This window comes from Pseudomonas sp. MLB6B (genome assembly GCF_054508135.1).
Genome location: NZ_CP199313.1, coordinates 1 through 230,686 on the forward strand (window position 1 = coordinate 1; position 230,686 = coordinate 230,686).

General features: G+C 63.5%; 165 protein-coding genes, 6 tRNA genes, 3 rRNA genes, 1 other RNA gene and 4 pseudogenes (1 of these 179 cut by a window edge). 58 read left to right on the forward strand and 121 right to left on the reverse strand.

The genetic code is table 11. The annotated features are described in order from the left end of the window. Window positions 1–53 precede the first annotated feature (53 nt). The 14 genes from rrf to mrcB form a co-directional block, all read right to left on the reverse strand. Window positions 54–169: ribosomal RNA gene (gene rrf, locus ACSMEV_RS00005) — 5S ribosomal RNA — on the reverse strand. A gap of 125 nt (window positions 170–294) precedes the next feature. Next, window positions 295–3,187: ribosomal RNA gene (locus ACSMEV_RS00010) — 23S ribosomal RNA — on the reverse strand. Window positions 3,188–3,444: 257 nt separating this feature from the next. Beyond that, a tRNA-Ala gene (locus ACSMEV_RS00015) sits at window positions 3,445–3,520 on the reverse strand. A gap of 31 nt (window positions 3,521–3,551) precedes the next feature. After that, window positions 3,552–3,628 (reverse strand) — tRNA-Ile (locus tag ACSMEV_RS00020). A gap of 86 nt (window positions 3,629–3,714) precedes the next feature. Continuing rightward, window positions 3,715–5,251, reverse strand: a 16S ribosomal RNA gene (locus ACSMEV_RS00025). The 16S, 23S and 5S rRNA genes sit together here with 2 tRNA genes alongside, the layout of an rRNA operon. Window positions 5,252–5,748: 497 nt before the next feature. Next, on the reverse strand, window positions 5,749–6,351 hold the full coding sequence (gene msrQ, locus ACSMEV_RS00030; RefSeq protein WP_459206754.1) for a protein-methionine-sulfoxide reductase heme-binding subunit MsrQ: 603 nt from the start codon (window positions 6,349–6,351) through the stop codon (window positions 5,749–5,751). After that, window positions 6,351–7,364, reverse strand: a complete 1,014-nt coding sequence (gene msrP, locus ACSMEV_RS00035) for a protein-methionine-sulfoxide reductase catalytic subunit MsrP (RefSeq protein ID WP_459206755.1) — start codon at window positions 7,362–7,364, stop codon at window positions 6,351–6,353. The genes msrQ and msrP overlap by 1 nt, the downstream gene beginning before the upstream one ends. Before the next feature lie 78 nt (window positions 7,365–7,442). Further along, window positions 7,443–8,294: a CDP-diacylglycerol--serine O-phosphatidyltransferase gene (gene pssA, locus ACSMEV_RS00040; RefSeq protein ID WP_296265763.1), complete on the reverse strand. Its 852-nt coding sequence runs from the start codon at window positions 8,292–8,294 to the stop codon at window positions 7,443–7,445. A gap of 154 nt (window positions 8,295–8,448) precedes the next feature. Beyond that, a complete protein-coding gene (gene ilvC, locus ACSMEV_RS00045; protein ID WP_459206756.1) occupies window positions 8,449–9,465 on the reverse strand; it encodes a ketol-acid reductoisomerase in 1,017 nt (338 codons plus the stop codon). Window positions 9,466–9,521: 56 nt separating this feature from the next. Next, window positions 9,522–10,013: an acetolactate synthase small subunit gene (gene ilvN / locus ACSMEV_RS00050; RefSeq protein WP_296265768.1), complete on the reverse strand. Its 492-nt coding sequence runs from the start codon at window positions 10,011–10,013 to the stop codon at window positions 9,522–9,524. 1 nt (window position 10,014) lies between these two features. After that, window positions 10,015–11,739, reverse strand: coding sequence for an acetolactate synthase 3 large subunit (locus tag ACSMEV_RS00055; RefSeq protein WP_459206757.1), 1,725 nt, complete (start codon window positions 11,737–11,739; stop codon window positions 10,015–10,017). Between the two features lie 409 nt (window positions 11,740–12,148). Then, window positions 12,149–12,484, reverse strand: a complete 336-nt coding sequence (locus ACSMEV_RS00060; protein WP_459206758.1) for a YqcC family protein — start codon at window positions 12,482–12,484, stop codon at window positions 12,149–12,151. Continuing rightward, the gene (locus ACSMEV_RS00065; RefSeq protein ID WP_459206759.1) at window positions 12,481–13,278 is read right to left on the reverse strand and encodes a tetratricopeptide repeat protein; all 798 of its coding nucleotides are present in this window, start codon (window positions 13,276–13,278) and stop codon (window positions 12,481–12,483) included. Before ACSMEV_RS00065 ends, ACSMEV_RS00060 begins: the two co-directional genes overlap by 4 nt. Before the next feature lie 10 nt (window positions 13,279–13,288). Next, complete coding sequence (gene mrcB / locus ACSMEV_RS00070; protein ID WP_459206760.1) at window positions 13,289–15,610, reverse strand: penicillin-binding protein 1B; 2,322 nt, start codon at window positions 15,608–15,610, stop codon at window positions 13,289–13,291. Between the two features lie 116 nt (window positions 15,611–15,726). Here mrcB and ACSMEV_RS00075 point away from each other — a divergent pair, with 116 nt between their 5' ends. Further along, window positions 15,727–17,286 carry a bifunctional aminoglycoside phosphotransferase/ATP-binding protein gene (locus ACSMEV_RS00075; RefSeq protein ID WP_459206761.1) on the forward strand — a complete coding sequence of 520 codons (1,560 nt, stop codon included), beginning with the start codon at window positions 15,727–15,729 and terminating at the stop codon, window positions 17,284–17,286. 138 nt (window positions 17,287–17,424) lie between these two features. Next, window positions 17,425–17,700: a TfoX/Sxy family protein gene (locus tag ACSMEV_RS00080; protein ID WP_296265779.1), complete on the forward strand. Its 276-nt coding sequence runs from the start codon at window positions 17,425–17,427 to the stop codon at window positions 17,698–17,700. A gap of 309 nt (window positions 17,701–18,009) precedes the next feature. Here the strand turns inward: ACSMEV_RS00080 and ACSMEV_RS00085 are convergent, their stop codons facing one another. Genes ACSMEV_RS00085 through ACSMEV_RS00095 form a run of 3 tightly spaced genes read right to left on the reverse strand, consistent with a single transcriptional unit; the run spans window position 18,010 to window position 20,695 of the window. Beyond that, window positions 18,010–18,777, reverse strand: a complete 768-nt coding sequence (locus ACSMEV_RS00085; RefSeq protein ID WP_459206762.1) for a heme ABC transporter ATP-binding protein — start codon at window positions 18,775–18,777, stop codon at window positions 18,010–18,012. Further along, window positions 18,777–19,814 (reverse strand): FecCD family ABC transporter permease, encoded by a 1,038-nt coding sequence (locus ACSMEV_RS00090; RefSeq protein WP_459206763.1) that lies wholly within the window; start codon window positions 19,812–19,814, stop codon window positions 18,777–18,779. The genes ACSMEV_RS00085 and ACSMEV_RS00090 overlap by 1 nt, the downstream gene beginning before the upstream one ends. Next, a complete protein-coding gene (locus tag ACSMEV_RS00095; RefSeq protein WP_459206764.1) occupies window positions 19,811–20,695 on the reverse strand; it encodes a heme/hemin ABC transporter substrate-binding protein in 885 nt (294 codons plus the stop codon). The genes ACSMEV_RS00090 and ACSMEV_RS00095 overlap by 4 nt, the downstream gene beginning before the upstream one ends. A 147-nt stretch (window positions 20,696–20,842) precedes the next feature. Between ACSMEV_RS00095 and ACSMEV_RS00100 the strand changes: the two genes are divergently transcribed. Then, on the forward strand, window positions 20,843–21,190 hold the full coding sequence (locus tag ACSMEV_RS00100) for a Rieske (2Fe-2S) protein (protein ID WP_459206765.1): 348 nt from the start codon (window positions 20,843–20,845) through the stop codon (window positions 21,188–21,190). Here the strand turns inward: ACSMEV_RS00100 and sfsA are convergent. Further along, the gene (sfsA, locus tag ACSMEV_RS00105) at window positions 21,153–21,866 is read right to left on the reverse strand and encodes a DNA/RNA nuclease SfsA (protein ID WP_459206766.1); all 714 of its coding nucleotides are present in this window, start codon (window positions 21,864–21,866) and stop codon (window positions 21,153–21,155) included. The genes ACSMEV_RS00100 and sfsA overlap by 38 nt on opposite strands. After that, window positions 21,866–23,038, reverse strand: coding sequence for a pyridoxal phosphate-dependent aminotransferase (locus tag ACSMEV_RS00110; protein WP_459206767.1), 1,173 nt, complete (start codon window positions 23,036–23,038; stop codon window positions 21,866–21,868). Before ACSMEV_RS00110 ends, sfsA begins: the two co-directional genes overlap by 1 nt. A 208-nt stretch (window positions 23,039–23,246) precedes the next feature. Between ACSMEV_RS00110 and dksA the strand changes: the two genes are divergently transcribed. The 11 genes from dksA (at window position 23,247) to ACSMEV_RS00165 (ending at window position 38,757) form a co-directional block, all read left to right on the forward strand. Then, complete coding sequence (gene dksA / locus ACSMEV_RS00115) at window positions 23,247–23,693, forward strand: RNA polymerase-binding protein DksA (protein WP_296265790.1); 447 nt, start codon at window positions 23,247–23,249, stop codon at window positions 23,691–23,693. 63 nt (window positions 23,694–23,756) lie between these two features. Next, complete coding sequence (gene gluQRS / locus ACSMEV_RS00120; protein ID WP_459206768.1) at window positions 23,757–24,644, forward strand: tRNA glutamyl-Q(34) synthetase GluQRS; 888 nt, start codon at window positions 23,757–23,759, stop codon at window positions 24,642–24,644. Between the two features lie 57 nt (window positions 24,645–24,701). Beyond that, a complete protein-coding gene (locus ACSMEV_RS00125; RefSeq protein ID WP_459206769.1) occupies window positions 24,702–24,932 on the forward strand; it encodes a hypothetical protein in 231 nt (76 codons plus the stop codon). Then, on the forward strand, window positions 24,916–27,900 hold the full coding sequence (locus ACSMEV_RS00130; RefSeq protein WP_459206770.1) for a sensor histidine kinase: 2,985 nt from the start codon (window positions 24,916–24,918) through the stop codon (window positions 27,898–27,900). The genes ACSMEV_RS00125 and ACSMEV_RS00130 overlap by 17 nt, the downstream gene beginning before the upstream one ends. A gap of 4 nt (window positions 27,901–27,904) precedes the next feature. Continuing rightward, complete coding sequence (locus tag ACSMEV_RS00135) at window positions 27,905–29,344, forward strand: sigma-54-dependent transcriptional regulator (RefSeq protein ID WP_459206771.1); 1,440 nt, start codon at window positions 27,905–27,907, stop codon at window positions 29,342–29,344. A gap of 695 nt (window positions 29,345–30,039) precedes the next feature. Next, entirely contained in the window at window positions 30,040–31,425 is a 1,386-nt protein-coding gene (locus tag ACSMEV_RS00140; RefSeq protein WP_459206772.1) for a polynucleotide adenylyltransferase PcnB, read from the forward strand. After that, entirely contained in the window at window positions 31,422–31,901 is a 480-nt protein-coding gene (gene folK / locus ACSMEV_RS00145; RefSeq protein ID WP_459206773.1) for a 2-amino-4-hydroxy-6-hydroxymethyldihydropteridine diphosphokinase, read from the forward strand. The genes ACSMEV_RS00140 and folK overlap by 4 nt, the downstream gene beginning before the upstream one ends. A gap of 240 nt (window positions 31,902–32,141) precedes the next feature. After that, entirely contained in the window at window positions 32,142–32,942 is an 801-nt protein-coding gene (gene panB, locus ACSMEV_RS00150; protein ID WP_459206774.1) for a 3-methyl-2-oxobutanoate hydroxymethyltransferase, read from the forward strand. Further along, window positions 32,939–33,802 carry a pantoate--beta-alanine ligase gene (panC, locus tag ACSMEV_RS00155; protein WP_459206775.1) on the forward strand — a complete coding sequence of 288 codons (864 nt, stop codon included), beginning with the start codon at window positions 32,939–32,941 and terminating at the stop codon, window positions 33,800–33,802. The genes panB and panC overlap by 4 nt, the downstream gene beginning before the upstream one ends. Window positions 33,803–33,940: 138 nt before the next feature. Further along, on the forward strand, window positions 33,941–35,605 hold the full coding sequence (pgi, locus tag ACSMEV_RS00160) for a glucose-6-phosphate isomerase (RefSeq protein WP_459206776.1): 1,665 nt from the start codon (window positions 33,941–33,943) through the stop codon (window positions 35,603–35,605). Window positions 35,606–35,826: 221 nt separating this feature from the next. Then, the gene (locus ACSMEV_RS00165; RefSeq protein WP_459206777.1) at window positions 35,827–38,757 is read left to right on the forward strand and encodes a DUF748 domain-containing protein; all 2,931 of its coding nucleotides are present in this window, start codon (window positions 35,827–35,829) and stop codon (window positions 38,755–38,757) included. A gap of 88 nt (window positions 38,758–38,845) precedes the next feature. On the opposite strand, the gene ACSMEV_RS00170 is transcribed toward ACSMEV_RS00165, so the two are convergent. The 16 genes from ACSMEV_RS00170 to rlmE form a co-directional block, all read right to left on the reverse strand. After that, window positions 38,846–39,205 (reverse strand): BON domain-containing protein, encoded by a 360-nt coding sequence (locus tag ACSMEV_RS00170; RefSeq protein ID WP_296265816.1) that lies wholly within the window; start codon window positions 39,203–39,205, stop codon window positions 38,846–38,848. A 262-nt stretch (window positions 39,206–39,467) separates the two neighbouring features. Further along, entirely contained in the window at window positions 39,468–41,573 is a 2,106-nt protein-coding gene (gene pnp / locus ACSMEV_RS00175) for a polyribonucleotide nucleotidyltransferase (RefSeq protein ID WP_314492157.1), read from the reverse strand. Window positions 41,574–41,822: 249 nt separating this feature from the next. Beyond that, window positions 41,823–42,092 carry a 30S ribosomal protein S15 gene (gene rpsO / locus ACSMEV_RS00180; protein ID WP_296265820.1) on the reverse strand — a complete coding sequence of 90 codons (270 nt, stop codon included), beginning with the start codon at window positions 42,090–42,092 and terminating at the stop codon, window positions 41,823–41,825. A gap of 174 nt (window positions 42,093–42,266) precedes the next feature. Further along, a complete protein-coding gene (gene truB, locus ACSMEV_RS00185) occupies window positions 42,267–43,184 on the reverse strand; it encodes a tRNA pseudouridine(55) synthase TruB (RefSeq protein ID WP_296265821.1) in 918 nt (305 codons plus the stop codon). A 3-nt stretch (window positions 43,185–43,187) separates the two neighbouring features. Next, window positions 43,188–43,589 (reverse strand): 30S ribosome-binding factor RbfA, encoded by a 402-nt coding sequence (rbfA, locus tag ACSMEV_RS00190; RefSeq protein WP_296265823.1) that lies wholly within the window; start codon window positions 43,587–43,589, stop codon window positions 43,188–43,190. 115 nt (window positions 43,590–43,704) lie between these two features. Further along, window positions 43,705–46,230: a translation initiation factor IF-2 gene (gene infB / locus ACSMEV_RS00195; RefSeq protein ID WP_296265826.1), complete on the reverse strand. Its 2,526-nt coding sequence runs from the start codon at window positions 46,228–46,230 to the stop codon at window positions 43,705–43,707. Window positions 46,231–46,257: 27 nt separating this feature from the next. Continuing rightward, a complete protein-coding gene (gene nusA / locus ACSMEV_RS00200; RefSeq protein WP_313739952.1) occupies window positions 46,258–47,739 on the reverse strand; it encodes a transcription termination factor NusA in 1,482 nt (493 codons plus the stop codon). Between the two features lie 59 nt (window positions 47,740–47,798). After that, window positions 47,799–48,257 (reverse strand): ribosome maturation factor RimP, encoded by a 459-nt coding sequence (rimP, locus tag ACSMEV_RS00205; RefSeq protein WP_296267283.1) that lies wholly within the window; start codon window positions 48,255–48,257, stop codon window positions 47,799–47,801. A 129-nt stretch (window positions 48,258–48,386) separates the two neighbouring features. Beyond that, window positions 48,387–48,463 (reverse strand) — tRNA-Met (locus ACSMEV_RS00210). A 98-nt stretch (window positions 48,464–48,561) separates the two neighbouring features. After that, window positions 48,562–48,647 (reverse strand) — tRNA-Leu (locus ACSMEV_RS00215). Window positions 48,648–48,693: 46 nt separating this feature from the next. Further along, entirely contained in the window at window positions 48,694–49,086 is a 393-nt protein-coding gene (gene secG / locus ACSMEV_RS00220) for a preprotein translocase subunit SecG (RefSeq protein ID WP_296265831.1), read from the reverse strand. Window position 49,087: 1 nt separating this feature from the next. After that, on the reverse strand, window positions 49,088–49,843 hold the full coding sequence (gene tpiA / locus ACSMEV_RS00225; protein ID WP_459206778.1) for a triose-phosphate isomerase: 756 nt from the start codon (window positions 49,841–49,843) through the stop codon (window positions 49,088–49,090). 66 nt (window positions 49,844–49,909) lie between these two features. Next, on the reverse strand, window positions 49,910–51,250 hold the full coding sequence (glmM, locus tag ACSMEV_RS00230) for a phosphoglucosamine mutase (RefSeq protein WP_413046295.1): 1,341 nt from the start codon (window positions 51,248–51,250) through the stop codon (window positions 49,910–49,912). A gap of 17 nt (window positions 51,251–51,267) precedes the next feature. Further along, a complete protein-coding gene (gene folP / locus ACSMEV_RS00235; RefSeq protein WP_459206779.1) occupies window positions 51,268–52,119 on the reverse strand; it encodes a dihydropteroate synthase in 852 nt (283 codons plus the stop codon). Window positions 52,120–52,127: 8 nt separating this feature from the next. Then, entirely contained in the window at window positions 52,128–54,035 is a 1,908-nt protein-coding gene (ftsH, locus tag ACSMEV_RS00240; protein ID WP_459206780.1) for an ATP-dependent zinc metalloprotease FtsH, read from the reverse strand. A 207-nt stretch (window positions 54,036–54,242) separates the two neighbouring features. After that, window positions 54,243–54,866, reverse strand: a complete 624-nt coding sequence (rlmE, locus tag ACSMEV_RS00245; protein WP_313739956.1) for a 23S rRNA (uridine(2552)-2'-O)-methyltransferase RlmE — start codon at window positions 54,864–54,866, stop codon at window positions 54,243–54,245. 101 nt (window positions 54,867–54,967) lie between these two features. Here rlmE and yhbY point away from each other — a divergent pair, with 101 nt between their 5' ends. Continuing rightward, entirely contained in the window at window positions 54,968–55,276 is a 309-nt protein-coding gene (gene yhbY, locus ACSMEV_RS00250; RefSeq protein ID WP_296265841.1) for a ribosome assembly RNA-binding protein YhbY, read from the forward strand. A gap of 12 nt (window positions 55,277–55,288) precedes the next feature. Here the strand turns inward: yhbY and ACSMEV_RS00255 are convergent, their stop codons facing one another. The 8 genes from ACSMEV_RS00255 to grpE all read right to left on the reverse strand — a co-directional run bounded on the left by ACSMEV_RS00255 (window position 55,289) and on the right by grpE (window position 65,678). Beyond that, the gene (locus tag ACSMEV_RS00255) at window positions 55,289–55,738 is read right to left on the reverse strand and encodes an MFS transporter (protein WP_459206781.1); all 450 of its coding nucleotides are present in this window, start codon (window positions 55,736–55,738) and stop codon (window positions 55,289–55,291) included. Beyond that, complete coding sequence (gene greA, locus ACSMEV_RS00260; protein ID WP_313739958.1) at window positions 55,716–56,198, reverse strand: transcription elongation factor GreA; 483 nt, start codon at window positions 56,196–56,198, stop codon at window positions 55,716–55,718. Before greA ends, ACSMEV_RS00255 begins: the two co-directional genes overlap by 23 nt. Continuing rightward, window positions 56,195–59,416 (reverse strand): carbamoyl-phosphate synthase large subunit, encoded by a 3,222-nt coding sequence (gene carB / locus ACSMEV_RS00265; RefSeq protein WP_459206782.1) that lies wholly within the window; start codon window positions 59,414–59,416, stop codon window positions 56,195–56,197. Before carB ends, greA begins: the two co-directional genes overlap by 4 nt. Before the next feature lie 105 nt (window positions 59,417–59,521). After that, a complete protein-coding gene (gene carA / locus ACSMEV_RS00270; protein WP_296265849.1) occupies window positions 59,522–60,658 on the reverse strand; it encodes a glutamine-hydrolyzing carbamoyl-phosphate synthase small subunit in 1,137 nt (378 codons plus the stop codon). A gap of 286 nt (window positions 60,659–60,944) precedes the next feature. Further along, entirely contained in the window at window positions 60,945–61,751 is an 807-nt protein-coding gene (gene dapB / locus ACSMEV_RS00275; protein ID WP_459206783.1) for a 4-hydroxy-tetrahydrodipicolinate reductase, read from the reverse strand. A 12-nt stretch (window positions 61,752–61,763) separates the two neighbouring features. Next, entirely contained in the window at window positions 61,764–62,885 is a 1,122-nt protein-coding gene (gene dnaJ, locus ACSMEV_RS00280; RefSeq protein ID WP_459206784.1) for a molecular chaperone DnaJ, read from the reverse strand. A gap of 212 nt (window positions 62,886–63,097) precedes the next feature. Further along, entirely contained in the window at window positions 63,098–65,023 is a 1,926-nt protein-coding gene (dnaK, locus tag ACSMEV_RS00285) for a molecular chaperone DnaK (protein WP_459206785.1), read from the reverse strand. A 100-nt stretch (window positions 65,024–65,123) separates the two neighbouring features. After that, the gene (gene grpE, locus ACSMEV_RS00290; RefSeq protein WP_459206786.1) at window positions 65,124–65,678 is read right to left on the reverse strand and encodes a nucleotide exchange factor GrpE; all 555 of its coding nucleotides are present in this window, start codon (window positions 65,676–65,678) and stop codon (window positions 65,124–65,126) included. A 195-nt stretch (window positions 65,679–65,873) separates the two neighbouring features. Between grpE and recN the strand changes: the two genes are divergently transcribed. Then, window positions 65,874–67,547 carry a DNA repair protein RecN gene (gene recN, locus ACSMEV_RS00295; RefSeq protein ID WP_459206787.1) on the forward strand — a complete coding sequence of 558 codons (1,674 nt, stop codon included), beginning with the start codon at window positions 65,874–65,876 and terminating at the stop codon, window positions 67,545–67,547. A gap of 72 nt (window positions 67,548–67,619) precedes the next feature. Here recN and fur read toward each other — a convergent pair whose 3' ends face one another. After that, window positions 67,620–68,024, reverse strand: a complete 405-nt coding sequence (fur, locus tag ACSMEV_RS00300; protein ID WP_296265860.1) for a ferric iron uptake transcriptional regulator — start codon at window positions 68,022–68,024, stop codon at window positions 67,620–67,622. A 97-nt stretch (window positions 68,025–68,121) separates the two neighbouring features. On the opposite strand from fur, the gene ACSMEV_RS00305 reads away from it, so the two are divergent. Beyond that, a complete protein-coding gene (locus ACSMEV_RS00305) occupies window positions 68,122–68,655 on the forward strand; it encodes an outer membrane protein assembly factor BamE (protein WP_459206788.1) in 534 nt (177 codons plus the stop codon). Window positions 68,656–68,726: 71 nt separating this feature from the next. Here ACSMEV_RS00305 and ACSMEV_RS00310 read toward each other — a convergent pair whose 3' ends face one another. Further along, window positions 68,727–69,161, reverse strand: coding sequence for a type II toxin-antitoxin system RatA family toxin (locus ACSMEV_RS00310; protein ID WP_459206789.1), 435 nt, complete (start codon window positions 69,159–69,161; stop codon window positions 68,727–68,729). Between the two features lie 163 nt (window positions 69,162–69,324). Here ACSMEV_RS00310 and smpB point away from each other — a divergent pair, with 163 nt between their 5' ends. Then, a complete protein-coding gene (smpB, locus tag ACSMEV_RS00315) occupies window positions 69,325–69,807 on the forward strand; it encodes an SsrA-binding protein SmpB (RefSeq protein ID WP_313739964.1) in 483 nt (160 codons plus the stop codon). Between the two features lie 34 nt (window positions 69,808–69,841). Here smpB and ACSMEV_RS00320 read toward each other — a convergent pair whose 3' ends face one another. Then, the gene (locus tag ACSMEV_RS00320; protein WP_296265869.1) at window positions 69,842–70,609 is read right to left on the reverse strand and encodes an FCD domain-containing protein; all 768 of its coding nucleotides are present in this window, start codon (window positions 70,607–70,609) and stop codon (window positions 69,842–69,844) included. Between the two features lie 254 nt (window positions 70,610–70,863). Between ACSMEV_RS00320 and ACSMEV_RS00325 the strand changes: the two genes are divergently transcribed. The 7 genes from ACSMEV_RS00325 to ACSMEV_RS00355 all read left to right on the forward strand — a co-directional run bounded on the left by ACSMEV_RS00325 (window position 70,864) and on the right by ACSMEV_RS00355 (window position 78,737). Next, window positions 70,864–72,528, forward strand: coding sequence for a lactate permease LctP family transporter (locus tag ACSMEV_RS00325; protein WP_296265871.1), 1,665 nt, complete (start codon window positions 70,864–70,866; stop codon window positions 72,526–72,528). A 291-nt stretch (window positions 72,529–72,819) separates the two neighbouring features. After that, window positions 72,820–73,965 (forward strand): FMN-dependent L-lactate dehydrogenase LldD, encoded by a 1,146-nt coding sequence (gene lldD / locus ACSMEV_RS00330; protein WP_459206790.1) that lies wholly within the window; start codon window positions 72,820–72,822, stop codon window positions 73,963–73,965. Between the two features lie 128 nt (window positions 73,966–74,093). Continuing rightward, the gene (locus tag ACSMEV_RS00335; RefSeq protein ID WP_459206791.1) at window positions 74,094–76,916 is read left to right on the forward strand and encodes an FAD-binding and (Fe-S)-binding domain-containing protein; all 2,823 of its coding nucleotides are present in this window, start codon (window positions 74,094–74,096) and stop codon (window positions 76,914–76,916) included. A gap of 89 nt (window positions 76,917–77,005) precedes the next feature. Further along, complete coding sequence (locus ACSMEV_RS00340; protein ID WP_313740624.1) at window positions 77,006–77,305, forward strand: hypothetical protein; 300 nt, start codon at window positions 77,006–77,008, stop codon at window positions 77,303–77,305. Between the two features lie 103 nt (window positions 77,306–77,408). Beyond that, window positions 77,409–77,808: a transfer-messenger RNA gene (gene ssrA / locus ACSMEV_RS00345) on the forward strand. Window positions 77,809–78,170: 362 nt separating this feature from the next. Continuing rightward, complete coding sequence (locus tag ACSMEV_RS00350; protein WP_459206792.1) at window positions 78,171–78,386, forward strand: hypothetical protein; 216 nt, start codon at window positions 78,171–78,173, stop codon at window positions 78,384–78,386. An 87-nt stretch (window positions 78,387–78,473) separates the two neighbouring features. Further along, window positions 78,474–78,737 (forward strand): DUF3077 domain-containing protein, encoded by a 264-nt coding sequence (locus ACSMEV_RS00355; RefSeq protein ID WP_459206793.1) that lies wholly within the window; start codon window positions 78,474–78,476, stop codon window positions 78,735–78,737. A 30-nt stretch (window positions 78,738–78,767) separates the two neighbouring features. Here the strand turns inward: ACSMEV_RS00355 and ACSMEV_RS00360 are convergent, their stop codons facing one another. The 12 genes from ACSMEV_RS00360 to ACSMEV_RS00415 all read right to left on the reverse strand — a co-directional run bounded on the left by ACSMEV_RS00360 (window position 78,768) and on the right by ACSMEV_RS00415 (window position 93,636). Beyond that, on the reverse strand, window positions 78,768–79,874 hold the full coding sequence (locus ACSMEV_RS00360) for a nuclease (RefSeq protein WP_459206794.1): 1,107 nt from the start codon (window positions 79,872–79,874) through the stop codon (window positions 78,768–78,770). A 299-nt stretch (window positions 79,875–80,173) separates the two neighbouring features. Next, window positions 80,174–82,891: a DEAD/DEAH box helicase gene (locus ACSMEV_RS00365; protein ID WP_459206795.1), complete on the reverse strand. Its 2,718-nt coding sequence runs from the start codon at window positions 82,889–82,891 to the stop codon at window positions 80,174–80,176. A gap of 13 nt (window positions 82,892–82,904) precedes the next feature. After that, entirely contained in the window at window positions 82,905–84,779 is a 1,875-nt protein-coding gene (locus ACSMEV_RS00370) for a site-specific DNA-methyltransferase (protein WP_459206796.1), read from the reverse strand. 215 nt (window positions 84,780–84,994) lie between these two features. Continuing rightward, the gene (locus ACSMEV_RS00375) at window positions 84,995–86,071 is read right to left on the reverse strand and encodes a protein-glutamate methylesterase/protein-glutamine glutaminase (RefSeq protein ID WP_459206797.1); all 1,077 of its coding nucleotides are present in this window, start codon (window positions 86,069–86,071) and stop codon (window positions 84,995–84,997) included. Further along, on the reverse strand, window positions 86,064–86,567 hold the full coding sequence (cheD, locus tag ACSMEV_RS00380) for a chemoreceptor glutamine deamidase CheD (protein ID WP_459206798.1): 504 nt from the start codon (window positions 86,565–86,567) through the stop codon (window positions 86,064–86,066). The genes ACSMEV_RS00375 and cheD overlap by 8 nt, the downstream gene beginning before the upstream one ends. Further along, window positions 86,564–87,373 (reverse strand): CheR family methyltransferase, encoded by an 810-nt coding sequence (locus ACSMEV_RS00385; RefSeq protein WP_459206799.1) that lies wholly within the window; start codon window positions 87,371–87,373, stop codon window positions 86,564–86,566. The genes cheD and ACSMEV_RS00385 overlap by 4 nt, the downstream gene beginning before the upstream one ends. Before the next feature lie 9 nt (window positions 87,374–87,382). Next, window positions 87,383–87,922: a chemotaxis protein CheW gene (locus ACSMEV_RS00390; RefSeq protein ID WP_459206800.1), complete on the reverse strand. Its 540-nt coding sequence runs from the start codon at window positions 87,920–87,922 to the stop codon at window positions 87,383–87,385. A gap of 39 nt (window positions 87,923–87,961) precedes the next feature. Continuing rightward, complete coding sequence (locus tag ACSMEV_RS00395) at window positions 87,962–89,620, reverse strand: methyl-accepting chemotaxis protein (RefSeq protein ID WP_459206801.1); 1,659 nt, start codon at window positions 89,618–89,620, stop codon at window positions 87,962–87,964. A gap of 29 nt (window positions 89,621–89,649) precedes the next feature. Beyond that, the gene (locus ACSMEV_RS00400) at window positions 89,650–91,695 is read right to left on the reverse strand and encodes a chemotaxis protein CheA (protein ID WP_459206802.1); all 2,046 of its coding nucleotides are present in this window, start codon (window positions 91,693–91,695) and stop codon (window positions 89,650–89,652) included. A gap of 40 nt (window positions 91,696–91,735) precedes the next feature. Next, the gene (locus ACSMEV_RS00405) at window positions 91,736–92,023 is read right to left on the reverse strand and encodes an STAS domain-containing protein (protein ID WP_459206803.1); all 288 of its coding nucleotides are present in this window, start codon (window positions 92,021–92,023) and stop codon (window positions 91,736–91,738) included. 23 nt (window positions 92,024–92,046) lie between these two features. Then, a complete protein-coding gene (locus ACSMEV_RS00410; RefSeq protein ID WP_296265905.1) occupies window positions 92,047–92,415 on the reverse strand; it encodes a response regulator in 369 nt (122 codons plus the stop codon). A 9-nt stretch (window positions 92,416–92,424) separates the two neighbouring features. Further along, window positions 92,425–93,636: a methyl-accepting chemotaxis protein gene (locus ACSMEV_RS00415; protein WP_459206804.1), complete on the reverse strand. Its 1,212-nt coding sequence runs from the start codon at window positions 93,634–93,636 to the stop codon at window positions 92,425–92,427. Window positions 93,637–93,950: 314 nt separating this feature from the next. Here ACSMEV_RS00415 and ACSMEV_RS00420 point away from each other — a divergent pair, with 314 nt between their 5' ends. The 4 genes from ACSMEV_RS00420 (at window position 93,951) to ACSMEV_RS00435 (ending at window position 97,277) form a co-directional block, all read left to right on the forward strand. Next, complete coding sequence (locus ACSMEV_RS00420; protein WP_459206805.1) at window positions 93,951–95,327, forward strand: iron-containing redox enzyme family protein; 1,377 nt, start codon at window positions 93,951–93,953, stop codon at window positions 95,325–95,327. Window positions 95,328–95,350: 23 nt separating this feature from the next. Next, window positions 95,351–96,322: a methyltransferase gene (locus ACSMEV_RS00425; protein WP_459208269.1), complete on the forward strand. Its 972-nt coding sequence runs from the start codon at window positions 95,351–95,353 to the stop codon at window positions 96,320–96,322. A 167-nt stretch (window positions 96,323–96,489) separates the two neighbouring features. Further along, a complete protein-coding gene (locus ACSMEV_RS00430; protein WP_459206806.1) occupies window positions 96,490–96,807 on the forward strand; it encodes a type II toxin-antitoxin system PrlF family antitoxin in 318 nt (105 codons plus the stop codon). Next, window positions 96,807–97,277: a type II toxin-antitoxin system YhaV family toxin gene (locus ACSMEV_RS00435; RefSeq protein WP_459206807.1), complete on the forward strand. Its 471-nt coding sequence runs from the start codon at window positions 96,807–96,809 to the stop codon at window positions 97,275–97,277. The genes ACSMEV_RS00430 and ACSMEV_RS00435 overlap by 1 nt, the downstream gene beginning before the upstream one ends. A gap of 181 nt (window positions 97,278–97,458) precedes the next feature. Here ACSMEV_RS00435 and ACSMEV_RS00440 read toward each other — a convergent pair whose 3' ends face one another. The 3 genes from ACSMEV_RS00440 to ACSMEV_RS00450 all read right to left on the reverse strand — a co-directional run bounded on the left by ACSMEV_RS00440 (window position 97,459) and on the right by ACSMEV_RS00450 (window position 100,337). Then, window positions 97,459–98,337 (reverse strand): hypothetical protein, encoded by an 879-nt coding sequence (locus tag ACSMEV_RS00440; protein WP_459206808.1) that lies wholly within the window; start codon window positions 98,335–98,337, stop codon window positions 97,459–97,461. Window positions 98,338–98,607: 270 nt separating this feature from the next. Next, the gene (locus tag ACSMEV_RS00445) at window positions 98,608–99,900 is read right to left on the reverse strand and encodes a PQQ-dependent sugar dehydrogenase (protein ID WP_459206809.1); all 1,293 of its coding nucleotides are present in this window, start codon (window positions 99,898–99,900) and stop codon (window positions 98,608–98,610) included. Next, window positions 99,897–100,337, reverse strand: coding sequence for a DUF2231 domain-containing protein (locus tag ACSMEV_RS00450; RefSeq protein WP_459206810.1), 441 nt, complete (start codon window positions 100,335–100,337; stop codon window positions 99,897–99,899). Before ACSMEV_RS00450 ends, ACSMEV_RS00445 begins: the two co-directional genes overlap by 4 nt. Before the next feature lie 287 nt (window positions 100,338–100,624). Here ACSMEV_RS00450 and ACSMEV_RS00455 point away from each other — a divergent pair, with 287 nt between their 5' ends. The 5 genes from ACSMEV_RS00455 to ACSMEV_RS00475 all read left to right on the forward strand — a co-directional run bounded on the left by ACSMEV_RS00455 (window position 100,625) and on the right by ACSMEV_RS00475 (window position 106,424). Continuing rightward, the gene (locus tag ACSMEV_RS00455; RefSeq protein WP_459206811.1) at window positions 100,625–101,611 is read left to right on the forward strand and encodes a hypothetical protein; all 987 of its coding nucleotides are present in this window, start codon (window positions 100,625–100,627) and stop codon (window positions 101,609–101,611) included. Window positions 101,612–101,665: 54 nt separating this feature from the next. Then, window positions 101,666–102,103 carry a hypothetical protein gene (locus ACSMEV_RS00460; protein ID WP_459206812.1) on the forward strand — a complete coding sequence of 146 codons (438 nt, stop codon included), beginning with the start codon at window positions 101,666–101,668 and terminating at the stop codon, window positions 102,101–102,103. 127 nt (window positions 102,104–102,230) lie between these two features. Then, entirely contained in the window at window positions 102,231–102,704 is a 474-nt protein-coding gene (locus tag ACSMEV_RS00465) for a nuclear transport factor 2 family protein (RefSeq protein ID WP_459206813.1), read from the forward strand. Window positions 102,705–102,913: 209 nt separating this feature from the next. Next, window positions 102,914–103,777 (forward strand): dihydropyoverdine dehydrogenase, encoded by an 864-nt coding sequence (gene pvdO, locus ACSMEV_RS00470; RefSeq protein WP_459206814.1) that lies wholly within the window; start codon window positions 102,914–102,916, stop codon window positions 103,775–103,777. A 181-nt stretch (window positions 103,778–103,958) separates the two neighbouring features. After that, window positions 103,959–106,424 carry a TonB-dependent siderophore receptor gene (locus ACSMEV_RS00475; protein ID WP_459206815.1) on the forward strand — a complete coding sequence of 822 codons (2,466 nt, stop codon included), beginning with the start codon at window positions 103,959–103,961 and terminating at the stop codon, window positions 106,422–106,424. A 250-nt stretch (window positions 106,425–106,674) separates the two neighbouring features. Here the strand turns inward: ACSMEV_RS00475 and ACSMEV_RS00480 are convergent, their stop codons facing one another. The 7 genes and pseudogenes from ACSMEV_RS00480 to ACSMEV_RS00510 all read right to left on the reverse strand — a co-directional run bounded on the left by ACSMEV_RS00480 (window position 106,675) and on the right by ACSMEV_RS00510 (window position 146,088). Beyond that, complete coding sequence (locus ACSMEV_RS00480) at window positions 106,675–124,284, reverse strand: non-ribosomal peptide synthase/polyketide synthase (RefSeq protein ID WP_459206816.1); 17,610 nt, start codon at window positions 124,282–124,284, stop codon at window positions 106,675–106,677. A 7-nt stretch (window positions 124,285–124,291) separates the two neighbouring features. Then, window positions 124,292–127,591, reverse strand: a pseudogene (locus ACSMEV_RS00485) (amino acid adenylation domain-containing protein); the annotation flags it as partial. An 11-nt stretch (window positions 127,592–127,602) separates the two neighbouring features. Further along, entirely contained in the window at window positions 127,603–135,489 is a 7,887-nt protein-coding gene (locus tag ACSMEV_RS00490; RefSeq protein WP_459206817.1) for an amino acid adenylation domain-containing protein, read from the reverse strand. Between the two features lies 1 nt (window position 135,490). After that, window positions 135,491–142,012, reverse strand: coding sequence for an amino acid adenylation domain-containing protein (locus ACSMEV_RS00495; protein WP_459206818.1), 6,522 nt, complete (start codon window positions 142,010–142,012; stop codon window positions 135,491–135,493). Between the two features lie 158 nt (window positions 142,013–142,170). Then, window positions 142,171–143,148 (reverse strand): TauD/TfdA family dioxygenase, encoded by a 978-nt coding sequence (locus ACSMEV_RS00500; protein ID WP_459206819.1) that lies wholly within the window; start codon window positions 143,146–143,148, stop codon window positions 142,171–142,173. 142 nt (window positions 143,149–143,290) lie between these two features. After that, entirely contained in the window at window positions 143,291–144,685 is a 1,395-nt protein-coding gene (gene gabP / locus ACSMEV_RS00505) for a GABA permease (protein WP_459206820.1), read from the reverse strand. Between the two features lie 341 nt (window positions 144,686–145,026). Further along, entirely contained in the window at window positions 145,027–146,088 is a 1,062-nt protein-coding gene (locus tag ACSMEV_RS00510) for a Fic family protein (protein WP_459206821.1), read from the reverse strand. A gap of 416 nt (window positions 146,089–146,504) precedes the next feature. Here ACSMEV_RS00510 and ACSMEV_RS00515 point away from each other — a divergent pair, with 416 nt between their 5' ends. Together ACSMEV_RS00515 and ACSMEV_RS00520 are read left to right on the forward strand one after the other, a co-directional pair. Continuing rightward, window positions 146,505–146,750: a hypothetical protein gene (locus ACSMEV_RS00515; protein ID WP_459206822.1), complete on the forward strand. Its 246-nt coding sequence runs from the start codon at window positions 146,505–146,507 to the stop codon at window positions 146,748–146,750. A gap of 390 nt (window positions 146,751–147,140) precedes the next feature. After that, a complete protein-coding gene (locus tag ACSMEV_RS00520) occupies window positions 147,141–147,398 on the forward strand; it encodes a hypothetical protein (RefSeq protein ID WP_459206823.1) in 258 nt (85 codons plus the stop codon). Window positions 147,399–147,458: 60 nt separating this feature from the next. On the opposite strand, the gene ACSMEV_RS00525 is transcribed toward ACSMEV_RS00520, so the two are convergent. From ACSMEV_RS00525 to ACSMEV_RS00550, 6 genes are all read right to left on the reverse strand, one after another. Beyond that, on the reverse strand, window positions 147,459–148,295 hold the full coding sequence (locus ACSMEV_RS00525; protein ID WP_459206824.1) for an RHS repeat-associated core domain-containing protein: 837 nt from the start codon (window positions 148,293–148,295) through the stop codon (window positions 147,459–147,461). Window positions 148,296–148,445: 150 nt separating this feature from the next. Continuing rightward, window positions 148,446–150,845 carry a DUF3772 domain-containing protein gene (locus ACSMEV_RS00530; RefSeq protein WP_459206825.1) on the reverse strand — a complete coding sequence of 800 codons (2,400 nt, stop codon included), beginning with the start codon at window positions 150,843–150,845 and terminating at the stop codon, window positions 148,446–148,448. A gap of 480 nt (window positions 150,846–151,325) precedes the next feature. Further along, complete coding sequence (locus ACSMEV_RS00535) at window positions 151,326–152,648, reverse strand: DEAD/DEAH box helicase (RefSeq protein WP_459206826.1); 1,323 nt, start codon at window positions 152,646–152,648, stop codon at window positions 151,326–151,328. A gap of 54 nt (window positions 152,649–152,702) precedes the next feature. Further along, on the reverse strand, window positions 152,703–153,626 hold the full coding sequence (yedA, locus tag ACSMEV_RS00540; RefSeq protein ID WP_459206827.1) for a drug/metabolite exporter YedA: 924 nt from the start codon (window positions 153,624–153,626) through the stop codon (window positions 152,703–152,705). A gap of 110 nt (window positions 153,627–153,736) precedes the next feature. Beyond that, on the reverse strand, window positions 153,737–154,216 hold the full coding sequence (locus ACSMEV_RS00545) for a LabA-like NYN domain-containing protein (RefSeq protein ID WP_459206828.1): 480 nt from the start codon (window positions 154,214–154,216) through the stop codon (window positions 153,737–153,739). A 148-nt stretch (window positions 154,217–154,364) separates the two neighbouring features. Next, window positions 154,365–155,105 carry a DUF2076 domain-containing protein gene (locus ACSMEV_RS00550; RefSeq protein WP_459206829.1) on the reverse strand — a complete coding sequence of 247 codons (741 nt, stop codon included), beginning with the start codon at window positions 155,103–155,105 and terminating at the stop codon, window positions 154,365–154,367. Window positions 155,106–155,260: 155 nt separating this feature from the next. On the opposite strand from ACSMEV_RS00550, the gene ACSMEV_RS00555 reads away from it, so the two are divergent. After that, window positions 155,261–155,917: a YciC family protein gene (locus tag ACSMEV_RS00555; protein ID WP_459206830.1), complete on the forward strand. Its 657-nt coding sequence runs from the start codon at window positions 155,261–155,263 to the stop codon at window positions 155,915–155,917. Between the two features lie 103 nt (window positions 155,918–156,020). Here ACSMEV_RS00555 and ACSMEV_RS00560 read toward each other — a convergent pair. Next, window positions 156,021–156,215, reverse strand: a pseudogene (locus tag ACSMEV_RS00560) (IS256 family transposase); the annotation flags it as partial. A 161-nt stretch (window positions 156,216–156,376) separates the two neighbouring features. Between ACSMEV_RS00560 and ACSMEV_RS00565 the strand changes: the two are divergent. Then, the gene (locus tag ACSMEV_RS00565; protein WP_459206831.1) at window positions 156,377–156,715 is read left to right on the forward strand and encodes a hypothetical protein; all 339 of its coding nucleotides are present in this window, start codon (window positions 156,377–156,379) and stop codon (window positions 156,713–156,715) included. A gap of 155 nt (window positions 156,716–156,870) precedes the next feature. Here ACSMEV_RS00565 and ACSMEV_RS00570 read toward each other — a convergent pair. The 4 genes and pseudogenes from ACSMEV_RS00570 to hrpB all read right to left on the reverse strand — a co-directional run. After that, window positions 156,871–156,939 (reverse strand): annotated as a pseudogene (locus ACSMEV_RS00570) (hypothetical protein); the annotation flags it as partial. Between the two features lie 363 nt (window positions 156,940–157,302). Beyond that, window positions 157,303–158,156, reverse strand: a pseudogene (locus ACSMEV_RS00575) (IS5 family transposase). Between the two features lie 597 nt (window positions 158,157–158,753). Next, window positions 158,754–159,155 carry a type II toxin-antitoxin system death-on-curing family toxin gene (locus ACSMEV_RS00580; RefSeq protein WP_459206832.1) on the reverse strand — a complete coding sequence of 134 codons (402 nt, stop codon included), beginning with the start codon at window positions 159,153–159,155 and terminating at the stop codon, window positions 158,754–158,756. A 347-nt stretch (window positions 159,156–159,502) separates the two neighbouring features. After that, window positions 159,503–162,022: an ATP-dependent helicase HrpB gene (gene hrpB, locus ACSMEV_RS00585; protein ID WP_459206833.1), complete on the reverse strand. Its 2,520-nt coding sequence runs from the start codon at window positions 162,020–162,022 to the stop codon at window positions 159,503–159,505. An 82-nt stretch (window positions 162,023–162,104) separates the two neighbouring features. Between hrpB and ACSMEV_RS00590 the strand changes: the two genes are divergently transcribed. Then, the gene (locus tag ACSMEV_RS00590) at window positions 162,105–162,524 is read left to right on the forward strand and encodes a polyribonucleotide nucleotidyltransferase (protein WP_459206834.1); all 420 of its coding nucleotides are present in this window, start codon (window positions 162,105–162,107) and stop codon (window positions 162,522–162,524) included. A gap of 42 nt (window positions 162,525–162,566) precedes the next feature. On the opposite strand, the gene ACSMEV_RS00595 is transcribed toward ACSMEV_RS00590, so the two are convergent. Together ACSMEV_RS00595 and ACSMEV_RS00600 are read right to left on the reverse strand one after the other, a co-directional pair. Beyond that, window positions 162,567–163,574 (reverse strand): hypothetical protein, encoded by a 1,008-nt coding sequence (locus ACSMEV_RS00595; protein ID WP_314491978.1) that lies wholly within the window; start codon window positions 163,572–163,574, stop codon window positions 162,567–162,569. 146 nt (window positions 163,575–163,720) lie between these two features. Further along, a complete protein-coding gene (locus ACSMEV_RS00600) occupies window positions 163,721–163,972 on the reverse strand; it encodes a PsiF family protein (RefSeq protein WP_459208270.1) in 252 nt (83 codons plus the stop codon). Window positions 163,973–164,200: 228 nt separating this feature from the next. Between ACSMEV_RS00600 and osmE the strand changes: the two genes are divergently transcribed. Then, on the forward strand, window positions 164,201–164,542 hold the full coding sequence (gene osmE, locus ACSMEV_RS00605; RefSeq protein WP_459206835.1) for an osmotically-inducible lipoprotein OsmE: 342 nt from the start codon (window positions 164,201–164,203) through the stop codon (window positions 164,540–164,542). 50 nt (window positions 164,543–164,592) lie between these two features. Further along, window positions 164,593–165,123, forward strand: a complete 531-nt coding sequence (locus ACSMEV_RS00610; protein WP_296265974.1) for a ferritin-like domain-containing protein — start codon at window positions 164,593–164,595, stop codon at window positions 165,121–165,123. A gap of 419 nt (window positions 165,124–165,542) precedes the next feature. Here ACSMEV_RS00610 and ACSMEV_RS00615 read toward each other — a convergent pair whose 3' ends face one another. Then, entirely contained in the window at window positions 165,543–167,606 is a 2,064-nt protein-coding gene (locus ACSMEV_RS00615; RefSeq protein ID WP_459206836.1) for an AsmA family protein, read from the reverse strand. Window positions 167,607–167,945: 339 nt separating this feature from the next. Between ACSMEV_RS00615 and ACSMEV_RS00620 the strand changes: the two genes are divergently transcribed. From ACSMEV_RS00620 to ACSMEV_RS00630, 3 genes are all read left to right on the forward strand, one after another. Then, the gene (locus ACSMEV_RS00620) at window positions 167,946–168,401 is read left to right on the forward strand and encodes a phage infection protein (protein ID WP_459206837.1); all 456 of its coding nucleotides are present in this window, start codon (window positions 167,946–167,948) and stop codon (window positions 168,399–168,401) included. A gap of 192 nt (window positions 168,402–168,593) precedes the next feature. Beyond that, window positions 168,594–169,226, forward strand: coding sequence for a TetR family transcriptional regulator (locus tag ACSMEV_RS00625; RefSeq protein WP_459206838.1), 633 nt, complete (start codon window positions 168,594–168,596; stop codon window positions 169,224–169,226). Window positions 169,227–169,304: 78 nt separating this feature from the next. Beyond that, a complete protein-coding gene (locus ACSMEV_RS00630) occupies window positions 169,305–170,414 on the forward strand; it encodes an AGE family epimerase/isomerase (RefSeq protein ID WP_459206839.1) in 1,110 nt (369 codons plus the stop codon). Between the two features lie 58 nt (window positions 170,415–170,472). On the opposite strand, the gene ACSMEV_RS00635 is transcribed toward ACSMEV_RS00630, so the two are convergent. The 6 genes from ACSMEV_RS00635 to ACSMEV_RS00660 form a co-directional block, all read right to left on the reverse strand. Continuing rightward, entirely contained in the window at window positions 170,473–171,240 is a 768-nt protein-coding gene (locus ACSMEV_RS00635; protein ID WP_459206840.1) for an SDR family NAD(P)-dependent oxidoreductase, read from the reverse strand. A gap of 567 nt (window positions 171,241–171,807) precedes the next feature. Continuing rightward, the gene (locus ACSMEV_RS00640; protein ID WP_296265986.1) at window positions 171,808–172,524 is read right to left on the reverse strand and encodes an ABC transporter ATP-binding protein; all 717 of its coding nucleotides are present in this window, start codon (window positions 172,522–172,524) and stop codon (window positions 171,808–171,810) included. Next, window positions 172,521–173,396 (reverse strand): ATP-binding cassette domain-containing protein, encoded by an 876-nt coding sequence (locus tag ACSMEV_RS00645; protein ID WP_296265987.1) that lies wholly within the window; start codon window positions 173,394–173,396, stop codon window positions 172,521–172,523. Before ACSMEV_RS00645 ends, ACSMEV_RS00640 begins: the two co-directional genes overlap by 4 nt. Next, entirely contained in the window at window positions 173,393–174,682 is a 1,290-nt protein-coding gene (livM, locus tag ACSMEV_RS00650; protein ID WP_296265989.1) for a high-affinity branched-chain amino acid ABC transporter permease LivM, read from the reverse strand. The genes ACSMEV_RS00645 and livM overlap by 4 nt, the downstream gene beginning before the upstream one ends. A gap of 2 nt (window positions 174,683–174,684) precedes the next feature. Then, window positions 174,685–175,599 carry an ABC transporter permease subunit gene (locus ACSMEV_RS00655; protein WP_312935969.1) on the reverse strand — a complete coding sequence of 305 codons (915 nt, stop codon included), beginning with the start codon at window positions 175,597–175,599 and terminating at the stop codon, window positions 174,685–174,687. Between the two features lie 154 nt (window positions 175,600–175,753). Continuing rightward, window positions 175,754–176,890, reverse strand: a complete 1,137-nt coding sequence (locus ACSMEV_RS00660; protein ID WP_413046222.1) for a branched-chain amino acid ABC transporter substrate-binding protein — start codon at window positions 176,888–176,890, stop codon at window positions 175,754–175,756. A gap of 460 nt (window positions 176,891–177,350) precedes the next feature. Here ACSMEV_RS00660 and pncB point away from each other — a divergent pair, with 460 nt between their 5' ends. Next, window positions 177,351–178,556, forward strand: coding sequence for a nicotinate phosphoribosyltransferase (pncB, locus tag ACSMEV_RS00665; RefSeq protein ID WP_459206841.1), 1,206 nt, complete (start codon window positions 177,351–177,353; stop codon window positions 178,554–178,556). A gap of 3 nt (window positions 178,557–178,559) precedes the next feature. Continuing rightward, a complete protein-coding gene (gene nadE / locus ACSMEV_RS00670) occupies window positions 178,560–179,387 on the forward strand; it encodes an ammonia-dependent NAD(+) synthetase (RefSeq protein WP_459206842.1) in 828 nt (275 codons plus the stop codon). A 43-nt stretch (window positions 179,388–179,430) separates the two neighbouring features. On the opposite strand, the gene azu is transcribed toward nadE, so the two are convergent. Then, window positions 179,431–179,880 (reverse strand): azurin, encoded by a 450-nt coding sequence (gene azu / locus ACSMEV_RS00675; protein WP_296265999.1) that lies wholly within the window; start codon window positions 179,878–179,880, stop codon window positions 179,431–179,433. Between the two features lie 377 nt (window positions 179,881–180,257). Then, a complete protein-coding gene (locus ACSMEV_RS00680; protein WP_296266001.1) occupies window positions 180,258–182,564 on the reverse strand; it encodes a YgiQ family radical SAM protein in 2,307 nt (768 codons plus the stop codon). A 564-nt stretch (window positions 182,565–183,128) separates the two neighbouring features. Between ACSMEV_RS00680 and ACSMEV_RS00685 the strand changes: the two genes are divergently transcribed. Both ACSMEV_RS00685 and ACSMEV_RS00690 read left to right on the forward strand, forming a co-directional pair. Next, on the forward strand, window positions 183,129–184,283 hold the full coding sequence (locus ACSMEV_RS00685) for a YcaO-like family protein (RefSeq protein WP_459206843.1): 1,155 nt from the start codon (window positions 183,129–183,131) through the stop codon (window positions 184,281–184,283). A 1-nt stretch (window position 184,284) separates the two neighbouring features. Beyond that, window positions 184,285–185,916: an ATP-binding cassette domain-containing protein gene (locus ACSMEV_RS00690; RefSeq protein ID WP_459206844.1), complete on the forward strand. Its 1,632-nt coding sequence runs from the start codon at window positions 184,285–184,287 to the stop codon at window positions 185,914–185,916. Here ACSMEV_RS00690 and dnaB read toward each other — a convergent pair. The 7 genes from dnaB to rnr all read right to left on the reverse strand — a co-directional run bounded on the left by dnaB (window position 185,892) and on the right by rnr (window position 193,117). Continuing rightward, window positions 185,892–187,289, reverse strand: a complete 1,398-nt coding sequence (dnaB, locus tag ACSMEV_RS00695; protein ID WP_313740538.1) for a replicative DNA helicase — start codon at window positions 187,287–187,289, stop codon at window positions 185,892–185,894. The two genes, ACSMEV_RS00690 and dnaB, sit on opposite strands and share 25 nt — an antisense overlap. 113 nt (window positions 187,290–187,402) lie before the next feature. After that, a complete protein-coding gene (gene rplI / locus ACSMEV_RS00700; protein WP_413046216.1) occupies window positions 187,403–187,849 on the reverse strand; it encodes a 50S ribosomal protein L9 in 447 nt (148 codons plus the stop codon). Between the two features lie 20 nt (window positions 187,850–187,869). Continuing rightward, window positions 187,870–188,760: a hypothetical protein gene (locus ACSMEV_RS00705; protein WP_459206845.1), complete on the reverse strand. Its 891-nt coding sequence runs from the start codon at window positions 188,758–188,760 to the stop codon at window positions 187,870–187,872. A gap of 33 nt (window positions 188,761–188,793) precedes the next feature. Then, a complete protein-coding gene (gene rpsR, locus ACSMEV_RS00710) occupies window positions 188,794–189,024 on the reverse strand; it encodes a 30S ribosomal protein S18 (protein WP_101315965.1) in 231 nt (76 codons plus the stop codon). A 28-nt stretch (window positions 189,025–189,052) separates the two neighbouring features. After that, window positions 189,053–189,478 (reverse strand): 30S ribosomal protein S6, encoded by a 426-nt coding sequence (rpsF, locus tag ACSMEV_RS00715; protein ID WP_209864913.1) that lies wholly within the window; start codon window positions 189,476–189,478, stop codon window positions 189,053–189,055. Between the two features lie 259 nt (window positions 189,479–189,737). Continuing rightward, window positions 189,738–190,484 (reverse strand): 23S rRNA (guanosine(2251)-2'-O)-methyltransferase RlmB, encoded by a 747-nt coding sequence (rlmB, locus tag ACSMEV_RS00720; RefSeq protein ID WP_459206846.1) that lies wholly within the window; start codon window positions 190,482–190,484, stop codon window positions 189,738–189,740. Further along, on the reverse strand, window positions 190,481–193,117 hold the full coding sequence (rnr, locus tag ACSMEV_RS00725; RefSeq protein ID WP_459206847.1) for a ribonuclease R: 2,637 nt from the start codon (window positions 193,115–193,117) through the stop codon (window positions 190,481–190,483). Before rnr ends, rlmB begins: the two co-directional genes overlap by 4 nt. A 271-nt stretch (window positions 193,118–193,388) precedes the next feature. Between rnr and ACSMEV_RS00730 the strand changes: the two genes are divergently transcribed. From ACSMEV_RS00730 to ACSMEV_RS00745, 4 genes are all read left to right on the forward strand, one after another. Continuing rightward, a tRNA-Leu gene (locus ACSMEV_RS00730) sits at window positions 193,389–193,475 on the forward strand. 79 nt (window positions 193,476–193,554) lie between these two features. Next, window positions 193,555–193,641 (forward strand) — tRNA-Leu (locus ACSMEV_RS00735). A gap of 229 nt (window positions 193,642–193,870) precedes the next feature. Continuing rightward, entirely contained in the window at window positions 193,871–194,884 is a 1,014-nt protein-coding gene (locus ACSMEV_RS00740) for an extracellular solute-binding protein (protein ID WP_459206848.1), read from the forward strand. Next, window positions 194,884–196,449 carry an ABC transporter permease gene (locus ACSMEV_RS00745; protein WP_459206849.1) on the forward strand — a complete coding sequence of 522 codons (1,566 nt, stop codon included), beginning with the start codon at window positions 194,884–194,886 and terminating at the stop codon, window positions 196,447–196,449. The genes ACSMEV_RS00740 and ACSMEV_RS00745 overlap by 1 nt, the downstream gene beginning before the upstream one ends. A gap of 82 nt (window positions 196,450–196,531) precedes the next feature. Here ACSMEV_RS00745 and ACSMEV_RS00750 read toward each other — a convergent pair whose 3' ends face one another. The 12 genes from ACSMEV_RS00750 to ACSMEV_RS00805 all read right to left on the reverse strand — a co-directional run bounded on the left by ACSMEV_RS00750 (window position 196,532) and on the right by ACSMEV_RS00805 (window position 210,973). Continuing rightward, window positions 196,532–198,466 carry a methyl-accepting chemotaxis protein gene (locus ACSMEV_RS00750; RefSeq protein ID WP_459206850.1) on the reverse strand — a complete coding sequence of 645 codons (1,935 nt, stop codon included), beginning with the start codon at window positions 198,464–198,466 and terminating at the stop codon, window positions 196,532–196,534. A 215-nt stretch (window positions 198,467–198,681) separates the two neighbouring features. Further along, window positions 198,682–199,974, reverse strand: a complete 1,293-nt coding sequence (locus ACSMEV_RS00755) for an adenylosuccinate synthase (protein WP_413046196.1) — start codon at window positions 199,972–199,974, stop codon at window positions 198,682–198,684. Between the two features lie 51 nt (window positions 199,975–200,025). Continuing rightward, window positions 200,026–201,213 (reverse strand): ATP phosphoribosyltransferase regulatory subunit, encoded by a 1,188-nt coding sequence (locus tag ACSMEV_RS00760; RefSeq protein ID WP_459206851.1) that lies wholly within the window; start codon window positions 201,211–201,213, stop codon window positions 200,026–200,028. A 278-nt stretch (window positions 201,214–201,491) separates the two neighbouring features. Next, entirely contained in the window at window positions 201,492–202,361 is an 870-nt protein-coding gene (gene hflC / locus ACSMEV_RS00765) for a protease modulator HflC (RefSeq protein ID WP_459206852.1), read from the reverse strand. Next, window positions 202,361–203,548, reverse strand: a complete 1,188-nt coding sequence (gene hflK / locus ACSMEV_RS00770; RefSeq protein WP_296266036.1) for an FtsH protease activity modulator HflK — start codon at window positions 203,546–203,548, stop codon at window positions 202,361–202,363. The genes hflC and hflK overlap by 1 nt, the downstream gene beginning before the upstream one ends. Before the next feature lie 96 nt (window positions 203,549–203,644). Next, a complete protein-coding gene (gene hflX / locus ACSMEV_RS00775; protein ID WP_459206853.1) occupies window positions 203,645–204,946 on the reverse strand; it encodes a ribosome rescue GTPase HflX in 1,302 nt (433 codons plus the stop codon). A gap of 12 nt (window positions 204,947–204,958) precedes the next feature. Continuing rightward, window positions 204,959–205,219 (reverse strand): RNA chaperone Hfq, encoded by a 261-nt coding sequence (gene hfq, locus ACSMEV_RS00780; RefSeq protein ID WP_313731273.1) that lies wholly within the window; start codon window positions 205,217–205,219, stop codon window positions 204,959–204,961. A 92-nt stretch (window positions 205,220–205,311) separates the two neighbouring features. After that, entirely contained in the window at window positions 205,312–206,283 is a 972-nt protein-coding gene (miaA, locus tag ACSMEV_RS00785; RefSeq protein ID WP_459206854.1) for a tRNA (adenosine(37)-N6)-dimethylallyltransferase MiaA, read from the reverse strand. A 1-nt stretch (window position 206,284) separates the two neighbouring features. Beyond that, entirely contained in the window at window positions 206,285–208,207 is a 1,923-nt protein-coding gene (mutL, locus tag ACSMEV_RS00790; RefSeq protein WP_459208271.1) for a DNA mismatch repair endonuclease MutL, read from the reverse strand. After that, on the reverse strand, window positions 208,207–209,640 hold the full coding sequence (locus ACSMEV_RS00795; RefSeq protein WP_459206855.1) for an N-acetylmuramoyl-L-alanine amidase: 1,434 nt from the start codon (window positions 209,638–209,640) through the stop codon (window positions 208,207–208,209). Before ACSMEV_RS00795 ends, mutL begins: the two co-directional genes overlap by 1 nt. Before the next feature lie 11 nt (window positions 209,641–209,651). Further along, window positions 209,652–210,125 (reverse strand): tRNA (adenosine(37)-N6)-threonylcarbamoyltransferase complex ATPase subunit type 1 TsaE, encoded by a 474-nt coding sequence (tsaE, locus tag ACSMEV_RS00800; protein WP_296266047.1) that lies wholly within the window; start codon window positions 210,123–210,125, stop codon window positions 209,652–209,654. Beyond that, window positions 210,113–210,973, reverse strand: coding sequence for an NAD(P)H-hydrate dehydratase (locus ACSMEV_RS00805; RefSeq protein WP_459206856.1), 861 nt, complete (start codon window positions 210,971–210,973; stop codon window positions 210,113–210,115). The genes tsaE and ACSMEV_RS00805 overlap by 13 nt, the downstream gene beginning before the upstream one ends. 65 nt (window positions 210,974–211,038) lie before the next feature. Here ACSMEV_RS00805 and queG point away from each other — a divergent pair, with 65 nt between their 5' ends. Beyond that, complete coding sequence (gene queG / locus ACSMEV_RS00810; RefSeq protein ID WP_459206857.1) at window positions 211,039–212,112, forward strand: tRNA epoxyqueuosine(34) reductase QueG; 1,074 nt, start codon at window positions 211,039–211,041, stop codon at window positions 212,110–212,112. A 9-nt stretch (window positions 212,113–212,121) separates the two neighbouring features. Here the strand turns inward: queG and ACSMEV_RS00815 are convergent, their stop codons facing one another. Both ACSMEV_RS00815 and orn read right to left on the reverse strand, forming a co-directional pair. Further along, a complete protein-coding gene (locus tag ACSMEV_RS00815) occupies window positions 212,122–212,733 on the reverse strand; it encodes a trimeric intracellular cation channel family protein (protein WP_459206858.1) in 612 nt (203 codons plus the stop codon). Between the two features lie 89 nt (window positions 212,734–212,822). Further along, on the reverse strand, window positions 212,823–213,365 hold the full coding sequence (gene orn / locus ACSMEV_RS00820) for an oligoribonuclease (protein ID WP_459206859.1): 543 nt from the start codon (window positions 213,363–213,365) through the stop codon (window positions 212,823–212,825). Window positions 213,366–213,491: 126 nt separating this feature from the next. Between orn and rsgA the strand changes: the two genes are divergently transcribed. Beyond that, window positions 213,492–214,523: a small ribosomal subunit biogenesis GTPase RsgA gene (gene rsgA, locus ACSMEV_RS00825; RefSeq protein ID WP_459206860.1), complete on the forward strand. Its 1,032-nt coding sequence runs from the start codon at window positions 213,492–213,494 to the stop codon at window positions 214,521–214,523. Window positions 214,524–214,635: 112 nt separating this feature from the next. Here rsgA and motB read toward each other — a convergent pair whose 3' ends face one another. Both motB and motA read right to left on the reverse strand, forming a co-directional pair. Next, window positions 214,636–215,703, reverse strand: coding sequence for a flagellar motor protein MotB (gene motB, locus ACSMEV_RS00830; protein WP_459206861.1), 1,068 nt, complete (start codon window positions 215,701–215,703; stop codon window positions 214,636–214,638). A 3-nt stretch (window positions 215,704–215,706) separates the two neighbouring features. After that, the gene (gene motA, locus ACSMEV_RS00835) at window positions 215,707–216,558 is read right to left on the reverse strand and encodes a flagellar motor stator protein MotA (protein ID WP_459206862.1); all 852 of its coding nucleotides are present in this window, start codon (window positions 216,556–216,558) and stop codon (window positions 215,707–215,709) included. Window positions 216,559–216,689: 131 nt separating this feature from the next. Between motA and ACSMEV_RS00840 the strand changes: the two genes are divergently transcribed. The 3 genes from ACSMEV_RS00840 (at window position 216,690) to asd (ending at window position 220,017) form a co-directional block, all read left to right on the forward strand. Beyond that, window positions 216,690–218,225 (forward strand): HDOD domain-containing protein, encoded by a 1,536-nt coding sequence (locus ACSMEV_RS00840; RefSeq protein WP_459206863.1) that lies wholly within the window; start codon window positions 216,690–216,692, stop codon window positions 218,223–218,225. Window positions 218,226–218,336: 111 nt separating this feature from the next. Beyond that, window positions 218,337–219,146, forward strand: coding sequence for a rhodanese-like domain-containing protein (locus ACSMEV_RS00845; RefSeq protein ID WP_459206864.1), 810 nt, complete (start codon window positions 218,337–218,339; stop codon window positions 219,144–219,146). 10 nt (window positions 219,147–219,156) lie between these two features. Next, complete coding sequence (asd, locus tag ACSMEV_RS00850) at window positions 219,157–220,017, forward strand: archaetidylserine decarboxylase (RefSeq protein WP_296266066.1); 861 nt, start codon at window positions 219,157–219,159, stop codon at window positions 220,015–220,017. Between the two features lie 99 nt (window positions 220,018–220,116). Here the strand turns inward: asd and serB are convergent, their stop codons facing one another. Continuing rightward, window positions 220,117–221,331, reverse strand: a complete 1,215-nt coding sequence (gene serB / locus ACSMEV_RS00855) for a phosphoserine phosphatase SerB (protein ID WP_459206865.1) — start codon at window positions 221,329–221,331, stop codon at window positions 220,117–220,119. Between the two features lie 133 nt (window positions 221,332–221,464). Between serB and ACSMEV_RS00860 the strand changes: the two genes are divergently transcribed. Further along, window positions 221,465–222,961, forward strand: a complete 1,497-nt coding sequence (locus ACSMEV_RS00860; RefSeq protein ID WP_459206866.1) for a histidine kinase — start codon at window positions 221,465–221,467, stop codon at window positions 222,959–222,961. 77 nt (window positions 222,962–223,038) lie between these two features. Here ACSMEV_RS00860 and ACSMEV_RS00865 read toward each other — a convergent pair whose 3' ends face one another. From ACSMEV_RS00865 to cpdA, 7 genes are all read right to left on the reverse strand, one after another. Next, window positions 223,039–223,743, reverse strand: a complete 705-nt coding sequence (locus tag ACSMEV_RS00865) for a PqiC family protein (RefSeq protein WP_413046176.1) — start codon at window positions 223,741–223,743, stop codon at window positions 223,039–223,041. A gap of 149 nt (window positions 223,744–223,892) precedes the next feature. Continuing rightward, on the reverse strand, window positions 223,893–226,148 hold the full coding sequence (parC, locus tag ACSMEV_RS00870; RefSeq protein WP_459206867.1) for a DNA topoisomerase IV subunit A: 2,256 nt from the start codon (window positions 226,146–226,148) through the stop codon (window positions 223,893–223,895). A 10-nt stretch (window positions 226,149–226,158) separates the two neighbouring features. Beyond that, the gene (locus ACSMEV_RS00875) at window positions 226,159–226,677 is read right to left on the reverse strand and encodes a retropepsin-like aspartic protease family protein (protein WP_459206868.1); all 519 of its coding nucleotides are present in this window, start codon (window positions 226,675–226,677) and stop codon (window positions 226,159–226,161) included. Further along, on the reverse strand, window positions 226,674–227,660 hold the full coding sequence (locus ACSMEV_RS00880; RefSeq protein ID WP_459206869.1) for an esterase-like activity of phytase family protein: 987 nt from the start codon (window positions 227,658–227,660) through the stop codon (window positions 226,674–226,676). Before ACSMEV_RS00880 ends, ACSMEV_RS00875 begins: the two co-directional genes overlap by 4 nt. Further along, window positions 227,657–229,561: a DNA topoisomerase IV subunit B gene (parE, locus tag ACSMEV_RS00885; protein WP_296266078.1), complete on the reverse strand. Its 1,905-nt coding sequence runs from the start codon at window positions 229,559–229,561 to the stop codon at window positions 227,657–227,659. Before parE ends, ACSMEV_RS00880 begins: the two co-directional genes overlap by 4 nt. Before the next feature lie 36 nt (window positions 229,562–229,597). Then, entirely contained in the window at window positions 229,598–230,209 is a 612-nt protein-coding gene (locus tag ACSMEV_RS00890) for a YqiA/YcfP family alpha/beta fold hydrolase (protein WP_459206870.1), read from the reverse strand. Between the two features lie 128 nt (window positions 230,210–230,337). Continuing rightward, on the reverse strand, window positions 230,338–230,686 hold the 3' end of the coding sequence (gene cpdA / locus ACSMEV_RS00895) for a 3',5'-cyclic-AMP phosphodiesterase (RefSeq protein ID WP_459206871.1). 461 nt of this gene lie beyond the right edge of the window; the window shows 349 of its 810 coding nt (coding positions 462–810); its start codon lies off the right edge, out of view; its stop codon occupies window positions 230,338–230,340.

Genomic DNA, 230,686 nt, shown 5'->3' on the forward strand with positions numbered 1-230,686 from the left:
AGAAAAGACAAAACCCCTACCTGCATGCGCAGATAGGGGTTTTGCGAAATGAATCTTGACGATGACCTACTCTCACATGGGGAAACCCCACACTACCATCGGCGATGCATCGTTTCACTGCTGAGTTCGGGATGGGATCAGGTGGTTCCAATGCTCTATGGTCGTCAAGAAATTCGGTTGCCGGTTCGTCGTTGCCGACGGGCCAGCCAATTCGGATATGTGATGATCTGTGTGCGAATCTTCGTCGATGCGTCTTCCACCCAACCTGCGCTTGGCAGATTGCTTGGGTGTTATATGGTCAAGCCTCACGGGCAATTAGTATTGGTTAGCTCAACGCCTCACAGCGCTTACACACCCAACCTATCAACGTCGTAGTCTTCGACGGCCCTTTAGGGGATTCAAGATCCCAGTGAGATCTCATCTTGAGGCAAGTTTCCCGCTTAGATGCTTTCAGCGGTTATCTCTTCCGAACATAGCTACCCGGCAATGCCACTGGCGTGACAACCGGAACACCAGAGGTTCGTCCACTCCGGTCCTCTCGTACTAGGAGCAGCCCCTCTCAAATCTCAAACGTCCACGGCAGATAGGGACCGAACTGTCTCACGACGTTCTAAACCCAGCTCGCGTACCACTTTAAATGGCGAACAGCCATACCCTTGGGACCGGCTTCAGCCCCAGGATGTGATGAGCCGACATCGAGGTGCCAAACACCGCCGTCGATATGAACTCTTGGGCGGTATCAGCCTGTTATCCCCGGAGTACCTTTTATCCGTTGAGCGATGGCCCTTCCATACAGAACCACCGGATCACTAAGACCTACTTTCGTACCTGCTCGACGTGTGGGTCTCGCAGTCAAGCGCGCTTTTGCCTTTATACTCTACGACCGATTTCCGACCGGTCTGAGCGCACCTTCGTACTCCTCCGTTACTCTTTGGGAGGAGACCGCCCCAGTCAAACTACCCACCATACACTGTCCTCGATCCGGATGACGGACCTGAGTTAGAACCTCAAAGTTGCCAGGGTGGTATTTCAAGGATGGCTCCATGAGGACTGGCGTCCCCACTTCAAAGCCTCCCACCTATCCTACACAAGCAAATTCAAAGTCCAGTGCAAAGCTATAGTAAAGGTTCACGGGGTCTTTCCGTCTAGCCGCGGATACACTGCATCTTCACAGCGATTTCAATTTCACTGAGTCTCGGGTGGAGACAGCGCCGCCATCGTTACGCCATTCGTGCAGGTCGGAACTTACCCGACAAGGAATTTCGCTACCTTAGGACCGTTATAGTTACGGCCGCCGTTTACCGGGGCTTCGATCAAGAGCTTCGCTTGCGCTAACCCCATCAATTAACCTTCCGGCACCGGGCAGGCGTCACACCCTATACGTCCACTTTCGTGTTTGCAGAGTGCTGTGTTTTTAATAAACAGTCGCAGCGGCCTGGTATCTTCGACCGGCATGAGCTTACGGAGCAAGTCCTTCACCCTCACCGGCGCACCTTCTCCCGAAGTTACGGTGCCATTTTGCCTAGTTCCTTCACCCGAGTTCTCTCAAGCGCCTTGGTATTCTCTACCCAACCACCTGTGTCGGTTTGGGGTACGGTTCCCGATTGTCTGAAGCTTAGGAGCTTTTCTTGGAAGCATGGCATCAACCACTTCGTCGCCTAAAGGCAACTCGTCATCAGCTCTCGGCCTTAAGATCCCGGATTTGCCTAAGATCTCAGCCTACCACCTTAAACTTGGACAACCAACGCCAAGCTGGCCTAGCCTTCTCCGTCCCTCCATCGCAACAATCGCAAGTACAGGAATATTAACCTGTTTTCCATCGACTACGCTTTTCAGCCTCGCCTTAGGGACCGACTAACCCTGCGTCGATTAACGTTGCGCAGGAAACCTTGGTCTTTCGGCGTGCGAGTTTTTCACTCGCATTGTCGTTACTCATGTCAGCATTCGCACTTCTGATACCTCCAGCAAGCTTCTCAACTCACCTTCACAGGCTTACAGAACGCTCCTCTACCGCATCACCAAAAGGTGATACCCGTAGCTTCGGTACCTGGTTTGAGCCCCGTTACATCTTCCGCGCAGGCCGACTCGACTAGTGAGCTATTACGCTTTCTTTAAAGGGTGGCTGCTTCTAAGCCAACCTCCTAGCTGTCTAAGCCTTCCCACATCGTTTCCCACTTAACCAGGATTTTGGGACCTTAGCTGACGGTCTGGGTTGTTTCCCTTTTCACGACGGACGTTAGCACCCGCCGTGTGTCTCCCATGCTCGGCACTTGTAGGTATTCGGAGTTTGCATCGGTTTGGTAAGTCGGGATGACCCCCTAGCCGAAACAGTGCTCTACCCCCTACAGTGATACATGAGGCGCTACCTAAATAGCTTTCGAGGAGAACCAGCTATCTCCGAGCTTGATTAGCCTTTCACTCCGATCCACAGGTCATCCGCTAACTTTTCAACGGTAGTCGGTTCGGTCCTCCAGTCAGTGTTACCTAACCTTCAACCTGCCCATGGATAGATCGCCCGGTTTCGGGTCTATACCCAGCGACTAAACGCCCTATTAAGACTCGCTTTCGCTACGCCTCCCCTATTCGGTTAAGCTCGCCACTGAATATAAGTCGCTGACCCATTATACAAAAGGTACGCAGTCACCTAACAAAGTAGGCTCCCACTGCTTGTACGCATACGGTTTCAGGATCTATTTCACTCCCCTCTCCGGGGTTCTTTTCGCCTTTCCCTCACGGTACTGGTTCACTATCGGTCAGTCAGTAGTATTTAGCCTTGGAGGATGGTCCCCCCATATTCAGACAAAGTTTCTCGTGCTCCGTCCTACTCGATTTCATTGACAAGAGATTTTCGTGTACGGGGCTATCACCCACTATGGCCGCACTTTCCAGAGCGTTCCACTAATCTCAAACCAACTTAAGGGCTGGTCCCCGTTCGCTCGCCACTACTAAGGGAATCTCGGTTGATTTCTTTTCCTCAGGGTACTTAGATGTTTCAGTTCCCCTGGTTCGCCTCTTGCACCTATGTATTCAGTACAAGATAACCAGCTTGTGCTGGCTGGGTTCCCCCATTCAGAGATCTCTGGATCACAGTCTGTTTGCCGACTCCCCAAAGCTTTTCGCAGGCTACCACGTCTTTCATCGCCTCTGACTGCCAAGGCATCCACCGTATGCGCTTCTTCACTTGACCATATAACCCCAAGCAATCTGGTTATACTGTGAAGACGACATTCGCCGAAAATTCGCAATTTGCGCTTACGCGCAGAACTCACAAATTTTACCTTAGCCTGATCACCACCAGTGAAAGTGGCCATCAGTCTATTTCTATCACATATCCGAATTTTTAAAGAACGATCTGACAAAAGTCAGAAATCAACATTCAGTGCACTCAAGCGTTGAGTGGAATGTTCATTTCTAAGTTCTGAACAGCAAAACGATGCTAAAAAGTGGTGGAGCCAAGCGGGATCGAACCGCTGACCTCCTGCGTGCAAGGCAGGCGCTCTCCCAGCTGAGCTATGGCCCCGTGTGTCGTAGCGTCTAGCCGCACCATGAAATGGTAGGTCTGGGCAGATTTGAACTGCCGACCTCACCCTTATCAGGGGTGCGCTCTAACCAACTGAGCTACAGACCTATAACAGGGTCGCGTTACAGCATCGTCTTCGTACAATGAATCAAGCAATTCGTGTGGGAGCTCATCAGCAGGCTGATGTCGTCGATTAAGGAGGTGATCCAGCCGCAGGTTCCCCTACGGCTACCTTGTTACGACTTCACCCCAGTCATGAATCACACCGTGGTAACCGTCCTCCCGAGGGTTAGACTAGCTACTTCTGGTGCAACCCACTCCCATGGTGTGACGGGCGGTGTGTACAAGGCCCGGGAACGTATTCACCGTGACATTCTGATTCACGATTACTAGCGATTCCGACTTCACGCAGTCGAGTTGCAGACTGCGATCCGGACTACGATCGGTTTTGTGAGATTAGCTCCACCTCGCGGCTTGGCAACCCTCTGTACCGACCATTGTAGCACGTGTGTAGCCCAGGCCGTAAGGGCCATGATGACTTGACGTCATCCCCACCTTCCTCCGGTTTGTCACCGGCAGTCTCCTTAGAGTGCCCACCATAATGTGCTGGTAACTAAGGACAAGGGTTGCGCTCGTTACGGGACTTAACCCAACATCTCACGACACGAGCTGACGACAGCCATGCAGCACCTGTGTCAGAGTTCCCGAAGGCACCAATCCATCTCTGGAAAGTTCTCTGCATGTCAAGGCCTGGTAAGGTTCTTCGCGTTGCTTCGAATTAAACCACATGCTCCACCGCTTGTGCGGGCCCCCGTCAATTCATTTGAGTTTTAACCTTGCGGCCGTACTCCCCAGGCGGTCAACTTAATGCGTTAGCTGCGCCACTAAAATCTCAAGGATTCCAACGGCTAGTTGACATCGTTTACGGCGTGGACTACCAGGGTATCTAATCCTGTTTGCTCCCCACGCTTTCGCACCTCAGTGTCAGTATCAGTCCAGGTGGTCGCCTTCGCCACTGGTGTTCCTTCCTATATCTACGCATTTCACCGCTACACAGGAAATTCCACCACCCTCTACCATACTCTAGCTTGCCAGTTTTGGATGCAGTTCCCAGGTTGAGCCCGGGGATTTCACATCCAACTTAACAAACCACCTACGCGCGCTTTACGCCCAGTAATTCCGATTAACGCTTGCACCCTCTGTATTACCGCGGCTGCTGGCACAGAGTTAGCCGGTGCTTATTCTGTCGGTAACGTCAAAACAACCAGGTATTCGCTGACTGCCCTTCCTCCCAACTTAAAGTGCTTTACAATCCGAAGACCTTCTTCACACACGCGGCATGGCTGGATCAGGCTTTCGCCCATTGTCCAATATTCCCCACTGCTGCCTCCCGTAGGAGTCTGGACCGTGTCTCAGTTCCAGTGTGACTGATCATCCTCTCAGACCAGTTACGGATCGTCGCCTTGGTGAGCCATTACCTCACCAACAAGCTAATCCGACCTAGGCTCATCTGATAGCGCAAGGCCCGAAGGTCCCCTGCTTTCTCCCGTAGGACGTATGCGGTATTAGCGTTCCTTTCGAAACGTTGTCCCCCACTACCAGGCAGATTCCTAGGCATTACTCACCCGTCCGCCGCTGAATCGAAGAGCAAGCTCTTCTCATCCGCTCGACTTGCATGTGTTAGGCCTGCCGCCAGCGTTCAATCTGAGCCATGATCAAACTCTTCAGTTCAATACTGCTTGGGTTTTTAAGAAACCCTAAACTTGGCTCAGCAATCTCAAATGACTATGTGATTTCTCGCATGGTCACTTGTGATGCTGATAATCTTGGTGACTATCAGTCCGTACTCACAAGCACCCACACGAATTGCTTGATTCAAATTGTTAAAGAGCGGTTGGTTGAGCCTTTCGTCTCAACCGAGGCGCGCATTCTACGCTGTCCTCAGTGTCTGTCAAGTGTTTATTTTGAAGTGTTTTGCGAGAATCTCGTTCAACTTCAACCACTTGGCTCGCTGCGACCTCTCGTAGCGGGAGGCGAATCATACAGCGTTACAACCTGCTGTCAACTGCCTTTTTCACCGCTGCCGATCAGAAGATCGAAGCGCTTCCAGCCTTCAGAAAACGTTCAACTCATTGAATCTCAAGGAGTTTTCCGTTCCGTTTGCCCCGGAAGTGGTGCGCAGTATAAAGAGATCTGGCGAGGGGTCAAGGGCTTATTTCAAAATAGTTTCAAACCGCCCTGCTTCGGGTACTTTTCAGGCGTTTGGCGATTGCAGGCATCCTGACCATCAATAGCAGCGCACCGATGCTCGCATAGATAGCCCATTCGGCCAGGTCCGAACGCACGATCCAAAGGAAGTGCAGCAGTGCCAACCCTAGGATGGCGTACGTCAGTTTGTGCAGCCTCTTCCAACGCGCACCCAACCGGCGCTGACTGTAGCGATTGGAAGTGGCCGCCAACACCAGCAAACCCAGAAAAGCCAACGCACCGACGATAATGTATGGACGCTTGCTGAGCTCAACGGCCAACTGCCCCCAATCGAGCCCCAGTACGAACACCAGATAGGCTGAAAGATGAAGCCCTATATAAGCGCACGCCCACAGGCCTATCTGGCGCCGCGCGACTATCCAGCCTGCCCAGGTGGTCATACGCTGCAACGGCGTCATGGCCAACGACGCCAGCAAGAAGATCAACCCGCCCAATCCAAGACGGTCGACCAGAATCTTCCCTGGGTCCGGCCCCAGCAAGTTGGTGGCCGCTTCGTACAACCACCACGCAGGAAAAGCCAGCCCCAGGATGAAAATCGTCAAGCGGAACAGTGGGTAGCGCATCAGTAGTTCTTCCGCAGATCCATGCCCTGATAAAGCCCTGCCACTTCCTCGGCGTAACCGTTGAACATCTCGGTGTTACGCACATTCGGACTGAACAGTCCACTCGGCAGCCGCCGCTCGCGCGCCTGGCTCCAGCGCGGGTGGTCCACGGTCGGATTGACGTTGGCATAGAAGCCATACTCGGTAGGCGCCAAGCCCTGCCAGGTGGTCTGCGGCTGTTGCTCCACCAAACTGATACGCACGATGGACTTGATACTTTTGAAGCCGTACTTCCAAGGCAATACCAGACGCAATGGCGCACCGTTCTGGTTGGGCAGTTCACGGCCATACATGCCCACTGCCAACAGCGCCAATGGGTTCATGGCTTCATCTAAACGCAAACCCTCCACATAGGGCCAATCGATCAGCGCGAAACCGGACCGTTGCCCCGGCATGCTCTTGGGATCTTCAAGGGTTTCGAAACGTACGAAGCGGGCCTTGGACGTAGGCTCGACGCGCTTGAGCAGCTCAGCCAGCGAAAAGCCCAACCATGGAATGACCATGGACCACGCCTCCACACAGCGCAGCCGATAGACACGTTCCTCGAACTGGCTCGGCTTGACCAGGTCTTCCAGCGCATAGCGCCCAGGCTTGCCTACTTCGCCATCGATCACCACGCTCCAGGGCTCGGTCTTGAGGCTACCGGCGTTGGCGGCCGGATCGCCTTTGTCAGGCCCGAACTCGTAGAAGTTATTGTAATGGGTGGCATCCTTGTAAGGCGTGATCGCCTCATCCTTGACCGTGACAGCGCCCCAACGGGTACCGGGCAGTTTGTCAGTGAACCAGGTTGGCGCTCTACCAGGCTCGACGTCGGCATAACGCGAGGCTTCGCTCGCCGCGCCGATACGCGGAAGCCCGGCCACGGCCAGACCGGCGAGCGAGCCGCCAAGCACGCTACGGCGCGAAAGATAGAGGGATTCAGGGGTGATCTGTGAAGCGGCGCAGTCGGAAGACTTGCGAATCTTGATGAGCATGATGGCTCCATAGCACGGGTAGCGAATGTACCTGTAAGACTATGGAGCCTGACGCTTATTCCTGCATCTGCCGGATTATTAGCGTTTGCGACGGCGGCTGCGCAGCAGGAACTGGATAGGTCCGGATGCGGCATAGCCCAGGAAGATCAAGAGGAGGATTCGCGGCGGATCGCTGAATACGACTGCGAACACCAGGACAACAGCCAAAATGGCCACGAATGGCACACGCCCCTTGAGGTCCAGCTCTTTGAAACTGTTGTACTTGATGTTGCTGACCATCAGCATGCCGGCCGCAGCGACGATCAGTGCCACTAGGAACGACAGCTTCGACCCTTGAATCCCATAGTCGCTGAAGGCCCATACGATGCCCGCCACCACACCCGCCGCCGCCGGGCTGGCAAGCCCGATGAAGTAGCGCTTGTCGGCCTTGCCGACCTGGGTGTTGAAACGCGCCAGGCGCAGTGCCGCACCCGCCACATAGATGAAGGCGACCATCCAGCCGACCTTGCCCATGTCGCCAAGCGCCCAGACGAACGCCAGCAACGCCGGGGCGACACCAAAGGCGACCATGTCCGACAGCGAATCGTATTCTGCGCCAAAGGCGCTCTGGGTATTGGTCATGCGTGCGACGCGGCCGTCCAGGCCGTCGAGGACCATGGCCACGAAAATCGCGATGGCGGCGAAGGCAAAGTAGTTGCTGGCCTCGCGCGGGTTGCCGGCACTCATGTAGCCGTGGGCGTTGATCGAACTGATGATCGAGTAGAACCCAGCGAACAGGTTGGCCGTGGTAAACAGATTGGGTAGCAGGTAGATGCCGCGATGCCGCACTTTGTGCCCATCCGCATCGTGCCCCTCTTCGACATGCTCGTCGACAGGCAACAGGCTTTCGGCGTCGGAGGGCGTATGCGGCTCTTCGGGACGTTCGCTCATGTAAAAGTACCTTGCAACAGGGTGGAAAACGTTCGACACGGGCGCGTATGACCGGTTCGGCCACACGCGCCACCGGTCAGCTTTATACCAGATGCCGGCCCCAGAACGAAAAAACGCGGCCGAGGCCGCGTTTTTCGTGTGATCGAGACCGAACTCAGTTCTTGGCCTTGTCGACGATTTTGTTCGCCGAAATCCACGGCATCATCGAGCGCAGTTGCTCGCCGATGACTTCGATGCCGTGGGCAGCGTTGTTACGACGCTTGGCGGTCATCGATGGGTAGTTGGTGGCGCCTTCGCTGATGAACATCTTCGCGTACTCGCCGTCCTGGATGCGCTTCAGCGCATTGCGCATGGCCTTGCGGGATTCGTCGTTGATGACTTCAGGACCGGTCACGTACTCGCCGTACTCGGCGTTGTTGGAGATCGAGTAGTTCATGTTGGCGATGCCGCCTTCGTACATGAGGTCGACGATCAGCTTCAGTTCGTGCAGGCACTCGAAGTAGGCCATTTCCGGCGCGTAGCCCGCTTCGACCAGGGTTTCGAAACCGGCTTTGACCAGCTCGACGGTACCGCCACACAGCACGGCCTGCTCACCGAACAGGTCGGTTTCGGTCTCGTCCTTGAAGGTGGTTTCGATGATGCCGGTACGGCCGCCACCGACGCCAGCGGCGTAGGACAGCGCAACGTTCTTGGCATTACCCGAGGCGTCTTGGTAGATCGCGATCAGGTCAGGAATACCGCCGCCTTTGACGAACTCGGAGCGCACGGTGTGGCCTGGAGCCTTCGGCGCGATCATGATCACGTCGAGGTCGGCGCGCGGGACGACCTGGTTGTAATGGATCGAGAAGCCGTGGGAGAAGGCCAGGGTAGCGCCCTGCTTGATGTTCGGCTCGATTTCGTTCTTGTACAGGGTGCCCTGGAATTCGTCCGGGGTCAGGATCATGACCAGGTCGGCCGCAGCGACGGCGCTGGCGACGTCAGAGACTTTCAGGCCATGGGCTTCGGCCTTGGCGACAGTGGCCGAGCCTTTGCGCAGGCCGACGGTGACGTCAACGCCGGAGTCTTTCAGGTTGCAGGCCTGGGCGTGGCCCTGCGAACCGTAACCGATGATGGCGACTTTCTTACCTTGGATGATGGAAAGGTCGCAGTCTTTATCGTAGAAAACTTTCATGCACATACCCCTGGTTATATCTCGGCCCCTGTAGGGCCATCGCTAATTGTATTGAGTCAGATGCTCAGGACTTTGTCGCCACGCGCGATGCCGGTCACGCCACTACGGACGGTTTCCAGAATCGAGGCCGTACCGATCGCCTGGATGAAGCTGTCGAGTTTGTCGCTGGTACCGCTCAACTGCACGGTGTAGACGCTGGCGGTGACGTCGACGATCTGCCCGCGGAAGATGTCCGTGGTGCGTTTGATCTCGGCCCGTTGAGCGCCAGTTGCCTTGACCTTGACCAGCATCAGTTCGCGCTCGATGTGCGCGCTTTCCGACAGGTCGACCAGCTTGACCACCTCGACCAGCTTGTTGAGGTTCTTGGTGATCTGCTCGATCACTTCGTCGTGACCGACCGTGGTCAGCGTCAGACGCGAGAGGCTCGGGTCTTCGGTGGGCGCCACGGTCAGGCTTTCGATGTTGTAGTTGCGCTGGGAAAACAGGCCGACCACGCGAGACAAGGCACCGGGTTCGTTTTCCAGCAGCAGGGAAATGATGTGCCGCATATCAGGTACGCTCCGTCTTGCTCAGCCACATGTCGCGCATCGAACCGTCCTTGATCTGCATCGGATAGACGTGCTCGGTGCGGTCGATGGCGATGTCGATGAACACCAGCCGATCCTTCATCGCGAAGGCCTCTTCCAACTTGGGCTTGAGGTCTTCGAGCTTGGTGATGCGGATGCCGACGTGGCCATAGGCTTCGGCCAGCTTGATGAAGTCGGGCAGCGACTCGACGTAGGAATGCGAGTGGCGACCGTTGTAGGCCATGTCCTGCCACTGACGTACCATGCCCAACACGCCGTTGTTCATGTTGACGATCTTCACCGGCAGACCGTACTGCATGCAGGTGGACAGCTCCTGGATGTTCATCTGGATGCTGCCTTCGCCGGTCACGCAGGCCACGTCCTGTTCGGGGAAGTTGAGTTTGATGCCCATCGCCGCCGGGAAGCCGAAGCCCATGGTGCCCAGGCCGCCGGAGTTGATCCAGCGGTTGGGTTTGTTGAAGCGGTAGTACTGTGCGGCGAACATCTGGTGCTGGCCGACATCGGAGGTGATGTAGGCATCGCCCCGAGTGACTTCGCACAGGGTTTCGATGACTTTCTGCGGCTTGATGACGTTGCCGTCGCCCTTGTCATAAGGGAACAGGCCTTGGTCGCCACGCCACTCGTTGATTTGCTTCCACCAGGCGTCGGCCGCGGCTTTGTCGGGCAACTCGCCGATTTCCTTGAGGATCGCCTGCATTTCGGTCAGTACGCTGTCGACCGGGCCTACGATCGGCACGTCGGCCTTGATCAGCTTGGAGATCGAAGCCGGATCGATGTCGATATGGATGATCTTGGCATTCGGGCAGAACTTGGCCGGGCCATTGATCACGCGGTCATCGAAGCGCGCACCGACGGCGAAGATCACGTCGGCATGGTGCATGACCATGTTGGCGGTGTAGCTGCCGTGCATGCCGAGCATGCCGACGAACTGGTCGTCGCTGCCGGGGAAGCAGCCCAGGCCCATCAAGGTGTTGGTGACCGGCAGGTTCAGCGACTTGGCGATCGCGGTCAGGGCTTCGGAGCCGCCGCCGAGAATCACTCCGCCACCGGCGTACACCACCGGGCGCTTGGCGGCCAGGAGCATCTCGGCCGCTTTGCGGATCTGCCCGGAGTGGCCGCGTACGGCCGGGCTGTAGGAGCGCAGCTTGACCTTCTTCGGGTAGACGTATTCGAACTTCTCGGCCGGGTTGGTCATGTCTTTCGGAATGTCGACCACGACCGGGCCAGGACGGCCGGACTCTGCCAGGTAGAAGGCTTTCTTCAAGATCTCGGGGATCTCGCTGGCGTGCTTGATCATGAAGCTGTGCTTCACGATAGGCCGCGAGATACCGATCATGTCGGTTTCCTGGAAGGCGTCGGTGCCGACCATGGTGCTGGGTACCTGACCGGACAGGATCACCATCGGGATCGAGTCCATATAGGCCGTGGCGATACCGGTGATGGCGTTGGTTGCGCCAGGGCCGGAAGTCACCAGCACGACGCCGGCCTTACCCGTGGCACGGGCGTAGCCATCGGCCATGTGGGTCGCGGCCTGCTCGTGACGAACCAGGATGTGTTCGACTTCCGGTTCCTTGAACAGGGCATCGTAAACATGAAGGAGAGCACCACCAGGGTACCCGTAGATGTGCTTAACGCCTTCGTCGCGCAAAAAGCGGACGACCATTTCAGCGCCGGATAAGAGCTCCACGATGTTCACCTCTAAAACGCCAGAATACCGTCCTCGATGGACGGGTCTTAATAGGTTTACTGCCAAGCAGAGCATGAGCGAAAACGTCAGCACTGACTGAGCAAGTATTGGGATCGCCCCAGAGTGTTGCGGGGGGTTCCCACCCAGCGCGAGGTAACGCGTTGCGGGGTGTAGCAGGCGGCGCGGGTATGCGCCTCATGATCTGCTTGGCGGGTCTGCTTCTGGCAGTCCCCCTTAAGCGGAAACTGGATTCTTCTTATTCGGCGGCTTCAAGTCAAGAAAAATTATTGCGGATAATCTCTCAGGACGATTAGTTGCCACCACGTTTCACTACCGTTGCAGCAGAAAAATAAAGTTATCCATAAAAAAGGGCCACAAATTGCGGCCCTGAGGGTGAAAAGAGCAGAAATCAGGCGTCAGCGCTGATCGAGCGATCGAAGGCTGCCAATAGTCGGCGCAACTCGCGACTTTGCTCGGGACGGTCCGCGAAGACCGTTTCGGCCATGACCAGGATGCCGGAAGCATTGGGCAATGGATGGCCGCCTTCGATGATCTGCGCCATGCGCGGCAGGAAGATCCATTGCAGCCATTGCTCGAACGCCATGGTGTCGACGGCGAACGGCTCGACGCTGGCCAGCGCCTTGGGATCGGGCACAGTACTCACCCACCAGCCCTGCACCTGCAATTCGCGCTCGATCAGCAGCAGCTGATCGGCGATGTCCAGCACACGCTGCTCGACGGTCATAGGCTGACCTTGGCTTTCTGCCTTGCCGCCGCCGCGCCTGCGCTGTCGCCCTGTTTTTCACGGGCTTGGGCGATGGTGTTCCACAGCTCGGCTTGCAAGCTGGGGCGACCGTTGGCGTAAGTCAGGGCGCGGCGGGCCAACTGCTCGGCTTGCGCGGCATCGCCCTGGCTTAGACGCACCTGGGCCAGACGGAACAATACCTGGGGTTCGCGCGGCGCGATGCGCTGGGCGCGCTCCAGGCTCGAAGAGGCACCGTTGAAGTCACCACTGCCCTGCTGTTGCTGCGCGGTAGTCAGCAATGCCAGTACCGGGCCGTCGAGCTGCTCGTCGGCGGCCAGTTCCGCAGCGCGGTTGCTGCGCGGAATACCGGTCGGGGCGCTGGCGGCAGGCGCGGATTGCGGTGCGGACATCGACGCGATGTCGAACGGCTCGTCGGCGATGGGGTTCGGGTCGGTGGTGATGGGCGCGGTATTGACGGGCGCCGTCTCGATGGGCGTGGCCTCGATGGGCGTGGCGCCGCTACCGGCCGGGAACGACTGGATCGGCGAAGCGCCCGCACCTTGGGGAATCATCACGGTCACGCCGGAGTCTTCCGGCAGCGACTGTGCCTGGGCAGTGCCGGTGTTGGGCGCTGCCGCCGTGTGCGCACGCTGCTGGATGCGCTCGCTGTTGGACACCCGAGAGCTCGACTCCACGACCGGAATGTTGCCGCGCGGAACGCTGGAGCAACCCTGCAGCACGGCAATGGCCGTCAAGACTGGAAACCACCACTTGTTCAATTCACGCCCTCTCATGCTCTAGTGCTCAATTCATCCAGCCCTTGACCCAGTCCATGACCGAGTCGTCCGGCGCTTGCTCGCCACCACAGGCGGCACCGGCCGCAGGCTCGCTGCCGCGAATATACGGCATCTGCACGGCGCCCGGACAGCTCTGGTCGGACCCCTGCCCGGTGTTCGGATCGATCCAGGCCTGGACGATGTTGTCCGGTTGCGGCATGTCCAAGGGCAACGGGTCGGCCTTGTGCATGAAGCTGGTCCAGACCTGCAACGCGCCGGTGGCGCCGGTGAACGGCGTCTTGCCGTTGTCGTCGCGGCCCAGCCAGACCACAGCCAGCAGGTCTTGGCTGAAGCCGGAGAACCAGCTGTCGCGCGAATCGTTGCTGGTACCGGTCTTGCCCGCCAGGGTCAACGAGTTGGGCAGCACATTGTAGACCGAGCGTCCGGTGCCTTCGCGCATCACCCGCTGCATGGCGTTCTGCACCAGATAGATGGCGCCGCCGTCGAAGGTCTGCTGGACCTGGAAGGGATAACGCTTGAGCGGTTCGCCTTCGGCGGTCAGTACGCTGCGGATACCGCGCATCGGCGTATTGAAGCCGCCATTGGCGATGGTCTGGTACATCGTCGCCACCTGCATGGGCGACATGCCACCCGCGCCCAGCAACATCGACGGGAAGGCATCCCAGTTCACGTTCACGCCCAGACGGCCGATGGTCTTGATCACGTTCGGCACGCCCACTTGCAGACCGATCTTGGCTGTGGACAAGTTGTAGGAGTGCGCCAGCCCCTGATACAGGTAAATGGTGCCGTGGGAGCGACGATCGTAGTTCTGCGGACGCCAGACCTGGCCGTCGGCGCCTTTGACCGAGAAGGCCTCGTCCTGCACTAGGCTGGTCAGGGTGAAGGTGCCGGGTTTTTCCAGCGCCGTGAGGTAGACCGCCGGTTTGACCAGCGAGCCGATCGGCCGCACGGCGTCGATGGCGCGGTTGAAGCCGGCGAAGCCGGACTGCCGACTGCCGATCAGTGCCTGCACTTCGCCGGTTTCCGGGTTGCTCACCACCATCGCCGACTCGACCTCGTCAGAGCCCTTGCGCCCGGCCAGACGTTTGAAGGTCTCGGTCATGGCCGTTTCGGCTTTCATCTGCAGGATCGGGTCGAAGCTGGTGAAGATGCGCAAGCCTTCTTCGGTCAAGTCTTCGTCGCGGTAGTCTTCACGCAGCTGGCGCTTGACCAGGTCGAGGAAGGCCGGGAAGGAGCTGTCGGCCAGGCTGCCGCGCTTGGTCACGCCCAGCGGCATCTTCTTCGCGGCGTCGACCGCCTCCTGGCTGGCCACACCCTGCTGGGCCAGCAGGTCGAGCACCAGGTTGCGCCGCTGCAGGGCGCGCTCCGGATAGCGACGCGGGTTGTAGTACGAAGGCCCCTTGACCATACCGACCAGCAAGGCGATCTGGTGCAGCTTGAGTTCCGACAATGGCTGGCTGAAGAAGAACTGGCTGGCCAGGCCGAAACCGTGCACGGCGCGCTGGCCGTCCTGGCCGACGAACACTTCGTTCAGGTACGCCTCGAGAATTTCGCGCTTGTCGTAATGCAGCTCCAGCAGCACCGCCATCATGGCTTCGGTGAGCTTGCGGCTCAGGCTGCGCTCGCTGGTCAGGAAGAAGTTCTTCACCAACTGCTGGGTCAGGGTGCTGCCGCCTTGGCGCATCGCGCCCGACGAGGTGTTGACCCAAATCGCCCGGGCGATGGACTTGGGCGATACGCCATGGTGGCTATAGAAGTCGCGGTCTTCGGTGGCGATCAAGGTTTCGAGCAGGTACGGCGGCACCTGGTCGATATTGATCAGAATGCGGTCTTCGAGGTTCTTCGGGTAGATACCGCCGATCATCAGCGGTTCGAGGCGCACCACGTCCAGTTTGCTGCCGTTGGCCCCGGCAAGCCCCGCCACGTAGTCGCCCGAAAAGCGTACACGCACGAACTGCGCGGGCTCCATGCCTTCATAGAACTGGAAGCCACGGGTATTCAGGTCGACGTTGTTGCCGTTGACCGATGCTTCGCCCGGACCGCTGGCGGCGGCTTCACGCCGGTAGCCCAGGGCGTCGAGTTCGGTGAGGAAGTCATTCTTGCTCAGCTTCTGGCCGACGAACAGCTCCAGCGGGCGGGCATAGACCTTGGCCGGAATGGTCCAGCGCTTGCCGGAGAATTTTTCCTGCACGGTGGCGTCGAGGTACACGGCGAAGCCGGCGAGCGCGACCAGGCCTACCAGGCTGAGCTTCAGGGCCCAGCCGAGCAGGACGCGGCCGCGTCCAGGGCTGGATTTCTTGGGGGTACGGGGCTTTCGGGATCGAGTCATGGCGGCGGATTATACGCACTTTACTTTGGCTGGGCAGGCATCCCCGCGGTTTGCAGGGAAGGCACCATTGACCATAATGGCCCCCTCGAATTCCCTGACCCTCCGAAGGATCGCTCGTGAGCCAAGCCCTGATCGACGCGCTGCAGAACAGCGCCCTGTACCCCCATCCCGTGGACGGGTTCCAACTCATCGAGACGCACATCTCCTGGGTCCTGCTCACCGGCGAATACGCCTACAAGATCAAGAAGCCGATGAACTTCGGTTTTCTCGACTTCACCGACCTGGACAAGCGCCGGCATTTTTGCAACGAAGAATTGCACCTCAACCAGCGTCTGACCGATGGCCTTTATCTGGACGTGCTGCCGATCACCGGCAGTGTGGAGGCCCCGGTCATCGGCGGCGAAGGCGAAGCGCTCGAGTACGTGTTGAAGATGCGCCAGTTCCCGCAGTCGAACATGCTCAATGCCCTGCAGGCCAACGGCGAACTGACCGCTGAACATATCGACCAACTGGCCCGGCAAATCGCCGCATTCCACCTCGACGCGCCTCGCGTGCCAGACACCAATCCGTTGGGTTCGCCGCACCACGTCATGGAGCCGGTCGAGCAGAACTTCGAACAGATTCGTCCGTTCCTCAAGGACAGCGCCGATCTGGAGCAGTTGGACAACCTGCAAGCCTGGGCGCAGAGCACCTACCAACGCCTGGAATCGTTGATGCTCAAGCGCAAGGCCGATGGCTTCGTGCGCGAATGCCACGGCGACATCCACTTGGGCAACGCCACGGTCATCGATGGCAAGGTGGTGATCTTCGACTGCATCGAGTTCAACGAGCCGTTCCGCATGACCGATGTCTACGCCGACATCGCCTTCCTGGCCATGGACCTCGAAGACCGCGGCCTGAAGTGGCTGGCGCGGCGCTTCATCAGCCAGTACTTGGAACTGACCGGCGACTACCAAGGCCTGGAACTGCTCAACTTCTACAAGGCCTACCGCGCGCTGGTACGGGCCAAGGTCGCGTTGTTCGGCTTGTCTGCCGATGCCGATGGCGTACAGCGCGCCACCACCCTGCGCACTTACCGCAACTACGCCAACCTGGCCGAGAGCTATAGCGCCATCCCCTCGCCGCTGCTGGCGATCACTCACGGCGTCTCGGCAGTGGGCAAGAGCCATGTGGCCATGCGCCTGGTCGAAGCCCTGGGCGCCATTCGCGTGCGCTCGGACGTGGAGCGCAAGCGCCTGTTCGGCGAGCAGTCGGCTGAGGCCAAGGCATTGGCTAGCGGTATCTATGCCGAGGATGCCAGCACCGCCACCTACCAGCGCCTGCACCAATTGGCGGCGACCATTCTCAAGGCAGGTTTGCCCGTGGTGCTCGATGCCACCTACCTCAAGCAGGACCAGCGCCATGCAGCGGCCCATGTGGCCAGCGAAACCGGCGTGCCGTTCCTGATCCTCGACTGCCATGCGCCCGAAGCGGTGATCCTCAGTTGGCTGGAGCAGCGTCAATCCGAGCAGAGCGACCCGTCGGACGCCACGCTGGAAGTCGTCAAGGCGCAACAGGCCGGGCGCGAGCCGCTTGATCAAGACGAAACCTTGCTCAGCAAGCGTGTCGACACCCACCAAGCCAGTGCCATGGATGAGCTGATCGAGCAGATTCGCCAGCGCCTGCCAGGGTTGTAACTGCCCAAACCTTGCCATGCGAGGCTGGATCACGGTCTCGTATGGCAAAAAAGGCGTATTCGCAAAACCCCGCTACACTCATCCGCTCTGTAAGGATTTTTTTCAGACGACACCGTTCAGCCATCGCAAGGAGGCTTGATGAACGATGAGTTGCAGCACCTTAAAAACCTGGGCAAAACCTCCGCGCAGTGGCTCCATGCCGTCGGCATCCACAGCCTCTCCGACCTACGCCGTCTCGGCGCGGTCAGCGCCTACCGGGCGGTGAAGCTACGGGGATTTCGTGCATCGAAAGTGCTTTTGTACGCCATCGAAGGTGCCTTGCTCGACATGCACTGGAACGATTTGCCAAGTGAACGCAAACAGGCGCTGCTACAGCAACTGAATGCCAAACCGTTAAACCAAAAAATAATTTGATAAATGCGGTGCAGGGGATTGACTACGAAATGAGAATCGTTATGATTATCACAACTGGTCGCGAGACTGGTTGGATAACCTGAAAGCCCTTGGTCGGACTCTCAGATTATCTCCTCATCAGGCTAATCACGGTTTTTGACCCGGCAATTTGCCGGGTCTTTTTTTGGCCGGTGCTTTCGTCGATGTCGATGGGGATGGCAGGTGATCTGGTCCATCGCCTGCCACAGCCAGATCGGGGGCCGTTCCCGTCCGCCTTTCACGGCTTGCGGACGGGAACGGCCCCTACGCGGGTCAGCCCCTCTCGCCGCTTCAGCGCATGATGACCAACGGGTGCCCCCGCTCGGGATGCGCTTGCACCAGCACTTCGATACCGAACACCGCTTGCAAGGCTTGGGGTGTGAGCACCCGTGACGGCACGTCCAAGGCGTGGCAGCGTCCCTCCTGCAACAATAGAATGCGGTCGCAGTAGCGGGCGGCCAGGTTCAGGTCGTGCAGGATCACCAGCACGGCCGCGCCGCGGTCGGCGACCTCGCGTACCGCTTGCAAGGTGGTGTGTTGATGCAGCGGGTCGAGCATCGAGATGGGCTCATCCAGCAGCAGGGTAGTGCCGGTCGCCCCAGGCCATAGTTGAGCCAGCACCCGGGCCAGGTGCACGCGCTGGCGCTCGCCACCCGACAACTGCAGATAGCTACGCGCGCACAAGTGCCAGGCATCGGCCGCCCGCAGCGCGGCTTCGATGATTTCACCATCCTGCCGCTCGCCGCTGGAATGGGGCAGACGACCCAGTCCCACCACTTCCCGAACCGTGAAGGAAAAGCCCAGGCTCGAGACTTGCGGCAATACGGCCAGGCAACGTGCCCTGTCCTGCCCGCGCCAACTGTCCAGCGCACGCCCCGCCAAACGTACGTGTCCCTGACTCGGTGCCAGCTCCCCGCACAGCACGCTCAGCAAACTGCTCTTGCCTGCCCCGTTGGGGCCGAGCACGCCCACGATCTGACCAGGTTGCAGTTGCAGGTCGATATCGCTCAGCACCGCTTTGTGGCCGCGGCGCAGGTGCAAGGCCTCGACTTCGAGCATCAGCCGCGCCCCCGTATTAGCAGGAACAGGAAGAACGGCGCACCGATGAAGGCCGTGACGATGCCGATGGGCAGTTCGGCAGGGGCCAGCGCCAGCCGCGCGATCAGATCGGCGAACAGCAACAGCGTGCCGCCTGCCAACAGCGACGCTGGCAGCACCACGCGGTGGTCCGGCCCGGCCAACAGGCGCACCAGGTGCGGCACGACCAGGCCGATGAAACCGATCAGGCCCGCCGCGGCCACTGCCGCACCTACCCCCAGTGCAGTGCAGAACACCAACTCGCGCTTGAGCCCCTCCACATCGACGCCCAAGTGCCGCGCCTCGGACTCGCCCAGCAGCAAAGCATTGAGCGCCTGCGCCCGGCGCGGCAGCCACAGCGCCACGCCGCCGGTGACCAACAGCAGTGGCCACAGGCGCTGATAGCTGGCGCCGTTGAGGCTGCCCAGGTTCCAGAAGGTCAAGGTGCGTAACGTGGCGTCGTCGGCTAGATAGGTGAACAGCCCCACCGCCGAGCTGGCCAGTGCAGTCAGGGCGATGCCGGCGAGCAGCATGGTCGCCACGCTGGTCTGACCGTCGCGCCTGCCCAGGCGGTAGACCAGCGCGGTTACGCCCAGGCCGCCGAGAAACGCGCAGACCGACAGCAGATAGGGCGCGAACGCCTCATCGATGCTGCCCAGCCAGCTGCCGCCCACGATCGCTATCGCGGCGCCCAATGCCGCGCCGCTGGCGACGCCGACCAGGCCCGGATCGGCCAGTGGATTGCGAAACAGCCCCTGCATGGCGACCCCGGACAGTGCCAGCACCGCGCCGACGGCCAAGCCCAGCAACGTGCGCGGCAGACGGATCTGCCCCAGGATCAGTTCGGCCTGCCCCAGCCCTTCGCCCGAGAGCGGCACGCCCAGCAGCCGCAGCCCCGCGCGCCAGGTATCGGCCAAGGGCAGATTGACCGGACCCAACGCCAGCGACAGCCAGACGGCCAATACGCAAGCCAGGCCCAGCCCGATGAACAGCGTGCGCGGTGCCAGCAACCGCCTCATCGCGCCAGGCTGACCTGGCCTGCGGGATAGAACGCCTGGGCCAGACGCTCCAGGGTGGCGGGCAGTCGTGGCCCCAAGCCACCGACCAACAGGGTGGGGTCGAGGGTGATCACGCGCTGCTCACGTACCGCTCGGGAACCGGCCAGGCCTGGGTTCTCCTTGAGCAAGGCCTGCACGGCCGCTTCGCCGTCCAAGGCACGGTCGGACACCACCAGCACGTCCGGGTCCATGGCCGCCAGCGCCTCCAGCGACAGGGGTTTGTAGCCCTGATGATCGGCCAGATTGCGCGCGCCGGCCTGCTTGAGCAGCCAGTCCCCCGACGTGCCCTGCCCTGCCAGCAAGGGCTTGCCACCGGCATGGCCGACCAGCAACAGCACACCGGGCGCGGACTGCTTGGCCTGGGCACGCTGGATCGAGGTGTTCAACGCATCGATCCGCTGGCGGTAGTCGCCAGCCAGCGTAACGGCCTGCTGCTCGGCGCCGAGCAAGCTGCCAAGGCGCTTGAGGTTGTCGTCGACTGCGGCAAGTGCCGGCTCGCTGGAAAACAGCTCGACCCGCACCCCGGCGCTGCGCACCTGTGCAAGCGCGGGCGGCGGCCCCATCTCATCGGTGCCGGCCAGCACATCGGGGCGCAGGCTGAGAATGCCTTCAGCCGACAGTTGCCGCTGATAGCCGATGCTTGGCAGCGCCTTGAGCGTTTGCGGGTGCTGGCTGGTGGTGTCGACGCCGACCAGATGCGCCTCGCCGCCCAATGCGCTGATCCATTCGCTCAAGGCACCCCCGGCGCTGACCCAGCGCTGCGGCAGCTCTTGGGCCAAGGCCAGGGAAGAAAACGCCAGGCCGGCGCACAGGCTGACCAAGGTGAGGGGTTTGCGCATCATCGGGATTCCTCGCTAAAGCAGGCCACGCGGCTTGTGGCGCTTGATGGAACTGCTCACCATGGGGCAGCCGGTACGACACTGGCAGCCATTTGATAATTACTCGCATTGAGGCGTCAAGCGACGCGCGCATCACACAAGGCTGACACCATGGATTTTCTCTGCGCTTCCGATGCCCTGCCCGAAGGCACCAGCCGCGCGTTCAGCCTCGAGCAGGCGACGCTGTTCGGCGTGCGGCGACAGGGCCGCGTCTACCTCTACCGCAATCGCTGCCCCCATCGGGGTATCGGGTTGCAGTGGTCGCCGCAGGCGAGCCTGCTCGACCCCAGCGGCCAGCTCATCGAATGCGCGCACCATGGCGCGTTGTTTCTAGTGGAAAGCGGCGAGTGCGTCGCCGGCCCTTGCGAAGGGGAAATGCTCGAAGCCCTGGCCTGTCACGAAGACGTCCAAGGCCTGTGGCTCATGGATTCAACAGCACCGGCAGACGCCGATCGATGAAGATTTCCCCGGCGTCCAGCCGAGTGCCGTACGCCAACACCTTGACGCCGTCGGCCACCGCCGCGTGCAGGGCCTGGGCATAGGCCGCGTCGATCTCCTCGGCCGGGCGCACCGCCTCGATCCCGGTGAGGTTGACGCAATACAGCTGCACCGCCCGCACGCCTTGACGCGCCAAGGCGGCCAGTTCGCGCAGGTGCTTGGCCCCGCGCTGGGTCACTGCATCGGGAAACGCCGCGACCGGTGAGCCCGGATAGCCCAGGGTCACGCTCTTGACCTCGACGTAAGCGACGCCGTGCGGGTATTCCAGGCGAAAGTCGATACGGCTGCGCTCCTCGCCATAGGCCACTTCCCGGCGCAGCGCGGTGAAACCGGCCAGTTCGGCGATCAGCCCCGCGTGCAGGGCCTCCTCGACCAATGCGTTGGCCCGCCCGGTATTGATGCAGGCCAGACGACCCTGGGGCGTTTCGCTGATTTCCCAAGTACCGGGCAGCTTGCGCTTGGGGTCGTTGGAACGGCTGAACCACACCTGCCCGCCTTCGACCATGCAGTTGAGCATCGAGCCGGTGTTGGGGCAGTGGATGGTCAGTTGCTCGCCGTTGGCCAATTCGATGTCGGCCAGAAAGCGCTTGTAACGCCGCAGCAGGCGGCCCTCTTCCAGTTCGGGATGAAAGCGCATCAGCCTTGCCAACTCCGCAGGCCACGGGCGATACGTTCGACGGCCTGCTCCAGGCGCGGCAGGCTCTGGGTGTAGGCGAACCGCACATGGTGCCCGGCCAGATGGCGACCGAAATCCAGCCCTGGGGTGAAGGCCACGTGTTCGGTTTCAAGGAAGTGTCGGCAGAACGCGAAGGCATCGCCGCCGAACGCGCTGATATCGGCATAAAGGTAGAAGGCGCCCTGAGGTTCGACGGCAATGCCGAAGCCCAGCTCGCGCAGCGCCGGCAGCAGATAGTCGCGGCGGTGGGCAAAAGCATTGCGGCGTTCCTCCAGAATCGCCAGCGTCTGTGGCTCGAAGCAGGCCAGCGCAGCGTGCTGGGCCATGCTCGGGGCGCTGATGTAGAGGTTCTGCGCCAGCTTCTCCAGGTCGGCCACGGCGGCCGGCGGCGCCACCAGCCAGCCCAGACGCCAGCCAGTCATGCCGAAGTATTTGGAAAAACTGTTGAGCACGAAGGCGCCATCGTCGACCTGCAGCACGCTCGGTGCGTCCATGCCGTAGGTCAGGCCGTGGTAGATCTCGTCTACCACCAGATGGCCCTGGCGCACCTGCACCGCATGCGCCAGTTCAGCCAGCTCGGTGCGACCGAGCACAGTGCCGGTGGGGTTGGCCGGCGAGGCGACCAGCGCACCGACCGTGTCCTGGCTCCAGTGGCGATCGACCAGGTCGGCGGTCAGTTGGTAGTTCTGCTCGGGCCCGACCGGCACCAACTGCGCGCCGCCTTCGACCAGGCGCAGGAAGTGGCGATTGCACGGGTAGCCCGGATCGGCCAGCAACCAATGCTTGCCCGGGTCCACCAGCAGGCTGCTGGCCAATAGCAAAGCGCCCGACCCGCCTGGGGTGATGAGGATGCGCTGCGGGTCGATGTCCAGCCCGTAGCGCTGGGCGTAGAAACCGGCGATCGCCTCGCGCAATGCCGGCAGGCCACGGGCGGCCGTGTAACGGGTATGGCCCGCAGCAAGGGCAGCCTGGCCAGCGGCGACGATGGGTGCGGCGGTGGTGAAGTCGGGCTCGCCGATCTCCAGGTGGATGACGTCGTGGCCGGCCGCTTGCAGCTCGTTGGCGCGCGCCAGCAGGGCCATGACGTGGAAAGGTTCGATCGCGCGACTGCGTGCGCTGTAGGGTTGCGTCATGGCGTTTCTCGCTGATGACTGAACTGAATTTTTTTCTTGGGGCCTGCTACCGAACGTGCCGGACACGGCGCTGTCCATAGCCAGATCGGGAGGGTAGCGCGCCCCCGATCTATCTGATAAGTTCGGCGGCTCGCAGTCGCAGGGCCGGCGGGTGTCGGATAAGGAGCAGCCTGCGCATTGGATCAGATGAGTGAGAGGCGGTCTATTCATGTCCACCGTAGAAAAGCAAAAAACCGGTCAGACCATGTACGGTGTCGAGCCTTATAAGGAAACGAAGGGCGAGGAGTACATGGCCGAGCCCATGCGCACGCACTTCACCAAGCTGCTGACCGCTTGGAAAGGTGAGTTGATGCAGAGCGTCGACCGCACCGTGGACCACATGAAGGACGAAGCAGCCAACTTCCCGGACCCGGCCGACCGTGCCAGCCAGGAAGAGGAATTCGCCCTTGAACTGCGCAACCGTGATCGGGAGCGTAAGTTGATCAAGAAGATCGACAAGACCTTGCAGAAGATTACCGACGAAGAATACGGCTGGTGTGACAGCTGCGGCATCGAGATCGGCCTGCGCCGTCTGGAAGCCCGCCCAACTGCGGACCTGTGCTTCGACTGCAAGGAAATTGCCGAGAAGAAGGAAAAGACCCACGGCAAGGGTTGATCCTTCATCCACCTGAACGGGGCGCATCATGCGCCCCGTTTCGTATATATACCTAGCCAAACCATGACAGACACGCGCTACATCGGACGCTTCGCCCCCACCCCCAGTGGTTTCCTGCACTTCGGCTCACTGGTCGCGGCACTGGCCTCCTGGCTGGATGCGCGCGCGGTCGGCGGCCGCTGGTTGCTGCGCATGGAAGACACCGACCCGCCGCGCGAGATGCCCGGCGCCCGCGAGGCCATCCTGCACACGCTGGAGCGTTACGGCCTGGAATGGGACGGCGAAGTGGTAGTACAGAGCCAGCGCCACGCGGCCTACGCAGCCGTGGTCGATCGCCTGTTCAACCTGGGCCTGGCCTACGCCTGCACCTGTTCGCGCAAGCAGCTTGAAGGGTACGGCGGCCTCTACCCAGGTTTCTGCCGCAACGCCGGCCACGCGCGCGAAGGCGCGGCGATTCGCCTGCGGGTGCCAGAACTGGCGTATCGTTTCCAGGATCGCGTGCAAGGCGAATTCAGCCAGCACCTGGGGCGGGAGCTGGGCGATTTCATCATTCAGCGGCGCGACGGGCTGTACGCCTACCAACTGGCGGTGGTGCTCGACGATGCCTGGCAAGGCGTGACCGATGTGGTGCGCGGAGCCGACCTGCTGGACAACACGCCACGGCAACTGTATTTGCAGGAGCTGTTGGGGTTCTCGCAACCGCACTACTTGCACGTGCCGCTGATCGTCCAGCCCGATGGCCACAAGCTGGGCAAGACCTATCGCTCACCTGCGCTCGAAGCCGACCAGGCCACGGCATTGCTCTTGCGTGCCCTACGCGCGCTGGGCCAGGCCACCGACCCCGACATGGCGCACGCTGGCCCCGCTGAGGTTCTGGCGGTCGCGCGCCAACGCTGGCAGGTCGCGGCGATCCCGCAACAAAGCACCCTGGCCGAAGCCGATCTGCGCTAGAGCACTTGCCCCAACCGTAGAAGCCCAATAGATTCAGGCCCTTGCTCGACGACGGGGATGTCCGACCACGGCCGTCTCTTCGCTGCGCGCCACCCATTCTTCGAGGCCAGCATGTACATCTATCGTTTGGTCCTGCTCCTGGTGGTGGGGATCTACCTGTTCTCACCCGCCATCATGGACTGGTGGATCGACCCGACCGGCGCCTGGTATCGGCCTTACCTGCTCTGGCTGATCCTGATCGTCGTCACCTTCATTCTGCAGAGCCAACGAGATGCCGATGAGCTTTAGCCTGACCCAGATGGTCCTGATCAGCGCCGCTTACCTGCTGGTGCTGTTCGGCGTGGCCTGGATCAGCGAGCGCGGCCTGATTCCGCGCGCGGTCATCCGCCACCCGCTCACCTACACCCTGTCGCTGGGCGTCTATGCCAGCGCCTGGGCGTTCTACGGCTCGGTGGGGCTGGCCTACCAGTACGGCTATGGTTTCCTGGCGTGCTACCTGGGCGTCTCGGGCGCCTTCCTGCTGGCGCCGGTCTTGCTGTATCCGATCCTCAAGATCACCCGCACCTATCAGCTGTCGTCCCTGGCCGACCTGCTGGCGTTCCGCTTTCGCAGCACCTGGGCCGGTGCGCTGACCACCATCTTCATGCTGATCGGCGTGCTGCCCTTGCTGGCCTTGCAGATCCAGGCGGTGGCCGACTCGATCAACATTCTCACCGGCGAGCCGGTCAAGGCGCGGGTGGCCCTGGCGTTCTGCGTGCTGATCAGCCTATTCACCATTTTCTTCGGCTCGCGACACATCGCCACCCGCGAAAAGCACGAAGGCCTGGTGTTCGCCATCGCCTTCGAGTCGGTGATCAAGCTGCTGGCCTTGGGCGGCATTGGTCTGTATGCGCTTTACGGCGTATTCGGCGGGCCGCACGAACTGGAAATCTGGCTGTTGCAGAACCAGACCGCCCTGGCCGCCCTGCACACCCCACTCCAGGAGGGGCCGTGGCGCACCCTGCTGCTGGTGTTCTTCGCCTCGGCCATCGTAATGCCACACATGTACCACATGGCCTTCACGGAGAACCTCGACCCGCGCTCGCTGGTCAGCGCCAGCTGGGGCCTGCCGCTGTTCCTGCTGCTGATGAGCCTGGCCGTACCGCTGATCCTCTGGGCCGGCCTGCGCCTGGGCGCGACCACCAACCCGGAATACTTCACCCTGGGCCTGGGCATCGCCGCCAACAATTCGGCGCTGGCCTTGCTGGCCTACGTGGGCGGGCTGTCGGCTTCCAGTGGGTTGATCATCGTCACCACCCTGTCGCTCTCGGGCATGGCCCTCAACCATCTGGTGCTGCCGCTCTACCAGCCGCCAGCCGAGGGCAACATCTACCGCTGGCTGAAGTGGACGCGGCGGGCGTTGATCGTCGCCATCATCGCAGCGGGCTTCGTGTTCTACCTGACCCAGAACAGCCACCAGAGCCTGGCCAACATGGGCATCGTCGCCTTCGTCGCGACCTTGCAGTTCCTGCCCGGCGTACTCTCGGTGCTGTATTGGCCGACGGCCAACCGGCGCGGCTTCATTGCCGGCCTGCTGGCAGGCATCGCGGTGTGGATGGTGACCATGCTGCTGCCGCTGTTGGGCAATGTGCAGGGCTTCTACATCCCGCTGCTGGACATGATCTATGTGCTCGATGACACCAGCTGGCACATGGCGGCCATCGCTTCGCTGGCCGCCAACGTGCTGCTGTTCACGCTGATTTCGCTGTTCACCAACGCCAGCAGCGAAGAGGCCAGCGCAGCCGAGGCCTGTGCGGTGGACAACGTGCGCCGCCCACAGCGGCGCGAACTGCATGCGGCCTCGCCCCAGGAGTTCGCTACGCAACTGGCCAAGCCCTTGGGCGCGAAAGCCGCGCAGAAGGAAGTCGAGCAAGCCCTGCGCGACCTCTACCTGCCTTTCGACGAGCGCCGTCCCTATGCCCTGCGGCGCCTGCGCGACCGCATCGAGGCCAATCTGTCGGGCCTGATGGGGCCGAGCGTGGCCCAGGACATGGTCGAAACCTTCCTGCCGTACAAGTCGGGCAACGAAAGCTACGTCACCGAAGACATCCACTTCATCGAAAGCCGCCTGGAAGACTACCACTCGCGCCTCACGGGCCTTGCCGCCGAGCTCGACGCGCTGCGCCGCTATCACCGGCAGACCTTGCAGGAACTGCCGATGGGCGTGTGCTCGCTGGCCAAGGACCAGGAAATCCTCATGTGGAACCGGGCCATGGAAGAGCTGACCGGGATCGCCGCCAAGCACGTGGTCGGCTCGCGCCTGACCACCATCGGCGAACCCTGGCGCGGGCTGCTGCTGGACTTCGTCAGTCTGCCCGACGAACACCTGCACAAGCATCGCCTGGCGCTCGAAGGCCAGCCGCGCTGGCTGAGCCTGCACAAGGCGGCCATCGACGAGCCGCTGGCACCGGGCAACAGCGGCCTGGTGCTGCTGGTCGAGGACCTGACCGAGACCCAAGCCCTGGAAGACAAGCTGGTGCATTCCGAACGCCTGGCGAGCATCGGTCGTCTGGCGGCCGGGGTGGCCCACGAGATCGGCAACCCGATCACCGGCATCGCCTGCCTGGCGCAGAACCTGCGCGAGGAACGCGAGGGCGACGGGGAGATCATCGAGCTGTCTAGCCAGATTCTCGAGCAGACCAAGCGGGTGTCGCGCATCGTCCAGTCGCTGATGAGCTTCGCCCACGCCGGCGGCAGCCAGCAGAACAGCGAAGAGCCGGTGTGCCTGGCCGAGGTCGCGCAGGATGCCATCGGCCTGCTGGCCCTGAACCGGCGCAACTTCGAAGTGCAGTTCTTCAACCTATGTGACCCCGAGCACTGGGTCGAAGGCGATCCGCAGCGCCTGGCGCAGGTGCTGATCAACCTGCTGTCCAATGCCCGCGACGCCTCGCCGCCCGGTAGTGCGGTACGCGTGCGCAGCGCTTTGAGCGAAGGGAACGAACACATGGTCGATCTGATCGTCGAAGACGAGGGCAGCGGCATCCCCAAGAACATCATGGACCGCCTGTTCGAACCCTTCTTCACCACCAAGGACCCCGGTGAAGGTACGGGGCTGGGCCTCGCGCTGGTCTATTCGATTGTGGAAGAGCATTATGGACAAATCACCATCGACAGCCCCGCCGACCCCGAACGGCAACTTGGTACCCGGATCCGCGTTACCCTGCCACGGCATGTCGTAGCGACGTCCCCAGACATTCGAGACCGTCGAGAGAATTGAATCCATGCCGCATATTCTGATCGTCGAAGACGAAACCATCATCCGCTCGGCCTTGCGACGCCTGCTCGAAAGGAACCAGTATCAGGTGAGCGAGGCAGGTTCGGTACAGGATGCCCAGGCCCAGTTCAGCATCGCCACCTTCGACCTGATCGTCAGCGACCTGCGCCTGCCGGGCGCGCCTGGCACCGAACTGATCAAGCTCGGCGAGGGCACCCCAGTGCTGATCATGACCAGTTACGCCAGCCTGCGCTCGGCCGTGGACTCGATGAAGATGGGTGCGGTGGACTACATCGCCAAACCCTTCGACCACGATGAAATGCTGCAGGCCGTGGCGCGCATCCTGCGCGACCGCCCAAAAGCGGCCGCCGCATCGGCCGAACCGCGCAGCACCGGCAAACCGGCCGCAGCGGACAAGAGCATTGCCGGCAACGCCTCCGGCGAGATCGGCATCATCGGTTCCTGCGCACCGATGCTCGACCTGTTCGGCAAGATTCGCAAAGTGGCGCCCACCGACTCCAATGTGCTGATTCAAGGCGAATCCGGTACGGGCAAAGAGCTGGTCGCGCGGGCACTGCACAACCTCTCGCGGCGCGCCAAGGCGCCGATGATCTCGGTGAACTGTGCCGCTATTCCAGAAACGCTGATCGAATCCGAGCTGTTCGGCCATGAGAAAGGCGCCTTCACCGGCGCCAGCGCAGGGCGGGCCGGTCTGGTCGAAGCGGCCGACGGCGGCACGCTGTTCCTCGACGAAATCGGCGAGCTGCCGCTGGAGGCGCAAGCGCGTCTGCTGCGCGTCCTGCAGGAAGGCGAGATTCGCCGGGTGGGCTCGGTGCAGTCGCAGAAGGTCGACGTGCGTCTGATCGCCGCGACCCACCGCGATCTGAAAAGCCTGGCCAAGGCCGGCCAGTTCCGTGAAGACCTGTACTACCGGCTGCACGTCATCGCGCTGAAACTGCCTGCGCTGCGCGAGCGCGGCAGCGACGTCAACGACATCGCCCATGCCTTCCTCGCCCGCCAAAGCGCGCGCATCGGCCGCGACGACCTGACCTTCTCCGCCGAGGCCGAGCAAGCCATTCGTCACTACAGCTGGCCGGGCAACGTGCGCGAACTGGAAAACGCCGTGGAGCGCTCGGTGATTTTGAGCGAAAGCCCGGAAATCTCCGCCGAGCTGCTGGGGATCGATATCGAACTGGCCGACCTCGAAGACGGCGACCCGCTGGACCAGCTGCCGTCCTCAGGCGCCGTGAGCGGTAACGCCAGCCATGACCCTAGCGAAGACCTGTCGCTGGAGGACTACTTCCACCATTTCGTGCTCGAACACCAGGACCACATGACCGAGACCGAACTGGCCCGAAAACTGGGCGTGAGCCGCAAGTGCCTGTGGGAGCGGCGCCAGCGCCTGGGCATTCCGCGGCGCAAGAGCAACGCCACCAGCGAACAGTGACCGCCTTCCAGGTGCGGCGCTCGCCGCACCTGCCCCCACTCCCGCAAAAACCTGTTACCTGCCTTACACGACGTAACATCTTCCGAGGCGAACGGTAACGAATATGCTTATTCCATACCGTCACCATATCCTCTTGATCCACCCCAAACCCTGGATTTACGGGCTTTAGCCAAAGTTGGCACGGCGCCTGCTATATGTTTGGTACAAGAACAATAACAAGCACCGCAACCCATAATAAAAACAACACGAAACGGCTCACGCATAACAAGAACAACACGGCGGAGGCGCAGCTAACTGATTCTTTTGGAGACGCGTTGTATCCGGGGCTTGCCCCATGACCAGGCAGAGAACAACAAAAACTGCACTAAAAAGCAGCGCCTGAACTGGTTGGACCTCTAGGTCGGTACAGCTCAACGATCAAAGCAATCCGTTTGCTCTTAGTCCCTTCGATAGGGATCGTTCACCAGCCAAGCTCGGTGGACTGGGCACTCGACAAAAACAAGAAGCCCGTAAAAATAACAACAAGAGCGTACGCAACGACTTGATGGGGAGCTTAGGCTCCCCATGTCGTTTCTCCCCCTTCAGTGTCTTCAGCACACCGCCTACACCATTCTCAGAGTAAATGCTAGAATCCCCGCCCATCATGCGGCCATTCTCCTATTGCTGGCCGAACATTCCTTCAAACAGTGCATCCCATGCTGAAGAAGCTGTTCCAGTCTTTCCGCCCCCCGGTACCAGGTCAACATCACGTGCGCACCACTCCTGAGGTGATCCACAAGAGCCAGCACTCGCTGCAACGCAGCCAGTTCAGCCGCCATGCGGTCGGCATCGTCGAGCGCCTGCAAGGCGCGGGCTACCAGGCTTACCTGGTCGGCGGTTGCGTACGCGACCTGCTGCTGGGCATCACGCCCAAGGACTTCGACGTCGCCACCAGCGCCACGCCCGAGCAGGTACGTGCCGAGTTCCGTAACGCGCGCATCATCGGGCGCCGTTTCAAACTGGTGCATATCCAGTTCGGCCGCGAGATCATCGAAGTCGCCACCTTCCGCGCGCCGCACTCCGACGAAGACCAGGCCGACAGCCACCGCTCTTCGCACAACGCCAGCGGTCGCATCCTGCGCGACAACGTCTATGGCACTTTGGAAGAAGACGCGCAGCGCCGCGACTTCACCATCAACGCCCTGTACTACGACCCGGTCAACGAGCGCATTCTCGATTACGCCAACGGCGTGCACGACATCCGCAACCGCTTGCTGCGCTTGATCGGCGATCCGACCCACCGCTACCAGGAAGACCCGGTACGCATGCTGCGCGCCGTGCGTTTCGCCGCCAAGCTCAACTTCGGTATCGAAAAGCACACCGTGGCGCCGATTCGCGAACTGGCACCCCTGCTGCGTGAAATCCCGCCGGCGCGGTTGTTCGAGGAAAGCCTCAAGCTGTTCCTGTCCGGGCAAGGTGCGATGGTCTTCGAGATGCTAGTCGACCTCGAACTGTTCGAGCCGCTGTTCCCGGCCAGCGCACAGGCGCTGGAAGACCGGCCGAGCTACACCCACACGCTGATCAGCCAGGCTTTGGCCAACACCGACTTGCGCGTCGCCCAGGGCAAACCGGTGACCCCGGCCTTCCTCTATGCCGCCCTGCTCTGGCCTGCACTGCCCGCACGCGTGCTGTTCCTGCAGAACCAGGGCGTGCCGCCGATTCCGGCCATGAACGGCGCGGCCCACGAGTTGATCGTCGAGCAGTGCCAGCGCATCGCCGTGCCCAAGCGCTTCACCCTGCCGATCCGGGAAATCTGGGACATGCAGGAACGCCTGCCACGGCGCAGCGGCAAGCGTGCCGACCAGTTGCTGGACAACCCGCGCTTCCGCGCCGGCTACGATTTCCTGCTGCTGCGCGAAAGCGCCGGCGAGCAGACCGACGACCTCGGCCAATGGTGGACCGACTATCAGGAAGCCCACGATGGCACCCGCCGCGAGATGATCCGCGAGCTGGGCGGGCGCAGCGAAGACGGCGCCGCCCCTCGCAAGCGCAAGCGCAGCAACAGCAAGCGCAAGCAAGGCGACGACGAGGCCTTCGAGTGAGCACCCGGGCCTACATTGGTCTGGGCAGCAACCTGGCCGATCCGGCCGGCCAACTGCGTAGCGCGTTGCAAGCCTTGGAACAGTTGCCAGACACACGCCTAGCGGGCGTGTCGGCCTTCTATGCCAGCGATTCGCTGCTGCCTGGCCAGCCACGCTACACCAACGCCGTGGCCGCCCTGGACACGGCACTCGAGCCGTTGGCGCTGCTCGATGCGCTGCAAACGGTGGAAAACGAGCAAGGCCGTGTGCGCGCCGAGCGTTGGGGGCCACGCACCCTCGACTTGGACATCCTGCTGTTCGGTGAACGCCGCATCGACCTGCCGCGCCTGCAAGTGCCCCATGTGCAGATGCACCTGCGCCCCTTCGTGCTCTATCCCCTCGCCGAACTGCTGCCCGCGCAGACCCTGCTCGCCGACGGCAGCACCCTCGCCCAGCGCCTCGCCGCTTGCCCCTTCGTAGGCCTCGAACGCCTGTAGGAACGCCGCATGCGCAAGCGGTAACAGGCGTAACACCCTACCTGTAACGCACCGGTAACAGGTGATTGACTTCCCCCCCTCGCGTCACGACTATAGGCCTCCCGCGGCACCCCGGTGCCAACAGTCTTTGGCCGTAGACGGCCGGCAATGAACATCGCGAACGACGATGTAGTGCCCTGAGCGAACGGCGACCCCTGCAACCGCAGTCGTCACCCCAGGGCCTGAACGAGGATTTTCGACATGCCCGCTGTGACCCTGACGACCCTCAACGGCCTGAAAGCCAAAGGTGAAAAGATCACCATGCTGACCTGCTACGACGCCACCTTCGCCAAGGCGGCGAGCGAGGCAGGCGTCGAAGTGCTGCTGGTGGGGGATTCGCTGGGCATGGTCCTGCAGGGGCACGACAGCACCCTGCCGGTCTCCACCGCCGACATGGCCTACCACACCGCATGCGTCAAACGCGGCAACGCCGGGGCGCTGATTCTGGCCGACCTGCCGTTCATGGCCCATGCCACCTGCGAGCAGGCCCTGGCCAACAGCGCCACGCTGATGCAGGCCGGTGCGCACATGGTCAAGATCGAAGGCGCGGCGTGGCTGGCCGAAACCATCACCCTGCTGGCCCAACGCGGCGTGCCCGTGTGCGCGCACTTGGGGTTGACGCCGCAAGCGGTCAACGTGTTCGGCGGCTACAAGGTGCAAGGTCGTCAGGAGGCCCAAGCCGAACAGTTGCGCCGGGATGCCCAGGCGCTGGAACGGGCCGGTGCCGCCATGCTGCTGCTCGAATGCGTGCCCAGCGCGCTGGCCAGCGAGATCAGCCAGGCGGTGAGCATTCCGGTGATCGGTATCGGCGCCGGCAGCGGCACCGACGGCCAGGTCCTGGTGCTGCACGACATGCTCGGCCTGTCGCTGAGCGGGCGCGTGGCGCGCTTCGTGAAGAACTTCATGGCGGGCCAGCAAGACATTCAAGGCGCCCTTGCCGCGTACGTCGCGGCAGTCAAGGACGTCAGTTTCCCAGCCAGCGAACATGGGTTCAGCGCATGAATACAGTCAAGACCGTCCGTGAGCTGCGCGCCGCCGTGGCGCGCGCACGTGGGGAAGGCAAACGCATCGGTTTCGTGCCGACCATGGGCAATCTGCACAGCGGCCATGCCGCGCTGGTGACCAAGGCCGCCCAACGTGCCGATTTCGTGGTCGCCAGCATCTTCGTCAACCCGCTGCAGTTCGGCGCCAACGAAGACCTGGCCAGCTACCCGCGCACCTTGGTCGCAGACCAGGCGCGCCTGCTGGAAGCCGGTTGCAACCTGTTGTTCGCACCCACCGTGGAAGAAATGTACCCCGAAGGCACCGCCGCGCAGACCCGCGTCAGCGTGGCGCAGCTGTCCGAAGGCCTGTGCGGCGCGAGCCGGCCGGGACACTTCGAGGGCGTGGCCACCGTGGTCAACAAGCTGTTCAACATGGTGCAGCCCGATCTCGCCGTCTTCGGTGAAAAGGACTACCAGCAACTGGCCGTGATTCGCGCCATGGTTCGCGACCTCAACATGCCGATTCAGATCTTCGGCGAACCGACCGTGCGCGCCGAAGACGGCCTGGCGCTGTCTTCGCGCAACGGCTACCTGAGCCCGGAGCAGCGCGCGATCGCCCCGGTGGTGTACCGCACGCTCACACAGGTCGCCGAAGGCCTGCGCCGTGGTCGCCGCGATTATCGAGCCCTGCTGGACGAGGGCCGGGCACAGCTGGAGGCGGCGGGATTGCGCACCGATTACCTGGAAGTGCGCCACGCCTTGTCACTGCGCCCGGCTCAGCTCGACGACCGCGACCTGGTCGTGCTGGTCGCTGCTTTCCTGGGGAACACACGGCTGATCGACAACCTCTACGTACATCTGGAGCAGCCCAGCGCTTGAGCCGGTAAGCGGCCCAGGCGCCTTGCGCTGCGTTTCCCGCTTGACCGAACCAGGATTGCCTATACTGCACGACGGCTCGCAACTGCCGAGGACGGCCACTGTCCAACGCAGCAACTTGTACCCAGGAACCCATCCGCAATGGCGTATTACCGCACTCCTCATGATGTAACGACCCTGCCGGCCTGGCAGGCGCTCCAGCAGCATCGCGAAGCGCTGCAAGACTTCAGCATGCGCGACGCCTTCAATGCCGATCCACAGCGCTTCGACCAGTTCTCCCTGAGCAGCTGTGGCCTGTTCCTCGACTACTCGAAAAACCTGATCACCGAGCAGACCCGCGCCCATTTGGTGGAGCTGGCCGAGCAGGTCGGTCTGGCCGATGCCATCAAGGCGATGTTCAGCGGCGAGATCATCAACACCTCCGAAGGCCGCCCGGTGCTGCACACCGCCCTGCGCCGTCCGGTGGGCGACAAGCTGGACGTCAACGGTGTCAACGTGATGCCCGAGGTGCACAAGGTCCTCAACCAGATGACCGAGCTGGTGACGCGCATCCATGACGGTCTGTGGCGCGGCTACACCGAAAAGCCGATCACCGACGTGGTCAACATCGGCATCGGCGGCTCCTTCCTGGGCCCGGAGCTGGTCTCGGAAGCGTTGCTGCCCTATGCCCAGCGCGGCGTGCGCTGCCATTACCTGGCCAACATCGACGGCAGCGAGTTCCACGAACTGTCGGCCAAGCTGCGCGCCGAAACCACGCTGTTCATCGTTTCGTCCAAATCGTTCAATACGCTGGAAACCTTGAAGAACGCCATCGCGGCGCGCACCTGGTACCTGGCCCAAGGCGGTTCGGAAGCCGAGCTTTATCGCCACTTCATCGCCGTGTCCAGCAACAAGCAGGCGGCCATGGCCTTCGGCATCCGCGAAGAAAACATCTTCCCGATGTGGGACTGGGTCGGCGGGCGCTATTCGCTGTGGTCGGCCATCGGCCTGCCGATCGCCCTGGCCATCGGCACCGCCAACTTCAAAGAGCTGCTGTCCGGCGCCTATACCATGGACCAGCACTTCCAGAGCGCGCCGTTCGAGCAGAACATGCCCGTGCTGCTAGCCCTGCTGGGCGTGTGGTACGGCAACTTCTGGGGTGCGGACAGCCACGCCATCCTGCCGTACGACCACTACCTGCGTAACATCACCAAGCACCTGCAACAGCTGGATATGGAATCCAATGGCAAGAGCGTGCTGCAAGACGGCTCGCCCGTGCCGGTCAGCACCGGGCCGGTGATCTGGGGCGGCGTTGGCTGCAACGGTCAACATGCTTACCACCAGTTGCTGCACCAAGGCACTCACTTGATCCCTGCCGACTTCATCGTGCCGGTAGTGAGCTTCAACCCAGTGGCCGACCATCACCAGTGGCTGTACGCCAACTGCCTGTCGCAGAGCCAGGCGCTGATGCAGGGCAAGACCCGCGAAGAAGCCGAGGCCGAGTTGCGCGCCAAGGGCATGAACGAGGCGGACATCGCCAAGCTGGCGCCGCACAAGGTGATCCCGGGCAACCGTCCGAGCAACACCCTGGTGGTCGAACGCATCAGCCCGCGTCGCTTGGGCGCACTGGTGGCGATGTACGAGCACAAAGTGTTCGTACAGAGCGTGGTATGGGGCATCAACGCCTTCGACCAATGGGGCGTCGAGCTGGGCAAGGAACTGGGCAAGGGCGTCTACGAGCGCCTGGTCGGTGCCGAAGAGAAACACGCCGAAGATGGCTCGACCCAAGGCCTGATCAACTACTTCCGCAGCCGTCACCGCGGCTGAGGTCGACGGCTGGACCAGTACGGGCGCTTCGGCGCCCGTTTTCGTTTTCCACAGCCTGCCTGGCGGCTGGCCGACACCCCGCTCTGCGCCAATGGGAAGCGCACGGCAAGCACTCCACACGTCGAACGCGATGGAGTTACAAGTCTTTGTGCAGTTGCCGCGGAACCGCCACCCCATGCCATACTCCAACCACTCCCGCCCGCGACCTGATGACGCCCCGCATGCTCAGAGCATTGACCCGCGCCTTTGGCGCCGTGCTGGCCTTGGTAGCCCTCTACAGCCTGTTGGGCTTTCTGGTGCTGCCAGGCGTTGCCCTGCGCATCGCCAACCAGCAACTGGCCAAGTACGCCACCACGCCTGCCCACCTGCAACGCATCGAGTTCAATCCTTTCAGCCTTGAACTGACCCTCTGGGGATTGGAGATCGGCGAGCCCGGCAAGCCGCAGCTGGGCTTCGAGCGGCTGTACGCGAACCTGCAACTGGACAGCCTCTGGCGCGGCATGCTGCACCTGGACGCCATAGCGCTGGACAAGCCACGCGGCGAAATAGTGTTCGCCAAGGATGGACGCTTCAATCTGGCGCACTTGTTCAACGTGCCGTCCAGCCCTTCCAAGCCCGAAGAGCCGGCCAGCGAACCCTTCCCGCTGCGCGTTGGCAACCTGGCGATCAGCGAAGGCTACGTGCACTTCAAGGACCTGCGCCCCAGCGAGCCGATCGAGTTTCTTTACGACTCGATGAACCTCGAGCTGAATAACTTGAGCACCCTGGCCGATGACAGCGCCGACATGACGCTGGTGGCGAAAAGCCCGGCCGGCGGACGCATCGACTGGCAAGGCAGCCTTGGCCTGGCGCCCTTCGCCTCCGAAGGCACGCTGAAGATCACCGATGCCAAGATGAAGCTGTGGTGGCCCTACGTGCGCGACAGCCTGCCTCTGGTGCTGCAAGACGGCGTCCTGAGCCTCGACACGCACTACCGCCTCAATTTCACCAAAGGTACCGAGCTGCTGCTCGACAAGGCGTCCCTGCGCATGGCGCCGTTCGCCATCAAAGCGCCCGACGGTCGCCCCCTGGCGCGCCTGGCCAGCCTCGACGTCAGCGACGCCACCCTTGACCTGGCCAAGCAGCGCGTCATCGTGGGCAAGGTGCGTAGCGAAAAGCTGGAAACCTGGGCCGCCCTCCAACCCGATGGTCAGCTGGATTGGCAGGCGCTATTCGCCAGCCAGCCGAGTGCGCCCTCGCCCAAGGACAAGCACGCACCTGCAACGGCCGAGCCGGCCCGCACCCAGGCTTCGGCGCCGGCCAAGCCGTGGCAGGTGCTGCTCAAAGACGTACAGACACGCAACGCGCTGATCCATTTGCAGGACCGTCGGCAGAAAGAGCCGGTAGCCCTGGACGTCGGCCCGCTCAACCTGACGATGCGTGGCTACGATAGCCTCAACGGCTCGCCGTTCGAGCTCAAGCTCGACACCGGCGTCGGCAAGCAAGGCAAGCTGCAAGCGGCCGGCCAGGTCAATCTGGCACCGGTCAGCGCCAACCTCGATGTCAGCACCCAGGACATCGACCTGCGCATCGCCCAGGCCTACATCAACCCTTTCATCCTTCTGGAGCTGCGCAGCGGCATGCTCGACAGCCAGCTCAAGGTCGAGCTGGCCAACGTCGAGCCCTTGGCATTGACCGTCAGCGGCAAGGCGCAAGTCGACCAGTTGCACACTCTCGACACGATCAAGAACCGCGACCTGGTCAAATGGCAGCAGGTCGATGCCGACGGTATCCGTTACGTGCACGGCGATGCGTTGTCGATCGACAAGGTGACGCTGCAGCAGCCCTACGCGCGCTTCATCATCAACGAAGACCGCACCACCAACATCGATGACCTGTTGATCCCCCAACCTGCCGGCGCCCAGGCCGCCTCAACGCCCGCGCAGCCGGCAAAACCCGCCGACAAGCCGCTGGGCATTCGGATCGGTCGGATCGACATCAAGGACGGTTCGGCCAATTTCGCCGACCTCACCCTGACGCCGAACTTCGCCACCGCCGCGCAGCAACTCAACGGCGTGGTCGGCACTATCGACAATCGTCGCTCGCTCCCTGCCAGCGTGGATATCCAAGGCAAGGTGGACCGTTACGCGCCGGTGATCGTCCACGGTGCGCTGAACCCCTTCGACCCGATGGACAGCCTCGACATCGCCGCCAGCTTCCGCCGCGTCGAGCTGACCACATTGACCCCCTACTCCGGTAAATTCGCCGGTTACCGCATTCGCAAGGGGCGGCTCAACCTCGACTTGCACTACGTCATCACCCAGGGTCGGCTACAAGCGGAGAACACCGTCGAAGTCGAGCAATTGCAATTGGGCGACCGGGTCGACAGCCCCGATGCGGTCGACCTGCCGATTCGGCTGGCGGTGGCGCTGCTCAAGGACAGCCAGGGCAAGATCTCCCTGAAACTGCCGGTGTCGGGCGACCTCAACAATCCGCAGTTCAGCGTGATGCCGATCGTGTGGCAGACCCTGCGCAACTTGGCCCTGCGTGCTGTACAGTCGCCGTTCAAGCTCATCGGTAGCCTGGTGGCCGGCGGGCAGTCGCAAGACCTCAGCACCGTGGCCTTCGCGCCTGGCTCCAGCGAACTGGCCGGCGATGCGCGCGCTGCGCTGGACAAACTAGCTGCTGGCCTCAAGGCGCGGCCGCAACTGCGTCTGGAGATAGAAGGCACCAGTGCGCAATCCAGCGACGGGCCGCTCTTGGCACGTCAACGCCTGGAGCGCGAGTACCAGGCCACTTGGTACAAGATCCTGCAAAGGCGCGGCGACAAGGTGCCGGCCAATGCGTCCATGCTGGTGGTCAGCGAAGACGACAAACCTGCCATGCTCGAAGGCATCTATCGCCTGCGCCTAAAAAAGCAACCGCCGCCGCAATGGGAACGATTGAGCCGTGAGCAGCGTACGCTGCAGTTGCGCGAGGCCGTGCTGAAGTTCTGGTCGGAAAGCGCCACGCTACAGCGTCAACTCGGGCAGGACCGAGCCAGTAGCATCAAGGACTACTTAGTCGACAAAGGTGGGCTGAGCGACGACCGGGTGTACTTCATCGATACGACCCTGGGGCAAGCGCAGAGCGATGGCCGAGTCGTCACGCCGTTGCATTTGGACGTGGAATGAGGGATATGGCCATTCCCTGAGATGCAAAAAACCCGGCACGAGTGCCGGGTTTTTCATGTGGCCCGATCCATCGGGCCAAACCAGAAGCTTACTGAGTTTTCAGCGCTTCGGTGGTGACGCTCTTCACGCCTTTGATTTTCTTGGTGATGGCAACGGCGGTGGTCTTCTGGGCTTCGGTCAGGGTAACGCCATCGTTGGTGGACAGTGCGACTACACCGTGGGTGGTTTCAACGGTGATGTCCGAGCCTGGGATGCCTTTCTCGGTCAGCAGGTCAGCCTTGACCTTGGTGGTGATCCAGGTGTCGCTGGTTTCTTGCTTGGCCTTGGTGACTTCACCGGCCGCCATCATCAGCGGGGCCTGGGAAGTTTGCTGGGCAGCGAAAGCCGCGTTGGTCATGGTCAGGGTCAGAGCGGTAGCAGCGGCGGCAGCGATAGCGAACTTCTTCATACAAGACACTCCTGTTTTTCGAAAAGTCTGCGCCGTGGTTACCGGCTGCAGGTAACTAAATAGATTGCAGAGGCTGTGCCAGGTTCAAAATTTAATAAATCGCAATTAAAACAAGCAGTTAGCATTTTTATGGACTGGCACGTTCGTGCATTTTGCAAGCCGTCGTCAAATCCTGCATGCAAGATGCAAGTCCGCGAATAAAAACGACAGGCAAAAAGAAAGGGCCCCGCTGGGGCCCCTTCGAATTACTGCTCGATCACGCTTACACGCCGGAGGATTTCGCCGCCGCCACGTCTTTGATCGACAGTTTGATACGGCCGCGGTTGTCCACGTCCAGCACCAGCACTTCGACTTCCTGGCCTTCCTTGAGCACGTCGGTGACTTTCTCTACGCGCTCGTTGCTGAGCATGGAGATGTGCACCAGACCGTCTTTGCCCGGCAGGATGTTGACGAAGGCACCGAAGTCGACGATGCGCTCGACCTTGCCGACATAGATCTTGCCGATTTCGGCCTCGGCCGTGATGCCCAGTACGCGTTGACGTGCAGCTTCAGCCGCATCTTTGGTTTCGCCGAAGATCTTGATCGAGCCATCGTCTTCGATGTCGATCGACGCCTTGGTCTCTTCGCAGATGGCACGAATGGTCGCGCCGCCTTTGCCGATGACGTCACGGATCTTGTCGGTGTCGATCTTCATCGCGATCATGGTCGGTGCGTTGGCCGACAGCTCAGTACGCGACTGGCCGATGATCTGGTTCATCTGGCCGAGGATGTTCAGGCGCGCTTCCAGGGCTTGGCCCAGGGCGATCTCCATGATCTCTTCGGTGATGCCGTTGATCTTGATGTCCATCTGCAGCGCAGTGACGCCTTTGGCGGTACCGGCCACTTTGAAATCCATGTCGCCCAGGTGATCTTCGTCGCCGAGGATGTCGGTGAGGATGGCGAACTTCTCACCTTCCTTGACCAGACCCATGGCGATACCGGCGACCGGTGCCTTCATCGGCACACCGGCGTCCATCAGGGCCAGGGAAGCGCCGCAGACCGAAGCCATGGAGCTGGAGCCGTTGGACTCGGTGATTTCCGACACCACACGGATGGTGTACGGGAAGACGTCAGCGCCCGGCAGCATGGCCTGGACCGAACGGCGGGCCAGACGGCCGTGACCGATTTCGCGACGGCCTGCACCGCCCATGCGACCACACTCGCCGACCGAGAACGGTGGGAAGTTGTAGTGCAGCATGAAGGGGTCTTTCTTCTCGCCTTCGAGGGTATCGAGCAGCTGAGCGTCACGCGCGGTACCCAGGGTCGCGACGACCAGGGCCTGGGTCTCGCCACGGGTGAACAGGGCCGAGCCGTGGGTCTTGGGCAGAACACCGACTTCGATGTTCAGCGGACGCACGGTCTTGGTGTCACGACCGTCGATACGCGGCTTGCCGTTGACGATGTTTTCGCGAACGGTGCGGTATTCGATTTCACCGAAGATCTCTTTGACCTGGGCAGCCGAAGGCTGGCCTTCTTCACCGGAGAACTTGGCGATCGCCTGATCGCGCAGCTCGCCCAGACGGGCATAGCGGTCGGCCTTGACGGTGATGGTGTAGCCTTCGGAAACGGCTGCACCGAACTCGGCACGGATGGCGTCGAACAGTTCGGTGTTGGCGACGGCAGGTTTCCAGTCCCAAGTCGGCTTGGCGGCTTCGGCAGCCAGCTCTTTGACGGCCTTGATGACCGACTGGAATTCGTCGTGGGCGAACAGTACGGCGCCCAACATCTGGTCTTCGGTCAGCTCTTGGGCTTCGGATTCGACCATCAGTACGGCGTCAGCGGTACCGGCGACGACCATGTCCAGGCTCGAGGCGGCCAGCTGCTCGTAGGTAGGGTTGAGCAGGTAGCCGGTGCTCTCATGGAACGCGACGCGAGCGGCACCGATCGGGCCTTCGAACGGAATGCCGGAGATGGCCAGGGCGGCCGAGGTGCCGATCATCGCGGCGATGTCCGGATCGGTCTTCTTGCTGGTGGAGACCACGGTGCAGACGACCTGCACTTCGTTCATGAAGCCTTCCGGGAACAGCGGACGGATCGGACGGTCGATCAGGCGCGAGGTCAGGGTCTCTTTCTCGGAAGGACGGCCTTCGCGCTTGAAGAAGCCGCCAGGGATCTTGCCGGCAGCATAGGTTTTTTCCTGGTAGTGCACCGACAGGGGGAAGAAGCCCTTGCCTGGATCGGCTTGCTTGGCACCGACCACGGTCACCAGCACGGTGACATCGTTATCGACGGTGACCAGCACGGCGCCGCTTGCCTGACGGGCAATACGGCCGGTTTCTAGCGTGACGGTCGACTGACCGAACTGGAATTTCTTGATTACCGGGTTCACGGTTTCCTACCTTTTCAATGGCTCTGGGGGAACTGATTTCTTGCGAATTCTTGGGCAGAACAGGGAATCGGCCCCGTTGACCGTCCAGATACAACACGAGGCTGGGAGCCTGACTGCCGCGCGGGAAAACCGCACGACAGGCTCAGGCTGCCAACCTCGAAGAGATGCCGGGCGTGTCCGACGGCGATGCTGATGTCCAGCACCGCCGAAGATGGCGACACGCCCCGCACACCACTGGCCAGGCCGCTATTAGCGACGCAGGCCCAGACGACCGATCAGGGTGCTGTAACGCGTGGTGTCTTTGCCCTTCAGGTAGTCCAGCAGCTTACGACGCTGGTTGACCATACGAATCAGACCACGACGGGAGTGGTGGTCTTTGTCGTTGGCCTTGAAGTGGCCTTGCAGCTTGTTGATGTTGGCGGTCAGCAGAGCAACCTGCACTTCCGGGCTACCGGTGTCACCGGCGGCTTGCTGATAGTCGGCAACGATCTGAGCTTTTTCTTCGACGCTGAGTGCCATTTGGCTTCTCCTGATGAACGGAACCCGCAAGCGGATTCCAATAGGCCGGGGAAAACCCCGTATTAATAAAGAAGGCATGACCGCGCCTAATAACAGCCACCCTTTCATCCACAGGTTCGGGCCGAGGCCCTGGCCTGTGGTTTCGGCCAATCTGACCGAATCATTTCGACCGAATCACTCGGATCGAATCAATCGACGCGGCGCGATGCGCCCGTCTTCGCTCACTTCGCCGATGCCGAGGAAGCGACCGCTGTCGTCCTGCACCCGAACCATGCCGAACTGTGGCGATTCGGGGGCTCGCACGGGTTGACCGTGCAGCCAGTAAAACGCGCTATTGGCCGACAAGCATACCAGCGGCCAATGCAAAAGACCGCTGTCCGATGGCATCAGGAAGCGGTCCAGCGCTTCGTTGCCGCCTTCGGCGTGAGCTTGCTCCAACGCTTCGAGGGTAACGGTCTGCGCCAATTCGAACGGCCCGGCGTGGGTCCGACGCAGCTCGGCAACGTAGGCACCACAGCCCAAGGCTTCGCCCAGGTCTTCGACCAGGGTGCGAATATAGGTGCCTTTGGTGCAGCCCACCGACAACCGCGCGCGGCTGCCTTCGCTCTCGAGCAGTTCGAGGCGCGTAATAGTAACAGAACGCGGCTCGCGCTCCACTACCTCTCCTGCACGCGCCAACTTGTACAGCGGCTGCCCGTCACGCTTGAGCGCCGAGTACATGGGCGGGATCTGGCTGATCGGACCTCGAAACGCCGGCAAGGCCGCTTCGATGTCGGCACGACCAACGGTCACTTCGCGGGTCTGCAACACCTCGCCTTCGGCGTCACCGGTGTTGGTGGTCTGCCCCAGCTGCATGACCGTCTCGTAGCCCTTGTCGGAATCTAGCAAGTACTGCGAAAACTTGGTCGCTTCGCCGAAGCACAGGGGCAATACACCAGTCGCCAGCGGATCAAGGCTACCGGTATGGCCGGCCTTCTCCGCGTTCAGCAGCCAACGGACTTTCTGCAGGGCCGCGTTGGAGGTGAACCCCAGCGGCTTGTCGAGCAGGATGATGCCGCTGACGTTACGGCGAATACGTTTGACCTGGGCCACCGCTTACTCCTTGTCGACGTCCGGCTCGTCTGCCTGGTGCAGACGGTCTTCGGCCACGGCGCGCTCGATCAGGGCCGAGAGATGAACGCCACGGCTGACGCTTTCGTCGTAGTGGAAGTGCAACTGCGGCACGCTGCGCAGCTGCATTGCGCGGCCCAGGTGCAAGCGCAGGAAACTGGCGGCGCTGTTCAGGGCCTTGAGGCTCTGCGCCACGGCGGTGCCGTCGTCGTCATCGCCCATGACGGTGATGAACACCTTGGCGTGACCGACGTCGCGGCTGACGTCGACGGCGGTGATGGTGACCAGCCCGACACGCGGGTCCTTGACTTCACGGCGGATCAGCTCGGCCAGCTCGCGCTGCATCTGATCGCCAATGCGTTGGGTACGGCTATATTCTTTTGCCATTTTTGCTACCTGTATCTAAAGCGGCAAACGCCCGGCGAGGCGCAAGCCTGACCGGGCGTTACCTGGTGAGGCGCTGCCCGCCGCTGCGATGCGGAGGCTGCGCCCGGCACGACCCTTACAGGGTACGGGCCACCTGGACTTTCTCGAACACTTCGATCTTGTCGCCGACCTTGACGTCGTTGTAGCTCTTGACGCCAATACCGCACTCCATGCCGTTACGCACTTCGGCAGCATCGTCCTTGAAGCGACGCAGCGATTCCAGCTCGCCTTCGAAGATCACCACGTCGTCACGCAGTACGCGGATCGGACGGTTGCGATAGACGATGCCTTCGATGACCATGCAGCCAGCGATGGCGCCGAACTTCGGCGAACGGAACACGTCACGCACTTCAGCGACGCCCAGGATGTTCTCGCGAACATCGCTGCCGAGCATGCCGGTCAACGCTTTCTTGACGTCTTCGATGATGTCGTAGATCACGTTGTAGTAACGCATGTCCAGACCTTCCTGCTCGACGATCTTGCGCGCGCCGGCATCGGCACGCACGTTGAAGCCGAACAGTACAGCGTTGGAGGCCAGCGCCAGGTTGGCATCGCTTTCGGTGATACCACCGACGCCGCCACCGACCACACGCACCTGCACTTCGTCGTTGCCCAGGCCGCCGAGCGAACCTTGCAGCGCCTCGAGCGAGCCACGCACATCGGTCTTGAGCACGATGTTGAGGGTCTTCTTCTCTTCCTGACCCATGGTCTCGAAGATGTTTTCCAGCTTGCCGGCATGCGCACGAGCCAGCTTGACCTCGCGGTACTTGCCTTGGCGGAACATGGCGACTTCGCGGGCTTTCTTCTCGTCAGCCACTACCGACAGCTCGTCACCGGCTTCCGGAGTGCCGTCCAGGCCGAGAATTTCGACCGGGATCGACGGGCCGGCTTCCTTCACAGGCTTGCCGTTCTCGTCGAGCATGGCGCGCACACGGCCATAGTTGGAACCGCACAGGACCATGTCGCCCTGACGCAGCGTACCGTCCTGAACCAGGATGGTAGCGACCGGGCCGCGGCCCTTGTCCAGGCGCGATTCGACCACCACACCGCGACCAGGCGCGGTCGGCGTGGCGTTGAGCTCGAGAATCTCGGCTTGCAGCAGTACGGCTTCGAGCAGTTCGTCGACACCGGTACCCATCTTGGCCGAAACCTTGACGAACGGCGTGTCGCCACCCCAGTCCTCGGAGGTCACGCCTTCGACGGACAGCTCGTTGCGAATGCGGTCGAGGTCGGCACCCGGCTTGTCGATCTTGTTCACCGCGACCACCAGCGGCACGCCGGCCGCTTTGGCATGCTGCACCGCTTCGCGGGTCTGCGGCATGACACCGTCGTCGGCCGCCACCACCAGGATGACGATATCGGTCGCCTTGGCACCACGGGCACGCATCTGGGTAAACGCGGCGTGACCCGGGGTGTCGAGGAAGGTGACCATGCCACGGTCGGTTTCGACGTGGTAGGCACCGATGTGCTGGGTGATGCCACCGGCCTCGCCCGCAGCGACCTTGGCGCGACGGATGTAGTCGAGCAGCGAGGTCTTGCCGTGGTCGACGTGGCCCATGACGGTCACGACCGGCGCACGGGATTCGACCACACCTTCGAACTTCAGCGACTCGGCCAGGGAATCTTCCAGCGCGCTGTCGCTGATCAGCGTGACCTTGTGGCCCAGCTCTTCGGCGATCAGCTGGGCAGTTTCCTGATCCAGCACCTGGTTGATGGTCACCGGAGTGCCCATCTTGAACATGAACTTGACGACTTCCGCGCCCTTGACCGACATCTGCTGGGCAAGTTCGGAAACGGTGATGGTCTCACCGATGGTGACGTCACGCACGAGCGGGCCGGTCGGGCTCTGGAAGCCATGCTGATTGCGCTTCTTCAGCTTGCCTTTACCGCCACGGCCGCGACGCGCGCCATCGCTCTCTTCGTCGGTGGTGCGTGGAGCGGCGCGCGGGGTCGGCGCCTTCTCCTTTTCCTTCACCTTGACCTTGATCGATACGCGCGGCGCTTCACCACGACGCTCGCCACCACGGCGGTCGTCTTCACGGGTGCGGGTCTCGTTGCGACGGGTCTCGTCCTTCTTGCGCTCAGCGGCACGTGCAGCGGCATCGTCGGACACCGGCGCGTTGGCCACGGCAGGGGCTGCCGGTGCGGCAGCAGGCTTGGCGGCAGGTGCGGAGGCAGGTGCCTCGGCGGCCTGACGACGGTTCTGCTCTTCGGCGCGCTGCTGGTTCTGCGCTTCGCTCTTGGCGCGCTCGGCGTTTTCCGCCGCACGGCGCTCTTCGAGCTCACGCTTCTGCTCGGCCTGGATTTCTTCAGGGCTGCGCTGAACGAATACTTTCTTCTTGCGTACTTCTACGCTGATGCTCTTGCTACCGGCCACACGCAGGGTGCTGGTGGTCTTGCGCTGCAAGGTGATCTTGCGCGGTTCCTGCGCCTTGCTTTTGTGGCTGCTTTTCAAATGAGTCAGCAGGACCTGCTTCTCATTGTCGGTCACTACCTGACCGGCGTCGGTGTGCGGCAGACCCGCCTCACGCATCTGCTGCAGCAGGCGCTCTACCGGTGCCTCGACCTCTTGGGCCAGTTCTTTCACCGTGACTTGCGTCATGCATTTCTCTCCTCAGGCCACGCCTAATTACTCGAACCAGTGGGCTCGGGCGGCCATGATCAACTTGCCGGCACGCTCTTGGTCGATGCCGTCGATGTCGAGCAGGTCGTCAATCGACTGCTCGGCCAGGTCTTCGCGGTTAACCACACCGCGCACCGCCAGTTCCGCCGCCAGGTCCGGATCCATGCCCTCGAGGGAGAGCAGGTCTTCGGCCGGATGGGCGTCTGCCAGTTTTTCTTCGGTAGCGATGGCTTTGGTCAACAAACGGTCCTTGGCACGAGCGCGAAGCTCGTTGACGATTTCTTCGTCGAAGCCATCGATGTTGAGCATTTCTTCCAACGGTACGTAGGCAATTTCTTCGAGGCTGGTGAAGCCCTCGTCGACCAGCACTTGTGCCAGCTCCTCGTCGACTTCCAGTTCTTCAACGAAATTACGCAGGATGTCGCCAGTTTCTGCTTGCTGCTTGGCCTGGATATCCTTCTCGGTCATCACGTTCAGGGTCCAGCCGGTCAATTGACTGGCCAGGCGAACGTTCTGCCCGCCACGACCGATGGCCTGGGCGAGGTTGTCTTCGGCGACGGCGATGTCCATGGCATGGGCATCCTCATCAACGATGATCGCCGCGACTTCGGCCGGCGACATGGCGTTGATGACAAATTGTGCCGGGTTATCGTCCCACAGGACGATATCGACACGCTCGCCACCCAACTCGCCGGACACGGCTTGCACACGCGAACCGCGCATGCCGATACAGGCACCTTGCGGGTCGATGCGCTTGTCCTTGGAGCGGACGGCGATCTTGGCACGCGATCCCGGATCACGGGAGGCGGCCATGACTTCGATGAGGCCTTCGGCAATTTCCGGGACCTCGATGCGGAACAGCTCGATCAGCATCTGTGGCGCGGTGCGCGACAGGATCAGCTGAGGACCGCGGTTTTCACTGCGAATTTCCTTGAGCAGTGCGCGCAAACGCACGCCGACGCGGAAGGTTTCGCGGGGAATGATGTCTTCGCGGGCCAGCAATGCTTCGGCATTGTTGCCCAGGTCGACGATGATGTTGTCACGGGTGACTTTCTTGACGGTGCCGGAGATGATCTCGTTGACCCGCTCGCGGTAAGCGTCGACCACCTGGGCACGTTCGGCTTCGCGCACTTTCTGCACGATGACCTGCTTGGCGGTCTGGGCCGCGATGCGACCGAACTCGATCGACTCGATCTTCTCTTCGATCACGTCGCCGACTTGGGCTTCGGGATGGGTCAGGTGGACCTTGGTCGGCCAGGTTTCGATCGCCGGATCGTCCAGCGCGTCTTCATCGACCACGGTCCAGCGACGGAACGTCTCGTAGCTGCCGGTGTGGCGGTTGATTTCCACCCGCAGATCGACTTCGTCTTCAAAACGTTTCTTGGTTGCGGTCGCCAGCGCTACTTCCAGCGCTTCGAAAATCACACCAGGGGGTACACCCTTTTCGTTGGATACCGATTCAACAACCAGCAGTACTTCTTTGCTCATCGTACGCCTCGCCTTGCGCAAGCCATTGGACCCGTATGATCCAGCGGGCCCGGCACGTCTCAGTCAAAACTGGGAATAATATTGGCCTTGTCGATCGAGTCGATCGGCAACAGGAATTCGTTCTGGTCCACCTGGACCACCACATCCTGATCCTCTACGCCGCGGAGGAGGCCTTGGAAGTTGCGACGGCCTTCGAAGGGCGTACGCAGCTTGATCTTCACTTGTTCGCCGGCATGCGAGGCGAACTGTTCCAACGTGAACAGCGGGCGATCCATACCGGGCGAAGACACCTCGAGGGCGTACTCACTGCTGATCGGATCTTCAACATCAAGCACACCGCTGATCTGGCGGCTGACGGCTTCGCAGTCCTCCACCATGATCCCGCCTTCCTTGTCGATGTAGACACGCAACACCGTGTGCTTGCCCTGGGAGATGTATTCGATCCCCCAGCATTGAAAGCCCAGACCCTCGACAACCGGGGCCAACAAGGCCTGCAACTGTTCTAGCTTGCTCGACACCTGAACCCCCTCGTGCATGCTGTGCAAATAAAAAATGGGCGAAACGCCCATCCCTGGAGACGCCATTGGACAACGGCGTCGAAACTGTTCGGCTAGCAAAAAGCCCCTGAAAAGGGGCTTCGCTGAAGCTGGTTGCGGGGGCTGGATTTGAACCAACGACCTTCGGGTTATGAGCCCGACGAGCTACCAAGCTGCTCCACCCCGCGACAAAGCTGGGGCAAAAGTATAAGACTGAACCCTGTTCAGGGTCAATCCGACCTCCACCTGCAAGAAAGCCCGCTACAGCGGGCTCTCATGCTTCAATTGGTACCGAGAAGGGGACTCGAACCCCTACACCCTATGGGCACAACCACCTCAAGGTTGCGTGTCTACCAATTCCACCACCTCGGCAATACTACATTTGAAACCCGTGACGCTTACTGCATTGTGTAACTTGTTACTTTTGCTCTTCGGCCGGAGGAGGTACATCACCTTGTTGGGTGGTTTCGCTCTTCTGCTCTTTCAGAACAGGTACATCGTCATTGACCGCAGGCTTTGGTTCTTTAACTTCAAGAACCGCTGGATCTGGCAAACCGGCTTGGGAAAGCTGGTGAGCTTGCTGCTTTGCGAAGTATCCTAACCCAAGTGCGGTCAGAAAGAAAGTAGCAGCGAGAATACCGGTCAATTTACTTAGGAACGTTGCCGAACCTTGACTTCCGAATACAGTGTTAGAAGCACCTGCACCGAAAGAAGCGCCGGCTTCGGCACCTTTACCCTGTTGCATCAACACCAGCGCTACTACCGACAGCGCGGCCAACAGATGAAAAACAACTACGACTGTTTCCAGCATTTCAGTTTCCTGCGGCGCGACAAATTGCACCGAATTCGTCTGCGTTCAAGGACGCCCCACCAACGAGCCCCCCATCGATATCCGGCATGCCGAACAATTCGGCGGCATTGGACGCTTTCACGCTACCGCCGTAGAGCAGCTGGACATGAGCTGCGACTTCGGCATCTTCTTTCGCCAACTGCGCGCGAATGGCCGCGTGCACGTCCTGGGCTTGCTGGGGCGAGGCCGTAAGGCCCGTGCCGATGGCCCAAACAGGCTCATAAGCGATCACTGCATTGGCAAAGGCGGCAACACCGAACGTATCGATGATGCTGCTCAATTGACGCTCGACAACTTCGAGTGTCTTGCCCGCCTCACGCTCTTCAAGGGTTTCCCCGATGCAGAGCATTGGCTTCAAACCGCAGGCCTGTGCGGCTGCAAACTTCTGCTGAAGCACTTTCTCGCTTTCGCCAATGACCTGGCGACGCTCCGAATGACCTACCAGCACCAACTTGCAGCCCAGTTCAGCCAATTGACTCGGAGCAACTTCCCCAGTCAACGCGCCCTGTTCGGGCTGTATTGCAGAATTCTGTGCACCTACGGTGATTCCACTGCCTTGAAGCGCATCGATTACTTGGCCGATGTGCAACGAAGAAGGAAATACCGCAACTTCGACCTCACCCGACTGAGGCAACTTTCGCAGCCCTTCGAGCAGTTCAGCGACACCGGCGCGGGTACCGTGCATCTTCCAGTTACCAGCTACCATGGGGCGGCGCATGCTTTACCTCACAGGTCGAAGTGGGCGCAGATATTACCCAACCAGAAACGCCCTGGCAAGCATCTTTCAAGCACAGACTTGTTCGACGAGCCTGGCCAATGCTTCGGCGTGGCGGCGCACCTGAATTTCGTCATCGCCTTCGACCATCACGCGCACCAACGGCTCGGTGCCAGACTTGCGCAACAGCACGCGACCACGGCCGGCCATCGCCTCGGTAGCCTCGGCACTGGCCTGTTGCACGGCAGGGTTTTCCAGTGGATCGTCCTGTCCGGCGGCGAACCGTACGTTGATCAGCACCTGCGGGCACTTGCGCACGCCTTGACGCGCCTGGGCCAGGGTTTCACCGCGACGCTTGAGGGCCATTAGCACCTGCAGCGCAGCGATGATCGCATCCCCGGTCGTGGTGTGGTTGCAGCACACCACGTGTCCCGAGTTTTCCCCACCCAACTGCCAGTCGCGCTCCAGCAGCTCGGCCATGACATAGCGGTCGCCGACCTTGGCGCGGGCGAAGGGAATGTCCAGGTCCTTGAGCGCCAGCTCCAGACCCAGGTTGCTCATGAGCGTGCCCACCACACCGCCCTGCAATTTGCCACGGGCCTGAAGGTCGCGCGCAATGACGAACAACAACTCGTCGCCATCGACGATCGCACCGGTATGGTCGACCATCAGCACGCGGTCGCCGTCACCGTCGAAAGCGATGCCCAAATCGGCATGGCCGACCAGTACGGCGGCTTGCAGTGATTCGATGTGCGTCGAGCCACAGGCTTCGTTGATGTTCAGACCATCCGGCTGGGCATGCAGCACGGTGACGTCGGCGCCCAGCTCCTTGAACACGCTCGGTGCGACTTTGTAGGTCGCGCCATGGGCGCAGTCGACCACCAGCTTGAGCCCTTCGAAGCTGGTGCCGGTCGGCACGCTGCCCTTGCAGAACTCGATGTAGCGCCCGGCGGCGTCGTTGATGCGCGACACCTTGCCAAGCTTGGTCGACTCCACCACCGTCATGGGCTGGTCGAGCAGCTCCTCGATCATCAGCTCGATGTCGTCTGGCAGCTTGGTGCCTTTGCCCGAAAAGAACTTGATGCCGTTGTCGTCGTGCGGGTTGTGCGAAGCGCTGATGACGATGCCCGCTTCAGCGTGGAAGGTGCGCGTCAGATAAGCGATGGCAGGCGTGGGCATCGGCCCCAACAGCATGACATCGGCACCGGCCGCGGACAGCCCGGCCTCCAGGGCGGACTCGAACATGTAGCCGGAGATACGCGTGTCCTTGCCGACCAATACGCGGCAATGGCCGAGCTTGCGGAACGCCATGCCCGCCGCCCACCCTAGCTTGAGCATGAAATCCGGGGTAATGGGGAATTGCCCGACGCGACCACGAATGCCGTCGGTGCCGAAATATTTTCTGCTCATGTGAAACTCCAATTGTTCTATTCGGCGTTCTGCACTGCGGCGATCATTCGCACGACATCGACGGTTTCAGCCACGTCATGGACACGCAGGATGCTGGTGCCTTTGGTCATGGCGAGCGCCGCGAGCGCCAAGCCACCGTAAAGGCGCTCATCCACCGGGCGCTGCAGAGTCAGGCCGATCATGCTCTTGCGCGACACTCCGACCAGCAAGGGGCGGTGCAGTTCCTGAAGCGCCTCCAGATGCTTGAACAGGCTGAGGTTGTGCTCGAGCGTCTTGGCGAAACCGAACCCAGGGTCGAGGATGATTCGCTCCGCTGGGATGCCGGCCGAGCCACACACCGCCATGCGCTGCTGCAGGTAGTCGCGCACTTCTGCGGTGACATCGGTGTAGTGAGGGGCGTCCTGCATCGTACCCGGCTCGCCACGCATGTGCATCAGACAGACCGGCAGACCAGTCGCCGCCGCAGCGGCCAATGCGCCCTCGCGCTCGAGCGCACGCACATCGTTGATCAGGCCGGCACCCACACGTGCCGATTCGAGCATGACTTCGGGCGTCGAGGTATCGACCGAAATCACCACGTCCAGACGTTTGGCAATCGCCTCGACCATAGGTACGACACGTTCCAACTCTTGCGCCACCGTAACCGGGTCGGCGCCCGGCCGCGTCGATTCGCCGCCGATGTCGATCAGCGTGGCGCCCGCCTCGACCATCGTCTGAGCGTGGAACAACGCCTGGTCACGTTGCGCGAAACGCCCCCCGTCCGAAAACGAATCGGGCGTGACGTTGAGGATGCCCATGACATGGGTGCGGGAAAGGTCCAAAACCCGGTTGCCGCAAGGCAACCGGGTGGAGTACTGCGGGAAGGTCATAGAAGCCCTTAGTGATGAGCGGCTGGACCGCCAATCGGGGACTCTGGGCGATCGCCCTGGGAAGCCGGCGTACCGGAATCGCCTGCGTCGTTGTCCCAATCGCGTGGCTCACGCGGTGTGCGGCCAGCCATGATGTCGTCGATCTGCTCGGCATCGATGGTTTCGTACTTCATGAGCGCATCGGCCATGGCGTCGAGTTTGTCACGGTTTTCAGTCAGAATCTGCTGCGCCGTGGCGTAGCACTGGTCGATGATGCTGCGCACTTCCGAATCGATCAGCTTAGCCGTTTCGCCGGAGACGCTGGCCTGCTGCGAACCGCCGCCACGACCCAGGAAGACCTCGCCCTCCTCTTCTGCATACATCAACGGCCCAAGTTTTTCCGACAGGCCCCACTTGGTCACCATGTTCCGTGCAATCTGGCTGGCACGCATGATGTCGTTCGAAGCACCGGTGGTGACACCGTCGAAACCAAGGGTCATTTCCTCGGCGATACGACCGCCGTACAGCGAACAGATCTGGCTGATCAGCGCGCGCTTGGACAGGCTGTAACGATCTTCCTCGGGCAGGAACATGGTCACGCCAAGGGCCCGACCGCGCGGAATGATCGAGACCTTGTAGACCGGATCGTGCTCGGGAACGATGCGACCTACGATCGCGTGGCCCGCTTCGTGGTAAGCGGTATTCCGTTTTTCTTTCTCGGACATGACCATGGTCTTGCGCTCGGCGCCCATCATGATCTTGTCTTTGGCCAACTCGAACTCTTTCATCTCGACCAGGCGCTTACCGGAGCGGGCCGCGAACAGCGACGCTTCGTTGACCAGGTTGGCGAGGTCAGCACCGGAGAAGCCGGGCGTACCGCGGGCGATGACCGCAGGGTTGACGTTGTCGCCTGCCGGCACCTTGCGCATGTGGACCTTGAGGATCTGCTCACGACCGCGGATGTCCGGCAGCCCGACCACCACCTGGCGGTCGAAACGACCAGGACGCAGCAACGCCGGGTCGAGCACGTCGGGACGGTTGGTGGCGGCGATGACGATGATGCCATCGTTCATCTCGAAGCCGTCCATTTCCACCAGCAGCTGGTTCAGGGTCTGCTCGCGCTCGTCATGACCGCCGCCCATGCCAGCGCCACGATGACGGCCGACGGCGTCGATCTCGTCGATGAAGATGATGCACGGCGCATGCTTCTTGGCCTGCTCGAACATGTCGCGGACACGGCTGGCGCCCACGCCGACGAACATTTCCACGAAGTCGGAACCGGAAATGGTGAAGAACGGCACCTTGGCTTCGCCCGCGATGGCCTTGGCCAACAGCGTCTTACCGGTACCGGGCGGGCCGACCATCAGCACGCCGCGAGGGATACGACCACCCAGGCGCTGGAACTTGCCCGGATCGCGCAGGAATTCGACCAGCTCGCCCACTTCTTCCTTGGCCTCGTCGCAACCGGCGACGTCGGACAGGGTGGTTTTCACCTGGTCTTCGGACAGCAGACGCGCCTTGCTCTTGCCAAAGCTCATCGGGCCGCCCTTGCCGCCGGCGCCACCCTGCATCTGGCGCATGAAGAACATGAACACCGCGATGATCACCAGGATCGGGAAACTGGCCACCAGCAGTTGGGTCCAGATGCTTTGCTGCTCGGGCTGCTTGCCTTCGACGACGACGTTGTTGTCGACCAGGTCGCCGATCAGGCCGTTGTCGGCAATGGCCGGACGGATGGTCTTGAAGGTATCGCCATCGGAGCGCTTGCCGTTGATGACGGCGCCGTCGACCGTGACACGCTCGACCTTACCGTCCTTGACTTGCTGGATGAAGTCGGAATAGTTGAGGGTCTGCGGCTCGTTCGGGCTGGAGAAGTTGTTCATCACCGTCACCAAGACGGCGGCGATGATCAACCACAGGATCAGATTCTTTGCCATGTCGTTCAATTAGCTACCCTCTGAGGTCGGCGCACGACGCGGCCGTGCCTCGCATGATATACAGCGCCCTAACTTACTACATCGCCCACGCGTTGGCAGGCGCCGTCTGTAACCCTTTGTGAAATGAAGACTACACGAAGTTCAGACTTTGCTGATGCGAGGGCCGATTGGAAATAACTATCACCCACCGAGCCTACGCCCTCCCCCTCAACCCTTGAAGCCCTTGCCGAGCAGATACTGCTCGCGGGAGCGGTCTCGGGAGGACGACGGTTTACGCATCTGCACCTTGTCGAACCGACTGCGTACGTCTTTGAGGTACGCATCGAAGCCTTCACCCTGGAAAATCTTGATCAGGAAATCGCCGCCCGGGCGCAATACCCGGCTGGCCAGGTCCAGCGCCAGCTCGCACAGGAACATGGCTCGCGGCATATCGACCTCCGGCGTACCACTCATGTTTGGGGCCATATCCGAAATCACAAGGTCGACGTGCGAATCGCCGACGGCCTGCAGGATCTGCTCGAGCACCGCGTCATGGGTGAAGTCGCCATGGATGAAGGTGACGTCGGGGATCGAGTCCATCTCCAGAATGTCCGAAGCGATCAAACGGCCTTGCCCGCCAATCAGACGACTGGTCACCTGCGACCACCCGCCAGGAGCCGCGCCCAGGTCGATGACGCTCATGCCAGGGCGGATCAGCCGGTCCTTTTCCTGGATCTCCAGCAGTTTGTAGCTGGCCCGGGAACGGTAGCCGTCCTTCTGCGCCTGTTTGACGAAAGGGTCGTTGAAATGCTCACGCAGCCAGTTTTGACTGCTTTTGGAACGTTGCGCCACGGGGCACCTCGATGATATGCGTGGTGATTGACTGGGCGAGCCAGGGGCCCTCGGGTAAAATGCCGGTCAATTTTACAGAATCAGACGAAAAGGGTCAGATTATGCCGCTCAATAACGAGCAGAAGAAGCAGTTCAAATCCATTGGTCACGACCTCAAGCCGGTTCTGATCATCGCCGGCAACGGCCTGAATGAGGGTGTGGTGGCCGAGCTGGAAAGGGCTCTGGCCGATCACGAGTTGATCAAGGTGGAAATCCGTTCCGAAGATCGCGAAGAGCGTGCAGCCACCATTGCCGCACTGTGCAAGGCCGGCCGCGCCGAACTGGTGCAGACCATCGGCAAAAAGGCGCTGGTCTACCGCAAGAATCCGCAGCCGAACAAGCAACTGTCCAACGTCCACCGTTACAAGTAACGGCAGCCCCGATCAGCGGCGCGGATTACGCGCCCTGACCGGCACGGGCTGGGCCACCAGCACGATGCCGGAAAAGCCCAGTACCAGGAAACAGAACATCTGCCAGCGCTCGCCGACGGAGATGCCGTAGCGCAACGTGTAATACGCTACGCAGGCGCTGAACCCGAGCAGCAACATCTGCCCGCGAAACTGCCGCCACCAGGCCGCCAGGCCTTCCACCTTCGCCAACACCGCCAGTTGGGTCAGCAGCCCGAGCAACGCCACGCCCACTAACCAGCGGTCGATCTGCCCGGCGACGTCCTGCACCAGCAAGGGCGCCAGCCCCGACACCTTGAGCGCGGGCACCAACCCTACGTGGAACACCCACAGGCCACCGACCCAGAACACCTGAGCCAGTTGCCAGAGGATGCCTTCGAGCGACGGCGCCCGCAGGCGTCGATCAGATGTGCTGGACTTCGACAATCTCGTACTCGACCGTGCCGCTGGGCGTCTTGATGACGACGATGTCGCCTTCGTTCTTGCCGATGATGGCGCGCGCGATGGGCGCACTGGCCGAGATCTTGCCCTGCTTGATGTTGGCTTCGTCTTCACCGACGATCTGGTACTTCACCCGATCGTCGGTTTCGGTATTGGCCAGCTCTACGGTGGTACCGAAGATCACCTTGCCGGAATGCGGAATCGTGGTCACATCGATGATGACCGCGTTCTGCATGCGGCCTTCGATGTCACGAATACGCGCCTCGACCATGCCCTGCTCTTCGCGGGCTGCATGGTATTCGGCGTTTTCCTTGAGGTCGCCCAGTTCGCGCGCTTCACCGATCGCCTGGCTCAGGCGCGGGCGCTCGGTCTTGCTCAGGAACGTGTGCTCCTCTTCCAGGGCGCGAGCGCCCTGGACGGTCATCGGGTACTTGGTAATGCTCATGCGTTCAACCCTGCGTGCAGATCCTGCAAGCGGCGAACGGTCTTTTCCGGACCGAATTTCAGCGCTTCACAGATGGCTTCACCCGCAGCAATAGTGGTCGTGCAGTAAATCTTGTGCTGCAGCGCATTGCGACGGATCGAGTAGGAATCGGCGATCGACTGCCGGCCTTCGGTGGTGTTGATGATCAGCGACACTTCGTCGTTCTTGATCATGTCGACCACGTGCGGACGGCCCTCGGTCACCTTGTTGACACGGCGGACCTTCAAGCCGGCCTCTTCGATCACCTTGGCGGTGCCGACGGTGGCTACGACTTCGAAGCCCAAGGCGATCAGATCACGGGCGACGGCCGCCACTTGTGGCTTGTCGTCGTCGCGCACGCTGATGAACGCGGTGCCGCCGGTCGGCAGCACTTCGCTGGCACCCATCTGCGCCTTGGCGAAGGCTTCACCGAAGCTGTCGCCGACACCCATGACTTCGCCCGTGGATTTCATCTCAGGGCCGAGGATCGGGTCAACCCCTGGGAACTTGGCGAACGGAAAGACGGCTTCCTTGACGCTGTAGAAGTTGGGGATGATTTCCTGGGTGAAACCCAGTTCCTTGAGCGACTTGCCGGCCATGACACGGGCCGCGATCATCGCCAGCGACGTGCCGATGCACTTGGACACGAAGGGCACGGTACGCGAAGCGCGCGGGTTGACTTCGATCACGTAGATCTTGTCGCCCTGCAACGCCAGCTGCACGTTCATCAAGCCCACGACGCCCAGTTCCAGGGCCATCTTGGCGACCTGCTCGCGAACCTGGTCCTGCACCTCTTTGCTCAGCGAGTAAGGCGGCAACGAGCAGGCCGAGTCACCGGAGTGTACGCCAGCCTGTTCGATGTGCTGCATGATCGCGCCGATCACCACGTCGGTGCCGTCGCAGACCGCATCCACGTCCATCTCGATGGCGCAGTTGAGGAAGTGGTCGAGCAGTACCGGGCTGTCGTTGGACACCTGCACCGCTTCGCGCAGGTAGCGCTTGAGTTCGTCCAGCTCGTAGACGATCTCCATGGCGCGGCCGCCCAGCACGTAGGAAGGACGCACCACCAGCGGGTAGCCGATGTCGCCGGCCGCGCGGATGGCTTCTTCTTCGCTGCGCACGGTGGCGTTTGGCGGCTGCAGCAGGTTAAGGCGCTGCACCATCTGCTGGAAGCGCTCGCGGTCTTCGGCGCGGTCGATCGAGTCGGGGCTGGTGCCGATGATCGGCACGCCGGCCTCTTCCAGGGCGCGGGCCAGTTTCAGCGGGGTCTGGCCACCGTAGTGGACGATCACGCCCTTGGGTTTTTCGACGCGGCAGACTTCGAGCACGTCTTCCAGGGTCAGCGGCTCGAAGTACAGGCGGTCGGAGGTGTCGTAGTCGGTGGAGACGGTTTCCGGGTTGCAGTTGACCATGATGGTCTCATACCCGTCTTCACGCAGCGCCAGGGCCGCGTGCACACAGCAGTAGTCGAACTCAATGCCCTGGCCGATACGGTTGGGGCCGCCACCCAGGATCATGATCTTGTCGCGAGTCGATGGGTTGGCCTCGCACTCTTCCTCGTAGGTGGAGTACAGATAGGCGGTATCGGTGGCGAACTCGGCGGCGCAGGTGTCGACGCGCTTGTAGACCGGGAACACTTCCAGCTTGTGGCGGTGGCGGCGCAGGTTCTTGTCGGTGATGCCCAGCAGCTTGGCCAGACGCTGGTCCGAGAAGCCCTTGCGCTTGAGGCGCAGCATGTAGTCCTTGTCGATGGCCGACAGACCCAGGGTCTTGACCTTCTCTTCTTCCTTGATCAGGTCTTCCATCTGCACCAGGAACCACAGATCGATGCCGGTCAGGGCGAAGATTTCGTCGCAGGTCATGCCCGAACGCATGGCGTCGGCCACGTACCAGATGCGCTCGGCGCCTGGCACGGTCAGCTCGCGCTTGAGGATGCCAGCGGCTTCCGCGCTGGCCAGGTCGACTTTCGGGTCCAGACCGCAGGCGCCGACTTCCAGGCCGCGCAGGGCTTTCTGCAGGGATTCCTGGAAGGTACGGCCGATGGCCATGACTTCCCCGACCGACTTCATCTGCGTGGTCAGGCGAGCGTCGGCCTTGGGGAATTTCTCGAAGGCGAAGCGCGGCAGCTTGGTGACCACGTAGTCGATCGACGGCTCGAAGGACGCCGGGGTGCGGCCGCCGGTGATGTCGTTCTGCAGCTCGTCGAGGGTGTAACCGACGGCCAGCTTGGCGGCGATCTTGGCGATCGGGAAGCCGGTGGCCTTGGAGGCCAGCGCCGAGGAACGCGACACGCGCGGGTTCATCTCGATCACGACCATGCGTCCGGTGTCCGGGCAAATGCCGAACTGCACGTTGGAACCGCCGGTTTCAACACCGATCTCACGCAGCACCGCCAGCGAGGCGTTGCGCATGATCTGGTATTCCTTGTCGGTCAGGGTCTGTGCCGGGGCGACGGTGATCGAGTCGCCGGTGTGTACGCCCATCGGGTCGAAGTTCTCGATGGAGCAGACGATGATGCAGTTGTCCTTCTTGTCGCGGACCACCTCCATCTCGTATTCCTTCCAGCCGATCAGCGATTCGTCGATCAGCAGTTCCTTGGTCGGCGACAGGTCCAGACCGCGGGTGCAGATCTCTTCGAATTCCTCACGGTTGTAGGCGATGCCGCCACCAGTGCCGCCCATGGTGAAGGACGGACGGATGATGCACGGGAAGCCGAGCTTCTCGAGCACCGCGTTGGCCTCTTCCATGCTGTGGGCGATACCCGAACGCGGGCACTCCAGGCCGATGTCCTTCATGGCCTTGTCGAAGCGCGAGCGGTCTTCGGCCTTGTCGATGGTGTCGGCGTTGGCGCCGATCATCTCGACCCCGAACTTCTCCAGCACGCCGTGGCGCTCCAGGTCCAGGGCGCAGTTCAGCGCGGTCTGGCCGCCCATGGTCGGTAGTACGGCGTCGGGACGTTCTTTTTCGATGATCTTGGCCACCGACTGCCACTTGATCGGCTCGATGTAGGTGGCGTCGGCCATGGCCGGGTCGGTCATGATGGTGGCCGGGTTGGAGTTCACCAGGATGACGCGGAAACCTTCCTCGCGCAGGGCTTTGCAGGCCTGGGCGCCGGAGTAGTCGAATTCGCAGGCCTGGCCGATCACGATCGGGCCAGCGCCGAGAATCAGGATGCTTTTGATGTCTGTACGTTTTGGCATGGTGGTCACTCAGTTGCGCGGGTCAGTGGGCAAGCCGTCTTCAACACTCTGGTCAGGCGCGTCCGGACGCGGCGTGGGCCGGTCCGGGGCCTGCACGCAGGTGGCTCAGCGGCGCTTGGCCATGGCATCGATGAAACGATCGAACAGCGGCGCGACGTCGGTCGGGCCTGGGCTCGCTTCAGGGTGACCCTGGAAGCTGAACGCGCTCTTGTCAGTGCGCTCGATGCCCTGCAGGGTACCGTCGAACAGCGACTTGTGGATGGCGCGCAGATTGCTCGGCAAGGTGGCTTCGTCGACGGCGAAACCGTGGTTCTGGCTGGTGATCATGACCACGCCGGTGTCCAGGTCCTGGACCGGGTGGTTGGCACCATGGTGGCCCAGATCCATCTTCACGGTCTTGGCGCCGGAGGCCAGGGCCAGCAACTGGTGGCCGAGGCAGATGCCGAACACCGGAACGTCGGTTTCCAGCACGTCCTGGATCGCCTTGATGGCGTAGTCGCAAGGCTCCGGATCGCCCGGGCCGTTGGACAGGAACACGCCGTCCGGGCTCAGGGCCAGCACGTCGCTGGCTGGGGTCTGCGCCGGCACCACGGTCACGCGGCAGCCGCGTGCGACCAGCATGCGCAGGATGTTGACCTTCACGCCGTAGTCGAAGGCCACCACGTGGTAAGGCAGCTGGTCGGCTTCGATCGTGGCGTGGCTGTCGGTTTTCAGTTCCCAGACACTGGAGCGCCACTCGTAGCGCTCGGTGGTGGAGACCACCTTGGCCAGGTCCATGCCCTTGAGGCCCGGAAACGCGCGGGCGGCGGCGATGGCGGCTTCTTCGGTGATGTCGTCGCCGGCCAGGATGCAACCGTTCTGGGCGCCCTTCTCGCGCAGCAGGCGCGTCAGACGGCGGGTGTCGATGCCGGCGATGGCGACCACGCCATTGGCCTTGAGGTAGTCCGGCAGCGACTGCTTGTTACGCCAGTTGCTGGCCAGCAGCGGCAGGTCACGGATGACCAGGCCGGCCGACCACACGCGGTTCGACTCGGCATCTTCCGGCGTGGTGCCGGTGTTGCCGATGTGCGGGTAGGTCAGGGTGACGATCTGCTGGGCGTAGGACGGGTCTGTAAGAATTTCCTGGTAGCCGGTCATAGCGGTGTTGAACACCACCTCACCAACGGTCTGGCCGTCGGCCCCAATGGCTTCACCGCGAAAAATGCTGCCATCGGCAAGGGCGAGTATGGCTGGCTTAGTCAAGAAGACCTCCCGTAAATAAAACCTGAAAGGGCGATCGCAGGTTGCAAAAAAGCGGAATGACGTATGGATACGTCACCCCGCTTTCTATGCTGATACTGGTTCATTCTGCCTGCGCGCTTTTAGTGGACACACTAAAGCTGTAGCTTACAGAAAAAGTGGTTTTAGGTCTACCGCAGATGCGCCATTTAAATGCATGGGCGGGCTAACACCTGAAGGCTTGCGGCCAGGGGAACAGCACGCCCCGCGCGAAAGCCGCCAGGACGTGCCGATCGGGCGCCAAACCTACTCAATGCAGGTCGAGCACGTCCTGCATGTCGTACAGACCGGCTTCACGGCCATCCAGCCACAAGGCCGCGCGCACCGCGCCCTTGGCGAAGGTCATGCGGCTCGAGGCCTTGTGGGTGATCTCCACGCGCTCGCCTTCAGCGGCGAACAGCACGGTATGGTCGCCGACCACATCGCCCGCCCGCACGGTGGCGAAACCGATGGTCTTGGGGTCACGCGCGCCGGTCTGCCCTTCGCGGCCATAGACGGCCACTTCGCGCAGGTCGCGATCCAGGGCCTTGGCCACCACTTCGCCCATGCGCAGCGCAGTCCCTGACGGCGCATCGACCTTGTGCCGGTGATGGGCCTCGAGAATCTCGATGTCGACATCGTCGCCCAGCACGCGGGCTGCGGTGTCGAGCAGCTTCAGGCACAGGTTCACACCCACGCTGAAGTTGGCCGCGAAGACGATCGGAATGTCCTTGCCCGCCTCGGCCAGCAGCTGCTTTTCCTGCTCGCTGAAGCCGGTGGTGCCGATGACCATGGCCTTGCCCGCCTTGCGGCAGAAAGCCAGGTTCTTCAGGGTCACCGAAGGGTGGGTGAAGTCGATCAGCACGTCGAACTCGTCGCTGACCTTGACCAGGTCGTCGGAGATCATCACGCCGATGCGCCCCAACCCCGCCAGTTCACCGGCATCGGCGTTGACCAGCGTGCTGTCGGGGCGATCGATCGCCGCCGTCAGGCCAGCCCTCGGCGCCTGTTGCTGAACGGCCTCGACCAGCACCTTGCCCATGCGCCCAGCGGCGCCCATCACTGCAATACGTCGCATACCCACTCCTTGTCAGAGGTCGCCGAAGAAGCGCTTCACACCCTCGAACCAACCGCTGGCCTTGGGCGAATGGGAGCTGTCACCTTCGAGCGAATCGCGCAGCTCTTCGAGCAGCTCGCGCTGACGACGGCTCAGGTTGACCGGCGTTTCCACCGCGACCCGGCACAGCAAATCGCCCGCCCCGCCACCGCGCACCGGCGCCACGCCCTTGCCGCGCAGACGGAACTGCTTGCCGGTCTGGGTGCCTTCGGGAATGCGCAGCTTGACCCGACCGTCCAGGGTCGGCACTTCCAGCTCGCCGCCCAGGGCCGCTTCGGTGTAGCTGATCGGCACTTCGCAGTACAGGTGCTTGCCGTCACGCTGGAAGATCGCGTGCTCGCGCACGCTGATGACCACGTACAGGTCGCCGGTCGGGCCGCCTTGGGCACCGGCTTCGCCTTCGCCCGACAGACGAATGCGGTCCCCGGTATCGACCCCTGCTGGCACCTTGACCGAGAGGGTCTTGTACTCTTCGACGCGACCTTCGCCGTGGCAAGCGCCACATGGGTCGGTGATGATCTTGCCCTGACCATGGCAACGCGGGCAGGTCTGCTGCACCGAGAAGAAGCCCTGCTGCATGCGCACCTGGCCGATACCGCCACAGGTCGGGCAGGTGGCGGGCGTGGAGCCTTTCTTGGCCCCGGAGCCGTCGCACGGCGCGCAATTGACCAGCGTCGGCACACGGATGTTGACCGACGTGCCGCGCACGGCTTCTTCCAGGTTCAATTCGAGGGTATATCGCAGGTCGCTGCCGCGCTGCGCGCCACCGCGCCCGCCGCGACCACCGCCGCCACCGAAGAAATCGCTGAACACATCACCGAAGATGTCGGAGAAGTTGGCACCGCCGAAGCCCGCGCCACCGGCACCCTGTTCGACACCGGCATGGCCGTACTGGTCGTAGGCGGCACGCTTGCTGGCATCGGACAGCACTTCGTACGCCTCGTTGGCCTCTTTGAAAGAGTCCTCGGCGTCTTTATCGCCCGGGTTGCGGTCGGGGTGGAATTTCATCGCCAGACGGCGGTAGGACTTTTTCAGGTCCGCTTCACTGGCGCCGCGCTCGACACCCAGGACCTCGTAATAATCACGCTTTGCCATAAGTCATTTGCACTCTTGGGGGCGTTTGGCACATTGCCGCGCAGAACCGCGCCAGGCCACAAGCAAGCACCCGCCGTACGCACTGAATGCGCAGACAGATGCTGTAAAAATTCTCGTATTCCAGACACGCCAACGCGGGAGCAAGCCCCCGCGCGGCGACATCCTACCAGCTCACCGCCAAAGGCGGGTCGCTGGGCGACAACTCGCAGAACTTACTGCTTGTTGTTGTCTTTGACTTCCTCGAACTCGGCGTCAACCACGTCGTCGTGCTTGGCTTCGGGTTCTGCCTGCTGTGCGCCGCCCTGAGGCTGTTCGGCTTGCTGCTCGGCGTACATCTTCTGAGCGACAGGCGCGGACACCTTGGACAGCTCTTCGACCTTGGCGTCGATGGCGGCTTTGTCGTCGCCTTTGACGGCAGCTTCCAGCGCAACCACGGCCGCTTCGATGGCGGTTTTCTCGTCGGCGGTGACTTTGTCACCTGCGTCGGCGACCATCTTGCGGGTCGAGTGGACCAGCGCGTCACCCTGGTTACGGGCAGCGGCCAGCTCCTCGAACTTGCGGTCTTCCTCGGCATTGGCCTCGGCATCACGCACCATGCGCTCGACTTCTTCGTCCGACAGACCGGAGTTGGCCTTGATCACGATCGACTGCGCCTTGCCGGTAGCCTTGTCTTTCGCGCCGACGTGCAGGATGCCGTTGGCGTCGATGTCGAAGGTCACTTCGATCTGCGGCACACCGCGTGGAGCAGGCGGAATGTCGGCCAGGTCGAACTTGCCCAGCGACTTGTTCTGCGCCGCTTGCTTGCGCTCGCCTTGCAGGACGTGGATGGTCACGGCGCCCTGGTTGTCGTCGGCAGTCGAGAACACCTGCGACTTCTTGGTCGGGATGGTGGTGTTCTTCTCGATCAGCGCGGTCATCACGCCACCCATGGTTTCGATACCCAGGGTCAGCGGGCTGACGTCGAGCAGCAGAACGTCCTTCACGTCGCCGGCCAGTACGGCGCCTTGGATGGCAGCACCCATGGCGACGGCTTCGTCGGGGTTGACGTCCTTACGCGCTTCTTTGCCGAAGAAATCGGCTACGGCCTTCTGCACCATCGGCATACGGGTCTGACCGCCGACCAGAATCACGTCGTCGATCTTGCTGGCGTCGATACCGGCATCTTTCAGCGCGATGCGGCAAGGCTCGATGGTGCGCTTGACCAGGTCTTCGACCAGCGATTCGAGCTTGGCACGCGAGATCTTCACGTTCAGGTGCTTCGGACCGGTGGCGTCGGCAGTGATGTACGGCAGGTTGACGTCGGTCGACTGGGCCGAAGACAGCTCGATCTTGGCTTTCTCTGCGGCTTCTTTCAGACGCTGCAGGGCCAGAGGGTCGTTCTTCAGGTCCATGCCGGACTCTTTCTTGAACTCGTCGACGAGGTAGTCGATCAGGCGCATGTCGAAGTCTTCGCCACCCAGGAAGGTGTCGCCGTTGGTGGCCAACACCTCGAACTGGTGCTCGCCGTCGACTTCGGCGATCTCGATCACCGACACGTCGAAGGTACCGCCGCCCAGGTCATAGACGATCACGGTGTGGTCGCCCTTGGCCTTGTCCATGCCGTAGGCCAGGGCCGCAGCGGTCGGTTCGTTGATGATGCGCTTGACGTCCAGACCGGCGATGCGACCGGCGTCCTTGGTGGCCTGACGCTGGCTGTCGTTGAAGTACGCAGGTACGGTGATGACCGCTTCGGTCACTGCTTCGCCGAGGTAGTCTTCGGCGGTCTTCTTCATCTTTTTCAGGACTTCGGCGCTGATCTGCGGCGGAGCCATTTCCTTGCCGGCTGCTTCGACCCAGGCGTCACCGTTGTTGGCCTTGACGATCTTGTAAGGCACCAGCTTGATGTCTTTCTGCACGACGTCTTCTTCGAAGCGACGGCCGATCAGACGCTTGACGGCGAACAGGGTGTTGTGGGGGTTGGTCACGGCCTGACGCTTGGCGGACTGGCCGACCAGGATTTCGCCGTCGTTGGCGTAAGCGACGATGGACGGCGTGGTGCGCGCGCCTTCGGCGTTTTCGATGACCTTGACGTTACCGTTTTCGAGGATGGAGACGCACGAGTTGGTGGTCCCCAGGTCGATACCGATGATCTTGCCCATGTGATTCTCCCGAAACTTGAATGAGGTTACAGCGGCGGCTTAGGCCAACTGCGGAAATACTTGAGTGCTTGACACCTAGATGGGGACGCCCGGAAGGATTTCAAGCCTTTTCATCGATAGAAGGTTGCGGCGCGCTCGGCGCCTTGCTGACCACCACCATGGCGGGGCGCAGCAGGCGGCCGTTGAGCAGGTAGCCCTTCTGGAACACGTTGACCACGCTGTTGGGCTCGACGTCGGCGCTTTCCTGAACGGCCATGGCCTGGTGGTGCTCGGCGCTGAACGGCTGGCCGTGCGGATCGACGGCTTCGAGGTGGTGGCGCTTGAGGGTGTCCTGGAACATCTTCAGGGTCAGCTCGACGCCTTCGCGGATCTGCTTGACGTGCTCGTCGTCGGCGTTGGAGTGGGCCAGGGCCAGCTCCAGGCTGTCGATCACCGGCAGCAGGTCGCCCGCGAATTTTTCCACGGCGAATTTGTGTGCCTTCTCGACATCCTGATCGGCGCGGCGGCGCACGTTCTGCAGGTCGGCATTGGCGCGCAGCGATTGATCCTGAGCGGCGGCCAGTTGCTCCTCGAGCGTCTGTACACGGGCAGCCAGGTCGGTGGCGCCGGTGTCTTCGGTATTGAGGTCTTTTTCATCCAACTGTTCGTCAGCCATGGAATCTCTCCTGAGCGATAAGGGGTCGGCGAGCCAGGCTCGCGGGGTCTGACAAGCTATATGGGGCTGGAAAAACCAGCTTCAAGGGGCACCGTGTTCGACAAGCCGCAAATCGCCCTACGTCGCAGGGGCATTGTCAGCCTACGGAGGAACACTGTATAAATAACCAGACCTGAACCTTTGGGAGCGGCCCCCATGCTGGTGCACCTGTCGATCCACAACTACGCCATCGTCGAACACCTCGACCTCGAGCTTGCCCGCGGCATGTCCGTGATCACTGGCGAGACCGGTGCCGGCAAATCCATCATGCTCGACGCCCTCGGCCTCGCCCTGGGCGACCGCACCGACAACGGCGTGGTGCGCCCCGGCGCCGACAAGGCGGACATCCTCGCCACCTTCGACCTGGTCGACATCCCCGAAGCCGCCGCCTGGCTGGCCGAGCGCGACCTGAACAACGACGGTCCGTGCATCATGCGCCGGGTCATCACCGCCGAAGGCCGCAGCCGTGGCTACATCAACGGTACGCCCTGCACACTGGGCGACCTAAAGGCGCTGGGCGAGCTGCTGATCGACATCCACAGCCAGCACGAGCACCAGTCCCTGCTCAAGGCCGACACCCACCGCCGCCTGGTGGACGAGTACGCCGGCGCCGTCGACCTGGCGCGCCAGGTACAACTGGCCTCGCAGCGCTGGAAGCAGACGCGCCTGGAGCTCGAACGCCTGTCCAATTCCGGCGACGAGCAACGGGCCCGCCAGCAACTGCTCAGCTATCAGCTCGAAGAGCTCGACAACCTGGGCCTGGGCGAGAACGAACTCGAACACATCGAGCAGGAACACAAGAACCTGACCAACGCCGAGGCGTTGTTCGGCATCTGCCGGCAGGTCATCGACCAGTGCAGCGAGAACGACTCGGGCAACGTGCTCAGCGCCCTGACCGGCAGCCTCAACCGCCTCGGTGCGGTGGCCGATGCGCCCAAAGCGTTGAACGAGTCCGTCAACCTGCTGGCCAGCGCGCAGATCCAGATCGAAGAGGCGGTCGGCGAACTCAACCGCTTCCTCGACAACTTCGATGCCGATCCTGCCCGCCTGCAAGCGCTTGAAGAGCGCCTCGACACCATCTATACCCTCGCCCGCAAACACCGCGTGCATCCCACCGAGTTGCCGCAGTTGCAACAGCGTCTGCTAGAGGAACTCGAGGGCCTCAATGCCAGCGACGAATCTCTGGAGCAGTTGGCCGACGAACTGGCGGCCTACGCCAAGCACTATAAAGAGAAGGCCGGTGCCCTCAGCGCCCTGCGCAATAAGGCCGCGGTGGAACTCGCCCAGGCGGTCGAACAGGAAATCCAGCGCCTGGGCATGCCCGGCGGCCGCTTCCAGATCGTGCTGCAACCGCTCGACGGCCAGGAACTGTCGCCCTTCGGCCTGGAGCAGATCGAACTGCTGGTCAGTGCCAACCCCGGTCAGCCGCTCAAGGCTCTGGCCAAGGTCGCCTCAGGTGGCGAGCTGTCGCGCATCAGCCTGGCGATCCAGGTGATCACGGCGCAAACCTCGCGCATCCCGACCCTGGTGTTCGACGAAGTCGACGTCGGCATCGGCGGCCCTACCGCGGAAATCGTCGGCCAGTTGCTGCGCCGCTTGGGCGATCGCGGCCAAGTGCTGACCGTGACCCACCTGCCGCAGGTCGCTGCGCAGGGCCATCACCATTTGTTCGTGCACAAGGTGCGCAACAGCGACACCACCCATACCGCCGTGTCCCACCTGGGCAAACGCGAGCGGGTCGAGGAAGTGGCGCGGATGCTGGGCGGCATCGACCTGACCAAGGAATCCCTGGCCCATGCGCGCAAGATGGTCGTGACCAGCAAAAGCTGAAACTAATTTTCAGCAGCCCCAAACGAACAAGGCGACCCGAGGGTCGCCTTGTTTCGTCAGTGCCGCAGTCCGTTACTTCTTCTTGCGCACATACAGGACCAAGTTATGGTCCACCAGCTCGAAGCCATGCTCGGCCACGATCTCTTTCTGACGGCGTTCGATCTCGGCATCCATGAACTCGATCACTTCGCTGGTTTCCACGTTGACCATGTGGTCGTGGTGGCCGCCATCGGACAGCTCGAATACCGCATGGCCGCCGTCGAAGTTGTGGCGAACCACCAGACCCGCTGCTTCGAACTGGGTCAGAACGCGATACACGGTGGCCAGACCGACATCCTCGCCAGCCTCCATCAGCGCCTTGTAGACGTCCTCGGCACTCATGTGACGTTGCTCGGTAGAATCGAGCATCTGAAGAATCTTCACTCGAGGTAGAGTCACCTTGAGCCCGGCTTTGCGTAATTCGCTATTTTCAACCATGGTCAGCTTTCTCGCCGATGCTGCTTCGCAGCTTCTCTTAATACGGGTATGATCGGGGTTTACGTTGTCCAGCCAAGATAGTGGAAGTCGCCCACCGATGCAAAACACCAAGCTCTTGCTAAACAGCCTCACCCTTGTGGGACTGCTCGCACTCGCCGGTTGCTCGTTTCCCGGGGTTTACAAAATCGACATCCAGCAGGGCAATGTCGTCACGCAGGACATGATAGACCAATTGCGTCCGGGAATGACCCGACGGCAAGTGCGGTTTATCATGGGCAACCCCCTATTGCAGGACACGTTCAATACCAATCGCTGGGATTACCTCTATAGCCTTCAGCCTGGCGGCGGCAAGCGCCAGCAGGAACGCATGAGCGTCTTCTTCAACGAAAGCGACCAGTTGGTCAACCTCGCCGGCGACTTCATGCCAGGCGTCAGCCGCGACCAGGAAATCCTTGGCGGTGGCAGCGGCACCAACGTGGTGCCCCAGGAAGGTTCGGGCGAAGCGCCCGTGCAGCAGCCGGCCGAGAAACCCGCTGCGCCTGGCTCCACTGAAGAGTCCATCCAGCGCGAGATCGACAGCATCGAAACCACGCCGGTGCCGGTTCCAGCCCCGCTGGAAACCTCGCCATAACGGGCGTGCGATAAAAAAAGCCCGGGCATTCAACCCCGGGCTTTTTTGTGCCTGCTCGACAAGCGCCTCGATCAGGCTGCCAGTTGTTTGGCCCTTTCGCAGAATGCATCGACCAGGGTGTTGGCGGCCTGGTTGAACAGCGGCCCCAAGGTCGCGCGCACCAGGGAACCGGCGTAGTCGAACGACAGGTCCAGGCTGATCTTGCAGGCCTTCTCGCCCAGGGGCTTGAAGGTCCAGACGCCGTGCAACTGGCTGAACGGCCCCTCTTCGAGGTTCATCTCGATCGACTGGCCCGGTACCAGCGTGTTGCGCGTGACCAAGTGCTGACTGATGCCCCCCTTGGCCACTTCGAGCTTGGCGCGCATCTGGGTTTCGCTGGCTTCGAGCACGGTGGTGGATGAGCACCACGGCAAAAACTCCGGGTAACTGGCGACATCGTTGACCAGGTCGTACAGCATCTGCGCGGGATACGGCAGCAGGGCGGAGCGTTGAATATGGGTAGTCATCCAGGCATCACTTCCAGAGCGGGGCGGTAGCGCCTCATGGCGCATCGGAAACTGGTCCTGTTCAAGGACGAGGATGGCCCATTGTCCGGCATTCAATCCACAGGCTCAAGCACACCCAAATCCCGTAGCCGCCAGCGTAACGAATCCTTATAATGCCGCCCCTATGGCTAAACAAAAGAAACATCCGACAGGGACCATCGCGCAGAACAAGAAAGCGCGCCACGATTACTTCATCGAACACAAGTTCGAGGCCGGATTGGTCCTGTCCGGTTGGGAAGTGAAAAGCTTGCGAGCCGGCAAGGCGCACCTGGTAGACAGCTACGTGCTGCTCAAGGATGGCGAAGCCTGGTTGTTCGGCAGCCATATCACGCCGCTGACCACCGCCAGCACCCACGTCATCGCCGACCCGACGCGCACCCGCAAGCTGCTGCTGAACAAGCGCGAGCTCGAGCGCCTGGAGTCGGCCGTGGCGCAAAAGGGCTACACCTGCGTGGCCCTGGCGCTGTTCTGGAGCAAGCACCTGATCAAGTGCGAAATCGCCTTGGGCAAGGGCAAGAAGGAGTTCGACAAGCGCGACACCCTGCGCGAGCGCGACTCCAACCGCGAGATCCAGCGCGCCGTGCGCAGCAAAGGCAAGGACCTCTGACCCTGCCCCCGCCCACCCCAAGGTGGGCGGACGCTCAATGCCCGCTACGCCGCTCGGCCCGCGCCACCCGCTGCGCCTCCTGCTGAGCTTCGGCCAACACTTCCTGAACGTAGAGAATGTGTCGGCTCGACACTTCCCGCGCATCCTCCGCACGCCCCTCCATGATCGCCTTGTACAGCTCGCGGTGCTGACCGATGAGCATGTCGCGCGTTTCCGAACGTTGCTGGTACATGCCGCCGATGTTGGTCACCACGTTGCGCTTGAGCAGATCGAACAGCCCGCGGATGGTGTGCAGCAGCACTGCGTTGTGGCTCGCCTCGGCAATGGCCAGGTGGAAGCTCGCATCCGCCACGCCCTCCTCAGCCCGGCTCACGTCGCCCGCCCGGCTGTAGCAGTCCTGCAACGCCTCGAACGCCGCCGTCAGCCGCGCCCGGTCCGGCTCGGTCGCCCGCTGCGCGGCATAGAACGCGCATGAGGCCTCCAGGGTATGGCGAAACTCCAGCAGGTCGCGCTGGGCATCGCCGTTGCGCTCGAGCAGTTGCAGCAATGGGTCGCTGAAGGTCGAACCCAGCGCCTCGGCCACGTAGTTGCCGCCGCCCTGGCGGCTGACCAGCAAGCCCTTGGCCACCAACTTCTGAATGGCTTCACGCAGCGAAGGCCGCGACACGCCGAACTGCTCGGCCAGCGCGCGCTCGGCCGGCAAGCGCTGCCCCGAGGTCAGGGTGCCTTCGAGAATCATCCCCTCCAAGCGCTCGACGATACCGTCGGACAGCCGCCGCTGGCGGACCTGATCAAAAACCATCACATGCTCTCCACGAACCTCGGGCGACTCCCGAAGCGCTCTATTCTCGCCGATCCAGGCCAGCGCGACACGCATCAGACGACGAAATCCGCTGCCACACCCAGCGCCGCTCATCGACCCTCGACCAAAGTTGGCACCGGGACAAATTGACACACCCCAGACGAGGCTTTTAACCTAGCGCTCAGCCATTGTAAATTGGTATTACCAATTATCCAGTGCCAACGCTGACTAACAACAATTAGGGGTCTCCCCATATGCAAACTTGGCAACAACTCTATGCCCCACTGGGCAGTCTCGGCCTCTCCGCCCTGGCCGCCGTCGTGCCCATCGTGTTCTTCTTCCTGGCCCTGGCAGTGTTTCGCCTCAAGGGCCACGTGGCAGGCAGCATCACCCTCGGCCTGTCGATCCTGATCGCCATCTTCGCCTTCAACATGCCGGCCGACATGGCCCTGGCCGCCGCAGGCTATGGCTTCCTCTACGGCCTGTGGCCGATCGCCTGGATCATCGTCGCCGCCGTGTTCCTGTACAAACTCACGGTCAAGAGCGGCCAGTTCGAAGTGATCCGCAGCTCGGTGCTGTCGATCACCGACGACCAGCGCCTGCAAGTGCTGCTGATCGGCTTCTGCTTCGGCGCCTTCCTGGAAGGTGCCGCCGGCTTCGGCGCGCCCGTGGCGATCACCGCCGCGCTGCTGGTGGGCCTGGGCTTCAACCCGCTGTACGCCGCCGGCCTGTGCCTGATCGCCAACACCGCGCCGGTGGCCTTCGGCGCGCTGGGCATCCCGATCATCGTCGCCGGCCAGGTGACCGGCATCGACGCCTTCCACATCGGCGCCATGACCGGCCGCCAACTGCCGCTGCTGTCGCTGTTCGTGCCGTTCTGGCTGGTGTTCATGATGGACGGCCTGCGCGGCGTGAAGGAAACCTGGCCCGCCGCCCTGGTGGCTGGCCTGAGCTTCGCCGTGACCCAGTACTTCACCTCCAACTTCATCGGCCCGGAACTGCCCGACATCACCTCGGCCCTGGCCAGCCTGATCGCCCTGACCCTGTTCCTCAAGGTCTGGCAGCCCAAGCGCTCGATGGTCCAGAGCCAGGGCGGCGCCGTACTCGCCCAGGGCGGCGGCAGCCAGCCTTCGCCCTACAGCCTGGGGGAAATCTTCAAGGCCTGGTCGCCGTTCCTGATCCTCACCGTGCTGGTGACCATCTGGACACTGAAGCCCTTCAAGGCCGCCTTCGCACCGGGCGGTGCGATGTACAACTTCGTGTTCAACTTCGCCATCCCGCACCTGGACCAACTGGTCATCAAGACCGCACCCATCGTCACCACCGCCACCGCCATGCCGGCCGTGTTCAAGTTCGACCCGATCTCGGCCACCGGCACCGCCATCTTCCTCTCGGCACTGATTTCCATGTGGGTGCTCAAGGTCAGCTGCAAAACTGGTCTGACCACTTTGAAGGAAACCCTGTGGGAGCTACGCTGGCCAATCCTGTCGATCGGCATGGTGCTGGCCTTCGCCTTCGTCACCAACTATTCCGGCATGTCCTCGACCATGGCCCTGGTGCTGGCCGGCACCGGCGCGGCGTTCCCGTTCTTCTCGCCGTTCCTTGGCTGGCTGGGGGTGTTCCTGACCGGCTCCGATACCTCGTCCAACGCCCTGTTCAGCTCGCTGCAGGCCACCACCGCGCATCAGATCGGCGTCAGCGACACCCTGCTGGTGGCGGCCAACACCAGTGGCGGGGTGACCGGCAAGATGATTTCGCCGCAGTCCATCGCCGTGGCCTGCGCCGCCACCGGCCTGGTCGGCAAGGAATCGGACCTGTTCCGCTTCACCGTGAAACACAGCTTGTTCTTCGCCACCATCGTTGGCGTGATTACCCTGGTCCAGGCCTATTGGCTGACCGGGATGCTGGTTCACCACTAGGCTAAATAGTGGGATCTGTATGAACGATCTTGAAGCACCGGTCAGGCAAGACGAAAACAGGTACGGGAACCGAGCCCCGGTTGGCCGTCCAGCCTGTTTTCCACGCCACATGCCCCATTGCCAGAGCTTTTCGTACAGCGCCGCTTGGGCCTGCCGCTTGGTGCAAGCCCAAGCGCCCAGGCTTCCCATCGGCCCGTGTAATCAGCGACTTTTCCGATACGCATCGATGCGAAAGCCGCCGCACGCCCACCCCGCGTCCGGCAACCGCCTCCACCCACGCTGCGAGACACCATGATCATTTCCGCGTCCACCGACTACCGCGCCGCCGCCCAGCGCAAGCTGCCGCCCTTCCTGTTCCACTACGCCGACGGCGGCGCCTACGCCGAGTACACCCTGCGCCACAACGTCGAAGACCTGGCCAGCATCGCCTTGCGCCAGCGCGTGCTCAACGACATGTCGCAACTGAGCCTGGCCACCCACCTGTTCGGCGAAACGCTGAGCATGCCGGTCGCCCTCGCCCCGGTCGGCCTCACCGGCATGTACGCCCGCCGCGGCGAAGTGCAGGCCGCGCGCGCCGCCGCCGCCCACGGCATTCCCTTCACGATGTCGACCGTGTCGGTGTGCCCCATCGAAGAAGTGGCACCCGCCATCGACCGGCCCATGTGGTTCCAGCTCTACGTGCTCAAGGACCGCGGCTTCATGCGCAACGCCCTGGAGCGGGCCAAAGCCGCCGGCGTGCGCACCCTGGTGTTCACCGTCGACATGCCCGTGCCCGGCGCCCGTTACCGCGACGCCCACTCCGGCATGAGCGGGCGCAACGGCCCGCTGCGGCGCATGCTGCAAGCCATGACCCACCCCCAATGGGCCTGGGACGTCGGCGTGATGGGCAAGCCCCACGACCTGGGCAACATCTCCACCTATCGCGGCAACCCCACGGGCCTGGCCGACTACATCGGCTGGCTGGGCAACAACTTCGACCCGTCGATCTCGTGGAAAGACCTGGAATGGATCCGTGAATTCTGGGACGGCCCGATGATCATCAAGGGCATCCTCGACCCTGACGACGCCCGCGACGCGGTGAAATTCGGCGCCGACGGCATCGTCGTCTCCAACCACGGCGGCCGCCAGCTCGACGGCGTGCTGTCCACTGCCCGCGCCCTGCCGGCCATCGCCGACGCGGTCAAAGGTCAGATCAAGATCCTAGCCGACTCCGGCATCCGCAGCGGCCTCGACGTGGTACGCATGATCGCCCTCGGCGCCGACAGCGTGCTGATCGGCCGCGCCTTCCTCTATGCCCTGGCCACCCATGGCGAGGCCGGCGTGAAGAACCTGCTGGAACTGTTCGAAAAAGAGATGCGCGTGGCGATGGTGCTGACCGGCGCCAAGTCGATCGCCGACATCACCCGCGACTCCCTCGTACAAACCACCTACCCCTGATCCCTACACCCCTGTGGGAGCGGCTTCAGCCGCGATGGCCGGCACCGCCGGCCCAACCCCCCACCACCGCTCCCCCAGACAACCCCAAACCCACAGCCCCAACCGTGGCCCCCCGCCAAGGAACCGACATGACCCTCCCCACCTCATTCCTCCGCGACGCCACCACCCTCATCCCCGCCGACCGCCGCTTCGACGACCCCACCTCCACCCTCGCCTTCGGCACCGACGCCAGCTTCTACCGCCTCATCCCCAAGCTGGTGATCCGCGTCGAATCCGAAGCCGAAGTCGTCGCCCTGCTCAAACTGGCCCGACGCGACCGCGTCCCCGTGACCTTCCGCGCCGCCGGCACCAGCCTCTCCGGCCAGGCCATCACCGACTCCGTCCTAATCGTCCTGGGCGACCACTGGAACGCCCGCGAAATCCGCAACGATGGCGCGCAGATCCGCCTGCAACCCGGCGTCATCGGCGCCCAGGCCAACGCCTGGCTGGCCCCCTACGGCCGCAAGATCGGCCCGGACCCGGCCTCGATCAACGCCTGCAAGATCGGCGGCATCGTCGCCAACAACGCCAGCGGCATGTGCTGCGGCACCGCGCAGAACACCTACCACACCCTCGCCGGCCTGCGCCTGGTGCTGGCCGACGGCACCAGCCTCGACAGCGAAGACCCACTCAGCGTCGCCGCCTTCGAGCGCAGCCACGCCGACCTGCTCGCCGCCCTCGCCCGCCTCGGCCAGGAAACCCGCGCCAACACCGAGCTCGCCGCACGCATCCGGCACAAATACCGCCTGAAGAACACCACCGGCCTGTCGCTCAACGCCCTGGTGGACTACGACGCCCCGCTCGACATCCTGCAACACCTGCTGGTCGGTTCCGAAGGCACATTGGGCTTCATCAGCGCCGTCACCTACGACACCGTGCCCGACCACCCGCACAAGGCCAGCGCCCTGGTGGTGTTCCCCAGCGTCGAAACCTGCTGCCGCGCCGTGCCGCTGCTCAAGCAGCAACCGGTCTCGGCCGTGGAACTGCTCGACCGCCGCAGCCTGCGCTCGGTGCAGGCCATGCCCGGCATGCCGGTGTGGGTCAGCGGCCTGTCGGACGGCGCCTGCGCCCTGCTGATCGAGTCCCGCGCCGCCAGCCAGAGCCTGCTGCACGAACAACTGGCGCAAGTGACGGCCGCCATCGCCCACTGCCCGGTCGAGCAACGGGTCGACTTCAGCGAAGACCCGGCCGTGTACAACCAGCTGTGGAAAATGCGCAAAGACACCTTCCCCGCCGTCGGCGCCGTGCGTCAGACCGGTACCACGGTGATCATCGAAGACGTCACCTTCCCCGTGGAGCAACTGGCCGAAGGCGTGAACCGCCTGATCCAGCTGTTCGACAAGCACCGCTACGACGAAGCGATCATTTTCGGCCACGCCCTGGAAGGCAACCTGCACTTCGTCTTCACCCAAGGCTTCAACAGCCAGGCGGAAGTGGCGCGCTACCAGGCCTTCATGGACGACGTCGCGCAACTGGTGGCCGTGGAGTTCGGCGGTTCGCTCAAGGCCGAGCACGGCACCGGCCGCAACATGGCGCCCTTCGTAGAACTGGAATGGGGCCACGACGCCTACCAGCTGATGTGGCAGCTCAAGCGCCTGCTCGACCCCAACGGCATCCTCAACCCCGACGTGGTGCTCAGCGAAGACCCCGACATCCACCTGAAGAATCTGAAACCCCTGCCCGCCGCCGACGACATCGTCGACAAGTGCATCGAGTGCGGCTTCTGCGAACCCGTCTGCCCGTCCAAGGGCCTGACCCTCAGCCCGCGCCAGCGCATCGTCATGTGGCGCGACATCCAGGCCCGCCGCCGCGCCGGCGAAAGCACCCGCGAGCTGCTCGACCACTTCCAATACCAGGGCCTCGACACCTGTGCCGCCACCGGCCTGTGTGCCCAGCGCTGCCCGGTAGGCATCAACACCGGCGAACTGGTGAAGAAACTACGCAGCCAGGCCGCCCACCATGGCACCACCGCCAATTGGCTAGCCGAGCACTTCACCACCACCCTGAAAGGCGCGCGCCTCACCCTGGCCACCGCCAACGGCGCCCGCCGCCTGCTGGGCGCGCCGCGCCTGCAACGTCTGAGCACGCGCCTGACCCAGTTCAGCCGGGGCAAATTGCCTATGTGGACCCCAGCCATGCCACAACCCATGCGCCCGGTCAGCTTCGCCCCCAGCCCAAAAGACGACCGCCCACGCGTGGTGTACCTCGCCGCTTGCGTGTCCCGCGTGATGGGCCCCGCCTACGCCGACCGCGAGCAGACGTCCTTGATAAATAAAACCCGCGCCCTGCTGGAAAAAGCCGGCTACCAGGTGATCTTCCCCGAGCAGGCCGACAGCCTGTGCTGCGGCCAACCCTTCGCCTCCAAAGGCTACCCCGAGCAAGCCGAACACAAACGCCAGGAACTACTCGCCGCCCTGCTGCTGGCCAGCCGCGGCGGCCTCGACCCGATCTACTGCGACACCAGCCCCTGCACCCTGCGCCTGATGCAAGACCTGGCCGACACCCGCCTCGATCTTTACGACCCGGTACGCTTCATCCGCACCCACCTGCTCGAGCGCCTGACCTTCACCCCGCAGAACACCCCCATCGCCGTCCACGTCACCTGCAGCACCCAGCACCTGGGCGAAAGCCAGGCCTTGATCGACCTCGCCCGCCGCTGCAGCACCCAGGTGGTGATCCCCGAAGGCATCCACTGCTGCGGCTTCGCCGGCGACAAAGGCTTCACCACCCCCGAACTCAACGCCCACGCCCTGCGCAGCCTGAAAGACGCCGTGCAGCACTGCGACGAAGGCATCTCCACCAGCCGTACCTGCGAAATCGGCCTGTCCACCCACAGCGGCATCGACTACCACAGCCTGGTCTACCTGGTGGACCGCGTGACCCAACCCAAGCCGCTGCAACCCTCGCCATGAATACGCCAGCATTTACACGGAACCCCTGCAATCGCCGCGCAGTCCATGCATTAGGCCCACCTTCCCGAGGCCTTCAGAAGGAGACATCCATGAAAGGTACTGCGCTTTCAGCCCTGTTCGCGGCTGCCACCCTGCTGGCCTCCCCGGTCTTCGCCGCCGAAGACCTCTGTGCTGGCAACCTGCAAAAGATTGACGACACCATGGCCACCATGACCACCGCGTCCGAAGCCACCAAGATGACGGTCGGCGACCAGGTCAAAGAAGCGAAAATGGCCCAGACCAACGGCGACAAGGAGAAATGCGTCACCATCTCCACCAAGGTCCTGAGCGAGCTGAACAAAACCGAAAAAGGCAGCGGCAGCGCTTCCGGCAGCGGTGGCGGCGCCTAAGGGCGGGCTAGAGCGGGCGCCACGACGAAAATTCGACGTCGCCCGCATAAAGGCGTACACTGCGCCTTCGCATCGAAAGGTGCGGTCAGCTAGAGCTGAGTGTGGGGCCGATTAGGATTCGACGCCGGTCGCGAAACTCTAGGTGCATGCCGAGTTGGTAACAGAACTCGTAAATCCACTGTTGCAACTTTCTATAGTTGCCAATGACGAAAACTACGGCGCGGAGTTCAAGCTGGCCGCTTAAGCGGTCCTATTGACCCGTTGCTTCTGGTAGCTTCGGCTCCAGCAGTCACCAGGGGATGCCTGTAAACCCGAAGTGACTGTCATACAGAACAGGATCGTCGTGTAGCACGTTGGGGGCAAAGCGACTAAAACTTACCCAGCTCGTCCAAAGCACCCTGCCACTCGGGCGGCTGCGGATTAACTCAGTTGAGATGGCTAAGCATGTAGTACCGACAGCGGAGTACTGGCGGACGGGGGTTCAAATCCCCCCGGCTCCACCAAATCTGTGATGAAGAAGACGCCTTAGGGCGTCTTTTTTTGTGGGTGGGATTTGGGAAGTGGGTACGGATCGGATGGGTGGTTGAAATCAGACTAAACCGCTTTCTTGTAGGCAATTTCCCAAAGATACTCCCTTCCGTTGTGGTGTTCGGTTTGAAGGGCTAGTGTCGGTCTCGTCGCTGCCCATCAGCGACCGGCTTTGACAGGCCGCTCTGAACTGACCACATGGTGTTGCCGTTATGGCAGCTGTGCATGGGGCACCTCGTGTGCGCCGGGTTTGGTCTGTTCGCCGGTCTGTCAACCCGTGTACAGCTGCCGCCTTTCTGTTTGACAGCGGGGGGTGGTGGCCCTGACTGAACAGGCCATGACCATGTTGAAGATAGTTCCTGATCCGCCTCTGTTTACCCTTTTCTCCTTCAACGCTTTGAGCATCTCTGCGAATAGTCAGCTTACGCTGGCCGACAAGGCTAAACCGCTACTCCTGACTTTATCACCACCTGCCAAGACGTCTACGGATATCTACGGCGGCTTGCTGTGTCGCATTTTGATGATGCTCATTTTGGCTATTGCCCTGCCTTAGGAACAACCTAACCGAAATTAACTAATGCAATAGCTTCTGCCAGACACAGGGCGAGCCCATACGCTCGCCTTGCGGAGATGATTGAAAATGAGTAACAGGCATATCGATACAACGGTGGGTCAAACGACATTTTATCAAGATGAAAACCATGTCCAGCCCCTATTTCGCATAGAACCCGGCATCCCTTGTCAGGTTGCGAGGGAACATGCGTCAGAATTGCTGGACTATGCCCGGTATCTGAGCTTTGAGGGCTTGATGGAAGACAAACCGAAAATGATTTGGGCGTCGCATTATTTTTGTGCAATGGCTAAGGCGCTACTGGATGATGCGGAGCTAGGTATAGCGCGCTGAGCTGGAATCGCACATAGAGCTTGGCTTCAACTAAAGAGGCTTTTTAGCAGCCATATCGTCGAAATGAACGAAGCGCTCCTTTAATCGCTCGATGGTTGTTCTCCACTTTGGCGTTTTGGGCCGGCAAACGGTATTTTGGTTGCCAAACATTCCAATCTCACGAACCGCTAGATTCACTGGGACAGTTTGTAACCATTCGACCGGAACGAAATATTCGCAGTGCTCAGGATCATCAATGAATTCGGCGTGATAGCTCGCGCGGACAGCAACCTCTATTACCGGTCGCTCCTCGCCATCTTTCATTACTCTAAATTCATTTGCTGCGACAGGAGGGCCAAGCACCCGACCGACCCCCACATAACCTTGCTGTGGGATATTGATCCATACACGATCGTCCGCAGACAGCAGCTGGAGCGTCTTGCTGTACCACGAACCTCCACCACCGCATATGAACCCGAATTCCACAGCATCGCTCCATGAGCGTGCATTCGAGTCACCAAATGAGCAGTAGAACTCGCCGTTCCACGGCTCGCTTAGCCCTTGACTAGCAGATGCGGCATTCACTTGGGTCTGCACTGGATCAAGCAGCCAAGACCTACTCAGCAATTGCTGCTCGCCTGCTTGAAAGATTTGGAAGCAGAGCACGTTGATCGGAATGTCGCGCTTGCTGAGGTATTGCACGATCCGCTCGCTACTCGCATCCAACTCTGTGGCGACGATGATCAACTGATGGCTGGCATTTAGCTCATCGTCATCTAGCACACGGCCGAAACGTGTTTGGAAATCGGCAGAGAAGCTGTACCCTGGACGGAAACGTTGATAAATCGCAGCGATATCGAGTTCCGTTAGACCATCGACCCAGGCAGCGTAATCGAGTGTTTGAGCAACTACTTCACGAGGCGTACGGTCTCGCTTAAGTTCAATCAAAACAAGGCTTGCGTCGGGGGCAACAGCTAGCAGGTCGATCCGGCTGCCCGTATCTGTAGGCACTTGCTGCCCTATGAGCATCCATTCTTCAGACAGAATATTTGGCGAGTTGACAATCATTTCTTCTAAAAGCTGCTCACTTGGCAATTGGCTCTGACACAGCTTTTTTGGTAGAGAGCCAACGGTCCAAATGTCGGTTTTTACAGGCACGTAACATTCCTTGAGCGCTATGGTGAGTGATAGTAAACATTAACTGGATAGATACCGATGACTGCTCTTTAAGCTCACCAGAGCCTGGCCATCATAGAAGTACGTCAATGACGGGGACAAAGCCTAGAATGGAAACATTTGACCATATACTCGTTAAGCGATTTAGCTCTTAAAGAGCTTACCACTATTCTGAACAACAATCACAACCCCCATCGCGGCACTGTCATCATCGTGATAGAGGCGCAGTATTTGGCACCTCCATCACCTTAGGGTTAAAAAAGGAGAAATTATAATTATACCTACGTTAAAGCTTTCTGCTCCGGCCTAGACGCTCGCATCCATTCACGTAAACTCACTAGATCTTCTAAATCTACGTCATTGCCCAGCGAACCATCTTCCTTAACCCATTTAAGACGATTTTGGTCCTTGGTTAAAAATAAAACCTTACCATAAAAAGCAGGCACATGTTTTGCCTTGCGCGCTGCATCTTTACTGTCTTGCTTGGTTTCTACTAATCTAAGAATTGGTACATCGCCTGGGTAATGCGACAAGCAGACAACAAAATCTGGATAGAAATTATTTTTATGCTCACCTCGAACAAGCTTTACGGAATACGACTTGCGGTCAGGATTGCGATGCCACCAGGAAACGAAGTCGCTCCTGTCGAGGGCGCGTGCAAAATTCATTTCTTCTTTATTAAGAGCTACTGTCGAGTCGTACTGTCCAATCTTGAAATTCCCACTCTCAAAAGACCACAATCTATCCTTAAGCAAATAACGGTCGTCTGCAAAGATATGCTGAGCTATCTGAGGCACTTCATCCTGTGTCGGTGGAAAAACTCCGTATATGTTGCGACTTGACTTACTCAAAGGTAGCGCGACGGCGAATACCATAGCATCTGGAAGGGAATCAGCGATAAATGATTCTGCTTGCAGCGCAATTTCCGCATATAATCCCTCTTCAAGCTTGTCTGCTTGCTGTTTGGCGACCCAGTTGGCAGCGTCACGAGCCATACGCTGCAAGATAATATCATCAGGTATTTTTTCAGGGTCAAAATCTTCAAATTTTGATCGTAATATAGGTAAAAGCCTTGCAGCTAAGACAGTTAAAATTTCACGAATATCCTCCTCTTCAACTTGAGGGAGCTTGGACAAGATCGCTCTAGCTTCTTTTGATAAAGCAGTTCGATCTGTGACAATTAAAACCTTCTCGTCCTGAAAATCACCTGAAATTAGCTCGGTACGTCGCTCTGTATCTTTCAATTGATTACGAGCAACTCTGATTGCATTATCAGCAAGCAAACTGGATATCTCAAGCCTTGCGGCAACACCTCGAGACAATAATGACATATCAGTGAACTGAGGCTTTCGTTCTGCTGGTAATGCCACAGGCAAGTTTATGAGATCAGAGCGGCGAGGATAGATGCGAATTTCGCCCTGTGCCAAACGCCTCATCAATTCTGCATATGTTTGGGGCTGGATCTTTGAAGTTACTAGAGCGGGAGTATCGGTAAGTGAAAGCCCACTCTGCCAATCATCAAAATCGCCCGCCTCCTTAGCACTGAACATATCAGCCTGCGGACCAATATTCACTGGAACACTCCTAGGCTGTGTCTGACCTGGATCTATAGACTCTGTTTTCAGTGATGCTTGAGAATTATAGGTTAGCGGAAATTGGGAAGTTTGCTTATTTGTCAAGACGATTGCACCGCCTACGGTACGGCGCTGCTGCAATTTCTCAGTTTGTCCCTGCAGCTGGCTTTTTACCAAGCTAGCAGCATATACCGCTTTTTCAAAACCTTTCTGAGCAGTAGCATCTGCCAGATACACATACGCCGTATCGAAAATTTCAGGAATAGCAATTGCTTTGTCTGGATATGCATTGCGCATTGCCAACGATACGCGCATAACGCGACCAATAAATTGCATAGCAAAATCAGGGTCGCTGACTAGCTTAGTTGATGCAAGTATGAAGGCTCGAGGAGCGTCAAAACCAGTGCCAGCCGATTGCTTGAAAATAAGAACTTCTTTAGAGCTATCATTGGCAATCGCGGCCATCAAAACTGGATCCGGATCATCGGATGAATGTTTGCCGATTGCTCCAGGCGGGACTTTGCAAAGCCGTATTAGATCCTGTTCGGCTTCTTCTACGGTTTTGTTACCGTTCGCGACCTGTACAAGCAGTAACGGTACTAGCGGAATTCCAGCATCAGCCAAACGTTGTTTAAGCTGTAGATTTCGTTTCCAAGCTTGACGCAATACGGTACGTTTTAGGTCAGCAACGCTCTGCACACTCTGAGCAAGGTCGTAGATAACGGCTTCGATGTATCGCTTATTTAAGCGTGCGTCTACCACGTCGTCGCGGCTAACCGCAAACGTCTCAAAGTTTGATTTGCCAGCACTATCTAGAAAATCCAAGATGCGTTGATCTTTTGGCGTAGCAGTTGCCATCAGCAAAAAATCCGGATTTAGCCACTGGGCAAATTTTCCAAATTCAGTAGCTTTGTCCAATGCGATATGAGCTTCGTCTACCACCATGCCAATGGAGTAACTGCGCTCTCGAGCCAATGTAACCCATTCAGCTATTGTTCGGGTGTCATCGTCCCCGCCCGCATCGTAGCCTTTGACTCGCCATTGCGATTTCGCTACAGCCTGCGTTGTAGCGATCATAACCAGGCCTGCATCAGGTTGCTGATTACGTCCTATTGTCAACGTCGTAGGCGTCAGATCACTTGCGTTACTCTTCAGTGCATCGAGGGTTTGAGCCACCAGTGTTACGAACGGAACGAACCAAAACCACACTGTAGGTACGGCGGCACTCACGTCTGCCAGCACCCTCGCCAACATGAAAGTCTTGCCTGAGCCTGTAGGAGCCCGTAGCAGACAAGGCGCTCTATTACTGTGAAGTAACGTCCTCGTCATATTATTGATCAAGGTGCTTTGAAAAGCCTCTGGCTCTAGAAGCGGACCTTGCGCGGTTGTGATTAGTGCTTGCATCGAAATTTTCGCATCGGCCATGTTATGAAACTCTTTAGGTAGTCTGTCCGCGAAGTAGTGCGTCCAGCAGACTGTAGCTATTGGCTGATTTTCCGTGTCTAGCTAGGTGATCAGCCACACTGTCAGGACGACTTGAGTACACAGCAAGCCGACGAGCAGGCCATTCAGTCAGCCTTTTCAGGACTTCATTATCAACCCGCGTAGCAAGCAGTACCGCTAGCTCGCCATCAAATGCCAACTGCAGGATGGAGTCTTCAAGCGTCCCAATGGATGCTTTTTGGCAATAGCGTAAGGACAGGAGCTGGGCAGCATGTGCGGGCCTGCCTTCGAACGGCACATCTGCTCTGTCCATTTTGTCCAACTGAAGATAAGCGAACCCCCCCGATAAGGCGCTCTGTTTGCCAAACCCGGTGATTACTCTTCTTAAGCGCTTTGCACAAACATCCCGGCATAGGTTTTTATATGGTTCTTTCAAGGTGGCTTCAGTGCTTGAACACAAGATGAAACGGCGCGCGCCCCCGTCTTCAACATTGAGCGTCAAAACAGCTTGCGCCGTTGTGCCAGAACCGGCAAAAAAATCGAGCACTATGTCACCCGGCCTAGTCGCTTGCGAGAGCAGGTTTTTTATCAGTTCAACCGGTTTCGGGTGCTGAAAGACCTTCGCCCCCAACCAAGTTTTTATCTCATCGGTAGCTATACCACCTCTTGGGCTACGCAGAGTCAACGGCTCCATCAGATCATCATCGTCTAGCAGAGGGTCGAGGGCTTCGTTGACACCCCCAACCCAACTGCTCAACGGAGCAATTCGGTCTTCCTCCGGTTTTGCATCCCAGAACTCTTTACGCGAAGGCCGCCCAGGTGCAATAGGCTTTCCAACCCAAAACTCCAAATCAGGGAGGTCCTCTCGCAAGAGCGCAGTTTTCTTCTTCGGGAGAATTGGACCTTTACCTTCGCGAATGGCCTTTAAAAGTGCATCCTTATCCCGATAAAACAGCACATCTTTCTCAGCACATGGCGGGAAATAGATATGACGTTTAGAGATCAGAACTTCGATAGTATCGCTGCGAAGCGAGTCAAGTGCTGACTGCACAGCTGCCTCGTCATTGGGATAGCGCTTCCTAATTTCATTTTCGGACGCAAATCGCCAAACACTGTTGGGATCACAAGGATACCAATAGCCAGTGTCTGGATTTTGAATTGGGTAATAAGTATTAGCACGCTCATGAAGGCTTTTATTAGAGGTCATTGGCTGTGGCGACCAATCTCCACGCTCGTCGCCATCAGTGTTTCGGAATTTAGATCGGTCGGTCTTTCGACCATTAAATCGAAACCCTGAGTTTGCATATACCAAAATATGCTCATGAACGTGGCTGAAGCGTTGCGATAAGTCATTACCTGTATCTTTAGTGCGCCACACCAAGCTACCGAGCCTGCGCCCAGGAAAAATCTGCTCCATAAGTAATTCGAGGCGTGAGCGATTTTCATCATTTATTGATACTAGAATCACCCCATCAGGAGTCAGTAGATCGCGTGCGAGCGTCAATCTTCGGTAGAGAAACTCAAGCCATTGGGAATGTCGATACCGGTCATTGGCACCAACGAAACGGTCATTATATACCCAGTCTTTATTGCCAGTATTATAGGGCGGATCAATGTAGATAACGCGTATTTTTCCTCGATGAGTGGCGCGAAGTAAGCGCAAGGAGTCAAAGTTATCACCCTCTATAATCAGGTTACCTTCAGCACCTACACTATCCAGTGAATGAGAATTTTCTAAAACCAGTCGCGGCAGCACGATGTTCGCATTCAAGGCCTCATCGCGCTCAATTGCGTTCGACTCCCAATTCAAACCCAATTTCTTTTGGGTGAGTTGCTCTACTAGCAACCTTCGGAGTTGGGAAGGGGTCATATTATCCAGCTGAGCTAGCAGACTGTGGACTTTAGTACTCATAAAGGCTGTCACATCTCAGAAGCATTCTGTGGTAGCGATTATCCGAGGTTAGCCTCGGTACGTCACCCCATGAGATCAGATAATCGCCTTAACAGCCGTAAAATCTGCCCTCCGAGGTTTTTTGGCTCCCGTCAGCGTAAGACCAAGACGGATCCGGGTTGTGCGCCCTAAATTCACTTATACAAAATCGCCTGATGAATCTCCCCCAACGCCATGATCCGCTGCGCCGCGTTCAGCTTAATAGCCTCCTTAGGCATCCCAAACACCACGCAACTGGCTTCGTCCTGGGCGACGGTCGCCGCCCCCGCCTCAAGCATCTCCTTCAACCCCCGCGCCCCATCGTCCCCCATCCCCGTCATGATGATCCCCGTCGCATTCCTTCCCGCAAACCGCGCCACCGACCGAAACAACACATCCACCGAAGGCCGATGCCGATTCACCAACGGCCCATCGATCACCTGCGCGTGGTAATACGCCCCACTGCGCGTCACCATCAAATGCTTCCCCCCAGGCGCAATCAACGCCAGCCCTGGCAAAATCCGATCATTGTTACGCGCCTCACGCACCTCGATCTGGCAAACGCTATTGAGCCGCTCAGCAAACGAAGCCGTGAACTTCTCCGGCATGTGCTGCACGATCACCATCCCCGGGCACACCCGCGGCAGCGCCGTCAGCACCGCTTCCAGCGCCTGGGTGCCGCCGGTGGAGGTGCCGATGGCGACGATACGCTCGGTGGTCTGGGCCATGGCCTGGCCGGTGCCCGCAGGCAGAATCGCATCCGCACTCAGCTTGGTGGCCGGCGCCGGTACAGGGCTCGCACTCCGCTTCCCCAGATTCCTGACATTGGCATTAGCAGCAGCCCGCACCGCCGCCACCAACTCGGCCGCCGATTCGATCAGAAACCCCTTCAACCCAGTGGAAGGCTTGGTGATGATCTCCACCGCCCCCGCCGACAACGCCTGCAAGGAGGTCTCCGCCCCCTTCTGCGTCAACGACGAACAGATGATCACCGGCGTCGGCCGCTCGCTCATGATCTTCTTCAGAAAGGTGATGCCATCCATGCGCGGCATCTCCACATCGAGCACGATCACATCCGGCCATTCCCGCGCCAGCTTGTCCATGGCGAACAGCGGGTCGGACGCCGCGCCCATGACGTGGATGTCCGGCGTGTCGCCGAGAATCGCCTGCAACACTTGGCGCACCACGGCGGAATCGTCGACCAGCAGCACACTGATTTTTTTGCTAGGCATGTTCTTGAAGGGTTCCCATTGGTTGGTGCCGGACCCAGACGTTGCCGTTCCACAGGTCGAACAGGATCGTGCGATGGCCGGTGCTGCCCATGTCCTGGGCCGTCAGGTGCAGGTGGTGGCGCTCGGTCAGGGCCAGCGCCGCGCGGATGTTCAGGCCGGCCACGTCCTGCGTCGGCAGGCGGCGGCGCAGTTCGGGGAACATCTCGCCGCCGCCGAACAGCTTGACCTGATAATCCTGGGCCTGGGTGCCATTGGCTTGCGCGTGGCGCAGCAACAGCTCCAGGGCTTCGTCGGCATAGCGGCCATCGAGGGGCTGCTGCTTGCGCGGGCGGCCCGGCAGCATGAAGTGGCACATGCCGCCGATCCGCCGCTGCGGGTGCCAGAAGGTGATCGCCACGCAGGAGCCGAGCAAGGTGCGCAGGCGCGTCGGCCGTGTGGCGAAACTGACTTGGCCGGGGGCCAGGACCACTTCGGTGGCGCCGATGGGCTTTTTCATGGTTTGCGGTAGATCGAGGGGGCCACCAGCTTCAGGGTGTCGTTGACCCCATGCAGGCTTTCCGAGTGGCTGATGATCAGGTAACCGCCTTGCTTGAGCAGCGGCAACAGGCGCGCGACCACCTGGCACTTGGTCGGCTGGTCGAAGTAGATCATCACGTTGCGCAGGAAGATCACCTCGAACTCGCCCAGCGCCGGCAGCGCTTCGTTGAGGTTGACCTGAACGAAATTGACGCGGTTGCGCAAGGCCTTGTCGACCAGCACGGTGCCGGCCTGGCGACCGATGCCCTTGAGGCAGTACTTGACCAGCAGCGGCTTGGGCAAGGTCTCGATGCGCTCCATCGAGTAGTGCCCGGTGCGCGCCTTGGCCAGCACTTGGGAGCTGATGTCCGAGCCGACCACTTCCCAGGGCGTGGTGCCCAGGCCTTCGGCCAGGGTCATGGCCAGGCTGTAGGGCTCCTCGCCGGTGGAGCTGGCCGCGCTCCACACGCGGAACGTGCGGCCCGGCGCGGCCTGGGGCAGCACCTGCTGGCGCAGGAAGTCGAAGTGCTTGGGCTCGCGGAAGAAATAGGTTTCGTTGGTGGTCAGCAGATCCAGCGCGACTTGCAGTTCGCCCTTGCGCTGGTCGTGCATGATCAGCTTGAAGTACTCGCCATAGCTGTGCAGCTCGTAGTGCTTGAGGCGCTTGAACAGGCGCCCAGCCACCAGGGCCTTCTTGGCCGGCGACAGGTTGATGCCGGCCGCGCGGTACAGCCAGCTCTGGAACTGGCCGAACTCGCGGTCGTCGATGGCAACGGTGTTGGGCATGGTCGGGCCTCAGCGCGGGTCGAGGTCGGGGGCCGGCGCCTGGCCGGCCTCGGCGATGCTGGCCATCTCGTCGATGGACAGCACCTTGTCCGCCGCCAGCACGATCACGAACTTGCCGTCGACCTTGGCCATGCCGCTGATGAAGTCGGCACGGATGCGCGCACCGAAGCTCGGTGGCGGCTCGATCTGCGTGGCCGGAATCTCCTGCACGGCAGACACCGTATCGACCAGCAGGCCGATGTCCTGCGGCTGGCCGTCTTCGCTGCTGGCTTCGAGGATGATCACGCAGGAGCGCCGGGTGATCGCCGAGTGGGCGCGACCGAAGCGCGCCGACAGGTCCACCACCGGCACCACGGCGCCGCGCAGGTTGATCACCCCGCGCACGAACGCGGGCATCATCGGCACCACGGTCAGGCTGCCGTATTCGATGATTTCCTTGATGCCCAGAATGCCGATGGCGAACATTTCGCCGCCCAGCATGAAGGTCAGGTACTGCCCGTCCTCGTCGACCGCCACTGCGCGCTGCCGCGTCGTCGTTACTGCGCCCATGTCGCTGCTCTCCCTGGTAGGCCCGCCTCGATCGTGGGATCAGAAGCGGGTGAAATCCGACTCGTCCGGCGCACTGGCCATGTTGTAGGCGAACGCCTTGCGCGCAGGCGTGGGTTTGCTGCGTGGCGGTTGGCGGTTGGGCGTGCTGCCGGGGCTGTCCACGCCACTGCCCTGAAGCGCGGGCTTGGGCGCCGAATCGAGCACGAAGAAGCTCATGGCCTGTTGCAGTTGCTCGGCCTGGCTGCTCATCTCTTCGGCGGTGGCCGCCAATTCCTCGCTGCTGGAAGCGTTCTGCTGGGTCACCTGGTTGAGCTGGGTCATCGCCGTGTTGATCTGCGCGACCCCGGCGGCCTGCTCTTCGGACGCGGCGCTGATCTCCTGCACCAGGTCGGAGGTCTTGTTGATCGACGGCACCATTTCGTCGAGCAGGCTGCCGGCCTTCTCGGCCATGTCCACGCTGCTCGACGACAGCTCGCCGATCTCCTGGGCGGCCACCTGGCTGCGTTCGGCCAGCTTGCGCACTTCGGCGGCCACCACGGCGAAGCCCTTGCCGTGCTCGCCGGCCCGCGCAGCCTCGATGGCGGCGTTGAGCGCGAGCAGGTTGGTCTGGTAGGCGATGTCGTCGATGATGCCGATGCGCTGAGCGATCTTTTTCATCGCCACTACCGTCTGCTGCACCGACTCGCCGCCCTCGGTGGCTTCCTTGGCGGCTTTGCTGGCCATGCCGTCGGTGACCTTGGCGTTTTCGGTGTTCTGGTTGATGCTGGCGCTCATCTGCTCCACCGACGCGCTGGTTTCCTCGACGCTGGCGGCCTGCTCGCTGGTGGCCTGGCTCATCGATTGCGCAGTGGCGCTGACCTGCTCGGAGGCACTGGCGAGGTTGTCGGCGGCGTTGCGCACTTCGCCGATGATGTGCGCCAGCTTGCCGACCATGTTGCGCATGGCGTTGAGCACCATGCCGGTCTCGTCCTTGCCACCCGGCTCGATGTGCGCGTTGAGGTTGCCTTCGGCCAGGTGCTCGGCGGCGCTCGCGGCTTGGCGCAGAGGGCGGGAAATGATCCGTGCGATGAACAGCGCCAGGCCCAGGCCGATCAGCAATGCCAGGACCAGCACCGCGATGATCGACACGCGGGCGCGCTCGTACAGCGCCGAGCCCTTGTCACCCGCGGCACTCGCGCCGGCATCGTTGAGCTCGACCATTTTCTGCAAGCGTGCCGTCACCTCGTCGAAATGCCCTTTGGATTCGCCCCGGAGCAAGCTGCGCGCCTGCACTTCCTGGTTCTGACGGGACAGCGCCAGCACCTGCTTGCTGCTCTCGAGGTAGGCGTCCCAGGCGCTTCTCACGCTGAGCAGCAGTTGCCGATCTTCGTCACTGGCCACCAGCGGCTCGTAGGTCTGCATGCGGGTTTCGAACTGCTCGCGCGCTTCTTCGGCTTCGCGTTCGGCCTGGGTCTTTTCTTCGGCGATCTCGGTGCTGAGGTGGCGGTTTTCCTTCAACCGGTAAGTGGCGGCGAAAAAGCGCATGCCTGCCGCTGCCCGCATGGAGGGCATCCAGTTGCTCTTGATCTCCTGGGCGGCATGGTTGACGGCGCCGAGCTGCAGGATGGCGAAGGTGCCCATGGCCCCGGTCAGTGCCAGGACCACCAGAAACGAGCTGATCAGCTTGGTGGAAATCTTGAGATCGTAGAACCATTTCATCGGGGTACCTCCATGGAGTTGCAAAGACGTCAGCGGGCGGAAGGCGTCGGCGACTGAGGCGCCTGGGCCGTGCGGGCTTCCAGTTGTACGAGTTGGTTGAGCAGTGCCGGCACGTCCAGGATCAGGGCCACCGCCCCGCTGCCGAGGATGGTCGAGCCGCTGATGCCGCGCAGGGCGCCGAACAGCTTGCCCAGGGGCTTGATCACGGTCTGGAACTCGCCGTGCAGGTCGTCGACCACCAGCCCGGCCTTGTGCTCGGCATAGCGCACCACCACCACGTTCTGCCGGCGCGCGGGCGGGCCTTCGTGGTCGAAGTGGTCGCGCAGGTCCACCAGGGGCAGCACCTCGCCGCGCAGGTCCAGGTAGCCCTGGTCGCGACCGGACTGGCGCTGGCGGTCGTCCAGTTCGATGCATTCCTGGACCATGTCCAGCGGAATCACGTAGGTGGACTGGTCGATGCCGACCAGGAAGCCATTGATGATCGCCAGGGTCAGCGGCAGACGGATGCGCACCAACGTGCCCTGGCCGGGGCGGCTGTCGAGATCGACGGTGCCGCGCAACAGGGTGATGTTGCGCTTGACCACGTCCATGCCTACGCCGCGCCCGGACAGGTTGGTGACGGCCTCGGCGGTGGAGAATCCCGCTTCGAAGATCAGGTTGTAGACCTCCTGGTCGGTGAGCACCGCCCCGCTCGCCACCAGCCCACGCTCCTGAGCCTTGGCCAGGATGCGCTCGCGGTTGAGGCCGGCGCCGTCGTCGGCGATCTCGATGACGATGCTGCCGGAGTCGTGGTAGGCGTTGAGGCTCAGGTGGCCCTTGCTCGGCTTGCCCGCCGCACGCCGCGCCTCGGCGCTTTCGATGCCGTGGTCCATGGCGTTGCGCAGCAGGTGCATCAGCGGGTCGCCGATCTTCTCCACCACGGTCTTGTCCAGCTCGGTGTCCGCACCGTCGATGATCAGTTCGATGTCCTTGCCCAGCTCCTGGCTGACGTCGCGCACCACGCGGCGGAAGCGGTTGAAGGTGTCGCCGATGGGGATCATGCGCAGGTGCAGGGCGCCGTCGAGGATGTCCTCCACCAGCCCCGACACTGTCGAGGTGGCTTCCTGCAGCGGGTCGTTGTCGCAGGCGCGCGCCAGCAGGCTCGCGCCGGCGCTCGCGATCACCAGTTCGCCGACCAGGTTGATCAACGCGTCGAGCTTGTCGGCGTTGACCCGTACGTAGCTGCCGTCGCGGGTTTTCGCCTCGGTGTTGGCCGGCAGGCGCTGGGCTGCCGGGGTGGACGGCGAATCTTGCTCGGCGTGTGCGACGATCAGGTCACTACCGGTGGCCATGCTGTCGTCGGGCGTTTCGTCGACCGCATGGATATGCACCTCGCAGTCGTCGCGCACGAAGTCGAACACTTCGTCGAGCGTGGCCTGGCTGGCCGTCGAGCGCAGGTCGATCTCGAAGCCCAGGTAGCAGCTTTCCGGGTCCCAGTGTTCCAGGGCGGGGATGCTGTCGGTCAAGGTGGTGACCTGCACCATCTGCCCCAGGGTTTCGAGGTAGCGCAGGAACGACAGCGGGTCCATGCCATTGCGGAACACGTCTACGCCGAAACGCAGGGAAATGTGCCAGAGCACGGCGGTCGGCGCGTCTTCGGCCAGCACCGCAGGAACGGCGTCGGCAGTAGGGGTACGCAACGTCTGGTAGGCGCTCAGCGCCTCGCGCAGGGCTTCGTCGCAGGTCAGTGCGGCCGGGCTCGGCGCTTCGCCGCGGCTGGCGACCACGTCGATCAGTTCGAGCATGTGGTCGCCGCACTTGAGCAGCAGCGCGATCAAGGCCGCGTCCACCGCCACGCTGCCTTCGCGCAGGCGGTCGAGCACGTCTTCGACGATGTGCGTGAAGCCCACGATCGAGGTAAGGCCGAACAGCCCGGCGGACCCCTTGATGGTGTGCGCGGCGCGGAAAATCGCGCCGAGGGCATCCTGGTCGTCGGGGTCGCTTTCCAGTTGCAGCAGGGATTGCTCCATGGCCTGCAACAGTTCGCGCGCCTCGACGATGAAGGTCTGCAATGCCTGATCGAGATTGATGCCCACCTGGACCTTCCTTGTCGAGCGATGAACGGAGCAGCGCCGGTTACAGCGCGGCGCTGCGACACAGTTGGAGCGCCTGCGTGACCGCCTGGCTCTGGCCGGTCACCTGCAAGGCGCTGCCGGCGAGGCCGGCTTCGCGCTGGACGACGGCCAGCCACTGCAAGCCGGCACCGTCCATTTCCGTGACCTGGGACAGGTCCAGCGCCAGGCGCGGCGCTGCGCCGATCTGCGGCAAAAGCGCGCCCGCCAGTTCGGCGACGGTGTAGATCGTGAGTTCGCCGTCGACGCCCACCTGGGTGGTGCCGTCGAGGGTTTCGAGGGTGAGCGGCATGTCGGCCTCCCTGGCGCCGGGTGTCAGGGCAGGATCAGTTTCGAGACCGCCGCCAGCATCTGCGCCGGCTGGAACGGCTTGACCACCCAGGCTTTGGCGCCCGCGGCCTGGCCTTCGGCCTTCTTCGAAGCCTGGGACTCGGTGGTCAGCATGATGATCGGCGTGAACTTGTAGCTGGCCAGCTTCTTGACCTCCTTGACGAAGGTGATGCCGTCCATGTTCGGCATGTTCACGTCGCTGATGATCAGGTGCACCTTCTGCCCGGTCAGCTTGTTCAGGGCGTCCTTGCCGTCGCTGGCCTCGATCACGTCGTAACCGGCGCTTTTCAGCGCGATGCCGACCACCTGCCGTACGCTGCTGGAGTCGTCGACCACTAATACATTCTTCGCCATGTTGGGCTCCTAGAAGAAAGTGATGTCTTGGGAATTGGGTTGCACCGCCGCCTCGCCATGGTGGAGGCGCCGTTGCTCCTCGGTGGCGTAGGTGGTTTCCATGCGTGCCAGCCATTGCCGGGCGTCGATGGCCAGCGGCTGGTCGGGGGCTTGGTTGGCCTGCACGAGGTGCTCGTGCAGGGCGTGCATGTTGTCGCGCACGTGGCTGAGGATCTGGCTGACCCGGTCCTGGAACTGCAGGTTGACCAGCACCTCGGTCATCTCGTCGCGGATGCCGTGGCTTTCCTGCTTGAGCAGGTCGGCGGAATCCGCCAAACGCCCGGTGATGTTCTGGAAGCGGGCGAGCACCACTTGAATGGTCTGTTCGGACTCGCTCACCGAATGGCTGTCCTGGTCGGCGCTGCTGGAGGCGGCCTGCACCAGTTGGGTGATGGCGTTGTTGATGATGTCGACCTTGGCCGACATCTGCTGGCCGGTTTCGCTGGACTTGCTCGACAGGCTGCGCACCGCGTCGGCCACCACCGCGAAGCCGCGACCGGCCTCGCCGGCACGCGCCGCTTCGATGGCCGCGTTGAGGGCCAGCAGGTTGGTCTGTGCGGCAATCGCCGCCACATCGGCGGCCATGGTCCGCAGTTCGCCGGTGTAGGCGGTCAGGCTGCGCACCTGGGCCAGGGTCTGGTCGCGGCTGGTCTGCGTGGCCTTGAGCGAATCGATCACCTGGCTCAACTCGCCGTCGCTGCGCGCCAGCGCTTCGAGGGCGCCGTCGGCGGCCTGCCCGTCCAGTTCGCCGGCCGCGTGCTGCGACGCTTGTACGGTTTCCTGCAAGCGGGTGGCGATCCCGGTGAAGCGATCCGCCAGGCTGACGATGGCTTCTTCGGTCTGATGGCGCGAGCTTTCCACTTGCTTGGCCCAGATGGGCATGGCGCCGAGCAGGACCTCGTCGAGCTGTGTCCGGGCGGCCATGCCGTTCCGCGCATGCGCATTCGCCTGGTCCGCCTGTGCCTGCGCGACCGCGCGTTGCACTGCGGTGCGCTGCGAGGCGGCGCTCAAGGCACAAGCGCCCAGGCCGATTGCCACCAGTACCGCGCAGGCCAGCAGGTTGGCCGTCGAGGTCGACTGCACGAGTATCCAGACCACGGCCGGCACGACCGGGATGAATGCGAACCCATTGAGACGCGGAACACCGGAAGAGGTAATGCGGCTGGATTGACGCTGAGCCATGAGTTCGATCCTTGAACGGTGTAGCGGGTGGAGATGACAAAAGGGTTATCAGCTCTGTTTGTAACAACTTTAGACAACCTATGTGCCTTCCGTCCGATTCATGACCAGCGGACGACTGTGTGCTCAGCGTGTCCACACCCGTCCGGATTTCGCCTGAGCGAAACCAAAGGCACCGGTGTTCTGGAGACTAAAGACGTCGTTGTCTTGGGGCTTTCGAGGCCTGCCGCCACCCGTCAGCCCACCCCGAATCCCATGGAATTTATCCCGCCACGCCTACCTCCCACTTAGAAACCATAAAACCGTGTAGGCCCCGTATGACTTCCCTGCGAAATCTCGCCCCACGCCTGACTGCCACCACGCCGCCGGAAGCCTGTACCCCCGTTTCGGTTTACCACGCCTTATTACGCCACCCGCACGACACCGACCTGACCCCGGTGCGCGGATTCCTCGACGCCCAACTGGCGCAAGCCAAACAACTCGGCGACGAAGTCGAAGGCCTGCCCGAAAACCTCGACGACCTGCCGACCTGGATCGAAGAAAACGGCAACGCTGTCGCCTGTGCCTACCGTGAGTACCTCAAGGGCCGGCATGCCGGCGAGGGTCGCCAATACTTCGGCAGCAAGGCCCATGCCCTGTATTTCCTCCAGCACGTGGCCCCGACCAAACTGGTCGACGGCGCCTGGCTGTACAACTCGCTGTCCCACGCCGGCGACTGGCGCTACCACAACTTGATCCGCACTTACCTGGAAGAGCTGGGCGACGGCGACCCCGGCCTGAACCATGTCGTGCTCTACCGCAAGTTGCTGGCCGACCACGACTGCGCGCCGACCGAACTCCTCGAAGAGGCGCTGTACGTGCAAGGCGCTATCCAGCTGGCGCTCGGTCACCTGGGCGACGAATACCTGCCCGAACTGCTGGGCTATAACCTGGGCTATGAACAACTGCCGCTGCACCTGCTCATCTCTTCGTTCGAGCTGAACGAGCTGGGCATCGACCCTTATTACTTCACCCTCCACGTCACCATCGACAACGCCAGCACCGGCCACGCCCGCAAGGCGGTGGACACCGTGCTGGACCTGTTGCCCACGGACGACACCCGTGAGGACTTCATCGCCAGAATGCGCGCTGGATACCTGCTCAACGAACTGGGCAAAGGCACCAAGGCCGTGATCTCCGGCTTCGATCTGGAACAGGAAGTGGTCGCCATGCTGGAACGCAAGCGTACCTTCGGCCAGCACCTTCACTCCGACTACTGCCGTCTCGACGGGCGCACGGTCAACGAGTGGCTGTCGGAACCGGGACGCTGCCGCGAATTCCTCACGGTGTTGGAGAACAAAGGCTGGATCAAACACGACCAGGACCCGGCCGACAGCCGCTTCTGGCAATTGATGGACGGGCCGGGCGCGCCGATGTTCGGGGTGTTCAACGGCTATGAAATGCAGCTGTTGCGCGACTGGATCGCCGGGGATTGGCTCGACGAGCACGCGGCCAGACGGCAGAACCCCTTCCGTGCGCAGTTCCGCCGTCGCCTGTCGGCCGATGCGGCCTCCACGGCTGCGTCGTCCCGCACTACGGTGGCGACGGACGCGCTGATCGACCTGTTGTCGCCCGCACACCACGCGACGCCCGAGGGGTTGAGTGCCACTCGCGTGTATGTTCGTAAACTTGCGGAAGGATCGTTGGCGGTATGAGTTCACTCGATACCCAGGCAGCTATGGATGAGGCTGCTGCGCCTGAAGAGCGGGCCCATGATCTGGCCTTGCTACAGATGGGCCGCACGTTGCTGGCGGAAAACTACCGGTTCATGACCGTCACGCCGCTGACCCACCAGCGCAATAACGAAAGGGCGCAGAACCGCGAGGCGCATAACGTGCGGGACGTCTTCGGCTGGAACCGTCCGTTCGAAGCGCACGTGCTGCCTGGCGTGGAAGCTGAAGCATTACGGAAAAGTGGGGGCATACGCGCTCAGGAAGGACACTGGATCAGCACCGTGCGCTATTCGAGCCTGGGCGAGCTGCTCTTTGTTCACTCGGGCTTCCCCACCACTGCGCGCGATTCGGTCTTCTTTGGCCCGGACACCTACCGCTTCGCCCAGGCCATCGAAGCGCACCTACGTACTTCGACACACCCCGTACGCACTGCGGCGGACATTGGTTCAGGCAGCGGCGCGGGCGCCATCGTGATCGCCCATGCCAGACCCGAAGCCCAGGTACAGGCGCTGGACATCAACCCGACTGCGCTGCGCTTCACGGCCGTCAATGCGGCCTTGGCGCAGACCGAAAACGTTTCGCCTCGCTACAGCGACCTGTTGAACGGGGCTTCAGGCCAGTTCGACCTGATCGTCGCCAACCCGCCGTACATGCAGGACACGCAAAAGCGGGCCTACCGCCATGGCGGCGATCGCCTGGGGTCGGAATTGGCCGTGCGTATCGTCGAGCAGGCGCTGGAGCGTTTGACGCCGGGTGGCACCCTTCTTCTTTACACGGGCACCCCTTGGGTGGACGGCACCGACCTGTTCCTGGAAAGCGCCCAGCCTCTGGTCGACAAGCCTGGGTTCACTTGGTCGTATCGCGAGGTCGATCCGGATGTGTTCGGGGAAGAGCTGGAATCCGAAACCTACGCCTGCGCCGAACGCATCGCTGCGGTCGTGCTTACCGCGACCAAGGCTAGCGGTTTCAAAAGCTAAGTGCAGCATCCTGCCATCAGCCAATGACGATGCCCAGGGAGTGATGCACCGATTCTGGGGCACTACTGCCCTCCACCGCCATTGGCCTGTGCTCATCAGGAAGATGAGGGATTGATAGCGTAAGGATATTTCCTTACCATCTACCGAGCATATCCAGGAGAATGCTCATGCCTGCCATCTATGAAATCGCCACTTTGACATCAAAAGGCCAAATCACCCTTCCCAAATCCGTTCGCCAGCTACTGGGCCTCGATACCGGTGGCAAGATCGCATTCGATATACGCGACGGTGAGGTGGTGGTCAGCCGTGTGGAAACTATTCACGAAGACCCCGCCATAGGTGCATTTCTGGGTTTGCTAGAGGCTGATATGCGCAGCGGGCGTAACCTCTCAGCTTTACCGGAGGATCTGGCGTACAGCATGCTCTCCAACGCAGGCTGCGGTGTAAATCTGGATGACGAGATAGACGGTGAGGTTGCGCTTTGATGCAGCGACACGGCTGGACGCTGTTGTTCCATGAAGGTGTGGTCGCACAGTTGCGCAAGTTGCAAGAAGCTGCCGCAAGGGCCGAAAAAAATGACCCGCAAAGCTTCGAAAGCAATGCCAACGTCAAACTGTTTCGAGCCCTTAGCCAATTGATTCTGAATGTAGTGCCCGAGGATCCGGCACGCGACGATTTCCGCCAGGGCAACACACTGGGAGCAGCCTATCGCCATTGGCGGCGGGCAAAGATCGGCAGGCGGTTCCGGCTGTTCTTTCGCTACGACTCGAAATCCAGAGTGATTGTCTACGCATGGGTCAATGACGAAAACACCCTCAGGTCGGCAGGCAGCAAATCCGATCCCTATGCCGTGTTCGAGAAAATGCTTGGCCGAGGTAACCCTCCCGATGACTGGGATGCTTTGGTTGCTGCCACTCGGAGCAACTGGGAAGTATTCGAGTCTTCTACTTCTTAAGCCCCGCCGCTCGCAAAACTCCCGGATACCCGCTCATGTGAGGACTCACTTGGAAGCAGCATCGAGGCCCACAAAAGGCAGTCCGAGATTCCCGGAACACTTGTCTATCTAGATTTTTTTGGCGATCAGGCCCGTCTCATCTCTGGAAGAAATACGCCGAGCCTGTTCTGCATAAACCGATTTACCGCGCAGCCGCAAGATTCTTGAACACCGCCTCCACCTTACTCTCTAGCTGATTGACCGCCCCCAGATACTCGATCAACTCCGCCGCCCGGCTCCCGCGCAGCCCGGCCGTGGTCATTTCGCCATCGACCACGTACTTGTACACGCCACTCACGGCAAACGCTTTCAGCGACCGTATATGCCGAGCCTGATCCGCCAAGGTGTTCTTGAACGCCTCGCTTTCGAAGAACCGCCGCCGCGCCACCGGGTTGCCAAACGCCACTTCCATGACCATCAGCTCCATCCGCTCCTGCGTTGCCGTGTGCGCCACATCCGGCGCGGGCGGGTGGTTGCCGTCGTTCTCGAAAGGTGCGCACAGGTGCAGTTGCACTTTCAGTACCGAGGCGTCAGATGCCAATACCGGCGCCAGTTGGTCGCGCACGTACGCCTGCAAATCCTCCAACCCCTGGCGCGGGCTCAGATGCACGTGGATCCGGTCGGCATGGTCAAGCCCGTTGAGCCGCTCGTCCGCCAACAGATTCTTTCCCATGATCGAGCCTTGCGGCAGGTCGTAGGCCAGCGTCTCTTCGAACATGTTTTGCTCGTCCGAAAACAGCAACGGGCTGGCCTCTTTGAAACGCGCCTGCTGGTCGGCGGACTTGAAGCCGATCTCCACGCCGCCATCGAGCTCGTAATCCGTAATCTCGTGCACACCGTCAGCCAGCGGCCACAGATGCGCATCCTGATTGCGCGAGAAATGATGCTGGATGTACAGGCCCAACCCCGGCAAGCGCGAACACAGCGGCCCGTGCACGTCGCGCCAATAGTGGGCGAAGATGTCGTGCGGCACGCGCTCGCGTTTCTTCACGGTGGTGTAGCTGTTGATGGTGATCGTCATCTCGAACCCCTGCAAAACTCACTGGATGTTCCATTTGAGAACCGTGCGAACGAAGGGGCGTTCAGTCCGATGGACTGGTGGCCTGCACGGAGGGATTCGAACGAATGGTTGAGCCTCATGCCCGACAAGGCGTGCCGACCAGCACTGGAAGAACAGTGACCGCCGTCTGAGCAAAGCATCGACATCGCATCGGCCCTGCACGCCGGACACCTTTCCTGCGCGCAAAAAAATCCCGGAGCGGCCAACCCGCTCCGGGACTTGTCTTTCAACTCACTGGTTGCGCGTCACGCGCCATACGGTGTTGGCCAGGTCGTCGGCAATGATCAGCGCCCCTTTCGGGTCCACCGTCACGCCCACCGGCCGACCACGGGTCTTGCCGTCTTCACCGCGGAACCCAGTGGCGAAGTCCACCGGCTCGCCCGACGGCCGCCCATCGGCGAACGGCACGAAGATCACCTTGTAGCCCACCGGGTTGTCGCGGTTCCAACTGCCGTGCTCACCCACGAAGGCGCCGTTGGCGAACTGCGTGCCCATCTCGGGAATGGAGAAGTCCACACCCAATGCCGCGACGTGCGAGCCCAGGCTGTAGTCCGGCTTGGTGGCGATATCGACCATCTCCTGCTTGAACGGCTGCACGCGCTTGTCGGCGTTCTGGCCCCAGTAGGCGTACGGCCAGCCGTAGAATTTGCCTTCCTGGATCGAGGTCAGGTAGTCGGGTACCAGGTCCGGGCCCAGCTCGTCGCGCTCGTTGGCCACGGCCCACAGCTGGCCGGTCTCGGGCTGGATGGTCAGCGCCGTAGGGTTGCGCACGCCGGTGGCATAAGGCTTGTGCATGCCGGTCGCGGCGTCGATCTGCCAGATCATCGCGCGGTCGATTTCCACTTCCATGCCGCGCTCGCCGATGTTGCTGTTCGAGCCGATGCCAACGTACAGGTAGCGACCGTCGGGGCTGATGGTCATGGACTTGGTCCAGTGGTGGTTGATCGCCGAAGGCAGGTCGACCAGCTTGGTCGGCGCGCCGCTGGCCTGGGTCTGGCCGTCCTGGTAGGCGAAGCGCACCACGGCATCCTGGTTGGCGACGTACAGGTTGCCGTCGAAGAAGGCCAGGCCGTAAGGGGCGTTGAGGTTTTCGGCGAAGACCGTCTTGGTCTCGTAGGTGCCGTCGCCGTCGGCGTCGCGCAGCAGGGTCAGGCGGTTGCCGCCTTTGACCTGGGTGTTGCCCTTGGCCTTGATGTAGCCGGCGATCACGTCCTTGGGCTTGAGCTTGGCAGCGTTGCCGCCACGGCCTTCGGCCACCAGGATGTCGCCGTTGGGCAGCACCAGAGTCTGGCGCGGAATCTTCAGGTCGGTGGCGATGGCGGTGATGCTGAAGCCATCCGGCACCGTGGGTTTCTGCTCGCCCCAGGCTTCGGGTTCGGCGATCTTCATGCTCGGCAGCAGGCCGCGTTGCGGCTCCGGCAGTTTCGGGTCGGGGCCGCGGGCCAAAGTGCTGTCGGCTTCGCCGCCGCAGGCGCTGAGCAGCAGCGCCACGCTGAGGGTGGTCAATGCGCCTAAGGTTTTCATCGGGCGTCTCCCGTGCGCAGGTCGCTGCGCAGATTGCTCAAGCCCAGCCAGGCGGTGATCAGGATCAACACGGCGACGATGGCCGACAGGATCAGGCCCGACGGCATCACGGCGTAGGCGTCCTTGGCGTGCTCGAAGGCGTTGACCAGGCCCAGGACCCAGGTGACCAGCAGCAGGATGAAGTACAGCACCGGGCGGCCGCCCTTGTGCTCGGCGCGGATCAGGTTGCCCAGCGCGAACAGCAGCGCCAGGCCCGCGAACAACAGGCCGCCGGCGATCAGCCAGGAGGCGAAGTTGGCCCACTGGATCTGGAAGGTGTTGTTGTAGGCGATGTCGCTGAGCAAGGCGCCCAGGAACAGCGGCACGCTGCCGCCCAGGAGGATCGAATGCAGCGGGCCGGGTCGGCATCGGTAGTCGGGGTAGGTGGTCGTGGTCACGGCGGTTCCTTATCGTTCGGCGATCCGAGGGGGACGACGGCCGGTGCGAAGGAACCGGTCCATCTGGCGGGTGCTGACTGCGCATAGAGAAGGATTGCGCTGTGGGGAGGTTAGTTCAGGTTCGGAAGGCCACCGAAACGTTTTGACATACAGCTTTTATCAAATGGATTGGTGGCGCTCAGACGGTCGAGTGCGATCTCGGATTCGATGGATTAGTGGCGACCTTGGGCTCAGACGCTGCATTGGTTTACCCTGCGCGCCCCTGTTCGAGGCTCCCAAGGATGGCCATGACCTCCGTCGACCTTCAATTCCTGCTGCGCGGCTATCTGGCCTTCATCTCCAGCACGGTCTTCCTCTGGCTCATGCTCACAGCGGTGGTGGCGCTGATGATCCCGCGCAGCAATCGCTACATCCTTGCCCGCGGCGGGCGTTTCGCGGCGTTGCTGGCGCTGCTGGTGGTCGCCAGCGTGCCCTATGGCCTGTCACACAGCGAAGAATGGCAAACGTGGCGTGCGCAGAATCCGCGACTGGAGCGGGAAACCGTACTCGGTGAGCTGGTGCTGCCGGCAGGCACACGGGCGCACATCGAGCGGATCGAACCCATTCCCTCGATCCCCGGCCTGCCCATCCCCTGGGGTATGGACAGCTTGGACAAGGCGTCTTTTGCGCCCGACCCCCTCCTTATCAAAGGCATGTCCGTGCACAGCCTGAAGCTATCGGATACCAGTGCGCAGCTTCATACCTCAAGCGGCCAAACGGTGGACGGCTGGCGATGCGAGCCAGGCATCGTCGAGCTCCACGTGCCTACAGGCGCTAGGTTCAAGCCAAGCCAGTGGACACTTGACCGTTGCGTGCTGGCCGCAGGTACACGCCTGGGCGGTATCGTTTGGCCAGGGCCGGTGACCTTGATCGCTGGCGAGCAGTGGTGGGTCGCCCGCGACGAAGAGCGATCGGTCGATGTGCTCGGCCTGCGCCTGCATTCGTTGAGCATGCGAGGCACGCGGCCCTACGGGCAGCCGCAGGCCTGGAGCGGCGTGCTCGACCGGCCCGGTGAGTTCGGGCCCATGCATTACCCGGCCGGGACCCAGCTCATGCACCGCGCTGGCGAGCTGGAGTTCTACCTGCCGAACGACCTGCAGGCTCGCGATACGCGCAGCGGGCAGGCCGTCGCCGGTGGGCACACCGTAGTGCAGGCCGCGGACGGGCAGGTGCTCAAGGTCATCGAGGATCTGGAGGACGCCAATCCCACGCCCGACCCGCCCGAGGACCCTTGAGCCATGCGAGCGCCCACGCCTGCCCGAACCTCTACGCCTGGAGACAAGTCGCCCATGACCCCATTGAAGAAACTGCGCATCTACTTGAGCCTCGGCGCCTTGGTCGGGCTGGTCCCGGTCACGTGGTCGTTCCTGGTCGGCTTGCCGTTCCTGATCGTCCTGCTGTTCAGCGCGCCGGGGATGGCCATTCCCATCGCGATCATCTCGGCCTATGGCCTGCGCGGTTGCTGGAAAGCGTTCGCCGAAGCCATGGCCGAAGCGCCGGCGTTGCACGACGACCCGCGCGTGGTCACCGCTGTGGTCGTCGCGCTGATCTGGGGCTTGATCCTCAACAGCGGCATATTGGCCATGGTCTTTTCCGATGGCTCGCTGGGCTGGATGGAAACGGCCATCCTGATCTTCCCCATGCCCGGCATCACGGGGCTGGTCATGCTCAAGGTGGCGCGGCGTCGAGCGCGGCGACAGGCTGGCGAAGCGTCGACGGCACACTAGGCAATCGGCTCCGTGCGATGCTCGGACTGAGGGCGGCTCTGCCGTCCGTCGCAGCCAACCCGGAACGTCGCTCGCTGTGGCATGGTCATCCAGCACGGCACTCATCGCATCGCCCCTGGAGCCCGACATGCCCAACGACAGCCGCTCGCCTCTCCCCCCTTTCACCCACGACACCGCCACGCAAAAGGTCCGCCTAGCCGAGGACGGCTGGAATTCCCGCGACCCGGAAAAGGTGTCGCTGGCCTACACCCCCGACACCCAATGGCGCAACCGCGTCGAGTTCGTCAGCAACCGCGAAGAAGCCAAAGCCTTCCTCACCCGCAAATGGCGCAAGGAACTCGACTACCGCCTGATCAAGGAACTCTGGGCCTTCACCCACAACCGCATCGCCGTGCGCTACGCCTACGAATGGCATGACGACTCGGGCAACTGGTTCCGCTCCTATGGCAACGAAAATTGGGAGTTCGCCGAAAACGGCCTCATGCACCGCCGCTTCGCCTGCATCAACGACCTGCCCATCAGCGAAGCCGAGCGCAAGTTCCGCTGGCCGCTGGGGCGTCGTCCGGACGACCATCCAGGGCTGTCGGAACTGGGCCTGTAAACGCTGGCGTCGCCAGGGCCTCCAGCCCGAAACGCGTGCGCTGGAGGTTGCGCAAAGGCAGGGCCAGACGCATTGGCCGCTACCCCACCCGACTTAATTTCCCTCTCTCCACCCTCGTTCTACCTGCAACGCCCGCATCCCGCCAACGCGCTTTTCGCAAAGCCCGTCGCGCCGTGCGTCCCCGCTTGCTTCGTCGATGAGGAACCTCCATGCACCCGCTCGTCCGCTTGTCCAAACCCCTGTCACTCGCGGGGCTGCTGCTGGCCGCCAGCGGCGCCCAGGCCGAGCCCAAGCCCGGCGATGTATTCAAGTCGTGCAAGGACTGCCCGGAAATGGTCGTGCTGCCGGCGGGCAGTTTCCTCATGGGTACACCCGAAGGCGAAGTCGGGCGCGAGCCCGACGAAGGCCCGCAGCACAAGGTGACCTTCGCCAAGCCCTTCGCCATCAGCCGCTACCACGTCACCGCCGGCGAACTGAACGCCTACATCAAGGCCACCGGCACCCGGATCAAGAGCGGCGACGACCGCCCCGGCCGCTGGTGCGAGGCCAGCAAGCCCAGCTACCCGCAAGGTCCGCGGCAACCGGCGGTGTGCATCGACTGGTACGAAGTGCAGGCCTACACCCAGTGGCTGTCCAAGACCACCGGCAAGACCTACCGCATGGTCACCGAAGCCGAGCGCGAGTATGCCGCCCGCGCCGGCTCGACCGGCCCTTTCCCGTTCCCCTTCGACGAAGAAGGCCAGTATCAGATCACCCAGCACGCCAACACCTACGGCCCACGCGACGGCTACACCTACACCGCCCCGGTCGGCAGCTACCCGCCCAACGCCTTCGGCATGTACGACATGCACGGCAACGTGTACGAATGGGTAGCGGATTGCCAGCATGACGATTATGTTGGCGCCCCCACTGACGGCAGCGCCTGGATGACCGACTCGCCCTGCAAGCGCGCGCAGATGCGCGGCAACGACTGGGGCGAAGCGCCGGTGTTCTCGCGTTCGGGCAACCGCAACGATCGCTTCCGCACCACGCGCGGCGATTACCTGGGCTTCCGTGTGGTGCAAGAACTCTGAATTAAATATTCGCGCGCCTCGTTCGTTAAAGGTTGAGCGGAACGCGACGGCAGTCATCGGCCAGGCAGTTGAGCTGGGGAGTTCAAGCCCTGTCGGCCGGTCGTCGCGCATACGTCCCACAGCACCGCCGCCAACACGGCGCCCAATAACTATGCATCGTTCGCAAACGAGACCCTTCGCCATGCCAGCTCCGCTGCACAACCGACTTCATCCGCTTGCCAAAGCCCTCTTGATGCGCCAGTCGATCCGCCCCCACAAAGCCCTGGCTTGCTGCGGCATGGGTCTGGCGCTGAATCTGGCCTCCAGCGCCTACGTCCAGGCCCAGGAGTGGACGCTGGACATTCCCGCGCAACCCCTGAATTCGGCGCTGCAATCGTTCGCCCGGCAAGCCGACGTGCAGATCCTGTTCAGCCCGGCGGATGTCGAAGGGCTGCGCTCGAACCCGTTGCGCGGGCGTTACGACCTGCAAGGCTCGCTGGGTGCGCTGCTGCGCGGCACCAACCTGCGCTACCAGATCGACGGCAACACCATCACCGTGACGGCATCGGCCGGTGCGGCGGCGGCCGGGCAAGTGGAACTGTCGGCGACCACGGTCAACAGCATGGGCCTGGGCGAAACCACCGAAGGCACAGGTTCGTACACCACCGGCCAGACCAGCACGGCCACCAAGATGAACCTGTCGATCCGCGAGACACCGCAGACCATCACCGTGGTGACGCGCCAGCGCATGGACGACCAGCACCTGATGAGCATGACCGACGTGCTCAAGAGCACGCCCGGCATCACCATGACGCAGGATGGCGGCGAGCGTTACAACATCTATTCCCGTGGCAATGCGATCAACACCTACCAGTTCGACGGTGTGACCACCATTCAGGAAAACGTCACCCGCACCATGCCCACTACCCTTCTGGACATGGCCTTGTACGACCATGTCGAAATCGTCCGCGGTGCGACGGGGCTGATGACGGGCGCGGGCGAGCCCAGCGGGGTGGTCAACCTGATTCGAAAAAAGCCTACCGCTGAATTCAAATCCTACGTGCAAGGCAGCGTAGGCTCCTGGGACAACTACCGCGCCGAAGCTGACGTGTCGGGCCCGCTGAACGAACAGAAGACCATTCGTGGCCGACTGGTGGCTGCTAAGCAAGACAACGACACCTTCATGGATTGGTACACCCAGGACCGTGAGATCGTTTATGGCGTCGTGGAAGGCGACCTGACCGATTCGACCCTGCTGCGCTTCGGTATCGACAATCAAAAGTACAAGGCGACGGGCTCGCCTGGCGTCCCGATGCTGTACGACAACGGCCAACCTACCCACTTCTCGCGCTCGACCAGTTCGGGGGCACGCTGGGGGTATGAGAAGTTCGATACCACCAACTACACCTCGACCCTCGAACAGAAGCTGGCCAACGACTGGGAACTGCGTGTCGTCGGCAACTACATGGAGATCAAGCGCGACCTGGACAACACCACCTACAGCAGCCAGACCGGCAACGCTTTCATCGATCAAGCGACAGGCGAGGCGGAAGGCAGCCACGACAAAGCCAATGTGGAGCAGATCCAGAAAGGCGTGGACGTCACCCTCAGGGGGCCTTTCGAACTGTTCGGCCGCAGCCACGATCTGGTCGTCGGCTACAACTACTCCGACTACCACAACGACCACACCGCCTACTCCAGTGACGTCGAGTTCAACTACAACACCTGGGATAACCAGATTGCGAACGCGCCGTTCGAGACGGGTCTGGATTTCGACATCAAGTCGCGTAAACAAGGTTACTTCGCCGCCAGCCGCTTCAACCTCACCGACCAGTGGCATTTGATCCTCGGTGCGCGCGTGTCCGATTACAGCTACGACTACTACTTCAGGTCCTACCGACTGGCGACGCCGCAGACCGGCAACGTGATTCCAGACGACATGCGAGAAACCGGCGTCGTGACGCCTTATGCTGGCCTGGTCTATGACATCACGCCCGAGCAGTCGATCTACGCCAGCTACACCGACATCTTTCTTCCACAGTCAGCCCGCGACATCAATGGCAAGTCGCTCGAACCCATCGTCGGCAAGAACTACGAACTGGGTTGGAAGGGTGAGTTCTTCGACGGTCGTCTGAACGGCAACGTGGCAGCCTACTGGATCAAGCGCGACAACTTCGCCGAGTACGCAGGCACCAGCGACATCACCAAGGAAGACTATTACACCGCGGTCGACGGCTCCGAAACCAAAGGCATCGACCTGGAACTGACGGGTGAAATCACACCCGGTTGGAACCTGCAGACCGGTTACAGCCATACCCGTACCGAAGACGCGGAAGGCACTCGCCTGACCACGCAGTTGCCCATGGACACGTTCCGTCTGTGGACGACCTATCGCTTGCCAGGCGAATGGGAGAAGTTGACCCTGGGTGGCGGGGTCAACTGGAACTCCAAGTCTTCGGTCTACTTCCGTCGCTTCGGTTCACGGATCACTCAGGACGACTATGCCGTCGCCAGCTTGATGGCGCGCTACAAGATCAACGACAACCTCGCCGCTACCGTGAACGTGGAAAACCTCTTCGACGAGAAGTACTACTCGGGCATGGCCGGCAGCTACGGCCACTACGGCGCCCCGCGCAACGCCAACCTGACCCTGCGCTACGACTTCTGATGCAGCGCTGAGCCCATTACCGCCCCACCGCAACGGCGCGCCCACAAGGCGCGCCGTTTTCGTTTGCCCGCATCTGTTCGACGTTCGAACGATGAGCGAGACATGAATGCTCGCGCACCACCGCGTCTCGGCGTGCCACTCGGTGTCCGTCCTTCACCCACCGCCAGCCATGAAAAAGCCCCCTGCCAACCGCGTTCGAGCGGCTGCCAGGGGGCTTGGTCCTACCGCGCCGCTCACGCGGCGCATCACCTCACTCGCCGGCGTATTCCCGCAACCGCAGGCCGCCGATCAACCCCTCGAGCACCTCGGGCTGGCGCAGGATGTCGTAATGCCCGGCCGCGACCGCCACATGGGCGCCACTGCCAGGAATCGCCGCTGCATCCACCTCGCTGCCCGCCCACCAGCAGGTCGCGCGTACCTGGGTCCGCGGCAGCGGCGCCATGCCGCGCGACAGCGTCTTGAGACGCATGGCGACGATGAAGGTGTGCGCCAGCTCGGCGGTGCTGATGCCGGCATAGCTCGACTGCCCCGCCTGGTCGTTGCGCACCTGTTCGATCACCGCTTCCAGCACGGCCTGGCTGCTGCCCGCCGCAAGCGCCGGCACGTCCACCGGGGTGCCGAGAAGCACCCCGAGGAAGCCGCCGAGGTCGGCGTCCCACGTCTCTTCCACCGCCTCGGCCGCGCTCGCGTCGGGCACGAAACTGTCGACCAGGCCGAGCAGCGTCACCTGCTGGCCCTGGCTTTCCAGCTCTTGCGCAACCAGCACCGCCAGCGTCCCGCCCAGCGACCAACCGGCCAACTGATAAGGCCCATCGGGTTGCTTCTGGCGAATGTACTGGGCGTAGTCGATGGCCATGGACTGGATCGAGTCGTCTTCCCAGGCATGGTCGAGCAGCATGCGGCATTGCAGGCCGTACACCGTGCAGCGCCCTTCCAGACGCCGTGCCAGCGGCTCGTAGTCGAACACCGTGCCGAAACCGGCGTGCAGGCAGAACAGCGGCGTCACACCCGCCACGCGGCTGTTGAGCGGCAGCAAAGGATCCAGTGCTTCGGACGCTTCCGAGTACCCCGACAGCTCGCCGATGGTCGGCCGGGCGATCACATCGCGCAGCTTCAGCTCGATCGGCAACTGCTCGTCGGCGCGCACCTTCGACAGCATCTTCAGGACCCGCAGCGAGTCGCCGCCGAGCTCGAAGAAGTTGTCGTCCACGCCCACGCTCGGCACCTCCAATACCTCCTGCCAGATCTTCGTCAGTGCGCGTTCGATGGCGTTGCGCGGCGCGACCAGCTGGCGCTGGCCGGCAAAGTCCGGTGCCGGCAATGCCTGGCGGTCGACCTTGCCGTTGGGCGTCAGCGGCAGCGCCGGCAACAGCACCAACTGCGCCGGCACCATGTAGTCCGGCAGCTCGGCGCGCAGCGCCTCGCGCAGCCGTTCGGCGCTGGTGGCCGGGTTGCCGGTGACCACGTAGCCGAGCAACTGCTTGCCGGTACCGATTTCGCGCGCCACCACCACTGCGTCGCGCACGTCGCCGAGGTTGCGCAGGCGCGCCTCGATTTCGCCCGGCTCGATGCGGAAACCGCGGATCTTCAGCTGGTTGTCCAGGCGGCCGATGAAGTCGATCACCCCATCGGCGCGGCGGCGCACGCGGTCACCGGTGCGGTAGAGCCGCGCCCCCTGGGCGAACGGGTCGGCCACGAAACGCTCGGCGGTCAGGCCGGGGCGCTGGTGATAGCCGCGCGCGACCCCTTCCCCGCCGATGTACAGCTCGCCGGCCACGCCATCGGGCAACGGGTTGAGGTCGGCGTCGAGCACATGCAGCGTGCGCTCGCCCACCCGTCGGCCGATGGGCGCATAGACCGCCTCGCAACGCTGCTCGGCGCAGACTTTCCACAGCAACGGCGTGACCACGGTTTCGGTCGGTCCGTAGCCGTTGGTCAACGCCTGCGGGCGCAGGCTGCGTTTGACCTGCTCGAACAGCGCGTCGGCCACCGCATCGCCGCCGAAGCAGTAGATGCGCACCGGCGGCGCCGGGCGCGACTGGCTTTCGGCGTATTCGGCCAGCTGTTGCAGATAGGCCGGCGGGAAGCAGGCGATGTCGATGCGCTGGGCGTGCAGCACGTCGAAGGTCTCCTCGGCGCTCCACAGGCGATTGTCGCGCACCACCAGGCAGCCGCCGGACGACAGGGTCGAGAGCCAGCGCTCCTGGGCACCATCGAAGGCGAACGACATGAACAGCAGCTCACGGGTGCGCTGGTCCATTTCATACAGCCCGGCGATGGCCTGGCAGTGCATGCGGATCTGCCCGTGGCTGACCGCCACGCCCTTGGGTTTGCCGGTAGAGCCGGAGGTGTAGATCAGGTAGGCCAGGTTGTCGGGCTCGACCTGCACCAGCGGCGCGCTGGTCGGTAGGTCGTGCAGCGTCTGCTGGTCCAGGGCGACGCAGCGTTGCACCTGGGCGAAGCGCGGTTGCAGGTCGCTGCTGGTGATCAGCAGGTGCATGGCCGAATCCTCGACGATCCAGGCCAGACGCTCTGGCGGGTAGTCGATGTCCAGCGGCACGTAGGCCGCCCCGGTCTTCATCACCGCCAGGAAGGCCACGATCACCTCCACGGAGCGCGCCAGGGCGATGCCGACGGTGGTTTCCGGGCGCACGCCCTGGGCCAGCAGCAGGTGTGCCAGGCGGTTGGCGCGCTGGTCGAGTTCGGCGTAGGTCAGTCGCTGCTCGGCGCAGACCACCGCCACGGCCTGCGGGCGGGCCTGGGCGTGTTCGGCGATGCGTGCGGCCAGCAGCGGTAGCGTGGCTTCGCTCGCCCGCAGCAGATTGCCTTGGCGGGCAGCCTCGGCCTGGTCTGCGGTCAGCATGTCCAGGCTGCCCAGAGTGGCGTCGCTGTGTTCGAGCAGGGCCAGCAACAGTCGCTCGAAACTGCCGCGCAGCAGTTCGGCGGCAGCCGCTGTGAAGCTGCCGCGCAGGTAGAGGAACTCCACCGAGAAGGTATCGGTGAGGTGCACGGCCAGGTCCATGGCGTAGTTGGTGACGTCACGGCTGCTGACCTCACCGAAGCGCAGCGTGCCGCCACCGCCCTCTTGCAGGCGCTCGTCGACCGGGAAGTTCTCGAACACCACGATGCTGTCGAACAGCGCCTGCCCCGGACGCCCGGCCCAGCGCTGCACGTCGGCCAAGGCCGCATGCTCGTGGTCGCGCAGTTCCAGGTTGTAGCCTTGCAGCGCTTGCAGCCAATCGCTGACGCGCTGCTGCGGCTGTGGCGTCTGCACCACCGGCAAGGTGTTGATGAACAGCCCGAGCATCTCGTCGGCGCCGGCCAGGCTGGCCGGTCGCCCCGCCACCGTGGCGCCGAAGCACACCGTGGCCTGACCGGTGTAGCGTTGCAGCAGCAACAGCCACGCGGCCTGGATTAGGGTGTTGGGCGTGACCCGCAAACGCTGGGCCTGTTCGCGCAGGTCGCGGGTGCGGGCGGCGTCCCACTTCAGGTACAGCGCGTCGTGGCCGACCCGGCTGGCGTCGGCCTGGGGCGCGATACTGCCGGCCAGCAGGGTGGCGCTCTCCAGCGTGCGCAGCTTGTCGGACCAGAAGCGTTCGAGGTGGGCCTGGGGTTGTTCGGCGAGCCAGCGGATATAGTCTCGATAACGTCGGACCGGCCCTGTGCTGGGGTGGCCGTGATAGGTCTGCAGTACTTCAGCGAGCAACTGCGAGCTGCTCCAGCCATCCATGAGAATGTGATGCGACGTCCAGATCAGATGGGCGCGCTGGTCATCCATACGCACCAGCGTAAGTCGCATCAAGGGCGCCGTGTCCAGTGCGAAGCCTTCTGCCGCGTCTTGGGTCTCGAGCGTTTTGAGCATCGACTGGCTGACGGCCTGACCTCGCCAGTCATGTATGCGCACCGGCAAGGTGACGTGTCGATAGACCACTTGTAGCGGATCGCTCAACTGCGCAGAGGAAATGAAACCGCTGCGCAAAATGTCGTGGCGATCGACGACGTGCTGCCACGCCTCCACGAAACGCTCCAGGTGCAAGCCCTGGACTTCGACTGCCGACTGGGTGATATAGGCACCCTCTTGGCCATCTTGCAGTGCATGGAACAGCATGCCTTGCTGCATGGGTGACAGCGGGTAGGCATCGGCCAGTTGCACCGCAGGCACGACGAGGCCGTCCAGCTGCCGCTGGCTCAAACGCGCCAATGGGAAGTCCGAGGGTGTAAAGCCACCATTGCCCGGCTCACAGCAATGCGCCACCAGCGCCTTGAGCTCATCGCCCAACGCATCGGCCAGCTGCCTGACGGTAGATATTTCGAAGCATGCTTGGCTGAAGCTCCACTCGAGTTGCAGTTCGCCGCCATACACTTGACCGTTGATGGTCAGCAGGCTACCCAGAGGCGACTCGCCATCCAGGCTGGCACCGCTAGATTCTGCAGCTGGCACGAATAGCGTATCGGCAGCATCGAAGCTTGCATCGAACTGGCCAAGATAGTTGAAGACGATTTCACCCTGGGGCAGTTGCTGCAACGCATGGCGCGTCTGAGCATCTCCCAGATAGCGCAACACGCCATAGCCCAGCCCCTTGCCGGGAATCTCGCGCAATTGCTCTTTGACGGTTTTCAGCGCTTCGCCGAGCCCTGCGCCAACGTTGAGCCTGACTGGATAGAGGCTGGTGAACCAGCCAACGGTACGGCTCAGGTCGAGCCCTTCGAAAAGGTCTTCGCGACCGTGGCCTTCCAGGCGTATCAGCACGTCATCGCGCCCTGTCCAGCGGGCGATCACGCGAGCCAGGGCGGTCAACAACAGGTCATTGATCTGGGTCCGATACGCCGCTGGTGCCTCCTGCAGCAGCTTGCGCGTCCACTGGGCGTCGAGCGAGGTACGTACCGACACCGCGCAACGCAGCACATTGTCCCCGTCGGGGTGATCACATGGCAGTTGATCGCTGACGCCCTGCAATTGTGTCTGCCAATACGCCAAGGTGCGTTGCAACTCGGCATCGCTGGCATAGGCCGAGAGTTGCTCGGCCCACTGTTTGAACGAACTGGTTTTTTCTGGCAGTGCTACCGGCTGGTGTGCGACTCGAGCGTAGTAAGCCTGTTGCAAATCTTCGAGAAGCACCCGCCAAGACACTCCATCGACTACCAGGTGATGGACGATCAGCAACAGCCGCTGGCTGCCATCGCTCAGGTCGAACAGCACTGCACGCAACACATCGCCCTGAGCAAGGTCCAGACTGCGCTGGGCACGCTCGGCGATGCTCTGCAACTCGCTCGCACCGTCGACATCGTACTGCCACAACGTCGTTTGAGCAGTCGGTTGGAATTCGGCATGCCATCCCGGATCCCTATGGGTGAATCGCAGACGCAACGCATCGTGATGGGAGACGAGTGCGTCCAAGGATTCCTGTAAAGCTTGTACCTTCACCGGTTCTCGAGCCTTCAGCAACACCGCCTGGTTCCAATGCTGGCGCACCGGAATCGCCTCTTCGAAGAACCACCGCTGGATCGGCGTCAGCGGCATGCTGCCCGTCACCGGCCCCTGATCGACGTAGCTAGCCTGGGTCTCACCCGCCACCGCGGCCAACGCCTGCACCGTCTGGTGTTCGAACAGCTGCTTGGGCGTGAGGTGGATGCCGACCTTGCGCGCCCGGCTGACCACTTGCAGGGAAATGATCGAGTCACCGCCCAGTTCGAAGAAGTTGTCCGTGACGCCGACCTGCTCGAGTTTCAGCACCCCGGCCCAGATGTCGGCCAGTTGCTGCTCCAATGGGCTGTGCGGGGCCACGTAAGTGTGCTGGGCTTGAGTGAAGTCGGCCGCAGGCAGCGCTTTGCGGTCGAGTTTGCCGCTCGGCGTCAACGGCATGCGTTCGAGCACTACCAGCACTGAGGGCACCATGTAGTCCGGAAGATGCGCCACCAGGTACGTCTTTATCTGCTCGCGCACATCGTCGGGTACTGGCGCATGACCGACCACGTAGCCGCACAGCTGCTTGCCGCCGGCCTGATCCACCGCCAGCACGGCGGCTTCGCGCACCAACGGATGGGCTTGCAGATGCTGCTCGATTTCGCCCAGTTCGATACGGAAACCACGTACCTTCACCTGATGATCGGCGCGACCGCGGTAAGCGATTTCACCCGCGGCATCGAAGTAGCCCAGATCGCCTGTGCGATAAAGACGGCCACCGCCGGCCAGGTCGAAAGGATCCGGCACGAAGCGTTCGGCGGTCAGCGAGGGGCGCTGGTGGTAGCCGCGGGCCAGGCATCCGCTGCCGCCGATGAACAGCTCACCAGCCACGCCGACCGGAGTTGGCATCAGGCCGCCGTCCAGGGCATACATTGTCCGCCCGGGAATGGCGCGGCCGATCGGCACGCCGCTTTCCGGCACTTGGTCGAGGCGCGAACAGGCGAACGTGGTCGCCACTACCGTGGCTTCGGTCGGGCCATAGGTGTTGACCAGTTGCACTGCGGCCGGGCCATTTTCCAGCCAAGCCTGCATGGCGTCCGGCGCTACCGCTTCGCCGCCGACGTGGATCTGTTTGAGGCTGGCATAGTCCTGCGCCGGGCGCCGCTCCAGCGCCAGCAAGCGCCAGTAGGCCGCAGGCAGGTCAGCCAGGGTGATGCCATGGCGCCGCACCTCGGCGAAGAAGCGGTCGGGGTCCCACAACTGATCACGCATCACCACACAGGCACCGCGCGCCAGTGGCGGGAAAAACTGTTCGACGAAGCCATCGAAACTCACGGTAGCAAATTGCAGCACACGGTCTTGCGGGCACAGGCGAGAGTAGTCGCCGGCCACTTCACAAAAGACCGACAGCGCGTGGTGGGCGATGGCCACACCCTTGGGCAGGCCCGTGGAGCCGGAGGTGTAGATGACATAGGCCAGGCTGTCGGCCGTGGCCACTTCGGCCAGGGCGGTGCAGGGCTGTTCGGCCAGCCACTGGTCGTCCGCTTGCAAGGTGACGCGCGGCAGACCGGCGGGCACCGGCAGGCGTGCCAAGGATGTGGCGTCGCCCAACAGCAGCGACATGCCGCTGTCGGCCATCATGTAGGCCAGTCGGTCTTGGGGGAAAGCCGGGTCCAGTGGGACGTAGGCGCCACCCGCCTTGTGGATGCCCAACAGGGCCACCGCCAAGACCAGACCACGCTCGGCGGCGATGCCAACCAGTGCGTCGCTGCCTACGCCCTGAGCACGCAATGCATGGGCCAGTCGGTTACTGCGCTGGTCGAGTTCGGCGTAGGTCAGTTGCTGGTCGTCGAATAACAACGCGACCGCTGTAGGGCGCAAGGCGGCCTGCGCCTGGAACAACTGGTGCGCGCGTAGCCCTGTGTCTGCCGGGGCAGTGCTGGGGTTCCAATCAAGCAGCAGCGTCTGTTGCACGGCCGGAGCCAACAGCGGCAGTGTTCCCAGCGCCGCGTCGGCATCGCTTACCAGTGCCTGCAACAGCATCGCAAAGCTGTCGGAGATCTGGCACACGGCCTCGCCGCTGAGCAGCGACAAGTCATGGCTGTAGTGCACCTTGAGGGTGTCGCCAAGCGACACCTCAACGGTCAGTGGATAGTTCGTCTGCTCGGTGGTGGCGACCGCCCCGAAGATCAGCCCGCCTTGCGCCCCTTTGCTCAGTGCTTCATCTGCCGGGTAATTTTCGAACACCAGCAAACTGTCGAACAGCGCTTCATTGCCCATACCCGCCCAACGCTGCACCTCGTACAAGGGCGTGTGTTCAAACTCACGCAGCTCCAGGTTGTTGGCCTGCACATGGCGGATCCACTGCACAACCGTCTGTTCCGCACGCGGCGCACCGATCACCGGCAGGGTATTAATGAACAGCCCGATTTGCTCTTCCACACCCGGAAGCTGTGGCGGACGACCTGCCACCGTAGCGCCGAAGCACACGCTGGCCTGACCGGTATAACGCTGCAACAGCAAAAGCCAGACCGCTTGCACCAAAGTGTTCACAGTAACGCGGTTGAGGCGCGCGAACCTGCTCAGGCAATCCGTCTGCTCAACGTCGAAACGCTGGATATGCTCGCCTTGCGCGCAGGCATGGAGTCTGCGCGACGCGCCCATGGCTTGTGCAAGGCGAGTGGGCTCCTGCAACGATGCCAGTTGGTTTTGCCAGAACGCCTGGGTGGTCTTGCCGTTCTGACTTTGCAGCCAGGCGATGTAATCGCGGTAGCGCGTTGCTTGCGCGCGGACCGGGTTTGCGGCGTAGCGCTGGAGCACTTCGCCGAGCAGCCGCGAGGTGCTCCAACCATCCAGCAAGAGATGATGATGGGTCAAAATCACATGGTGGCGGTGCGCATCCGTACGGATCAACGCCAAGCGCAGCAAAGGCGCCTGACTCAGTTCGAAGCCACGGTCGCGCTCCGCCTGGGCCAATGCCTGTGTGGCATCGATCCGGTCTTCGCTATCGCGCCAGTCGTATAGGGCGACAGGCAGTTCGACTTCCCTGCGTACCACCTGCACGGCCTGTCCCAGGTCGTCCTGCCAGACGAATCCGGTACGCAGAATGTCATGGGCCCGTATCGCAGCCTGCCATGCCGCAACGAACCGCTCGCTGTCCAGTCCTTCGACATCCACCCGCAGTTGATTGATGTAGTCGCCGCGCCCCTGCTCATACAGCGTATGGAACAGCATGCCCTGCTGCATCGGCGACAGTGGGTAGACATCGGCAATATCGCCTGCCGCCATCGGCAATCCGTCCAATTGAGCCTGGTCGAGACCCGCCAACGGGAAGTCGGAAGGCGTTAGGCCTTGCGCGGTGCCGTTGCTGCAGTGCTCGATGAGCGCCTGCAGTTCCTGGACGTACTCATCGGCCAGGCGCTGGACGGTGGCAGGTTCGAAACGCTCGCGACTGAAACTCCAGCTCAACCGGAGCTCGCCACCGTAGACCTGGCTATTGATACTCAGCTCGGCGCCCATAGCCGAGCTACTGTCATAAACCTGGCCTGGGCTTTCTTGTGCCGGGATGAACAGGCTGTCGTCGGCATCGAAGTTGCCATCGAGCTGGCCAAGGTAGTTGAACAGCACCTGACCTTGTGGCAGTGCGTGCAGCGCCTCACCTGTTCGGGCGTCCGCCAGGTAGCGAAGAACGCCGTAACCGACGCCTTTGTCGGGAACAGCGCGTAGTTGCTCCTTGATGGTCTTCAGAGAATCGGCCAGACCGGCCTGAGGACTGAGCTTGACTGGGAACAGGCTGGTGAACCAGCCCAGCGTACGGCTCAGATCGAGCTCGCTGAACAGGTCTTCGCGGCCATGACCTTCCAGGCGCACCAACACCTCGGGCTGTCCAGTCCAGCGGCTGAGCACTCGAGCCAAAGCGGTCAGCAGCAGATCATTGATCTGCGTGCGATAAGCGGCCGGCGCGTCGTGCAGCAGTTGCCGCGTCCATTGCGCATCGAGGCGCGTGGACACCGAACTGGCATGCCGCACAAGGTTGCCGCCTGCAGAGTGGTCGCACGGCAGCGTATCCGGCACGCCCTGCAACTGCATCTGCCAGTAGTCGAGCTGCGCGTGCAGCTCAGGACTGCGGGCATAGTGCTGAAGGTGCTCGGCCCAAGTCTTGAAAGCGCTCGTCTTGGCGGGCAACACCAGGGGTTGTCGAGTGAGGCATGCCTGGTAAGCCTGTTGCAGATCTTCCAGCAGGATTCGCCAGGACACGCCATCGACTACCAGATGGTGGATCACCAACAGCAACCGCTGACTGCCATCGGCCATGGTCGCCAACAGCGCCCTCAACAGAGGGCCGTTTTCGAGGTCGAGACTGCGCTGAGCGTGGTCGACGAGCACGGTCAAGGCCGTACCGTTGGCCACGTCACGCTCCCATAGCAGGTCCTGGCTCGAATCGACGAACAGAGCCTGCCATGTCTTGGACTGCGCAGTGAAGCGCAGCCGCAGGGCATCGTGATGGGCCAACAGCACCGTCAGGGCTTCACGCAGCGGCTGAGCTTCCAGCACTTCGCGAGTGGTCAACAACACCGCTTGGTTCCAATGCTGACGTACGGGAATGTCCTGTTCGAAGAACCATTGCTGGATCGGCGTCAGTGGCAGGCTGCCCACCACCGGCCCTTGATCGATGTGATTGCTACCGATCCGGCTGGCGATGCTTGCCAGTGTTCGAACGGTCTGATGCTTGAATAATTGCTTGGGCGTGATGTGGATACCGAGCTTGCGCGCACGGCTCACTACTTGCAGCGAAACGATGGAATCGCCGCCCAGCTCGAAGAAGTTGTCGTCCAGGCCCACGCGCTCGACTTTGAGCACCTGCGCCCAGACCTCGGCGATGCGCTGCTCCAACTCCGTCTGCGGTTCGACGTATTCGCCTTGCAGCGCGCTGGCGTCGGGCGCCGGCAACGCCTTGCGGTCCAGCTTGCCGTTGGGTGTCAGCGGCAGATGGGCGAGCGCCAGTAGGTGCGTGGGCACCATGTAGTCCGGCAGGTGTTCCTTGAGCGCGGCGCGCAGCCGTTCGCGCCAGTGCGCCTGGGCATCGAGGCTGGAGAGCACATCGGCTTCGCTCGGCACCACGTAGGCCACCAATTGCTTGCCATGGGCGGCATCGACCGCCAGCACCACGGCTTCGCGCACGGCGGCCTGCTCTAGCAGGCGCGCTTCGATCTCACCCAGTTCGATGCGCAGGCCACGGATCTTCACCTGGTGGTCGATGCGGCCGACGTAGTCGATCACCCCGTCGGCGCGGTAACGCGCCAGGTCGCCGGTGCGGTACAGCCGGCCGCCCTTGGCGTCGAACGGATCGGGCACGAAGCGCTCGGCGGTCAGTGCCGGGCGCTGGTGGTAGCCGCGGGCCAGGCCCACGCCGCCCAGATACAGCTCGCCGACGCCACCGCACACGGCCGGTTGCAGGCTGTGTTCGAGGATGTGCGTCTTGAGGTTGTCGATCGGCACGCCGATGGGCACGGCGATGCCGTCGTCGGCGCCGCAGGTCCAGTGGGTGACATCGATGGCTGCCTCGGTCGGGCCGTACAGGTTGTACAGCCCCGCCTGGGGCAGGCGTTGCAGGGTCTGTCGGGCGAGTTCGGCCGGCAGCGCCTCACCGCTGCACATGACCCGGCGCAGGCGGCTGCACTGCTCGACCTGCTCGCTGCCCAGGAAGGCCTGCAGCATCGAAGGTACGAAGTGCACGGTGGTGATGGCGTGGTCGCACAGCGTGCGTACCAGCAGTTCCGGATCGCGGTGCGCGCCCGGTTGCGCCACCACCAGGCGTGCGCCGGTCATCAGCGGCCAGAAGAACTCCCACACCGAAACATCGAAGCTGAACGGCGTCTTTTGCAGCACGCTGTCGGTGTCTTGCAGGCCATAGGCGCGCTGCATCCAGCACAGGCGGTTGACCAGGGCCTGCTGGCTGTTGCCTGCACCCTTGGGCCGGCCGGTGGAGCCGGAGGTGTAGATCACATAGGCCAGATTGTGCGGCGCGACGTCGACGTGCAGGTCGTCGTCGGCCCAATCGCCTTCGAGGTCGGCACCCGGGTTCAGCGCGATCACTTCCACGCTTGTCGGCACCGGCAACTGTTCGACGAGGTGCGGCTGACTCAACAGCAAGCGCACACCGCTGTCTTCGAACATGTACACCAGTCGATCGCGCGGGTACTCGGGGTCGAACGGCACGTAGGCGCCGCCGGCCTTGAGCACGCCGAGCAGGCCGATGACCATCTCCAGGCTGCGCTCCATGGCGATGCCCACCAGGCTTTCGGCGCCCACGCCCTGCGCGCGCAACTGGCGTGCCAGGCGGTTGGCGCGGCGGTTGACCTCGGCATAGCTCAGGTGCTGGTCGGCGAAGACCAGCGCCGTGGCCTCGGGCGTGGCGCGCACCTGCGCTTCGATCAACTGCTGCACGCTGCGGTCGCGGGGGAAGTCGGCGGTGGTGGCGTTCCAGTCGATGAGCTGTCGTTGCTGCTCCTGGGCGCCGAGCATGGGCAGTTCGGACACTCGCGTGCCTGGCGAGGCGACGATGGCGTCGAGCAGCGTGGTCAGGTGCAGCGCCAGACGTTCCACAGCGGGTTCGGGCCAGCGGCAGGTGTCGTAGTTGAACTGCACCGACAGCGTGGCGCCGGTGCCCACCAAGAGCGTCAACGGGTAATTGGTCTGCTCACGATTGCCGACCGGACCGAACCGCAACCCACTCGGCGCCCCCTTCTGTAAGGCCTCCGACACCGGATAGTTCTCGAACACCATCAGGCTGTCGAACAGCGCCTGACCGCCCTGCCCGGCGAGGCGCTGCACGTCGTTGAGCGGTGTGTGCTCGAACTCGCGCAGCCCCAGGTTGATCCGCTGTACCTCGCTCAACCACTCGCCCACGGTCTGCGTCAGGCGCGGCGAGCCCACCACCGGCAAGGTGTTGATGAACAGGCCGATCTGCTCTTCCACGTGTGCCAGCTCCGCCGGACGCCCGGCCACAGTGGCGCCGAAGCACACCGTGGCATGCCCGGTGTAGCGTTGCAGCAGCAACAGCCAGGCGGCCTGCATGACGGTGTTGACGGTCACCCGCTGGCTGCGGGCGAAGGCTTCCAGGCGCTGGGTGCGCGCGCGGTCGAACGGCTGGTGATGCTCGCCCTGGCCGGCTTGGCCGGGGGCTTGCGTCTGGCCGAGCGCGTGCAGCAACAGCGTCGGCTCCTCCAGTTCGGCCAGTTGCTGGGCCCAGAACGCCTGCGCGGCGGCGGGGTCCTGGCGCTGCAACCAGCCGATGTAGTCGCGGTACAGGCCGGCCTGGCCCGCTACCGGCTGGCCGGCATAGCGTTGCAGCACTTCGCCCAGCAGGCGCGAGGTGCTCCAGCCGTCCATGAGGATGTGGTGGTGGGTGAAGATCAGTTGATGGCTGTCGGTGCCGGTGCGAACCAGGGTCAGGCGCATCAGCGGCGCCTGACCCTGGTCGAAGCCGCGCGCGCGCTCGGCGTCGGCCAAGCGGTCCAGCGCTGGCAGCAACGCGGCATCGTCGCGCAGGTCCAGCTCGCGCCAGCCGGCCTCGACCTGCCGATGCACGATCTGCAACGGCCGCTCGAACTCGCCGTCCCAGACGAAGCTGCTGCGCAGGATGTCGTGGGCCTGCTGGGCCTCACGCCAGGCGCGCAGGAAGCGTGCGCCGTCGAGCCCTTCGACGTCCACGCGCATCTGGTTGATGTAGTCGCCGCTGCCCTGCTCGTACTGGGTGTGGAACAGCATGCCCTGCTGCATCGGCGACAAGGGGTAGACATCGGCGATCTGCGCTACGGCCACCGGCAGCGCGTCCACCTGGGCCTGGCTCAGGCCGGCCAGGGGGAAGTCCGACGGCGTGGCGCCGTGCTGCTCGCCGTCGCAGCAATGGGCGATCAGTGCCTTGAGCTCTTCGGCGTAGGCATCGGCCAGGCCCTGGATGGTGGCGGTGTCGAACACCTCGCCGCTGAAGCTCCAGGCCAGTTTCAGCTCACCGCCATATACCTGGCCGTTGAGCGCCAGCAGCGAACCCAGTGGCGCGTCGGGACTGCGCGCTGCACCGCTGCCTTCCTGCGCCGGGGCGAACAGGCCGTCTTGCGCATCGAAGCTGGCGTCGAACTGGCCCAGGTAGTTGAAGACGATTTCGCCGGCCGGCAGTTGCGCCAGCGCCGCGCGCGCCGGGGCATCGCCCAGGTAGCGCAGCAGGCCATAGCCCAGGCCCTTGTTGGGCACACCGCGCAGTTGCTCCTTGACCGACTTGATCGAGGCCGCCAGCGTCGGCTGGGTGCTCAACTTGAGCGGGTAGAGGCTGGTGAACCAGCCTACGGTGCGGGTCAGGTCGAGGCCGTCGAAGAGGTCTTCGCGGCCGTGGCCTTCCAGGCGCACGAGCACGTCCGCTTGACCGGTCCAGCGCCCGATGACACGGGCCAGGGCGGTCAGCAGCAGGTCGTTGATCTGCGTGCGGTAGGCGGCCGGCGCTTCTTGCAGCAGTTGGCGGGTCCACTGCGCGTCGAGGCGGGTGGACACCGATACGGCGTGGCGCTCCAGATTGGCGCCGCCTGGGCGGTCGCACGGCAGGCCGGCGTCCACGCCGTGCAGTTGGGCGTGCCAGTAGTCCAGCTCCTGATGCAGTTCGGCGCCCTGTGCGTACTCGGCCAGGCGTTCGGCCCAGACCTTGACCGAGGAGGTCTTGCCAGGCAGTGCGAGCGCCTGCCCGGTGGCCAGGGCCTGATAAGCCCGTTGCAGGTCCTCGAGCAGCACCCGCCAGGACACACCGTCCACCACCAGGTGATGGATCACCAGCAGCAGGCGCTGGTTGCCGTCGCCGAGCGTCGCCAGTACGGCGCGCAGCAACGGGCCGTGGGCAAGGTCGAGGCTGGCCTGGGCCTGCTCGGCCACAGCGTGCAGGGCATCGAGATCGGTGACTTCACGTACCCACAGCACTTCGGTTGAAGGTTCGGCGAATTCGGCCTGCCAAGCGCCGTCGACCGCCGCGAACCGCAGGCGCAGGGCGTCGTGGTGCTCGAGCAAAGCCTGCAACGCCGCGGCCAGCGGCTCGGCCGACAGGGAGCGATTGGGTGCCAGCAAGACGGCCTGGTTCCAGTGCTGGCGTGCGTCGATGGCTTGCTCGAAGAACCAGTGCTGGATCGGCACCAGCGGCGTGCTGCCCTGGGCCTTGCCCTGGTCGATGGCGTTGCCGCCGTGGCGCCGCGCTACGGCAGCCAACCCTTGCACGGTCTGGTGCTGGAACAGCTCCTTGGGCGTGAACTGGATGTCCTGTTGCCGGGCGCGGCTGACCACTTGCAGGGAAACGATCGAGTCCCCGCCCAGCTCGAAGAAGTTGTCGGTCAGGCCGATCTGCTCGCGTTTCAGCACCTCGGCCCAGATCGCGGCGATCTGTCGTTCCAGTTCGCTGTGCGGGGCCACGTAAGCGTTGCCCGTTACCTGGGTATCGGGCTGGGGCAGCGCTTTGCGGTCGAGCTTGCCGTTGGGCGTCAGCGGCAGGCGGTCGAGCAGCAGCAGGTGCGCCGGAACCATGTAGTCCGGCAGTTGGGCGCGCAGGGCGTCGCGCAGTTCGCTGCGCAGCGCCGCTTCGTCATCCGCCCGGCCCACGAGTGACAGCTCGGTCGGCACGATGTAGGCCACCAGTTGCTGACCGCTCGGGCCGTCCAGGGCCAGCAGCGCGACTTGGCTGACCTGCGGCTGGGCTTGCAGCCGCGCTTCGATCTCGCCCAGTTCGATACGGAAACCGCGCACCTTCACCTGATGGTCGAGGCGCCCGGCGTACTGGATCTGGCCGTCTGCCTGGTAGCGCGCCAGGTCGCCGGTGCGGTAGAAGCGCCCGCCGCTCTCGTCGAACGGATTGGGCACGAAGCGCTCGGCGGTCAGCCCCGGACGGCCCAGGTAGCCCCGGGCCAAGCCGGCGCCGGCCATGTACAGCTCGCCGGCCCCACCCACCGGCAACACCTGCCCGGCGCTGCCGAGGATGTACGCGGCGCTGTTGCTGATCGGCCGGCCGATGCTGGCCGTGCCGCCCGCCTGGCGCAGGGTGTAGGTGGAATAGGTGGTGTCTTCGGAAGGGCCGTACAGGTCGTAGACCTGCTCGATGTGGCCGGTCTCATACAGCGCATCGACCAGCGACTGCTTGAGCGCTTCGCCGGCCAGGTTGACCGTGCGCACGCTGGTCGGCAGGCCGCCGGATTCCAGCAGCGCTTGAATGGCCGAGGGCACGGTGTTGACCAGGCGCACCTGGTCCTTGGCCGGCAGATGCGGCAGCTCCAGGGCGTTGCGGGCGATGACCGCATAACCGCCCGAGGCCAGGGTGACGAACAGCTCCCACACCGACAGGTCGAAGCAGATCGAGGTGGCAGCCAGCACACCGCAGAGTTGCTCGCGGCTGTACACCGACTGCGCCCAGCCCACCAGAGCACAGGCGTTTCGATGCTCGATCAGCACGCCTTTGGGCAGGCCGGTGGAACCGGAGGTGTAGATGCTGTAGGCCAGGTTTTCAGGTGCGCCGTGGCACGTCGGGTTGCTGGTCGGATACGCCGACAGATCGAGCGTATCGAGCAGCAAGGTCCGGGCATGGGACGCCTGTGGCAGACGCTCCAGCAACGACGACTGCGACAGCAGCACACGGGCCTGGCTGTCTTCGAGCATGTATTCCAAGCGCGCCTGCGGATAGTCCGGGTCGAGCGGCACATAGGCGCCCCCGGCCTTGAGGATCGCCAGCAGGCCCACGACCATCTCCAGGCCGCGCGCCATGGCGATGCCCACCAGCACGTCAGGGCCCACGCCCAGTTCGCGCAGCTTGTGCGCCAGGGCGTTGGCCTGCCGGTTGAGTTCGGCGTAGCTCAGCGTGGTGTCGGCGAACAGCAATGCCGGCGCGTCCGGGGTGGCCGCGGCTTGGGTTTCGAAGAGCTGGTGCAGGCAGGCATGGTCCGGGTATGGAGCAGCAGTGTCGTTCCATTCATGCAGCAGCCGTTGGCGCTCGGGGGCATCGAGCAAGGCCAGTTCGGCGATGGGCCGTTGAGGGTGCCGGACAGCGTCTTGCAGCAGATTCAGCCAATGCCGACCCATCTGCGCGACGGTCCCCTCATCGAACAGCTCCGTGGCGTAGGTCAGCGCCGCGCTGATGCCGCCCTCGTGTTCGAAGGTGTCCAGGGTCAGGTCGAATTTGGCGCTGTCGTTGGCCCAGAGCATCTCCTCGACCTGCAAGCCGCCGACGCGCTGGCGCGTGCCCCTGGCCTGGGTCTGGTGGTTGTACATGACCTGGAACAACGGGCTGTGGCTCAGGCTGCGCTCGGGCTGCAACGCGTCGACCAGCTGTTCGAACGGCAGGTCCTGGTGCGCCTGGGCGCCCAAGGCGCGTCGTTTGACCTGCTCGAGCAGCGCGCTGAACGACAGCTCGCCGTCGAACTGCGCGCGCAGCACCTGGGTGTTGACGAAGAAGCCGATCAGGCGTTCGGTCTCGACCCGGTTGCGGTTGGCCACCGGCACGCCGATACGGATGTCGGCCTGGCCGCTGTAGCGGTGCAGCAGGGCCTGGAAGCTGGCCAGCAACACCACGAACGGTGTGGTGCCCTGGCCCTGCGCCACGGCCTTGATCGCCGCCACCAGAGGTGCGTCCAACTCGATCGGCAAGCGGGCACCGGCATGGCTGCTCACGGCCGGCCGTGGACGATCGGCAGGCAGCTCCAGCAGCGGCTGCTCGTCGCCCAGCTCGTCGGTCCAGTAGGCCAGCTGGCGCTCGCGCTCACCGGCTTCCATCCAACTGCGTTGCCATAGGGCGTAGTCGGCGTACTGGATCGGCAGCGCCGGCAGTTGCGCCGGCTCGCCACGGCAGAAACCGGCGTACAGCTGCACCAGCTCATCGACCATCAGCGGCAGCGACCAGCCGTCGGCGACGATATGGTGCACGGTGAACACCAGCACGTGCTCCTGCTCGGCCAGGCGCAGCAGCTTGACCCGCAGTAGCGGGCCCTGCTCCAGATCGAAGGGGCGCATCGCCTCGGCGGTGACCTGTTCGAGCAGTGCGTCAGCGTTGCCAGGCTCGACCTGCAGCGGCACCGCCAGCTCGGCATGGATCACCTGCTGCGGTTGCTCGGCATCGCCACGGAAGGTGGTGCGCAGGCTTTCATGGCGTGCCACCAGGGCGCCGAAGCTACGCTGCAAGGCCGGCACGTCGAGCGCGCCCTTGAGGGTCAGGGCCAGGGGAATGTTGTACAGCGCCGCCTGCGGCTCCCATTGCCAGAGGAACCACTGGCGCTGCTGGGCGTACGACAACGGCAGCGCGTCGACCGTCTCGCGCATCGCGGGGATCGGCAGTTGCGCCAGACTCAGGTTCTTCGACGCGAGCTTTTCCAGGAACAGGGCGCGCTGGGCCAGGGGCAGCTGCATGAAGCGCTGAACCAACTGCAGGTTTCGGTTATCCATGTGCATCTCAAACGGCCTCAAGCTCGGTCATGAAGTCCTGGAGGTCGTCCAGGTCTGCGTCAGTGCGGGTATCCAGGGTGCCGACGGCGGCGGCGAAAGCCTGCAACGTCGCGGTCTGGAACAGCAGGGCCAGCGGGATGCTGACGCCCAGGGCGATCTGCAGCCGGGCCACCACTTGGGTGGCCAGCAGCGAGTGGCCGCCGCGTTCGAAGAAGTTGTCGTCCAGGCCGACCTGTTCCAGCTTCAGCACCTCGGCCCAGACGGCGGCGATGTGCCGTTCCAGCTCGCTCTGCGGGGCGCGGAAGACGTGCTGCGCGAACTGCGCGTCGGGTGCCGGCAGGGCCTTGCGGTCGAGCTTGCCGTTGGGCGTCAGTGGCAGGCGGTCGAGCAGCAGCAGGTGCGCCGGGACCATGTAGTCCGGCAGTTGGGCGCGCAAGGCGTCGCGCAGCTCGCTGCGCAGCGCCGCTTCGTCGTCGGCCTGGCCTACGACCGACAGCTCGGTCGGCACGATGTAGGCCACCAGTTGCTGCCCGCTCGGGCCGTCCAGGGCCAACAGCGCGACTTGGCTGACTTGCGGCTGGGCTTGCAGCCGCGCTTCGATCTCGCCCAGTTCGATACGGAAACCGCGCACCTTCACCTGATGGTCGAGGCGCCCGGCGTACTGGATCTGGCCGTCGGCCTGGTAGCGCGCCAGGTCGCCGGTGCGGTAGAAGCGCCCGCCGCTCGCGTCGAACGGATTGGGCACGAAGCGCTCGGCGGTCAGCCCCGGACGGCCCAGGTAGCCCCGCGCCAAGCCGGCGCCGGCCATGTACAGCTCGCCGGCCCCACCCACCGGCAACACCTGCCCGGCGCTGCCGAGGATGTACGCGGCGCTATTGCTGATCGGCCGGCCGATGCTGGCCGTGCCGCCCGCCTGGCGCAGGGTGTAGGTGGAATAGGTGGTGTCTTCCGAGGGGCCGTACAGGTCGTAGACCTGCTCGATGTGGCCGGTTCGATACAGCGCATCGACCAGCGACTGTTTGAGCGCTTCGCCGGCCAGGTTGACCGTGCGCACGCTGGCCGGCAGGCCGCCGGATTCCAGCAGCGCCTGAATGGCCGAGGGCACGGTGTTGACCAGGCGTACCTGATCCTTGGCCGGCAGGTGTGGCAGCTCCAGGGCGTTGCGGGCGATGATCACGTAGCCGCCTGAGGCCAGGGTGACGAACAGCTCCCAGACCGAGAGATCGAAACAGATCGAGGTGGCGGCCAACACGCCACAGAGTTGCTCGCGGCTGTACACCGACTGCGCCCAGCCCACCAGAGCACAGGCGTTGCGGTGCTCGATCAGCACGCCCTTGGGCAGCCCGGTGGAGCCGGAGGTGTAGATGCTGTAGGCCAGGTTTTCAGGTGCGCCGTGGCACGTTGGATTGCTGGTCGGATACGCCGACAGATCCAGCGTATCGAGCAGCAAGGTCCGGGCATGGAACGCCTGTGGCAGACGCTCCAGCAACGACGACTGCGACAGCAGCACGCGGGCCTGGCTGTCTTCGAGCATGTATTCCAAGCGCGCCTGCGGATAGTCCGGGTCGAGCGGTACGTAGGCGCCGCCGGCCTTGAGGATCGCCAGCAGGCCCACGACCATCTCCGGGCCGCGCGCCATGGCGATGGCCACTAGCACGTCCGGGCCCACGCCCAGTTCGCGCAGCTTGTACGCCAGGGCGTTGGCCTGCCGGTTCAGTTCGGCGTAGCTCAGCGTGGTGTCGGAGAACAGCAATGCCGGCGCGTCCGGGGTGGCCGCAGCTTGGGTTTCGAAGAGCTGGTGCAGGCAGGCGTGGTCCAGGTATGGAGCAGCAGTGTCGTTCCACTCGTACAGCAGCCGTTGGCGCTCGCCGGCATCGAGCAAGGCCAGTTCGGAGATAGGCCGTTGCGGGTGCTGCACCGCGTCTTGCAGCAGATTCAGCCAATGCCGACCCAACCGCACGATGGTGGCTTCGTCGAACAGGTCGGTGGCGTAGGTCAAGGAAGCGCTGATGCCCTCGGCATGCTCCACGGTATCCAGCGTCAGGTCGAACTTGGCCACCTGGCTGTCCCACGCCAGCGGTTCCACCGCCAGCCCCGGCAGGCGGCAGGCGTTGCGCGCGCCTTCGCTCTGGTGGTTGTACATCACTTGGAACAGCGGGCTGACGCCCAGGCTGCGTTCGGGCTGCAATGCCTCGACCAGTTGTTCGAAGGGCAGGTCTTGGTGGCTCTGGGCCTCCACGGCGCGCTGGCGCACCTGGCGCAGCAGGTCGAGGAAGCTCGACCTGTCGTCGAGCTCGGCGCGCAGCACCTGGGTGTTGACGAAGAAGCCGATCAGGCCTTGGGTTTCGGCGCGGTTGCGGTTGGCGATGGGTACCCCGACGCGGATGTCGGCCTGCCCGCTGTAGCGGTGCAAGAGCGCCTGAAAACTGGCCAGCAGCAGCATGAAGGGCGTGGCGCCCTGCTGTTGGGCCAGGCGCTTGAGCGCCTGCACCAGCTCCTCGGGCAGCGGCACCGCCACCCGTGCGCCGACGTAGCCGCGCACGGCCGGCCGCGGACGATCGACGGGCAATTCCAGCACCGGTTGCTGCTCGCCCAGTTGCGCTTGCCAGTAGGCCAACTGCCGCGCCTGCTCGCCCGCCTCCATGAAGTCGCGTTGCCACAGGGCGTAGTCGGCGTACTGGATCGGCAGCGGCGCCAGAGCCGTGGCTTCGCCCTGGCAGTAGCCGGCGTAGAGACGCACCAACTCCTCGACCAGAATCGGCATCGACCAGCCGTCGGCGACGATGTGGTGCACGGTGAGCACCAGCACGTGCGCCTGCTCGGCCAGTTGCAACAGCTTGACCCGCAGCAGCGGGCCGTGTTCCAGGTCGAAGGCTCGTGCGCCTTGGGCCTGCACTTCGCTGCGCACTGCCGCCTCGCTACCCTCGGGCAGCACCGCGACGTCGAGCGCGAAGGGTTGTTCGGGATGAATTACCTGCAAGGGCTGCTCGCCTTGCAGCACGAAGGTGGTGCGCAGGCTTTCGTGCCGCTGGATCAGCGCCTGGAAGCTGCGCGTCAGGGCCTGGCGATCCAGCGCCCCGGTGAAGCGCAGCGCCGCACAGATGTTGTAGGCCGCCGCCTGCCCGTCGAGCTGCGCCAGGAACCACTGGCGCTGCTGGGCGTAGGACAGACGCAGAGGCTGCTCGGCGTCGCGCTTGAAGATCGGCGCGATCGCGTACAGGTTCACGCCTTGCTTGCGGAGCAAGGCTGCCAATGCCTTACGTTCTTTTGTAGACAACGATTCGACAGAATCGAGCAGCTCTTGCACCGGGGTATCTCCTAAGACGTCAGCTCATCAATTTCCTCCGTAGTTAGACGTTTGAGTGCGGCCAAGGATTTAGCCAACTGGTCCTGAAGCGGATCGACGTGCGCGGTCTGGCCCTGCACGTGCTGGCAGAAATCGCCCAGCGTGGCGTGCTCGAAGAGGTCCTTGAGCTCCACGGCAGCGCCGGTGCGCTCGCGGATGCGCATCACGGCGGTGGTGGCCAGCAGCGAGTGGCCGCCGAGCTCGAAGAAGTGGTCATGCAGGCCCACCCGCTCGACTTCGAGCACTTCGGCCCAGACCGCCGCGACTTGGCATTCCAGCTCGCTCTGCGGCGCCGCATACCGGCCTTGCAGCAGGCCGGCATCGGGCAGCGGCAGCGCCTTGCGGTCGAGCTTGCCGTTGCCGGTCAGCGGCAGCGCTGCCAGGAACAACAGGTGCGCTGGCACCATGTGCTCCGGCAGGCTGGCCTTGAGCGCCGCCCGCAAGGTATCGCGCCACTGCGCCTGGGCTTCGCCGTCTTCGATCGCTGCCACTTCGTTGGGCACCACATAGGCGACCAGTTGCTTGCCCGCCGGGCCGTCCTGGGCCAGCACGGCCACCTGGCGTACGCCGGGTTGCACGTGCAGGCGCGCTTCGATTTCGCCCAGCTCGATGCGGAAACCGCGGATCTTCACCTGATGGTCGATGCGTCCGGCGTACTCGATCACGCCGTCGTGCCGTGCGCAGGCCAGGTCGCCGGAGCGGTACAAGCGCCCGCCCTCGGCATCGAACGGGTTGGGCACGAAGCGCTCGGCGGTCAGCCCCGGCCGGCCGTGGTAGCCACGGGCCAAGCCTGCGCGGGCGATCATCAGCTCGCCTTGCGTACCCGGCACGGCGGGGTTGAGCGCGCCGTCCAGCAGGTACCAGGCAAGGTCCGGAATGGCCTCGCCGATCGGGCTGCTCAGGCCGTTTTGCACATCGCTCAGGCGGATCGGGCGGTAGCTCACGTGCACCGTGGTTTCGGTGATGCCGTACATGTTGGTCAGTTGCGGCTGGGCGTCGCCGAAGGTGTCGAACCAGGGCTTGAGGCTGCTCACCTCCAGCGCTTCGCCGCCGAAGATCACATGGCGCAGCGCCAGCGGCTGCGCCGCCTCACAGGCCACCGCCATCAGCGGCTTGAAGGCCGAAGGGGTCTGGTTGAGCACGGTGACCTGCTCGCGCAGCAGCAAGGCGTGGAAGTCTTCCGGCGAGCGGGCGACATCCTTCGGCACGATCACCGCCTTGCCGCCGTACAAAAGCGCGCCGTACAGCTCCCAGACCGAGAAGTCGAAGGCGTAGGAGTGGAATACGCTCCATACGTCACGTGCTCCGAAGCCGAACCAGTGCTCGGTGGCAGCGAACAGGCGCACCACGTTGCGGTGGGCGAGCAAGGTGCCCTTGGGCTTGCCGGTGGAACCGGAGGTGTAGATCATGTAGGCCAGGTTGTCGGGCGTGGTCGCGCAAGGCGGGTTGGTCTCGTCGAGACCGGCCAGTGCTTCGACCGCTTCGAACAGCACGGTCTGCACACGCGGGCCCACGGGCAGGCGTGCTTGCAGGTGGGATTGGGTCAGCAGCACGGCGATGCCGCTGTCGTCGAGCAGGTAGGCCAGGCGCTCGGCGGGCGAGTCCGGGTCGAGCGGCACGTAGGCGCCACCGGCCTTGAGGATCGCCAGCAGGCCGACGACCATTTCCAGGCTGCGCTCCACGGCCAGGCCGACCAGCACGTCCGGCCCCACACCCAGGCTGCGCAGGTGATGCGCCAGGCGGTTGGCATGGCGGTTGAGCTCGGCGTAGCTCAGGCGCTGCTGGCCGCATACCAAAGCGGTGGCCTGTGGGGTGGCGGCGACCTGCGCTTCGATCAGCGTGTGCAGGCACCGGTCGACGGGCACGTCGCGCAGGGCCGGGTTCCAGGCTTCGAGCGCCTGCGCTTGCCGCTCAGGGTCTTGCAACGCCAGCGTTCCCAAGCAGGCCTGAGCATCGGCCACCAGCGCCAGCAACAGCTGGGCGAAGTGCTCGGCCAGTTGCTGCACGGCGCGCTCGGCCACACGCGCGCGGTCGTGGCTGTACTGCACCGACAGCGTGGCGCCAAGCTCCACCACCAGCGTCAGCGGGTAGTGCGTCTGCTCTTGCACCGCCACCGGCCCGAAGGCCAGGCCGCTGGACGCGCTCTGGCGCAGCGCCTCGGCCACCGGATAGTTCTCGAACACCAGTAGGCTGTCGAACAGGCTGTCACTGCCCGAGTGCGCCCAGCGCTGCACATCGAACAGCGGCGTGTGCTCGTGCTCGCGCAGGGCCAGGTTGCGCGCCTGCACCTCGGCGATCCATTGCCCTACCGTCTGCTCGGCGCGCGGTGTGCCGATCACTGGCAGGGTATTGATGAACAGGCCGATCTGCTCTTCCACGCCAGCGAGTTCCGTGGGCCGTCCGGCCACGGTGGCGCCCAGGCACACGCTGGCCTGGCCGGTGTAGCGCTGCAACAGCAGCAGCCAGGCCGACTGCACCAGGGTGTTGACCGTGACCCGGTTGGCCCGGGCGAAGGCTTCGATCGTCGCACTCTGTGGGCCGTCGAAGACTTGGCGATGCTCGCCCTGCCCCGCACCCAAGGCAAAGCCATTGCCGGCCAGCGCCTCGGCCAGGCGCGTCGGCGCGGCCAGCTCGGCCACTTGGGCGCGCCAGAAGGTTTCGCTGGCGGCGGCGTCCTGGCGTTGCAGCCAGGCGATGTAGTCGCGGTAGCGCCCGGTCGGCGCCGCAGGCGGTTGGCCGGCGTAGCGCTGCAGCACCTCGGCGAGCAGGCGCGAGGTGCTCCAGCCGTCCATGAGGATGTGGTGGTTGGTGTAGATCAGGTGGTGGCGCTGGTCGGCGCTGCGCACCAAGGCCAGGCGCAGCAGCGGCGCCTCGCCCAGGTCGAAGGGCTGGGCGTGCTCGGCGTCGCTCAGTTGCTGCACGGCGGCCGGTAGGTCCGGCTTGCCGCGCCAGTCGAATTCGCGCAGCGGCACCTGCACGTGCTTGTGCACCACCTGCACCGCCTGCTGCAGGTCGCCCTGCCAGACGAAGCCGCTACGCAGGATGTCGTGCGCCGCCAGCGTGGCCTGCCAGGCCTCGCGGAAACGCGCGCCGTCGAGATGGTCGATGTCGATGCGCAACTGGTTGACGTACTGGCCGCTGCCTTGGGCATACAGGCTATGGAACAGCATGCCTTGCTGCATCGGCGACAACGGGTAGACGTCGGCGATCTGCGCGGCCGGCAACGGCAAGTGGTCGAGCTGGACCTGGTTCAAGCCTGCAAGGGGGAAGTCGGAGGGCGTCACACCGCCCTGGGCGGCGTCGCAGCAATGCTCGACCAGCGCTTCCAGGGCATGCCGGTAGGCCTGCGCCAGCCGTTCCAGGGTCTCGCTGCGGTACATGGCATGGCTGAAGGTCCACTCCAGCACCAGCTCGCCGTCGTACACCTGGCCGCTGATGCTCAGCCAGTTGGCCAGTGGCGCATCGTCGGCCTGGGTGCTGCCGGCCGCTTCCCGTGCGGGGCTGAACAGCGCGCCCTCGCTAGCGCTGAAGCTGCCGTCGAACTGCCCGAGGTAGTTGAAGGTGACCCGCGCTTCGCTGCCCTGGCCCAGGCGCTGGCGCAGCTCGGCCTCGCCCAGGTAGCGCAGCACACCGTAGCCCAGACCCTTGTCCGGCACCTCGCGCAACTGCTCCTTGATCGCCTTGATCGACGCGCCCAGATCGGTCGAAGGGCGCAGGCACACCGGGAACAGGCTGGTGAACCAGCCGACGCTGCGGCTCAGGTCGAGGTCGTCGAACAGGTCTTCGCGGCCATGGCCTTCGAGCGCCACCTTGACCTGCGCCTGCCCGCTCCACTGGCACAGCACCTGGGCCAAGGCGGTGAGGAGCAGGTCGTTGATCTGGGTGCGGTAGGCGGCCGGTGCCTGCTTGAGCAGCTGCGCAGTATGTTCGCGGCCTAGGCGGGTGTGGACGTGGCCGGCATGGCGTCGGCTCAGCGCCGCGTTTGGCTGATCCTGCGGCAAGTCGGCCTCGGCGTGCTGCACCTCCAGCCAGTAATCGCGCTGGGCCGAAGCGGCGCCTGCGGCATAGCCCTGCAAGCGCTCTGCCCAGCGCCCTGGCGCCGTGCAACGGCCGCCCAGGTCGACGACGGTGCCCTGCAGACGCTGGCGGTAGGCCGTTTGCAGGTCTTCGAGCAGGACCCGCCACGACACGCCGTCGACCACCAGGTGATGGATCACCAGCAACAGGCGTTGCTGCGCATCGGGCAGCTCGAACAGCGCGGCGCGCAGCAGCGGCCCTTGGCTCAGGTCTAGGCTGGCTTGCAGGGCCTGCCCGGCGCTTTCCAGCTCGGCCAAGCTGTGCAGACGCTGCTGGCTGAACGGCGTGGTGTCGTCCAATGGCTGCACCTGCCCTTGCCAGCCTTCGGCGTGTTCGACGAAACGCGTGCGCAAGGCTTCGTGCTGGGCCAGCACGTCGTGCAACGCCTGTTGCAGCACGGTGGGGTCCAGCGCGGTGTGCGGGGTCAGCAACAGCGATTGGTTCCAGTGCTGGCGCTGGGGGATGTCCAGTGTGAAGAAGCGTTGCTGGATCGGTAGCAGCGCAGTGGTGACCGGGCCCATGGGCACTGTGGGGGCGACCGCGGCCGGCTTGGCGGCCAGTGGCTTGGCCACCGGCGCCAGCTGGGCGATGGTCTGCTTTTCGAACAGCTGTTTGGGTGTGATGCGCAGCCCGCGACGTTTGGCGCGGGCGATGATCTGCAGGCTGAGGATCGAATCCCCGCCCAACTCGAAGAAGTTGTCGGTGCTGCCGACCCGCTCCAGTTTCAACACGTCGGCCCACACCTCGGCGAGGGTTTGCTCGACCTCGCCCACCGGCGCCACGTAGCCGCGGCTGACGGCGCCGGGCACCGGCAGCGCGCGCTTGTCGAGCTTGCCGTTGGCGGTCAACGGCAGGCGCTCGAGCAGCAGCAGGTGCGCCGGCACCAGGTAGTCGGGCAACCGCGCCTGCAACTGACGCTGCAGCTCGGCGGCCTCGATGCCCGCCTCCACCACGCACCAGGCCACCAGGTGCAAGCGCTGTTCGTCGCTGTCCAGGGCGAGCGCCTGGACCACGGCTTCGCGCACGCCCGGCAGGCTGGCCAGCAGTTGCCCCACCTCCCCCGGCTCGACCCGGTAGCCACGGATCTTCACCTGGTCGTCGGCACGCGCGAGGAACTCGACCAGCCCCTCGCGGCTGAGCCGAGCACGGTCGCCGCTGCGGTACAGGCGCGTGCCGCCTGCGCCGGGCACGAAACGCTCGGCGGTCAGGCCGGGGCGGTTCAGGTAGCCCCGGGCCAGGCCCTGCCCCCCCAGGTACAGCTCGCCCGACACCTGCTCGGCGACCGGGTTGAGCCAATCGTCGAGCACGGCGCAGACGGCATGCGCCAGGGGCCGCCCTATCGGCACGGTGCGACAATCGCCGGTGCAGTCGACCGCTTCATGGGTCAGCACGCCGACGGTGGTTTCCGTCGGGCCGTAGTGGTTGATGACACGGCAGGCCGGGCGCAAGGCCCGTACCTGTTCAAACAGCGCCCAGCTGCAGGCTTCGCCACCGAGAATCAACGCCTGGGCCGGCAGCACATCGGCCGCCCGCGAGGCTTGCAACAGCCCCTGCAAATGGCTGGGCACCAGCTTGACCACGCCCACCTGGTGCTCGGCCATGTAGGCCGCGAAGCCATCCGGGTCGAACGCCAGCTTGGCCGGCAGCAGGTGCAGTTCGCGCCCCGACAGCAACGCCCCGAACAGCACGGTGTGGCCGAGATCCGCTGCGGGTGTGGAGACCATGGCCAGGCTGGCGTCGGCCGGCAGTGCCAGGCGCTCGAGCAGCGCTTGCACATAACTGGCCAGGGCCGCGTGGCTGACCAGCACGCCCTTGGGCTGGCCCGTGGAGCCGGAGGTATAGATCAGGTAGGCCGGCTGCTCGGGGCTGATGGCGATCGGCTGCGCCTGCGCGGCGCAATCCTGCCACTGGCGCGGGTCGTAGACGATGCGCGGCGGCCCGTCGCCGGCACTGAAACGCGTGTCTTCGGCGGGGTGGATCAGGGCCACGGCGGCGCTGTCGTGCAGCAGTTGCTGCAAGCGTTCGACGGGCTGTTGCGGATCGAGCGGGAGGTAGGCCGCGCCGGTCTTGAGCACGGCGAGCAAGGCGGTGACCCACTCGATCGAGCGCGGCTGGCACAGTGCGACGATGTGCCCGGCGCCGATGCCCTGCTGGCGCAGGTAGGCGGCCAGACGGTCGCTGTCGGCGTCCAGCTGCGCGCGCTCGAGGCGCTGCTCGCCGGCCCGTACGCCGCCCTGGCCCGCGCGGTTGGCTTGCCACAGGGTAATCAGGTCGCGGGCGGCAAGGGCTTGGTCAGCCTCGGCCAGATGGGCGACCGGCACGATCGCGGCCGGTTCGGGCTGCGCGCACAGGCGCTGCGTATCGCCCTCGGCCAGGCGCTGCAAAGTGCGCCGCAGCGCCTCGGCCAGACGCTCGACGGTGGTCGCGTCGAACAGGTCGGTGGCGTAGGTGAAATAGCCTTCGATGCCGTCGGGGCGGTCGGAGAAGTCGAAGGCCAAGTCGAAGCGTGCCTCTTCATTGCCCAACGGGAACGGCGCCAGGCTCAACGCTCCCACGTGGGTACGCGCCGGCTGGCCGCCGCCCACGTGCTGGTTGATCTTGAACTGGAACAGCGGGTTGTGCGCCAGGTTGCGTTCCGGCAACAGGGCATCGACCAGATGCTCGAACGGCAGCTCTTGGTGCGACTGCGCACCGGCGATGACCTCTTTGAGCTGGGCCAGCAGCTCGGCGAAGGTCTGCCGCTCGTCGACCTGCACGCGCAGCACCTGGGTATTGATGAAGAAACCGATCAGCCCTTCGAGCTCCTGACGGTTGCGCCCGGCGTTGGGCGCGCCGATGCGCACATCGGCCTGGCCGCTGTAGCGCGACAGCACCACCGCCACCGCCGCCAGCATCAGGGTGAACAGCGTATGCCCGCCTTGGCGCGCTCGGCCGCGCAAGGCTTCGGACAGCGCCGCGGGCAGTTTCACTTCGAGCACCGCACCGCGGTAGCTGGGCTGCGCAGGCCGCGGACGGTCCAGCGGCAGGCTCAGCACGGGTTGCTCATCGCCCAACTGCGTGCGCCAGTACTGCAATTGCCGCTCGGCCTCACCGGCCTCCAGCCACGCCCGTTGCCAGATGGCGTAGTCGGCATACTGGATCGGCAGCGGCGCCAGGGGCGCTTCACGACCCTCACCCAGCGCGGTGTAGAGGGCGACGAATTCGCGCACCAGCAGCTCGCTCGACCAGCCGTCGGAGACGATGTGGTGCATGCACACCGTCAACACATGCTGGTCGTCGCCCAACTGCAGCAGGCGCATGCGCAGCAGCGGCCCATGCAGCAGGTCGAAGGGGCGTGCCAGGTCGTCACGCACCGCAGCCTCGAGTTGCGCGGCGTCCTGTCCGGCCGCAAAGGCCTGCACCTCGAGCTGTACGTCGCCCTGGTCGAGCACCTCCTGATGGAACTCGCCGTCCACCGCCACCAACCGTGTGCGCAGGGCTTCGTGGCGCTGCACCAAGGCAGTCAGCGCCTGTTGCAGGCGCTCGGGGTCGAGGGCGCCGTTCAGGCGCACGGCCATCGGCACGTTGTAGAAGGCGTTGTCCGGTTCCAACTGCCAGAGGAACAACAAGCGCTGCTGGGCGAACGACAGCGGAATGCGCGCCAGGCCCTGGCGCGTCGGCATGATGGGCAACAGGCGAAAGCTCTGGCCGGTGGCCTGCATCTTGGCCAGGATCTGTCGGCGCTGCTCCAGCGGCAGGCCGACGAAGCGTTGGGCGATGCGTTGCGCTGCGGTGAGTTCCATCTCAGACCTCCAGAAAGTCGTTCATCATGGTTTCGATGTCACTCAGGCCCTGCTCGCTGAGCGAATGGCCCTGTTCGTCCAGCGCCTGGGCGAAGGCGCCCAGCACCGGTGTGGTGAAGATCAGCCGCAGCGGCAGGTCGATGCCCAGTTCGACGTTGATCCGCGACACCATCTGCGCGGCCAGCAACGAGTGCCCGCCCAGCTCGAAGAAGTTGTCGTTCAGGCCCACCTGGGCGCTGCCCAGCAGTTGCGCCCAGATCTGCGCCAATTGCGTTTGCAAGGGCGTTTGCGGTGCCAGGTAGGCGTGTTGCGAACGGCTCAGGTCGGGTAGGGGCAAGGCTTTGCGGTCGAGTTTGCCGCTGGGGGTCAGCGGCATGTGCGCCAGCTCGATGAGCGCGGCGGGCAGCATGTAGTCCGGCAGGCTGGCCTTGAGCTGGGCCTTGAGCGCGCCCGGCAGGTCGTCCGGCGCATCGGCATCGGCCACCACGTAGGCGCACAGTTGCTTGCCGGCGGCCAGGTCGACGGCGACCACCGCCGCCTCGCGTACGTGCGGCAAGGCGCGCAGGCATTGCTCCAGCTCGCCCAGTTCGATGCGGAAACCGCGGATCTTCACTTGATGGTCGGCGCGCCCGCGGTAGGCGATCTGGCCGTGGTCGTCGAAATAGCCCAGGTCGCCCGTACGGTACAGCCGAGCGCCGGGGCTGGCGGCGAACGGGTCCGGTACGAAGCGCTCGGCGGTCAGCGCCGGGCGGCGGTGGTAACCGCGAGCCAGGCACTGCTCGGAACCTATGAACAGCTCCCCGGCCACGCCCAGGGGTGTCGGGGCAAGGCTGTCGTCCAGGGTGCGTGCGGTACGTCCCGGCAGCGCGCGGCCGATGGGCACGCCGCGCTCGGCGAGGGTGGCGCCGTCGAGCGTCGAGCAGTCGAAGGTCGTGGCCACCACCGTGGTTTCGGTCGGGCCGTAGGTGTTGAGCAGGCGCACGGCCGCCGGGCCTTGCTCGAACCAGGCGAGCAGCGCGTCGTGCGGCACCGCTTCGCCGCCGACATGGATCTGCTTGAGTGCGCCGAAATCGGCGGCGGGCCGGCGCTCCAGCGCCAACAGGCGCCAATAGGCGGCGGGCAGGTCGGCGACGGTGACGCCATGGCGCTGGATTTCGGCGCAGAAGGTGGCGGTGTCCCACAGGCGCTGGTCGCGCAGCACCACGGTGGCGCCGCAGGCCAGCGGCGGGAAGAACTGCTCGATGAAGCCGTCGAAACTGAAGGTGGCGAACTGCAACACGCGGTCTTCGGCACCGATGCGCGAGTAGTCCCGCGCCACCTCGCAGAATACCGACAGCGCCCGGTGCGGGATCGCCACACCCTTGGGCTGGCCGGTGGAACCGGAGGTGTAGATCAGGTAGGCCAGGTTGTCGGCGCTGAGCTCGACGGCGAGCGGCGCGCTCGACCAGGGCGCGAGCCATTGTGTGCCCGGCTCCAGCGTCAGACGCGGAACGCGGCTGTCGGCCGGCAGGCGTTGCAGCGCGGTGGCGTCGGCCAGCAGCAGGCTCATGCCGCTGTCTTCGATCATGTAGGCCAGGCGCTCGGCCGGGTACTCCGGGTCGAGCGGCACGTAGGCGCCGCCGGCCTTGTGGATGGCGATCAACGCCACCGCCAGTCCCAGCCCGCGCTCGGCCGCCACGCCCACCAGGCGCTCCGGGCCGACGCCCTGCTCGCGCAGGCGGTGGGCCAGTTGGTTGGTGCGCTGCTCCAGCTCGGCGTAGGTCAGTCGCTGGTCGTCGTACACCAGCGCCACGGCCTGCGGCCGCAACGCGGCCTGGGCAGCGAACAGCTGATGCGCGCAGGCCGGCAGCGGCGCCAATTCGGCGCTGTCACCGGCGGCCAGCAGCGCTTGGCGCTCGGCGACGGGCAACAGGGGTAGCTCGCCGATGCGGCCCTGGGGCTGCGTGCAGAAGCCGTCCAGCACCGTTAGCCAGTGCGCGGCCATGCGCTCGATGCGCGCGGCGTCGAACAGGTCGGTGGCGTAGTTGAACGATGCGGTCACGCCGTCCGAGCGTTCCAGGGTGTTGAGCGACAGGTCGTATTGCGCGCTCTGCTCCAGCAAGTCGACCTCTTCGACCTGCAAGCCGTCCAGGGCATCGCCGGTGACTTGCTGGCCGAGGTCGCGCAGGTGGTTGTAGAGCACTTGGAACAGCGGGTTGACGCCCGGTTCGCGCTCGGCCTGCAAGGCCTGCACCACCTCGAAGAACGGCACGTCCTTGTTGGCCTGGGCCTGCAAGGTGGTTTCCTTGATCGCGGCCAGCAACTGCTTGAACGACAGCTCGCCCTGTACCTTGATGCGCGCCACCACCACGTTGATGAAGAAGCCGATCAGCCCTTCGAACTCCAGGCGGTTGCGGTTGGTCACCGGCACGCCGACGTTGATCGTGTCCTGACGACTGTAACGCGCCAGGACCACGGCGTAGCCAGCCAGCAGCACATGGAACAGCGTGGCGTTGGCCTGCACCGCCAGGGCCCGCAGGCGCTCGGTGAGCGCCGCCGGCAGGCGTACGTCGACGCGGCTGCCGCGGTAGCTGTTGACGGCCGGCCGCGGGCGGTCGGACGGCAGCTCCAGGACGGCACCGCTGTCGGCCAGTTGCGTGCGCCAGTAGTCGAGCTGCGCCTGCATCCGGCCGTCGGCCAGCCATTGGCGCTGCCAGGCGGCGAAGTCGGCGTACTGCACCGACAGAGGCGCCAACTCCACGGTCTGGCTGCGGGCGGCCGCGTTATAGCCGGCGGTGAATTCGCGCACCATCAGGCTCATCGACCAGCCGTCGGAGACGATGTGGTGCAAAATGATCGACAGCAGGTGCTCGTCCTCGCCGACCTTGAACAGGCTGACCCGCAGCAGCGGCCCTTCGATCAGGTCGAAGGCGGCGAAGGCGGCCTGTTCCAGCCGAGCGACATGGGCCTGGGCCGTGGCCTGGCTGAGGTCTTCGTAGGCGATGGGCACTGCGGTGGCGGGCAACACGCGCAGCCAGGGCAGGCCCTGGTCCTCGCGCAACACGGTGCGCAGCGTTTCATGGCGGGCGACCAGCCCGTCCAACGCCGCCTGCAATGCCGCGCGGTCGATGTGCCCGCGCATGCGCACGGCCATCGGCGTGTTGTAGGCGCGGCTTTCGGGGTTGAGCTTCCAGAACAGCCATTGCCGGTTCTGCGACTGCGACACCGGCAGCGGCTGGCTGCGATCGGCGCGGGCGATGTCGCGCTCCCCGTCCTGCTCGCCTGCCGCCACCGCCTCGGCGAAGGCCTGCAGGTCGTCGGTGTCGAACAGCGCGCGCAGGGCCACTTCCACACCCAGCAGCTTGCGCACGCGCGACACGGCCTGGGTGGCCAACAGCGAGTGGCCGCCGAGGGCGAAGAAATTGTCGTCCAACCCGACCTGCTCGACCTGCAACACCTCGGCCCAGATCTGCGCCAGTTGCTGCTGCAACGGCATGTGCGGCGCCCGGTAGACGCTGGCGCTGCCCGTCGGCGCTGGCAGCGCGCCGACGTCGACCTTGCCATTGGCGGTGACCGGCAGCTCGCGCAGCGCAATCAGGTGCGCCGGCACCATGTAGTCGGGCAGCGCGCGTTTGGCGCCCGTGCGGCAGGCCTCCAGCCACATGCGCTCGGCGTCGTCATCCACTGGCGCCATCTGCGCCACCAGATAGCCCAGCAACTGCTGTGTAGGCGCTTCGCCACTGAGCCGGACCAGAGCCTGTGCGACACCGGGCAGCGCACGCAACTGCTGCTCGATCTCGCCCAGCTCGACCCGGTAACCGCGGATCTTGACCTGGCCGTCCATGCGCCCGGCGAAGTGCAGTTCACCTTGGGCATCGCGGCGCACCCAGTCGCCGGTGCGGTACAGGCGCTCGCCATCGGTGCCGCGCGGGTCAGGTACGAAGCGTTCGGCGGTCAGCCCTGGGCGGCCCAGGTAGCCGCGGGCCAGGCCGGCCCCGCCGATGAACAGCTCGCCCTTGGCCCGCGCGGGCACCGCTTGCAGGCAGGCGTCGAGCACGGCGACGCGGCTGTTGCGCAGCGGTTGGCCCAGAGCGGGTTGCCGCTGGAGTTGCGACCCGAGTTCGGCCACCAGCACGCCAACCGTGGTTTCCGTCGGGCCGTAATGGTTGAACACGCGCAGCGCGGGTGCCAGCGCGTGGATCTGTTGCAACAGCGGCGTGGTACACGCTTCGCCGCCGAGCACCAGGCACTCGGCCGGCAGCGCGTCGGCGCCGGCGGCGAGCATGGCTTGGAGATGCGAGGGCACGATCTTCAGGGCGTCGATGCGCTGCTCGCGCAGGTAACGGGCGAAGCCCTGGGCGTCGAGCACCTGGTCGCGCTGTAGCAGGTGCAGGGTCTTGCCGTGGCACAGCGCGCCGAACAGCATGGTGTGGCCCAGGTCCGCAGCGGGCGTGGACACTTGCGCCAGGCGCTGCACACGCGCCATCGGCAGGCGCTCGGCCACCCCCGCTACGTAGTTGCTCAAGGCGCCGTGGCTGACCGCCACGCCCTTGGGCTGGCCGGTGGTGCCGGAGGTGTAGATGACGTACGCCAGCTGCTCGGCGGCCACCTTGGGCCAGGCCTGGAGCGGCGCCTGGGCGCAGGCCGGCAGCGCGTCCCAGGCCTGCCGAACGACGCCTGCAGGCAACTCGGCCAGCCAATCGTCCGGCGCCAGCAGCAGCGTGGCGCCGCTGTCGCCGAGCAGGTAGTCACGGCGTGTGGCGGCCAGTTCCGGCTCGAGCGGCAGGTACGCCGCGCCGGCCTTGAGCACGCCCAGAATGCTGGCGAGCATGGCGGCCGAACGGTCGGCCAGCACCACCACCGGGCGGTCGGCGCGCACGCCGGCCTCGAGCAGCCAGTGGGCGACGGCGTCGGCCTGCTGGTTCAACGCGGCGTAGCTGAGGCTCCGGTCGTGGGCGACCACTGCGCAGGCGTCGGGTGTGAGCCGGGCGGCGGCGGCGAACTGCTGGTGCACCGGCAGTTCGCTGGTCTGGCTCGCCGAGGCCGTAGCCGTTGCGGTGCTGGTGGGAGGCACTGCCGCAGCCGGCAACGGCCACTCGCCGACCGCACCGGGGGCGTCAGCGGCCAGGGCCTGGAGCAGGTGCAGCCAGTGCTCGCCCAGGGCCTGCACGGTAGCGGCTTCGAACACATCGGTGGCGAAGGTGAACGCCGCGTGCAGTTGCCCGGCGCGCTCGTGGGTGTCCAGGGCCAGGTCGAAACGCGCGCTGTGGCGTTGCAGTTCCACCTGGGCCAGCGCCAAGCCCGAAGCGGTACGCAGCTCACCGATGTCGGCGACGTTGGCCTGGTGGTTGAACAGCACCTGGAACAGCGGGCTGTGCGCGGCGCGGGGCACGTCCAGGGCCTCGACCAGTCGTTCGAAGGGCAGGTCCTGATGGGCCTGGGCACCGAGCGCGGTTTCGCGCACGCGCTGCAACAACGCAGCGGTGTCGAGCACCGGGTCGATCTCGGTTTGCAGTACTTGGGTGTTGATGAAGCAACCGATCAACCCTTCGCATTCGTTGCGCTGGCGGTTGGCGATGGGCACGCCGACGCGGATCGAGCCTTGCCCGCTATAGCGTTGCAAGAGCAGCTTGAAGGAGGCCAGCAGCACCATGAACAAGGTCACGTTATGGCGCTGCGCCAGGCTGCGCAGGCCGGTGGCCAATGCGTGCGGCACGGCGAACGCGTGGCGCGCGCCCTGGTAGGTGGGCCGGCCCTGGCGCGGGCGGTCGAGCGGCAATGCCAGGGGCGCGTGATCGCTGCCCAGCTTGTCGCGCCAGTAGGCCAGTTGGCGCGCCTGCTCGCCCGCCTCCAGCCAGCTGCGCTGCCACAGGGCATAGTCGCGGTACTGGACGGGCAGTGCTGCCAGGGCAGCGGGTACGCCTTGCACGGCGGCATCGTACAGGCGCAGTAATTCGTCGATCAGCACGTTCATCGACCAGCCGTCGGCGACGATGTGGTGCAGGGTCAGCAGCAGCACGTGCTCCTCATCGTCCAGCGCCAGCAACCGCACCCGCAGCAGTGGGCCCTGGTTCAGGTCGAAGGGCGCCAGGGCTTCCTGCTCGGCGAGGCGCGTCCAGTGCGCCTGGCGCTCGGCCGCAGGCACTTGGCGCAGGTCGTCGTGGCGGATCGGCAGCGTAGCGGTGGCGTCGACCTGTTGCCGGACCGCCTCGCCCACTTCGCCAAAGCGCGTGCGCAAGGTTTCGTGGCGTGCCACCAGGGCGTCCAAGGCCCGTTGCAGCGCCGGCAACGCCAGAGCGCCACGCAGGCGCGCCGCCATGGGCAAGTTGTAGGCGGCGCCTTGCGGGTCGAGCTGCCAGAGCAGCCACATGCGCTGCTGCGCGTAGGACAGGTCGTCGCGCTGCGCCACCTCTACCCCGGCTGGGATCGGTAGCAGCGAAAAGTCCACCGACTCGGCCCGTAGCGCTTGGAGAAACAGCTGACGCTTGGGCGATGGGAGTTCGATGAAGCGGCGAGCGAGTTTCTGAGCCTGTTCTGCATTCATGTCGAGCGGTGTCCTGGCAGCCGAGCAATAACCTTCAAACGAAGGGCCAGGGGGTCGATTTAGTGAGGGGCGGCGGAGGCGGACTGGCGGGCCGGCCACACGTGGAGCGTGGCGGCAAAGGCGGTATCGCAGGGCTGGGCGACCCCTTGGGCAGGCGGCTACAGCTCGCTGTGCCCTTCGGCCATGGCGACGATGACCTTGCGCTTGCCGGTGAACGGCGAGCGGGCGTGGGCGGCGAGCATGTTGTCGAGCATCAGCACATCGCTTTCCTGCCAAGGGAAGCTGATGGCGCACTCGTCGAGCACGCCGCGCACTTCGTCGAGCAGGCTGTCTTCGATGGCCGAACCGTCGCCGTAATACACGTTACGCGGCAGGTCTTCTTCGTCGACGATGTCCATCAGCGACTCGCGCACCTCTTCCTGCAAATTCGACACATGGAACAGGTGCGCCTGGTTGAACCACACGTCCTCACCGGTACGCGGGTGGCGGGCGACGGCCTGGCAACGCTGACGGGTGCGCAGCTCGCCGTCGTCCTTCCACACGCACTCGATGCGGTGCGCCTGGCAATAGGCTTCGACCTGACGCGGGTCCTGGGTGTTGAACACCTGCGACCACTCCACGTCCAGGCCGTTGCCGTAGTTGCGCACGTACATCAGGCCCTTGTCGACCAGACGCTGACGGATGCGCGCGGGCACTTTGCGATAGATTTCGCGGCTGTCGGCGATCGGCGTTTCGCCACCGGTCTGCGCGGCGATGACGCTGTAGAACCAGATCTTCATCGGCCATTCGAGGGTGTAGGCCTGCTCGTTGTGCAGCGGGATGCTCTGGTGCGCGGGGTATTCGGTGGAGGTGTACACGCCTTGGGTGACGTTGCTGCGCGGAGTGGAGCCGAACTCGTAGTTGAGCAGCGGGTGCCCGAACGATCCGGCGAATTGCCGAAAGGCTTCGGCACCGCCCACATCGAAACCGCGCAGCAGAATGCCACCCGCCTTGGGCAGATGCGTATCGAGCAGCGGGCGCAGGGCCTCGAAGGCCTCCAGCAGGTCGATGCCCGGTTCCGGCGCGCGCACAAGCAGCGGCAGGCTGCCGCGGGCGGCGTCCAACGGTTGGATGTCGAAGCTCAGCAATTCACTCATGTCCGCTCACCTTGAGCTGGCGCCGCCGTGGCGGCTGTTCGGGAGGTTGGTCGGGCGGCGCGCAACGGGCCGTCGCTCTAGGAACGAGTGATCGTTGGAGGAAATTAATCGGCCCGGGCATCGCGCTCCGGGCCGTTCGCCCTCAACCCAGCGAGCGGGCGCCCACCGGCTGCGCATGCCCGCGCGTGGTGACGATGCCGAGGAACGAGATCACGATGGCCAGGCCCAGGGTGGCGCTGACTTCGGCGCGGTGCGCTTCGGTGAACATCATCACTGCCAGCGCCAGGCTGATGAACAGGATCACGCCCCAGGTCAGGTACGGGAACAGCCACATGCGAAACTTGAGTTCGGTGTTCTCGCGCTCCAGGCGACGGCGCATGCGCAGCTGCGAGACGGCGATGACCAGGTACACCAGCAGCGCGATGGCCCCGGAGCTGGCCAGCAGGAACTCGAACACGCCCTTGGGGGCGAAGTAGTTGAGCACGGCGATGCCGGCGCCGATCAAGGTGCTGCCGAAGACTGCGGCATAGGGCACGCCGACCTTGTTGGTGCGCTTGAGCACCGCCGGGGCGTCGCCGCGCTTGGCCAGCGAGTACATCATCCGCGAGGCGATGTAGATCGAGGAGTTCATGCAGCTGGTGACCGCCACCAGCACCACCAGGTCGACCATGAAGGCGGCGTTGGGGATGTTCATGATCTCCAGTGCGCGCTGGTAGGAGCCCACCACCGCCAGCTGCGGATCGTTCCACGGCACCACCGAGATGATCACGAAGATCGACAGGATGTAGAAGGTGCTGATGCGCCAGATCACCGAGCGGGTGGCCTTGGCGATGTTGCGCGACGGGTCGCTCGACTCGGAGGCGGCGATGGTCACCGCTTCCGTACCGATGAAGCTGAACATCACGGTGATGAAGGCGCCGATCACCGCCGACCAGCCGTTGGGGGCGAAGCCGCCGTGCTCGGCCATCAGGGTGCTCAGGCCGCTGACTTCGCGCTCGGGCAACCAGCCCATCAGCGCGGCGGCGCCCAGGCCGATGAAGCAGAGGATGGCGGTGACCTTGAGAATGGCGAACCAGAACTCGAACTCGCCGTATTTCGCCACGCTGAACAGATTGGTGCCGGCCAGCAGCAGCACCGAGGCCAGGGCGAAGATCCAGCTGTCGATGTGCGGGAACCAGGCGTTGAGCACGTGCCCTGCGGCCAGGGCTTCGATGGGGATCACCAGCACCCAGAACCACCAGTACAGCCAGCCGATGGTGTAGCCGGCCCAGCGGCCGATGGCCTGGTCGGCGTAGGTGGAGAACGAGCCGGTGTCGGGGTGGGCCACGGCCATTTCGCCGAGCATGCGCATGACCAGCACCACCAGGGTCCCGGCCACGAAGTACGAAATTATGGTGGCCGGACCGGCCGCCGCGATGGCGTGGCCGGAACCCACGAACAGTCCGGCGCCGATGATGCCCGCGATGGAGAGCATCGTTACGTGACGTGGCTTGAACCCTTGCGCAAGGGCATTGCCATCAGATCCCACGGTGTTCATTGGTATTGTTCTCTTTTTGCTGACACAGGAAAGGACGGGCAGGCGTAGGCGAACGAAGCTCCTTGGGCGGAGGGTGGATAACGGGGCACGCACGGGTTTTTGTTGAGGTTCTACCCGTGGATCGGGGTGCCGCGTGGCGGATGACGGTGCCCATTTAAGCCCCGTGAGCCTGTGGGAATTTATGCGAGAACGCCTTGGGAGTGCGTGATTACGACGACGGCTGTCCGTTCGCGTCACATGGCGTGATTGACGTATCTGTTTGCGTCATGGAGGTGTGACGCGAAGGTTTTGCAGTTGGCGCCCAGGCATGGCAACACGGCCAGTGCCTGGTGTTCGAGCATTCAGACGCGTCGGTATTGCTGCAACGGGCTGCGTGGCGAGGCCGGATCGGTCATTTCGATCAGGCCGGCCGCCAAGGCGGGCTTGAGGTAGTTCTGGTTGAACGTGGGTCGGTGCGCAAGGCCCAGGCGCTGCATCAGCTCGCTGGCTTTGAGGACGGTACCCGGCGTGAGCACGGCGAGCAGGCGGGTGATGGGATCGGCTACTTGATCGGTTACTTGTACGGTTACTTGATCGGTTACTTGTACGGTGGCTGGCATATCCACGTTTGCGCCTACGGGTTTCGTAGCGCTTTCGGATTCGCCTTCACTGGCCTCGCGCAGCGCTTGCTGCAGGGCTTCGAGCATGAACTCGACGAACGGCGTGGCCTCGCCTGCCTGGTCGGCCATGGCCAATGCCGCGTAATACGCCTCTTGTCGAGCGCAGATCACGGATTCGACCGGCAGATAGGCCAACACCGGACGCCATTGGCTCAGAATGAGCGTCTGCCACAGCCGCCCCATACGGCCGTTGCCGTCGGCGAAAGGGTGGATGAACTCGAATTCGTAGTGGAATACGCAACTGGTGATCAAAGGTGGCCAGTCGCTCACTGCCAACCATTGCAACAGGTCGTGCATCAAAGGCGTGAGGCGACTCGCCGGAGGTGCCATGTGCAGCAGGCGGTCGCCTCGATAGATTCCCACTCCGCCGTTGCGGAGTTGCCCGGCATCGTCGATCAGTCCGTGCATGAGCAGGCGATGGGCTGCCAGCAGGTCGGTCAACTGCGTCGGGTGCCAACTCGGCATCGCTTCGTAGGTGGTGAATGCATTGCGCACTTCCTGGATTTCCCTGGGCAACCCGAGCACGCGCTTACCCTCCAGCACGGCGGTGACCTGTTCGAGGTCGAGGCTGTTGTTCTCGATGGCCAGCGAGGCCTGGATGGTGCGGATGCGATTGCCTCGGCGTAACTGGGGCGTTAGCGCTTTTTCTCGGTTGGCCGTCAAGACGCCGACTTGCTCGCTGATGTCGCCAACCAGCCCAAGCATGCGCGCGGTAAGAGTCAACGGGGGCTGATAGAGCTTCATGACGATGGTTCCAGGTAGGGCGGCCGTTACCCTATCCAGTTACTGCTTGCGGGTAAAGATGGGCTTTGCATCGACGCCTGTGCGCTGGCGGCTGAGTTGGCATCGAAGTGCCCAATCAGGTCATCAGCCGTTTGATCCGACAGACTTGAGCGGCAGCTAATGTTGATTTATCTGACAGGGGTATCAGGCTTTTCGACTTATTGATGTAGGACCCAGAGACTACTTTCCTGCGACGTGTCGACGTGGAAATGGCGAACGAAATCGGGATATGGCCTGCTCTTGGATAGAGACAGTCGTAGAGCGCTCCCAATGCACCCGTCCATGGGATATACGCCGACTTCGTGTGCTGCCCAACACCACTCGACGCCAATCCCAGCCGTTGTCTGGAAGGCTCTCTACCGAACACCTGGATCGTCATGAAAAGACACACCCCTGCCCCGCTGATCGACGCGCCCCACTTTTCCGTTCATAGCGGACTCAGCTGTGAAGACGCCCTCGCCTATGCCCAGCAATTGCTGCAAGCCATCGAAGACTCGCTCGACGAATACCGTACGACCAACGCCGATACGCCGGAGATGCACAACGTGCTCAGCGCCGTGCGCGCTGCGCGGACGGGGCAGACGTTGTTGGCGCATGTGATGGGGCGGGGTATGGGGGAGTAAGGTCGGCCATAGGTGACGGGTTCTGCCTGGCTTTGAGGCTGGGTCAGAGACTGGCTTTCGATTCACAGCGGATAAAGCCTGTCGGACATTTCCGAAATTTAACCGAATGCTTCAGCTCCATCTCTACAGCGACTTATCCTACACGCGCTGCAGCCGTTTCGACGTTGTTGATCCGAGGCAAGGGGGCTAATTTCCCCGGGTCGTCTACGTGGCGATCGGGTGTGAGAGCCCAGCGAAATTTCGGAGCGCTGTCATGGCAGCCGTTCGTGGGCAGACTTCGGTCTGGCCGGAATTCCGATGTTCGCCGGTCTCTCACCCTGCGAACGGCTGCCACCCATTTCTGTGAGAGGAACTGTCTGGCAGACACCACTGCGAACACGGAGCCTTGCCATGAAAAAACCAGTCCCCGACCCACCCAGCAAAATCATCCACACTCCCTACCTCGCCATCCACGCCGACCTTAGCCCGCAAGACGCCCTCACCTACGTAGAGCAACTGCTGCACGCCATCGAAGCTTCCCTCGACGAATACTGCATGGCCAACGCCGACACGCCAGAGCTAGGTCTACTGATCGGCGCTGCCCATGCTGCACGGAGTGGTCAGGCGTTGTTGGTGCATGTGCTGGGGCTATCCGATACCGGGCCATGAACTGGCTGAACAAGATGTGCGTCGGGTGCACATCCGCCAACATTTGTGTCTCTTGAAACATTAGAAATGAAACCAACTGAGCGCGTCCAAGCCAAGCTCGGTGCGTATTTGGCGAGCGCGCTCGCGTATCACCGCCATGTCGCGGTCGTACTGAGCTCTCAACTCAGTACCCTGTGCAACGTAAGCAATACCACGCTGGTAGTTTCGCTCATGACGATCCGTAGTAAGAAGTTCGGCATAGAGGGAGAACGCCCGCCCTATTGAAAACGGAGGGGTACTGGCCGCTTCAGAACCAACAACAATTGGGGGCACTGGTAATGGTTGCCGGTTTTCTCGAATACGAAGATCGATCAAATAGCCCTCAGCGTTGTTAACCAATCGGTTTAGATAGTCTGGCGGCGACGCTTGGACTGGAGGTATTTGTTGGGGGCGTGTTTGGGCGCGAACGGGTGCTAGACCTTGTACTCTGGCAGGCGCGCGCGCTCGAGCCTGAGCGGGGATCCGGGCTTGCGCTCGTGCCTGTCTTTGGGTTCGGTCTCGGTCCAAAACTCTGATTCGGGCACGTAGCGCTAAAACTACTGGGTTACGACGGACCTCCAGGTGTCCGCTTGGATCCACACCTGCCACAGGATTATCCGTGCAATACGCGTAACAATTCAGGCCGCCTGCACCAAAAGGACTCCAGCTATCCGGCGCGACGAATCGCATCAAAGCAGGGCTGAAACCTCGATAACCATTGCCCAACAAGTACACGCCGACATGAAAGTCCAACCGCTCGCCATTGAAGTTCACCACCGACGTAAAGCAGGTTCGAGCGTCTTGAAACCCGTAAGGGGTGTAGGCTCGCAAATTCGCAGGCTTCATTTCGCGCCTCCATGAATGTAAAGCCTGCAGCATCAGCAGTTTCCAAACAGCACACAACTGGCAACATTGTCAGTCGCCAACCATGGCGGGCAGCCTGGCAAGCGCGGGCCGTCCGCTCCACGATGGCCCGCCGGGCAGCTCAGGGCAGAGCCGACGCGCACAACCCTAGGGTGGCGGGAAGCTTTATGCCTGAGGCTCCCCCGCTGGCGACTCATTCTTCAGCAACACCATGCTCTGCGGCGACGACAGCGCAATGCCCTCCTCTCGCAACGTATTGAGAATGCTGAACAGCAGATCGCTGCGCGCCCCACCCACCTGGCGCGGGCCGGCCACGTAGCCGCTGGCCGCGAGGACCATGCCGGTGGCGGTGATGTCCTTGAAGGTCACCGACGGCGCCGGGGCGTCAAGGATGCCTTCGTGGGCTTGGTAAGCCGCCAGCAGCAGCTCGCGCACGCGGGTGGCATCGGTGTTCAGCGGCAGGGTCAGGGTGATGCCGACCACGCCCAGGGCGTTGGCCATGGTCACGTTGCGCACGTTCTGCGAGATGAACTGCGAGTTGGGCACGATCACCGTGGAGCGGTCGGACATCTGGATTTCCGTGGCGCGCACGTTGATGCGGCGGATGTCGCCCTCGACCCCGGCCAGGCTCACCCAGTCGCCGACCTTGACCGGCCGTTCGGTGAGCAGGATCAAGCCGGAGATGAAGTTCTGCACGATCTGCTGCAAGCCGAAACCGATACCCACCGACAGCGCGCTGACCACCCAGGTCAGGCTGGTGAGGTTGATGTGCAGGGTCGACATCACCACCGAGGCGAGGACCAGGAAGCCGATGTAACCCACCAGCGTCACCAGGGACGCACGCATGCCGGCGTCCATGTCGGTGTCGGGCAGCAGGCGCTCGCCCAGCCAGCGCTTGAGCACGCGGATGGCGAACAGGCCGGCGAAGAAGATCGCCACGGCGAGGAAGATGTCTTGCGGCACCAGGTTGAGGTTGCCGAGCACCTTGCCGCCGCTGCCGTCCCATTCGCCCAGGCTCATCAGCAACTCGCCGGGGCTGGTGCCCGACGGCAGGAAGGCGAACATCACGGCGACGAACAGCATCAGCGTGCGCCCGACCCCGGCCAGGATGGTGCTGGCCTGGGCCTGGTGGCGCTGTTGCAGGCCCAGGGCCGAGGCCAGTGCCAGGCCGCCGGGCTGACGCGGCGACAGCAGCGCTTCGCACAGGTCGCCGAACACCGTGATCATCAGGTAGGCGCAGGTGGCGACCACACTGATCCACAGCAGCTTGGCGGTGAGGAAGTACGACAGGGTCAGGAAGCCGGTGAGCAGCGCGACGAACATCGCCGCCACCCACACCGACATCACGAACGGAATCAATCCGGCAAGACCGGTCGGGCGCGGCAGGTTGTGCAGCCTACGGGTGCGGCGGTAGCAGACCAGGGCGGCGATGAACAGGATCGACACCACCAGCGCGGTCAGGCCGTTGGTGGCCAGGGTCAGCGCCAGGCTGGTGCCGATCACGCTGTTGATGCGCTCCACGGTCAGCAGCAGCATCAAGGCCAGGGCCAGCACCTGCGGGAACCAGCCCAGGGCGCTGGCGACCTGGTCGGGGATCGGCGGCAGGCGCCAGGACGGGCGTTGCAGCATCAGCATGGCGCGGCCGAGGCCGGCGACGAAGGCGCTGAACACCACCAGGGTGAGGATGTGGTTGGTGACGCTGGCCAGGTCGCTGCTCAGTTCCGCGCTGCTTTCCAGGCCCCAGCGCACCAGCGACACGGCGCCGCCGATGGTACTCAAGGTGGCCAGAGCCACGCCCAGGGCCAGGGCGCTACGGCGCAGGCGGCCTTCGGGCAGCCAGCGCACCACCAGGTAGCCCAGGAAACGCTCGAGCAGGCCACGGCCCACCGTCCACACCGCCAGGGCGGCCAGCAAACTGGTGAGGAACAGCCAGCGGTGCTCGGCGCTGAAGGCGCTGGCCACGGCGTCGGCGGCGTCGCTGCGCAAGCCGTCCAGGCGCGCCATGTCTTCGTCGGTGGGGCGCACCAGGGTGGACCAGAACGCCGGGCTCAGCGGGCTGGCCGCGCGGCTGCTGATCTGTGAGTTGAACAGGCTGCGGCGCAGGTTGACGATCTGCGTGGAGAGGTCGCGGGCCGATTGGGACAGCTCGGTGGCCTGCTGCTGCTCGGCTTGCAGCGACTTCTGCTGGGCGGTGAGTTGGCGCCGTTGCTGCTTGAGGCTGTCGGCCTCGTCGGCCTGGGCCGGGCCGACCACGCTGAGCTGGTCGACCACCCGCTGTACGTCGGTGGTGCGCTGGGTAGCGAGGTCGGCAGCTTGGCGCTGCACCTGCAAGGCCGCCTGGCGCAATTGCGCGAGCAGGTCGTCGTTGGCGTTGCTGGTCACGCCCTGACGGATCTGGTCGAGTCGGGCGTTGAGCTGGTCGAGGTTGGCGTTTTCATCGAGCGTCTGTTGCTCGACGGCGGCCAGCCGTGGTGCGGGGTCGTCAGCCGACCAGGCGGGCGTGGCGACCCACAGCAACAGGGCCAGCAGGCCCATGCAGAAACGGTCAAGGCGGGTGCGCCTCATGGGGGTGTCCTCTTTACAGCTCGTTAAAGTGGGGAATTCTAAGCGGCCCGACGCAGATCCTTTATGAAAATCTTGCAGGCGCGACCGTTTCGACGTTTTTAGGTCGCGACGGGTGACAACGCCGTCCTGGATCCAGGCGCTGCGCGCTGGCTGTCGGGAGGCGTCGCGGCCATTGGGCCGGCGACGCCGCCCTGGCTTCAGGCGCCGCCTATTGGCTGTCGAGAGGCGTTGGCGTCACTGGGCCGGCGGTGCCGGCCATCGCGGCTGAAGCCGCTCCTACAGAGGGGGGTAAGAACTGAGGTCCCGGATAGATGGGGCGCAGCTCAAAGCCCTGTGGGAGCGGCTTTAGCCGCGATGGGCGGCGACGCCGCCCCGAATTCAGGCGCCGCATACTGACTGTCGGAAGGCGTTGCGGCCATTTGGCAGGCAGTACCGGCCATCGCAACTAGCCAAAACACCGAAACCGGCCCCTCCCAAGCATCACTTCTTCTTACGTGGACCACCGTTGAAACTCGGCGCCTTGCGTACGGGCTTGAGGTCGGGAGCGGCATCCGCGCCGCTGTCCATCCACTTGCCCAACCCGCGTTTGGCAGCGCCCTCTTTCGGCTTCTTGGGCTTTTTCGGCTTCTTGATCACCTGACCGCTGCCGTCGGTCTGCGGCACGCGGTGGTCGGGGATGAAGTCCGGTTCGTCGTGGCGCGGCAAGGTCTGGCGGATCAGGGTTTCAATGGCGGCCAGCAGTTGCACTTCGTCGGCGCACACCAGCGAAATCGCTTCGCCCGTGTTGCCCGCGCGGCCGGTGCGGCCGATGCGATGCACGTAGTCTTCGGCGACGATCGGCAGGTCGAGGTTGACCACCAGCGGCAGGTCGTCGATGTCCAGCCCGCGCGCCGCCACGTCGGTGGCGACCAACACCTGGATCTCGCGCTGCTTGAAGCTGTCCAGGGCGCGCTGGCGGGTGGCCTGTGGGCGGTCGCCGTGGATGCCGTCGGCCTTGAGGCCTTCGGCCTGCAAGCGCTCGACCAGTTGGTCGACGCCATTGCGGGTCTTGGCGAACACCAGCACCTGCCCCCACCGCTTCTTGCGCAACAAGTGGCAGAACAGGTCGGCCTTGCGTTTCTTGTCCACCGTCACCAGCCACTGCTTGACGGTGCTGGCGGTGGCGTTGCGCGGGCTGACTTCGATGCTCAGCGGGTCTTGCAGCGCCAGGCCGGCGAGCAGGCGGATCTGTTCGGAGAAGGTGGCGGAGAACAGCAGCGTCTGGCGCTTGCGCGGCAGAGCGGCGTATACCGCACGCAGCTCTTCGGCGAAGCCCAGGTCGAGCATGCGGTCGGCTTCGTCGAGCACCAGGGTCTGCACCTGGTTGAACTTGATGGCGTTCTGCCGGAACAGGTCGAGCAGCCGGCCGGGGGTGGCCACCAGCAGGTCGACGCCACGGCGCAGGCGCATCATCTGCGGGTTGATGCTGACCCCGCCGTACACCGCGTAGGTGCTGATCGGCAGGTGTTCGGCGTAGGCGCGCAGGTTTTCGTGCACCTGCTCGGCCAGCTCGCGGGTGGGCACCAGCACCAAGGCGCGGATGCTGTTGCTGGCGACCTTCTCGCCTTCGAGGGTCAAGCGTTGCAACACCGGCAGGCCGAAGCCTGCGGTCTTGCCGGTGCCGGTCTGCGCCGCGGCCATCAGGTCGCGGCCGGCCAGTACGGCGGGAATGGCCTGGGCCTGGACCGGGGTGGGAGTGGTGTAGCCCAGTTCCTGCAAGACACGCAGCAAGGGTTCGATCAGGCCGAGGGTGGCGAAAGTCATGGCAATACCGTCAGGGGTTCAGCGAAGGCGGCGAGTTTACCGCAACGCCCTGCCCTACTTGCACATTTTGCCGGCCAGCGGTGCGGCCTGGGTCGGCGGCGTCCTGCGCCACTGCGGCACGCCGATCAGCACCACCGCGCCGATGATCACCGCCATGGCCAGGCATTCCTCGGCGCCGATCCGCTCGCCGGCGAAGAGGATGCCCAGCAGCACCGCGACCGCTGGGTTGACGTAGGCATAGCTGGTGGCAGCAGCCGGGCGCACGTGCTTGAGCAGGTACATATAGGCGCTGAAAGCGAGGATCGAGCCGAACAGCACCAGATAGGCCAACGCGCCCCAACCGGCGGCAGTGGGCAGGTGCGTCATGCGCTCGCCGCTCAGCACGCTGCCGATCAGCAGAATGGCGCCACCCAGCAGCATTTCACAGGCGGCGGCCATGGCCCCTTGCGGCAGCGGCAGACGCTTGCTCCACACCGAGCCGAAGGCCCAGGCGGCCGCCGCGAACAGGATCAGCAGCGCGCCCAGGGGGCTGGCCTGCAGGTTGGAGCCGAGGTTGAGCAGGCCGATGCCCACCAAGCCCAGCAGGATGCCGGCCCACTCCAGGCGCGAATTGCGCTGGCCGAACCACAGCCCGAACAGCAAGGTGAACAGCGGCACCGTGGCGATCGCCAGCGCCGCCACACCGGAGGCCACGCCGGCATGCTCGGCCAGGGTCACGCCGCCGTTGCCGCAACTGAGCAGCAGAAAGCCGATGGCCCCCGCAGCCCGCCACTGCGGCCACGTCGGATTGGCCACACCGCGCCAGCGCAGAAACCCGTAGAGCAAGGCCCCGGCGGCCATGAAACGCACACCGGCCATGAGCAGCGGCGGCCAGGACTCGACGCCGATGCGGATCATCAGGTAGGTGGAGCCCCAGACCAGGTACAGGGCGAGGAATGCGCCGATCAACAGCAAGGGGAAACGACGGGGGGCAGGCATGGTGGCAACTCGAAGTCCATTCGGGGCGTTCGAGTCTACGACCTGCTCTTGGAAATTCTTAGTGACAATTACTGACGAAGTGGCCCGTACACATTGGTTTGAATTTGTGCTCAATGCCGCAACAACAACCGTCCTTCGATCGGCTGAAAGCGGCTCGCAGCCCGAATCAACGACATCGCCGTAAGCCCCGGTACGCCATACACTACCGCTTCCACGCTATGGCGCTGGATCACCCGCTCCAACAGCAGATCGAAATCGCCGTCGCCCGAGGCCAGTACCACCTGGTCGACCCGGCTGGCGGCGTCGACCACGTCCAGCGTGATACCCACGTCCCAATCGCCCTTGGCCGAGCCGTCGCTACGCTGGATGTAAGGTTTTAAACGGACCTGGAACCCCAGGTTGCGCAAGATCTGCTGGAACTGCTGCTGTTTGGCGTCGCCGCGGTCGATGGCATAGGCCACCGCTTCGACGATCTCGCCCTCGCGGCTGAGTTCGGCCCAGAGTGCGGCGTAGTTGAAGTGGCAGCCGTGGGCCTGGCGCACGGTGTAGTAGAGGTTCTGCACATCGGCGAACAGCGCGATCTTCTTCACCTGGGGCTCCTGGGACGGGGGCTGCGGTCGCCGGGGCTGGGCGACCTGGGTCGGTTTGCGCTATGGGTCGACCGACCTTGGGGCAGCCTGGACACGCATCGAACGGGCGCCAGGCGCCCGCAAACGGCCAGGGAGTATGCCAGACCTGTCAGATGAACGAGTCGTCGTCGGCGAAACCGCCGCCGTCGTCGCTATCGTAGTCGGCGTCGGTGAAGCCGCCGTTGCCTTGGTCATAGCCGTTCTGGTCGGCCACGTGCTGCTGACCGCCCGAATCCTGCCAACCGCCGCCGTCACTGGCCGGCGCAGGTTGTTCTTCGATCACTTCGACCACTTCCTGCGGGTGCGAGCCATGGCCGAACAGGCTGCTGATGCCCTGTGCCAGCAGCACCCCACCGGCCACGCCGGCGGCGGTCTGCATGGCGCCACCGAGGAAGCTGCCGGCCGCACCGCGGGCCGGCGCGGCCGCTGGGACCGGGTTGGCATAGGGTTGCGCCGGGGCGCTGCCGGGCGCCGGGTCGCGCCAGCCGCCAGTGCCTGTGGGTGGGCTGCTGGGACGGGACTGCGCCGGTGGGTTGGCCGGCTTGGCACTGCCACCAAAGAGGCTGGACAGGAAACCGCCACCGCCATTGCCGCTGTCGCTGGCTTGGTTGGATGGCGCGCGGGCCTGGCGCAGGTCGGCCTCGAGCTGCTTGTTCTGTTCGTCCAGGCGCTTGAGCGCCGCTTCCTGGACCAGGATCGCCTGGGCCATGTAATAGGCGGCGGCCGGTTGCCGGCGCAGGTGCTCTTCGATACGCGCTTGGGCCTGGGCGTCGCGCGGCTCGGCGGCCGCTTCGGCCTGGCGCAGACGGTCGAACAGACCGTCGATCAGGCGTTGTTCTTCACTGTTCATCTGGGCTACCTCACAGAGACTGAGTGGGCTGTCGGACCCGCTCAAGGTGGGGGGTAATGCCCGCCGGTTCAATCGCCGGGCCGATGAAACTTTCTTCAGCCGCCGGCCCCGGTGGGCTAAAGTGGCGCCTGCTTTCGGCCATGCGATATCGACTGATGAAACCCTTCACCGTTCTGCGCGATTCCCTGTATTTCTTCCGTCTGCACCTGCTCGGCATCGCCAAGCTGTGCCTGCCGGTGGTGTTTCTCGAAGCCCTGTGCACGCACCTGGTGCTGCAACAGTTGGGCGAAAACGCCGGCTACGGCTACGGCATGCTGGTGAGCCTGCTGTTCTACCCGCTGTACACCGCCGGGCTGATCCTCTACCTCGACACCCGCAGCCAGGGCCAGGACGTCGCCTTGCGCAACCTGTTCGCCCGAGCCCTGCAACTGTGGCCGCAAATGGCGCTGCTGGTGCTGCTCGGCTCGCTGCTGATCATGGCCGGGCTGACGCTGTTCATCCTGCCGGGCGTGTGGATCATGCTCAAACTGGCCTTCGCCGATTTCCTCGTTGTACTGCGCGGACGGCCAGTGCTGCAGGCGATGCGCGACAGCGCCAACCTGACCAGCGGGCATTTGCTGACCATCCTGATCTGCATGCTCTCGGTGCTGGCGCCGCTGTGGTTGATCGACGGCTTGCTGCTGATGGCGTTTCCCGATGCGCAGGCTGGGGTGATGATCGCGATCGACAGTGTGGGTGGGTTCTTGCAGTTGTTCAGCACGGTGGTGCTGTTCCGGTTGTTCATGTTGCGCGAGGCGCAGTTGCCGGCGTGAGGGTCGGCGGTACTGCCGTCTCTCGCCACTACACCGCAGTTGGGATTGTCGGTTTTTGTCTGCCGGCCAATTACGGCCTGTCACTAGGCAGGCTTGGATTTCATCAGGCCGGCCCTACGAGCCGATCTCCATACAGAATTGCAAATGGGTTCATCGCGCTTTTCCAATCATGCGCAGCCGAGCCCGACCTTGCTGTGATGCTGCGCAGACCGAGCCAGATCGGTTCGGTCGCCGCGCCATCGTTCGAAAAGTGCGCGCGGGTCTCGATGACCTTGTTTAGCTGAGCGTTGATACGCTCGAGCATCCATGGGGTGAACAGCACATCAACCAAATATCACGGCCATGAGGCAACAGGGACAATGAACCAATACATGATTGATGGCATACGGACAACGTTACTGTAAGGATCTCGGTATTAAAATGACGCGCATAAAGATAATGGCCACCCAAGGAGATCAAGTGAGCTTTTCCTGTCCTTTCGGCACAGGGTGGGCTAAGTGGGGCGTTAAGTCACCGGCAATAGGTGCTTGCTATGACGTTGAATGGGATGTGGATGACGATTTTGAGTGGGGAAGAAATATAAAGGATGCGTTGGAGGCTACCTCCGCCATCGAGACGGTGGGCAGCACCCTATTTTTTGTAGCTCAGGCTTTAACTTACGAAAGCGACAAGATATTAACGATCTCCTTGGGCGGCGACGTAATATTTCTCAATGTAAGCTCTGCACCAAGCACAAGTGGATACGTTTGTTTTTTCACAAGCACGGACAATCTTACGTTGTACCCTGTTGAGCTTTAACATAGCCCTACGCAGACTATTAGCACCGCTTTCTTGAGGCAATGAGACCTCACCACTGAATCGCCCCAGGTTTCGTAGACACCCTTCGAGAGGAAGGGGGTCGCGGGATTTGACTACTCACGCCGTCGAATGACCTCGGTAAAGCTCAAGCCTAGTCACCCCTTCCTCGGCTTCGCCCGCGCCGTCGCCTCCGCCACCAGCGGATCGTCCGGCCAGTAATGACTCGTATCAGCTAACACTCCAGCACACTGACAAGCTGTATGCCGCCAGTTCCCTGGGGCTAAAGCCGCGACGCCGAACTGCCATTGACAGTCAATCCTTCCGAAAAATGTTGACTGATTTCGGCTTGTCTACGCCCATGATTGACACTCCTTTGAGCCTAGATCGCTGGTTTTAGCGAAGACATTGACAACAGCGTCCCGGCTAACCTTGATCAGGTCTGGGCTAGGGACGAATTCGATGTCTGCACCGAGGCATTGAAAGCCTCGGCGCCTGTGCCTTAGCCGGAGCAGACAACGCGACACCAAGAACCGGATGATGAAGGCATCGCTTTCACAACAGATGCTGGCGGAGTAAGGGAGGTGGGGTTAGGCACTGTACGAAAAGTAATGTCGCAAACACCGCATGGCACAAGCTAACGAGACCATCGCTGCGTAGCTTTTCGCGAGCTTGTCGAAGCGTGTAACGATGCGGCGGTTCTCTTTTAACCAGCCGAACATGCGTTCGATGATGTTGCGTTGCCGGTATTTCGGGCGATCAAACAAGCGAGGCAAGCCGGGCTTGGGCTTGCGTTTCATGGTTCGCAGAGGGATCACCGGCTGCATCCGGTAACGGTCACAGTAACGTCGCAGCGCTTCGGCATCGTATCCCTTATCAGCCAAAAGCTACCGACAGCGTTTGCGAGGGCGGCCGCGCAAACTGGGGATATAGGCTTCATTGAGCAAGGGCTGAGCGTACGAGATATCGCTGGCCTGCCCGCCCGAAATCAAAAAGCGCAGCGGTACGCCATTGGCGTCACAAAGCATATGGATCTTGGTCGTCAGGCCTCCGCTACTGCGGCCTAATGCGTGGTCTGAGGGTTCATCAGGCCCCCCTTTTTCCCGGCGCCAGATGAGGCTCGGGTTGCGCGTACAGCAGTGGAGTCGATCATCCAGGTTTCCAGGTCGATCAATCCTTGCTCGTTCAGCTTGATGTGCAGCCGCTTGAGCATCAGGTCGAGCGCTCCTTGGTTACGCCAATCTCGAAACCGCTGGTAGACCGTTGACCAGGGGCCGAAGCGCTCGGGTATGTCGCGCCAGGCGGCGCCTGAGCAAAGCACCCAAAGCACGCCATTGAGCATCAAACGGTCATCTGCTCTCGGCCTACCGCTGCGCCGGGGCTGTTCAAAGAGATCAGCAACCAACTCCCAGGCTGCATCGGGGATTTCGTACCGCTTGACCATCGTGGCCTCCTGCCTTCGATGGGCGCGAACTCTACCGAATATCAGTGTCCAGGTGCGGTGGCGGCGGTTTCAAAGGATTTCGTACAGAACCTAGATCTGCGAATCGAGCTGCTGGATGATTGAAGCACGTCCCATTTCGAATTGCCTCAGCGTAGTGGATGAAGTTGCTTCGAACTCCTTGGGTGTGCGCTCAAATCATGCAGGTGTTCGGGTTCAGCTGGTGCCTCTGAGGGAGCTCGCGAGAAATAGATCTTCACGTTCTACTCGATTAACACATCCGGACCAAGCATAGGCTGTGGCACGCTTGACCCGTGACTTCCGACAATCGCCGCAATGAGGGCTGACTATGAGCTGCCCTGGTTGACGCGAATGTTGACGCTCAAATTGAGCCTGATATTGACTGGCTTGTTTTTCATTCCAACCATACCTTAAGTAAAGGTAGAGGTGTGGATTCACCTTGCTTATGGCATTTACAGTTTTGAAATGCAGCGTCATTTCAGGAGGGTTTTGAGCTGCCACAACCCGCAGTTGGCTACGGTTTTTCGCGGAAAATTTGACTGAAACAACGCTCTCCTTTAAAACCGAAGAGGCTTACCGTTATCGCCTCTGATTTTGAGAAGCGATGAATGAGGAATAAAGAACGTCAGCAAAATCAAGCTCGCTGATTTCACCGACTACCAGATCCCTGACAGCATCCGCCACCAAGTCGTTATCCAGAGTAATTTCATAGTCATTGAGCGAAAGATATTCCAAGCCCACTGCAAGTCCAGTGCGCTTGTTGGCATCAGGTAATGCATGGCCTCGGGCAATGCTGGCGGTATATTTGGCGGCGATTTCAAATACATCATCAAGACCGTCATAGGCGATCGCATTGTCGATTCTGGCCAGCGCACCCTGCAAGATCGAAAGATTCACCACTCCTTTCATCCCAGGCTCGGTAGTCAATATTTGAGTGTTTATCTCAATAACGCGCTCGAAGGGGAAAAAGATCAAATCCATTACATATAAGCCAGCTTTTCAAAAGTCTTCTTATGCGTTCTAAGGGCAAGTTTCGTTTCCGAACAAACGATCTGCTTACCCTGATCTCCACTCAAATCCAGCTTTTTGGTCGCTTTGATCTTGGGTCGTTTTACTATGGATACGCCATATGTATTCAGCTTTTGGTTCACGGCCAGGATTCTCTAATGACTTGAACAATTTCTACTCGCAAGGTAGCACACAACTTTGGAGCACGCATCCGCCCCTAAGGTCAACGGGCAAAGGAAATTGCCTCGCTGTCGAGATGGATGCGGTTGCTGGTTCGCCTACTTGAACAGTTCAATAAGCCCAGCCTCGCTCATACCTAGTCACCCCTTCCTCGGCTTCACCCGCGCCGTCGCCTCCGCCACCAGCGGATCGTCCGGCCAGTAATGCTTCGGATACCGCCCCTTCAGATCCTTCTTCACCTCGGCATAGGTCGTGCGCCAGAAGTTGGCCAGGTCCTGCGTCACCTGCACCGGCCGGCGTGCCGGCGACAGCAGGTGCAGCTTGAGCACCTGGCGGCCGCTGGCAATGCGCGGGGTGTCGGGCAGGCCGAACAGTTCCTGCAAGCGCACCGCCAGTACCGGCGGCTGCTCACTGTAATCGATGCGGATGTTGGAGCCCGAGGGCACTTGCAAGGTCTGCGGCGCCTGGGCGTCGAGCTGTTGCGGCAACGGCCAGGGCAGCAGGTTGCGCAGGATGCTCGGCAGGTCGAGCTGGCCGAAATGGCTGAGCCGGCCGACGCGCTCCAGGTAAGGCGCCAGCCAGTGCTCCAGGGTCGCCAGCAGGGCAGCGTCGCTCAGGTCCGGCCAGGTACGCGCCTCTTCCGGCTCCAGGCTGCGCAGCAGCGCCACGCGAGCCTGCCATTGGCGCAGCTCGGGGGTCCAGGGCAACAGCTCCAGGCCCTTGCGCCGCACGTAGTTGACCAGCGCCTGCACCCGCGTGGCGGTGTCGAGGTCGCGCAGCGGCTCGCTCGACAGCACCAGTTCGCCGACCTTGCGCTGGCGCTCGGCGCGCAGCACGCCTTCGCGCTCGTCCCATTCCAGTTCGTCGACCTGGCTGACTTGCTCGCTCAACACAGCATCCAGCAACTGCGGGTCGAAGTCGGCCGCCAGGTAGATGCGCTCTTCACGCTGTCCCTGCCGGCTACCCAGGTCGGCGATCACCAACCAAGGATGCTTCATCAACGCGTCGGGATTGGCGAACAGCGCGGCGCGGCCATTGGCCAAGCGGTATTCGCCGCCACCGGGCCGGCGTTGCTGGGCGATGCGGTCGGGGTAGGCGAAGGCCAGCAGCGCGCCGACCCAGCGTGGGTGCTGCGGGTCCGGCACGGGAGCCTCCGGGGCGCCGCGCAATTGCCCGCGGTACTGGCGCGCCAGTTGCCGGGCGCGCTGCACCCCGCCCTGCTCGCCGCGTTGCGCGCGCTGTTCGCCGCCGAGCAGGGCCAGGCGGCTATGGATGTCCGCACCCTCGGCGCCGCGTTGGATGTCGCGCTCGCCGAGCAGCGCGGCCAGGTCGCAGGCCAGGGCGCTCAGGCCCAGGTGCTGGCCGCGCAGCAGCAGGTGGGCGATGCGCGGGTGGGCCGGCAGGTGCGCCATGTCCTGACCATGGCGGGTCAGGCCGCCGTCGGCCTTCAGCGCGCCGAGGCGCCGCAGCAGGTCGCGGGCCTGGGCGAAGGCGGCGGCCGGGGGCGCATCGAGCCAACGCAGGTCGCCGGGCTGCACGCCCCAGCGCGCTAGTTGCAGTGCAAGCCCGGCGAGGTCGGCCTGGTGGATTTCCGGTGCAGCGTAGGCGGCCAGTTGTTCGTGCTGCGCTTCGGACCACAGCCGGTAGCACACCCCCGGCTCCAGGCGCCCGGCGCGACCGGCGCGCTGGGTGGCGCTGGCCTTGGCGATGCGCTGGGTCAGCAGGCGGGTCATGCCGCTGCGCGGGTCGAAGCACGGCACCCGCTCCAGGCCGGCGTCGACCACCACGCGCACGCCTTCGATGGTGATGCTGGTTTCGGCGATGTTGGTCGCCAGCACCATTTTGCGCACGCCCGCGGGCGCCGGTTCGATGGCGGCGCGCTGGGCGGCGAGGTCCAGTTCGCCGTGCAGCGGGCACAGCAAGATGTCGGCGCGCTCGCCCAGGGCCTCGGCCAGGCCCTGGTGGACGCGGCGGATTTCGGCCTGGCCCGGCAGGAACACCAGCACGCTGCCCGGTTGCTCGTCGAGGGCTTGCAGGCAGGCGGCGACCGCCCGTGGTTCGATGAACTCGCCGCTCTGGAACGGCGCCCCCCAGCGGGTCTGCACCGGGAACATGCGGCCCTGACTGGTGACGATGGGCGCGTCGTCGAGCAGGCGCGACAGGCGCTCGCCTTCGAGGGTGGCCGACATCAGCAGCACCTTGAGCGGCGGATCGTCGCGCAGCATCTCGCGGCCGTTGAGGGTCAGCGCCAGGGCCAGGTCGGCGTCGAGGTTGCGCAGGTGGAACTCGTCGAAGATCACCAGCCCCACGCCTTCGAGCGCCGGATCGTCTTGCAGGCGGCGGGCGAGGATGCCCTCGGTGACCACTTCGATGCGCGTCTCGGGGCCGACGTTGCTGTCGAGGCGGATGCGGTAACCGACCGTCTGTCCGACCCGTTCGCCCAGTTCGCTGGCCAGGCGCTCGGCGGCGGCGCGGGCGGCCAGCCGGCGCGGTTCGAGCATCAGGATGCTCTGCCCGGCCAGCCACGGCTCGTGCAGCAGGGCCAGCGGCACACGGGTGGTCTTGCCTGCGCCGGGCGGCGCTTCGAGCACCACCTCGTGGCGGTCGGAGAGGGCTTGGCGCAGTGCCGGCAGTACGGCGTCGATGGGCAACGAAATCATGGTGGTCCTCGGACGGGCCAGCGAGTATAACGGCCAACCAAGGCCTATGCCTGGGGTAAGGTTTTCGAATTTGGAGGTGTGTATGCGCGTTCGTGCTCGTTTCGTCGGTGGTGTTGTGATCGCCACCTTGCTGACCCAGTTGACCGCTTGCGGCACGCTGTTCTACCCGGACCGGCGCGGCCAGATCGACGGCAAGATCGATCCGGGCATCGTCGCGCTGGATGCCGTAGGCCTGTTGTTCTACGTGATCCCGGGCCTGATCGCCCTGGGCGTCGACTTCGCCACGGGCGCGGTCTATTACAAGAACGGTGAAACCGCCCAGGTGGGGCCGGAGAAGCTGCGCCAGGCCGTCGAAGCCGACGGCAAGGTCAACCGGGTCAAGTTGCAGGCGATTCTGGAAAGCGAACTGGGCCAGCGCCTGCCGCTGAACGACCCGCGCCTGATCGAGCACCGTGGCAGCGTCGAGCAACTGGCCGCCTACGGCCTGGTGCCCGCCGCCTGACCCACCCGGCCGAGCTGGCTGGGGCAGGCGCCCACCTGCGCCTCAGACCAGCTCGATGCGCCGCAGCTCGCTCTTGAGATAGGCGTAGTAGATCGGCCCGGCCACCACCCCCGGCAGGCCGAACGCCGCTTCGCAGATCAGCATCGCCAGCAGCAGCTCCCACGACTTGGCGCGAATCTGCCCGCCGACGATGCGCGCATTGAGGAAGTATTCGACCTTGTGGATGACGATCAGGTAACCCAGCGCCGCCAGCGCCACCCAGATCGACAGCGACAGGCCGACGATGGTGATCAGCGTGTTGGAGATCAGGTTGCCGATCACCGGCAGCAGGCCGAGCAGGAAGGTCAGCACGATCAGCGTCTTGGTCAGCGGCAAGTGCACGCCGAACAGCGGCAGCACCACGGCGAGGAAGATGCCGGTGAAGGCGGTGTTGAGCAGGGAAATCTTGATCTGCGCGAAGACGATGTTGCGAAACGCCTGCACCAGCAGGCTCAGGCGCTCGAACAGCGCGGCCGCCAGGGGCTTGCGCCGGGAAATGTCGGGCAGGCGCTGCAAGGCCACGATGGCGCCGAGGATCATGCCGATCAACAGGGTCACGAACATGTGCGCCATGCCCTTGCCGACCAGTTGCAGCTCGCTCAGATGGCCTTTGAGCCAATCGCCGATGGCCACCTTGAACTCGGCCGCGCTGGCCGGCAGGTAGCTGTCGATGAACGGCGGTAGCTGGCTACGCGCGCGGTCCACCAGGGCCATGAACTTGTCCAGCGACGCGCCGGGGTTCTCCGCTTCGTGCAAGAGGAAGCTGAAGGCGCCGGCTATCAGCAGCGACAAGGTCAGCACCACCAGCGTGCCGAGCAGCGCCACCGACAGCCAGCGCGCGCGCCGACCGGGGAGCAGCGGTTGCAGACGCGGGGTGAGCATGTTGACCAGTTCGTAGACGAGCAGTCCGGCGAGCAGGCTGGGGAGCAGTTTCAAAGGGAGCGCCAGCAACAACCCGGCGAAGACGATGATCCAACTGGCGATGGTGATCTGGCGGGGGGTGAAGGTCATACAGCCTCGACGGCAGACATCGGAAAGACCCGCAGTCTGCCAGCGTTCTGGCCGCAAACATAGTCGGCGCCAAGCACCGGGGTGAAAGTCGCGGAGCGGCGCACGGCGCCGATCGATCTACACGCCCTCCGCCTATCCGAGCCCTGTCACTTCTTCAGACAACCGCTCATGTACTCCTTACGCTCGTCGCCCTTCAACGCTTTGGCGCTGGCGTCGGCGTTGCACGTCTTCATCTTCTCCTGCTGGGTGGCCGGTTTGGCCTTGAGGCATTTGCTCATGAACGCCTTGCGCATGTCGCCTGTGAGCGACTGGGCCGTGGCGTCGGCGTTGCAGGTTTTCATCTTCTCCTGCTGTGCGGTGGCTGCGCTGCTGGGCGCGCTGGCTAGCATGGCCAGCATCAGGGCGGAAATGGCAAGGGCTTGAGGGGCGAATGTCCGGTTCATGGCAAGTCTCCTGGAGGCCGCACGTGGATGCGCGTGCTGAGAATGAGTGTAGACAAGATTTGCAACATCTTCCCCAGATGCTTGGTATCTGAAGGGGTTGACCAAAGGGCCACTATTTCGATCGAACTCCCGTCGCGCCGTGCGGTTCCAAACACACAGAGACCTCATCACGGAGCAGGACCCATGTACAAACAGACTTTGGCACTTCTCCTGGTTGGCGCTTCCCTGGCCGCTTGCAGCAGCCACCCGCAAAACCCGGTGGACCATGTGACCTTCCGTCACGAGCCGCTGGTCAAGCAGGTCGAGGACGGCATGACCATGCAGAAGGTCATCGCCATCGGTGGCAGCCCATCGAACGTGGTGGACCTGCCCAACGGCGGCACCTGCAACGACTACATCCTCAACCGCGACGGCAACCAGCAACCCTATTACGTACGTTTTGACGCGACCGGGCACGTCGATGCCAAGGGCTTCAAGACCTGCAAACAACGCGAAGAGGAACGCCGCAACACTCCAGGCGCCTGAACCTCTCACCCCATTACCTGAAACCTATTCCTGAGCTTTTGGAGATACACATGAGCCACGCCGAACTGACCGATGTACAAACCCTGCGCCAACGCGCCCGCCAGAACGTCGAAGACGGTCCGGTGACCCAGGACTACAAAGCCGACCGTGAAGAGATCATTCGTCTGCTGAACGGCTCGCTGGCGACCGAACTGGTGTGTGTGCTGCGCTACAAGCGCCATTACTTCATGGCTAGCGGCATCAAAGCCTCCGTCGCGGCCGACGAGTTCCTCGAGCATGCCCAGCAAGAATCCGAGCATGCCGACAAACTGGCCGAGCGCATCGTGCAGTTGGGCGGCGAGCCGGACTTCAACCCCGACAACCTGAGCAAGAACTCCCACGCTCAGTACGTCGCTGGCGCCACGTTGAAAGAGATGGTGCTGGAGGACTTGGTGGCCGAGCGCATCGCCGTCGAAAGCTACCGTGAAATCATCCAGTACATCGGTGACAAGGATCCGACCACCCGCCGTATCTTCGAAGACATCCTGGCCCAGGAAGAAGAGCACGCCGACGACATGGCGGATCTGCTCGAAGGGCTGTAAGCGTCGGGTGTTTCCCACGTCGTACCCAAGAGGGCCGCTAATGCGGCCCTTTTTTGTATGCGGGATTTCGGAATCTTGGGGCTTGTTTGGAGATTTGGCGCTGCTTGGGTTGGGGCTGCGTTGCAGCCCATCGCGACTGATCGGAGCGCCAAACCGGCCGCTCCTACAAAGTGGGGTTTGCTTTGAGACTTGGCGCTGCTTGGGTTGGGGCTGCGTTGCAGCCCATCGCGACTGATCGGAACGCCGAACCGCCCCCTCCTACAGTTTTGTACAAGGGTAACTTTCGTCGTTCATGCGGGCTCGTGTCGGAGCGGCTTTAGCCGCGATGGCCGGCAGAGCCGGCCCATACCTGTGCTTGACTCAAGCGGCGATACAGAACGCTGGAGCCAAGCTACAGCGACCTGCCCAACCGCCCCCGCCTACTTCTTGCCCTTGACCGCAGCCGGCGCCTTGCCCGAGCGCATCTGCTGCAACAGCGGTTTGCACTGGTTGTCTTCGTTGTCGCCCGGCGCGATCAGCGCCAACAGACCGGCAGCCGGACCCGCCGCGACGCCCAAAGCGATCATGCCGGCGCCGCGCAGGGCCAGCGGTACGGCTTGTACGCCGGCGCTGGGCTTGGCGAACGCACCGCGCACGTACAGCGGCGAGCGCAGCGAGAACAGGCGGAAGCCTTTGGATTCGGGTGTGATCTTCAGGTTCAGGCGCTCGGTGGCGAAGTTGGCCGTGCCTTCGACATAGATGATCGCGTTCTCGGTATCGAAGACGAACACCCGGGTACTGCCCAGCCCGTCCTTGATGCCTACGTCGGCCGCGGCGCAGTTGATCTTCACGTCTTCGTCGCCGAACAGCTTGTCGACGATGTAATTGCCTACGTTCAGCCCGGCGATTTCCATCAGGCTGCGGCTAATGGCGCCGTCGTTGATCAGCATGCGCAGGTCACCGTTGGCCGTCCCTAACAGCGCGGACACCGAGTTGCCTCGCCCGGTCAGGTCGGCGTCGCCGTTCAATTCGCCGAAACTGGTCTGCATGGGCGCGAAGGTGGGGAACAGCTGCTTGAGCTTGAAGCCCCGGGCGGTCATCTGCACATGGCCCTGCATGGGCGTGTCGCGCCCGTTCAGGCGGATGTTGGCCCTGAGGTTGCCGCCTGCCACGCCGAAGCGCAGAGGCTTGAGCTGCAGCAGGCCGTCGTCGAGCACGACATGGGCACCAAGGTCGGTGAACGGCAGTTCTTCGGTTTGCACGATGCGCTTGCCGCTGAACTCAACGTCGGCGTCCATCGCGCGCCAGCGCTCGGTGCGGAACTCCTCGACCGGCAGCACCTTGTCGCTTGGCTGCTTGCTGGCGCCGCCGCGCTTTTTCTGCTCGGTGTTGGAGTCGGCGCCGATCAGGGGCGCCAGGTCCTTGAACAGCAACTGGTTGGACACCAGCTTGCCCGACAGTTTGGGCCGCGGCTGGCTGGCGACGTAGGCCAGGTCGCCATGGATGTCGCTGTCGCCGATCTTGCCGTTGAAGTCCTGGTACTTGAACGAGGCACCTTTGGCATCGTGCAGGTTGGCTTGCAGGCGACCGTCGGTGGAATACGGTGGGGTATCGGGCAACGTGACGCCAGTCAGCGGGTAGAGATTGCCCAGGCTCTGGCCCGACAGACGCAGACGCAGGTCCAGAGCGCCGAGGTTGCGCGGGTCGGTCAGGGTGCCGGCTACCCGTACGCGGGTGTCGGCGGCACGTGCGTCGACCTGGACCGGAAACGGCTGCTTGGCGTCCTGCAAGGCCAGCAGGCCGCCGATCTTGCCGGTTGCGGCGACCGCCTGACCTTTGTAACGGCCCTCGGCCTTGAAGCCGAAGGCGTAATCCTGAGCACCGCCGGCTTTATCGGCGCTCGCCTTGCCGACGATGTCGCTGTAGGGAATGGGTTTGCCCAACGGGTCGATGCGTACCTTGACGCTGGTCTTCAGGGTTTCGTCGTCGAAACTGACGTTGCCTTCGTCGAAGCCGATGGCACCGATGTCCATCACCCACTTCGACGGCTCGGCGTTCTCGTCTTTGGGCCCGAAATCGAAATTCCAGTTGGCGCGGCCATCGGCCAAGCGCGTCAGGCTCGCGGTGGGTTTGACCAGGTCGATGCGCGGGATGCTGATGGTCTGGGCAATCAACGGCAAGGGTGCGAGGCGGAAGTCGACGCGCTCCAGGCCCACCATCTGCGGCTCCTTGAGCCAGTCGGGGTTGCCCAGGGTGATGTCTTCGGCGGTGAAATGCGGCCATGGCACCCAGGCGCGCCAGCCGCCTTCCTCGGGCGAACGGCGCCAATGCACGGCCAGATTGCCGTTGATGGCGAAGGGCCGGTGCAGGGCCTCGGACACTTTCTCGTTGAGCAGCGGCTTGGCGCGGTTCCAATCGAAGGTGGCGATGACCACGACGAGAATCGCCAGCAGGGTCAAGAGAGTGGCGAGCGTCCAGACGAGGACTCGAAGCGGGCGCGTCATTGCGGGGGTTTCTCCTGACGTCGGGCCATGCAACAGGCGGGATGAGCTGATGTTTAGTGGGACTGATGAAAACCGCCTGGGTTTAATCCCTTCCCGCAGCATAGCGAAGAATTTTCCGGGCACTTGGGGGTTATGGCGCGATTAACGCGTTCGGCCCAAGCCTCCACGATGCGCTGCGCAGGGGCGGTTTTCCTGGCCAACCGTTTGATAAGAAAGGCGTTTTCCGAACCATGAAAACGAATGATGTTCACCATCAGCCTGATGAAATGGTCTCTCCCGGCAGCGCGCGTAGCATGGCCTACATCCCCACTGTCCAGCGCCCCCAAGGAGCGCATCGCCATGAAATATCCACTGTTGCTGACCCTGTTACTCTCTGCCCTCGCTGCCCAGGCCTATGCGTTGCCCGCTCATGAGCAAGGCCCGACTGCCCAGGCCCATCCCAGCGACGCAGTGATTCTCAAGCCGCTGCAACCGGTCGCCGAGGGTGGCTCCGACCGCCTGATCGAACGCGACAACCGCATCGCCGAAGGTGGCTCCGACCGCCTGATCGAACGCGACAACCGCGTCGCTGAAGGCGGCTCCGATCGCCTGATCGAACGCGACAACCGCATCGCCGAAGGTGGCTCCGACCGCCTGATCGAACGCGACAACCGCATCGCCGAAGGCGGCTCCGATCGCCTGATCGAACGCGACAACCGCATCGCCGAAGGCGGCTCCGATCGCCTGATCGAACGCGACAACCGCATCGCCGAAGGTGGCTCCGATCGCCTGATCGAACGAGGCCATGTGAGTTGAGTCGGCCGGTGCTCGCACGCCCCGCTTCCACTCGTTCCTGTTCCCACCCCAGGTCCTGCATCGAACGAACCTCGCAGGCCCTGGCCTTCCCCCCAATCCCCCTCTGACCGCAGCCTCGACGCCCCACGCGGATTGACCACCCTTCCCGCTTTTCACTAGAGTGCGCTGCCGTACTTCCCAAGAATGTCGCCCATGCTGCCGCGCGCCGAACAGAAGCTCCAGACCCGTCAGGCCCTGCTCGATGCCGCCTGCGCGCTGATGCAGAGCGGGCGCGGTTTCGGTGGCATCAGCTTGCGCGAGGTGGCACGCAGCGCCGGTATCGTGCCGACTGGCTTCTATCGCCACTTTCCCGACATGGACGCCCTGGGGCTGGCCCTGGTCGCCGAAGTCGAGGCCACCTTTCGCGACACCATCCGCCGCGTACGGCACAACGAATTCGAGCTGGGCGGTATCACCGACGCTTCGGTGCGCATCTTCCTCGACGTGGTCAATGCCCACCGCACCCAGTTCCTGTTTCTCGCTCGCGAGCAGTACGGCGGCTCACAGGCTGTGCGCCAAGCCATCGCCCGCCTGCGCCAGGGCATCAGCTCGGACCTGGCCACGGACCTGGCGCGTATGCCGCGCTGGCAGCACCTGGACAGCGCCGGCCTGGCGATGATGGCCGACCTGGTGGTCAAGACCGTGTTCGCCACCCTGCCCGAGCTGATCGACAGCCCCGACCCCGACAGCCCCGAACCTTTCACCGCCCAGGAAAAGATCGCCCAGCAACTGCGCCTGATCTTCGTCGGCGCCCGGCATTGGCACAGCGCCCACGCCTTCGACTGACCCTCCTGCGCCCACCCGCCGAGCCCGGCGAGCACATCTGCTACCATGGCGCCCTGCCTGATCGTGACGAGCACCGCCATGCCCCATACCCCGCCTCCATCGCCCGCGTTGGCCCAGCGCCTGGCGCGCGTGCGCCAGCACTTCGACGACTGCATCGTGCCGCTCTGGCAAGGTCCGGGCTGGAACGCCGAACTGGCGTTGCCCTTCGAGGCGCTGGCTGCCGACCACCGGCCCGAGCCGGTCAAGCGCTACCGGGCCATGGCCTGCGCACGCCAGCTCTACCTGTTCAGCAGCCGCCTGCAACGGCCCGGTGCGGCGCAGCGTGCGGCGGCGCTGTTCGACTCGCTGCAACGCCACTTCGTCGATACCGAGCACAGCGGCTGGTTCTACAGCATCGATGCGCAAGGCCAGCCCCTGGACCGGTGCAAGGACCTCTACACCCACGCATTCATCCTGTTCGCCTGCGCGCATTACTGGGGCCAGGTGCGCGAACCGCGTGTGCTGGCAGTGGTGGAGGAAGTGCTCGGGCAGATCGAAACGCGTTTCCGCCGTGACGATGGCCTGTACGAAGCCAGCCTGGGCGAGGATTGGAACAGCCTGGGCAGCGGCCCTTTGCAGAACCCCCTGATGCACCTGGCCGAGGCCTTCCTGCAGGTGCTGGCCGTGCGCGACGACGCAGCCGTGCAGCGCGCCTTGCTAGCACTGTGCAACGCCTTGCAGCGCCAGTTCATCGACCCTGCTTGCGGCGTGATGCTGGAGAAACCGCTGGGCGCTGTGGACAACTGGTTCGAACCCGGCCACCAGTTCGAATGGTTCTTCCTGCTCGATACTTCGCCCTTGTTACGCGGCGGTGCCTTGCACCAGGCCATCGACCGCGCCTTCGCCCACGCCGAACGCCATGGCGTGCAAGGCACGGCGGTGGTCGCGACGCTGACGCCCGACGGCCGCGTGCTCGACGCCACTCAACGCATCTGGGCCAAGGCCGAATACCTGCGTGCGCTGACCTTGCGGCCCGAGGCGGACGATCGCCTGCTGCGCCAGTTGAACGCTCTGGAAGCCGAATTCCTGCATGCCGGCGGCTGGCACGAATGCCGCAATGCCGACGGCGCAGTGAGCCGCCACGACATGCCCTCCACCACCCCCTACCACTTGGCGACGGCGCTGGAAGGCTTGCGGCGGATCGGTTGAGCGTAGGCGCGGTGGTTACGAATGCGGCACCGCGCCAGCCGGTCTTTGAACGTGAGGATCAGCCCTTGGCGCTACGATCGATGGCGAAGCCCGCCCAGTCCTGACTGACCGGCATCACTTCCAGGCTGTTGACGTTGATGTGCGCCGGCTGGTTGAGCACCCAGAAAATGGTGTCGGCGATGTCGGTCGGTTGGATCGCTTCAGCGCCGGCATAGGTGGCGTCGTAGCGCGACTGGTCGCCGCCGAAGCGCACCAGCGAGAACTCGCTTTCGCATAGGCCCGGCTCCAGGTTGCTGACCCGCACGCCAGTGCCGCGCAGGTCGCAGCGCAGGCTCAGCGAAAACTGCCCGACGAAGGCCTTCGTGCCGCCGTACACGTGGCTGCCTGGGTAAGGGTAGTTGCCGGCCACCGAGCCGACGTTGAGGATCGAAGCGCCACGCCCGTGGGCGATCAATCGCGGTAGCAGCAGGCGCGTGGTGAACATCAGGCCTTTGATGTTGGTGTCGACCATGGTTTCCCAGTCGTCGAGATCGCAGTTCTGTGCGGCGTCTGCGCCCAGGGCGAGGCCGGCGTTGTTGACCAGGCCCTGCAAGGTGTCGAAGCTCGGCGGCAGGCTGTCGATGGCCGCCCGCATGGCTTCGCGGTCACGCACATCGACCACCAGGCCGACCACTTCGGTACTTGTGGACAACTCGGCGCACAGGGCGTCGAGGCGGTCCTTGCGCCGGCCGGTGAGGACCAGTTTCCAACCGGCCGCCGCGAAGCGCCGGGCGGTCGCTTCGCCGAAACCGGAGGTGGCGCCAGTGATGAATACGGTGGCTGTCATGGGGATTCTCCTTGGCCTATCAGGGCATTCAACGGTCGCGCAGCATGCCCCGCCAGGCCGTGGCACGGCAAGCCAGGCTTGCTCTGTACATAAATTGATCAACCCGCGCAAAGCCACGTGCCGCCTGGTGCCGGGCCAGCTATACGCACGTTATCCACAAGGCTTTCCCCACGGATTGGGGGCAATTATGCGCACAGGCTTCGAACAGGCCTCTGCAACGGTAATCCCGTCCACCGCTCCAGCCTTCTGGAAATGCCGTCTGTAGCATTCTGCACAAAGCTTTTGCACAGTTTTATCCACAGGCTTTTGGAGCACTCGGCGCTCAGCCACATGAGAAGCGAAACCCATGCACAGACAGACGTCGCTGGCACTGATCAAAAAACGTACAAAACCATACAGACCTTGGCGGTCAAGGCTTTCAGCGATATGCCACCATGTTTTCCACAGGCGGCTCCACACAATCGGTGGACACTTCCTGCCCTGTGAACGAAAAGCCCCACAACGCCTAGGACGGGCGTTGTGGGGCCAGGGTGCGACAAGTTGTCCACATCCGGAATTACAAGCCGATCAGTGTCCCCCAAGGTAGGCGTTGCGCACTTCGTCGTTGGCCAGCAATTCAGCGCCGGTGCCGGTCATGCGAATCTGCCCGTTGACCATCACATAGGCGCGGTCCGACAGCTTCAGCGCATGGTTGGCGTTCTGCTCCACCAGAAAGATCGTCATGCCGGTCTGCGCCAGCTCGCGCAAGGTCGAGAAGATCTGCTTGACCACGATCGGCGCCAGCCCCAGCGAGGGTTCGTCGAGCAGCAGCAAGCGCGGCCGGCTCATCAGCGCCCGAGCGATGGCGAGCATCTGCTGCTCGCCCCCGGACATGGTCATGGCGCGCTGCGAGCGGCGTTCCTTGAGGCGCGGGAACAGCTCGTACATGCGCTGCATGTCCTCGTCGGCGTGTTTGTCGCCGATGGGGATGGTGCCCATCATCAGGTTCTCCTCGACGGTCATGTCGGGGAACACCCGGCGCCCTTCCGGGGATTGGGCGATGCCGTTGGAGGCGATGTAGTGCGAACTCTTGCGAGTGATGTCGGTGCCTTCGTAGAGGATCTGCCCGGAGGCCGCCCGCGGTTGGCCGAAGATCGACATCAGCAAGGTCGACTTACCGGCCCCGTTGGCACCGATCAGGCTCACCGTTTCGCCGGGGGCGATGTGCATGGACACGCCCTTGAGCGCCTGGATCGGGCCGTAGAACACGTTCAAGTCGCGCAGTTCGAGAATGGGTGCGGTCATACCAGTTCCTCTTCGTCGGCACCCAGGTAGGCGGCGATCACCGTCGGGTTGTCGCGGATGGCCTGTGGCGTGCCCTCGGCGATCACGTTGCCGTGGTCGAGCACCACGATGTGGTCGGAGATGCTCATGACCATGCCCATGTCGTGCTCGATGAGCACCACGGTGATGTCGTGCTGGTCGCGCAGCACGCGGATCATGCGGCTCAGGGCTTCGGTTTCCTGCGGGTTGAGACCGGCGGCCGGCTCGTCCAGGCAGATGATCTTGGGCCGCGTGCACATGGCCCGGGCGATCTCCAGGCGGCGCTGCTGCCCATACGACAGCTCGCCCGCCAGACGGTTGGCGCAATCCACCAGGTCGACCACCTCCAGCCAGTAGAAGGCGTGGTCCAGCGCGTCGCTTTCGGCCTTGCGGTAGCCGGGGGTGTTGAGCACGCCGGCCAGCAGGTTGCGGTTGACCCACATGTGCTGGGCCACCAGCAGGTTCTCCACCACCGACATCTCCCGGAACAGGCGGATGTTCTGGAAGGTGCGCGCCAACCCCGCCCGGTTCACCAGGTGGGTGCCGCCGAACATCTTGTAGTACAGCCGGCTGCCGAAGCGCGCCGGGGAAACGAAATCGGCGGCACGGAAACGCTCGCCGAGCAGTTGGATCACATCGGTGCGCGCGCCGCGCACGTTCAGCTCGATGCGCCCGCCGGTGGCCTTGTAGAAACCGGTCAGGCAGTTGAACACGGTGGTCTTGCCGGCGCCGTTGGGGCCGATGAGGGCGAAGATCTGGTTGCGCTTGACCTTCAGGTTTACGTCGCTGAGCGCCTTGATGCCACCGAACTGCATCATCAGGTGTTCGACCGACAGAATGACTTCATCGCTCATGGCGCTACCCCCTTGCGTACCGGCACGCCGGCGCGGCTGATCCGAATCAGCCCGCGCGGGCGCCAGATCATCATCAACACCATCAACACGCCGAACAGCAGCACCCGATACTCGGAGAAGCTGCGCAGCAGTTCGGGAGCCACGGTCAGCACGAAGGCCGCGATCACCACGCCCACCGTCGAACCCATGCCGCCCAGCACCACGATGGCGAGGATCAGCGCCGACTCGAAGAAGGTGAACGACGACGGGTTGACGAAGCCTTGGTAAGTGGCGAAGAACACCCCCGCCAGGCCTGCCGTGGAGGCGCCCAGGGTGAAGGCCGAGAGCTTGACCAGCACGTGGTTCAGGCCCATCGAGCGGCAGGCGATCTCGTCTTCGCGCAGCGCTTCCCAGGCCCGGCCCACCGGCATGCGGGTCAGGCGGTGCTTGATGTACAGCACGGCCAGCACCACCAGGAACAGCACGATGTAGATGAACAGGAATTTCAGGTTGGGGTTGTAGTCGATGCCGAAGAACTCATGGAACGGCACCCCGCCGTCCTTGGCCCGTCGGCCGAACTCGAGGCCGAGGAAGGTCGGCGACGGCGCCGGCATGCCGTTCGGGCCGCCGGTGAACGACAGCCAGTTGTTCAGCACCAGGCGAATGATCTCGCCGAAACCCAGGGTGACGATGGCCAGGTAGTCGCCGTGCATGCGCAACACCGGAAAGCCGAGGATGCACCCGGCCAGCGCCGCAGCGATGGCCGCCAGCGGCAGCACGCTCCAGAAGCCCAGGCCCAGGTACTGGTAGCCCAGCGCCAGGCCATAGGCGCCGATGGCGTAGAAGGCCACGTAGCCCAGGTCGAGCAAGCCGGCCAGGCCCACCACGATGTTCAGGCCCAGGCCCAGCAGCACGTAGATCAGGCCGAGGATGACCACGGTCAGCAGGTACTTGTTGGCGAAGATCGGGAACACGATGGCAATGACCACCAGCGCCGGGATGATGTAGCGCAGCCGCGACTTGTAGTCCACCGGCCGCACGTGCACCCCGGAACCATTGCTTTCGAAGCTTTGCAGCAGGCGTTGGCCGGGGGCGGTCTGCAGGTACAAGCTGAGCAGGAAACGGCCGACCATCACCGCGCCCACTAACCAGGCGACGCGGGTGGGTTCGGCGTTGAAGCTGTAGCCGTCGAGCACCACGCCCACTACGGGGCCGAACACGATCAGGGCCAGCAGGCCGGCGACCAGGGTTTCGATCAGGCTTTTCTTGATGTCCAGCGCGGGAGAAGCAGTATGGGCAGAAGACATGTTCACACCTTGGCCACGAGCGGACGACCCAGCAGGCCCTGGGGTCGGAAGATGAGGATCAGGACCAGCAGCGAGAAGCTGAACACGTCCTTGTAGTCGGAGTTGATCAAGCCGGCGAACAGCGACTCCGAGACCCCGAGGATGATCCCGCCCAGCATCGCGCCCGGCAGCGAGCCGATGCCGCCGAGCACCGCGGCGGTGAAGGCCTTGATGCCGATGATGAAGCCTGCGTAGAAGTCGAAGGTGCCGTAGTTGAGGGTGATCAACACCCCGGCCAGGGCGGCCATCACCGCGCCGATGACGAACACGTAGGAAATCACCCGGTCGGTGTTGATGCCCAGAATCGACGCCATCTTGCGGTCTTGCTGGGTGGCGCGGCACATGCGTCCGAGCTTGGTGTACTTGATCACATAGGTGAGCAGAGCCATGCCGGCGAAGGCCGCGACAAGAATGAAGATCTTGGTGTAGGTCAGCTGCACGAAGCCGCTACCCACGTCCAGACGCACTGCGCCTTCGAGCAGGGTCGGCACGCCTTGCTGGCGGGCGCCCTGGCTGATCTGCGCGTAGTTCTGCAGGATCAGCGAAATGCCGATGGCGCTGATCAATGGGGCCAGACGGGTGGAGTTGCGCAGTGGGCGATAGGCGATGCGTTCGATGGTGAAACCGTACACGCCGGTGACCACGATGGTGAACAACAAGGTGCCCAACATCAGCAGCGGGAAGGATTCGATACCGAAGTAAGCCAGCAATGCCAGGCTGATCGCCGCGAGGTACGCGGAAATCATGTACACCTCGCCGTGCGCGAAGTTGATCATGCCGATGATGCCATAGACCATTGTGTAGCCGATGGCGATCAAGCCATAGACCGACCCTAGGGTCAGGCCATTGACCAGTTGCTGCAGGAAAATACCATCCATAAACGCAATCTCGCGTAGGTGAGATCGCACGCGCGCCAGGCACGCGGGGGCAGCGACGACACGGCCCTCGCGCCCCGGCCGCGCACGTATCTCCGAGTAGAGACAGGTGACGCTGGGGCGATGGCCCAGGCGAGCGCCTAGGCCTCGGCCGTGATTATTGTTGTTTGTCCAGCTGGTGGTACTTGCCGTCTTTGTCCCACTGGTAGACCACGTAGTCGGAGACGGTCAGGTCGCCCTTCTGGTCCCACTTCTTCTCGCCCATGACGGTCTGCACCGGGTTGGCCTTGAGCCACTTGGCGGCGGCTTCGCCCTCGTTCGACTTGGCGCCGTTGAAGGCGGCCGCCAGCGCTTGCAGCGAGGCGTAGGCGTACAGGGTGTAGCCTTCAGGCTCGGTGCCGCCCTTGCGGAACTCGTCGACCACCGCCTTGCTGTCGGGCAGCAGGCGCGGGTCGGCGCCGAAGGTCATGTACACGCCGTCGACATACTGGGCGCCGCCTGCCGTGGCGACCAGTTCGTCGGTGACGATGCCGTCGTCGGACATGAACTTCACGTCCTTGAGGCCCTGCTCGCGCATCTGCCGCACCAGGGGACCTGCTTCGGGGTGCAGGCCGCCGAAGTAGACGACGTCGGCACCGGTGGAGCGGATCTTGGTGACCACGGCGCTGAAGTCTTTCTCGCCACGGGTCAGGCCCTCGTACAGGACCGGCTCGACGCCGCGCTTCTGCAACTGCGCCTTGGTCGCGTCCGCCAGGCCCTGGCCGTAGGTGTCCTTGTCGTGCAGCACCACCACCTTCTTGCCCTTGAGCACGTCGACGATGTAGTTGCCGGCGACCACGCCCTGTTGGTCGTCACGCCCGCACATGCGGAACATGCCGCTCAGGCCGCGCTCGGTGACTTGCGGGTTGGTCGAACCAGGGGTGATGGCGATCACGCCGGCTTCGTCGTACACCTCAGAGGCCGGAATGGTGTTGGAGGAGCAGAAGTGCCCGACCACGCCAATCACCTTGTCCTGGTCCACCAGGCGGTTGGCCACCGAGACGGCCTGTTTGGGCTCACAGGCATCGTCGCCCTTGACCAGCACGATCTTCTCGCCGTTGACGCCGCCTGCGGCGTTGATCTTGTCGGCGGCCGCTTGCGCACCTTTCATGTACTGCTCGCCGAACGCTGCGTTGGCACCAGTCATCGGCCCTGCGACACCGATCTTGACGTCGGCTTGTACATACGAAGAAACACCCAGGGCCATGGCGACGGCCATAGCCAGGAAACCTTTCTTGTAAAACGTCTGCGACATGAGGTGGTGCTCCTAGGGTTTTTTTATTGGTCAGCACTTGGACTTCGCTACCCTTTGCGCAGAGCAAGGGCCGTGCCATCACTCTGACTTTGCCGTAGGTGCCCTCCCTCAACGCTCTGCGACGGTCTGCCGGTCACGAGAGGCTTGGCAGCGCCACCGTCTAGATAAGGCAAAGCGCCACCCGTCAGCGCACCGGGCGCTACCACGCCCCCTACACGGTGCAACCCCGATCGTTGCCTGCAAACGACTTCGCTGTAACAAACGACGTCACCGAACTGCACATCATCGGTGCGCGATTGCTACGCAGAGCACCGTTTCCACGCGAAACGCGGCGCGATAGCGGTGCACGCGCCGGGTCCAGCGTCATCAGGAAATGCCGCTTGGGCGGCAAACACTGGCACAATGACCGCTTCCCCGCGCTTGCGCCGTTCAGCCAGCGCCGCCGACCTGGAGCCCCTCGATGAACGAGAGCGCATTTTCCAAGCGCATCGTGCATAACCTGCTCGACACCGACTTCTACAAACTGACGATGATGCAGGCCGTCCTGCACAACTACCCCGATGCCGACGTGGAGTGGGAGTTTCGTTGCCGCAACGGCGAAGACCTGCGGCCCTACCTCGGCGAGATCCGCCACCAGGTCGAAGCCCTCGCCGACCTGACCCTCGATCCAGGCCAGTTGGGCTTTCTGGAACGCATCAGCTTTCTCAAACCCGATTTCCTGCGCTTTCTCGGGCTGTTCCGCTTCAACCTGCGCTACCTGCACATCGGCATCGAACATGACCAGCTGAGCCTGCGCATTCGCGGCCCGTGGCTGCACGTGATCCTCTTCGAAGTGCCGCTACTGGCGATCATCAGTGAAGTGCGCAACCGTCACCTGCACCCGGACATGCCGTTGTCCGCCGCGCGTGAGCAACTGCACCGCAAGTTCGACTGGCTGCAACGAAACGCCAGCGCCGAAGAGTTGGCCGCGTTGCAGGTCGCCGATTTCGGCACCCGCCGGCGCTTTTCCAGCCAGGTGCAGGCCGAGGTGGTGAAGGTGCTGCGCGACGACTTCCCGGCCCGCTTCGTCGGCACCAGCAACGTCGACCTGGCCTGGAAGCTGGGCCTCAAGCCCTTGGGCACCATGGCCCACGAGTGGATCATGGCGCACCAGCAGCTCGGCCCGCGGCTGATCGACAGCCAGGCCGCCGCCCTGGACTGCTGGGTGCGCGAGTACCGCGGCCTGCTCGGCATCGCGCTGACCGACTGCATCACCACCGACGCCTTCCTCGGCGACTTCGATCTGTACTTCGCCAAGCTGTTCGACGGCCTGCGCCACGATTCCGGCGACCCCATCGCCTGGGCCGAGAAAGCCGTGGCGCACTATCAGAAACTGGGCATCGATCCGATGACCAAGACCCTGGTGTTCTCCGACGGCCTGGACCTGCCGCGTGCGCTGCAGATCTTTCGGGCACTGCGCGGGCGCATCAATGTCAGTTTCGGTATCGGCACCAACCTGACCTGCGACCTGCCCGGCGTGGCGCCGATGAGCATCGTGCTGAAAATGACCGACTGCAACGGCTCGCCGGTCGCCAAGATTTCCGACGAAGCGGCCAAGACCCAATGCCGCGACGCCAATTTCGTTTCATACCTGCGTCATGTCTTCAACGTTCCGCTCAAGGAGTGACCCATGCGCGCCACCCAGCAAGAAATTGCCCAGCAACTCAACGTGCAACCGCCCTTCGCCGATGCGCAGCAGATCGACCACGAGATCGTTCGGCGTGTGGCCTTCATCAAGCAGTGCCTGCTCAACGCGCACCTCAAGACGCTGGTGCTGGGCATCAGTGGGGGTGTGGATTCGCTCACCGCCGCCCTGCTCGCCCAGCGCGCCATCGACGAGCTGCGCGCCAACAGCGGGGACGACGCCTATCGCTTCATCGCCGTGCGCCTGCCCTATGGCGTGCAGCGCGACGAGGACGATGCCCAAGCCTGTCTGTCCTTCATCAAGCCGGACGAAGTCCATACCGTCGACATCGCTCCGGCGGTCAAAGCCCTGAAAGCCGAAGTGCACACCCTGCAGGACGGCACTCAGGAGCACGTGGACTTCGTCATGGGCAACGCCAAGGCGCGCATGCGCATGCTGGCCCAGTACACCATCGCCGGCGCGCGGGCAGGCCTGGTGATCGGCACCGACCATGCGGCCGAGGCGGTGATGGGCTTCTTCACCAAGTTCGGTGACGGCGCCTGCGACCTGGCGCCCCTGAGCGGGCTGGTGAAGCACCAGGTACGCACCCTCGCGCGGCACATGGGCGCGCCCGAGAACCTGGTGGAGAAAGTGCCGACCGCCGACCTCGAAGACCTCGACCCCGGCAAGCCGGATGAAGTCTCGCATGGCATCACCTATGCGCAGATCGATGCGTTCTTGCAGGGGGAGGACGTGGGCGAAGACGTGGCGGACACCATCGTCGCCACCTACCGCAAGACCCAGCACAAGCGCGAACTGCCGTTCGCGCCGTGAGGCGCTGCGGGGAGCGGGCGATCGCCCGCTCCTGAAGCAAGACTTACTTGACCACCACCTTGCCTTTCATCATGGCGATGTGGCCGGGGAAGGTGCAGAAGAAGCTGTAGTCGCCACCGGCTTCGAGCTTGGAAGCGTCGAACTTCACTTCGGTCTCTTTCTCCGGCGCGCCGATCAATTTGGTGTGGGCGATGATCGCGGCGTTGTCGGCCTTGATGTAGTCGTTGGCTTCGCCCTGGCTCATGCCTTCGGTGGCGATGGCCTGCATGTCGGCGGTCTTGCTGATCACCAGGTTGTGGCCCATCACGTTTTTCGGCAGGTTGCCCGAGTGGGTCAGCTTGACGGTGAATTCCTTGCAGCTCTTGTCGACGGTAATTTCCTTGGTGTCGTAGGACATCTGGTCGGTGGAGTCGACGGTGACCGAGCATTGGGCGGCAAATACGCCGGTGCTGGCGAGGGTCAGCAGGGATACCGCTACGGCTTTGGCAAACATCTTGAATCTCCTAGGCAGGGTGTTCGTTGCGAGACTGCCCGGTTGCGCCGTGGCCCGCGCTGATATGAATCAAGCGCAGCGTCAAGGGGCAGCCGGTAGAATTGTTCAATCGATTGTATACAACTTATCTAAGTGCGCATCATGCACCCTTGATAGACGATGGGACAACCGCTCATTTAGGAGTAATTGCAATGTCCCTTGGAAGCTTGATGCGCGGCATGCTCGCCGCTTATGCCTGTGGCGCCAGTGGCGCGGCCCTTTGCGAGTTCGCCCGGCCGGAGTGATCGGCCCTTCGACGCACAGGGTGCGGACCCGCGCGCCGGACGCCTGACCTACAGAAACGACTCGGGGGCCTTAGCGGCCCCCGAGTCGTTTGCTCAGCGTGGAATCACCGGCTGGCGCGGCTTCTTGCCCTTGCCGGGCTTGCCGCCCTTGGCCGCTTCCTTGCGCTCCTTGGCCGCCTGCTGGTTGCGGGCGAAGGCTTCGGCCTTGGCTTTCTCGCGCTTGTCCCACGGCTGGCTGCCGTCGCTGGCGCGTGGCGGCAGGCCGGTGTGCTGGGTAAGGATCTTCTGCTCCTTGCCCACCTTGTGGCTGCCGGCGGGCGTCGAGTTCTTGCGCCGCGCGCTCTGGTAGCTGTCGCTCTGCGGCTGATGCAGAGGGATCAACTGATGCTTGCCTGGCCCGATCAGGTCGGCCCGGCCCATGCGCTCGAGCGCCTCGCGCAGCATTGGCCAGCCTTTCGGGTCGTGGTAGCGCAGGAAGGCCTTGTGCAACCGGCGCTGCTCGTCGCTCTTGACGATCTCCACGCCTTCGCTCTTGTAGGTGACCTTGCGCAGCGGGTTCTTGCCCGAGTGGTACATGGCCGTGGCCGAGGCCATGGGCGACGGGTAGAACGCCTGCACCTGGTCGGCACGGAAACCGTTGCCCTTGAGCCACAGCGCCAGGTTCATCATGTCTTCGTCGGTGGTGCCCGGGTGGGCCGCGATGAAGTACGGAATCAGGTACTGCTCCTTGCCCGCTTCCTTCGAGAACTTCTCGAACATGCGCTTGAAGCGGTCGTAGGTGCCGATGCCCGGCTTCATCATCTTGTCCAGCGGGCCGCGCTCGGTGTGCTCGGGCGCGATCTTCAGGTAGCCGCCGACGTGGTGGGTGACCAGCTCGCGCACGTATTCGGGCGATTCCACCGCCAGGTCGTAGCGCAGGCCCGAGGCAATGAGGATCTTCTTCACCCCCGGCAAGGCGCGGGCCTTGCGGTACAGCTCGATCAGCGAGCTGTGGTCGGTGTTGAGGTTCTCGCAGATGCCGGGGAACACGCACGACGGCTTGCGGCAATGGCGCTCGATGTCGTGGCTCTTGCAGGCGATGCGGTACATGTTCGCGGTCGGCCCGCCGAGGTCGGAGACCACGCCGGTGAAGCCCGGCACCTTGTCGCGCATCTCTTCGATCTCGTGCAGGATCGACTCGTGCGAGCGGTTCTGGATGATGCGGCCTTCGTGCTCGGTGATCGAGCAGAACGTACAGCCACCGAAACAGCCACGCATGATGTTGACCGAGAAGCGGATCATCTCGTAGGCCGGAATGCGCTCCTTGCCATACGCCGGGTGCGGGATGCGCGCATAGGGCATGCCGAACACGTAGTCCATTTCTTCGGTGGTCATGGGAATGGGCGGCGGGTTGAACCAGACGTCCACTTCGCCATGCTTCTGCACCAGCGCCCGGGCGTTGCCGGGGTTGGTTTCCAGGTGCAGCACGCGGTTGGCGTGGGCGTACAGCACCGGGTCGTTGCGCACCTTCTCGAACGACGGCAGGCGGATCACCGACTTGTCGCGGGTCATGCCCGGGCTGTCGAGGATCTGCACCACCTTGGCTTCGTTCGGGTCGTCCACCTCGCCCTTGGCCTGCTCGATGGCGCAGGCTTGGGTGTCCTGGGTGTTGACGTAGGGGTTGATGATCTTGTCGACCTTGCCGGGGCGGTCGATGCGCGTGGAGTCGATCTCGTACCAGCCCTGGGGCGTGTCGCGGCGGATGAAGGCGGTGCCGCGCACATCGGTTATGCGCTCGATGGACTCGCCCTGCGACAGGCGCTGGGCCACTTCGACGATGGCCCGCTCGGCGTTGCCGTACAGCAGGATGTCGGCGCTGGCATCGACCAGGATCGAATGGCGGACCTTGTCCTGCCAATAGTCGTAGTGGGCGATGCGGCGCAGCGACGCCTCGATACCGCCGAGCACGATCGGCACGTGCTTGTAGGCTTCCTTGCAGCGCTGGCTGTACACCAGGCTGGCGCGGTCCGGGCGTTTGCCGGCCAGGCCACCGGGGGTGTAGGCGTCGTCCGAACGGATCTTCTTGTCCGCGGTGTAGCGGTTGATCATCGAGTCCATGTTGCCGGCCGCGACGCCGAAGAACAGGTTCGGCTCGCCGAGCTTCATGAAGTCGTCTTTGGACTGCCAGTTGGGCTGGGCGATGATGCCGACGCGAAAGCCCTGGGCTTCGAGCAGGCGGCCGATGATGGCCATGCCGAACGAGGCGTGGTCCACGTAGGCGTCGCCGGTGACGATGATGATGTCGCAGGAATCCCAGCCGAGCTGATCCATCTCCTCCCTGCTCATGGGCAGGAACGGCGCCGGCCCGAAGCATTCGGCCCAGTACTTGGGATAGTCGTAGAGTGGCTTGGCTGCGTGCATGTCAGTCACCGGTTGGGGGAGCAGGGAAAATCGCGGGCGCGGAATATAGCACAAATTTTGAGCAAATCCGACTAAAAGCGTGGGGCTTAACGTGTGCACCAGACGTGCGGACGAACGGCCGATGATCGAGGCCGTCATCACGTCTCATGCCACTTGCACAGCCTTTTATGGAAGTTTTACCAATTTTTATGGCTCTCTGACCCTATAAATCCTCCAAGTCCTTGAAAAAAAGATCATTAAAAAAATCGGAGTGGATTTTGTAAGAAGCATACTTCATACAAGGGTAAATTTTCCCACGACTTACTTACTTATTACTTCAAATACTTGCATTGAACGAAGCAAAAACTCCGTGATAAAAAATAACGGCACTCCAGCAGTGCACTTATCTCACTCTAAAGGAGTACCCATCATGGGTCGTCGTCGCTCTGAAATCGCCATACAGCCTCTTTCTCAAACATCTTTCGTCTTCCTTGAACACGAAGTTGACTTCCTCAACCGCTTGTAACAAGTAGCGTCGCTCAGGAGGCTCTTCTACCTCCTGAGCGACGATCGAGGATTCTCGATATGATGAGCGAACGCGAGTTTTCAGTTGAGCAGGCACGGCAGCGGCTGATTGGGCTGTATCGAAAGCTGCGCTTGCGCCCAACACTCACCGAATTGAGCGAGGGCCTGGTGGCAACCTGTCATGCCTTCAATGAAGCCGATAAGGAAGTGAGCAGCGGCGCCGGAAAAGGTGAGCATTGCATGCTCGGCGCGATGGCCGAATGCCTTGAGCACTTGTCGATAAGCATTGCTACGTCGACCCTGGTCAGCAGCCAGGCCATACGCGATGCGGCCCGCCCTTACAATGATGGCCTGCTCGATGCGCTTTCAGATGAAAGCCCGGTTCCTGCTCTGCAGCTCCAGGCCATTGGTGGTCGGGAAACGCTGTGGGTACCTGCCATTTTGCTCACTCCCTGTGACGCCAATCTGGCTGCCATAGAAAACACTCCAGCCGCGTTTCTGGCCAGGTATGCAAGTAACAGCGGCACGGCATTGGGTTGCAGCGAAAAAGAAGCATTGCTGCATGCTTTGAACGAAGTGATCGAGCGCCACGCGCTTTCCATCTATTACATGGCCCTCTGCGGCCTGGCGCCATCTCCTGCGCTGTACCGTCCGGCCGAGTCGTGGCTGGCCGAGACCTTTGGGCACGACAGCACGCTGTTACAGCAGGCCATGCAGATGGAGATTTGTTTGAACCAAAGCGACTTCGGCGTGTGGTTCTGCATCGCCATGCTTGCCAAGCCAACAGGGACCCGGCTCGCGGTGATAGGGTCCGGCAGCTCGGTTTCGCCTTCTGTCGCGCTCTACCGTGCGGTCACCGAGCAGATTCAGTGCGAGGCGCTTCATGGTCCTGACGAAGTGCAAGAGGATGCCAATACCCTAGCGTTGCTCGAACAGTCACCCCGCTTGGCAAAACTGCGCCATCCGCGTTGGCCACATAAACTGCCGAAACTTCATCCTGCATCACGTCAACAATGCGTTGCCACACAAATGGCATGTGTTTTAAAAGGGCTGCACCAACAGGGAAAAACCGCTTTCTACCATACACTCCAGACCTACCCGGATCTTGCAACTATCGTACAAGTCTTCATTCCCGGTCTTGAACGCTTTCATTTGATCAGATCCGGTATGCCGGTCGTACCGCAATATGTTTTGCACGCGAATACCGGGCATTGACATGGCATTTTCCAGACCTTTATTAGCTGCACTCGGTGCCACGTTATTTCTGAAAGTTGCCACGGTCATTCCCGCATTGATATTGGCAGACATCATCGACAACTTGTCGACTGCCGCATCTTCATATGAATTGCTCGGAGCCTTCGCATGCCTGCTCATCGTGCAAGTGTGTTTGACCCCATTGCAAGCTTGGGCATTGGCTCGGCTTTGCCAAGAGCGCGTGAGGCAAATGTCCAGCCACTGGTGCCGAAATCTGCTGGACAAGCAATTCGAGGCCTATGGACAACTCCATGGCGGGACGCTGGTCAAGGTGCTCGATAGAGGCATCACTGCCCAAGAGCGCTGGTTGAATTTCCTGATCGGCACGGCGTGGCCGATCCTGGCGGAAACCCTGGTGCTGATCGCCCTGTTCGCCTACCTCGGCGCCACGCCAGTGCTGCTTGGTCTGGTTCCCTTGAGCCTGGCGTATCTGTGGCTCAACGACCGGCTGGTACGCTGGCGCCGGCCGCATATCGAAGCGGTCAACGCCAGGGAAGACGATCTAGCCGAGCAGTGGGTCGACACCTTCGCCAGTGCCACCACCGTGAAACTGGAGCAAGCCGAAGACGCGGCGATGATTCCCGTCAGACAAACCCTGGCATGCTATGCCGATGCGGCGGTACGGGTGGCCAGCAGCGGCGGATGCCTGCAAAGCCTGCGCATCTTGTTCATTGGTGTGGGCAGTTGTGGCCTGCTGCTGTGGGGCATGCGCGATCAGGCGAGCGGGTCGGCCCAGTTGACGGTGGGCGAACTCGTGGCTTTGTTTACCCTGGTCAGCGGGCTGCTGGCAGGCGTTGCACAGCTCGCCGAAGCCTGGCGTCTGCTCGATCAGTTCCGCCTCGACAAACGCACTCTGCAAGAGTGGCTGGAGCTGCCTGCTTTTGCCCCTACCGGCATTGCTCCAGCCAATCCCGCCAGCGAAAGCACAACGTTGCGCCTCATGCCCTGTGAGCTGCGCTCGCGCGACGCGCTGCAATTGCAAGTGAGCCATCCGTTGATCTTCGAAAAAGGCGAGCGAGTGGCACTGATCGGACCCAGCGGCTGTGGCAAATCCACCCTGCTGCATGTGCTCGCCGGTACCGTGAACGTGCTGCGCGGGCATGTCCACCTTGGTGACACCTGTCTGGAGCAGCTCGACGGCAAGCAGCAACTCGCTGCGCTACGTCTGTGTCCCCAACGCGCGCACTTCGTTCCTGGACGACTGCCGCATTCAGTGCTGTTCGACCAAGCTCACGAGCAGTTGCAGGTCAATGAATGGCTAACAGCCCTTGGACTGGAGCCAAGCTGGTACGACTTGGTGTTCGACGCGCGAGCCACCTCGATTTCCGGTGGCGAAGCACGGCGCCTGACATTGTTGCGCATCCTCAATCGCCCAGGCGCTTTCAACCTGCTCGACGAACCCACCAGCGGCCTGGATAGCGACTCGGCGGCACGTACCTGGGACCTGCTGTTCGACTCCCTGAAAGGTCGAGGTCTGATCTGCGTGACGCATGATGAGAGGGCGCTTTACCGATTCGACCGGGTGATTCGTCTGGAGGCGGGCAGAATCATCGGACAGACAGTCGACAATCACTCATCGTCATCGAAGTTGTAACTCCCCGGCGCCAGGTTCTCGAAGCGCGTGTACTTGCCGATGAACGCCAGCCGCACGAAACCGATGGGGCCGTTACGCTGCTTGCCGATGATGATCTCGGCGATGCCCTTGTGCTCGGTGTCGGGGTGATACACCTCGTCGCGATAGACGAACATGATCACGTCGGCGTCCTGCTCGATCGCGCCCGATTCGCGCAAGTCGGAGTTCACCGGGCGCTTGTTCGGGCGTTGCTCCAAAGAACGGTTGAGCTGCGACAAGGCCACTACCGGGCAGTTGAATTCCTTGGCCAGGGCCTTGAGCGAGCGGGAGATTTCGGAAATCTCGTTGGTGCGGTTGTCGCCCGAGGAACCCGGGATCTGCATCAACTGCAGGTAGTCGACCATGATCAGGCCGATCTCGCCGTGTTCGCGCGCCAGACGCCGGGTGCGCGCGCGCATTTCCGAAGGGCTGATGCCGGCGGTGTCGTCGATGAACAGCTTGCGGTCATTGAGCAGGTTCACGGCGGACGTCAGCCGCGGCCAGTCGTCGTCGTCGAGCTGGCCGGAACGCACTTTGGTCTGGTCGATGCGGCCGAGCGACGAGAGCATCCGCATGATCAGCGATTCGCCGGGCATTTCCAGGGAGAACACCAGCACGGCCTTGTCGCTGCGCAACACCGCGTTTTCCACCAGGTTCATGGCGAAGGTGGTCTTACCCATCGACGGACGACCGGCGACGATGATCAGGTCCGCGGGCTGCAAGCCGCTGGTCTTGCCATCCAGGTCGGTGTAGCCGGTGGAGATGCCGGTGATGTCGCTGTCGGAGTTGAACAGCGTGTCGATGCGGTCGATGGCCTTGGTCAGCAGGTCGTTGACGCCGACCGGGCCGCCGGTCTTGGGCCGCGCCTCGGCGATCTGGAAGATCTGCCGTTCGGCGTCGTCGAGGATCTCCGCGGCGTTGCGCCCTTGCGGGCTGAAGGCGTTGTCGGCGATATCGGTGCTGATGCTGATCAGCTGGCGCAGCGTGGCGCGTTCGCGAATGATCGCGGCATAGGCCTTGATGTTGGCCACCGATGGCGTGTTCTTGGCCAGTTCGGCCAGGTAGGCCAAGCCGCCGATCTGCGACGACACGCCCTCCTTTTCCAACTGCTCGTGCAGGGTAACCACGTCGAACGGCTGGTTCTGATCGACCAGCTTGTGCACGGCACGGAAGATCAGGCGGTGGTCATGCCGGTAGAAATCGCCATCCGAGACTTGGTCCAGTACCCGCTCCCAGGCGTTGTTGTCCAGCAACAGACCACCGAGCACGGCCTGTTCGGCCTCGATGGAATGGGGCGGCACCTTGAGGGCGGCGGTTTGCAGGTCGAGTTGCTCGGGGGTGCTGATCTCGTTCATGGCCACGCGAAGAATCTGGGGGGATGAAAACGACAAAGGGCACGACCTGTAGAACAGGAACGTGCCCGATGTTAACCGGCCAAGCTCACCAGGAGCCAGCCGATCGTCGCAGCTTAGGCAGCGACCACAACCACACGAACGGTGGCTTCGACGTCGCTGTGCAGGTGCACGGCAACATCGTATTCACCGACGTGACGGATGGTGCCGTTCGGCAGACGCACTTCGGCTTTGGCCACTTCGACGCCGGAGGCGGTCAGGGCGTCAGCGATGTCGTGGGTACCGATCGAACCGAACAGCTTGCCTTCGTCGCCAGCGGTGGCAGTGATGGTCACTTCCAGCTCGGCCAGTTGGGCAGCACGGCTTTCAGCCGAGCTCTTACGGTCTGCGGCAGCTTTTTCCAGCTCGGCGCGGCGCTCTTCGAACGCGGCCAGGTTGGCGGCAGTGGCGCTAACAGCCTTGCCGAACGGCAGCAGGAAGTTACGGCCGTAACCGGATTTGACTTTAACTTTGTCGCCCAGGTTGCCCAGGTTAGCGACTTTTTCCAGCAGGATGAGTTCCATTTGGTAAAACCTCTTAACTTTTAACCTTCACCGTTCGCAGCGTCGTCCCGCGGAGGGGGCTTGATACCACGAAAATCAATCAGGCTATCGACAATGGCCAGGACCACGAGCAACGGATACGTCAGTTGCATGAACAGCACCAGGGTGACGTACAAGCCGACCAGCCAGAATTTGGACAGTCGCTTCTGCGCTACCAGCCCATGCAGCAAGGCAATGCCCGCGAACATGAGCGGCACGCTGCACAACGGGGTCAACAGCGCCATACCGGAGCCGAAACTCGGCCCGAACAGCATGCCCCCCAGCAACAACAGTGCTGGCACCCGGGCGATCCGCACCGCCTGAAACTCGCGGCCGAACCCACCGGGGTTGTACAACGCAGCCTGCCAGTAGCGACCCAACATCAGGGCCAACACACTGATCACTTGCAACCCTGCCGCCATCAGTCCGGTCAGCACCGGTGCGACGTAGCCTTCGAGCTGTGCGCGCTCCCCTACCGACAACTTCTGGTAGAGGCCGTCGAGCATCTCGGGCAAGGCTTTCGCAAGCGCCTGCGCCAGAGCTTCGATCGGTTCGCGGAACACCGAACCCAGGATCACGCCATACACCAGGCCCAGGGCGATGCTGGACAACAGCACCCGACTCCAAGGCCGCTCGGCGCGCAACAGCGCCGCCAGCCCCAGCGTTCCCAACAGCACCATCAAGATGCGTGGATCGCCGAAGACCCACCAGGCCAGCGCGGGCAACAATGCCCAGGCGATGACCGTGGAAGCGTCCTTGAAACCGCGCCGTAGGAACACCAGGCTCACAGCGGCGGCACTCAACCAGAACAACAGCGGCAATGCCGCACAACCGACCACGAAGACCGTGGCCTGCACACGACCGCGCATGATGAAATCAGCTAACGCCCGCATGCGTATCCCTTGCTACCTGTCGATGACCCGGTCTCAGCGGCCGTGGCTGTCGGTGTAGGCCAGCAGGGCCAGGAAGCGGGCGCGCTTGATAGCGGTGGCCAGCTGACGCTGATAACGAGCTTTGGTACCGGTGATACGGCTTGGAACGATCTTGCCGGTTTCGGATACGTAAGCTTTCAGGGTGTTGAGATCTTTGAAGTCGATCTCTTTCACGTCTTCAGCGGTGAAGCGGCAGAATTTACGACGACGGAAGAAACGTGCCATGTAATAGGCTCCTCAAAAAGTCCGTGGATTACTCGTCAGCGTTATCGCTGTTGTCGCTGTCGTTGCTGTCGTCGCCTTCGGCGCCATCAGCAGACTCAGGACGGTCGCGACGCTCACGGCGCTCGCTGCGGTTCTCTTCGGCCTTGAGCATCTCGGACGGGCCGGTGACGGCTTCGTCGCGACGGATGACCAGGTTACGGATCACGGCATCGTTGTAGCGGAAGTTGTCTTCCAGCTCGGCCAGGGCCTTGCCGGTGCACTCAACGTTCAGCATCACGTAGTGAGCCTTGTGAACGTTGTTGATGGCGTAGGCCAGTTGACGACGGCCCCAGTCTTCCAGACGGTGGATCTTGCCGCCGTCTTCTTCGATCAGCTTGGTGTAGCGCTCGACCATGCCGCCGACTTGCTCGCTCTGATCCGGGTGGACCAGAAAGATGATTTCGTAATGACGCATGAATGCTCCTTACGGGTTAGTAGCCTGCCAGGCGCGCTGGTCAGACAAGGAGTGAATGAAACAGTGAGGCTTGCCAGAAGAGCAGGCACTTGTGTACCGGCCTGCAAGGCAAGGCGCGCAATTGTAGAGAAGCCGAGCGGCACAAGCAAGGCGATTGGCGATTATTTGAACAATGAATGGGGCAGACCGGTTCTGCCACGCGTCATGGGCAAACCGGACCCCCGGCATTGCCCACGACAGCCTCTGAAGGCCCTCTCCGTCAGCGCTTGCCCTGGCGCTGGCGCACGGCTTCGAACAGGCACACCCCGGTCGCTACCGACACGTTGAGGCTGCTGACGCTGCCGCCCATAGGCAACTTCACCAGAAAATCACAGTGCTCGCGGGTCAGCCGCCGCATGCCGCGGCCTTCGGCGCCCATGATCATCACCAACGGGCCGGTGAGGTCCTGCTGGTAGATTTCCTGCTCGGCCTCGCCGGCCGTACCGACTACCCACAAGCCGCGCTGCTGGAGCTTTTCCAGCGTGCGCGCCAGGTTGGTCACGGCCACCAGCGGAATCACTTCCGCGGCACCGCAGGCCACCTTGCGTACCACCCCGGTGAGGGTGGCCGACTTGTCCTTGGGGATGACCACGACTGTGGCACCGGCAGCGTCGGCGGTGCGCAGGCAGGCACCCAAGTTGTGCGGATCGGTGACGCCGTCGAGCACCAGGATCAGCGGCGGGGTTTCCGTGCGTTCGAGCAGCTCGTCGAGCATGGCTTCGCCCCAGACCTGGCTAGGGCTGACCTCGGCCACTACACCCTGGTGCACACCTTCGACCCAAGCGTCGAGCTCGCGGCGCTCGGCCTGGCCGACCGCCACGCGGTTTTCCGCGGCCAGGGCCAGCAGGGTTTGCAGGCGCGGCTCACTGCGTCCTTCGGACAGCCAGATTTGCTTCACCCGCTTGGGGTGGTGTTGCAACAGCGCCTGGACCGCATGCACGCCGTAGATCTTTTCCAACTGACTCATGAGGTGCTCTTGCCCTTACGTGCGCCGCTCGACTTGGCGCCATTGCCTTTGCGGTGTTTGGTCTTGCTGCTGGAACCGCTACCGCTCTTGCTCGACGACTTGCCAGCGAACTTGTCCGACTTGCCCGAAGACTTGTCGGCCTTGCCACCGCTGCTACGCGCATCGGTCATCAAGGCCTTCTTCATTTCCCGGCTCTTGCGCACTTCGGCATTGCGCTCGACCGCATCCTTGGGGAAATAAGCGTCGGACGCTTCATTCTTGCGGCTACGCGGCTTGGGATTGGCGCGTGCGGTTTCCGTTGGCGCCGCAGGCTCGCTGGCCTTGGTGCCGGAGCCGCTACCTTTGCTGGCCGAACCGCTACCCTTGCGCCCGACCGGCGCATTGACCGCGGCCTCGGACATTTCGAAGTCGATCTTGCGCTGTTCGAGGTCGACGCGCATGACCTTGACTTCGATGGTGTCGCCCAGGCGGAAGCTGCGACCGGTACGCTCGCCCGACAGGCGATGGTGCACCGGATCGAAGTGATAGTAGTCGCCCGGCAGCGCGCTGATGTGCACCAGGCCTTCGACGTAGATGTCGGTCAGCTCGATGAACAGGCCGAAACCGGTGACCGCCGTGATCACGCCAGGGAAGGTTTCGCCAACACGGTCGCGCATGTATTCGCACTTGAGCCAGTTGACCACATCGCGCGTGGCTTCGTCGGCGCGCCGCTCGGTCATCGAGCACTGCTCACCCATCTGCTCCAGCGCAGGCTCGTCGTACGGATAGATACGCGCCTTGGGAATGCTGGCAGCGCCTGCGCGCTTGACGTGCGGCGTCTCGACCCGCGAACGGATCACGCTGCGAATGGCACGGTGTACCAGCAAGTCGGGGTAGCGACGGATCGGCGAAGTGAAGTGGGTGTAGGCTTCGTAGTTCAGGCCGAAGTGGCCGTTGTTCTCGACGCTGTACACCGCCTGGCTCAGCGAGCGCAGCATCACGGTCTGGATCAGGTGGAAGTCGGGACGGCCGGAAATGCTCGCCAGCAGCGCTTGATAGTCTTTGGGCGAAGGGTCTTTGCCCTTGTGCAGCGACAAGCCCAGTTCGCCGAGGAAGGCGCGCAGCTTTTCCAGGCGCTCCGGTGGCGGACCGTCGTGCACGCGGTACAGCGACGGCACGTTGTGCTTTTGCATGAAGGAGGCGGTGGCGACGTTGGCCGCGAGCATGCACTCCTCGATCATCTTGTGGGCGTCGTTGCGCACGGTCGGACGAATTTCGTCGATCTTGCGGTCATCGCCGAAGATAATGCGGGTTTCCTGGGTTTCGAAGTCGATCGCGCCACGGGTATGGCGCGCCGCCAGCAGCACCTTGTACAGCGCATAGAGGTGCTTGAGGTCCGGTAGCACTTCGCTGTATTCGCTGCGCAGCGCCTTGCCTTCACGAGTGCGGGCATGTTCGAGCATGCTGCTGACCTTGTTGTAGGTCAGGCGCGCGTGGGAGTGGATCACCGCTTCGTAGAACTGGTAATCGACCATCTGCCCGGATTTGTTCATGGTCATTTCGCAGACCATGGCCAGGCGATCGACGTGCGGGTTCAGCGAGCACAGGCCGTTGGACAGCTCCTCGGGCAGCATGGGGATCACGCGCTCGGGGAAGTACACGGAGTTGCCGCGCTGCTGCGCTTCGGTGTCGAGCGCCGAGCCCAGGCGCACATAGCTGGACACGTCGGCGATGGCCACGAACAGGCGCCAGCCGCCGGAGAACAGCCGCAGCTTGCCCAGAGGCTCGCAGTACACGGCATCGTCGAAGTCGCGAGCGTCTTCGCCGTCGATGGTGACGAACGGCAAGTGGCGCAGATCGATGCGCCGCTCCTTGTCCTTTTCTTCGACCTCGGAGCGGAACTTGCGCGCTTCCTTGATCACGTCCTGCGGCCATACATGGGGGATGTCGTAGCTGCGCAGGGCAACGTCGATTTCCATGCCGGGGGCCATGTAGTTGCCGATCACCTCGACCACGTCGCCCTGGGGCTGGAAGCGCGGAGTGGGCCAGTGGGTGATCTTGATCTCGACGAACTGGCCGATCTTGGCCCCGCCGTTGCGCCCGGCGGTGACCAGCACTTCCTGCTGGATCTTCGGGTTGTCCGGGGTCACGTAACCGATGCCGCCTTCCTCGAAGTAGCGGCCGACCACGCTTTCGTGGGCGCGGGAGATGATCTCGACCAGCACGCCTTCACGGCGGCCACGGCGGTCGACGCCGGAGACACGGGCCAGGCCGCGGTCGCCGTCGAAGGCCAGACGCATTTGCGAGGGGCTCAGGAACAGGTCTTCGCTGCCGTCGTCGGGAATCAGGAAGCCGAAGCCGTCGCGGTGGCCGGACACGCGGCCGCAGATCAGGTCGAGCTTGTCGACCGGGGCATAGGTGCCGCGGCGGGTGTAGATGAGCTGACCGTCACGTTCCATGGCGCGCAAGCGGCGGCGCAGGGCTTCGATCTGCTCTTCCCCGTCGAGGCCGAACTCCTCAGCCAACTCCTCGCGGGCAGCGGGCTCGCCGCGGTCGGCCAGGCGCTGCAGGATCAGCTCGCGGCTGGGGATGGGGTTTTCGTATTTGTCCGCTTCACGAGCGGCCTCGGGATCGAGGGATTGCCAATCGGCCATCAGAAGGGGTTCACCTTGGTATATATAGAGTAGAAGTTTGGCATAGGCGTATTGAAACTGGAAATCTCAGCCTTGGACAAGCCCCTGCCGATTGTCGTATAGGCCAAGGAAGGCCAGCGGAATCAAAGGCTTGGAAAATTTCAAATATTTTTCGCTGCGGGGGTTTACAGGGTTGGGGAGCGTCCGTATAGTGCGCACCACAACGACGGACAGCCGCCGTTGTAGTCGAGATGTACGGTGTTGTAAAGCACTAGATAATTTTGACATGTGTGCCCAGGTGGCGGAATTGGTAGACGCGCTGGTTTCAGGTATCAGTGACTTAACGGTCGTGGAAGTTCGAGTCTTCTCCTGGGCACCAAATATTCGAGTCGATAGATAGCAGGTTTGTCTGTCGATCAGCAACAGATTCACGCAGTACGCTGTAGATGAAAAGCTTTGCCCAGGTGGCGGAATTGGTAGACGCGCTGGTTTCAGGTATCAGTGACTTAACGGTCGTGGAAGTTCGAGTCTTCTCCTGGGCACCATATAAAAACCCACTAGCTTGCTAGTGGGTTTTTTCTTGCCTGCGATTTGTCATTCCTCCCCTTCCGCGTACGGCGTCCGGCCATTGGAGACCGGCCTGCGCCAGAACCCACCCGCCTGATTGTCCGCCCTCTTCAGACGCGAATGAATTTTCTTCCATGCGGCCACTTGAGAAACGATTTCGTTTACCATTGTTTCCAAATATGTTGCCGTAAGCGAGGAAAGACCCGCATGACGATCCGTTCGAATTCGCTGATGCGTACCCTGGCCGCCGCCGTATTGGGCCTGGCCATGGGCGCGCCAGCCGCCATGGCCGCCGACCCGGTGACCCTGACCATGTACAACGGTCAGCACAAGGAAATCGGCGAGGCCATCGCCAAGGCCTACGAGGCCAAGACCGGCATCCACATCGATATTCGCAAGGGCAGCAGCAACCAGCTGGCCAGCCAGATCATCGAGGAAGGCGACCGCTCGCCGGCCGACATCATCTACACCGAAGAGTCGCCACCGCTGAACAATTTGGGCGAGTTGGGCCTGCTGGCCAAGATCGACCCCGCCACGCTGGACATGCTGCCCAAGGAATACGTCGCCGCCAACGGCACCTGGATGGGTGTGACCGCGCGTACCCGTGTGGTGGTGTTCAACCCCAAGAAGATCGACGAAAAAGACCTGCCCAAGTCGGTGATGGACTTCGCCAACCCCGAGTGGGACGGCCGCGTCGGTTTCGTACCCACCAGCGGTGCGTTCCAGGAACAGGCTGTGGCCATCCTCAAGATGCACGGCCGGGAAGCGGCTGAAGAGTGGCTGACCGGGCTCAAGGCCTTCGGCAAGACCTACACCAACAACATGGTCGCGTTGAAGGCCGTGGAAAAAGGCGAAGTCGACGCCGTGCTGGTCAACAACTACTACTGGTACGCCCTGGAGCGTGAGCGCGGCAAGCTCGATTCCAAACTCTACTACCTCGAAGACGGCGACGCCGGCGGCCTGGTGACCATTTCCGGCGCGGCAGCGGTCAAGGCCAGCAAGCATCCCAAGGAAGCCCAGGCGCTGCTGAACTGGATGGCCAGTGAAGAAGGCCAGCGGGTCATCACCCAGACCACCGCCGAATACCCGCTGCACAAAGGCATGGTCTCCGACCGTGGCCTGAAACCGTTCGAAGACCTGCGTCCGCCGAAAATCACCCCTGCCGACCTCGGCAATGCCGAAGAAGCGCTGGAACTCGAGCGTGAGGTCGGTCTGCTCTGATGACTGCCACCCTGCCTACCCGCGCCATCCTGCGTTACGTACCGCGGCGCAAGCGCCCCTCGATCTGGGTGGTGCTGCCTGTACTGTTCTTGGTGGCGATGAGCATGTTGCCGTTGCTGTACGTAGCCATCAAGGCGTGGGAAGCGGGTTGGCAGGAGGCGCTGCACCTGCTGTGGCGGCCTTTCGTGTGGGGGCTGCTGCGCAATACCCTGCTGCTGCTGGCAGGCGTCACCGCAGTATGCATCGTGGTCGGCATGGCCCTGGCCTGGCTGCTCGAACGTAGCGACCTGCCCGGCCGGCGCCTGTGGGGCGTGGTGCTGTGCCTGCCGTTCGCGGTGCCCTCGTTCGTCAGCAGTTTCACCTGGGTGTCGCTGAGCGCCGATTTCGAAGGCCTGGGCGGGGCGATCTTCGTGATGGCGCTGTCTAAGTACCCGCTGATCTTCCTGCCCGTGGCGGCCACCCTGCGCAACATCGACACCTCGCTGGAGGAGTCGGCGCGTACACTGGGTTGCAGCCGCTGGGGCGTGTTCTTCAAGGTCACTCTGCCGCTGCTATGGCCGTCGATGCTGGGCGGTGCGCTGTTGATCGCACTGCACATGCTGGTGGAGTTCGGTGCGCTGTCGATCCTTGGCCTGCAGACCTTCACCACGGCGATCTACCAGCAGTTCGAACTGGAATTCAGCAACGCCAACGCTGCCATGCTTTCCGCGGTGCTGCTGGCGCTGTGCCTGATCATGCTCTGGCTGGAACTGCGGGTGCGTGGCAAGGCGCGCCACGTGCGCATCGGCCAGGGTGTAGCGCGCCGCGCCGCCCCCGTGCGACTGAAGGGTTGGACACCATTGGCGCAGTCGTTTTGCCTCGGCTTGGCAGTACTGGGCAGCGGCATTCCGCTGGCTATGCTGGGCTATTGGCTGAGCATCGGCTCTTCGGCGGCCTTCCCGGTGGCTGAGATCGGCAAGGCACTGCTGACGTCGTTGTCGGTATCGCTCGGTGGCGCGGCGTTCTGCGTGCTGCTGGCCCTGCCGATCAGTTTTCTGGTGGTGCGCTATAAAGGCCGCCTGGCGATCTGGGCCGAGCGCCTGCCGTACTTGCTGCATGCCCTGCCCGGCCTAGTGATCGCGCTGACCCTGGTGTTCTTCGCCCTGCACTATGTGCCGGCGCTGTACCAGACCACGGCGCTGCTGATCCTGGCCTATGCCCTGCTCTTCCTGCCGTTGGCCCAGGCGCCGGTGCGCACGGCGCTGAACAAGGCTTCGCCGACCCTGGAAGAAGCCGCGCGCACCTTGGGCGCCAGCAGTTTGAGCGCATTCTGCCGAGTCACCCTGCCGATCATCTTCCCGGCCCTGGCCGCTGCCTTCGCCCTGGTCTTCCTCGACGCCATGAAAGAGCTGACCGCGACCTTGCTGCTCAGCCCGACCGGCATGACCACCCTGGCTACCGAGGTATGGGCGCATACGGCCAACGTCGAGTTCGCTGCGGCAGCGCCCTATGCGGCATTGTTGATCGTAGTGTCGGGATTGCCGGTGTACCTGCTGACTACGCGGATGTACCTGAACAGGGCCTGACGGTCCGACGCCAAGGGCATTGCATTCACCCCTTCCCTGCAAGCGTTCGAGACGGCTCAGCCGCCTCGAACGCTTGCACACCTCAAGCCTTGAACTGCCCAAGGCTGGCCCGCAACTGTCCTGCCAAATCGTCCAGCACCTTGCTGCTGGCAGTGGTCTGCATCACCACCGCCGCCGAGCGCTCGGCCTGGGCATGGATGGTCTCCACCCGACCGCGCACCGCCTGCGCGCCGCTGGCCTGTTGTTCGGCCGCGCGGGTGGCCAGGCCGATGGCGGCATGCACCTGCTCCACCGCCGTTTGCACCGATTGCTGGCGGCGCTCGTTCTCACGCAGCACCAGCAAGCCTTCGCTGGCCTTGATGCCGGCCTGCCCGATGGTGGCCACGGCTTCCTTGGCGCCCTTCTGCAACGCGACGATGTGTGCCTGGATATCGCCCGTGGAGCTTTGCGTCTTGCTCGCCAGGGCACGCACTTCGTCGGCCACCACGGCGAAACCACGCCCGGTCTCGCCGGCCCGCGCCGCTTCGATGGCCGCGTTCAGCGCCAAGAGATTGGTTTGTTCGGCGATGCCATGGATCACCGTCAGCACCACTTCTATCTGCTGGCTCTGCTGGGCCAGGCGTTCGATCACCTGCGAGCCGGTGTCCACCTGCCCTGCCAGATTCTCGATCAGACCGGCCAGTTGCGTGGAGCTGCGACTGTTCTCGTCGGTGGCCTGGCGAATGTCCACCACCTGCTGCAAGGCCGCCTGCATGGCCTGGCTTTCCGCTTGGGCCTCGTCGGCCATGCTCGACAGGTCGCGCAGGCTGGCCGCCACCTCATCGCGCTGCAACGCAGCGGCGGTGTCGGCACCGGCGTTGCGCTGGGCCATGGCATCGATCTCGACCCCGGTACGCTGTGCCACGGCGCCCGCCTCGCGCACGATCGGTTGCAGCTTGTCGATGAAACGGTTGACCGCCGAAGCCATGTCGCCCAGCTCGTCGCGGCTGTCGAGCGGCACGCGGCGGGTCAGGTCGCCCTCGCCGGCAGCCAGGTCGTCGAGCGCAGCGATCAGCAGGCGCACTTTGCTCAAGACCCGGCGCCCCAGCACCACAGCCACCAGCAACAGCACGCCCAGGCCGATCACCGCCAGCGTCAGGCCGATTCGCCAGCGCAACTCGCTGGCGGCCTGGCGGACCGACTCGGCGGTGTTGGCCTGCATGGCGGCGGCGCTGGCCTGGGCTTTTTCCAGGCGCTGGCGCAGCACGTTGCCGCTGTCCGAGGCCGCGCCGGCCAGGCTGTCTTCGACCAGTTTGCCGCCGCTGCCGATCAAGGCGGCGAAACGCTGGTCGAGAGCCTTGAGTTCGTTGTCGATGGCAGCTGTGGATACCCCCATCAGCACTTTGCCGATCTCGACGCCGTTGGGGTTGATCGACGCCTCGACGAAGTACACCGCAGGGTCGCGGCGCGCCGCCTCCAGCACCTTGTCCAGCGCGCGTTCACCCTGGCCCTTTTCAAGCAACGCCTGGTTGATCGGGTTCTGCCGGTTGAGGTAGCGGGTCAGGTGCTGGCCCTGAGCGTCGTCGTAGATCACGAACAGCACATTGGGGTTGCGCTGCGCGCGCCGGGCGAAGTCCGACAGCACCGGCACGTCGTTGTCCCAGATCGCCCGCGGCGCCACCGAGGCGAGCAATTGCGCCATGTCGTTGGCCGACTCCTTGAGGTTGTTCTCCAAGGTGGTGCGCAATTGCTGCTGTTCGCTCTGCAAACGGGCAGACAAGCCGGCGCTCAGCCGCTGCCGGGTGCTGTTGGACAGCCCGTCCAGGCCCGAGCGCACTTCCTGCCCGGCCTGTTGCAGTTCGTTGGCCAACTCGCGGCTGTCGTCGCCGAAACGCTTCTCCAGATCCGATTCCAGCGAGGTGACGGTGCTGCGGGTCAGCACCACCGCGACCAGCACCTGAACCAGCAAAGCGATACCCAGGGCAACAAACACAGGCCGTAACAGGCGGCTTCGTAACAATGAAAGGATGGCAGACACGGTGTAACCCTCGTGTTTCTGGCGCCACTATTTTGATGGCATCGACAGAAATTTCTTACAGCAAGGGTTATGCCGTTAACGGCGTCGTTTACGCGAAGGTCTAGGGCTTGTCTGAAAAGCCGCCCTGGTCTTCGTCGGCCCGGGATTTACCGGCAGATACGAAAACGCCGCGCCCCTTTCGGGAGCGCGGCGTTTGGTCGATCAGCCGAAGCGGATCAGGCGAACGGGTGGCGCAGCACGATGGTTTCGTTGCGGTCCGGGCCGGTGGAGATGATGTCGATCGGCGCGCCGATCAGCTCCTCGATGCGGGTGATGTAGGCACGCGCGTTGGCTGGCAGGCCGTCGAGGCTCTTCACGCCCAGGGTCGACTCGCTCCAGCCCGGCAGCGTCTCGTACACCGGCTGCAAGCCGATGTAGCTGTCGGCGTCGGTCGGCGCTTCGATCACATCGCCTTCGGCGTTCTTGTAGCCTACGCAGATGTTGATGGTTTCCAGGCCGTCCAGCACGTCCAGCTTGGTCAGGCAGATACCCGAGATGCTGTTGACGTCGATGGCGCGACGCAGGATGACCGCATCGAACCAGCCGCAACGACGGGCACGGCCGGTGGTGGAGCCGAACTCGTGACCGCGCTTGGCCAGGGTGGCGCCGGTATCGTCGAACAGCTCGGTAGGGAACGGACCGGAGCCGACACGGGTGGTGTAGGCCTTGGTGATGCCGAGGATGTAGTCGATGTACATCGGGCCCACGCCGGAGCCGGTGGAGATGCCGCCGGCGGTGGTGTTGGAGCTGGTGACGTAGGGGTAGGTGCCGTGGTCGATGTCGAGCAGCGAGCCCTGCGCGCCTTCGAACATGATGTCCTTGCCGGCACGGCGCAGGTTGTGCAGTTCGGCGGTGACGTCGAGCATCATCGGCTTGAGCTGCTCGGCGTATTCCATGCACTCGTCCAGGGTCTGCTGGAAGTCGATGGCCGGCTCTTTGTAGTAATTGACCAGCTGGAAGTTGTGGTAGTCCAGCAGCTCGCCGAGCTTGGCGGCGAAGCGCTCACGGTGGAACAGGTCGCCCACGCGCAGGCCGCGGCGCGCGACCTTGTCTTCGTAGGCTGGGCCGATGCCACGGCCGGTGGTGCCGATCTTGGCTTCGCCACGGGCTTTTTCACGGGCCTGGTCGAGGGCGACGTGATAGGCCAGGATCAGCGGCGCGGCCGGGCTGATGCGCAGACGCTCGCGCACCGGCACGCCCTTGTCTTCGAGCTTGGTGATTTCGCGCATCAGCGCGTCGGGTGCGACCACCACACCGTTGCCGATCAGGCACTGCACGCCTTCGCGCAGGATGCCCGAAGGGATCAGGTGCAGCACGGTCTTCTCACCGTCGATCACCAGGGTGTGGCCTGCGTTGTGGCCGCCTTGGTAGCGCACTACGGCAGCGGCGTGTTCGGTCAGCAGATCGACGATCTTGCCTTTGCCCTCATCACCCCACTGGGTGCCCAGGACGACGACATTCTTACCCATGATACTTGTCCTCATTCGCAAACTTGGTGCCGGCTACGGCCGACGCAGAAACTAAAGGGCGAGCGGCAGTACCTGCCAGTGCCCGTCTTGCTGAATCAATTGCCGATCGCAATCGGCCTCCACCGCCGCGCTCAGCGGCTGGCCCGGCAGGGCCTGGACCACGCGCTGGCCTTGGCCACGCAGTTGGCAGACCTGCTGCCAGAGCATGGTGTCGTTGCTGTCGGGCATCCAGATGCCACCGTTGGGCAACTGCACCTCGGCGCGACCCAGGGTCACCAGGGTCTTGAGGTCGGTGGAAAAGCCCGTGGCCGGACGGGCGCGACCGAAGTCGGCGCCGATGTCGTCGTAGCGACCGCCCTGGGCGATGGACTGGCCCACGCCCGGCACGAACAGCGCGAACACCACACCGGTGTGGTAGTTGTAGCCGCGCAATTCGCCGAGGTCGAAGTACAGCGGCAGGTCCGGGTAGCGCGCGGCCAGACGATCGGCGATGGCAAGCAGGTCGTCGAGCGCCGCCAGCACGCTGGCCGGGGCACGGCCCAGGCGCACGCGCGCCTCAACGAGCACTTCGCGGCTGCCGCACAGTTCGGTGAGGGCGCGCAGCATGGCGCTCAGGTCGTGCGGCAGGCCGGTGGTCAGCACATGCACTTCGTCGACCGCCTTGCGTTGCAGGGCATCGAACAACTGCTGCTCGACCGCGCCGGACAACCCGGCGGCACGCGCCAGGCCGCGGTAGATACCGACGTGGCCAAGGTCCATGTGCACATCGGCGACATCGGTCAATTGCAACGTGGCGAGCATCAGGCTGATGACCTCGACGTCGCTGGTGGGACTGGCATCGCCGTACAGCTCGGCGCCCAACTGGATAGGGCTGCGCGAGGTGGACAGCGCGCGTGGCTGAGCATGCAGCACGCTACCGGCATAGCACAGGCGGCTGGGGCCTTCGCGGCGCAAGGTATGGGCGTCGATGCGCGCGACCTGCGGGGTGAAGTCGGCGCGGAAACCCATCAGGCGACCGGACTGCGGATCGACCACCTTGAAGGTGCGCTGATCCAAGTCCTGGCCGGCGCCGGTCAGCAGCGATTCCAGGTACTCGATATGGGGGGTGACGACCAGTTCGTAACCCCAGCTCTGGAACAGGTCCAACACCTGGCGGCGCGCGATTTCGATGCGCGCCGCTTCAGGTGGCAGTACTTCCTCGATGCCATCTGGCAGAAGCCAGCGGTCTACCGTTGCCATGACGCCATTTCCCCTCTGGTCCGGGCGGTCTGCCCATGGGCAGCCTCGATTGAAGCAGGCGTTGGCACACAACAGCGGGCAGCACTGAGCCCAGCGCTGCCACCGTACCAACACCCTGTGAATACGTTGCGCCTTGACGAAACAGGCCCGGCGCATGACGCGAATGGACCTTGCAGACGCAAAAAAGCCGGGAATTTCCCGGCTGCCCGATCATACACCCCTTTTGATTCGGGATGCACCCCGCCGGGCGTTTTAGCTGCCCGGCGGAGGTGGATCGCTTACGGCTTGCTCTTGTCCAGGTAACGGAAGAACTCGTTCTTCGGGTCCAGGACCAGCACGTCGCTCTTGCTGGAGAAGCTTTCGCGGTAAGCCTGCAGGCTACGGTAGAACGCATAGAAATCAGCGTTCTGGCCATAGGCCTTGGCGTAGATGGCGGCCGACTGGGCGTCGCCATCACCACGGGTTTCTTCCGCTTCGCGGTAGGCTTCGGCCAGCAGTACGCGGCGTTGGCGATCGGCGTCGGCACGGATGCCTTCTGCCAGCTCGTTACCCTTGGCGCGGTGCTCGCGGGCTTCACGCTCACGTTCGGTGCTCATGCGGTCGAACACGCTGCGGTTGACTTCCTTGGGCAGGTCGATGGCCTTGACGCGAACGTCGATGACTTCGATACCCAGCTCCTTGTTGGCCATGCGGTTCAGCGAGGCGGTGATGTCGGCCATCAGCGCGTCACGTTCACCGGAGACCACTTCGTGCAGCGTACGCTTACCGAACTGGTCACGCAGACCACTTTCCAGACGACGGGACAGACGCTCGTCGGCGATCTGCTTCATGCCGGAGGTGGCGGTGTAGTAACGCTCGGCATCCTTGACCCGCCATTTGGCGTAAGCGTCGACCATCACGGCCTTCTTCTCGAGGGTCAGGAAACGCTGGGTCGGGGCGTCGAGGGTCATCAGGCGGGCGTCGAACTTGCGCACTTGATTGACGTACGGCACCTTCATATGCAGACCGGGCTGAACATCGGCCTGGACCACGCGACCGAATTGCAGCAGCACCGCACGCTCGGTTTGCGCAACGATGTAGAAGCAGTTCCAACCGACGACGACGAGCACCACGAGGGCGATCAGGGCGAACAGCGATTTATTGCTCATCAGCGGCTCTCCCTGGTGCGTGGCGCCTGTTGTTGCGATTGCGAGTCCTGCGCGGCACGGGCCGCAGCGGCGTCGTTCGACGACGATGCACTGGCCGAGGTGCTAGGCGCGTTGCGGCTGCCTTCGACCATCTTGTCCAGCGGCAGGTAGAGCAGGTTGTTCTGCCCGTCCTTGGTCGAGATCAAGACCTTGCTGGTGTTGCTGTAGACCTCTTGCATGGTTTCCAGGTACAGGCGCTGACGGGTGACGTCGGGTGCCTTGTTGTACTCGGCGACCAGCTTGGTGAAGCGGTCGGCCTCACCCTTGGCGCGGGCGATGACTTCGTCGCGGTAGCCGTTGGCGTCCTCGATGATGCGCTGCGCCTGACCACGGGCCTCGGGCACCACGCCGTTGGCGTAGGACTCGGCCTGGTTGCGGGCGCGCTGCTCGTCTTCGCGGGCGCGGATCACGTCGTCGAAGGCTTCCTGCACTTCACGCGGGGCCGCCGCGCTCTGTACGTTGACCTGGGTGACGGTGATACCGGTGCGGTAGGTATCGAGGAAGCGCTGCAGGCGTTCGCGGATGTCCACGGCCATCTGCTCGCGGCCTTCGGTCAGCACCTGGTCCATGGAGGTCGAGCCCACCACGTGGCGCAAGGCGCTGTCGGTCGCATGTTGCAGGCTGATCTCGGGTTGGTCGACGTTGAGCACGAAGTCCTGCAGGTTGGATATCTTGTACTGCACGGTCAGTGGCACCTCGACGATGTTCTCGTCTTCGGTGAGCATCTGCCCCTGCTTGGTGTAGGCCCGCTCGCGCGTGACGTTCTCCATGTACTTGCGATCGATCGGCGGGAAATAGATGTTCAGGCCGGGCCCTACGGTTTCATGGTACTTGCCGAAGCGCAGCACGACGGCCTGCTCCTGCTCGTCGACCACGTAAACCGCGCTGTACAGCCAGATGGCCGCCAGCACGGCCAGGCCGATGCCCAACAGGCCCAGGCCACCACCCTTGCCGGCGTTGCGGTCGCCACCGCCACCGCCACTGCGTTTCTTGCCGCCGAACATGCCATTGAGGCTGTCTTGCAGCTTGCGGAAGGCCTCGTCGAGATCCGGTGGTCCCTTTTTGTCGCCACCGCCGCCGCCGCCACCGCGCCGACCGCCCCAGGGATCTTGATTGTTCGAGTTGCCACCCGGCTCATTCCAAGCCATAGCGCTCTCCATCTGATAAAGCAAAGACGCGCCCACGGCGCGCCGGCCAATGCTACAGAATGCCTGATATCACTGCCCGAACACTGCCACGGGCATTTATTGCAAAGTGTGTTGCGCAACGAACGCTTGTGGCTCGTGCCCGTCTCGGGTGACCAAACGATTGAGCTCCACCCAGGGCAGACGCACGCTCAAGAGGCTGCTGCCGTCTTCGTCGTGAGCCTCGCTCTGCACGGCGCCCATGGAGAAGAACTGCGCGCGCAGACGGGCGAATTGCTGCCCAAGGCGCAAGGTACCGACGAACAGATCGTCGCCCAGCAACTCGGCGATCGCCTGGCCCACCAGTTCCAGACCACGTCCATCGCGTGCCGACACCCAGACCCGCTCCGGCTTGCCGTCGGCATTGCGCTGGATCTGCGGCTCGACCTCTTCGAGCAGGTCGAGTTTGTTATACACCTCGAGGATCGGCAAGCCTTCGGCACCGATCTCGCCCAGCACTTCCAGCACCTGTTCGATCTGCTCCATGCGCTCGGGCTCATGGGCGTCGATCACGTGCAGCAGCAGGTCGGAGTTGCTCGATTCCTCGAGCGTTGCGCGGAACGCTTCGACCAGCTTGTGCGGCAGGTGGCGGATGAAGCCTACGGTGTCGGCCAGCACGATCGGGCCAAGGTCGTTGAGCTCCAGGCGGCGCAGGGTCGGGTCGAGGGTAGCGAACAGCTGGTCGGCAGCGTAGACGTCCGAGGAAGTCAGGGCATTGAACAGCGTCGACTTGCCGGCGTTGGTGTAGCCCACCAGGGACACCGATGGAATGTCGGCGCGGCGCCGACCGCGACGGGCCTGTTCACGCTGGCTGCGCACTTTTTCCAGACGCGACTTGATCTGCCGCAGACGCACGCGCAACAGACGACGGTCGGTTTCCAGCTGGGTCTCGCCCGGGCCGCGCATGCCGATGCCGCCCTTCTGCCGCTCGAGGTGGGTCCAGCCGCGCACTAGGCGCGTGCTCATGTGCTCGAGCTGGGCCAGTTCGACCTGCAGCTTGCCTTCATGGGTACGGGCGCGTTGGGCGAAGATGTCGAGGATCAACCCCGTCCGGTCGAGCACGCGGCACTCGAACACGCGTTCGAGGTTGCGTTCCTGACTGGGGGTAAGGGTGTGGTTGAAGATGACCAGGTCGACGTGCTCGGCCTTGACCAGGTCGCGTAGCTCCTCGACCTTGCCGCTGCCGATGAGGAACTTGGCCGTGGGCTGGTGGCGCGTCACCGTCGACAGCTGGACGATGTCGGCGCCTGCCGACAGCGCCAATTCCTGGAACTCCTGCGGGTCTTCGCGCGCCTCAGGGTTCTGACCTTCCAAGTGAACGAGCAACGCCCGTTCACCACCACCGTGGCGCTCAAAGAACAATGCGGGCTCCTATCAGGCGTTGCCTGGTTCGCTATCACCTGACTCGGTATCGGACGGGCTTGGCAGACGTACCGGACGGGCCGGAACGACGGTGGAAATGGCGTGCTTGTAGACCATTTGGCTGACGGTGTTCTTCAGCAGTACCACAAACTGGTCGAAGGATTCGATGGAGCCTTGCAGCTTGATCCCGTTGACGAGGTAGATGGATACCGGGACCTTTTCTTTTCTCAAGGTGTTCAAGTAAGGGTCTTGTAGCGAATGCCCTTTTGACATGTGCCGCACTCCTGTAAGGATCAATAATAGAAATTCTGAAAAACTACGAATTCTGCCGACCTTCGCAAGGATAGCCGGCAATAGGCGGGGACTCAGCTCAATATGGAGACGCTTCCCAGGTATTTCAAGGTGCGGGACAGATTGTCGCAGGCCAGGCTGTCCAGCCAATGTACGTCGGACCAGCCGCGCAACCAGGTGAACTGCCGCTTGGCCAATTGGCGCGTGGCGATGATACCGCGTTCCTGCATCTCATTCTCATCCAGTTTGCCATCGAGATGGTCCCAGACCTGACGGTAGCCCACTGCCCGAATGGACGGCAGGCCGGCGTGCAGATCCGCTCGATCCCGAAGCTTTCGGACCTCGCCGACGAAGCCCTGTTCCAGCATTTGAGAAAATCGTAGCGCAATTCGCTGATGCAGAATGTGACGATCTGTAGGCGCGATGGCCAAGCTGGCGACAGTATAGGGCAAATGCCCGGCCGCGCCTGTGTCTGCGTCGCGACTTTCAGCCAATTGACGCGCACGGTGGGCGGTCATGCTCAGGCCACTGACGCGGTACACCTCAAGCGCCCGGATCAAGCGCTGCGGGTCGTTGGGGTGGATGCGCGCGGCCGACACCGGATCGACCTCGGCCAACTGCCGGTGCAGCGCCTCCAGGCCCTGGGTCTGCGCCAGGTGTTCGAGCTCGGCACGTACGTGGGCATCGGCGGCCGGCATGTCCGCCAGCCCCTCGAGTAACGCCTTGTAATACAGCATGGTGCCGCCCACCAGCAGCGGGATGTTGCCGCGTGCGGTGATCTCGGCCATGGCTTGCAGGGCATCGCGTCGGAACTCGGCCGCCGAATAGCTCTGTGCCGGGTCGAGGATGTCGATCAGCCGGTGCGGATGCGCGGCCAGGGTCGCCTTGTCGGGCTTTGCGGTGCCGATGTCCATGCCGCGATAGACCAGCGCCGAATCGACGCTGATCAGCTCGCAGGGCAGATGGCGGGTGAGTTCGATGGCCAGGTCGGTCTTGCCGGCCGCCGTCGGGCCCATCAGAAAGATTGCAGGGGGGTTGCCGCTCATGTCACCGACCGCGAAGGAAGAGTTTATCCAGATCGTCCACACCCATCTGGGTCCAGGTCGGCCGGCCGTGATTGCATTGGCCGCTGCGCTCGGTGGTCTCCATGTCGCGCAGCAGGGCGTTCATTTCGGGCAGGGCCAAGCGGCGGTTGGCGCGGATGGCGCCGTGGCAGGCCATGGTGCCGAGCAACTCGTTGAGGTGCGCCTGGATGCGGTCGCTGGTGCCGTATTCCATCAGGTCGGCGAGCACGTCCTGCACCAGGCGATTGGCCTCGGCCTGTTTGAGCAGCGCGGGTATCTGGCGGATGGCCAGGGTTTCCGGTCCCAGGCGCTGCAATTCGAAGCCCAGGCGCTGGAACCACTGCGCATGCTCTTCGGCGCAATCGGCCTCGCGCTGGCTCATGGCCAGGGATTCGGGCACCAGCAGAGGTTGGCCGCTGAGGCCTTCGCTGGCCATGGCCACCTTCAAGCGCTCGTACATGATCCGCTCATGGGCGGCGTGCATGTCCACCAGCACCAGGCCCACGGCGTTCTCGGCGAGGATGTAGATGCCCTTGAGCTGCGCCAGGGCAAAGCCCAGCGGGGGGATGTCGCCTTGCTGTTCGGGCAGCGCCGCCACAGCGGGCGCGCCGTTGTTCAAAGGCGCGAAGTATTCGCGGTAGACCGCCTTCGCTTCGGCCACCGGCATCGACTGCGGCGCACGCGGGGTGTACTGGTAGCCGTAACCTGCACCTGCGCTACCGCCGTTCGCTGCGGGCGTGGTGTAGGGTTGCCCCTGCGGCTGCTCCAGGGTCGCGGCGGACAGGCGCATTTCGCCCTGGCCGCCGAACTCGCCGGCTTGCAACCCGGTAGGCCGTACCCCGGTAGGCCGTACCCCTTCGCTGGTGGCGGCCGGCGCCGCCAACTGGTCTTCCGGGCGCACTTCGGCAATCGCCCGGTACAAGGTGCTGTAGAGGAAATCGTGAACCATGCGCCCCTCGCGGAAGCGCACTTCGTGCTTGGTCGGATGCACGTTGACGTCGACGCCGCTCGGCTCGAGTTCGAGGAACAGCACGAAAGTCGGATGCCGGCCGTTGAACAGCACGTCGCGGTAGGCCTGACGCACCGCGTGGGCGACCAGCTTGTCGCGCACGGCACGGCCGTTGACGAAGAAGTACTGCAAGTCGGCCTGGCTGCGGGAAAAGGTCGGCAGCCCTACCCAGCCCCAGAGGCGCACACCGTTGCGCTCGACGTCCACCGGCAAGGCCTGCTCCAGAAAACCCGGCCCGCAGATGGCGCCCACGCGCCGCGCACGGCTGACTTCGTCCGACGCCTCGTGCAGGCTGAGCACGCTCTTGCCGTTGTGGCGCACATGGAAACCCACGTCGAAGCGGGCCAGGGCCAGGCGCCGGATGACTTCCTGCAGATGATCGAATTCGGTCTTCTCGGTCTTGAGAAACTTGCGCCGCGCCGGGGTGTTGAAGAACAGGTCGCGCACTTCCACCGACGTACCCACCGGATGCGCTGCCGGTTGCACCCGAGGTGCCATGTCGCGGCCTTCGGTTTCCACTTGCCAGGCTTCGCTGGCACTGGCGGTACGCGAGGTCAGGGTCAGGCGCGACACGGAGCTGATCGAGGCCAGCGCTTCGCCGCGAAAACCCAGGCTGAGCACGCCTTCAAGGTCTTCGAGTTCGCGGATCTTGCTGGTGGCGTGGCGCGCCAACGCCAGCGGCAGGTCGTCGGCGGAAATACCGACGCCATCGTCGCGCACGCGCAGCAGTTTGACGCCGCCCTGCTCCACTTCGATGTCGATGCGTCGCGCACCGGAGTCCAGGCTGTTCTCCAACAGTTCCTTGGCCACGGAGGCGGGTCGTTCGACCACCTCGCCCGCGGCGATCTGGTTGGCCAGCCGCGGGCTGAGCAGCTCGATGCGCGATCCGCCACCCATCATTGCGACGCCAGCGTGGTGGCGGGAATGTTCAGGTGCTGGCCGACTTTCAGCTCATCGCTCTGCAAGCCATTGGTCGAACGTAGGCTGGCCACGCTGACCTGATAGCGCACGGCGATCATGGCCATGGTCTCGCCAGGGCGCACCGTATGGTCGCGCGGGCCCTGGGCGATCTTGCCGCTGTCGCGCAGCCAGGCGATGTAGGTGCCCGGCGGCGGATTCTGCTGGAAGAACTGCCGAAGGCCCGTGTGGATCGAGCGGGCCAGGGCCTGCTGATGGCTGGGCGTGGCCAGCTTGTTGGCTTCGTTGGCATTGGAGATGAAGCCGGTTTCCACCAGGATCGACGGGATGTCCGGCGATTTGAGCACCATGAAGCCGGCCTGCTCGACGCGCTGCTTGTGCAGCGAGGTGATGCGGCCCATGTTGCCCAGCACCTTCTGCCCGACGTTGAGGCTGGAGCTGAGGGTGGCGGTCATCGACAGGTCGAGCAGGACGCCTGCGAGCATGCGGTCCTTGTCGTCCAGGCTGACGTTGCCGGCGCCGCCGATCAGGTCGGAACGGTTTTCCGTGTCGGCCAGCCAGCGTGCGGTTTCGGACGTGGCGCCACGGTCGGACAGGGCGAACACCGAGGCGCCGAAGGCGGCCTTGGACGGCGCGGCGTCGGCGTGGATCGAGACGAACAGGTCGGCGCCCTTCTTGCGGGCGATCTCGGTGCGCTTGCGCAGCGGAATGAAATAGTCGCCGGTACGGGTCAGCTCGGCGCGGAAGCCTTTTTCGCTGTTGATCTGGCGCTGCAACTCCTTGGCGATCTGCAACACGATGTCTTTCTCGTGCTGGCCCCGCGAGCCGGAAGCGCCCGGGTCTTCGCCGCCGTGGCCGGCGTCGATGGCCACGACGATGTCGCGCTTGCCGCTGGGCACCGGCTGCAGCTTGATTTGCGGCCGCGCCGGCGTAATGGGCACGGCTGGGGTGTTGTCCGGCGGGATCACGCTCGTCACCGGCGCAGGCGCTGGCGTACTGGCGGCGATGGCATCGGCTTCCTGGTCATACAGATCGACCACCAAGCGGTTGCCGTACTGCGCGTTGGGCGCCAGGGTGAAGCTCTTGGGCGTGACCGCCTTTTTCAGGTCGATGACCACGCGCAGATCGGTCGGGGTGCGTTGCGCCGAGCGCACGCTGGTGATCGGGGTATTGGAGGTGGCGGCATTCAGCGAGCCGCCGAGGGTCGCGCCGTTGATGTCGATGACCAGCCGGTCCGGGGCGCTCAAGGTGAACACGCTGTGCTGCACCGGGCCCGACAGATCGAAGACCAGCCGCGTGTTATCCGGCGCGCGCCACAGGCGCATGCTCTTGACCTGCGTGACGGCCAACGCTTGCAAAGCCACTGTGCTGAGCAACAGCCCAACCACGGCGGCCAGTGCGCGTATGCGCATACCTACCCCACTCACTTGTGATTATCGGCGGCCAGAGCGGCACACCATGCTTGGCCACGAGGGCTGTGTGGCGCCAGAACCAGCGAGCGTCCGCCCGCCTGGGCGCTCATGGTAATGGTCAGGTCGGGCTTTGGCAAAACGCCTGCACCCTTTTCGGGCCATTCGAACAGACATAGGGCTTCTTCCGCGAAATAGTCGCGAATGCCCATGAACTCCAGCTCTTCGGGATCGGCCAGGCGGTACAGGTCGAAATGGTAGACGCGCTGCGCGCCGATCTCGTACGGCTCGACCACGGTGAAGGTCGGGCTTTTCACCGCCCCCGTATGCCCCAGACCGCGGATCAGCCCACGGGACAGGGTGGTTTTGCCGGCGCCCAGGTCGCCCTCCAGAAAGACGCTGCCGTGCCCGCCCGTGACCGCGGCCAGGCGCGCGCCAAAGGCGACGGTGGCCGGCTCGTCGGCAAGAAAAAGGGTTATGCCTGACACGTTGAATGTTCCTCTAGCAACTCTCGAATGACCGGTATCACATCGCTGGCCGCCAGCCCCCTGCCCTGCCCGCCGAGCCGTTCGCCCGCGCAGGCATGCAGCCAGACACCCAGCGACGCCGCCTGCCAGGCGTCCAGGCCCTGGGCCAGCAACGCGGCCAGCACGCCGGTCAGCACGTCGCCGAAGCCGGCGCCGGCCATCGCAGAGTGACCACGCTCGCATACTGCCAGTTCCCCGCCTGGCGCGGCGATCAGGGTGCCGGCGCCCTTGAGCACGCACACGCTGGAATGGCGGCGCGCCAAGGTGCGGGCGGCCCAGGGCCGGTCGGCCTGCACGGCCTCAGTGGAAATGCCTAACAGCCGCGCGGCTTCGCCCGGGTGTGGCGTGAGGATGCTGCCAGCCCGCAGGGCCAGCGGGTGGCTCGCCAACAAGTTCAGCGCATCGGCATCCCACACCTGCATCTGCTCGCTACGCGCCACCACCGAGAGCAGGCTACGGCCCCAGGCGGCCTGGCCCAGGCCCGGACCGACCACCAGTACCGTGGCGCGCTCGAGCACGTCCACCAGTTGATTGGCCGAGTGCACGCCCAGGCACATGGCTTCCGGCAGCCGCGCCAGGCTCGCCGGCACGTGTTCCGGGCGCGTGGCCACGCTGACCAGGCCAGCGCCACAGCGCAGCGCGGCCTCGGCGCTGAGCAGCACAGAGCCGCCGGTGCCGAGGTCGCCACCGACTACCAGCACGTGGCCGAAATCGCCTTTGTGAGCATCGGCCGGGCGTGGCGCCGGGCCTGCGAGGTCGTGGCCGACCAGCACGTGGGGTGCGTTGGGGCTGTGTTTGGTCTGGGGCATAGGGTCAAGGGCTCCGATGTCTGGCAGAATTATACGCACCTGAGCCCGTATTGCCTTACCCATCCATGTCCGCTTCCCTGCCCGACCTCACCACACTGACCCAGTCGATCAAAGACTGGGGCCGCGAACTCGGTTTTGCCCACGTCGGCATCGCCGGCATAGACCTTGGCGAGCACGAACAGCACCTGGAGCGCTGGCTCGACGCCGGCTACCACGGCGAAATGGACTACATGGCTGCCCACGGCAGCAAGCGCTCGCACCCCGCCGAACTGATTCCCGGCACCTTGCGCGTGGTTTCGCTGCGCATGGACTACCTGCCCGGCGACACGCGCATGGCCCAGCTGCTGGCGCAGCCGGACAAAGCCTACGTGTCGCGCTACGCCCTGGGCCGCGACTACCACAAGCTGGTGCGCAAGCGCGTGCAGCACCTGGCCGAGCGTATCCAACAGGCCATCGGCCCGTTCGGCTACCGCGCTTTCGTCGACAGCGCGCCAGTGCTGGAAAAGGCCATCGCCCAGGAAGCCGGGCTCGGTTGGATCGGCAAGAACACCCTGCTGCTCAACCGCAAGGCCGGCAGCTACTTCTTTCTCGCCGAGCTGTTCGTCGACCTGCCGTTGCCGGTCGATGCCGCCCAGGCCAGCGAGCACTGCGGGCGGTGCAGCGCGTGTTTGGAGGTGTGCCCCACCCAGGCCTTCGTCGGCCCGTACGTGCTCGACGCGCGGCGCTGCATCTCCTACCTGACCATCGAACTCAAAGGCGCCATTCCAGCGGAACTGCGCCCCTTGATCGGCAACCGCGTGTTCGGCTGCGACGATTGCCAGATCGTCTGCCCATGGAACCGCTTCGCCAAGCCCACCCAGGAAAACGACTTCATGCCCCGCCACGGCCTGGACAACGCCGACCTGGCCGAGCTGTTCCTGTGGGACGAAACGCGCTTTCTCAGCCTCACCGAAGGCTCGCCCCTGCGCCGCGCCGGCTACGAGCGCTGGTTGCGCAACCTGGCGGTGGGCCTGGGCAACGCGCCTTCGACCATCCCCGTGCTCGAAGCGCTGAACGCGCGCCGCGAGTACCCCTCGGAACTGGTCAGGGAACACGTCGAGTGGGCGCTGGCCGAGCACCTGCGCCGCAGCGAGGCATGAACGCCGCGCCTATTGCTGGTCGTCGTAGTGGAACTTGGGCATTTCCCAATGGAAGCGGATCGCCAGCAGGCGTAGCAGAAAGCCGCCGAACAGGGTCAGCAGCATGGACTGCTCGGCCGGCACCTGGAAGTACACGCAGCCCAGGTAGAACCAGGCCGCGGCGAACGACACGCTGGCGTACAGCTCCCGGCGAAACACCAGGGGGATGTCGTTGCAGAAGATGTCGCGCAAGATGCCGCCGAACACGCCCGTGATCACTCCGCTGATCGAGGCCACCAGCATGCCCTGGCCCATTTCCAGGGCGGTCATGCAGCCGATCAGGGTGAAGGCCACCAGGCCCAGGGCGTCGAGCACCAGAAACAGCGTGCGCAGACGGCGCATCAGCGGGGCGATGAACATGGTGAGGATCGCCGCCAGGCTGGTCAGCACCAGGTATTCGGGGTGCTTGACCCAGGTCAGCGGGTAGTGGCCGAGCAGCACGTCGCGCACCGAGCCGCCGCCGAGCGCGGTGACGCAGGCGATCAGCACCACGCCGAACCAGTCCATGCCGCGCCGACCGGCCGACAGCGCGCCGGTCATGGCTTCGGCGGTGATGGCGATGAGGTAGAGCATCAGCAGCATGGCGCAGGTCCGTGGGCAAAAGGCGCGCAGTCTAACCACTCTGCCCGCGCACCAGAAGGGGGCAGCGGGATGATCGCTGCCCGCGCGGCTCAGACCTTGATGAAATGCTCGCGGTAGTGCTGCAGCTCGGCGATCGATTCGCGGATGTCGTCCAGCGCCAGGTGGGTCCCGCCCTTCTGGAAGCTGTCGCGCACGTGGGGCGCCCAGCGCGCCGCCAGCTCTTTGAGCGTGGAGACGTCGAGGTTGCGGTAGTGGAAGTAGCTTTCCAGCGTCGGCATGTGGCGGTAGAGGAAGCGGCGGTCCTGGCCGATGCTGTTGCCGCAGATCGGTGACTTGCCTTTCGGGACCCACTGTTCGAGGAACGCCAGGGTCTGTGCCTCGGCCTCGGCCATGCTTGTGCGGCTGTCGCGTACGCGCTGGGTCAGGCCGGAGTTGCCGTGGGTACGGGTGTTCCACTCGTCCATGCGCGCCAGCACGTCGTCGCTGTGGTGGATGGCGATCACCGGGCCTTCGGCCAGGGTATTCAGGTCGCTGTCGGTGACGATGGTGGCCATCTCGATGATGACGTCGTTGTCTGGGTCCAGGCCGGTCATTTCCAGGTCGATCCAGATCAGGTTCTGTGGGTTTGGCATAGAGGCTCCTCGGGTAGCCGGTCATAGTAGCCTAGCCGGCGTGTGGCCTGAAGCGAGCGAATCGGCGCAGGGCACGCCGTGCTAGACTGCGCGCTGTTTTCTCCAAGCCGCCACAACGGAACCCTCATGGCCAAACGCCAACTCAATCGCCGGCAAAGCTGGCGCATCGAAAAGATCCAGGGCGAGCGCGCCGCGCGCGCCGCCAAACGCGAGCAACATGCATTGCAGGAACTCGAAGGCGGCGACCTGGGCCCCGAGCAGTTGGGCCTGGTCATCGCGCATTTCGGTGTGCAAGTAGAGGTCGAAGCGCAAGAGGGCGACAACGCCGGCGAAGTGTTCCGCTGCCACCTGCGCGCCAACCTGCCGGCGCTGGTGACCGGCGACCGGGTGGTGTGGCGCTCGGGCAACCAGGGCATCGGCGTGATCGTCGCGCAGATGCCGCGCACCACCGAGCTACGCCGGCCGAACAACCACGGCCAGCTCAAGCCGGTGGCGGCCAACGTCGACCTGATCGTCATCGTCTTCGCCCCGGCCCCCGAGCCGCACCCCAACCTCATCGACCGCTACCTGGTGGCCGCCGAGCACGCCGGCATCCGTCCGCTGCTGCTGTTGAACAAGGCCGACCTCATCGACGAACACAATGCCCCGGCGCTCAACGCCTTGTTGCAGGTGTACCGCGACCTCGGCTACCCGCTGCTGGAAGTCTCGGCGCACCAGGGCGATGGCATGCAGCGCCTGCAGGCCCTGCTTGACGGGCACATCAGCGTGTTCGTCGGCCAGTCGGGGGTGGGCAAGTCGTCGTTGGTCAACAGCCTGCTGCCCTTGGCGCAGACCCGGGTGGGCGACTTGTCGGAGTGGTCGGGTCAGGGCACGCACACCACCACCACTGCGCGGCTGTACCACTTCCCCAATGGCGGCGACCTGATCGACTCCCCCGGCATCCGCGAATTCGGTCTGGGGCATGTCAGCCGCGTCGATGTGGAGGAAGGCTTCATCGAGTTCCGCGACCTGTTCGGCACTTGCCGCTTCCGCGACTGCAAGCACGATCGCGAGCCCGGCTGTGCGCTGCTCAAGGCATTGGAAGAAGGGCGCATTTCGCAGCAGCGGATGAACAGCTACCGCTCGATCATCGCCAGTTTGCCGCAGGAAACCTACTGAGGCCGGCGATCGCATACCGGTGAACGCACAACGCCCATGACCGTGGCACGGTTCATGGGCGTTATGTTTTCAGGCGCGACAAACGACAAGCGCTCTGTCGATGGGGGCCAGGTTATTCCTGACTGTCTTCCATGCGCAGCGTGCCGTCTTCGAAGATGTTCAGCTTCTGGCGCAGTTCGCGCGGTTGCAAGGGCGCCTGCTGCGCGCCGTCGAGGCTGGCACTGGGCGGGGTCGTAGCGCCTGCCGGTGCGGCGCCTGCCGGCGCTGCGCCAGGGGCCGCGGCACCGGGCGCCGACGTGCCTTGCGGGGTGTCGCCAGGTGCCTGGGTGCCCTGCTCGCCTTCGATGTCGCGCTGGGCCTTCTTGGTCAGCACCACGATGTCGATCCGCCGGTTGACCGGGTTGAGCGGGTCCTTGCGGTCGAACAGCGACGACGAACCGTAGCCCACCACCCGCGCCACCTGCTCCTCTGAATAGCCCCCGGCGACCAGCGCACGGCGCGCGGCATTGGCGCGGTTGGCCGACAGCTCCCAGTTGCCGAACCCGCCCCCGCCCACGAACGGCTTGGCATCGGTATGGCCGCTGACGCTGATCTTGTTCGGCACCGCCTTGATGGTGTCTGCCATGGCCAGCAGGATGTCTTCGAAATACGGCTGCAAGCGCGCGCTGCCCAGGTCGAACATGGGTCGGTTCTCGGCGTCCATGATCTGGATGCGCAGGCCGTCCTGGGTGATCTCGAACAGGATCTGGTCCTTGAACTTCTGCAGCTCCGGGTTCTCGTTGACCTTGTTCTGCAACTCCTGCAACAGCAGTTCGAGGCGCTCGCGCTCGACCTGCTCGGCCATGCTCTCGATCTGGTCCTTGTTCACCTGCGGGTTGAGCGGCGGCGTGGATTCCATCTTCGGTTCGGGGTTGATGGTCTTGTCCGGCGCCATTTCCGGCGAACCGCCCAGGTCGATGACATAGGGCGTGCCGCTTTCGGCGAAACCGATCGGGTCTTGGAAGTAGCCGGCGATGGCGATCTTCTGCTCCGGGGTGGCCGTGGACATCAGCCACAGCACCAGGAAGAACGCCATCATGGCGGTGGCGAAGTCGGCGAAGGCGATTTTCCAGGCACCGCCGTGGTGGCCGTCGCCGAAACGCTTGACGCGCTTGACGATGATGGGCTGGTTGTTCTCCATGACTCAGCGACCGCGCACCGACTGTTCCAGCTCGGAGAAGCTCGGACGGTGGCCCGGGTACAGCACCTTGCGGCCGAACTCCACGGCCAGGGTCGGCGGCATGCCGGAGGCCGAGGCCACCAGCGAGGCCTTGATCGCCTCGTAGACGTTGATCTCTTCCTTGGCATCGTGCTTGAGGCAATTGGCCAGTGGGCCGAAGAAGCCGTAGGCGGCGAGGATACCGAAGAAGGTGCCCACCAGCGCCGCGCCCACGTGCATGCCGATGGCCGCCTGGTCGCCTTCGCCGAGCGAGGCCATGGTCACCACGATACCCAGTACCGCGGCCACGATGCCGAAACCGGGCATGCCGTCGGCGATGCCGGTGACCGCATGGGACGGGTGTTCGAGTTCTTCCTTCATGTTCAACAGTTCCATGTCGAACAGGCCTTCGAGCTCGTGCGGCGCCATGTTGCCGGTGGACATGATGCGCAGGTAGTCGCAGATGAAGGCGATCATCGCCGTATCACCGACGATGGACGGATATTTGCTGAAGATGGGGCTGGCGGCCGGGTCTTCGATGTCGGCTTCGATGGCCATCATGCCTTCGCGGCGGCTCTTGTTGAGGATCTCGTAGATCAGCCCGAGGATTTCCAGGTAGAAGGCGTGGTTGAAGCGCGACTTGAACATCTTCAACGACTTCTTGAAGACGTGCATGGTCATGTGGCCAGGGTTGGCCTGGATGAACGCACCCAGCGCGGCACCGCCGATGATCAGCACTTCGAAGGGCTGGATCAGCGCCGCGATCTTGCCATGGGAAAGCACGTAACCGCCGAGCACGCTGGCGAATACGATGATGATGCCGATAATTTTTGCCATAAGATTCAACGTATTGACGTGGGTGATCTAGGACCGCGAGGGGTGCTCTGAAACTCTTCTTCTACTTATCGGCAGAACTGCGCCAGACTATAGCCACTCCTAGCGAAAAGCCAGTTTGGACTGATGTCAAAATGCCAAGTGAAACCAGGGTTCCGAGTCAGGCTCCAGCGACGTTAGAGGCGTGGGTCAAGCTGCTCGATGGCGTCCGCCTGCCGGTTGCCAAAGACAGCCACGACCGCGTGCTGTCGGCGATCAACGACAGCCGCCGCTCGCTGCGCGACATCGCCGAACTGTTGCAGGGCAGCCCCGCACTGGTGCTGTCGGTGATGCGCGAGGCCAACCATTCGGCCAACGCCAGCCAGGCCGAACCGGCCGAAAGCCTGGAAGTGGCGCTCAATCGCCTGGGCCTGGCGCGCTGCGCGCAGTTGCTGGCGCGGCTGCCCGCCGTGCCGAGCGGCGACCTGCCACCGGTGCTCAACCAATTCGTGCAGATCAGCCAACATGCCAGCCAGCAGGCCAGCGGTCTGTTCGCCAGCCGGCTGGCGCGACTGTGGCAGGAGATCCACTGGGGCAGCCTGCTGTTTCTCTCGCCCCTTTGGCCTTTGGCACTGACCTTCCCTACCCTGCTCGACGACTGGGAATTGCGCGTGATCCACAAAGGCGAGGACGCCGCCGAGGTGGAGCAGGAGCTGTTCGGCGTACGCATCATGGCCTTGTGCCGCGCGGTGGCCGAGCATTGGCGCCTGCCCGAATGGGTGACCCAGGGCTACCGCCTGCTGCTCGAAGAACGCGAGCAACTGGCCCAGGTGATAAACATCTCCCGCGAGCAGGACAGCCTCGTCCAGCAGCACCGGCTGGACGAAGAGCCCGGTCTGCGCCGCTGGTTCAACCAGCCGGCCAACACCGTGCTGCTGGCCAACAACCTGGCCCTGGCCGCGCAAGTGGGCTGGGACAACCCGCACCTGCTGCGCTGGCAACTGCTCACCGCGCTGTACCTGCAAACCAGCCTGGACGATGTGCAGAACCAGGTGCACCAACAGGCCGCCGCCAGCGCCCGCCGGCACGCCCGCCCGGGCCTGTTCCACCCGGCCGAGGCGCTGCTCTGGCCCTGGCAGCAACGCCGCCCGCACCCCGACATGTTGACGCCACCGCCGCCCTCGGCAGAGGACCTGGCGCACTGGCGCAGCCTGTGCAACGAGCTGCTGGCGCAGAACACGCGCTTCACCAATGCCGTGCACCTGGCCACCCAGGCCCGCGATGCGCTGCTCGCCTGCGGTTTCAATCGCGTCATGCTGCTGGCGTTCGATCGCACCAACGACTGCCTGCGCGTGCAGCAGATCGCCGGGCTGCCCAAGGAGATGCTGGCGCTGAACCTGCCCACCACCGGCAACAAACTGCTGGAACGGCTGGTGCGCCAGGCTGCGCAACTGCGCCTGACCCCGGAAAACCATCGCCAGTACGCCCCCTTGTTCCCTGCCCCGCTGCGTCCGCTGCTGCGTAGCGAGCACCTGCTGTTGCGCTCGCTGGCGGTGGACGGCAACGCAGTGGCGCTGGTGCTGGCCGACCAGGGTGCCCGTCCCTTGTCCGAAGTCAGCGTGCAGGCCTTCGCCAAGACCATGCCGTGCATCGAGCGCGCGCTGGCAAGCTTCGGCAACCGCGGCGCTTAAGGCGTCGCGCGCAGCGCCTGCACACCTGCTCGGCCCTGCCCCACATCGCGCGATCGAGTATCGCGCCTGTACCTGGGCTACAATCGCCCCCTGATTTTTCGGAGACCCTGGATGACTGACTTTTCCGGCTTGCCCCTGGTGATCGAGGTTGCCGATCTGCTGCCGCGCCTGGAAGCACCCGAGCTGATTCTGGTCGACCTGACCAGCGCCAGCCGGTACGCTGCCGGACACGTGCCCGGCGCGCACTGGGTCGACAGCAAGCGCACGCAGCTCGGCCAGCCGCCAGCGCCTGGCCTGCTGCCGAGCCAGGCCACCCTGGAAAAGCTGTTCGCCGACCTCGGGCACCATGACGATGCGGTGTACGTGGTGTACGACGAAGAGGGCGGCAGCTGGGCCGGCCGCTTCATCTGGTTACTCGACGTCATCGGCCACACCCGCTACCACTACCTCAACGGCGGCATCCATGCCTGGCCTACCGACGCACTGTCGACCGAAGTGCCGCCCAGCGCCTCCAGGGACGTGGCGTTGCAACTGCACGCCGAACCTACCGCCACCCGCGAATACCTGCAAAGCCGCCTAGGCGCAGCGGACCTCGCCATCTGGGACGTACGCGCGCCCGAGGAGTTCGACGGCCGCAAGGTGCTCGCCGCCCGCGGCGGCCACATCCCCGGGGCGACCAACCTGGAATGGACCCTAGCCATGGACCCCGCCGACCATCTGCGCATCCGCCGCGACGTCGCCGAGCTGCTGCGCGCCCACGGCATCACCCCGGACAAGGAAGTGGTCACCCACTGCCAGAGCCATCGCCGTTCCGGCTTCACTTATCTGGTGGCCAAGGCCCTCGGCTATCCACGGGTCAAGGCCTACGCCGGCTCCTGGAGCGAATGGGGCAACCACCCGGACACGCCTGTAGACGTTTAAGGAAAACCCAATGAAATCCCGTTTGTTCATCCTCAGCCAGTACCTGCTGCCCCACCACCTGCTGTCGCGTCTGGCCGGCTGCGTCGCCGAATGCCGCGTGCGCTGGTTCAAGAACGCCTTCACCGCCTGGTTCGCCAAGCGTTACCAGGTCGACATGTCCCAGGCGCTGGTCGAAGACCTGACCGCCTACGAGCACTTCAACGCCTTCTTCACCCGCGCCTTGAAGCCTGAAGCACGCCCGCTCGACCCCACGCCCGGCGCCATCCTCTGCCCGGCCGACGGTGCCGTCAGCCAGGTGGGCCAGATCGAGCACGGCCGCATCTTCCAGGCCAAGGGCCACAGCTTCAGCGCCCAGGAACTGCTCGGCGGCGACCCGGCCCTGGCCGCGCCGTTCATGGGCGGCGAGTTCGCCACGGTGTACCTCTCGCCCAAGGACTACCACCGCGTGCACATGCCGCTGGCCGGCACCCTGCGCGAAATGGTCTACGTGCCGGGCCAACTGTTCTCGGTCAACCAGACCACTGCGGAAAACGTCCCCGAGCTGTTCGCCCGCAACGAGCGTGTGGTGTGCCTGTTCGACACCGAACGCGGGCCGATGGCCATGGTGCTGGTCGGCGCGATGATCGTGGCTTCCGTGGAAACGGTCTGGGCCGGCCTGGTGACGCCGCCCAAGCGCGAACTGAAGACCGTGCGCTATGACGAAGCCAGCCGCGCACCGATCCACCTGGAGAAAGGCGCCGAAATGGGCCGTTTCAAGCTGGGTTCGACGGTGGTGGTGCTGTTCGGCCCCGAGCAGATGCAGTGGGGCGATGTCGGCGCGGGTTCGGCCGTGCGCATGGGCCAGTTGCTGGCCATGCCGAAGCAGGCTTGACGCGCTGCGTGGCCCTGCCGGGCTGCGCTCGCTTTTTTGCGTAGCGACGAAAACGCCCGGTACTGGATACCGGGCGTTTTCGTTCGAGGGTTATGCGGGTCAGACGCGGGTCTGGCGATCGCGCAAGCCGAGCAGATACAACACGCCATCCAGCCCCAGGGTGGAAATCGCCTGCTTGGCCGACTGGCGCACCAGCGGCTTGGCACGAAAGGCCACGCCCAAGCCGGCCAGCGCCAGCATCGGCAGGTCGTTGGCGCCGTCGCCCACGGCGATGGTCTGCTCCAGTTGCAGCCCTTCCTTGAGGGTCAGTTCCTGCAATAGATCGGCCTTGCGCTGGGCATCGACGATCGGCTCGATGGTTTCGCCGGTCAGCTTGCCGTCGACCACGTCCAGTTCGTTGGCGAACACATAGTCGATGCCCAGGCGCGCCTGCACCTGCTTGGCGAAGTAGCTGAAGCCGCCGGAAAGGATGGCGGTCTTGTAGCCCAGGCGCTTGAGCTCGGCGAACAGGTGTTCGGCACCTTCGGTCAGGCGCAGCGAGGCGCCGATCTGGTCCAGCACGCTCACGTCCAGGCCCTTGAGCAGCGCCATGCGCTCCTTGAAGCTGGCGCGGAAATCCAGCTCGCCACGCATGGCCCGCTCGGTGATGGCGGCGACCTGTTCGCCGACCCCTGCGGCCTTGGCCAGCTCGTCGATGACTTCGGCCTCGATCAACGTGGAATCCATGTCGAACACGGCCAGGCGACGGTTGCGCCGGTAGAGATCGTCTTTCTGGAAGGCGATGTCGACGTTCAGCTCGCTCGACAGGGCGAAGAACTCGGCGCGCAGGGCCTGCACGTCGGAAGGCTCGCCGCGCACGGAAATCTCCACCGCCGAGCGGCTCCTGTCGACCGGCGCATCCAGGGTGATGCGCGCGGACAGGCGCTCGATGCGTTCGATGGTCATGCCGTATTTGGAGATCACCGCACTGGCGCGCTGCAACTGCGCGGGGGTGATCTGCCGGCTGAGCAGCGTCACCACGTGCCGCGCATCGCCATGGCCTTCGGCCCAGTGCTGGTAATCGGCTTCGGAGATGGGCGTGTAACGGGCTTGCAGGTTCAGTTCGTGGGCCTTGGCCTGCACGCTCTGCAACAGGTGGGTGGCCACTTCGTTGTCGGGCAGGTCGACCAGGATGCCGAACGACAAGGTGCCGTGCATGACGGCAAGGCCGATGTCGAGGATGTTCACGCCGCCCTGGAGCAGGACGCCTGTAAGGGCCGCGGTGAGACCGGGTCGGTCTTCACCGGTGATGTTGATCAGGACGATTTCGCGCAAGACCTGGCTCCGAAAGGATGAAAAATGCGCATTCTACCGATTTTCCGTGACCGCTGGGCACATCGCCTACTTTGCCGCCATATGACGTGTCGCTATACTCCGCCCCACACTTTTTGCCATAAAGAGCCGCGCTGTGATCCGGCCCACGCCCGTCAAACCCGACAACTTCTTCGTGATGCTCTTTCGCGCCCTGCGCCAACGTCGCATTCCCTTGGTTCTGCGCATCGCCAGCCACACCATTTTCATGGTGGCGCTGGCGCTGGTGATCTATGCCTGCGTCATGGGCCTGCAATTCAAGCAGGCCATGCACGACCAGGCCGACGCCCTCGGCCAGAGCCTGACGTTGCAGACCGCCTCCTCGGCCACCGAGCTGCTGGTGGCCAACGACATCCTTAGCCTCAACGTGCTGCTGGGCAACCTGGTGAAGAACCCGCTGGTGGCCCACGCCGCCATCTACAGCGTGGACAACCGCATCCTCGCCGAAGCCGGCGAGCGCCCACGCAACGGTCTGCTGGGCGAAGCCGAGGGGCTGTACCAGAGCAAGATCACCTTCCAGGACGTCACCGCCGGGCAGCTGCGCATCAGCCTGGATATGAACGAGTTCCAGCAGCCGATGCTCATCAGCTTGCAGAGCATGGGCATCATGGCCGCCATCCTGCTGTGCCTGGCGCTGACCTTGAGCCTGCGCCTGGGTCGCTACATCAGCACCCCGCTGCTGCAGTTGCGGGTCTGGCTGCGCGACCCGCACCACCTCACCCCCGGCACCGAGCGTCACGACGAAATCGGCGACCTCGCCCGCCAGTTGCATGCCCGCCTGGCGCCACCGGCACCGCCCGAGCCGGAACCGGAGCCGGAACCCGAATTCGAATACGACGACGATGACGCGCTGGCCGCCGAAGACGCCCCGCAGAGCCTGCGTGAACGTGCCGCCATCCCCAAGCCGAGTGCGCGTCCCCACGTGCATGCCGAGGATGACGACGACGAAGCCTTCGCCGGCCTGCTCGACGACGAACAGCCCGTGCCGGAGGTCCAGCCGCTCCATGAGGCCCCTGGCGAACCGCAGTTCACCGCCGTGCTGGCCGTGCAACTGGGCTCGCAGGAACAGCTGCGCCGCCTGCCGCGCACCCGCCTCGGCGAACTGCTGGACCGCTACCGCGAGTGCTTGAACCAGGCCGTGTCGCTGTACGAAGGCGAGCTGCACTCGCTCAACGACGGCAGCGCCCTGCTGCTGTTCCACAGCCGCCAGTGCGGCGACGACTACCTGACCAACGCCATCTGCTGTGGCGAACTGCTGCGCGCCCTGGGCCACGCCTTGCAGATCGAGGTGGCCGACAGCGGCATCACCCTGCAATTGCAACTGGGCCTGACGGTGGACGACGACCTCTACGGGCTCGATCAGGTCGACCTGCTCATGGCCGAGAAGGCCCAGGATGCCCTGGCGCTGTCGCAGCACAGCCGTAACCTGCTCCTAGTCGAGCGCCAGATCGGCGACGACTCGCTGATCCGCCAACGCGCGCGCATCCGTCCCATCGCCAGCCCCGAAGGCGCCTGCTGCGTGGAGCGCTTGCTGGAACCCTACCCGTCGATGCTCGAGCGCCAACTGGCGCGCATGCACGAGCACCGCAGCTGACCTCGATCGGCCACCCACAAAAAAGCCCGCAGCGATGCGGGCTTTTTTGTGGGTGGCCGATCGAGCGGTGACGCAGCTTAGAAGCGATAGACTTCCATGTCGGTCCGCACTGGCGACGCCATGGGAATTCGCGACTTTTCCGGCCCACGCTTGACCTGCGCGGCAGGCTTTTTCACCGGCGTCTCGACCAGCGCCGGCTGGTTGGCCAAAGGCTTGAGAGCGGTGCTCAGCTGCTCGGCGAGTTTTTGCAGCAACTGCCCCTGGGCCTGCACTTGGGCGCTTTCGCTGCCTGCGTGGGGCTGTTCAAGGTGCACGATGCGGTTGTCGCGCACCTGACCCCGGCGATCCAGCACGCGCCACTGCGCGTCGAGCACGGCCGGCTGTTTGCTGCCCGAATCCAACCGTGTGATCGACAGCAGCACCTGCGCATCGGGGGTAAAGCCGGTGCCGGCGGGCGCCAGCACCACGCGCTGGCTGTCCAGGCGCCAGGCCAATTGGCGTACCAGCAACTGGTCGATATCCGACGACAGGCTGCCCGCCCAACGTCCATCGACCGCAGCGCTCAGGCTGCCATCGGCTTGGCGCTGCAGGAAGGTTTCACGTTGCAGGTAGTCGGCGACCGACACCGGGCCCACCACCACGGCCATGCCGGAAGCCTGGGTCGGTTGCCCGGGCTGGCCGCTGTCCAGCTGGTACAACGCCACGGGCTGATGCACGCTGCAGCCGGCGAGGGTCAGCAGGCCAGTCATCAACAACGTCAATGGAAGGCGTGGAAATCTCATTCGTCCCATCCAGGCGGCTGCACGGGGCTAGCCGCAGTGATACTCAAGTAAACCTATGGGCGCATCAGGGGCCCTGGCGCCGCGGGGGGCTATCATCCGTGAATTGGCGCCGCGACTCCAGCACTTAAAAGTCGCGGCGCCTCGCCCATTCAGGCGGGCCGTTCCACCGTCAGGCCATCGACGCGCTGGAAGCCACGCGGCAGTTTGCTACCACGCCGGCCGCGTTCGCCCTTGTAGTGTTCGAGATCGTCGGGCTTGAGCGACAAGGTGCGTTTGCCGGCCTGCAGGACCAGGGTCGAACCCTCGCCCAATACCGCCAGGTCGCTGACGTACTCTTCGCGGCTGGCCACTCGCTCGCCCGGCACACCGATGATCTTGTTGCCCTTGCCTTTGCCCAGTTGCGGCAGGTCGCTGATCTTGAACACCAGCAGGCGGCCTTCGGTGGTCACGGCGGCCAGCCAGTCATTGGCACGGTCGAGCACCGGGCGCGGCGCCATGACCTTCGACCCGTTGGGCAGGCTCAACAGCCCCTTGCCCGCCTTGTTCTTGGCTTGCAGGTCTTCACCCTTGACCACGAAGCCATAGCCGGCATCGGAGGCCACCACGTACAGCGCACTGTCGTCGGGGACCAGCACGCAATCGAAGGTCGCGCCCGGCGGCGGCGTCAGACGACCGGTCAGGGGTTCGCCCTGGCCCCGTGCCGACGGCAGGCTATGGGCGGCCAGCGAATAGCTGCGCCCAGTGGAATCGATGAGCACGGCGAACTGGTTGGAGCGCCCGGCCGCCGCGGCCTTGAAGCCGTCGCCGGCTTTGTAGGCCAAGCCCGTGGCATCGATGTCGTGGCCCTTGGCGCAGCGGATCCAGCCTTTTTCCGACAGCACCACGGTGACCGGTTCGGCCGGCATCAGCTCGTTTTCCGACAAGGCCTTGGCCTCGGCACGCTCGACGATGGGCGAGCGGCGTGCGTCGCCGTAGGTTTCGGCATCCTTAAGCAGTTCGCTGCGCACCAGCTTGCGCAGTTTGGCCTCGCTGCCCAGCAGGCCACTGAGTTTGGCCTGTTCCTTGAGCAGTTCGTCCTGCTCGCCGCGGATCTTCATTTCCTCCAGGCGCGCCAACTGCCGCAAGCGCGTCTCGAGGATGTAGTCGGCCTGGGTTTCGCTCAGCCCGAAACGGGCGATCAGCGCCTGCTTGGGCTGGTCCTCGGTACGAATGATGTGGATCACTTCGTCGAGGTTGAGGAAGGCGGTGAGCAAGCCGTCGAGCAGGTGCAGACGCCGTTCGACCTTGTCCAGGCGGAACTGCAGACGCCGGCGCACGGTGCCGATGCGGTACTGCAGCCACTCCTGCAACAGCGTACGCAGGTTCTTCAGTTGCGGGCGCCCGTCCAGGCCGATGATGTTGACGTTGACCCGGTAGCTGCTTTCCAGGTCGGTGGTGGCGAACAGGTGTTGCATCAGCTCGGCAGCGTCCACGCGGTTCGAGCGCGGGATGATCACCAGGCGGCACGGGTTCTCGTGGTCCGACTCGTCACGCAGGTCGGCCACCATCGGCAGCTTCTTGGCCTGCATCTGCGCCGCGATCTGCTCCATCACCTTGGCCCCGGAGACCTGGTGCGGCAATGCAGTGACCACGATGTCGCCGTCTTCGACGCGGTACACCGCGCGCATGCGGATCGAGCCGCGACCGCTCTCATAGAGTTTGAGCAGGTCGGCGCGCGGCGTGATGATCTCGGCTTCGGTGGGGTAGTCCGGCCCCTGGATGTGTTCGCACAGCTGCTCGACCGTGGCCTTGGGCTCGTCGAGCAGGCGCACGCAGGCCGTGGCGACTTCGCGCAGGTTGTGCGGCGGCACGTCGGTGGCCATGCCCACGGCGATACCGGTGGTGCCGTTGAGCAGGATGTTCGGCAGGCGCGCCGGCAACACCGCCGGTTCCTGCAAGGTGCCGTCGAAGTTCGGCACCCAGTCCACCGTGCCCTGGCCGACTTCGTCGAGCAGCACTTCGGAGTAGCGCGACAGGCGCGCTTCGGTGTAGCGCATGGCGGCGAAGGATTTCGGATCGTCCGGCGCACCCCAGTTGCCCTGGCCGTCGACCAGGGTGTAGCGGTAGCTGAACGGCTGGGCCATCAGCACCATGGCTTCGTAGCAGGCCGAGTCGCCATGGGGATGGAACTTGCCGAGCACGTCGCCCACGGTACGCGCCGATTTCTTGTGCTTGGCGTCGGCATCCAGGCCCAACTCGCTCATGGCGTATACGATGCGCCGTTGCACGGGCTTGAGGCCATCGCCGATGTGCGGCAGGGCCCGGTCCATGATCACGTACATGGAGTAGTTGAGGTAGGCCTGCTCGGTGAAGTCGGCCAGCGAGCGGCGCTCGACGCCGTCGAGACTGTCTTGTAAGTCGCTCATGCGAGCCTCGTCATTTCAAGTTCTGGCGCAGCAGCATGGTGCCGCCGCGCTGGGTGAATTCAAGTCGTTGCAAGGCGCTCATGCCCAGCAGCACCTGGTCGCCGTCCAGGCCCGGCACCACCAGGGCGCGCAAGTCGCGCAGGCGGATGTCGCCCAGCGCCAGTTCGGCGAGCCGGGTGCGGTAGCCTTCGGTGCGGCCGTTGGCGGTGCTCAGGATCACTGGCGCGCCGCGCTCCAGGCCCAACTGCCGTGCCAGCCCCTCGGGGATGGCGACGTCGGTGGCGCCGGTGTCGAGCATGAAGTGCACGGCCTGGCCGTTGATCGCGCCGTCGGCGACGAAATGGCCCTGGCCGTTGCCCAACAGCCGCACTTCGATGAAGTCGGCACCGTGCTCGGACTGCACTTGCGTGTTGGGGTTGTACTGGCGCTCTTCCCACTGCCCGAAGAACCGCGTGGCCAGAAACAGCCCCGCCGCCCAAGCCAGCAGCATCAGGATCTTGCCCGCGCGTTTGCCGGCCGGCTGGCTCATGGTTTGGCGCTCCAGCCACCGTCTGGCGCTTCGAAGCGCCAGACGATGGGTCTGAGTTCGCCGTCGGCGCGGTGGGCGTTGTTGTTGTCCAGGCCGATCCAGGCGCCCTTGTCGTCGATCACCAAGGCTTCGGCCAGGCCGAAGGGCTGGTCGTAGCGCCGTGCGTCGGTCAAGGCCTCGGCGGCGAACGACCAGCAGCGCTCGACCGCACCGCTGTCCGTGTCGCGACGGCAGATGCGGTAGGCGTTGCGCTCCAAGGTGAACAGCTTGCCCTGATAGTGGACCAGGTCCGAGAAATCGCGGGGGCGATTGCGCGGGTGCGGCATCTGCGCCGGTTGCCGTTCGACCCCAGCCTCGCTGAGCAACACGCAACTGCGGCCGCAATTCCACACCGACTGCCGACGCTCGATGGCCACCAGGCCGCGCCGCTCACGCTCGGCGGCCAGCCACAGGCGGTCGCCGGCCGGGTTGATCGCCACGCCTTCGAACAGCGCATTGAAGTGCAGCAGCATGCCGCTGGCGCGGGCCTGGCGCACCATGGCCGAGTCGATCTTCAGCCAGTTCGGCTCGCCCTCCAGCGGCAGCTGCAGCACGGCGGCGTGGGCCTCGCTGACCAAGTACAGGTTGCCGGCCTGGTCGCAGGTGACGCCTTCGTAGTCCAGCGCACCGCCGCGCACCAGCGCCGCCGCCTGGTTGCGCGCTTGCAAGCCCCAAGGCAGGCCGCTCTCCGGTACGGGTGGCGGGGCGAACTCGACCGTTTCGGCAGCCCACACCGCAGGCGTGGCGTCGAAGCGGTAGAGGCGGTCGTCGTCGCGGTCGGACACACCCCACAAGGCCCCGCGGCACGCCGCCAGCCCCGACAGGTTGCCGCCGCGCATGCCCTCGATGGGGTGTTCGCTGACCAGCTTGAGTTCGGGCCAGTCGCCAGCCAGCGCGGCGGGCACCGACAGCGTCAGCAGTGCGGCGAGCCAGCCACGGATCACACCATGACCTCGACCAGGTTGCCCTTGGTTTCCAGCCAGCTCTTGCGGTCGCCTGCACGCTTCTTGGCCAGCAGCTTGTCCATCAGCTCGCAGGTGGCCGCCACGTCGTCCAGGGTCAGCTGCACCAGACGCCGGGTGTTGGGGTCCATGGTGGTCTCGCGCAACTGCGGCGGGTTCATTTCGCCCAAGCCCTTGAAGCGGGTGACCTGCGGCTTGCCGCGCTTCTTCTCCGCCACCAGGCGGTCGAGGATGCCGTCGCGTTCGGCGTCGTCCAGGGCATAGTAGATTTCCTTGCCCAGGTCGATGCGGTATAGCGGCGGCATGGCCACGTACACGTGCCCGGCATCCACCAGCGGGCGGAAGTGCTGGACGAACAGCGCGCAGAGCAAGGTGGCGATGTGCAGGCCGTCGGAGTCGGCGTCGGCGAGGATGCAGATCTTGCCGTAACGCAGTTGCGCCAGGTCGCTGGCGCCGGGATCGACGCCGATGGCCACGGCGATGTTGTGCACTTCCTGGCTGGCCAGGACTTCGCCGCCATCGACTTCCCAGGTGTTCAAGATCTTCCCGCGCAACGGCAGGATGGCCTGGAATTCCTTGTCCCGCGCCTGCTTGGCCGAGCCGCCGGCCGAGTCGCCCTCGACCAGGAACAGCTCGGCGCGCATCGGGTCCTGACCGGCGCAGTCGGCCAGCTTGCCGGGCAAGGCCGGGCCTTGGGTCACGCGCTTGCGCTCGACCTTCTTGCTCGCCTTCAGGCGCCGGCCGGCGTTGCTGATGGCCAGCTCCGCCAATTGCAAACCCAGCTCGGGGTGGGCGTTGAGCCACAGGCTGAAGGCGTCCTTGACCACGCCGGAGACGAAGGCCGCGGCCTCGCGGGACGACAGGCGCTCCTTGGTCTGCCCGGAGAACTGCGCGTCCTGCATCTTCATCGACAGCACGAAGGCGATGCGCTCCCAGACGTCTTCCGGGGCCAGCTTGACGCCGCGCGGCAGCAGGTTGCGGAACTCGCAGAACTCGCGCATGGCGTCGAGCAGGCCCTGGCGCAGGCCGTTGACGTGGGTGCCGCCCTGCGCCGTGGGGATCAGGTTGACGTAGCTTTCCTGCAAGCTGTCGCCGCCCTCGGGCAGCCACAGCAGCGCCCAGTCGACCGCTTCCTTGTTACCGGCCAGCGCGCCGCAGAACGGCTCGTCGGGCAGGCGCTGGAATTCGCTGACCGCATCGACCAGGTAGGAGCGCAGGCCGTCCTGGTAATGCCACTCGACCTTCTCGCCGGTGCCTTTGTCCTCGAAGCTGATCGACAGTCCCGGGCACAGGACGGCCTTGGCCTTGAGCACATGCTTGAGGCGGCTGATGGAAAACTTCGCCGAATCGAAGTACTTCGGGTCGGGGCTGAAGTACACGCTGGTGCCGGTGTTGCGCTTGCCGACCGTGCCGATGACGGCAAGCTCCGTGGCCTTGAAGCCGTCGGCGAAGGTCATCTGGTATTCGTTGCCATCGCGTTTGACGCGCACGCGCACCTGGTTCGACAGGGCGTTGACCACCGAAATGCCGACCCCGTGCAGACCACCGGAGAACTGGTAGTTCTTGTTGGAGAACTTGCCACCGGCGTGCAGCTTGGTGAGGATCAGCTCGACGCCGGACACGCCTTCTTCGGGGTGGATGTCCACCGGCATGCCGCGACCATCGTCGCTGACTTCCAGGGAATGGTCGGCATGCAGCACCACTTGGATGGAGCGCGCGTGGCCGGCCAGGGCTTCGTCGACGCTGTTGTCGATGACTTCCTGGGCCAGGTGGTTGGGCCGGCTGGTGTCGGTATACATGCCCGGCCGCTTGCGGACCGGGTCGAGGCCGGAGAGGACTTCGATGGCGTCTGCGTTATAGGCGCTAGCGCTGGGATTGGCCATGGGTTCTCGTCGTCAGTCTGGTGAATGCGGAAAAGATCAAAAGGCAGCGGCGCCGAATGCGTCGAGGCGCTCGGCGTCGATGCCGGCCAGGCGCAGCAGCGCCGGCAGGTGCGCGGCGAAGCCCTGGAAGCTGTGGTCGCCACCGGTTTCGATGCGCAGGTCGCAATGCTGGTAGTAGCGCTCGGCATGGCGGTAGTCGAGGGTTTCGTCGCCGGTCTGCAGCCACACCTGGAGGCGCTCGGCCGCTTGCGGCGGCGGCACTTCCAGTTCGGCCAGCGCCTGCACGTGGTCGAGGGTCAGCTCCCAGGTTTCGTCGCTGTACAGGTTGCGCTGGGTGCCCAGGTAGCCGTCGAACAGCCGGTGCGGCGCGACGGCCGGGTTGATCAACAGGGCCTTGAGGCCATGGCGCTCGGCCAGGTACGTGGCGTAGTAGCCGCCGAGCGAGCTGCCGACCAGCAGCGGCGCGCCGCCCAGCTCAGCCAGGGCAGCTTCGAGTTGCACCAGGGCCTGGCGCGGATGGTGGTGCAGGGCCGGGACGCGCAAACGGTCGAGCAACCCAAGGTGGCCCATGGCCGCCGTCAACTGGCTGGCCTTGCGCGACAGGGGCGAGCTGTTGAGACCGTGTATGTAAAGGATAGAACCCGACATCGTGCCCTCGGCATCTGCAATGCAGCGCCCGCTCGGCAAGCGCTGGGAAACGCGCATTGTACCGTGTTCGCGGGCATTTGGCGCAGTTGCCGACGCGTGCGGGCCTACGCCGCAGGCCTGCTGGCGCGTCAGTAGCCGGGGCTGTCGAAATCCAGGGTGACGATGAAATCCTCGGCACGCTGCACTCCGGTTTCGATCCGCCCATCGGCGTGCAGACGCAGCCAGCGGTAACCCGGCGCTTCCCGGCTGACCTCGAAATCCGCGCTGCCGGCGGCGAACTGGATGCAGGTGGACGGCGTGGCCAGCAGACGCAGACCGCCGCGCTGTTCGTCCCAGGGCTGATGGATGTGCCCCCAGAGCAACCCGCGCACCTGCGCATGGCCTTGCAGCAGCGCCAGCAGGCGCTCGCCGTTGCGCAGGCCGATGGGCGCGATCCAGGCGCAGCCGACGTCCACCGGCTGGTGGTGCAGGCACACC

Excerpts from the sequence above, each read along its gene's own strand:
- panB (WP_459206774.1), top strand. The coding sequence starts at position 32,142 with ATGCCCGCTGTGACCCTGACGACCCTCAACGGCCTGAAAGCCAAAGGT.
- hflC (WP_459206852.1), bottom strand. The coding sequence starts at position 202,361 with ATGAGCAATAAATCGCTGTTCGCCCTGATCGCCCTCGTGGTGCTCGTC.
- nusA (WP_313739952.1), bottom strand. The coding sequence starts at position 47,739 with ATGAGCAAAGAAGTACTGCTGGTTGTTGAATCGGTATCCAACGAAAAG.
- ACSMEV_RS00465 (WP_459206813.1), top strand. The coding sequence starts at position 102,231 with ATGCCCAACGACAGCCGCTCGCCTCTCCCCCCTTTCACCCACGACACC.
- ACSMEV_RS00805 (WP_459206856.1), bottom strand. The coding sequence starts at position 210,973 with ATGCCCCAGACCAAACACAGCCCCAACGCACCCCACGTGCTGGTCGGC.
- ACSMEV_RS00475 (WP_459206815.1), top strand. The coding sequence starts at position 103,959 with ATGCCAGCTCCGCTGCACAACCGACTTCATCCGCTTGCCAAAGCCCTC.
- ACSMEV_RS00310 (WP_459206789.1), bottom strand. The coding sequence starts at position 69,161 with ATGACTACCCATATTCAACGCTCCGCCCTGCTGCCGTATCCCGCGCAG.
- parC (WP_459206867.1), bottom strand. The coding sequence starts at position 226,148 with ATGAGCGACTTACAAGACAGTCTCGACGGCGTCGAGCGCCGCTCGCTG.
- orn (WP_459206859.1), bottom strand. The coding sequence starts at position 213,365 with ATGCCAAACCCACAGAACCTGATCTGGATCGACCTGGAAATGACCGGC.
- dapB (WP_459206783.1), bottom strand. The coding sequence starts at position 61,751 with ATGCGACGTATTGCAGTGATGGGCGCCGCTGGGCGCATGGGCAAGGTG.
- secG (WP_296265831.1), bottom strand. The coding sequence starts at position 49,086 with ATGCTGGAAACAGTCGTAGTTGTTTTTCATCTGTTGGCCGCGCTGTCG.
- panC (WP_459206775.1), top strand. The coding sequence starts at position 32,939 with ATGAATACAGTCAAGACCGTCCGTGAGCTGCGCGCCGCCGTGGCGCGC.
- dnaB (WP_313740538.1), bottom strand. The coding sequence starts at position 187,289 with ATGAACGAGATCAGCACCCCCGAGCAACTCGACCTGCAAACCGCCGCC.
- ACSMEV_RS00445 (WP_459206809.1), bottom strand. The coding sequence starts at position 99,900 with ATGAAAACCTTAGGCGCATTGACCACCCTCAGCGTGGCGCTGCTGCTC.
- ACSMEV_RS00620 (WP_459206837.1), top strand. The coding sequence starts at position 167,946 with ATGAAATATCCACTGTTGCTGACCCTGTTACTCTCTGCCCTCGCTGCC.
- ACSMEV_RS00455 (WP_459206811.1), top strand. The coding sequence starts at position 100,625 with ATGACCTCCGTCGACCTTCAATTCCTGCTGCGCGGCTATCTGGCCTTC.
- motB (WP_459206861.1), bottom strand. The coding sequence starts at position 215,703 with ATGGAGAACAACCAGCCCATCATCGTCAAGCGCGTCAAGCGTTTCGGC.
- ACSMEV_RS00430 (WP_459206806.1), top strand. The coding sequence starts at position 96,490 with ATGCCTGCCATCTATGAAATCGCCACTTTGACATCAAAAGGCCAAATC.
- dnaK (WP_459206785.1), bottom strand. The coding sequence starts at position 65,023 with ATGGGCAAGATCATCGGTATCGACCTGGGGACCACCAACTCGTGCGTC.
- ACSMEV_RS00510 (WP_459206821.1), bottom strand. The coding sequence starts at position 146,088 with ATGAAGCTCTATCAGCCCCCGTTGACTCTTACCGCGCGCATGCTTGGG.
- ACSMEV_RS00340 (WP_313740624.1), top strand. The coding sequence starts at position 77,006 with ATGAAAGGTACTGCGCTTTCAGCCCTGTTCGCGGCTGCCACCCTGCTG.
- ACSMEV_RS00745 (WP_459206849.1), top strand. The coding sequence starts at position 194,884 with ATGACTGCCACCCTGCCTACCCGCGCCATCCTGCGTTACGTACCGCGG.
- livM (WP_296265989.1), bottom strand. The coding sequence starts at position 174,682 with ATGTCTTCTGCCCATACTGCTTCTCCCGCGCTGGACATCAAGAAAAGC.
- ACSMEV_RS00890 (WP_459206870.1), bottom strand. The coding sequence starts at position 230,209 with ATGTCGGGTTCTATCCTTTACATACACGGTCTCAACAGCTCGCCCCTG.
- ilvN (WP_296265768.1), bottom strand. The coding sequence starts at position 10,013 with ATGCGGCACATCATTTCCCTGCTGCTGGAAAACGAACCCGGTGCCTTG.
- rnr (WP_459206847.1), bottom strand. The coding sequence starts at position 193,117 with ATGGCCGATTGGCAATCCCTCGATCCCGAGGCCGCTCGTGAAGCGGAC.
- ACSMEV_RS00500 (WP_459206819.1), bottom strand. The coding sequence starts at position 143,148 with ATGAGTGAATTGCTGAGCTTCGACATCCAACCGTTGGACGCCGCCCGC.
- ACSMEV_RS00420 (WP_459206805.1), top strand. The coding sequence starts at position 93,951 with ATGACTTCCCTGCGAAATCTCGCCCCACGCCTGACTGCCACCACGCCG.
- ACSMEV_RS00740 (WP_459206848.1), top strand. The coding sequence starts at position 193,871 with ATGACGATCCGTTCGAATTCGCTGATGCGTACCCTGGCCGCCGCCGTA.
- ilvC (WP_459206756.1), bottom strand. The coding sequence starts at position 9,465 with ATGAAAGTTTTCTACGATAAAGACTGCGACCTTTCCATCATCCAAGGT.
- hrpB (WP_459206833.1), bottom strand. The coding sequence starts at position 162,022 with ATGATTTCGTTGCCCATCGACGCCGTACTGCCGGCACTGCGCCAAGCC.
- gluQRS (WP_459206768.1), top strand. The coding sequence starts at position 23,757 with ATGACAGACACGCGCTACATCGGACGCTTCGCCCCCACCCCCAGTGGT.
- ACSMEV_RS00625 (WP_459206838.1), top strand. The coding sequence starts at position 168,594 with ATGCTGCCGCGCGCCGAACAGAAGCTCCAGACCCGTCAGGCCCTGCTC.
- carB (WP_459206782.1), bottom strand. The coding sequence starts at position 59,416 with ATGCCAAAACGTACAGACATCAAAAGCATCCTGATTCTCGGCGCTGGC.
- glmM (WP_413046295.1), bottom strand. The coding sequence starts at position 51,250 with ATGAGCAGAAAATATTTCGGCACCGACGGCATTCGTGGTCGCGTCGGG.
- yhbY (WP_296265841.1), top strand. The coding sequence starts at position 54,968 with ATGCCGCTCAATAACGAGCAGAAGAAGCAGTTCAAATCCATTGGTCAC.
- lldD (WP_459206790.1), top strand. The coding sequence starts at position 72,820 with ATGATCATTTCCGCGTCCACCGACTACCGCGCCGCCGCCCAGCGCAAG.
- ACSMEV_RS00090 (WP_459206763.1), bottom strand. The coding sequence starts at position 19,814 with ATGAGGCGGTTGCTGGCACCGCGCACGCTGTTCATCGGGCTGGGCCTG.
- ACSMEV_RS00630 (WP_459206839.1), top strand. The coding sequence starts at position 169,305 with ATGCCCCATACCCCGCCTCCATCGCCCGCGTTGGCCCAGCGCCTGGCG.
- rlmB (WP_459206846.1), bottom strand. The coding sequence starts at position 190,484 with ATGAGTCAGTTGGAAAAGATCTACGGCGTGCATGCGGTCCAGGCGCTG.
- ACSMEV_RS00365 (WP_459206795.1), bottom strand. The coding sequence starts at position 82,891 with ATGGCCGATGCGAAAATTTCGATGCAAGCACTAATCACAACCGCGCAA.
- ACSMEV_RS00110 (WP_459206767.1), bottom strand. The coding sequence starts at position 23,038 with ATGACGCAACCCTACAGCGCACGCAGTCGCGCGATCGAACCTTTCCAC.
- ACSMEV_RS00130 (WP_459206770.1), top strand. The coding sequence starts at position 24,916 with ATGCCGATGAGCTTTAGCCTGACCCAGATGGTCCTGATCAGCGCCGCT.
- rpsO (WP_296265820.1), bottom strand. The coding sequence starts at position 42,092 with ATGGCACTCAGCGTCGAAGAAAAAGCTCAGATCGTTGCCGACTATCAG.
- ACSMEV_RS00170 (WP_296265816.1), bottom strand. The coding sequence starts at position 39,205 with ATGAAGAAGTTCGCTATCGCTGCCGCCGCTGCTACCGCTCTGACCCTG.
- smpB (WP_313739964.1), top strand. The coding sequence starts at position 69,325 with ATGGCTAAACAAAAGAAACATCCGACAGGGACCATCGCGCAGAACAAG.
- ACSMEV_RS00600 (WP_459208270.1), bottom strand. The coding sequence starts at position 163,972 with ATGCTGGCCATGCTAGCCAGCGCGCCCAGCAGCGCAGCCACCGCACAG.
- ACSMEV_RS00515 (WP_459206822.1), top strand. The coding sequence starts at position 146,505 with ATGAAAAGACACACCCCTGCCCCGCTGATCGACGCGCCCCACTTTTCC.
- ACSMEV_RS00390 (WP_459206800.1), bottom strand. The coding sequence starts at position 87,922 with ATGGGCGCAGTAACGACGACGCGGCAGCGCGCAGTGGCGGTCGACGAG.
- ACSMEV_RS00325 (WP_296265871.1), top strand. The coding sequence starts at position 70,864 with ATGCAAACTTGGCAACAACTCTATGCCCCACTGGGCAGTCTCGGCCTC.
- ACSMEV_RS00080 (WP_296265779.1), top strand. The coding sequence starts at position 17,425 with ATGAACGATGAGTTGCAGCACCTTAAAAACCTGGGCAAAACCTCCGCG.
- fur (WP_296265860.1), bottom strand. The coding sequence starts at position 68,024 with ATGGTTGAAAATAGCGAATTACGCAAAGCCGGGCTCAAGGTGACTCTA.
- ACSMEV_RS00435 (WP_459206807.1), top strand. The coding sequence starts at position 96,807 with ATGCAGCGACACGGCTGGACGCTGTTGTTCCATGAAGGTGTGGTCGCA.
- ACSMEV_RS00490 (WP_459206817.1), bottom strand. The coding sequence starts at position 135,489 with ATGGAACTCACCGCAGCGCAACGCATCGCCCAACGCTTCGTCGGCCTG.
- ACSMEV_RS00645 (WP_296265987.1), bottom strand. The coding sequence starts at position 173,396 with ATGAGCGATGAAGTCATTCTGTCGGTCGAACACCTGATGATGCAGTTC.
- nadE (WP_459206842.1), top strand. The coding sequence starts at position 178,560 with ATGCGCGCCACCCAGCAAGAAATTGCCCAGCAACTCAACGTGCAACCG.
- mutL (WP_459208271.1), bottom strand. The coding sequence starts at position 208,207 with ATGGGTGGCGGATCGCGCATCGAGCTGCTCAGCCCGCGGCTGGCCAAC.
- ACSMEV_RS00480 (WP_459206816.1), bottom strand. The coding sequence starts at position 124,284 with ATGGATAACCGAAACCTGCAGTTGGTTCAGCGCTTCATGCAGCTGCCC.
- ACSMEV_RS00840 (WP_459206863.1), top strand. The coding sequence starts at position 216,690 with ATGCCAAGTGAAACCAGGGTTCCGAGTCAGGCTCCAGCGACGTTAGAG.
- ACSMEV_RS00095 (WP_459206764.1), bottom strand. The coding sequence starts at position 20,695 with ATGATGCGCAAACCCCTCACCTTGGTCAGCCTGTGCGCCGGCCTGGCG.
- ACSMEV_RS00425 (WP_459208269.1), top strand. The coding sequence starts at position 95,351 with ATGGATGAGGCTGCTGCGCCTGAAGAGCGGGCCCATGATCTGGCCTTG.
- mrcB (WP_459206760.1), bottom strand. The coding sequence starts at position 15,610 with ATGACTCGATCCCGAAAGCCCCGTACCCCCAAGAAATCCAGCCCTGGA.
- yedA (WP_459206827.1), bottom strand. The coding sequence starts at position 153,626 with ATGCCTGCCCCCCGTCGTTTCCCCTTGCTGTTGATCGGCGCATTCCTC.
- ACSMEV_RS00125 (WP_459206769.1), top strand. The coding sequence starts at position 24,702 with ATGTCCGACCACGGCCGTCTCTTCGCTGCGCGCCACCCATTCTTCGAG.
- miaA (WP_459206854.1), bottom strand. The coding sequence starts at position 206,283 with ATGAGCGGCAACCCCCCTGCAATCTTTCTGATGGGCCCGACGGCGGCC.
- ACSMEV_RS00460 (WP_459206812.1), top strand. The coding sequence starts at position 101,666 with ATGACCCCATTGAAGAAACTGCGCATCTACTTGAGCCTCGGCGCCTTG.
- ACSMEV_RS00440 (WP_459206808.1), bottom strand. The coding sequence starts at position 98,337 with ATGACGATCACCATCAACAGCTACACCACCGTGAAGAAACGCGAGCGC.
- msrQ (WP_459206754.1), bottom strand. The coding sequence starts at position 6,351 with ATGCGCTACCCACTGTTCCGCTTGACGATTTTCATCCTGGGGCTGGCT.
- ACSMEV_RS00305 (WP_459206788.1), top strand. The coding sequence starts at position 68,122 with ATGCAAAACACCAAGCTCTTGCTAAACAGCCTCACCCTTGTGGGACTG.
- greA (WP_313739958.1), bottom strand. The coding sequence starts at position 56,198 with ATGAGCATTACCAAGTACCCGATGACCGTCCAGGGCGCTCGCGCCCTG.
- ACSMEV_RS00610 (WP_296265974.1), top strand. The coding sequence starts at position 164,593 with ATGAGCCACGCCGAACTGACCGATGTACAAACCCTGCGCCAACGCGCC.
- ACSMEV_RS00640 (WP_296265986.1), bottom strand. The coding sequence starts at position 172,524 with ATGACCGCACCCATTCTCGAACTGCGCGACTTGAACGTGTTCTACGGC.
- ACSMEV_RS00815 (WP_459206858.1), bottom strand. The coding sequence starts at position 212,733 with ATGCTGCTGATGCTCTACCTCATCGCCATCACCGCCGAAGCCATGACC.
- ACSMEV_RS00495 (WP_459206818.1), bottom strand. The coding sequence starts at position 142,012 with ATGAATGCAGAACAGGCTCAGAAACTCGCTCGCCGCTTCATCGAACTC.
- ACSMEV_RS00060 (WP_459206758.1), bottom strand. The coding sequence starts at position 12,484 with ATGACCGTCGAGCAGCGTGTGCTGGACATCGCCGATCAGCTGCTGCTG.
- ACSMEV_RS00680 (WP_296266001.1), bottom strand. The coding sequence starts at position 182,564 with ATGCACGCAGCCAAGCCACTCTACGACTATCCCAAGTACTGGGCCGAA.
- ACSMEV_RS00685 (WP_459206843.1), top strand. The coding sequence starts at position 183,129 with ATGATGAGCGAACGCGAGTTTTCAGTTGAGCAGGCACGGCAGCGGCTG.
- ACSMEV_RS00525 (WP_459206824.1), bottom strand. The coding sequence starts at position 148,295 with ATGCTGCAGGCTTTACATTCATGGAGGCGCGAAATGAAGCCTGCGAAT.
- ACSMEV_RS00655 (WP_312935969.1), bottom strand. The coding sequence starts at position 175,599 with ATGGATGGTATTTTCCTGCAGCAACTGGTCAATGGCCTGACCCTAGGG.
- pvdO (WP_459206814.1), top strand. The coding sequence starts at position 102,914 with ATGCACCCGCTCGTCCGCTTGTCCAAACCCCTGTCACTCGCGGGGCTG.
- pssA (WP_296265763.1), bottom strand. The coding sequence starts at position 8,294 with ATGAGCGAACGTCCCGAAGAGCCGCATACGCCCTCCGACGCCGAAAGC.
- asd (WP_296266066.1), top strand. The coding sequence starts at position 219,157 with ATGAAATCCCGTTTGTTCATCCTCAGCCAGTACCTGCTGCCCCACCAC.
- ACSMEV_RS00065 (WP_459206759.1), bottom strand. The coding sequence starts at position 13,278 with ATGAGAGGGCGTGAATTGAACAAGTGGTGGTTTCCAGTCTTGACGGCC.
- ACSMEV_RS00085 (WP_459206762.1), bottom strand. The coding sequence starts at position 18,777 with ATGCTCGAAGTCGAGGCCTTGCACCTGCGCCGCGGCCACAAAGCGGTG.
- ACSMEV_RS00795 (WP_459206855.1), bottom strand. The coding sequence starts at position 209,640 with ATGCGCATACGCGCACTGGCCGCCGTGGTTGGGCTGTTGCTCAGCACA.
- pgi (WP_459206776.1), top strand. The coding sequence starts at position 33,941 with ATGGCGTATTACCGCACTCCTCATGATGTAACGACCCTGCCGGCCTGG.
- rplI (WP_413046216.1), bottom strand. The coding sequence starts at position 187,849 with ATGGAACTCATCCTGCTGGAAAAAGTCGCTAACCTGGGCAACCTGGGC.
- ACSMEV_RS00405 (WP_459206803.1), bottom strand. The coding sequence starts at position 92,023 with ATGCCGCTCACCCTCGAAACCCTCGACGGCACCACCCAGGTGGGCGTC.
- ACSMEV_RS00140 (WP_459206772.1), top strand. The coding sequence starts at position 30,040 with ATGCTGAAGAAGCTGTTCCAGTCTTTCCGCCCCCCGGTACCAGGTCAA.
- dnaJ (WP_459206784.1), bottom strand. The coding sequence starts at position 62,885 with ATGGCAAAGCGTGATTATTACGAGGTCCTGGGTGTCGAGCGCGGCGCC.
- ftsH (WP_459206780.1), bottom strand. The coding sequence starts at position 54,035 with ATGGCAAAGAATCTGATCCTGTGGTTGATCATCGCCGCCGTCTTGGTG.
- motA (WP_459206862.1), bottom strand. The coding sequence starts at position 216,558 with ATGGCAAAAATTATCGGCATCATCATCGTATTCGCCAGCGTGCTCGGC.
- ACSMEV_RS00555 (WP_459206830.1), top strand. The coding sequence starts at position 155,261 with ATGAAACCCTTCACCGTTCTGCGCGATTCCCTGTATTTCTTCCGTCTG.
- ACSMEV_RS00355 (WP_459206793.1), top strand. The coding sequence starts at position 78,474 with ATGAGTAACAGGCATATCGATACAACGGTGGGTCAAACGACATTTTAT.
- cheD (WP_459206798.1), bottom strand. The coding sequence starts at position 86,567 with ATGAAAAAGCCCATCGGCGCCACCGAAGTGGTCCTGGCCCCCGGCCAA.
- folP (WP_459206779.1), bottom strand. The coding sequence starts at position 52,119 with ATGACCTTCCCGCAGTACTCCACCCGGTTGCCTTGCGGCAACCGGGTT.
- ACSMEV_RS00755 (WP_413046196.1), bottom strand. The coding sequence starts at position 199,974 with ATGGGTAAGAATGTCGTCGTCCTGGGCACCCAGTGGGGTGATGAGGGC.
- ACSMEV_RS00415 (WP_459206804.1), bottom strand. The coding sequence starts at position 93,636 with ATGGCTCAGCGTCAATCCAGCCGCATTACCTCTTCCGGTGTTCCGCGT.
- ACSMEV_RS00705 (WP_459206845.1), bottom strand. The coding sequence starts at position 188,760 with ATGCGGGCGTTAGCTGATTTCATCATGCGCGGTCGTGTGCAGGCCACG.
- ACSMEV_RS00615 (WP_459206836.1), bottom strand. The coding sequence starts at position 167,606 with ATGACGCGCCCGCTTCGAGTCCTCGTCTGGACGCTCGCCACTCTCTTG.
- ACSMEV_RS00865 (WP_413046176.1), bottom strand. The coding sequence starts at position 223,743 with ATGAGATTTCCACGCCTTCCATTGACGTTGTTGATGACTGGCCTGCTG.
- ACSMEV_RS00595 (WP_314491978.1), bottom strand. The coding sequence starts at position 163,574 with ATGACCTTCACCCCCCGCCAGATCACCATCGCCAGTTGGATCATCGTC.
- rbfA (WP_296265823.1), bottom strand. The coding sequence starts at position 43,589 with ATGGCAAAAGAATATAGCCGTACCCAACGCATTGGCGATCAGATGCAG.
- queG (WP_459206857.1), top strand. The coding sequence starts at position 211,039 with ATGTCCGCTTCCCTGCCCGACCTCACCACACTGACCCAGTCGATCAAA.
- ACSMEV_RS00165 (WP_459206777.1), top strand. The coding sequence starts at position 35,827 with ATGCTCAGAGCATTGACCCGCGCCTTTGGCGCCGTGCTGGCCTTGGTA.
- hfq (WP_313731273.1), bottom strand. The coding sequence starts at position 205,219 with ATGTCAAAAGGGCATTCGCTACAAGACCCTTACTTGAACACCTTGAGA.
- ACSMEV_RS00550 (WP_459206829.1), bottom strand. The coding sequence starts at position 155,105 with ATGAACAGTGAAGAACAACGCCTGATCGACGGTCTGTTCGACCGTCTG.
- rpsF (WP_209864913.1), bottom strand. The coding sequence starts at position 189,478 with ATGCGTCATTACGAAATCATCTTTCTGGTCCACCCGGATCAGAGCGAG.
- ACSMEV_RS00385 (WP_459206799.1), bottom strand. The coding sequence starts at position 87,373 with ATGCCCAACACCGTTGCCATCGACGACCGCGAGTTCGGCCAGTTCCAG.
- ACSMEV_RS00760 (WP_459206851.1), bottom strand. The coding sequence starts at position 201,213 with ATGGCAACGGTAGACCGCTGGCTTCTGCCAGATGGCATCGAGGAAGTA.
- ACSMEV_RS00320 (WP_296265869.1), bottom strand. The coding sequence starts at position 70,609 with ATGGTTTTTGATCAGGTCCGCCAGCGGCGGCTGTCCGACGGTATCGTC.
- ACSMEV_RS00660 (WP_413046222.1), bottom strand. The coding sequence starts at position 176,890 with ATGTCGCAGACGTTTTACAAGAAAGGTTTCCTGGCTATGGCCGTCGCC.
- osmE (WP_459206835.1), top strand. The coding sequence starts at position 164,201 with ATGTACAAACAGACTTTGGCACTTCTCCTGGTTGGCGCTTCCCTGGCC.
- ACSMEV_RS00875 (WP_459206868.1), bottom strand. The coding sequence starts at position 226,677 with ATGAGCCAGCCGGCCGGCAAACGCGCGGGCAAGATCCTGATGCTGCTG.
- recN (WP_459206787.1), top strand. The coding sequence starts at position 65,874 with ATGCTGGTGCACCTGTCGATCCACAACTACGCCATCGTCGAACACCTC.
- tpiA (WP_459206778.1), bottom strand. The coding sequence starts at position 49,843 with ATGCGCCGCCCCATGGTAGCTGGTAACTGGAAGATGCACGGTACCCGC.
- hflK (WP_296266036.1), bottom strand. The coding sequence starts at position 203,548 with ATGGCTTGGAATGAGCCGGGTGGCAACTCGAACAATCAAGATCCCTGG.
- ACSMEV_RS00375 (WP_459206797.1), bottom strand. The coding sequence starts at position 86,071 with ATGCCTAGCAAAAAAATCAGTGTGCTGCTGGTCGACGATTCCGCCGTG.
- ACSMEV_RS00635 (WP_459206840.1), bottom strand. The coding sequence starts at position 171,240 with ATGACAGCCACCGTATTCATCACTGGCGCCACCTCCGGTTTCGGCGAA.
- ACSMEV_RS00100 (WP_459206765.1), top strand. The coding sequence starts at position 20,843 with ATGGATTTTCTCTGCGCTTCCGATGCCCTGCCCGAAGGCACCAGCCGC.
- ACSMEV_RS00370 (WP_459206796.1), bottom strand. The coding sequence starts at position 84,779 with ATGACCCCTTCCCAACTCCGAAGGTTGCTAGTAGAGCAACTCACCCAA.
- infB (WP_296265826.1), bottom strand. The coding sequence starts at position 46,230 with ATGACGCAAGTCACGGTGAAAGAACTGGCCCAAGAGGTCGAGGCACCG.
- ACSMEV_RS00530 (WP_459206825.1), bottom strand. The coding sequence starts at position 150,845 with ATGAGGCGCACCCGCCTTGACCGTTTCTGCATGGGCCTGCTGGCCCTG.
- ACSMEV_RS00395 (WP_459206801.1), bottom strand. The coding sequence starts at position 89,620 with ATGAAATGGTTCTACGATCTCAAGATTTCCACCAAGCTGATCAGCTCG.
- parE (WP_296266078.1), bottom strand. The coding sequence starts at position 229,561 with ATGGCCAATCCCAGCGCTAGCGCCTATAACGCAGACGCCATCGAAGTC.
- sfsA (WP_459206766.1), bottom strand. The coding sequence starts at position 21,866 with ATGCGCTTTCATCCCGAACTGGAAGAGGGCCGCCTGCTGCGGCGTTAC.
- grpE (WP_459206786.1), bottom strand. The coding sequence starts at position 65,678 with ATGGCTGACGAACAGTTGGATGAAAAAGACCTCAATACCGAAGACACC.
- rsgA (WP_459206860.1), top strand. The coding sequence starts at position 213,492 with ATGGCCAAACGCCAACTCAATCGCCGGCAAAGCTGGCGCATCGAAAAG.
- ACSMEV_RS00580 (WP_459206832.1), bottom strand. The coding sequence starts at position 159,155 with ATGGATTTGATCTTTTTCCCCTTCGAGCGCGTTATTGAGATAAACACT.
- ACSMEV_RS00690 (WP_459206844.1), top strand. The coding sequence starts at position 184,285 with ATGGCATTTTCCAGACCTTTATTAGCTGCACTCGGTGCCACGTTATTT.
- ACSMEV_RS00845 (WP_459206864.1), top strand. The coding sequence starts at position 218,337 with ATGACTGACTTTTCCGGCTTGCCCCTGGTGATCGAGGTTGCCGATCTG.
- ACSMEV_RS00410 (WP_296265905.1), bottom strand. The coding sequence starts at position 92,415 with ATGGCGAAGAATGTATTAGTGGTCGACGACTCCAGCAGCGTACGGCAG.
- gabP (WP_459206820.1), bottom strand. The coding sequence starts at position 144,685 with ATGAACACCGTGGGATCTGATGGCAATGCCCTTGCGCAAGGGTTCAAG.
- ACSMEV_RS00135 (WP_459206771.1), top strand. The coding sequence starts at position 27,905 with ATGCCGCATATTCTGATCGTCGAAGACGAAACCATCATCCGCTCGGCC.
- ACSMEV_RS00590 (WP_459206834.1), top strand. The coding sequence starts at position 162,105 with ATGCGCGTTCGTGCTCGTTTCGTCGGTGGTGTTGTGATCGCCACCTTG.
- ACSMEV_RS00535 (WP_459206826.1), bottom strand. The coding sequence starts at position 152,648 with ATGACTTTCGCCACCCTCGGCCTGATCGAACCCTTGCTGCGTGTCTTG.
- ACSMEV_RS00350 (WP_459206792.1), top strand. The coding sequence starts at position 78,171 with ATGACCATGTTGAAGATAGTTCCTGATCCGCCTCTGTTTACCCTTTTC.
- azu (WP_296265999.1), bottom strand. The coding sequence starts at position 179,880 with ATGTTTGCCAAAGCCGTAGCGGTATCCCTGCTGACCCTCGCCAGCACC.
- rpsR (WP_101315965.1), bottom strand. The coding sequence starts at position 189,024 with ATGGCACGTTTCTTCCGTCGTCGTAAATTCTGCCGCTTCACCGCTGAA.
- ACSMEV_RS00520 (WP_459206823.1), top strand. The coding sequence starts at position 147,141 with ATGAAAAAACCAGTCCCCGACCCACCCAGCAAAATCATCCACACTCCC.
- dksA (WP_296265790.1), top strand. The coding sequence starts at position 23,247 with ATGTCCACCGTAGAAAAGCAAAAAACCGGTCAGACCATGTACGGTGTC.
- msrP (WP_459206755.1), bottom strand. The coding sequence starts at position 7,364 with ATGCTCATCAAGATTCGCAAGTCTTCCGACTGCGCCGCTTCACAGATC.
- pncB (WP_459206841.1), top strand. The coding sequence starts at position 177,351 with ATGAACGAGAGCGCATTTTCCAAGCGCATCGTGCATAACCTGCTCGAC.
- ACSMEV_RS00335 (WP_459206791.1), top strand. The coding sequence starts at position 74,094 with ATGACCCTCCCCACCTCATTCCTCCGCGACGCCACCACCCTCATCCCC.